This window comes from Sphingobacterium sp. UBA1897, from assembly GCF_002337775.1.
GTDB classification, from domain to species: domain Bacteria; phylum Bacteroidota; class Bacteroidia; order Sphingobacteriales; family Sphingobacteriaceae; genus Sphingobacterium; species Sphingobacterium siyangense.
This window is the reverse complement of sequence record NZ_DDGR01000040.1, coordinates 16,822-247,507: the sequence shown is the minus strand read 5'-3', so window position 1 is coordinate 247,507 and position 230,686 is coordinate 16,822. Positions and strand designations below refer to the sequence as shown.

The 230,686-nt window shown below is 38.7% G+C and carries 205 protein-coding genes and 6 tRNA genes (1 of these 211 cut by a window edge); 119 read left to right on the top strand and 92 right to left on the bottom strand.

Annotated elements, in window-relative coordinates; translation table 11 throughout:
• On the bottom strand, positions 1–97 hold the 5' end (the start) of the coding sequence (locus tag B4N43_RS25310) for a SusC/RagA family TonB-linked outer membrane protein (RefSeq protein ID WP_286736985.1). It extends 3,104 nt beyond the left edge of the window; the window shows 97 of its 3,201 coding nt (coding positions 1–97); it begins with the start codon at positions 95–97; the stop codon falls past the left edge of the window.
• A complete protein-coding gene (locus B4N43_RS25305) occupies positions 90–770 on the bottom strand; it encodes a TlpA family protein disulfide reductase (RefSeq protein WP_286736983.1) in 681 nt (226 codons plus the stop codon). Before B4N43_RS25305 ends, B4N43_RS25310 begins: the two co-directional genes overlap by 8 nt.
• 613 nt (positions 771–1,383) lie before the next feature.
• Between B4N43_RS25305 and B4N43_RS25300 the strand changes: the two genes are divergently transcribed.
• Complete coding sequence (locus B4N43_RS25300) at positions 1,384–1,824, top strand: helix-turn-helix domain-containing protein (protein ID WP_286736982.1); 441 nt, start codon at positions 1,384–1,386, stop codon at positions 1,822–1,824.
• Between the two features lie 133 nt (positions 1,825–1,957).
• Here the strand turns inward: B4N43_RS25300 and B4N43_RS25295 are convergent, their stop codons facing one another.
• On the bottom strand, positions 1,958–2,854 hold the full coding sequence (locus tag B4N43_RS25295) for a helix-turn-helix domain-containing protein (RefSeq protein ID WP_286736981.1): 897 nt from the start codon (positions 2,852–2,854) through the stop codon (positions 1,958–1,960).
• Positions 2,855–3,011: 157 nt separating this feature from the next.
• Here B4N43_RS25295 and B4N43_RS25290 point away from each other — a divergent pair, with 157 nt between their 5' ends.
• The 8 genes from B4N43_RS25290 (at position 3,012) to B4N43_RS25255 (ending at position 9,660) form a co-directional block, all read left to right on the top strand.
• Complete coding sequence (locus B4N43_RS25290) at positions 3,012–3,833, top strand: SDR family NAD(P)-dependent oxidoreductase (RefSeq protein ID WP_286736978.1); 822 nt, start codon at positions 3,012–3,014, stop codon at positions 3,831–3,833.
• 30 nt (positions 3,834–3,863) lie between these two features.
• Complete coding sequence (locus B4N43_RS25285; RefSeq protein WP_286736976.1) at positions 3,864–4,397, top strand: aldo/keto reductase; 534 nt, start codon at positions 3,864–3,866, stop codon at positions 4,395–4,397.
• Positions 4,379–5,056: an aldo/keto reductase gene (locus B4N43_RS25280; protein WP_286736974.1), complete on the top strand. Its 678-nt coding sequence runs from the start codon at positions 4,379–4,381 to the stop codon at positions 5,054–5,056. The genes B4N43_RS25285 and B4N43_RS25280 overlap by 19 nt, the downstream gene beginning before the upstream one ends.
• A 14-nt stretch (positions 5,057–5,070) precedes the next feature.
• Positions 5,071–5,817, top strand: a complete 747-nt coding sequence (locus B4N43_RS25275) for a DUF6282 family protein (RefSeq protein WP_286736972.1) — start codon at positions 5,071–5,073, stop codon at positions 5,815–5,817.
• Between the two features lie 81 nt (positions 5,818–5,898).
• Positions 5,899–6,135, top strand: coding sequence for a hypothetical protein (locus tag B4N43_RS25270; RefSeq protein ID WP_286736970.1), 237 nt, complete (start codon positions 5,899–5,901; stop codon positions 6,133–6,135).
• Between the two features lie 36 nt (positions 6,136–6,171).
• On the top strand, positions 6,172–8,172 hold the full coding sequence (locus B4N43_RS25265; protein ID WP_286736969.1) for a glycosyltransferase family 2 protein: 2,001 nt from the start codon (positions 6,172–6,174) through the stop codon (positions 8,170–8,172).
• On the top strand, positions 8,169–8,501 hold the full coding sequence (locus tag B4N43_RS25260) for a hypothetical protein (protein WP_286736968.1): 333 nt from the start codon (positions 8,169–8,171) through the stop codon (positions 8,499–8,501). Before B4N43_RS25265 ends, B4N43_RS25260 begins: the two co-directional genes overlap by 4 nt.
• Entirely contained in the window at positions 8,494–9,660 is a 1,167-nt protein-coding gene (locus B4N43_RS25255) for an MFS transporter (RefSeq protein WP_286736967.1), read from the top strand. The genes B4N43_RS25260 and B4N43_RS25255 overlap by 8 nt, the downstream gene beginning before the upstream one ends.
• A 58-nt stretch (positions 9,661–9,718) precedes the next feature.
• Here B4N43_RS25255 and B4N43_RS25250 read toward each other — a convergent pair whose 3' ends face one another.
• From B4N43_RS25250 to B4N43_RS25240, 3 genes are all read right to left on the bottom strand, one after another.
• Positions 9,719–10,366 (bottom strand): HD domain-containing protein, encoded by a 648-nt coding sequence (locus B4N43_RS25250; RefSeq protein WP_286736966.1) that lies wholly within the window; start codon positions 10,364–10,366, stop codon positions 9,719–9,721.
• Between the two features lie 243 nt (positions 10,367–10,609).
• Positions 10,610–11,230: a hypothetical protein gene (locus B4N43_RS25245; protein WP_286736965.1), complete on the bottom strand. Its 621-nt coding sequence runs from the start codon at positions 11,228–11,230 to the stop codon at positions 10,610–10,612.
• A 152-nt stretch (positions 11,231–11,382) separates the two neighbouring features.
• Entirely contained in the window at positions 11,383–12,009 is a 627-nt protein-coding gene (locus B4N43_RS25240) for a hypothetical protein (RefSeq protein ID WP_286736963.1), read from the bottom strand.
• A gap of 369 nt (positions 12,010–12,378) precedes the next feature.
• Between B4N43_RS25240 and B4N43_RS25235 the strand changes: the two genes are divergently transcribed.
• Positions 12,379–12,747 (top strand): hypothetical protein, encoded by a 369-nt coding sequence (locus tag B4N43_RS25235; RefSeq protein WP_286736962.1) that lies wholly within the window; start codon positions 12,379–12,381, stop codon positions 12,745–12,747.
• 8 nt (positions 12,748–12,755) lie between these two features.
• Here the strand turns inward: B4N43_RS25235 and ligD are convergent, their stop codons facing one another.
• Positions 12,756–14,750 (bottom strand): DNA ligase D, encoded by a 1,995-nt coding sequence (gene ligD / locus B4N43_RS25230; protein ID WP_286736961.1) that lies wholly within the window; start codon positions 14,748–14,750, stop codon positions 12,756–12,758.
• A gap of 119 nt (positions 14,751–14,869) precedes the next feature.
• Here ligD and B4N43_RS25225 point away from each other — a divergent pair, with 119 nt between their 5' ends.
• Entirely contained in the window at positions 14,870–15,127 is a 258-nt protein-coding gene (locus tag B4N43_RS25225; RefSeq protein ID WP_286736960.1) for a hypothetical protein, read from the top strand.
• Here B4N43_RS25225 and B4N43_RS25220 read toward each other — a convergent pair.
• Together B4N43_RS25220 and B4N43_RS25215 are read right to left on the bottom strand one after the other, a co-directional pair.
• Positions 15,119–15,364, bottom strand: a complete 246-nt coding sequence (locus B4N43_RS25220; RefSeq protein ID WP_286736958.1) for a hypothetical protein — start codon at positions 15,362–15,364, stop codon at positions 15,119–15,121. The genes B4N43_RS25225 and B4N43_RS25220 overlap by 9 nt on opposite strands.
• Positions 15,365–15,442: 78 nt before the next feature.
• A complete protein-coding gene (locus tag B4N43_RS25215; protein WP_286736956.1) occupies positions 15,443–15,691 on the bottom strand; it encodes a hypothetical protein in 249 nt (82 codons plus the stop codon).
• A gap of 204 nt (positions 15,692–15,895) precedes the next feature.
• On the opposite strand from B4N43_RS25215, the gene dinB reads away from it, so the two are divergent.
• From dinB to B4N43_RS25200, 3 genes are all read left to right on the top strand, one after another.
• Positions 15,896–17,077, top strand: a complete 1,182-nt coding sequence (gene dinB, locus B4N43_RS25210; RefSeq protein ID WP_286736954.1) for a DNA polymerase IV — start codon at positions 15,896–15,898, stop codon at positions 17,075–17,077.
• Positions 17,058–19,994, top strand: coding sequence for a DNA polymerase III subunit alpha (locus B4N43_RS25205; RefSeq protein WP_286736951.1), 2,937 nt, complete (start codon positions 17,058–17,060; stop codon positions 19,992–19,994). The genes dinB and B4N43_RS25205 overlap by 20 nt, the downstream gene beginning before the upstream one ends.
• Positions 19,995–20,131: 137 nt before the next feature.
• On the top strand, positions 20,132–20,719 hold the full coding sequence (locus B4N43_RS25200) for a hypothetical protein (RefSeq protein WP_286736950.1): 588 nt from the start codon (positions 20,132–20,134) through the stop codon (positions 20,717–20,719).
• Between the two features lie 86 nt (positions 20,720–20,805).
• On the opposite strand, the gene B4N43_RS25195 is transcribed toward B4N43_RS25200, so the two are convergent.
• Positions 20,806–21,297, bottom strand: coding sequence for a hypothetical protein (locus B4N43_RS25195; RefSeq protein ID WP_286736947.1), 492 nt, complete (start codon positions 21,295–21,297; stop codon positions 20,806–20,808).
• A 7-nt stretch (positions 21,298–21,304) separates the two neighbouring features.
• The gene (locus B4N43_RS25190) at positions 21,305–22,579 is read right to left on the bottom strand and encodes a C10 family peptidase (RefSeq protein WP_286736944.1); all 1,275 of its coding nucleotides are present in this window, start codon (positions 22,577–22,579) and stop codon (positions 21,305–21,307) included.
• A gap of 252 nt (positions 22,580–22,831) precedes the next feature.
• Here B4N43_RS25190 and B4N43_RS25185 point away from each other — a divergent pair, with 252 nt between their 5' ends.
• Both B4N43_RS25185 and B4N43_RS25180 read left to right on the top strand, forming a co-directional pair.
• Complete coding sequence (locus tag B4N43_RS25185) at positions 22,832–23,287, top strand: hypothetical protein (RefSeq protein ID WP_286736942.1); 456 nt, start codon at positions 22,832–22,834, stop codon at positions 23,285–23,287.
• A 105-nt stretch (positions 23,288–23,392) separates the two neighbouring features.
• Positions 23,393–24,193 carry an SOS response-associated peptidase gene (locus B4N43_RS25180; RefSeq protein WP_286736941.1) on the top strand — a complete coding sequence of 267 codons (801 nt, stop codon included), beginning with the start codon at positions 23,393–23,395 and terminating at the stop codon, positions 24,191–24,193.
• A 160-nt stretch (positions 24,194–24,353) separates the two neighbouring features.
• Here B4N43_RS25180 and B4N43_RS25175 read toward each other — a convergent pair whose 3' ends face one another.
• The 5 genes from B4N43_RS25175 to B4N43_RS25155 form a co-directional block, all read right to left on the bottom strand.
• Positions 24,354–25,889, bottom strand: coding sequence for a S41 family peptidase (locus B4N43_RS25175; RefSeq protein WP_286736938.1), 1,536 nt, complete (start codon positions 25,887–25,889; stop codon positions 24,354–24,356).
• Between the two features lie 19 nt (positions 25,890–25,908).
• Positions 25,909–27,627 carry a thiol-activated cytolysin family protein gene (locus B4N43_RS25170; protein WP_286736935.1) on the bottom strand — a complete coding sequence of 573 codons (1,719 nt, stop codon included), beginning with the start codon at positions 27,625–27,627 and terminating at the stop codon, positions 25,909–25,911.
• A gap of 126 nt (positions 27,628–27,753) precedes the next feature.
• Positions 27,754–28,737, bottom strand: a complete 984-nt coding sequence (locus tag B4N43_RS25165) for a hypothetical protein (protein ID WP_286736933.1) — start codon at positions 28,735–28,737, stop codon at positions 27,754–27,756.
• Between the two features lie 9 nt (positions 28,738–28,746).
• Positions 28,747–29,901, bottom strand: a complete 1,155-nt coding sequence (locus tag B4N43_RS25160) for a thiol-activated cytolysin family protein (protein ID WP_286736932.1) — start codon at positions 29,899–29,901, stop codon at positions 28,747–28,749.
• A gap of 21 nt (positions 29,902–29,922) precedes the next feature.
• Entirely contained in the window at positions 29,923–31,110 is a 1,188-nt protein-coding gene (locus B4N43_RS25155; RefSeq protein WP_286736930.1) for a thiol-activated cytolysin family protein, read from the bottom strand.
• Between the two features lie 398 nt (positions 31,111–31,508).
• On the opposite strand from B4N43_RS25155, the gene B4N43_RS25150 reads away from it, so the two are divergent.
• Positions 31,509–31,769 carry a hypothetical protein gene (locus B4N43_RS25150; protein ID WP_286736929.1) on the top strand — a complete coding sequence of 87 codons (261 nt, stop codon included), beginning with the start codon at positions 31,509–31,511 and terminating at the stop codon, positions 31,767–31,769.
• A 15-nt stretch (positions 31,770–31,784) separates the two neighbouring features.
• Here B4N43_RS25150 and B4N43_RS25145 read toward each other — a convergent pair whose 3' ends face one another.
• Positions 31,785–32,000 (bottom strand): DUF4377 domain-containing protein, encoded by a 216-nt coding sequence (locus B4N43_RS25145; protein WP_286737019.1) that lies wholly within the window; start codon positions 31,998–32,000, stop codon positions 31,785–31,787.
• A gap of 345 nt (positions 32,001–32,345) precedes the next feature.
• On the opposite strand from B4N43_RS25145, the gene B4N43_RS25140 reads away from it, so the two are divergent.
• The 4 genes from B4N43_RS25140 (at position 32,346) to B4N43_RS25125 (ending at position 38,076) form a co-directional block, all read left to right on the top strand.
• Complete coding sequence (locus B4N43_RS25140) at positions 32,346–34,082, top strand: hypothetical protein (protein ID WP_286736927.1); 1,737 nt, start codon at positions 32,346–32,348, stop codon at positions 34,080–34,082.
• Between the two features lie 79 nt (positions 34,083–34,161).
• Positions 34,162–35,139 carry a hypothetical protein gene (locus tag B4N43_RS25135; protein ID WP_286736926.1) on the top strand — a complete coding sequence of 326 codons (978 nt, stop codon included), beginning with the start codon at positions 34,162–34,164 and terminating at the stop codon, positions 35,137–35,139.
• Between the two features lie 97 nt (positions 35,140–35,236).
• Positions 35,237–37,081 carry a GNAT family N-acetyltransferase gene (locus tag B4N43_RS25130; protein ID WP_286736925.1) on the top strand — a complete coding sequence of 615 codons (1,845 nt, stop codon included), beginning with the start codon at positions 35,237–35,239 and terminating at the stop codon, positions 37,079–37,081.
• Between the two features lie 2 nt (positions 37,082–37,083).
• Positions 37,084–38,076, top strand: coding sequence for an RNA-binding domain-containing protein (locus tag B4N43_RS25125; RefSeq protein ID WP_286736923.1), 993 nt, complete (start codon positions 37,084–37,086; stop codon positions 38,074–38,076).
• A 545-nt stretch (positions 38,077–38,621) separates the two neighbouring features.
• Here B4N43_RS25125 and B4N43_RS25120 read toward each other — a convergent pair.
• Both B4N43_RS25120 and B4N43_RS25115 read right to left on the bottom strand, forming a co-directional pair.
• A complete protein-coding gene (locus tag B4N43_RS25120) occupies positions 38,622–39,653 on the bottom strand; it encodes a glycoside hydrolase family 18 protein (RefSeq protein ID WP_286736921.1) in 1,032 nt (343 codons plus the stop codon).
• Between the two features lie 86 nt (positions 39,654–39,739).
• Positions 39,740–40,933 (bottom strand): DUF5009 domain-containing protein, encoded by a 1,194-nt coding sequence (locus B4N43_RS25115; RefSeq protein WP_286736918.1) that lies wholly within the window; start codon positions 40,931–40,933, stop codon positions 39,740–39,742.
• Between the two features lie 553 nt (positions 40,934–41,486).
• On the opposite strand from B4N43_RS25115, the gene B4N43_RS25110 reads away from it, so the two are divergent.
• On the top strand, positions 41,487–41,990 hold the full coding sequence (locus B4N43_RS25110) for a GNAT family N-acetyltransferase (protein ID WP_286736916.1): 504 nt from the start codon (positions 41,487–41,489) through the stop codon (positions 41,988–41,990).
• 81 nt (positions 41,991–42,071) lie between these two features.
• Entirely contained in the window at positions 42,072–42,515 is a 444-nt protein-coding gene (locus B4N43_RS25105; protein ID WP_286736914.1) for a hypothetical protein, read from the top strand.
• A gap of 61 nt (positions 42,516–42,576) precedes the next feature.
• On the opposite strand, the gene B4N43_RS25100 is transcribed toward B4N43_RS25105, so the two are convergent.
• Positions 42,577–43,395, bottom strand: a complete 819-nt coding sequence (locus tag B4N43_RS25100; protein WP_145328298.1) for a universal stress protein — start codon at positions 43,393–43,395, stop codon at positions 42,577–42,579.
• A gap of 117 nt (positions 43,396–43,512) precedes the next feature.
• Entirely contained in the window at positions 43,513–44,400 is an 888-nt protein-coding gene (locus B4N43_RS25095; RefSeq protein WP_286736911.1) for a sugar phosphate isomerase/epimerase family protein, read from the bottom strand.
• 264 nt (positions 44,401–44,664) lie between these two features.
• Between B4N43_RS25095 and B4N43_RS25090 the strand changes: the two genes are divergently transcribed.
• Entirely contained in the window at positions 44,665–44,847 is a 183-nt protein-coding gene (locus tag B4N43_RS25090) for a hypothetical protein (protein ID WP_088162842.1), read from the top strand.
• Positions 44,848–45,324: 477 nt separating this feature from the next.
• Positions 45,325–45,798, top strand: coding sequence for a helix-turn-helix domain-containing protein (locus tag B4N43_RS25085; protein ID WP_075994063.1), 474 nt, complete (start codon positions 45,325–45,327; stop codon positions 45,796–45,798).
• 8 nt (positions 45,799–45,806) lie between these two features.
• Here the strand turns inward: B4N43_RS25085 and B4N43_RS25080 are convergent, their stop codons facing one another.
• Positions 45,807–46,862, bottom strand: coding sequence for a fatty acid desaturase (locus tag B4N43_RS25080; RefSeq protein ID WP_286736908.1), 1,056 nt, complete (start codon positions 46,860–46,862; stop codon positions 45,807–45,809).
• Between the two features lie 471 nt (positions 46,863–47,333).
• On the opposite strand from B4N43_RS25080, the gene B4N43_RS25075 reads away from it, so the two are divergent.
• Complete coding sequence (locus B4N43_RS25075; protein ID WP_201667301.1) at positions 47,334–47,996, top strand: DUF6266 family protein; 663 nt, start codon at positions 47,334–47,336, stop codon at positions 47,994–47,996.
• A 343-nt stretch (positions 47,997–48,339) separates the two neighbouring features.
• Here the strand turns inward: B4N43_RS25075 and B4N43_RS25070 are convergent, their stop codons facing one another.
• Positions 48,340–48,750, bottom strand: coding sequence for a hypothetical protein (locus B4N43_RS25070; RefSeq protein WP_145328302.1), 411 nt, complete (start codon positions 48,748–48,750; stop codon positions 48,340–48,342).
• A 231-nt stretch (positions 48,751–48,981) separates the two neighbouring features.
• Complete coding sequence (locus B4N43_RS25065; protein WP_286736902.1) at positions 48,982–50,844, bottom strand: vWA domain-containing protein; 1,863 nt, start codon at positions 50,842–50,844, stop codon at positions 48,982–48,984.
• An 81-nt stretch (positions 50,845–50,925) separates the two neighbouring features.
• Here B4N43_RS25065 and B4N43_RS25060 point away from each other — a divergent pair, with 81 nt between their 5' ends.
• From B4N43_RS25060 to B4N43_RS25040, 5 genes are all read left to right on the top strand, one after another.
• Positions 50,926–51,504 (top strand): RNA polymerase sigma factor, encoded by a 579-nt coding sequence (locus B4N43_RS25060; RefSeq protein WP_075994067.1) that lies wholly within the window; start codon positions 50,926–50,928, stop codon positions 51,502–51,504.
• Complete coding sequence (locus tag B4N43_RS25055; RefSeq protein ID WP_286736899.1) at positions 51,491–52,762, top strand: carboxypeptidase-like regulatory domain-containing protein; 1,272 nt, start codon at positions 51,491–51,493, stop codon at positions 52,760–52,762. Before B4N43_RS25060 ends, B4N43_RS25055 begins: the two co-directional genes overlap by 14 nt.
• 180 nt (positions 52,763–52,942) lie before the next feature.
• The gene (locus tag B4N43_RS25050; protein ID WP_286736897.1) at positions 52,943–54,913 is read left to right on the top strand and encodes a DUF3857 domain-containing protein; all 1,971 of its coding nucleotides are present in this window, start codon (positions 52,943–52,945) and stop codon (positions 54,911–54,913) included.
• A gap of 393 nt (positions 54,914–55,306) precedes the next feature.
• Positions 55,307–55,858 carry a dihydrofolate reductase family protein gene (locus B4N43_RS25045; RefSeq protein WP_286736896.1) on the top strand — a complete coding sequence of 184 codons (552 nt, stop codon included), beginning with the start codon at positions 55,307–55,309 and terminating at the stop codon, positions 55,856–55,858.
• Complete coding sequence (locus B4N43_RS25040) at positions 55,848–56,381, top strand: MepB family protein (RefSeq protein ID WP_286736894.1); 534 nt, start codon at positions 55,848–55,850, stop codon at positions 56,379–56,381. Before B4N43_RS25045 ends, B4N43_RS25040 begins: the two co-directional genes overlap by 11 nt.
• Here the strand turns inward: B4N43_RS25040 and B4N43_RS25035 are convergent.
• Entirely contained in the window at positions 56,378–57,862 is a 1,485-nt protein-coding gene (locus B4N43_RS25035) for a PLP-dependent aminotransferase family protein (RefSeq protein ID WP_286736892.1), read from the bottom strand. The two genes, B4N43_RS25040 and B4N43_RS25035, sit on opposite strands and share 4 nt — an antisense overlap.
• A gap of 143 nt (positions 57,863–58,005) precedes the next feature.
• Here B4N43_RS25035 and bioB point away from each other — a divergent pair, with 143 nt between their 5' ends.
• From bioB to bioD, 6 genes are read left to right on the top strand one after another with little or no spacing between them, the layout of a single operon-like run.
• Entirely contained in the window at positions 58,006–59,085 is a 1,080-nt protein-coding gene (gene bioB / locus B4N43_RS25030) for a biotin synthase BioB (protein WP_286736889.1), read from the top strand.
• Positions 59,086–59,126: 41 nt separating this feature from the next.
• Entirely contained in the window at positions 59,127–60,428 is a 1,302-nt protein-coding gene (bioA, locus tag B4N43_RS25025; protein WP_286736887.1) for an adenosylmethionine--8-amino-7-oxononanoate transaminase, read from the top strand.
• Positions 60,425–61,585, top strand: a complete 1,161-nt coding sequence (locus tag B4N43_RS25020) for an 8-amino-7-oxononanoate synthase (RefSeq protein WP_286736885.1) — start codon at positions 60,425–60,427, stop codon at positions 61,583–61,585. The genes bioA and B4N43_RS25020 overlap by 4 nt, the downstream gene beginning before the upstream one ends.
• Positions 61,582–62,280, top strand: coding sequence for a pimeloyl-ACP methyl esterase BioG family protein (locus B4N43_RS25015; RefSeq protein ID WP_286736883.1), 699 nt, complete (start codon positions 61,582–61,584; stop codon positions 62,278–62,280). The genes B4N43_RS25020 and B4N43_RS25015 overlap by 4 nt, the downstream gene beginning before the upstream one ends.
• 5 nt (positions 62,281–62,285) lie before the next feature.
• The gene (gene bioC / locus B4N43_RS25010; RefSeq protein ID WP_286736881.1) at positions 62,286–63,044 is read left to right on the top strand and encodes a malonyl-ACP O-methyltransferase BioC; all 759 of its coding nucleotides are present in this window, start codon (positions 62,286–62,288) and stop codon (positions 63,042–63,044) included.
• 47 nt (positions 63,045–63,091) lie between these two features.
• A complete protein-coding gene (bioD, locus tag B4N43_RS25005) occupies positions 63,092–63,724 on the top strand; it encodes a dethiobiotin synthase (protein ID WP_153846823.1) in 633 nt (210 codons plus the stop codon).
• Between the two features lie 94 nt (positions 63,725–63,818).
• Here the strand turns inward: bioD and B4N43_RS25000 are convergent, their stop codons facing one another.
• Positions 63,819–66,332: a phosphocholine-specific phospholipase C gene (locus B4N43_RS25000; RefSeq protein ID WP_286736879.1), complete on the bottom strand. Its 2,514-nt coding sequence runs from the start codon at positions 66,330–66,332 to the stop codon at positions 63,819–63,821.
• Positions 66,333–66,492: 160 nt separating this feature from the next.
• Here B4N43_RS25000 and B4N43_RS24995 point away from each other — a divergent pair, with 160 nt between their 5' ends.
• The 7 genes from B4N43_RS24995 to B4N43_RS24965 all read left to right on the top strand — a co-directional run bounded on the left by B4N43_RS24995 (position 66,493) and on the right by B4N43_RS24965 (position 75,822).
• Positions 66,493–67,179 carry a response regulator transcription factor gene (locus B4N43_RS24995; protein WP_201667286.1) on the top strand — a complete coding sequence of 229 codons (687 nt, stop codon included), beginning with the start codon at positions 66,493–66,495 and terminating at the stop codon, positions 67,177–67,179.
• On the top strand, positions 67,176–68,555 hold the full coding sequence (locus tag B4N43_RS24990) for a HAMP domain-containing sensor histidine kinase (RefSeq protein ID WP_286736876.1): 1,380 nt from the start codon (positions 67,176–67,178) through the stop codon (positions 68,553–68,555). The genes B4N43_RS24995 and B4N43_RS24990 overlap by 4 nt, the downstream gene beginning before the upstream one ends.
• Positions 68,556–68,734: 179 nt before the next feature.
• The gene (locus B4N43_RS24985; protein WP_286736873.1) at positions 68,735–70,069 is read left to right on the top strand and encodes a TolC family protein; all 1,335 of its coding nucleotides are present in this window, start codon (positions 68,735–68,737) and stop codon (positions 70,067–70,069) included.
• Positions 70,059–71,150: an efflux RND transporter periplasmic adaptor subunit gene (locus B4N43_RS24980; protein WP_286736870.1), complete on the top strand. Its 1,092-nt coding sequence runs from the start codon at positions 70,059–70,061 to the stop codon at positions 71,148–71,150. The genes B4N43_RS24985 and B4N43_RS24980 overlap by 11 nt, the downstream gene beginning before the upstream one ends.
• Before the next feature lie 21 nt (positions 71,151–71,171).
• A complete protein-coding gene (locus B4N43_RS24975; protein ID WP_286736868.1) occupies positions 71,172–74,279 on the top strand; it encodes an efflux RND transporter permease subunit in 3,108 nt (1,035 codons plus the stop codon).
• 229 nt (positions 74,280–74,508) lie between these two features.
• The gene (locus tag B4N43_RS24970; protein ID WP_075994080.1) at positions 74,509–75,342 is read left to right on the top strand and encodes a sulfite exporter TauE/SafE family protein; all 834 of its coding nucleotides are present in this window, start codon (positions 74,509–74,511) and stop codon (positions 75,340–75,342) included.
• A gap of 78 nt (positions 75,343–75,420) precedes the next feature.
• Entirely contained in the window at positions 75,421–75,822 is a 402-nt protein-coding gene (locus B4N43_RS24965; protein ID WP_088162863.1) for a DUF1634 domain-containing protein, read from the top strand.
• Positions 75,823–75,829: 7 nt separating this feature from the next.
• On the opposite strand, the gene B4N43_RS24960 is transcribed toward B4N43_RS24965, so the two are convergent.
• Positions 75,830–76,369 carry a GNAT family N-acetyltransferase gene (locus B4N43_RS24960; RefSeq protein WP_182984419.1) on the bottom strand — a complete coding sequence of 180 codons (540 nt, stop codon included), beginning with the start codon at positions 76,367–76,369 and terminating at the stop codon, positions 75,830–75,832.
• Between the two features lie 244 nt (positions 76,370–76,613).
• On the opposite strand from B4N43_RS24960, the gene B4N43_RS24955 reads away from it, so the two are divergent.
• Entirely contained in the window at positions 76,614–77,201 is a 588-nt protein-coding gene (locus B4N43_RS24955) for a Crp/Fnr family transcriptional regulator (RefSeq protein ID WP_145328318.1), read from the top strand.
• 102 nt (positions 77,202–77,303) lie between these two features.
• Positions 77,304–77,897 carry a YceI family protein gene (locus B4N43_RS24950; protein WP_088162866.1) on the top strand — a complete coding sequence of 198 codons (594 nt, stop codon included), beginning with the start codon at positions 77,304–77,306 and terminating at the stop codon, positions 77,895–77,897.
• Between the two features lie 62 nt (positions 77,898–77,959).
• On the opposite strand, the gene B4N43_RS24945 is transcribed toward B4N43_RS24950, so the two are convergent.
• The 4 genes from B4N43_RS24945 to B4N43_RS24930 all read right to left on the bottom strand — a co-directional run bounded on the left by B4N43_RS24945 (position 77,960) and on the right by B4N43_RS24930 (position 81,704).
• Positions 77,960–78,745, bottom strand: a complete 786-nt coding sequence (locus B4N43_RS24945; RefSeq protein ID WP_120333284.1) for an SDR family oxidoreductase — start codon at positions 78,743–78,745, stop codon at positions 77,960–77,962.
• A gap of 77 nt (positions 78,746–78,822) precedes the next feature.
• The gene (locus B4N43_RS24940) at positions 78,823–80,475 is read right to left on the bottom strand and encodes an ABC1 kinase family protein (RefSeq protein ID WP_286736860.1); all 1,653 of its coding nucleotides are present in this window, start codon (positions 80,473–80,475) and stop codon (positions 78,823–78,825) included.
• Positions 80,476–80,569: 94 nt separating this feature from the next.
• The gene (locus B4N43_RS24935) at positions 80,570–81,211 is read right to left on the bottom strand and encodes a hypothetical protein (RefSeq protein WP_088162869.1); all 642 of its coding nucleotides are present in this window, start codon (positions 81,209–81,211) and stop codon (positions 80,570–80,572) included.
• Positions 81,201–81,704: an RNA polymerase sigma factor gene (locus B4N43_RS24930; RefSeq protein ID WP_075994087.1), complete on the bottom strand. Its 504-nt coding sequence runs from the start codon at positions 81,702–81,704 to the stop codon at positions 81,201–81,203. Before B4N43_RS24930 ends, B4N43_RS24935 begins: the two co-directional genes overlap by 11 nt.
• A 117-nt stretch (positions 81,705–81,821) precedes the next feature.
• Here B4N43_RS24930 and B4N43_RS24925 point away from each other — a divergent pair, with 117 nt between their 5' ends.
• Complete coding sequence (locus B4N43_RS24925; RefSeq protein WP_145328322.1) at positions 81,822–82,259, top strand: acyl-CoA thioesterase; 438 nt, start codon at positions 81,822–81,824, stop codon at positions 82,257–82,259.
• A gap of 158 nt (positions 82,260–82,417) precedes the next feature.
• Here B4N43_RS24925 and B4N43_RS24920 read toward each other — a convergent pair whose 3' ends face one another.
• The 3 genes from B4N43_RS24920 to B4N43_RS24910 form a co-directional block, all read right to left on the bottom strand.
• A complete protein-coding gene (locus tag B4N43_RS24920) occupies positions 82,418–82,861 on the bottom strand; it encodes an Hsp20/alpha crystallin family protein (RefSeq protein ID WP_088162871.1) in 444 nt (147 codons plus the stop codon).
• Positions 82,862–83,244: 383 nt separating this feature from the next.
• On the bottom strand, positions 83,245–83,955 hold the full coding sequence (locus B4N43_RS24915) for an AAA family ATPase (RefSeq protein WP_088162872.1): 711 nt from the start codon (positions 83,953–83,955) through the stop codon (positions 83,245–83,247).
• Between the two features lie 78 nt (positions 83,956–84,033).
• The gene (locus B4N43_RS24910; RefSeq protein WP_145328323.1) at positions 84,034–84,402 is read right to left on the bottom strand and encodes a dihydroneopterin aldolase; all 369 of its coding nucleotides are present in this window, start codon (positions 84,400–84,402) and stop codon (positions 84,034–84,036) included.
• Between the two features lie 72 nt (positions 84,403–84,474).
• On the opposite strand from B4N43_RS24910, the gene B4N43_RS24905 reads away from it, so the two are divergent.
• The 3 genes from B4N43_RS24905 (at position 84,475) to B4N43_RS24895 (ending at position 88,357) form a co-directional block, all read left to right on the top strand.
• Positions 84,475–85,203: a 3-keto-disaccharide hydrolase gene (locus B4N43_RS24905; RefSeq protein WP_088163757.1), complete on the top strand. Its 729-nt coding sequence runs from the start codon at positions 84,475–84,477 to the stop codon at positions 85,201–85,203.
• Between the two features lie 245 nt (positions 85,204–85,448).
• Positions 85,449–87,632: a S9 family peptidase gene (locus tag B4N43_RS24900; RefSeq protein WP_286736856.1), complete on the top strand. Its 2,184-nt coding sequence runs from the start codon at positions 85,449–85,451 to the stop codon at positions 87,630–87,632.
• Positions 87,633–87,673: 41 nt separating this feature from the next.
• Positions 87,674–88,357 (top strand): CDP-alcohol phosphatidyltransferase family protein, encoded by a 684-nt coding sequence (locus tag B4N43_RS24895; RefSeq protein WP_286736854.1) that lies wholly within the window; start codon positions 87,674–87,676, stop codon positions 88,355–88,357.
• Here B4N43_RS24895 and B4N43_RS24890 read toward each other — a convergent pair.
• The 3 genes from B4N43_RS24890 to asnB all read right to left on the bottom strand — a co-directional run bounded on the left by B4N43_RS24890 (position 88,354) and on the right by asnB (position 92,865).
• Positions 88,354–89,325 (bottom strand): polysaccharide deacetylase family protein, encoded by a 972-nt coding sequence (locus tag B4N43_RS24890; RefSeq protein ID WP_286736853.1) that lies wholly within the window; start codon positions 89,323–89,325, stop codon positions 88,354–88,356. The genes B4N43_RS24895 and B4N43_RS24890 overlap by 4 nt on opposite strands.
• Positions 89,325–90,893: a M20/M25/M40 family metallo-hydrolase gene (locus B4N43_RS24885; protein ID WP_286736850.1), complete on the bottom strand. Its 1,569-nt coding sequence runs from the start codon at positions 90,891–90,893 to the stop codon at positions 89,325–89,327. Before B4N43_RS24885 ends, B4N43_RS24890 begins: the two co-directional genes overlap by 1 nt.
• 283 nt (positions 90,894–91,176) lie before the next feature.
• Positions 91,177–92,865 carry an asparagine synthase B gene (asnB, locus tag B4N43_RS24880; protein ID WP_286736848.1) on the bottom strand — a complete coding sequence of 563 codons (1,689 nt, stop codon included), beginning with the start codon at positions 92,863–92,865 and terminating at the stop codon, positions 91,177–91,179.
• A gap of 235 nt (positions 92,866–93,100) precedes the next feature.
• Between asnB and B4N43_RS24875 the strand changes: the two genes are divergently transcribed.
• Together B4N43_RS24875 and B4N43_RS24870 are read left to right on the top strand one after the other, a co-directional pair.
• Positions 93,101–93,676, top strand: coding sequence for a Crp/Fnr family transcriptional regulator (locus B4N43_RS24875; RefSeq protein ID WP_088162879.1), 576 nt, complete (start codon positions 93,101–93,103; stop codon positions 93,674–93,676).
• A 177-nt stretch (positions 93,677–93,853) separates the two neighbouring features.
• The gene (locus tag B4N43_RS24870) at positions 93,854–94,315 is read left to right on the top strand and encodes a VOC family protein (RefSeq protein WP_145328328.1); all 462 of its coding nucleotides are present in this window, start codon (positions 93,854–93,856) and stop codon (positions 94,313–94,315) included.
• 166 nt (positions 94,316–94,481) lie between these two features.
• Here the strand turns inward: B4N43_RS24870 and B4N43_RS24865 are convergent, their stop codons facing one another.
• From B4N43_RS24865 to B4N43_RS24855, 3 genes are all read right to left on the bottom strand, one after another.
• Entirely contained in the window at positions 94,482–94,817 is a 336-nt protein-coding gene (locus B4N43_RS24865; RefSeq protein ID WP_075994097.1) for a HopJ type III effector protein, read from the bottom strand.
• Positions 94,818–94,895: 78 nt separating this feature from the next.
• Positions 94,896–96,734 carry a UbiD family decarboxylase gene (locus B4N43_RS24860; RefSeq protein ID WP_286736846.1) on the bottom strand — a complete coding sequence of 613 codons (1,839 nt, stop codon included), beginning with the start codon at positions 96,732–96,734 and terminating at the stop codon, positions 94,896–94,898.
• A gap of 196 nt (positions 96,735–96,930) precedes the next feature.
• The gene (locus B4N43_RS24855) at positions 96,931–97,800 is read right to left on the bottom strand and encodes a hypothetical protein (RefSeq protein ID WP_286736845.1); all 870 of its coding nucleotides are present in this window, start codon (positions 97,798–97,800) and stop codon (positions 96,931–96,933) included.
• 481 nt (positions 97,801–98,281) lie between these two features.
• On the opposite strand from B4N43_RS24855, the gene B4N43_RS24850 reads away from it, so the two are divergent.
• From B4N43_RS24850 to B4N43_RS24835, 4 genes are all read left to right on the top strand, one after another.
• Positions 98,282–99,538 (top strand): deoxyribodipyrimidine photo-lyase, encoded by a 1,257-nt coding sequence (locus B4N43_RS24850; RefSeq protein ID WP_286736844.1) that lies wholly within the window; start codon positions 98,282–98,284, stop codon positions 99,536–99,538.
• 181 nt (positions 99,539–99,719) lie between these two features.
• Positions 99,720–102,461 (top strand): 2-oxoglutarate dehydrogenase E1 component, encoded by a 2,742-nt coding sequence (locus B4N43_RS24845; protein WP_286736842.1) that lies wholly within the window; start codon positions 99,720–99,722, stop codon positions 102,459–102,461.
• A gap of 63 nt (positions 102,462–102,524) precedes the next feature.
• Positions 102,525–103,766 (top strand): 2-oxoglutarate dehydrogenase complex dihydrolipoyllysine-residue succinyltransferase, encoded by a 1,242-nt coding sequence (gene odhB, locus B4N43_RS24840; protein ID WP_070562935.1) that lies wholly within the window; start codon positions 102,525–102,527, stop codon positions 103,764–103,766.
• A gap of 345 nt (positions 103,767–104,111) precedes the next feature.
• Positions 104,112–105,182 carry a hypothetical protein gene (locus B4N43_RS24835; RefSeq protein WP_157626213.1) on the top strand — a complete coding sequence of 357 codons (1,071 nt, stop codon included), beginning with the start codon at positions 104,112–104,114 and terminating at the stop codon, positions 105,180–105,182.
• 11 nt (positions 105,183–105,193) lie between these two features.
• Here B4N43_RS24835 and B4N43_RS24830 read toward each other — a convergent pair whose 3' ends face one another.
• On the bottom strand, positions 105,194–107,119 hold the full coding sequence (locus tag B4N43_RS24830) for an LTA synthase family protein (RefSeq protein WP_286736840.1): 1,926 nt from the start codon (positions 107,117–107,119) through the stop codon (positions 105,194–105,196).
• A gap of 4 nt (positions 107,120–107,123) precedes the next feature.
• Positions 107,124–108,788: an LTA synthase family protein gene (locus tag B4N43_RS24825; RefSeq protein WP_286736839.1), complete on the bottom strand. Its 1,665-nt coding sequence runs from the start codon at positions 108,786–108,788 to the stop codon at positions 107,124–107,126.
• Between the two features lie 503 nt (positions 108,789–109,291).
• Here B4N43_RS24825 and B4N43_RS24820 point away from each other — a divergent pair.
• From B4N43_RS24820 to B4N43_RS24790, 7 genes are all read left to right on the top strand, one after another.
• On the top strand, positions 109,292–111,928 hold the full coding sequence (locus tag B4N43_RS24820; RefSeq protein WP_145328334.1) for a valine--tRNA ligase: 2,637 nt from the start codon (positions 109,292–109,294) through the stop codon (positions 111,926–111,928).
• Positions 111,929–112,370: 442 nt separating this feature from the next.
• Positions 112,371–112,712, top strand: a complete 342-nt coding sequence (locus tag B4N43_RS24815; protein ID WP_232475613.1) for a DUF4342 domain-containing protein — start codon at positions 112,371–112,373, stop codon at positions 112,710–112,712.
• 20 nt (positions 112,713–112,732) lie between these two features.
• Positions 112,733–113,107: a DoxX family protein gene (locus B4N43_RS24810; RefSeq protein ID WP_075994106.1), complete on the top strand. Its 375-nt coding sequence runs from the start codon at positions 112,733–112,735 to the stop codon at positions 113,105–113,107.
• 379 nt (positions 113,108–113,486) lie between these two features.
• Positions 113,487–118,772, top strand: a complete 5,286-nt coding sequence (locus B4N43_RS24805; RefSeq protein WP_286736836.1) for a translocation/assembly module TamB domain-containing protein — start codon at positions 113,487–113,489, stop codon at positions 118,770–118,772.
• Positions 118,738–121,068, top strand: coding sequence for a BamA/TamA family outer membrane protein (locus B4N43_RS24800; RefSeq protein WP_088162888.1), 2,331 nt, complete (start codon positions 118,738–118,740; stop codon positions 121,066–121,068). The genes B4N43_RS24805 and B4N43_RS24800 overlap by 35 nt, the downstream gene beginning before the upstream one ends.
• A 360-nt stretch (positions 121,069–121,428) precedes the next feature.
• On the top strand, positions 121,429–122,367 hold the full coding sequence (locus tag B4N43_RS24795; protein WP_088162889.1) for a malate dehydrogenase: 939 nt from the start codon (positions 121,429–121,431) through the stop codon (positions 122,365–122,367).
• 155 nt (positions 122,368–122,522) lie between these two features.
• On the top strand, positions 122,523–122,966 hold the full coding sequence (locus tag B4N43_RS24790) for a retropepsin-like aspartic protease (RefSeq protein WP_088163761.1): 444 nt from the start codon (positions 122,523–122,525) through the stop codon (positions 122,964–122,966).
• Here the strand turns inward: B4N43_RS24790 and B4N43_RS24785 are convergent.
• The gene (locus tag B4N43_RS24785) at positions 122,952–124,172 is read right to left on the bottom strand and encodes an MFS transporter (protein ID WP_088162890.1); all 1,221 of its coding nucleotides are present in this window, start codon (positions 124,170–124,172) and stop codon (positions 122,952–122,954) included. The genes B4N43_RS24790 and B4N43_RS24785 overlap by 15 nt on opposite strands.
• Before the next feature lie 181 nt (positions 124,173–124,353).
• Here B4N43_RS24785 and fsa point away from each other — a divergent pair, with 181 nt between their 5' ends.
• The 3 genes from fsa (at position 124,354) to rnr (ending at position 128,100) form a co-directional block, all read left to right on the top strand.
• The gene (fsa, locus tag B4N43_RS24780; RefSeq protein WP_075994110.1) at positions 124,354–125,013 is read left to right on the top strand and encodes a fructose-6-phosphate aldolase; all 660 of its coding nucleotides are present in this window, start codon (positions 124,354–124,356) and stop codon (positions 125,011–125,013) included.
• A 266-nt stretch (positions 125,014–125,279) separates the two neighbouring features.
• A complete protein-coding gene (locus B4N43_RS24775) occupies positions 125,280–125,708 on the top strand; it encodes a Fur family transcriptional regulator (protein WP_075994111.1) in 429 nt (142 codons plus the stop codon).
• A 259-nt stretch (positions 125,709–125,967) separates the two neighbouring features.
• A complete protein-coding gene (gene rnr, locus B4N43_RS24770; RefSeq protein WP_286736831.1) occupies positions 125,968–128,100 on the top strand; it encodes a ribonuclease R in 2,133 nt (710 codons plus the stop codon).
• A gap of 133 nt (positions 128,101–128,233) precedes the next feature.
• On the opposite strand, the gene B4N43_RS24765 is transcribed toward rnr, so the two are convergent.
• Positions 128,234–128,704 carry a hypothetical protein gene (locus B4N43_RS24765; protein WP_088162892.1) on the bottom strand — a complete coding sequence of 157 codons (471 nt, stop codon included), beginning with the start codon at positions 128,702–128,704 and terminating at the stop codon, positions 128,234–128,236.
• 558 nt (positions 128,705–129,262) lie between these two features.
• On the opposite strand from B4N43_RS24765, the gene rpsL reads away from it, so the two are divergent.
• The 4 genes from rpsL to rpsJ all read left to right on the top strand — a co-directional run bounded on the left by rpsL (position 129,263) and on the right by rpsJ (position 132,802).
• Complete coding sequence (gene rpsL, locus B4N43_RS24760; protein ID WP_002993550.1) at positions 129,263–129,676, top strand: 30S ribosomal protein S12; 414 nt, start codon at positions 129,263–129,265, stop codon at positions 129,674–129,676.
• Between the two features lie 19 nt (positions 129,677–129,695).
• Positions 129,696–130,163 carry a 30S ribosomal protein S7 gene (gene rpsG / locus B4N43_RS24755; protein WP_046671863.1) on the top strand — a complete coding sequence of 156 codons (468 nt, stop codon included), beginning with the start codon at positions 129,696–129,698 and terminating at the stop codon, positions 130,161–130,163.
• Positions 130,164–130,294: 131 nt separating this feature from the next.
• Complete coding sequence (gene fusA / locus B4N43_RS24750; RefSeq protein WP_088162893.1) at positions 130,295–132,418, top strand: elongation factor G; 2,124 nt, start codon at positions 130,295–130,297, stop codon at positions 132,416–132,418.
• A gap of 78 nt (positions 132,419–132,496) precedes the next feature.
• A complete protein-coding gene (gene rpsJ, locus B4N43_RS24745) occupies positions 132,497–132,802 on the top strand; it encodes a 30S ribosomal protein S10 (protein ID WP_028070501.1) in 306 nt (101 codons plus the stop codon).
• A 79-nt stretch (positions 132,803–132,881) separates the two neighbouring features.
• Here rpsJ and B4N43_RS24740 read toward each other — a convergent pair whose 3' ends face one another.
• The 3 genes from B4N43_RS24740 to B4N43_RS24730 form a co-directional block, all read right to left on the bottom strand.
• On the bottom strand, positions 132,882–133,472 hold the full coding sequence (locus B4N43_RS24740) for a porin family protein (RefSeq protein ID WP_286736829.1): 591 nt from the start codon (positions 133,470–133,472) through the stop codon (positions 132,882–132,884).
• 183 nt (positions 133,473–133,655) lie between these two features.
• A complete protein-coding gene (locus B4N43_RS24735) occupies positions 133,656–134,792 on the bottom strand; it encodes an AI-2E family transporter (RefSeq protein ID WP_286736827.1) in 1,137 nt (378 codons plus the stop codon).
• A gap of 117 nt (positions 134,793–134,909) precedes the next feature.
• Positions 134,910–135,527, bottom strand: coding sequence for a porin family protein (locus B4N43_RS24730; protein ID WP_075994116.1), 618 nt, complete (start codon positions 135,525–135,527; stop codon positions 134,910–134,912).
• A gap of 178 nt (positions 135,528–135,705) precedes the next feature.
• Here B4N43_RS24730 and B4N43_RS24725 point away from each other — a divergent pair, with 178 nt between their 5' ends.
• The 3 genes from B4N43_RS24725 (at position 135,706) to B4N43_RS24715 (ending at position 136,260) form a co-directional block, all read left to right on the top strand.
• Positions 135,706–135,894: a hypothetical protein gene (locus B4N43_RS24725; RefSeq protein WP_286736824.1), complete on the top strand. Its 189-nt coding sequence runs from the start codon at positions 135,706–135,708 to the stop codon at positions 135,892–135,894.
• Between the two features lie 82 nt (positions 135,895–135,976).
• Positions 135,977–136,047: transfer RNA gene (locus B4N43_RS24720), tRNA-Cys, on the top strand.
• A gap of 33 nt (positions 136,048–136,080) precedes the next feature.
• The gene (locus B4N43_RS24715; RefSeq protein ID WP_046671880.1) at positions 136,081–136,260 is read left to right on the top strand and encodes a hypothetical protein; all 180 of its coding nucleotides are present in this window, start codon (positions 136,081–136,083) and stop codon (positions 136,258–136,260) included.
• A 33-nt stretch (positions 136,261–136,293) separates the two neighbouring features.
• Here the strand turns inward: B4N43_RS24715 and B4N43_RS24710 are convergent, their stop codons facing one another.
• Both B4N43_RS24710 and B4N43_RS24705 read right to left on the bottom strand, forming a co-directional pair.
• On the bottom strand, positions 136,294–137,040 hold the full coding sequence (locus B4N43_RS24710) for a copper homeostasis protein CutC (protein WP_286736822.1): 747 nt from the start codon (positions 137,038–137,040) through the stop codon (positions 136,294–136,296).
• Positions 137,041–137,200: 160 nt separating this feature from the next.
• Positions 137,201–138,022 carry a hypothetical protein gene (locus B4N43_RS24705; RefSeq protein ID WP_157626215.1) on the bottom strand — a complete coding sequence of 274 codons (822 nt, stop codon included), beginning with the start codon at positions 138,020–138,022 and terminating at the stop codon, positions 137,201–137,203.
• A gap of 447 nt (positions 138,023–138,469) precedes the next feature.
• On the opposite strand from B4N43_RS24705, the gene B4N43_RS24700 reads away from it, so the two are divergent.
• On the top strand, positions 138,470–138,889 hold the full coding sequence (locus B4N43_RS24700) for a hypothetical protein (protein WP_075994119.1): 420 nt from the start codon (positions 138,470–138,472) through the stop codon (positions 138,887–138,889).
• Positions 138,890–138,934: 45 nt separating this feature from the next.
• Positions 138,935–139,228, top strand: a complete 294-nt coding sequence (locus B4N43_RS24695) for a Smr/MutS family protein (protein WP_075994120.1) — start codon at positions 138,935–138,937, stop codon at positions 139,226–139,228.
• Between the two features lie 39 nt (positions 139,229–139,267).
• On the opposite strand, the gene B4N43_RS24690 is transcribed toward B4N43_RS24695, so the two are convergent.
• From B4N43_RS24690 to B4N43_RS24680, 3 genes are all read right to left on the bottom strand, one after another.
• Entirely contained in the window at positions 139,268–140,248 is a 981-nt protein-coding gene (locus B4N43_RS24690) for a 3-keto-disaccharide hydrolase (RefSeq protein ID WP_075994121.1), read from the bottom strand.
• Positions 140,249–140,417: 169 nt separating this feature from the next.
• Positions 140,418–140,491, bottom strand: a tRNA-Pro gene (locus tag B4N43_RS24685).
• Positions 140,492–140,823: 332 nt separating this feature from the next.
• Positions 140,824–140,897, bottom strand: a tRNA-Pro gene (locus B4N43_RS24680).
• Positions 140,898–141,332: 435 nt separating this feature from the next.
• Here B4N43_RS24680 and B4N43_RS24675 point away from each other — a divergent pair.
• A complete protein-coding gene (locus B4N43_RS24675) occupies positions 141,333–143,708 on the top strand; it encodes an ABC transporter permease (protein ID WP_075994122.1) in 2,376 nt (791 codons plus the stop codon).
• A 46-nt stretch (positions 143,709–143,754) separates the two neighbouring features.
• Here B4N43_RS24675 and B4N43_RS24670 read toward each other — a convergent pair.
• A tRNA-Pro gene (locus B4N43_RS24670) sits at positions 143,755–143,828 on the bottom strand.
• 342 nt (positions 143,829–144,170) lie between these two features.
• On the opposite strand from B4N43_RS24670, the gene rplS reads away from it, so the two are divergent.
• The 5 genes from rplS (at position 144,171) to B4N43_RS24645 (ending at position 150,405) form a co-directional block, all read left to right on the top strand.
• The gene (gene rplS / locus B4N43_RS24665; protein WP_075994123.1) at positions 144,171–144,518 is read left to right on the top strand and encodes a 50S ribosomal protein L19; all 348 of its coding nucleotides are present in this window, start codon (positions 144,171–144,173) and stop codon (positions 144,516–144,518) included.
• Between the two features lie 297 nt (positions 144,519–144,815).
• The gene (locus B4N43_RS24660) at positions 144,816–145,901 is read left to right on the top strand and encodes a carbohydrate-binding family 9-like protein (RefSeq protein WP_248932530.1); all 1,086 of its coding nucleotides are present in this window, start codon (positions 144,816–144,818) and stop codon (positions 145,899–145,901) included.
• Positions 145,902–146,024: 123 nt separating this feature from the next.
• Positions 146,025–147,635, top strand: a complete 1,611-nt coding sequence (locus B4N43_RS24655) for a CTP synthase (protein ID WP_088162903.1) — start codon at positions 146,025–146,027, stop codon at positions 147,633–147,635.
• Positions 147,636–147,674: 39 nt separating this feature from the next.
• Entirely contained in the window at positions 147,675–149,501 is a 1,827-nt protein-coding gene (gene yidC / locus B4N43_RS24650; protein ID WP_120333254.1) for a membrane protein insertase YidC, read from the top strand.
• 118 nt (positions 149,502–149,619) lie between these two features.
• On the top strand, positions 149,620–150,405 hold the full coding sequence (locus B4N43_RS24645; protein WP_088162905.1) for an META domain-containing protein: 786 nt from the start codon (positions 149,620–149,622) through the stop codon (positions 150,403–150,405).
• A 115-nt stretch (positions 150,406–150,520) separates the two neighbouring features.
• Here B4N43_RS24645 and B4N43_RS24640 read toward each other — a convergent pair whose 3' ends face one another.
• Positions 150,521–151,870, bottom strand: a complete 1,350-nt coding sequence (locus B4N43_RS24640; RefSeq protein ID WP_198385988.1) for an acyl-CoA dehydrogenase family protein — start codon at positions 151,868–151,870, stop codon at positions 150,521–150,523.
• A 322-nt stretch (positions 151,871–152,192) separates the two neighbouring features.
• Between B4N43_RS24640 and B4N43_RS24635 the strand changes: the two genes are divergently transcribed.
• The 4 genes from B4N43_RS24635 to B4N43_RS24620 all read left to right on the top strand — a co-directional run bounded on the left by B4N43_RS24635 (position 152,193) and on the right by B4N43_RS24620 (position 154,866).
• A complete protein-coding gene (locus B4N43_RS24635; protein WP_075994129.1) occupies positions 152,193–152,414 on the top strand; it encodes a hypothetical protein in 222 nt (73 codons plus the stop codon).
• 145 nt (positions 152,415–152,559) lie between these two features.
• Positions 152,560–152,763 (top strand): hypothetical protein, encoded by a 204-nt coding sequence (locus B4N43_RS24630; RefSeq protein WP_088162907.1) that lies wholly within the window; start codon positions 152,560–152,562, stop codon positions 152,761–152,763.
• 126 nt (positions 152,764–152,889) lie between these two features.
• Positions 152,890–154,239, top strand: a complete 1,350-nt coding sequence (gene purB, locus B4N43_RS24625; protein WP_286736818.1) for an adenylosuccinate lyase — start codon at positions 152,890–152,892, stop codon at positions 154,237–154,239.
• A 72-nt stretch (positions 154,240–154,311) separates the two neighbouring features.
• Positions 154,312–154,866: a NifU family protein gene (locus B4N43_RS24620; RefSeq protein WP_088162909.1), complete on the top strand. Its 555-nt coding sequence runs from the start codon at positions 154,312–154,314 to the stop codon at positions 154,864–154,866.
• 125 nt (positions 154,867–154,991) lie between these two features.
• On the opposite strand, the gene B4N43_RS24615 is transcribed toward B4N43_RS24620, so the two are convergent.
• Positions 154,992–157,409 carry a glycoside hydrolase family 3 N-terminal domain-containing protein gene (locus tag B4N43_RS24615; protein WP_088162910.1) on the bottom strand — a complete coding sequence of 806 codons (2,418 nt, stop codon included), beginning with the start codon at positions 157,407–157,409 and terminating at the stop codon, positions 154,992–154,994.
• Between the two features lie 170 nt (positions 157,410–157,579).
• Here B4N43_RS24615 and B4N43_RS24610 point away from each other — a divergent pair, with 170 nt between their 5' ends.
• The 7 genes from B4N43_RS24610 (at position 157,580) to B4N43_RS24580 (ending at position 163,404) form a co-directional block, all read left to right on the top strand.
• On the top strand, positions 157,580–158,428 hold the full coding sequence (locus tag B4N43_RS24610; protein WP_075994134.1) for a transketolase: 849 nt from the start codon (positions 157,580–157,582) through the stop codon (positions 158,426–158,428).
• A 1-nt stretch (position 158,429) separates the two neighbouring features.
• Complete coding sequence (locus B4N43_RS24605) at positions 158,430–159,383, top strand: transketolase family protein (protein WP_075994135.1); 954 nt, start codon at positions 158,430–158,432, stop codon at positions 159,381–159,383.
• 21 nt (positions 159,384–159,404) lie between these two features.
• Positions 159,405–159,950 (top strand): RNA polymerase sigma factor, encoded by a 546-nt coding sequence (locus B4N43_RS24600; protein WP_075994136.1) that lies wholly within the window; start codon positions 159,405–159,407, stop codon positions 159,948–159,950.
• 33 nt (positions 159,951–159,983) lie between these two features.
• Positions 159,984–160,940 (top strand): hypothetical protein, encoded by a 957-nt coding sequence (locus B4N43_RS24595; protein ID WP_145327963.1) that lies wholly within the window; start codon positions 159,984–159,986, stop codon positions 160,938–160,940.
• Positions 160,940–161,359 (top strand): hypothetical protein, encoded by a 420-nt coding sequence (locus B4N43_RS24590; RefSeq protein WP_232475616.1) that lies wholly within the window; start codon positions 160,940–160,942, stop codon positions 161,357–161,359. The genes B4N43_RS24595 and B4N43_RS24590 overlap by 1 nt, the downstream gene beginning before the upstream one ends.
• 61 nt (positions 161,360–161,420) lie before the next feature.
• Positions 161,421–162,608 (top strand): aspartate aminotransferase family protein, encoded by a 1,188-nt coding sequence (locus tag B4N43_RS24585; protein WP_075994139.1) that lies wholly within the window; start codon positions 161,421–161,423, stop codon positions 162,606–162,608.
• A 34-nt stretch (positions 162,609–162,642) separates the two neighbouring features.
• Positions 162,643–163,404, top strand: coding sequence for an SGNH/GDSL hydrolase family protein (locus B4N43_RS24580; protein ID WP_286736814.1), 762 nt, complete (start codon positions 162,643–162,645; stop codon positions 163,402–163,404).
• Positions 163,405–163,473: 69 nt separating this feature from the next.
• On the opposite strand, the gene B4N43_RS24575 is transcribed toward B4N43_RS24580, so the two are convergent.
• From B4N43_RS24575 to thrA, 5 genes are all read right to left on the bottom strand, one after another.
• A complete protein-coding gene (locus B4N43_RS24575; protein ID WP_088162914.1) occupies positions 163,474–164,670 on the bottom strand; it encodes an MFS transporter in 1,197 nt (398 codons plus the stop codon).
• Positions 164,671–164,735: 65 nt separating this feature from the next.
• Positions 164,736–165,923: a class I SAM-dependent rRNA methyltransferase gene (locus tag B4N43_RS24570; RefSeq protein ID WP_075994142.1), complete on the bottom strand. Its 1,188-nt coding sequence runs from the start codon at positions 165,921–165,923 to the stop codon at positions 164,736–164,738.
• Positions 165,924–166,085: 162 nt separating this feature from the next.
• A complete protein-coding gene (gene thrC / locus B4N43_RS24565) occupies positions 166,086–167,393 on the bottom strand; it encodes a threonine synthase (RefSeq protein ID WP_286736810.1) in 1,308 nt (435 codons plus the stop codon).
• Positions 167,394–167,548: 155 nt separating this feature from the next.
• Positions 167,549–168,487, bottom strand: a complete 939-nt coding sequence (locus tag B4N43_RS24560) for a homoserine kinase (RefSeq protein ID WP_286737018.1) — start codon at positions 168,485–168,487, stop codon at positions 167,549–167,551.
• 87 nt (positions 168,488–168,574) lie between these two features.
• Complete coding sequence (gene thrA, locus B4N43_RS24555) at positions 168,575–171,022, bottom strand: bifunctional aspartate kinase/homoserine dehydrogenase I (RefSeq protein WP_088162915.1); 2,448 nt, start codon at positions 171,020–171,022, stop codon at positions 168,575–168,577.
• Positions 171,023–171,558: 536 nt separating this feature from the next.
• Here thrA and B4N43_RS24550 point away from each other — a divergent pair.
• Together B4N43_RS24550 and B4N43_RS24545 are read left to right on the top strand one after the other, a co-directional pair.
• Complete coding sequence (locus B4N43_RS24550) at positions 171,559–172,140, top strand: C40 family peptidase (RefSeq protein ID WP_046671999.1); 582 nt, start codon at positions 171,559–171,561, stop codon at positions 172,138–172,140.
• A gap of 105 nt (positions 172,141–172,245) precedes the next feature.
• A complete protein-coding gene (locus B4N43_RS24545; protein ID WP_070563077.1) occupies positions 172,246–172,758 on the top strand; it encodes a phosphoribosyltransferase family protein in 513 nt (170 codons plus the stop codon).
• Positions 172,759–172,767: 9 nt separating this feature from the next.
• Here the strand turns inward: B4N43_RS24545 and B4N43_RS24540 are convergent, their stop codons facing one another.
• From B4N43_RS24540 to B4N43_RS24520, 5 genes are all read right to left on the bottom strand, one after another.
• Complete coding sequence (locus B4N43_RS24540) at positions 172,768–174,234, bottom strand: LysM peptidoglycan-binding domain-containing protein (protein WP_286736809.1); 1,467 nt, start codon at positions 174,232–174,234, stop codon at positions 172,768–172,770.
• Between the two features lie 184 nt (positions 174,235–174,418).
• Complete coding sequence (tatA, locus tag B4N43_RS24535; RefSeq protein WP_088162917.1) at positions 174,419–174,616, bottom strand: twin-arginine translocase TatA/TatE family subunit; 198 nt, start codon at positions 174,614–174,616, stop codon at positions 174,419–174,421.
• A gap of 93 nt (positions 174,617–174,709) precedes the next feature.
• Positions 174,710–176,014 carry a murein hydrolase activator EnvC family protein gene (locus B4N43_RS24530; protein ID WP_075994146.1) on the bottom strand — a complete coding sequence of 435 codons (1,305 nt, stop codon included), beginning with the start codon at positions 176,012–176,014 and terminating at the stop codon, positions 174,710–174,712.
• Between the two features lie 108 nt (positions 176,015–176,122).
• The gene (locus B4N43_RS24525; RefSeq protein ID WP_201667240.1) at positions 176,123–176,926 is read right to left on the bottom strand and encodes a DUF4292 domain-containing protein; all 804 of its coding nucleotides are present in this window, start codon (positions 176,924–176,926) and stop codon (positions 176,123–176,125) included.
• Positions 176,916–178,637, bottom strand: a complete 1,722-nt coding sequence (locus B4N43_RS24520; RefSeq protein ID WP_286736805.1) for a tetratricopeptide repeat protein — start codon at positions 178,635–178,637, stop codon at positions 176,916–176,918. Before B4N43_RS24520 ends, B4N43_RS24525 begins: the two co-directional genes overlap by 11 nt.
• Before the next feature lie 235 nt (positions 178,638–178,872).
• On the opposite strand from B4N43_RS24520, the gene rplM reads away from it, so the two are divergent.
• From rplM to B4N43_RS24490, 6 genes are all read left to right on the top strand, one after another.
• Positions 178,873–179,316, top strand: coding sequence for a 50S ribosomal protein L13 (gene rplM / locus B4N43_RS24515; protein WP_046671993.1), 444 nt, complete (start codon positions 178,873–178,875; stop codon positions 179,314–179,316).
• Between the two features lie 11 nt (positions 179,317–179,327).
• Positions 179,328–179,714, top strand: coding sequence for a 30S ribosomal protein S9 (gene rpsI, locus B4N43_RS24510; protein WP_070563091.1), 387 nt, complete (start codon positions 179,328–179,330; stop codon positions 179,712–179,714).
• 18 nt (positions 179,715–179,732) lie between these two features.
• Complete coding sequence (gene rpsB, locus B4N43_RS24505) at positions 179,733–180,530, top strand: 30S ribosomal protein S2 (RefSeq protein WP_075994149.1); 798 nt, start codon at positions 179,733–179,735, stop codon at positions 180,528–180,530.
• Between the two features lie 195 nt (positions 180,531–180,725).
• The gene (gene tsf, locus B4N43_RS24500) at positions 180,726–181,562 is read left to right on the top strand and encodes a translation elongation factor Ts (RefSeq protein WP_075994150.1); all 837 of its coding nucleotides are present in this window, start codon (positions 180,726–180,728) and stop codon (positions 181,560–181,562) included.
• A gap of 180 nt (positions 181,563–181,742) precedes the next feature.
• Positions 181,743–182,606 (top strand): SDR family oxidoreductase, encoded by an 864-nt coding sequence (locus B4N43_RS24495; protein ID WP_286737016.1) that lies wholly within the window; start codon positions 181,743–181,745, stop codon positions 182,604–182,606.
• A gap of 142 nt (positions 182,607–182,748) precedes the next feature.
• Complete coding sequence (locus tag B4N43_RS24490; protein ID WP_286736801.1) at positions 182,749–183,570, top strand: helix-turn-helix domain-containing protein; 822 nt, start codon at positions 182,749–182,751, stop codon at positions 183,568–183,570.
• Here the strand turns inward: B4N43_RS24490 and B4N43_RS24485 are convergent.
• Positions 183,567–183,827, bottom strand: a complete 261-nt coding sequence (locus tag B4N43_RS24485; RefSeq protein ID WP_075994153.1) for a hypothetical protein — start codon at positions 183,825–183,827, stop codon at positions 183,567–183,569. The two genes, B4N43_RS24490 and B4N43_RS24485, sit on opposite strands and share 4 nt — an antisense overlap.
• A gap of 184 nt (positions 183,828–184,011) precedes the next feature.
• Here B4N43_RS24485 and B4N43_RS24480 point away from each other — a divergent pair, with 184 nt between their 5' ends.
• The 3 genes from B4N43_RS24480 (at position 184,012) to B4N43_RS24470 (ending at position 187,021) form a co-directional block, all read left to right on the top strand.
• Positions 184,012–184,407, top strand: a complete 396-nt coding sequence (locus B4N43_RS24480; protein WP_286736799.1) for a hypothetical protein — start codon at positions 184,012–184,014, stop codon at positions 184,405–184,407.
• A gap of 156 nt (positions 184,408–184,563) precedes the next feature.
• Positions 184,564–185,340 (top strand): ABC transporter ATP-binding protein, encoded by a 777-nt coding sequence (locus B4N43_RS24475; protein ID WP_075994154.1) that lies wholly within the window; start codon positions 184,564–184,566, stop codon positions 185,338–185,340.
• 1 nt (position 185,341) lies between these two features.
• Positions 185,342–187,021, top strand: a complete 1,680-nt coding sequence (locus B4N43_RS24470; protein ID WP_286736796.1) for a hypothetical protein — start codon at positions 185,342–185,344, stop codon at positions 187,019–187,021.
• A gap of 95 nt (positions 187,022–187,116) precedes the next feature.
• On the opposite strand, the gene B4N43_RS24465 is transcribed toward B4N43_RS24470, so the two are convergent.
• From B4N43_RS24465 to B4N43_RS24455, 3 genes are all read right to left on the bottom strand, one after another.
• The gene (locus tag B4N43_RS24465; protein ID WP_286736793.1) at positions 187,117–189,033 is read right to left on the bottom strand and encodes a peptide-N-glycosidase F-related protein; all 1,917 of its coding nucleotides are present in this window, start codon (positions 189,031–189,033) and stop codon (positions 187,117–187,119) included.
• Positions 189,034–189,164: 131 nt separating this feature from the next.
• A tRNA-Met gene (locus B4N43_RS24460) sits at positions 189,165–189,241 on the bottom strand.
• 293 nt (positions 189,242–189,534) lie between these two features.
• Positions 189,535–189,608 (bottom strand) — tRNA-Met (locus B4N43_RS24455).
• 65 nt (positions 189,609–189,673) lie between these two features.
• Between B4N43_RS24455 and B4N43_RS24450 the strand changes: the two genes are divergently transcribed.
• From B4N43_RS24450 to B4N43_RS24435, 5 genes are all read left to right on the top strand, one after another.
• Positions 189,674–190,051: an START-like domain-containing protein gene (locus tag B4N43_RS24450; protein ID WP_046671984.1), complete on the top strand. Its 378-nt coding sequence runs from the start codon at positions 189,674–189,676 to the stop codon at positions 190,049–190,051.
• A gap of 102 nt (positions 190,052–190,153) precedes the next feature.
• Positions 190,154–191,638: an LptF/LptG family permease gene (locus B4N43_RS24445; protein WP_145327958.1), complete on the top strand. Its 1,485-nt coding sequence runs from the start codon at positions 190,154–190,156 to the stop codon at positions 191,636–191,638.
• 71 nt (positions 191,639–191,709) lie between these two features.
• Positions 191,710–192,924: a bifunctional 3,4-dihydroxy-2-butanone-4-phosphate synthase/GTP cyclohydrolase II gene (locus tag B4N43_RS24440; protein ID WP_145327957.1), complete on the top strand. Its 1,215-nt coding sequence runs from the start codon at positions 191,710–191,712 to the stop codon at positions 192,922–192,924.
• A gap of 142 nt (positions 192,925–193,066) precedes the next feature.
• Positions 193,067–193,462 carry a thiol-disulfide oxidoreductase DCC family protein gene (locus tag B4N43_RS25630; RefSeq protein WP_075994159.1) on the top strand — a complete coding sequence of 132 codons (396 nt, stop codon included), beginning with the start codon at positions 193,067–193,069 and terminating at the stop codon, positions 193,460–193,462.
• A 77-nt stretch (positions 193,463–193,539) separates the two neighbouring features.
• Positions 193,540–194,973, top strand: a complete 1,434-nt coding sequence (locus B4N43_RS24435) for an NAD-dependent succinate-semialdehyde dehydrogenase (RefSeq protein WP_286736789.1) — start codon at positions 193,540–193,542, stop codon at positions 194,971–194,973.
• 21 nt (positions 194,974–194,994) lie between these two features.
• Here B4N43_RS24435 and B4N43_RS24430 read toward each other — a convergent pair whose 3' ends face one another.
• The 6 genes from B4N43_RS24430 to B4N43_RS24405 all read right to left on the bottom strand — a co-directional run bounded on the left by B4N43_RS24430 (position 194,995) and on the right by B4N43_RS24405 (position 199,801).
• A complete protein-coding gene (locus B4N43_RS24430) occupies positions 194,995–195,876 on the bottom strand; it encodes a DUF4476 domain-containing protein (RefSeq protein WP_286736787.1) in 882 nt (293 codons plus the stop codon).
• Between the two features lie 75 nt (positions 195,877–195,951).
• The gene (locus tag B4N43_RS24425; protein ID WP_075994977.1) at positions 195,952–196,491 is read right to left on the bottom strand and encodes a CopD family protein; all 540 of its coding nucleotides are present in this window, start codon (positions 196,489–196,491) and stop codon (positions 195,952–195,954) included.
• Between the two features lie 171 nt (positions 196,492–196,662).
• The gene (gene hemE / locus B4N43_RS24420; RefSeq protein ID WP_088162929.1) at positions 196,663–197,700 is read right to left on the bottom strand and encodes a uroporphyrinogen decarboxylase; all 1,038 of its coding nucleotides are present in this window, start codon (positions 197,698–197,700) and stop codon (positions 196,663–196,665) included.
• A complete protein-coding gene (locus B4N43_RS24415) occupies positions 197,700–198,218 on the bottom strand; it encodes a hypothetical protein (RefSeq protein ID WP_231585185.1) in 519 nt (172 codons plus the stop codon). Before B4N43_RS24415 ends, hemE begins: the two co-directional genes overlap by 1 nt.
• Positions 198,219–198,228: 10 nt before the next feature.
• A complete protein-coding gene (locus B4N43_RS24410) occupies positions 198,229–198,936 on the bottom strand; it encodes a response regulator transcription factor (protein ID WP_070563139.1) in 708 nt (235 codons plus the stop codon).
• A complete protein-coding gene (locus B4N43_RS24405; protein WP_286736784.1) occupies positions 198,926–199,801 on the bottom strand; it encodes a sensor histidine kinase in 876 nt (291 codons plus the stop codon). Before B4N43_RS24405 ends, B4N43_RS24410 begins: the two co-directional genes overlap by 11 nt.
• 211 nt (positions 199,802–200,012) lie before the next feature.
• Between B4N43_RS24405 and B4N43_RS24400 the strand changes: the two genes are divergently transcribed.
• Positions 200,013–200,717, top strand: a complete 705-nt coding sequence (locus B4N43_RS24400; RefSeq protein ID WP_075994164.1) for a YjjG family noncanonical pyrimidine nucleotidase — start codon at positions 200,013–200,015, stop codon at positions 200,715–200,717.
• A 32-nt stretch (positions 200,718–200,749) separates the two neighbouring features.
• On the opposite strand, the gene B4N43_RS24395 is transcribed toward B4N43_RS24400, so the two are convergent.
• From B4N43_RS24395 to B4N43_RS24385, 3 genes are all read right to left on the bottom strand, one after another.
• Positions 200,750–201,559, bottom strand: a complete 810-nt coding sequence (locus B4N43_RS24395; RefSeq protein WP_083663849.1) for a 3-keto-disaccharide hydrolase — start codon at positions 201,557–201,559, stop codon at positions 200,750–200,752.
• 67 nt (positions 201,560–201,626) lie between these two features.
• Positions 201,627–204,068: a TonB-dependent receptor domain-containing protein gene (locus tag B4N43_RS24390; protein WP_286736781.1), complete on the bottom strand. Its 2,442-nt coding sequence runs from the start codon at positions 204,066–204,068 to the stop codon at positions 201,627–201,629.
• Positions 204,069–204,167: 99 nt separating this feature from the next.
• Positions 204,168–204,449 (bottom strand): ATP-dependent Clp protease adaptor ClpS, encoded by a 282-nt coding sequence (locus B4N43_RS24385; RefSeq protein ID WP_046671971.1) that lies wholly within the window; start codon positions 204,447–204,449, stop codon positions 204,168–204,170.
• Positions 204,450–204,527: 78 nt separating this feature from the next.
• On the opposite strand from B4N43_RS24385, the gene B4N43_RS24380 reads away from it, so the two are divergent.
• Positions 204,528–205,574: a 3-oxoacyl-ACP synthase III family protein gene (locus B4N43_RS24380; protein WP_286736779.1), complete on the top strand. Its 1,047-nt coding sequence runs from the start codon at positions 204,528–204,530 to the stop codon at positions 205,572–205,574.
• A 73-nt stretch (positions 205,575–205,647) separates the two neighbouring features.
• Here the strand turns inward: B4N43_RS24380 and atpG are convergent, their stop codons facing one another.
• From atpG to B4N43_RS24340, 9 genes are all read right to left on the bottom strand, one after another.
• Entirely contained in the window at positions 205,648–206,547 is a 900-nt protein-coding gene (gene atpG / locus B4N43_RS24375; RefSeq protein WP_088162934.1) for an ATP synthase F1 subunit gamma, read from the bottom strand.
• 77 nt (positions 206,548–206,624) lie between these two features.
• Positions 206,625–208,199, bottom strand: a complete 1,575-nt coding sequence (gene atpA / locus B4N43_RS24370) for a F0F1 ATP synthase subunit alpha (RefSeq protein WP_075994168.1) — start codon at positions 208,197–208,199, stop codon at positions 206,625–206,627.
• Positions 208,200–208,253: 54 nt separating this feature from the next.
• Positions 208,254–208,796, bottom strand: a complete 543-nt coding sequence (gene atpH / locus B4N43_RS24365) for an ATP synthase F1 subunit delta (RefSeq protein ID WP_075994169.1) — start codon at positions 208,794–208,796, stop codon at positions 208,254–208,256.
• Between the two features lie 29 nt (positions 208,797–208,825).
• Complete coding sequence (locus B4N43_RS24360) at positions 208,826–209,326, bottom strand: F0F1 ATP synthase subunit B (protein ID WP_046671966.1); 501 nt, start codon at positions 209,324–209,326, stop codon at positions 208,826–208,828.
• Between the two features lie 96 nt (positions 209,327–209,422).
• Positions 209,423–209,611 carry an ATP synthase F0 subunit C gene (gene atpE / locus B4N43_RS24355; RefSeq protein WP_021188666.1) on the bottom strand — a complete coding sequence of 63 codons (189 nt, stop codon included), beginning with the start codon at positions 209,609–209,611 and terminating at the stop codon, positions 209,423–209,425.
• A 34-nt stretch (positions 209,612–209,645) separates the two neighbouring features.
• Positions 209,646–210,842: a F0F1 ATP synthase subunit A gene (gene atpB / locus B4N43_RS24350; RefSeq protein WP_227550270.1), complete on the bottom strand. Its 1,197-nt coding sequence runs from the start codon at positions 210,840–210,842 to the stop codon at positions 209,646–209,648.
• A gap of 105 nt (positions 210,843–210,947) precedes the next feature.
• On the bottom strand, positions 210,948–211,334 hold the full coding sequence (locus B4N43_RS24345; RefSeq protein ID WP_075994171.1) for a hypothetical protein: 387 nt from the start codon (positions 211,332–211,334) through the stop codon (positions 210,948–210,950).
• On the bottom strand, positions 211,331–211,546 hold the full coding sequence (locus B4N43_RS25625; protein ID WP_075994172.1) for an AtpZ/AtpI family protein: 216 nt from the start codon (positions 211,544–211,546) through the stop codon (positions 211,331–211,333). Before B4N43_RS25625 ends, B4N43_RS24345 begins: the two co-directional genes overlap by 4 nt.
• Positions 211,547–211,629: 83 nt before the next feature.
• Positions 211,630–213,855 carry a helix-turn-helix domain-containing protein gene (locus tag B4N43_RS24340; RefSeq protein WP_286736777.1) on the bottom strand — a complete coding sequence of 742 codons (2,226 nt, stop codon included), beginning with the start codon at positions 213,853–213,855 and terminating at the stop codon, positions 211,630–211,632.
• Positions 213,856–214,051: 196 nt separating this feature from the next.
• Between B4N43_RS24340 and B4N43_RS24335 the strand changes: the two genes are divergently transcribed.
• The 4 genes from B4N43_RS24335 to B4N43_RS24320 all read left to right on the top strand — a co-directional run bounded on the left by B4N43_RS24335 (position 214,052) and on the right by B4N43_RS24320 (position 217,683).
• Positions 214,052–214,549 (top strand): cupin domain-containing protein, encoded by a 498-nt coding sequence (locus tag B4N43_RS24335; RefSeq protein ID WP_046671961.1) that lies wholly within the window; start codon positions 214,052–214,054, stop codon positions 214,547–214,549.
• A gap of 237 nt (positions 214,550–214,786) precedes the next feature.
• A complete protein-coding gene (locus tag B4N43_RS24330; protein ID WP_286736775.1) occupies positions 214,787–215,533 on the top strand; it encodes a hypothetical protein in 747 nt (248 codons plus the stop codon).
• A 10-nt stretch (positions 215,534–215,543) separates the two neighbouring features.
• Entirely contained in the window at positions 215,544–216,653 is a 1,110-nt protein-coding gene (locus tag B4N43_RS24325; protein WP_088162938.1) for a hypothetical protein, read from the top strand.
• 34 nt (positions 216,654–216,687) lie between these two features.
• Positions 216,688–217,683: a hypothetical protein gene (locus tag B4N43_RS24320; protein ID WP_286736773.1), complete on the top strand. Its 996-nt coding sequence runs from the start codon at positions 216,688–216,690 to the stop codon at positions 217,681–217,683.
• 73 nt (positions 217,684–217,756) lie between these two features.
• On the opposite strand, the gene B4N43_RS24315 is transcribed toward B4N43_RS24320, so the two are convergent.
• Both B4N43_RS24315 and B4N43_RS24310 read right to left on the bottom strand, forming a co-directional pair.
• Positions 217,757–218,866 carry a zinc finger domain-containing protein gene (locus B4N43_RS24315; protein ID WP_075994177.1) on the bottom strand — a complete coding sequence of 370 codons (1,110 nt, stop codon included), beginning with the start codon at positions 218,864–218,866 and terminating at the stop codon, positions 217,757–217,759.
• Between the two features lie 23 nt (positions 218,867–218,889).
• Positions 218,890–220,038, bottom strand: a complete 1,149-nt coding sequence (locus B4N43_RS24310; RefSeq protein WP_286736771.1) for an SPFH domain-containing protein — start codon at positions 220,036–220,038, stop codon at positions 218,890–218,892.
• Positions 220,039–220,205: 167 nt separating this feature from the next.
• Here B4N43_RS24310 and B4N43_RS24305 point away from each other — a divergent pair, with 167 nt between their 5' ends.
• The 3 genes from B4N43_RS24305 to B4N43_RS24295 all read left to right on the top strand — a co-directional run bounded on the left by B4N43_RS24305 (position 220,206) and on the right by B4N43_RS24295 (position 224,801).
• The gene (locus tag B4N43_RS24305; RefSeq protein WP_286736769.1) at positions 220,206–222,059 is read left to right on the top strand and encodes a DNA topoisomerase IV subunit B; all 1,854 of its coding nucleotides are present in this window, start codon (positions 220,206–220,208) and stop codon (positions 222,057–222,059) included.
• A gap of 37 nt (positions 222,060–222,096) precedes the next feature.
• Positions 222,097–222,939 (top strand): formyltetrahydrofolate deformylase, encoded by an 843-nt coding sequence (gene purU / locus B4N43_RS24300; RefSeq protein ID WP_286736767.1) that lies wholly within the window; start codon positions 222,097–222,099, stop codon positions 222,937–222,939.
• A gap of 83 nt (positions 222,940–223,022) precedes the next feature.
• Positions 223,023–224,801 carry a hypothetical protein gene (locus B4N43_RS24295; protein WP_286736765.1) on the top strand — a complete coding sequence of 593 codons (1,779 nt, stop codon included), beginning with the start codon at positions 223,023–223,025 and terminating at the stop codon, positions 224,799–224,801.
• An 80-nt stretch (positions 224,802–224,881) separates the two neighbouring features.
• Here B4N43_RS24295 and B4N43_RS24290 read toward each other — a convergent pair whose 3' ends face one another.
• The 3 genes from B4N43_RS24290 to B4N43_RS24280 all read right to left on the bottom strand — a co-directional run bounded on the left by B4N43_RS24290 (position 224,882) and on the right by B4N43_RS24280 (position 227,397).
• Positions 224,882–225,787, bottom strand: coding sequence for a class I SAM-dependent methyltransferase (locus tag B4N43_RS24290; protein ID WP_120333215.1), 906 nt, complete (start codon positions 225,785–225,787; stop codon positions 224,882–224,884).
• Between the two features lie 107 nt (positions 225,788–225,894).
• Entirely contained in the window at positions 225,895–226,653 is a 759-nt protein-coding gene (locus tag B4N43_RS24285; RefSeq protein ID WP_286736763.1) for an ABC transporter ATP-binding protein, read from the bottom strand.
• 9 nt (positions 226,654–226,662) lie between these two features.
• On the bottom strand, positions 226,663–227,397 hold the full coding sequence (locus tag B4N43_RS24280; protein WP_286736761.1) for an MlaE family ABC transporter permease: 735 nt from the start codon (positions 227,395–227,397) through the stop codon (positions 226,663–226,665).
• 246 nt (positions 227,398–227,643) lie between these two features.
• Here B4N43_RS24280 and B4N43_RS24275 point away from each other — a divergent pair, with 246 nt between their 5' ends.
• Entirely contained in the window at positions 227,644–228,594 is a 951-nt protein-coding gene (locus B4N43_RS24275) for a LiaI-LiaF-like domain-containing protein (RefSeq protein ID WP_286736759.1), read from the top strand.
• 45 nt (positions 228,595–228,639) lie between these two features.
• Positions 228,640–230,649, top strand: coding sequence for a (E)-4-hydroxy-3-methylbut-2-enyl-diphosphate synthase (ispG, locus tag B4N43_RS24270; RefSeq protein WP_286736757.1), 2,010 nt, complete (start codon positions 228,640–228,642; stop codon positions 230,647–230,649).
• The last annotated feature ends 37 nt before the right edge of the window (positions 230,650–230,686 follow it).

The window sequence follows — 230,686 nt, the reverse complement described above, 5'->3', positions numbered from 1 at the left end:
CAGTTGAATCCAGAACCTGTCCGTTTACCATCACTTGAGAAATAGCTATTTTTGAAACGAACATCAGGGATACAGTTGATAGCCCAATCTTATTCATTTTTATCTCCTTTCCGTAACTCTAAGAATTCTTTTCTATTAAGGATCGTTCCGATTTGTTTTGATGAAACAAAGTCCATTGTTGTTATTGCTCTTACCATCCCTTTAGGATCAACCCATATATATCTTGGAATTGAATTATGGGGAAATAAAGATTTTAAATATTTATCAAAGATTATTGATTCACCATCTTCATTTTGAAAAAATTGATCGTCTGATAAAACGGAACTAATTTTTCTAACATCGTCATGTTTGACATCACTGTTTACAAGGATAATTTTTAAATCTTTACCATATTCTGTTTGGAGCTTTTCGTTAATCGGGAACCAGGCTTTACACGCTCCACACCAAGTCGCCCAAAAATCAAACAGGAGAAGTTTGCCTTTATACGAACTCAAATTTTTTCTAATTGTATCCCCTTTTTGGTAAAACAGATGTTCTTTTTTCCAAAACTCATCGGGTACTTTTTGACCAACTAATAATGGCACAATATCCCTTGCAACAGCCTGCGCTTTTGCAGGCTGAGCTTGGGACAATAAACTAAACATAGAAACAAAATAAACGATCATAGCAAGTGCTTTAAATCGTTTATTTCCAAGGTTATGATGTAGGGAACTTCGTTTTAATTTCGGTCTTAATTGGGCATAGAAATCCCATTTGCTTAAATTTCGCATCACATTGGTATTTAAGAAAAGCTGATATTTGATAGGTAGAATCTAGCTCTTCGAGTTCATAATCGTTATTTAATAAATAATGGCGTTGTTAGCTTACTAATAAATATAAACCATCTGAAATACGAAAAATTACTCCGGGGATTTTTTAATATTTTTTAATAATTGTTTTTTCATCTACTCACTATTTTAAGAGTGAGCCTCCCAACAAGAATATAAGCGTTACAAAAAACAATAGGGCCGGCCCTTACAAAGTCTAATGCAACTGGCTCTGACAAAGCCAACCCTTCCAAAGGAAGGGGTCCCCATTAGAACATAAGCAGGTACCGACCCTATTGAACTATAGGGTCAGGTAGCACTACTCACACTCGCAGGGTAAATTGTCAGATTTGTTGTGCGAGGCTCGTATAAGCACCTATTATTATCAATTAAGTGCTTAAATTTAATTCATTTTTGTTTAATATCCCATTTTCACAATAGGAATATCAATCAAATATAACTAAACCGTTAAAAAATAGTATAGTTAGATCAGGTGTAAAATACACCTCTAGGCAGAATAGTTTTACGATGATATCTTAAAAATTTAGTATATTCGTATAATAATTTTTCCTTTGTTATGTACGATTTTGCTAAAAAACATATTGGTCAAAATATCCGAAAAATTCGTTTACTAAGAGGAATGAAACAGGAAACATTTGCTAAGGAATTAGGCATTGCCCAACAAAATGTATCGAAAATGGAAAATAAAAAAGAAATCAGTGAGGAACAATTAAAAAAAGTTTCAGAAGTCCTGCAAGCTAGTGTAGAAGCAATTAAAGGCTTCGACGAAAATGCTATTATTAATAATAATATCCTTAATGATCAAGTCAATAATTATAACATCCATCCTGTAGAGGAAATTATCAACGTTTTTAAAGGCATTTTAACAGGCAAGGATCAGGAAATAACAGAGCTAAGAGCAGAGTTAGAAAAATTTAAAAACAATTCTGGAGGAAACGGTAAAGAAGCTGATAGCAATCTTGATAATGGAACCGTTAGAAAAATCGGAAAAAGGTAAGAATTACTAAAAACTTATATCTTTGAAAAAACGAAGATTCAGGTAAAAATTGAACCTAAAAAAGCTTACATATAAAGATAGAGAACTTGGTCTCTGTGCGAAAGTGCAGGGGCCTTTTTTATATAAATATCCTTTAATTTAATGACCTATATTCTATAGGTGTTACTCCTGTACTTTTCTTAAAAGCCCTAGTAAAATGTGCCGGATATTTAAACCCCAATTCGTAGGCAATCTCATTAATCGTTTTCTGATTGTCCAATATCTTCTGTTTAGCCAAAGCCATTATTTTCAATTGGATATATTCCAAAGGAGTTTTCCCCGTTTCCTTTTTAATCAGGTCGCCAAAATAGTTGGTCGAAAGATTGAGTTGTTCTGCACAATAGGTAACAGATGGCAAACCTATAGTTTGCGGTTTATCCGATTGGTAATACTCGTTCAAAAGTTTCTCAAATTGGACTAAGGCATCGTTGTTTGCATTGTTACGGGTAATAAACTGGCGGTCATAAAAACGTATACAATAATTCAAGAACAATTCTATATTATCAACAATCAGCATCTTACTGTGTTTATCAACACCTCGCTCCAACTCGTATTTGATTTTGTCGAAACAATCCAATACAATCTTTCGCTCCTTTTCGGAAAGGTGCAAAGCCTCTTTTGCTTCGTAGGAAAAGAATGTATATTCATCAATATGCCTGCCCAAAGACGTGCCCCGTATCAGGTCAGGGTGAAACAATAATGCGTATCCCTGTGGTTTGTAATCTTTATTGATATCCACATTGATAATTTGACCAGGTGCTACAAAAACGAGTGTCTTATCCTGATAATCGTAGGTATTCTTGCCATACTTCATATCGCCGCACATCACTTCTTTTAGGTACACTGCATAAAAGCCAAAATTCATCTTGGATGCGTAGATTTCCGGCATTCTGCCGTCAAAATCCATGATGCTCACCAAAGGATGCAAATTCTCCTTATGATAAAAGGCATCATGCTCGCTTACCGTGTCAATTCTTAATATTTCGCTCATTTTATCTGCATTTAAAAATCAATACAAATTTATTGTTTATTTCTAACCCTCACTGCAAATACGTGCAAATCAGTGAAAATGGTAGCACAATCCGTGGATTGTATAAGACATATATCTTAATAAGATGGGAACTTTGTACTATAAAGTTTAAAACGTGGTGAAAATCACTACAAATATCGAAAGTATTTTTAAAAAAAATATCAACAAAGAATTGATTATGAAACTGATGGCAGATAAAGTTGTTCTTATTACAGGGGCAGCACAAGGTATTGGATTTGCAAGCGCAAAAGCTTTTGCGCAAGCAGGGGCATCGGTTGCCTTAGCCGATTATGATAAAGATTTGGTAAACAAAGCAGCAGAACAGCTAAACGCAGAGGGGTATAAATCGCTCGCTATTGTCTGTGATGTATCGGACGATGAGCAGGTGAAAGCTATGGTCGATAAAACGGTTGCAACATTTGGAAGACTGGATGCAGCATACAACAATGCAGGTATCCAAAATGTACTGGCAGATGCAGCCGACCAGACAAGGGAAGATTTTGATAGTGTTACGGGTGTAAATTTCCGTGGTATATGGAGTTGCATGAAATACGAGTTACAGCAGATGCGCAAACAGGGTAACGGTGCTATTGTAAACTGTTCGTCCATTGGAGGCATTTTAGGCGGTGCGCAAAGGGGAACCTACCATGGAGCCAAACATGGTGTAATCGGACTTACAAAAAGTGCAGCGTTGGAATATGCCTCGCAAGGCATACGTATAAATTCCATCAGTCCCGGACTAATCCATACGCCAATGGCGGATAAGATGATAGCCGGAGGACAGGCGGATGCATTGGATGCGATGTTAAAAGCAGTACCTGTGGGTCGCTTAGGTCGTCCCGAAGAAATAGCCAGTACGGTGGTATTTCTGTGCAGTGATGCAGCAAGTCTTGTCGTAGGTCATAACTTGGTAGTGGATGGTGGTTATAGCATCCAATAAACGCATATTATAAACTAAAAAAATATAGATATGAGTAACAAAAAGCAAATTCTAAACGAGGGAAACAGTAGCCCGTCCAATCGCCGGGACTTCTTAAAAAATGCTGCTCTTTTCGGAGCGGCTGCCTGCGTTCCTACTGTTTTGGTACAAGGCTGTACAGAGCAGAAAACAACATCTTCAAAAAAAAGTCAAAACGAAAATACTATGCCTGTCATTACTGAACGCCGCACTTTGGGAAAAGACAGTGCCGCTATGGAAGTTTCGGCATTGGGGTTCGGTGTCATGGGAATGAATTACCACCGGGGCGCACATCCTGATGAAAAAGCAATGATTAAGCTGGCTCATCAAGTGGTGGAGCGTGGCGTAACCCTTTTTGACACGGCAGAGACCTATGGCCCATTCTTTAATGAAGAATTGGCAGGAAGGGCACTTGCCGAGTTTAAGGGCAAGATTGCCGTGACTACAAAATTTGGCTTTAATTATGCAGGCAACAAAAAAAATGAGATGCCCGCCAACCAAACAGTAAGCCTGAACGCATCCGTGAAATGGTGGAAGCATCGTTGAAACGACTGAATATTGATGTGATAGAATTGCTGTACCAGCACCGTTTAGACCCCAATATACCCATCGAAGATGTGGCGGGAACGGTGAAAGACCTCATTGCCGAGGGAAAAGTAAAACATTTCGGTCTTTGTGAAGTGGGAGCCGATACCATCCGCAAGGCGCACGCCGTACAGCCTGTTACCGCAATACAGAGCGAATACCACCTGATGTGGCGTGAAGTGGAAAAAGAAGTATTGCCCGTATGTAGAGAATTGGATATCGGTTTTGTTCCGTACAGTCCATTGAATCGAGGGTTCCTCACGGGAGCTATAAATGAATATACCAACTTCAATTCAGGCAACGACAACCGTAACATCCTGCCACGGTTTACCCCCGAAGCAATACGTTCAAATCTTAAAATAGTGGAAGAACTGAACAAATTCGGGCGTACAAGAGGTATCACCACCAGCCAGATAGCCTTAGGATGGCTGCTACAAAAAGCACCGTTCATCGTCCCAATCCCGGGAACGACCAAACTTTCACATTTGGAAGAAAACCTAAGAACATTGGATTTTTCTTTTACTGCGCAGGAATGGAGCGAACTTGAAACGGCAGTGGCAGGTATTACCATTGTGGGCGACCGCTATCCTGCTTCCGAGCAAAAACAGGTACAGAGTTAAAGAAGCAAACAGGCATGGAACGCAGACAATTTTTTAAAGCAGCAGCAATAACCGGAGGCTCCCTGATGGCTTCGGGACTTGTTTCGGCAAGTGGCATAACCAGCTTACCCGGTATTACATCGGGAGAACAGAGTGATGACGAAACCCAAATACAGAGGAAGTCACTTCTGAAAGGTGTATGCGATATTCATATCCATGCTTCCCCTGACAGCAAACCACGACTGATAGATGAACTTAGTTTTGCCCGTGATGCACATAAGGCAGGCTACCGCTCGATTATGTATAAAAGCAACGATTTTAGTTGTCATGACCGGGTTTATCTCATCCGTGAGGAAGTTCCCGATTTTGAAGTCTTCGGCAGCTTGGTAATGAACGCTGTACATGGCGATAAGGTCAATGTTAGAGCAGCCGAAAAAGCAGTGGCAACGTCAGGTAATTACTGCCGTTGTATATGGATGCCGACAGGTGATGCCATGTACCAGCTAAAACAGCGTAAGAGTAAAGAAAAAGGTATTCCCATATTAAGCGGTTCACGTAAAGTTCTGCCCGAAGTGGTCAGAGTAATGGAAATCTGTGAAGAAGCTGGAATTATGTTTGCCTCTGGACATTCATCACCTGAAGAAGCAATCATACTGGCTCGCAAAGCACGTGAAGTAGGTTTACAGAAATTCGTTGTTACCCATGCCAATAGCGGTATTTGGACAATGACGCAAGACCAAATAAAACAGAGTATTGATTTAGGTGCAAGAGTATTGATTTAGGTGCAAGAGTATTGATTTAGGTGCAAGAGTATTGATTTAGGTGCATTTATTGAATACTGTTATATCACCAATCTTTGGGGAATGGGAACAGGACTACCGGAATTTACCCGCATGAGCGATGAAGCTTTTTTGTCCTTTGCCCGCATCAATCCACAGCGCAGTTTTATAACAACAGATTTGGGACAGATGGGTATGCCGCATCCTATTGATGGTATGAATACCTGTATCCGAACCTTACAAACGGAAGGTGTTTCAGAAAAAGATATTGATTTGTTGCTTCGCCGCAACCCGGCAATGCTGGTAGGACTTCGGACATAGAAATATTGGATTGATAACCTAAACGATGATTTAAACATGATAAAAAAACAAACAATCAATAATGTAACTTGTAGTTTGCTGACCATAGCAGTATTGCTGGCTATCGGGGGTTGTAAATCACCAGACAACAAGGACAGGACATGGTCTGTTTATAAAGCAGACGGGCATAGTTCGAGTTATTCCCCTTTGGAACAGATTAATGTATCAAACGTAAGCCAGTTAAAGCCCACTTGGACGTTTGACTTCAAGGATATGCCGGACGGTTCCCGCCCTGCATTGAGCCAAAACAACCCGATTATTGTAGACGGTGTGCTATACACGACATCTGCTAAATTGCTGGCTTATGCGATGGATGCCGCAACGGGCAAGCAACTGTGGTCTTACGACCCTTTTGATGGAGGGGACGGAAACGGCCCTTTGCGTGGCGTTACCTATTGGGAAAAAGGAAGCGACAAACGGATTATACTTTCAGCAGACAACCACCTCATTGCATTGGATGCCCGCACGGGTAAACCTGTTCCGTCATTTGGCGATAATGGAAAAGTAAACATGAATATCGGTTTGCGGGATGACCCCGAAAAGATTTCCGTCTCCCTGACCACACCCGGTATTATCTATAAAGACCTTATCATAATCGGTTCACGGCTACCCGATGTTTACGATGCCCCTCCCGGTTACATCCGGGCGTATGACTGTAATACCGGAAAACTTGTTTGGACATTTCATACCATACCCCATCCGGGCGAACCGGGGTATGAAACATGGCCAAAGGATGCTTACAAATATGCCGGAGGTGCAAACAATTGGGCGGGCATGAGCCTCGACAACAAAAGGGGTATCGTGTATATGGCATTGGGTTCACCCTCATACGACTTTTATGCAGCTGACCGTGAGGGGCAAAACCTTTACGGAAACAGTGTATTGGCTTTGGATGCCGCTACCGGAAATTATGTATGGCATTATCAGATAGTACACCATGATATATGGGATTATGACCTGCCATCACCGCCAAACCTTGTAACTATCCAAAGGGGCGGCAAGGACATAGATGCCGTTGTGCAGTTGACGAAACACGGTTTTGTATTTGTTTTTAACCGTGAAACCGGGGAGCCACTTTTCCCGATAGAAGAACGCAAAGTACCGCAATCCAATATGCCCGGCGAAAAATCTTGGGCAACACAACCATTCCCCTTAAAACCAGCACCATTTTCACGGCAGTTGATGACCGAAGCAGACCTCACCCGTTACTCCGAGGCAGACCATAAAGCCCTCGTAGAGCGTTTCCGTTCATTACGCTATGAGGGACTGTTTACTCCCCCTGACCTTAAAGGTACATTGATGATGCCCGGAACACGTGGTGGTGCGGAATGGGGAGGCGCAGCCTATGACCCGGCTACCTCCATGCTGTATTTCAAATCGAACGATGCTCCTGATATACAGACCAGAATTTGGAAAAGGATTGCCCTCGGCCGGCTGACCGTTGAGGTTCAGGCGCAATATCTTTCCAGCAAGGCTGTTCAGGTCTTGACTTATGCACATTCTAAACGGAGAGTTCCATTCATTGGAAACATGGGGATAATTAGACGTTCAATACTTGAAGAAAAAGGACAGTGGAACGGAAAATACCTTTGCGAGGATATGGAATTATCCAGAAGACTGATCTTAGATCGAAATGAGTCCATATTTGTTGATCACCCATATGGAAAAACGTTGCTTCCTTCAAACTTAAAAAATGCCAAACAACAGTTTTATAGATGGGCGTTTGGTAATGCGCAGATATTTAGGGACTTCTTTGTAAAGGATGTAGCAAAAAGAACCAAACTAGCCATGTCTTATTATCCCATACCGAGTATACATGCCAATATATTTTGTCTTCCTTATTATATTATAACAATCCTACTTCTGATCCTTAGTCTTTTCTATAGTAATCAATACCTCAATGCCATATCATTTGTTATACTTGGTATTTACATCATGGAGGCCATCGGTAACTTAATGACGCATCTCCACCTTGCAAAAAAGAAGGATTTTCGATGAAAACAATAGCTGTAAGTATGATGGTGTTAAAATCATTATCAACATCCTTCAGCAGGGGAACATATGCTGTATTTAGGCATAAAACAATGCCATTCAAGATTACCCCTCACACCAATGATAACCAAGTTAACAGTAATTTTTACAATCTGGTCAAATATTTCAGGCTGGAAACATTCTTATCACTCGCTGCTTTAACACTTGTATTAATCAACTACCTCTACAATAGGCCCTTGGAAACATCTCTATTGCTAAATGCTGCTTTTATAACGTTGAGTTCTATCTTTCAATTTTATCTAATGGGCTTGATTAAGGCTGAAAAGCATGGATAACCTAAACATATTTATACCAAAGGAAAGAATTAGAAAAAATGTATCTGCAATATTCCTAATATCAGCACTTTGTTTTTCGAGTTGGACTTCCAGGATTTCATATATTCAGGAAAATCTAAAGCTAGATGATGGCCGTTTTGGTCTATTACTGTTCTGTCTGCCATTTGGTGTTTTACTCTCCTTGCCAATTTCAAGTAACCTCACGAGAAAATTCGGTAGCAAACGTGTATTAATTTCTGGCGTCATTGGATTAATGGTAACATTGGTCGCGCTATCTTTTATCAAAAACATTTACCTTACTGGTTTTTGTCTAATGCTATTTGGCTTCTCGAATAACGCGACCAATCTAACAGCCAACTTACAGGCTGCCCAAACGGAGCGTTTATTTGGAAAATCTATTATGGGGTCGTTTCACGGAATATGGAGTGTATCCGCACTCTTGGGTTCACTATTTGGTTCATTATGCATGTCAAAGCATATACCGGTGTCTACTCAATTCTTTGTTATCGCTATAATTGTAATCATAGTACTATTTATTTCTCATAAGAATCTGATCAATGAAAACAGAAGCAATAAACAGTCTACGATATTTGATTTTAAGATTAAAAATAAAAAAGTTTTAATTCTAGGCCTAATTGCTCTTTGTGCAATGATAGGTGAAGGTTCGATGTATGATTGGTCAGAAATCTATCTTAAACGTACAGTACAATCAGATCATTTTTTGAGCTCTTTGGGATATTCTACATTTATGTTTGCGATGATGTCTGGAAGGTTTGGTTCTGATTTTTCGGTACGCAAGTTTGGCCTTTATTCAACCGTTACACTAGCCGGATTTTTATCTGTTTTTGGCTTTTTGATAAGTTCCGTAAGTGAACATTATACAATTATCTTAGTGGGTTATTTTTTTATTGGCTTAGGCACTAGCTCTGTAGTGCCTGTTGTCTATAGTACACTGGCTAAAATAGGCACAGACAAATTGAATCAGTATATTACGACCATATCCTCAATTAGTTTTTTAGGACTATTATTTGCTCCACCTTTTATTGGAATAATAGCACAAAATTTCTCGATAAGAACAGCTTTTGTTTGTCTGTTATTTATTAGCTCACTAATAATACCCTTTTCTAGAAAATTGAAATCTGATTCATATGAAATATAAAAAAAGAGGTGACTTCCGAGATCTACTCGCATGTCGCCTCTTTTTGTTAAATCTTCTACTAGCTAAAAGTCGAAATTGCACGAATACGAATTTCTTCGACGTTCAAACCGGCTTCTTCCAGTTTCTCCGATGCTTGTTTCTCTATTAGATTCTTTAATAGGATAAATGTCTGATCGAATTGTACATGTTTACCAATCACAAAAGACAAGTCATATTCAATTTCTTCCCAAGTGGATATATCAGCATGGTTATGCTGTAGCTGTACCTCCAATTTATCAATAGCATTGGCTACTTTTGCTTCAAAGGTCTTTTTCTCCTCAAATTCATAGAAAAGATCATATATCTCCTGACCACTGCTGTTTGCAAGCATCTGTCTAATGTTAAGGATAGCCTTTTCTTCATTTAGTTGTTTAATCTTCTTGATTTCTGGATTGCGAATCTGATCCAAAACAGATACATCACCTGCTTCTGCTTCAACAAGATCATGGATAATGATCATTTTTAACAAACGAGCAAGGTCTACCTTCTCATCCAAAAGCGGCTCAATCAAAATAGCCATTAGAGACATTCGCCAAGTATGCTCCGCGACACTTTCTTGTCTCCCATTAGACAACCAACTATGCCTTAATTCGAACTTTAATTTCTCAGCTAATCTCAGTACATCCATTATCGCTGATAATTGTTCCAACTTTATTTGATTATTCATTTTAATTATATATATATATCTATTCGGTTTTATTTTCTATTTTCTAAATAATAAAGCAAATTTAATGTTTTTCACGCATTGGGATGTGATTTTTCGATAAGAACATAATCCAATATGATAAACTGGTTTAATAATTCCAACTGTGATTTAGGGAACTTTTAACAACATGGAATTACCTATTTCACCATAATTAGCGCATCCACCAATACCTCCTAAAAAGATGGAATTACTACCGAAGTTTTCTTACTTTATTTTCCTGTATTTTCTGTTTCCATATGCAGTTATTTCTTGCTCCCCGCTCCGTCTTACTGTAATCGTACTAATTCCCATACTACCGATCAATAAATGCTTTTTGCTATCGTAAGCCAACTTCTTTTTACCTAGAAAGCCACTTACATAGAAATAGGAATCGCCTTCTTTAACGATCTTCAAGGGAACTTCTTGTTCTACGTCACTTTTCCATTCACCAATAAAGAAATCGGGATCATAATAAGCATCATTCTCTTTTTTATATTCTTCTGCTTTTTCTTTGGAGACCCTTAAAAAAGCAGCTCCTTGGTTCCCGATGCTCATTTTCATTTTATCGGTATCTTCTAACAGATTCATCAATAAAGTAACCGAAGCAGAACCGTTGGTTATTTGAGCGCTAACCGTCTTTTCATCTTTATTATATGTGGCAGGCGCATCAATGTCTTTGCTATTGAGGTACAGCTTATCACCTTCCTTCTTTATTTCTAACACTTCGGAGTGTTGTTTCCCATCTTCTATCCAATAACCGATATACTTATCTTCTTTGGATTGGGAACAGGAATAAAAAAAGGATAATGCTACGAAAAGGATTATTAATATTCTATTTGTTTTCATTTTGAATTATAAAGGTTCACTCTCTTCGTAAGTATATATCTTATTAAATAGTTTTCCAAATATTCTCGACGAACCAACAATTCACCCATACGAAATAGGTGATCTACTCGATCAATTACACATTCAGAAAAATAGAGCTTAGAAGTGAATGACTATTGAAAAGTCCAATCGAGAATACTCCAAATAGACCTCTCAATCTGCTCAATACATTCCTTACTATTGAAGTCCATATTATAGAATATACTACTCTCACTTTTGGATTGCAATACATAAAAATGTAGGCCGGACAAAAGAACAGATATAAGAGTCCTCAAACGTAAATTCTCATTATTGATGACTTGCGAAAAGGGGAAAAATAAATTCCATCTTTTTTCTACTCTTATTGAAAGGTCATCCAGATCAGGATTATTTTCTTGTAGGGTAGATATAATAATCCACTGCATTTCATCATCATGCAAAAAGATCTGAAAAAGACTTTTCATGTATGCGTTAAGAAATACATTTGATTTAGTTTGATTAGATTTTAAAAGACTATTAAGTGTTATTAAACCGGAACCGCCCCAATGATCTTTAACTTTAAAATATGTATTTAAAAGAGATGCCGCAGAATCAATATTGATAGAGAATTCACTGATAGAATTTCTATCGCCAGAAGATTCATTCGATAATGAAAAGTTTGTTAAATCAATATCGTTTACAACCTCTTCCATTTTCTCAACCATATTTTGGGTTACTCGTTGTGAGTTCTTCGCTTTTAAATTATATATCCTTCCTTTCATATCTCCTATTTAAATTAAAAATATATGTGGCTACTGACAATGGTTTAAGAACTAAAAGAGTGTATTAGGTTTCTAAATATGCGAAAGAATTAATCTCTTCGAAAACATATAAAATTATTTTAGCTTTTTTATGGTTATAAAATTCATTTACCAACGCAGTTCTCAAATTCGCAAAAAATAAAAACAGTATATAGTATGGCAAATGAGTCTTTTGAATTATATCTATAACCAAAATTTGCGCCGATAGCACATTAACCCTATCTTCAAAAATAGAATATATATATTAAACCTCCAAATTTTGGAAATTATTCTCATCAATTTGGAGGTTTTAAATTCTGTTTGACAGATTCTAGTGTACAGTTTTGTATTATGGAAGAGTCAATCGGAAGATATATCCAAAGAACGCTACGATACAAAGGTATTTCAAATGAAGTTGCTGGTCAGGCAATAGGCATTTCGGAATCTGCTTTTGAGAAAATTCTAACGAAGGATGATATTTTACTGAGCCGTCTTCTTAAACTTTCCAAATGTGCAGGAGTTAACTTTTTGGACTATTTGAATGATAAAGATCCAATTGCTGCATTCAAAAAAGAAGAGCAACAGCGATCATTGGAAGAAATTGAAATGCTCAACGAAAAGTTGAAATTAAAAGATGAAATAATTCAAGAAAAGGAGCGCACTATATTGCTTCAACAACAACTGATCGACGAGTTGAGGAAGCAAATCAGTTCAAAATAAAATCTGGATTAAAGAAGATCTTTCAATATAGAATAATTTCTATTTTTTATTTTTTCGTCAAGTATTGGAAGAAATAGATCCCCCTTCTTCGCTATTCTTTTCTCAATCGTATTAATATTGAAAGAATAACGATCTAATCCAGCCTTAACCTCTTTCCAATCTAAAGGCGTACTGATAGTAGGTTCGTGATAAGGGCGTATAGAATACGCCGACGCCAGTGTATCAGCATAGTTATTCTGATCAGCATCAATATATACCTTCCCTTTTCGATGATTCTTTGTTATTGATCTTGTGCTTATATCCGGCACCAATTCATTAACCTGATCCGCTAAAAACCTACCTAAAAATAGTGCTGCATCAAAATTAAACCCATTAATTGGGATATAAATGTGAAGGCCAGTTTTACCAGATGTCTTTATATATCCTACTAATTTTGACTTGTCCAAAACATCCTTTGCCGCCCTACAAACCTCAATGGCCATTTCAAATCCTTTATCCTCTTCACCTGAATGTTCAACGGTCGGATCTAGATCAAGCCAAATATAATCAGGAGATTCAATGGAATTGACTTGTGAAGCCCAAGGATTGATATCCACACAACCCCAATCTACCATTGTAAGAAGAGTTTCTACATTATTACAAACCAGATAATCAATTTGACTCCTTTTACCCTTTTTATATACTCGCCTATGGTCGGTATAGATATCGGCACAGTCAGGTTGTCGATTTTCCATATCCTTTATGAATGTGGTAGGACCACCTGCATATGTCAGCTTTAAATTTAAAGATTGTGGTCTGCCTTTTAAGTAGGGCAATATATAATCTGAGATTCGGTTGTAATATAATACAAGCTCACCTTTTGGGATACCTTTCCAGAGCTCCCTTCCAATATCATGGAGAACTATATTGCAGTTCGTCATAAGGAAATCATCCGATTCCTTTCCTTCTATTGATTCGTCTACCCTTTTCCAATTACTTCCTTCATTTAAATATAGTTTCGGTTTATCATGGTAAATACCAGGTTCAATTTCACGAGATAGTTCTTCTATTTTCAAAACGTTCTTTGGCACCTCACGGACAACATCCTTTGGTTCTTTATCAGAACGGAATCCAAGAAAGGTAGCAGGCTTTCTGATCCTTCCTGATTTGGTCCAGGTAGCAAACTCAAAGTTAGCGACAAGTTGAGGTTTGACCCAATGGATTGTCGCCCCCTTTGTATCTAAAACCTTGTTCACAAATGGTGATTTATTAGTTTCAAGTGCCTGAAGCTTTTTGAGGATTTCGGGCATTTCCCTGTCCTTGAATCCAGCACCACTTCTGCCGATCCAAATAAATTTCCCATTCTCGTAGGCTCCGAATAATAAACTTTTAAAAGATCTGGCTTTTTCGGATTCAGCCCATCCCCCGATCACAAACTCCTGCCTTTTTCTTGTCGGAGTTTTAAGCCAACTGTAACCACGATCTCCTTCTATGTAGTGGCTTTCTTTTCGTTTGGCAACTATACCTTCCATATTCAGATCCAGCATTTTCTGATAGAGGTCTTCACCATCTTCAAAGGATTCACTATACTTAAATGTGCTATCATTTTGAATAAGTTTTTCTAACAATTCCTTTCGGACTGTTAAAGGTTGATTCCGTAGATCATTACCATCCAACCACAACAAGTCAAAGACACAGTAATAGATTGGGCTTGCAAGGCCATTATACTTTTGCAGAGCATCAAAATCAGCGTTTCCTTCTTCATTAAAAACCACTACTTCACCATCAATTATTACCTCATGACCTAGTTTTTTTAACGCTTTAGCAATATTTGGATATCGGGATGTATAATCTAAACTACTTCTAGAATTCATTTTAACCTGTCCATCCTGGACAAAAGACACGATTCTATAACCATCCCATTTTACCTCATATAAATAATCTTCATTACGTAGTGGTTCCCTCGTAAGCGTACAGAGCATTGGCTTGATTTTTTTTGGCATTCTGGATTTTGGATTTGCCATAACTTATTTTTAAATAACATACTGCATATAGAACAGAACCAATTACCGATCGTTTCAAAGTTTTGCCAACGTTTTCAAAATTTGAGATGTTATATTAAGAACTAATGAATATTCAGTCTATGGCAAGAACTACAATATATAAAGACATACCGGTTGTTTTAACTACGGAAACCGAACAATTATTTGATTTTGAAGTTGGTGAAAGTGGCCAGGTAGGCCAATATGCCAAAATATCTTCTCAAGGGCACGAACTAATTATAGATGAAGATCTTGAGTATCTAGGAGGAAATATGCCCGAAAAGTGGAGACAGCCTGCTGTTCAGAAACTACTCGCTATAGTAAGAGATGACAATAAAACAATTGGCGACTTAAATTAAATTTGTAAGCGTCCAATCGAAACATATTGTCTCTTCATACTCAAAGCCCTGATCGGCTAAAGAAAGCGCGTCAGCAATGGCAAGGATTTCATTGTTGGATGTTGGTAAAGAAGTAGCGAATTGATTGGCTTGTTCATAATTGCCCCTCAAAGGACGAAACGAGTTTGTTCCTTTCATTTTAATGAGATAAGTGAAACCCATTTCCCTCAATTTTAAGAGTTCTTTCTTCTTATCCATCGCCCTTTGCTTTTAGATCTATACTTTGGCTAATAGTACAACATGCATTTAGATATCGTTTTATTTTTTTAAAAATATCTAATCTGAAATTAGCCATCCATTTTCTGTCTTAAATAGAATGCGGCCGTACCTTAAATCTTCCTCATTAAAAAATTCGATAGCATCATCCAAAGTAATCAATTCGTCCTCAGCCAACGGTGTAATTGATACATTCTCAATAATTTCTTCTAATGATTTTTTTGATGGATAATAAGCATAACTATCCTTCTTTTTGAATAAACAAGTATACCCATCTGCTTTTAAATTGATCAACTCCTCTAGTACCATAAATATGATGTTTTTCAATAAACCGTCAAAGCACCCGAATAGTTTTCAACACTTCAAATAAATTTTATAGGACTAATAATCAATAAAATAGGACAAAAACACAATTTACCACTTCATAGTTTACTAAAAATGTTAGTAATTTTGATTAGGCAATTTTCTTGAATTTAATTGAAAGTCAAGATCTTAACCATTGTCGGAAATTATATGGAACGGAATATTGTGCATTGTGATCTCGATACATTCTTCGTATCGGTTGAACGGCTACAGAATAGTAAGCTTTTAAAACAGCCGGTCCTCATTGGTAGCACGGGTGATCGAGGTGTGGTAGCTTCATGCTCTTATGAAGCTCGAAAATATGGCGTACATAGCGCAATGCCCATGAAACTAGCGTTAAGAATATGTCCTGAAGCCATCGTGGTACGAGGCGATTACGATCAATACAGCAAATACTCCAACATAGTCACAGAGATTATATCAGAAGAAACGCCAAGCTTTGAGAAGGCCAGCATTGATGAACATTATTTGGACATCTCCGGTATGGACAGATTTTTCGGTTGCTGGAAATGGACACAAGAGCTAAGAAACCGCATCATGAGAGAAACGGGGCTTCCGATAAGCTTTGGACTGTCTACCACCAAGACAGTATCGAAGATCGCAACTGGTGAAGCAAAGCCCTGTGGAGCGCTACACGTAAATAGCGGAACCGAAAAAGACTTTTTGGCACCCTTATCCATTCGCAAAATACCAATGGTAGGTCAAAAGTCCTACACATTATTGAGGAATATGGGTATCTCCAGAATTATAACCCTACAACGTATGGAAGTTTCTACCATGCAAAAAGTATTGGGTGAAAATGGGATAAGCATTTGGAAAAAAGCCAATGGTGTTGATGAGAGTCCTGTTTTACCCTACCGTGAACAGAAAAGTATGAGCAAAGAAACCACCTTTCAAAATGACACAATTGATATGGATATCTTGAAAAAGACGCTCATTGGCATAGTTGACATGCTTGCATTTGAACTGAGAAAGGATCAAAAACTTACAAGTAATGTAACTCTTAAAATAAGGTATAGTAATTTCGATACGCATACGCAACAGATAAAAATAGCTTATACCAATTCTGATCAAAAGCTAACGGAAGTTGTTTTATCGCTTTTTAAGAAATTATATAGTAGAAGGATGCTTATCCGTCTTATCGGTGTCAAATTCTCAGGATTGATCTATGGTTCCTATCAAACCGATTTATTTAATGATTCTGTTGAAGATGTGAATCTCATGCAGGCCATGGACAAAATAAGGAAACGCTATGGGACGGAATTTTTGATGAAAGCCATCTGCGCACCTATTCCAGAGAAAGGAGGTCGGTATGCTGCTAAATCTTCATAGTTATTATAGCCTAAGGTACGGTACGCTAAGCCCTAAGGAACTTATATCAGGGATGATTGCTAATGGGTATGATACAGCCGTGTTAACAGATATAAACAATAGTTCCGGCTCATTAGAATTTATCAAAGAGGGGTTAGCTGCTGGGCTCAACCTTTTAACCGGGATGGAATTTCGTGAGGGTAGTCAACATAGGTTCATAACCATAGCAAAAAATAAAGAAGGCTTTAAAGAAATCAATGAGTTCCGTACAAAGCTCAATATGGAAAATCGTCAAGTTCAAGAACGGAGTCCTGAATTTGATAATGTCTTTGTCATCTACCCATTATCCTTGGTTGGAAAATTTGAGTTAAGGGAATATGAGTTTATTGGCATAAAACCGTCAGAGCGGACGAAAGTCATGTTAATGGAAAAGCGGACTGTCGAACGCTGCGTTATCTTAGCGCCGGTAAGTTTTAGAAAAGGAGATTATACCCTTCACCGGCAGCTCCGTGCTATTGACAACAATCTGCTTATCTCCCAACTTGATAGTGAGCAGGTCGCTCCAGATGACGAATGTTTTATATCCAAGGCCAAGCTAATGAGATTGTTCGCTGAGCTACCCTTGATCTTGGCCAATACCAACAGGTTATTGGGCCAATGCTCTTTTAATTTCGATTTTACAAGTGTAAAGAACAAAGCTACTTTTACAGGTAATCGCTACAATGACAAACAGCTTCTACTTAAATATTCAATGGACGGTTTTCAACGGAGATATTCAAAGAATGACAAGATAGCCATTGAACGTATAAAACGGGAACTGGACATTATCGAAAATCAACGTTTTTCATCTTACTTTCTGATTACCGATGATATTTGTAGATACGCCCGTTCCAGACAGTTTCATTATGTAGGTCGTGGATCTGGTGCGAATTCCTGTGTAGCATATTGTCTCGGAATAACAGACGTGGACCCTATTGCATTGAATTTGCCTTTTGAACGATTTTTGAATCCTAAACGGAAATCACCGCCAGATTTTGACATAGATTTCAGCTGGGCTGAACGAGACGAAATGTACGATTATATCTTCAATCGTTACCAAACAGGACATACTGCTCTCATGGGAGCTATGAGCACGTTTCGTTCCCGTAGTATCCTTCGGGAACTTGGAAAAGTATATGGTCTACCAAAAGCCGAAATAGACCGTCTAGTTCATGAACCTGAGCACCTCCTCAATAAAAATGAAGTGACAAATACGATATTGAGTGTTTACAACAAAATGGCGGATTTTCCTAACCAACGGACTATCCATGCCAGTGGCGTATTGATTTCGGAAGAACCTTTAACCAGTTATTCGGCGATGGATAACCCGCCGAAGGGACTTGCAACCATGCAGTTTGATATGTACCTAGCTGAGGATATTAATTTTGAGAAATTTGATATCCTGTCCCAACGTGGCATAGGACACATCAAAGACTGTAAATCCATTGTCCGTGAAAACTTAGGGGAGGTAATAGACACTGATAATCCCAAACGATTTTTTTCGGACCCCAGAATTGCGGATCAGCTCCGCTCGGGCGATACGATAGGTTGCTTCTATATAGAGAGTCCTGCAATGAGGCAACTTATCACAAAACTCAAATGCGATGATTATCTAACATTGGTCGCTGCATCAAGCATTATCCGACCAGGTGTTGCGTCCTCAGGTATGATGGCAGAATTTATCAAACGGCATCATAATCCCAGCACGGTTATCTATCCGCATCCTGTATTTAAAGAGCAGCTTGAAGAGACGTACGGAGTAATGGTGTATCAAGAAGATGTAATGAAAATTGCTAACGCCTTCGGTGGACTGGACATGGCGGATGCAGATGTCTTGCGCAGGATGATGTCAGGTAAGTATCGAAGTAAAGACCACCTGATCGAGATCGAAGACAAATACTTTAATAATTGTAGAGCAAAAGGATACGATGAAAAAATCAGTCGGGAGATCTGGCGGCAAATGGAAAGCTTTGCGGGATATTCTTTCAACAAAGCCCATTCGGCTTCTTTCGCTGTTGAATCTTATCAAAGCCTATTCCTAAAAACATATTTTCCGTTGGAATTCATGGTGTCCGTTTTGAACAATTATGGTGGCTTTTACAATCGGAAGGTTTATGTGAATGAAGCCCGTATTTCAGGCGCAAATATCTGCTTGCCTTGTATCAATAAATCCAACTATAACACAGCTATCTTTGGAAAAGATATATATCTGGGATTCGACTGCCTCCAAAACCTAGAAGGCAAGTTAGCCACAAAAATAGTCGAAGAACGGGAGCTTAATGGTGAATATCATAATTTGGAAAATTTTGCTAAAAGAACCGGCGCCGGATTGGAGCAATTGGTGATCTTGATCCGTGTTGGTGCTTTACGATTTACAGGTGATAGTAAAAAGCAACTTCTCTGGCAAGCGCATCTACAAATGAGTAAACATAAACCTGTGCCGGCAGGAAATTTATTATTCGAAACAGAATCCCGAAAACCGATCCTTCCACTATTGGAAGAAAATACATTGGAAGATTATTATGACGAAATCGAATTAATCGGTTTTTGTGTCACCGGCACCTTATTCGATCTTGTTAAAAGTGACTTTCGTGGGGATGTTCCCGCAACTGATCTTTGTCAATATGAAGGAAAAACACTCCGTATGGTTGGGGATTTTGTTTGTGAAAAATTCGTCAAAACTAAACGGGGTGAGCTTATGAAATTTGGAACTTTTTTAGATTCTCATGGAAAGTTCTTTGACACTGTTCACTTTCCCCAAACGTTGAACCAATATCCCTTACGAGGAGCGGGGATTTATCTAATCGAAGGAAAAGTGGTAGTCGAATATGGTTGTCCTTCAATTGAAGTGATCCGGTGCGCCAAAATGCCTTTGAAAGCTGATCCACGGAGTGAATAATTTAAAACAATTTAGGATACATTATGATGCGAAGATAGATATTGCGTTTTTGAGAAAATTAAGTAATCAAACAATTAATAACTGTAGCGTTTTCCTATTGCAGACCGTATTACTAATTAATCAAATACACTATAATTATGAAAAAAGCTTTACTATTCTTAGGGATGATTACATTCCTATTTTTTTCATGTGACAAAGAAGGGGGACCAATACCAAGTGACAATAAACTTGAGATCCAGAAAGATGGCGTGACCTATGTCGATGAAAGATCAATTATTCTTCCACCAGGAGCATATGATGGGCCCAGACTTATATATAATACTCCATCTACGATTAATCCAAATGGAATTAAAGAAAGCATCCGATTTACATCCTCGCCTTACAAAAAAGGAAATCGAAATAATAAAGAATTCACCTTTAATATATACTTTCCTGTCGAGGGCGGTGTTAGCTTAAACAAAAAATATGAAATTAAGCCAATTAATGGAAAAGAGATATTTAACATTGAGAGAGATGGAAGAATTTTAGATCATGAAAAAGATTTGGCATATATTCGATATACCGAAGATAACAAAACTTATCACTATGGTACTGGGTATATTTCATTTACACATTTTGATGATAGCGGTTTGAAAGAAAATATCAAAGGTTCTGGAACAATAGAATTTTCTATTCTAAATAAAGATGGGAGTAAATCAATTTTGAAAGGGACATTCAAGTTATAGAAAATAAAAAAACCACTATTGGATTTCCCCTAATAGTGGTTCATTATAAAACCTAATTATGAAAGATGATTTTTTTTGAGGTTGTTCTATTCAGCCAACTTGGCTAGTTTGACAGGAATAGGATGACCAAGTTGGTTTTTTGAAATCTCCATTCCATTCACAAGTATTTGTGAATAACCTTTAGAAGCACCAGAACTCTCAAATTTTAATTTGATTGATATTTCCGCATATCCTTTGACCACTAATATACTTTCTGCGTAACCATCACTTTGCGGAGTAAGATTTCCAAAAACTTTAAGTACTTTCTCCTTTAGGCTTTCTTCATCTACTATATCCATATGTTTAGGAAGGTCAAGATTCGAATTATTTTGAATTTCTCTTTTACCTTCTTCGTTTACATAATATAAATCCAGATCACCTATTCCCAAGGATGCTCCTTTTGACTCAAAGATATTATTCCCATCTTCGTCTGCCAAAGCTAAACGCACTTCGCTATAAACATTTACACTGTTAATTCCTTCTTCCTTCTTGCACGAAAATAATGTGAGAAGTATTATCAATAATCCTAGTTTTTGCATATCGTAATTATTTTTTAATTGAATATACCATTCCTCTTTTGTATTGGAAATTTAATCCATTTCCAGCATCAGCACTAGCAAATCCAAACCAGCCGTTATTAGATCCTCCCCATCCCCAATTCATATGAAAATAAAGGAAAGATGCGCCACCTGTCCAGGTACCATCAGGGTTTTGCTCACCACAGCTTGTACCTCCTCGGACTCCATCTACGACCCAAACATGTCCACCATCATAAGTATGAAAAATAAAACCACTTTTATCGCTATAACCGCTTAAGATAACAGGACGGTTCGCTTGAATTTCACTTTTTACAGTATTATAATTAAAATCAGCAGCAGTTGCTGTAACTGAATATCCAAAGGTATTCTCCAAAGCGTATGGAATATCATTCAGATTTGAGGCAGCACCAGTTCCATTACAGTCCGGTTTAGAATTCACTGAATTTGCAACATCACGCATCAATTTAGAAATTTCATTAGCACCCGTAGAAACATCCCAATAGCCGGACACAGCATTAGGCATAATACTATAATTATATGAAGATGGATATTGATGATATCTCATCACTTGGGCCATCGCTGTTGCTACACAACCGGTATATGCTTTAGCATTACAATAATAAGGGGTACATGCTAGATCAGGCATTAAATTATTATAACCACCACTCTGATTCCAAGTTGTTTGTAAAAGAGGACCAATTTCAAAACCAGTTGGTTCACATCCTCCTGCAGGAGGGAAAAATCCAGCAACTTTATCAGTAGATGCTCTTTTCACATTAACTGTTGGAACATCTCCTCCTAAAAGCTTGACATAATTTCCCTTTTTTAGAAGGTTTTCTCCATTCACATTTTCTCTTGTACCTGATTTTAGCTCCTCTATCTGAACTTTATTTTCATATAACCACGCTTCCGTTGAGGATGGTATGGTATCGGATGGAAAGTTCGTCTCATCGGAATATGCTAATACCGGGTTAGCCCGACGATCTGCGGCCAAAATGATAAATCCCACCTTCCCATAATTAAAAACACGCATTAAAGGAGTCCCGTCGTCCGATAAAATTTCCTTTTTTAAAGTTGCATTAGTATTTCCAATATTTAATTTAGTTGATGCTTTTTTATTTGCGTCTCCTAAAATAAAATAATGTAGTGAGTCTGCGACCTTAATATTTTCACTTAATGGGATATAATACTCATCCTTGTTTAAAGCATCTGGTTCAATACTTTGATTTTTACATGAAACCAGTAAAAGGCCACTTAAAAATAAAATAAATAGTTTCTTCATTTAGAATAATAAAAGTTAATATGGGCCAAAAGTATTTATATCAAAGAGTATCTAGAAAAAATCTCGACAAACTGTAGTTTGACCTAGATAAATTGTATTATATGCTAGATAACCGAGGGAATTGGACAAAATATTCTCGACATACTGCTTTCGACCAATACAGACTATGAATATTTCAAAGAAGTATAATTATAATAAACATTTAGATATAAATGAAAGTTGATAACTTTATATATGCTTTATAATCCGTTTATGCAATTGACCCAAAATTCCTTCCATGAACTGGTCGAAACAGGTTATAATTATTGTATTCTCCAACGTTTTGAGTGGCCCGATGTGAAAGAAAAATCAGGTTTTCTTTTAACTCCATACGACGATCAGATGCCAGCCAAATTACATGCCCAGCAACTTGATATAAATGAAGGTAAGCTTCTACAGCTTCCTGAGGATGCTGAAAAAATAGAAAAATTATTAAAAACTGGATCGGGTTATCGCATTTTTCTCAATCAAATCAAAGAAGAGAATTGGAATAAAAGGATGCTTAAAATGTATGATAAGAATATTATAAACTACCTCAGGACAAAAACAAAATTTCAGCGAAAAAATCCGATTGATATAACTTTCTCTTTGGAATATGGGAGGGTGATAGCGGTCATAACAGACGGTCAAACTACCAAGAGAGTCACAGCTTTGGAATTATTGAGATAGCAATATAAATCCCTTCAATTTAAATCTTATCGAAACCGACACTTAATCCATTATTGTTTGTTTATATTAGGATAATTTATAGAAGTACACCAAAATATAGAAATTATGTGCTGGGACATTAGCTTACATACAGATATAGAAATTGTTAAATCAGCATTCCCCGGTTTAAGGGATGAACGCATACAACTGGATTATAATTATGATTATATGGAGAATGTACAAGCCATCACATTCCCAGACTATCCAATTATATATAAGGAAAAAGATTCTGAACAGCTTGCTATCAAAGAAATGGAATGGGGTGTTCTGCCTACTTATATAACTGACCCTAAGTTGCAAACGGATAGACGTCGAAATATGATTAACGCGCGTAGCGAAAGGATACTTGAAGATAAGAAATCATATTGGTACAGATTACGTTCGCAGAGATGTCTAATTCCTGTTTCTGGAACATTCGAACATCGTGCAATAAATGGTTGGAAAAAGAAAGTCCCCTATTATATCGGACAGGAAGGTAGAGAAATATTCTATATCCCTGGGCTGTATCAGTTTCATGAATCCTTTGACCAAGAAGGCGTGGTCGAAAAAGTGGGTTCATTCGCCATGTTAACAAGGACTGCAAACGAACTAATGGCAAATATACATAATGATGGACCGAACAAACATAGGATGCCCCTATTTCTTCCACCTGATTTAGAGAAGAAATGGATATCCAATATCAATGAAGATGATATGGCCTCCATTTTTGCCTATGATATACCAAGTCTAGCTTTAGAGTCATATCCCGTTTATACCCTAAGAGGATATCCAAACCGCCCAGATGGCAAGCATCGTTACGAACCATTTGATGGTTGGGAAGGATTACCTCCGCTGGGCAATGATAATGTACAGCAATCTTTATTTTAACAAGCTTTTTGGATTCAAACATTATATTAAGCCAATAAAAAACCACCGATAGACTCATTTAACTGTGGTTTTTATCTGCATCAACTATCCTGTTATAATTAGGAAAATACAACAGAATAAGTTGCCCTAATTAATCTTTCGGGATGAAAATATGCAGGCACTATTTCAACTTGATTTTTAACTCGCTTCTATTTTTTATATTTCCTATTAACCGATCAGTATTAAAATAAAATGAAAATCTTTCCTGTCTTGTTTTACTATTGGCCTTTAGTTCCATTCTTTTCTTTTCCATTCCTAGAATCCAAGCAATCGCCGGGTCATCTTCTATTCCAAAGTCAATATCTGTATCGTCATTCAAAGAGATATCAGCTTTGATACCTTTGAAATAGTTGTTTTCCCTATTGGCATTTTTGAGTTCATACATTCCTAAATACAGGTCAAATTGATCCACTGGAATTCCAAATGATCCAACTGGCTTACCGTAAGTATATACAGCAGAAAGGTTGTCCTCTGATACGCCTATAACCTGAACATCCATATACGGTTTTAGAATATTGATCAGTAGCTCACTTGCAGATGCAGTTCTGTTGCTCACTATAAAGTAAACTTTTTTTAAATCCGTCAACCCTTCATCTTTATGAAAATACGTTGTATTGGCTTCCACGCTATAATCAATATCATAAAGACTTATCTCTTTACCATTAATGATAACAGGCCGATTATATTCGTCATACAATTTGTAATTTTCCAATACTTTTGAAGTCCCATCCTGCATTTGCCTGTTATAATGTTCAGTATACATTATCTTGCCATTTGAAGCATTTGGTGCAACCAGATTCGCAATAAAATCAGCTGTAACCTGATATCCCCCTTGGTTGTACCGAAGATCAATGATGAGCTCATTAATTTTTTCCTGTGCAAAAGAAAGAAAAATTGGAGTGAGATATTTCTGCGCATTTTGAATTGGGGTGAAACTATTTAATGCAAAATAACCTATTTTCCTTTCTCCATTTCTCAATATATTTTGCTTTACCACCGGATTTATCTCATATGAAGCTGCATTTAAACGTACTTCCCGCTTTTTAACACCATCCTCTGTCACTTCAAGCTTAATGAACGACATGGAAAGTGATTTTTTCCATTGTTCTAGAAACGAAACTTCTGTTAATACACGTTCCCCATTTATGGATAAAATTTGTGTCCCACGCTTGAGACCTGCTTTACCTGCAGGTGAATTGGGATCAACATACAATAAACGGAAGATATTATTTTTAACCACCACGGAAAGGCCAAACGTATTACTTATATTATAAGCATTCTGAGGTTCTTTATCTTGGAATTCCCTAAACACAATACCAGAATATTTAGGTCTATTCAGATCTAATGGATTCTGCTCAAAGAGCTTGCCTGTCTCTCCATCTTTCGCAAATTGTGTAATTTCAAATATTTCATTCTCATAACACCTAAACTCACTCAACCCCTCATTATAAAACCGCGATGGATTGAAACGATCAACCGAAGGTAGTTGATCGTTCCATAGGTATACCCCTTTTGCGAGAAGAAAAATAGAGTCCAGATTTTCACTTACTCTTTTTTGCTCAAATGATATTTCAGCAATGTCATCCTTCTTTTTATTACAAGATTGAACCAAAAAGAAGGCAACAATAATTAGAATAATAAAATTTGTATGTTTCATTATACCTTCAAAATTCCGATTAAGGATACATCTCGTCAGATCTATTAGCCATATAATGATCCACTTTTTTAGGTAACACACGATAATTTTCACTTGGAACCATATCAAAATGACAGTAGTCTCTGGATGTTGTCGCATCTGATCCATAACGGACAAAATAGAATACTTTATAATTCTCTATCAACTGGTCGGATCCAGGATACTTCCATATTACATTGTCTGTTACCTTCCTAGTACTCCAATTTCCTACCCAATTATAGGTGCTTTTAGTACCATAATCCCGTTCATATTTATAATCAATAAAGATTGGAGCATCTTTATATTTTATCGTTGCAGCTGGATCTTGATAAAAACTCATGAAGATATCTGAATAAGTAAATTTTGGATTTGAGGATGAATTAGCCTCCCAATTGCTATTTTTATATTCAATTCGGACATAAGGTTTTTCAAAAGGCCCATAATTAATCTGGAAAGGCGCTTCAACCAATCCGTTTCCACTGTTCAAGTAAGCTAGTTGAAAGGCAATAGGTACTCCCGGACTTGCCTTGGAATACGTTGTATTAGCACTTAATACTTGAATAAAACCATTTAATCCCGCAACAGCTACAGCAGGTGAAGTATCTGTGCCGATCCCCGTATATTTAACTTTTATCGTTGCTGAATTTATGATATCTTTCTCTTCATTAGTTAATGCGGTACCGATACCAATCAGGTTTTTCAATATTCCGAGCTGCTTATAAACAGCATTGTACAGTTTAGTCGAACTATAGTTCGATTCTATTACCATAATACCCATACGGCCATAGGTAACACTTTTTACATAAACAGGAGTTTCTCCTCCAGTAATAGCTGGTATATCCAACCCAGTAGGATCAAATAATTCGTTATTATTTTTTGGCACATCCATATCAATAGTAAAATTGTGCTGGAAAAATTTTATTTTAATTGCCGATGCGGAAGCAATCAGATGGTTCTCTCCTTGCTGCGTTGTATTTGTGTTAATTAAAAATGCATCTAAACCTTTATTAAATCCATACATAGTTTTTAATTCCTCATATACCCGAAAAGTATCCATTTCGACTATCAAAGAAGCAGCCCCGACTTCACCGGGATTCGTATTCTCTAAATCTGTCAGCGCGGCATTATATAATGCTGCTTGAGAAATTGGACGAGGTAGACTTGTACGAGCAACCGCTGAACCAGAAACAGGCATCGAAGTAGATATGGTAATTGGGCGGATATTATTGGAAATACCTGTCAGCATCTGTGGTGAAAAAACACCTTTTATACTCTGACCCTTTAATATAGCACCTGGATAAATATTGAGCCCCATAGACTGGTCGGTAATAGTAAACATCTGTGATTTATATTTCTGATAAAAATAGAGCATATCAGGCTCACGAGGTGGAGAGTTGAGTGGAGGGTCGGTTGTTCCCGGTCCATCTTTATAGGCTCCTGCTTTAGGCTTAAATGGATTATCTTCGTCTGGTGGAGTAGTCAAGTCTGCTCTTTTCCCTCCAGATGATCTTTTGCCAGACAAATTATTTTCTGGATTAGACTTTGAGTTGACCGAAAAACCTTCGATCTTCGGTATTCTAAGTCGATCCAAAGCTTGTTTACCGTTTGCACCATTAAACTCGGAATCCAATTTCGAACAACTGACCACTAAGAATAGCATCAATAACAAAGGAAAATCCTTAATAATCCTTTGCAAAAAATAATTCATTCTACTTTTCATACTTTTAAGATTATATAGGCATAGGTCTCCATGGCATACAGGAAACATGATGCTTATTGGTTAAAAAAAGTGTTATTGATTAATTTAGATCTTTATTACAAAGCTTAAATTCTATTTATTTAGAGATTAACTACCGAGAGGCATTCCATTACCTATTGCCCATTTCCGGGTTCTCTTTTCTTTTAACTGCCCTTTTTCATCATAGATACTATAACTGGCACTTACCACATTATTCTGAATATTATAATCGGTAATTTTTACGGAGTAATCTGCCGGAATGTTATTTGTCTCTTTTAGATTGTCCTTCCAAATTAAGGGCTGTTTTCCCTCCCATTTGTCTTCAACGCTAGTGACTATCTGTACTCTTGCCACAACTCCTTCGGGTAGGAACAACATATATTCATAGTTGTTAATCGGGATTTTCCATAAACCCCCAGAAGGATAATAGGCATCGGTAGCATCTATATCCTTGGTATAGCGAACTGAAAAATCCCGCTCGTAACATACCAATTGAGTTCCCCGCTGTCCGAGTCCCATGTTCCCTCCACCTCTGTTAAGGTCTTTTTCGGTACCTTCTCTTACCAATAAGCTATTTTCATACCACTGAACTAATTGATTGTCCAGAACTTTATAAGTCCAGTCTAGGGCTTCTTCAACTTTATACTTTTTGGTATAAAATTTCTTACTATCAAGATCTATATTTGCCAGAAGCTGAATATGTTTTTCTTGTATATCTAGGTTATCGAGCACAATCCTTAATGAAAGTGTAGCTTGATTGACATTTATATATTTACTAGGCGCAACAAGATAGATAAAAAGCTTACTTGAACTTTCAGGAATCTCACTTGCTTCAATAGTCGGGCAAACTTCTGAAAAAATGGTCTTCCCATCTTTATTATCGACTCTGATCTCTAAAGTATTGTCCAACGTATTTACCACATAATATTGGTTCCCCGTACTATCTGTTTTAGCTTCGGTTCTCCATTTTTCATTTTTCTTCTCAGGAACATCTGGAGTATCTTTTTTACATGAAAATAAGAAGCATGCCATTAGTAAACATACACTTAAAATCCCTAAACTCTTTTGTCTAAATGTTGTATTCATCATCATAAAATATATTTAATGGTCAATTCTAAACGTCGTTTTAAATGGCGAGTTATCTTTTAGATATTTCGCGGTATAATAAATCGGCACTCCTGGATCACTCGCAGTAAATGTACCTACGTTCTGTGCGATAAAATCAGATACGCCATCAGGACTTGGATTGATCAGTAGTTGTATCACATTATTTCCGATAGTACTTCCCAATAGATAGATAGTTATACGACAACTGGCAAAAAGATTTGTTTCTTCCTGAGTATAGGATTCAGTGGTCTTTTTAAGGATCTTCTTCACCATCTTCTGAAAAGCACTTCTCATTTCGGAACTATTGTTGTTAGATTCAAGTACCAATAATCCAAACCTACCATAAGTTACGGAATTAATATATACCGGAGAAATACCATCAAAAGCATTGGCGGGAATAGAAGCCATATCAATCAGCTCATTAGCAGTAGGATCGGACATCGTATAGGTAAAATTCTCTACTGTATAACTGGCCATGAATTTAGTGGAATAGTAGGTTCCGCTTGAATATGAATCGAAATTTGTATTGGTCGAAGAAAATAGCTTATGCTGATTTACATTATAGCCAAAAGCATATTTCACTTCCTCATATTTTGAAAATGCGGCAAAATAGTCTGAATAATTGAGTATCGTATTACCTGAAAAATCGGGTGCCAAAAGTGCATTTCGTAAAAATATCCGGCTATTTGATAGACTCGGTACGGAGAGAGTCCCTATTGATAAACTGGAAGGAAATGATAACTGGACACTGATTGGTGCAGTTTGATAACCAGAAAAGGTCTCAAATTGATCCGATGCTATTGACGCCGCCTTTAAAAGTGAGCCGGGATAAATATAACTTAGATTCCCTGGTGTTACGACCATCTCATCAGATTCATAAAATGAGCTTGTTCCTGCCCCATTTGTCCAGACACTATCCCGAAGGTGTATCATTCCGGCAGTTTTCTTACGGTCAAATACTGTTTTGATGTCTTTATTTTTATTCCTAAGATCAACGATATCCAAGGGGGCTATACGAAGATTGCTAAAATATTCCGAGAGAAGTTTCCCATCGCCTTTTTCAGCAGGCGATGGGTTTTGAATTTCTTCCTTTTTACATCCTATAAATGAAAGGAGGAAAAAAATGGCTATGATTATTTTGACTCTCATACCAAATAAAATTTAATTGACCTAATTGGCAATATTAATCTTGAACTGATTCCTAAAGGTGGCAAAATCATCGAGATAATTTAAAGAGTAATATAGAATATCCCCTGGACTATCTTTTGTAAAGCCACCATTTGCCGCCAAAACCTCTGCAAAACCTGTTAGACCGGTTGTTATTGCCTTAACGATACTCTTTCCATCAGCTCCGATAATATACACCTTCATCCGCGAATTATTTATTATAGTTTTCTGCTCATTAGTTAGTCGCAAGTTCAATGCTGCCGAAAATGATGGACCTAGACTGTCAGTCGACGAAACATTTAACATTTCTGCGGATAATGTTAGCGCGACATTAAGTGTTTTTTTGACCGCGTTGTAAGAGGAGTCTGACTCCATGATAAAAATCCCCTTTCTTCCGTAAGTTACCGAACTGACAATTACAGGTCTGATTCCATTGAATATAGAGTAGTCAAAATTGCTCTTGAGAAAAGGCTCATAAATTGGAGGTTCGATAGCGATGGAAAAGTTCTCTTGCGTAAATTCAGCCCTTACAATTGTTGTAGCAGTTGAATTTTCAAGGGTATCCAGATAATTAACAGTTAAAATTTTAGCAAGATTCAAATTTGCGCCAAAAGATTTTTTTAGTTCCTCGGTCTTTCTAAACTGACTTTGTTCGTAAGTAAACGATTGGATCTGGTTTCCTGCTGCCGAACTCAAAGCTGCACGTAGATAACTAAGATCTTGTATTTTCGAAGGTATGACAGTCCTATAGATACTGTCAGTAGGGAAATTGGCGTACATGGTAATCGGGTTTCTATAAGTTACTGGAATGAAAACCGGATTCACATTATCTACATCAATTGCTGTCTCCCCTTTTAGAATAGCACCTAAATATAATTTTCTTCTTGTCTCTTCAAGAACAGCAGGAATATCGGTGGTTTCATAGAATGAAGTTTTTCCTGCATTGTTAGGCCAAATGCTGTCTCTGAGGAATGTAAGGGAATTTTGTTTGCCTTTTTTTGAAAAGCCTTGTATTCCTGCCGTATCAAAACTTGAAAGATTGATCTCTGTAGGTTTAAAAGTGTAAGTTTTCAGACCTTTAAGTCCAGAGTTAGGCTCAATGGTCCCTCCCGGAACGAGATCTTTGGAACAGGAAGTGATTAAAACCACAAATGTTGCTATTAAAGCAATACAATTTAGTTTCTTTTTCATAATCGGTATTATATAAAGTTTAAAATTGGACAATTCATACCCAAACTTTCCCCTTCTTCTTTTATAATATCACCGAATATATTTCCCCTAATGATATCCAGTGGGAATAAAAAGCAGTAATAAAAAATACTGTCATTTCGAATTATAAAAGGTCTTCTTTCCCTAATTATTGATAATTCTAAACCTTATTTAATTAATTACCAAATTAACTCGACGAACGAAGTTTCGACCAATACAAACATGCCAATTGACACGATGAAAAATAAAGGGATATATAGTTTTCATTTCGTACAATGAAAAAAAGAAGATGAAGTAAACGCTTAGAAGTATATATAAGGTATTTTTTAAAATAGGATAATTTGATATTTTTTACTTATTTAGAATTACTAGTTTATTATATGGAAGATACAATTGATTCAAAACTTTTCGACCCCTTCAAAGGACAGATTTTTAGGATTACTTATAAATCATTAGACTACCAAATAAAGTTGTTAAAAAGAGATATAAAAAAAGATGAATCAGAAATTGATATTTTATTGGATGGAATAGTCCAAAAAATAATCAAAAAAAATGGAAGTTGGTGTTTTGAAGATACAGATTTAGATAAAGATTTCGCTTATGAGATTTGGAGAGTGATTTCTTTAAGATATAGGTTATAGATTGGAGAATTTATCTTACTTATCAAAAGACACATTAGTTACCTGTTCTTTAGAAATAACTTCAATAAGTTTGTAGGTTTTGGGATTTCCATCTATTGGCGGAGATGTCAAAATAGTTATCTGAACTTTTAAGTTGTAACGGTTTCCTTCCTCGAAAACAAAACCACTAATCTCGTCTAAACCTAAATGATACTCTTCTTTATTACTGTCCCTCACCTTTAGCGCTGGTATATCCTTAGGTTGGTCTGGTTTCCTTGGAGGATGTGGTGCGACGTACTCAACATCAGGTTGGATCTCAAACTGAGTAATATAGGTTTGGTCAGAATTTTCTTTGCTGCACGAAAACAGGAAAATTAATAAAAGGAAAATGCTATTCTCATGGATCTACTTTAAAATCAAAAATACAATTTCAGACCGAATTAAAATTACTATATTCAGAGTAAACAATTGGAATCTTTCCAGCTTTAACCCTAAGAGTATTTCCAATGCTTTAAGAGTGATAAAAGTCAGGGAAAACTTCAAAACACTTAGAACCATTTTTTGAAAAATAATCGTAATATTTTTTTTAATTAAATCATGTCGCTAGAAACATTTACCATTCCGGGATATAAGGATATTTTTAAAGGTAGCAACGAAAGTTATGAAGAACTTGTTAGAGACCTCAATTCTGAAACGATAATAACTTTATGTTCAATGTTAAACGGAGAATTAACTTGTCCCGAACCAATAGCGGATATCCAAAAACGTTTAATATCCTTAATTTCTAAAAACTTTACATTTGATCAAAAGCAGCAATTAAATGATTCTTTCCTTTATTTCAACGAAACAGCTTCTGGAATATTTCAAGGAGGTATAATTTTTAGAAGGTATCTTTTAGCAATGATATTGAAAGAATTGAACAATTACCGCTCTGTTCAATCGAGAAAGTCTAGTCAAGAAAACGAATACCTCTTTTTTAAAGCATATCTTAAGATTATTGATGAAGTTAATGACTCAGATTTATTAAAAATAGATTTTTCAGAAATAGAAAAAAGTAATCCATTATACATATTTTGGTTGTGCTGGAAACCTATTCTAGGTCAATTCGAATTAATGGAAAAAGGAAATATGGTCTTTGAAATGGTAAAATCGGCATGCCTTTTAGAACATGCTAAAAATAACTTATTAGTATATCTAAAAGAATATCTAAACAAGTTTGGGTTCAAAAGTCCAGGTCATTTGCTTGCAAGCTTCAATAGTATCTATAAAGCAACAGAATCCTATAGGCCTAAGGAACATATTCGAAAATATACACTATTGAATGTAAGAAAAAATAATAGTGTAAAGCATATAAAAAGTCAGTGTATTAAGCCTGAAATTAAGGGTACTTTAGAACTTAGAGACCTCAAAAAGTCTCCATTATTTTTTCACCAAAAAAGACATAGCTATATTATATTAGATTATTATTTCGCTCGTAAAAAAACATTTAGAAGTACTTATTTCGAATTATTTCACCACACTAGTTTAAAACCTGATGACAAACTATTACAACAAAAAGCTTTCAATAAATACAGCCAAGAAATAGGAGATTTATTAGAAGCTAAATGTCTTAACCCTATTATTACCTTATTAGCAGGCAATGATTTTGATAAAATTCATTTTGATGATAAATCAGAAGGCATACCTGACGGTTATGTTCGAAAAGATAGAAAGATCTTTTTGTTCGAATACAAGGCATACTTTTTTCCAGAAAGCCTTGTCAATGAGTTAGATTTCAATAAAATACTTCAATATTTCGATGACAGATTTATCGATAAAAAAGGTATTGGACAGATTAAAGAACAAATTACCAAAATCTATAATTTAAAATTTGACTTTGATAAGGAGTTAAAAAATTTAGTAGAAACTGGTAACATTACAATCTATCCAATAATCACATTTAATGAATATCACTTCGGTTTAACAGGACTCACTCAATATTTAGACGGCGAATTTAAAAAGATAATTCCGCAAAAATACCGTGAGAAGTTTTCGATTATGCCGTTTGCCCTAATTAATCTAGAAACAATCTTGGACATGGTGTTAACTAATCAAGACATAAATGACTTAAAAACACACTTAAATTCTTATCAAACATTTACATCTAACACTCAGTATCGTTTCTTCAAGAATCTAGACAATGCTACTTTAAATTCTGCCTTTATTGGATTTGATAATTATTATTATTCGGCAATTGCCCCCCAACCTGTTTCAATCGAAAAGACACAAAATATTTTGACTAGTTTATTAAACCTTACTGGTATCTCATTAGACGAATTAAATCGAAAAATATAATTTAATCATGATTTATCATTGTTAACAAGATTCCCTGAAAAAAGAATTTTTAGCGAATAATTTAATGATTCAATACACTATGAAAGCACATAATACAGGCTTATTAAAAGCTAATATAAAACTCAAAAAGGAGACAGAAAGTAATTTAGAAACAATGAAAGAAAAGTTTAATGAGCTAAAACTCCTTTCTACGCAAGTTGGCAATAATGAAAACTTCCATAAAGCCTATAGTTGTTTTTTGTATTTATTTTCCTATATCCCGGTAATGGGGACAAAATTAGATGTTGGTATTTCCCTTTTCCGGTCTAGACAACATATTAAAAAGAACGAGACATTTACTAAGATTTCTGAAATTTCATTCAATCAAAATTTTCATCTTATTAAACAAGGGCGATTTAATCGAGAGGGAGAGTCAATGTTCTATGCTACTCTTCCTGTTAATGATAACTTGATCGAATCTACTCTTGTCGCTTGCTTAGAAACCTGTAAAAGATTAACTGAGCTGCCTGCTATTTCAATTAAGGATTTTACAATCGGTAAATGGGAAATTAAACAGCCATTTTATGTTGTTAATTTTTGCATGGACGGAGAGCATTTAAAAACAAATTTTGGTATCAAAATCCAGATAGATGATTATGTAGACCTAATCAAAACAAATTATAATCATTTTACAAGTGATTTTATTTTGGAGTTTTATCAGTACTTTTCAGAATTAAGCAGTAAGCGAGCAGAAAATAATAACAATTACTTCATACTCATAGCTCTATTTTTATCCCTGAGAGAGTATTATAAAAATAACCCAAATTATAAGGTTATGGGGCTCATATATCCAAGTGCTATGAGTGAAAGAAAAGGATTGAATATTGTACTCATACCAGAGGTCGCAAAGAATTTAATCTATTGTGAGAAAGTTGGAATGTATCGTTTTAAAGGTTCAGAAAAATCATATAGAGCGGCCCCATGTTGTGATGTCAGTATTCCTACGGAAGAAGGATATTTTCAAATTCAAGGACATAATACTATTAGAGACGAAGAACACTATGAACCTGAATGTTAATTAATATACAGGGTGAATACAAAAATTAGTAAGCCAAAATTTTTATTACTTTTAGCCTTATAAAGCAAGCATATTATCGTTCTTAATCTATTATAACATGGAAAATTCTTTACAGAATGTTTTAAATGAAATTCCCATTCAATTGGACACCTATATTAACATGGAACAGCCAAATGAAACATTACCAATTTACCACGGAGAATTCGTAATTACCAATGGTATTGAAGAAAGTTTGGTAAATGGGAGTATAGAATTCACTTGGTTTCCAAACCCTTGTGTCAAATTCAATGGAACATTTTCCGGTGGGGAATTAATGTTTTTTGAAATGAAAAACTTAATACTCAAAATTAACAATGAGAATATAGGAGTTGTAAATCTTTCAGAAGTTTCACTAGGTGAAAGGGGACAATGTCGTGGTTATGTTAACCGTTTTATTGAAGGGGACTCTTCTATCGCAGTACAAGAAATTATATTTTGTATTCCTAATTTGAGAGGTTACATTGGTGATCGTGTTAGGCATTCTGAAAATAGACAGAAGATTTCTAGTAATAGGATCGAGTTAATTGATAGATACTTTCGAATTATTTTGGATAAATTCTCAGATTTTACTGACAGAAAGAAAAAACTACAAAACAATGGTGGATATCTGCTCACTTATGTTGGAAAAGTTTCTAAAATTAATGGACAACCAATTCGGCTAAAAGAAATTCACGAGTGGCATCAACAACTACAAAATTTCTTATATTTCATTAATGGATTAAGGGCTTCTCCATTATTTTATAGAGGAATTCACGATGGTAGGGAAATTTTTACGGATTATTCATTTTACAATTCAGATCCGTACAAATTTGTGCATAGTTGGTCGAATATTTCAGAAAATATTGATTTTAATAAACTATGGAAAGAATATAGTAGGCTTTGGAAAAATGAAAACAATAGAGATTTTTTATTAACTGCTGTTCATTGGTATGTAGAAGCCAATTCAAATGCAGGAAAGGTCGAAGGTTCGATAATATTAATTCAAACTGCGCTTGAATTAATATACAATTGGTTAATAGTTGAAAACGAAAAGATCATTATAGGGAATGAGGCCGAAGGAGTATCTGCTGCTAATAAAATACGGTTACTAATTTTTCAACTGAAAATTAGTAAGAGCATTCCAGACAGTTTCGAAGATCTTATTAGTGTTGCAAAAGAAAGCGATGGTCCAGAAATATTTGTTAAAATTAGAAATGCGTTGGTCCACGGTCAGGAAACAAAACGTAATGAATTACAAAAAATTTCGGGCAAAGCCAAATTCCAAGCACTTCAATTAGGAATATGGTATGTTGAATTAGCGCTATTATATATTTTAAAATATAAAGGAAGATATAAAAACAGAACAGATGGGAAGATTTGGGAAGGAGAAGGTGAAATCGTACCGTGGGCAAATCCTAGAAAATTTAAAATTGGTCCACCCAGCAAATTTAAAGAAACCGAAATCGAATCATTCTTAGATCTTTTATTGACCCAAAATAAGGTCAAAAACCCTTCATTGGATCGAATCAGAAATTGTAAATTGATAGCAATAGGATATGATTGGAACACTCCAATTTCTATTGGTGCAATCAAACCTAAAACAAAATCAGATTTCACAGAAAAAAAAGCTAATTTATTAGAGGAGGCTGATAAGTATGAATGGGAAATAGGTTATTTTTTTACAGATCCTGAATTTCAGGGTAAGGGCTACAGCTCTCAAATATTAGAAGAATTATTAAACAAATATGGAAAAGGAAATTTAATGGCTTCCACTGAAATGCGTGAAAATAATGCGATGATTCATCTCTTAGAAAAACATGGTTTCGTAAGAAAAGGTAAACCATGGAAGAGTGGTATCAGCGGTAACGATCTAAATTTGTATTTAAGAAATTTCGAAAATAAAACTTTTAAAATTCAAGATTAGACATGTTATTGAATAAAATTATAGATCTTATAAATTCAAAAAGTGAAGGTGAATATTGGGACTTTAAAGAGAAGCCTTATGAAAATAACGCTGCACTTTTGCATGATATATTATGCCTTTCAAATTGTCTCTATGAGGGAGAAAGATATTTGATTATTGGAATAACAGATCCTTCAAGCGGGTGTCAATTAATTGGGTTGGAAAAAAATCAAGCTAACCGTAAAAATCAAGTTTCTTATATAGACTTTCTAAGATCTATAAAATTTGCGGGAGATAATAGACCGGTATTGGAATTAAAAACTTTAAATCTAAATGGTTCAGAAATTGACGTTTTAGTAATACAAAATTTACCTTTAAAGCCCTATTATATTACTACCTCATACCGAGATAAAGACAAGGAAGTCAGAGCGAATCATATTTATTCGAGAACCCAGGATACAAATACGCCGATAGATAAATCTGCCGACATAAATCAAATTGAAAAAATGTGGTATCAAAGATTTGGTTTAGATCTTACTCCTGTTTTAAAGATGCAGCGATATTTGTTAGATCCAAATCAGTGGACAAAAAACATTGGTAATAGCAGATTAATCTTTCATAATACTTTTCCTGAATACACTATTGATTTGAGTGAGGTGGAAATATTTTGGGAAGTATATAGTTACTTCTTTCCTAATGAAAAATCATATTTAGGGACAGCAAAGTTTAAATTCCAACAGACTGAATTGTTTGAATTAGAATACATGTTTTGCGATGAGATGAGAATTATTTTGCCAGTACCTCAAACTGCTTATTTACGGATTAATGACGAAGATTTTTGGTATTTTTATTATGATAAAAGCTCCATAAATGGAAAATTTTTATATTTCCTTACAGAAGGAAATTATACGTTTCATTCACGTGGATCTGGAGCACCATTTCTTTTATTTAAAGATGAAGCTAATAAAAGAGAGTTTGATCAATACATCTTAAAGCACTCCTCCATTATAAAATAAATAAAACCTTCTTTTTTGGCATCTCAAGCTTTAAAAAGTATGAAACAAACTGGAAACCAATCAGTAATTGACCCAGTATTTATTGACCAAATAAACCAATTATATCAAACTTGGATAAAAAATACAGAATACGAGTTAAATTACAAATAACATTGCATAGTGAGCCCATTGGTGTAAATGAAACTTCTTCGATATTTATATTCCAATTATAAATGAATAAACAAATCTAATTTCTTGAATTTGTAGATTTCCACAGGTATATCAACCATATTCCAAACGCAATAGTGAATCCAACCCAAGGAGTCTTCATACTTAGGGCGGCAAAGAATCCGATGACCAAAATTATATTGATAACAAAAAACAAAATTACACTTCTCATAACATTAAAATTTTTATAAAAAAAACAGGCAAATAGAATTACATAGTGTAATCCTATTTGCCTGTTTTAATCTTCTTAATAAACTGTAATAAAGGCACTAAAGGTTCTATTGAACTCTCGTGACCTCCACAAACAAAAAAGCCTAACTCACGTTAGGCTTTTTTGTTTATTCTAGAATACCTTTGTAGACGGCATCCCGTAAGACACCTCCTGCTGTATCTCCCGCGTATTCCCAGTACATCGCACCGAGTAGTCCTGTCGTGTGTACATAATCGCATTTAAGTGCTATCGATTCTGGTGTTTCATAAGTCAGTACAAAATCCCCTTTATCGTTGACAAGATAATGCGCTTTAGCCTCATCGTCCCATTTCTGCTCAAAGCCCTGAAGTGAAAGCAGATCTTTATAATCGATAAAACCCTTGACTTCAGTTTTATTGCCCCGACCATAGAATGGAATTCCCAGCACCAATTTTTCAACAGGCATACCGCCCTCGATGTGGGCCTTAACGGCCTCCACACAAGTTGTATGTCCAGATAAAGGTGAACGGTGCAAACTCGCGTGATGATAAGGCGGATGGCCCGAATCATAAGTCATGATATTCACAAAATCCACATCATTCTTAATCTTGTCAAAAGCAATATACTTACCGTTCGCAACAGAAGCCAAAGTCAACAGTTTCTTCTTACCAATAGCCTTGCGGATATCGTGCATGAGCAAGGTGAAATTCTCCGTATCCGCTAAAGAAGACGAGATCCCTGCAGAAGAATTCGTTGGATATTCCCAGTCGATATCAATACCATCAAGATTAAACTCCTTCATCACACGCCAGCAGTCTTTGGCAAACTTTTGCCGATTAGATTCATTAGCAGCCATTTCGCTAAACCGACCGCTTCCCCAGCCGCCAACGGACAGCAATACCTTGAGATGTGGATGTGTTTTCTTAAGATCCGTAATAGCCTTCAATCTGGATTCATTATCTATACGTAGGCCGTCAAAGCTGTCGCTGACATGTGCAAAAGCATAATTGATATGCGTCAGATAAGTCGGATCAGGCATCACTTTAGACCAGGAAGTGACATAGGCGATAACAACTTTTTTGTTTTTCGCTCGTGCACAACTTACACTAGGATACAACAATAAAGTCAATAACAGAACAGTGAAGGTCTGACTAAATATTGATTTCAATTTACATTCCATAATAGCTTTTTATTTTGTTTCTAGATGATATTGATCGTCCTAAAATATAATCCGTAAAGCATTCACATTTGATGCTTACTCGCTAACTAAAGTTTCAGATAAATATGTAGCTTCTTTAGCAAGATTGCATACCACAACATGGCTAAAGCCCAAAACAATGAACCGGCAATAGCTAAGCTCATATAATCAGATTGCTTATAAAAGAACAGTGGAAGATGAAAACCCCAACAGACAAAGTAAATCAGATCAGGAGCAAGATAGGTCGTTAATGAGTTCTTTCCGGCCTCCTCAAACAATCTTATCCCGCCATAGTAGCCTTTCACATCAATGAAATAATAAAGTGGTATCAAAAGCAATACACTAATCCCGCAACAAACCAATGCCCAACTTGGCGTACCATGGATTTTGGATAAAATAAACCCAAAACGCAATACAAAACCTGCAACTAGCCAAATCAAACCAATAACCAGCAAAAAACGCAACAATACCCTTGGATTTGCCGCATAACGTTTCATAAGCATCCCTATGATTGTTCCAGACAGCACAATACAGGGTATATTGCCAGCTAGAAGAACATGTAAATATCTTCCGGCATCAGGGAATTCAACTTTAAATCCCATTTGGCTCAGCATATTGAGTACCAAAAACAGCAACCAACCACATACAACCACAATTATACTTCCCCTGCTCATTAAGAAAATAGAAGCCGCGGCAAAATATCCCCATCCAATCAGCCCTAAAATCCCCCACCACCCTACTTCCAGGTCTTTTCCATCCGACGCTTTGAAAATATACAGGAGATAAATAATCCCCATAATACCAACTGCACGCAGCCCCTTATAAATGGACTGATATTGCATGTCTTTCGGATAATGATTCCAAATCAGAAAAACGAATACATACAGCAGTCCCAACCACAACAAATGTGACATCCCCGTCAGCTGTGCATCAACTCGCGAACCATTCAGTATTAATACACCAATAAGCAATAAACTTAATGTTCTGATCAGCATATGAACAAAAATGACCGCTGTCGATGAACCTATCTTTTCCCTGGCCGCAACAGCATAAGGCACTGCCATTCCAACCATAAAAAGAAATCCCGGAAATACCCAATCCGCCAAACCCATTCCGTCCTCTTCTGCTTCCGAATGAACCAGCCATTTAGGTACACCTGGAATAAACAAGTCATTGACAAATAGCATCAAGAACAGCGTGAAACCACGCATAACATCCATTGAACGGATTCGGATTTTAGGTACAGCTTGCAATGCGTTCATAATTGATTCGTTGTATTCAAAAAAGTAGCTAACAGCATAGCTGCTAGCCAATCTCTTCCCTAGATCCTTCTTAGCTAATTTTTTAGTGATTTTATGGCGACCGGAACTCGGTGAAAAATTCCTGCTTAGAAAAGTTCCTGTATAACTAAACGAAAAGACAAGCTATTTCGCTAAGATCTATCATCAATAACGCTGATGTCTCTTCGTTGAATGATCTAAGATGAGAAAAAAATAACACTATATAGTGAAATATTTGTTCAAATTAGTGTAAATTTTACTCATAAAACACAGAAATCGTGTAATTTACCCCTGTGATCGATATAAACCAGCCAGAAGCACAACAAGAAATGTCTCACATGTATGAATTGTTACCTTTATGAAGGGTAATTGTATTGCATATAAAAAGCAATTTATCTAAGTTTGACAAAAACAGATTTAATACATAGCCGATCGCCATGAAATTCATTCTTTTTATCTGCTTGCTATTCGCAACACAAGCTATCTTCGGACAGCATATCAGAGTCGTCCAAACAACAATTAAACAGTACAAACCATGAATCAATTAAAATTTCGCGACGCAGCACAACATGATTTACCACGCATAGTAGAAATATACAACTCTACAATAGCCTCCCGCATGGTTACTGCAGACACTGCCCCGGTATCCGTTACCAGTAGACAAAAATGGTTTGACGAACATAACGCGTCGAAAAGACCTCTGTGGCTGATAGAAGATGAAAATAACCAGATACTTGGTTGGGTAAGTTTTCAATCTTTCTATGGTCGTCCAGCTTATGATGCAACAGTAGAAATCAGTATCTATTTGGACGAACAGCAGCGAGGTCGAGGCCTGGGTAAACAGATTCTTCAGTACTGCATTGATAAAGCTCCAGATTTAGGCGTACATACCTTATTGGGATTTATCTTTGCACACAATCTTCCAAGCATTGCATTATTTGAAAAAATGGGTTTCAAGGAATGGGCTAACTTACCCAATATAGCAACCTTAGATCAGGAAGAACGTAGTCTAAAAATATTAGGTATACGAATTAAATAATAGCATGACTACCTAAGCTGTCGCCAAAAATAAAATTGTTAAATTAAAGTATTAACTTGATAAGATCTATAATTCGGTAATATGAAACATTTAATCCAATTCTCCTTGATGTTGATTGCTTATGTATTTATTTTTTCCAGCCCCCTGTTGGCACAAAATCCAGACCGTACTAAAACTATCCCGATCGCAAGTGATTCGGCATACAGCAAGATAATACAAGTGCTTCAGGATGGTGGTTATTTTATTGTACAGCTCGATCGGCCTTCGGGATTTATTCAAACCAGTACATATCTTGAAAACAATAATCTCCTAAGCAATAAAGAAGGAGAAAAATTAATTTTCAACTTCCTGATCAGCCCTTTACAAGCTAAAAGATCAAAAATAGTTCTAAATATATTTTCAATAGAAAGGCGTAAAGGCGGGAGTTTTGACGCACCTAATTATTATGATGAAGATAAGGGAATCGTCCGGAACAATAAAGCCTACCAGCAAATTTGGGATAAGATACTCCCTCTATTTCAATAAGTACAATCAAGATAAAGCCCAGTTGATCTCAGCTCACCTGGGCTTTTATAGTTAAAAAGAATTAGATCGAGATTGTCAGCAAAGGAACATCCAGCCCCGAGGCCATCATACGCGTCTTACTTCGATGGGTCAATGAACTCCAAAAACCGTACCTATAGGGGATCATAACCAACAGATCCGTACTGCTTTCTTTTACCTCGTCCCGGATAGCTTTTACGACCTCATTGGACGTTACATTTTTGTAGTAATAACTTACGATTCCCATCACATTGTTAATGGTTTCTCGTGTTTCTTTTCCTTTTTCCTCATTTAGCTGCTCCACTGTCTTACGAATGTTGAGAACCTCTAATACCGCATCAAATTCAGCTGCAAAATCCTTTACTTTTTCAAGAATTTCCTTTTGCACACCACGAACAATATCACAGGCAAAAAGAATATGCTCCAGCCCCGTAAATTTTGCGCCGAGCGGAACTGAAAGGATTGGTATTTTTAACTTACTAATGGCTGCCGTGGTCGTATTGCCAAGCATATCTTGATCAAAGGAACGTTTGGCCATTCCCATCACCAACAAATCGGCATTCGTCTCATGGATGCACTTGGTAATCTGGTCATAAAACAAGCCTGCTGCCAGATATGGAATAGTCAAAACACCACTTTCGGCAGTAATAGCCTCGGCTTTACGTCGTAAAACCTTACTTTGATGTTCAAAAATCTTGAACATAGAATCGGGAGAAAGTCGAGCGTTCATCGCATGGATGGAAGGATTTTGAAGAGAAAATAAAACGAGCTCGTATTCTTTTCCTGCGAAAACTTCCATAATAAACTTTAAGGCATGTTCGGCCTCTTCAGCGTAGTCTGTGGCAACAATAATCCGTTTCATATGGTCTAATTTAATTCAATAAAAAATCCCTTTTTATTACATTCAAGTTAACGAAAAATAATAAATCTATCAAACGGAGAATTGTCTCAACTGGGTCAATTTTCTCCCGATTTCGGGCTATTTTAAGTAGCTAGCCTTCACAAAAGAAGCTTTTTTTAGATAATCAATACTTTGTTGTAAACCGGTGTAAATATCGTTACGTGTTTCTTCCAGCTCAACAAAAATATATTGCAGGCCAGCAACTTTTGAATTGTTAAAAATTGCATCAAAACCGACCATACCACTTTGACCAATTTCACGATGATCCTTAATATGTAAAGCCTTGAATCTGCCGGCATATTTATTGAAATAATCAACAGGACTAACTTGTCCCATTACGGCCCAATACACATCCATCTCGAAAAATACATTCTCAGGATTTGTATGCTCTATCATATAATCGTACATCACCTTATCTTCCACTTTTCTAAACTCATGCGAGTGGTTGTGATATCCGTATACGATTCCTTGCTGACGGCATTTCGCACCCACAGCATCAAGGTAGCGACATTGCGTTTCCAGATCCTTAAGTGTTTTAGGCACATCCATCCAAGGCGTAACAATGTATTTCATTCCCGCTGCCTTATGAGTAGCAATACATTCGTCCCACCATTTTAGCGATTCCGTAAAATCTCCAGAAGCAAGCTCCCTGTCTGATAAAGTCTTCGTTGCGTGTGATGAAATTACTTTCATTCCAGCTTTTTCTACTTTTGCCTTAAACTCTTGTGGACTCAAGTTATATAATTTACCATCCTTGTATCCAGCGGCTTCCACTCCTGTATAACCCAATGCTGAGATCTTTTGTAGAATTTGGTCGAAATTCGGGTTTTTCCCGATTTCTTCACGTACAGAATATAACTGTAGACCAATTTCCTTTTTTGCAGCTTTCTGTTGTGCAAATGTTGGACTAACAGCCAACATCATACATCCAGCTACCAATGTTCCGATAAGAGTTCTTCTTTTCATTTAGTGCTCAATTATTTATTATAGACTTCGTTCAACGCAAAATTATTTGTAAACGCAGCGTTTACAGGTTGTTTAGGTTTATCGCGTTAAATATAGCCGCAATGTATGCAAATACTCGAAAAAACACAATGCTTTACCGTTTTATTTATTCACATCGCGCACTCAGTTCCACAAAACAGGCCTTTTATATGAATTAAAAATTGGCCTAACTCAACGATTTACAGTCCACCGCTGTTCTACTTATGATAACAAACAAATTGAATCATGGAAAATAAATATGACATCCCCGAGCATAACGACCAAAAACAGGAGGAGAAATTACCTGAGGTTGCCATTGAGGAAAAAGATGATGAACCCGCTGGACGAAATTTAAAACGTACACTTATCATCGCAGTCTGTGTATTGATCGTATTTTATCTGATTTATTATTTTATGAGTGGACGATAATGTGCAACTCACCACAGCTCCGGCGGAACTTGACGGATTCTTGGAAACCGAAGCTGGGCAAGCCGACTTGTTTCGCCATACACGATCTGGTAGAAACTGACCATAGAACTGGCCATCGTGCTGACGTGCTATGCCATTTACCTTAGCTCCGGTGGAACTTGACGGATTCTTGGAAACCGAAGCCAGGCCAAATGACACTATGCTCTTAAATTATTTTGTTTTTCATTTGCCCATGTTTATATGATGAATGATCATTTTGGTTATTTTACACAGGACGGTGACGTAGAGTCTATTTACTAATCGAGAGAAAGATTTATTCCTATCCGATATTTAAACCAATATAGACTTTCACGAAACATACCTTATTCCAGATTAAAAATATCTGTTAAAACAAATATAAAACAAAAAACAACAAACACAAATTTTTAAATAAAATAATAAACTATATTTTGCGCAAATTGTCATTCAATTCGTTGTATGACGGATGAAGACAAAGCATTACTGGAAACAATTGGTTTACGCTTTCGCGCGAAACGAAATGATCTATATTATTCATTGCGGGATCTATCCCATCTAACGGGCATTTCAACAGGAACACTCAATGGTATAGAAAAGGGAAAAGACTTAACGCTCACAAATTTTTTAACCCTATGTCGTAGCCTGGAAATTCAACCAACGATATTTTTTCAGCATGATATTGTCTTTAATTCTCCCTACTCCCTACCTCCTGATGCGCAGGAAAGAATCACGCTAAGCAAAAAACTGGATGACCTCGTCTATCATTCGGATTTTTTCTACTCAGCACGACGTGTTTCGGAGGTATTGGTCCAATTGGGTATTGACAAGAGCCAAAGCAATAAATTCTCTGTTTACCTATCAAACTATTGTGAAGAAGGAACTCTTGTCTATCAGCAGCACGGTAACTATAAAACCTATCGTAAAAAAAGGTAAAAAAATTATTATTTTTTTTTGTTGGAAAGTTCACGAAAACGGTTTGCCCTTCTAAATGTTCCCAAATCATTAAAACGAACCCCATACTTCCGTAAGATTTCTTGTGCCTTCTTACGACCCATATGACGTACGTAAAATGTTTCATTGACAACAAAATGATGGATGCTATGTGTCCAGCCAAAAAAGAAACAAAACAATTGCATCGGAAAAGTCCACCAAACTGTCAATACCTGCGTTTGCTCAATAACATTTCCAGCTTCGACATCGCCAAAATAATGCATGTTTGACGTAATAAAATGTAAACAAAATTGGCGTAATAAGTTTGGTAATAGAATAACATAAATGATCCAACGCAAACTTATCAACATGTTATCAACATAGTGTGGAAAACTCAAATTCACTCCAAAAACCACTCTTAACCAATCAAATAATAGGTCTGCAAAGAAGAAATATAAGATCACATGTGCAAAAATAGTCACTGGAACAATGCTTAAAAACATAATCCGTTTTAGTTTTGAAGAAGTCTCCAATTTTAGATTCCCATTTTTCACCTCTTTGTCCATATCATTAAACATACGATGCAGCCGAAAGAGCCCGCCCAATACAACATCGGCCGTTGTTACCAAACGTTTGATCGACCACTGCTCGCCATTCGTCACACTGCGTTCCTCAACATCATGTAATGTACCCGAAAATTTATGATGATGATGATGCAAGGTCCTGCGTATCCAGGGATTGACAGTCAACGGGCGTAATATCCATACACTAAAAAGCATAAAATGATGAACCACTTTTTGTCTTTTAAAATAAAGCCAGTGAATCAGATCATGTTCTATTTCATGTAAAACACCCATAAAAAAGGCATTACTGACAATCATAAGCCAAGTCGGAACAAGAGCGCGAGACCAAGCTATCGATACAACAACAATGGCCAGGATCGCTAGTACAAATATGGCCATTCCGATACTGTTCTGACTTTTTAAGATGGGGTACATTCCTTTAAGCTGTTGATAGGAAAGATTTATTTCCCTCCTAATCTGGCTCGACTTTTCCTGATGTGTCAATTCGATGTGATTTTATCGGTAAAAATAAGGATTTTTTCGCAGACATCTAACATGTTAGGTAGAATGCCCCTACCTACCAATAACCATAATAAGCTCTAAAAATATTTCCAAAAGCTGTAACAAAACGAACGGGTCCCAAAATATGTGATCCCACTATTTACCGTACTACTAGGTTAACGCAGCAGCCAACTTCTAATATATATCAGTCAAAGCAGATCACTCCTCGGATCTGCTTTTTTTGTGCAAACCATTACGTCAGCAACAAGCGATCTCATCCAAAAAAAATAATTCCCTAAAAGGGATTTGATAGGGACTTTATAGGGACCTTATAGGGACCTCATTCGGATAAAGCCGTCTTAACTGCCTATTAGCTCCCTATTATGTAACATGCTATTTACAATTATTCAATGTATTAAACTAAACTTATCTATTCGTTGTGTGTTAGTAGCCCTACACATTTAATCTGATATTATGGCAAATGTAACACAGGGTGTAAACGGTCCTCCCTCAGGCAAAGTGGGACCTGTAGTTTTTTGTAAGTGGAAAGAGATCAATTATGTTAGGTCTCTTCCGAGAGTGAATAAAAAAAGAGCACTTTCTGAAAAGGAAGTAAACAACCGAAACAAATTTGGACTTATGCAACAATTCTTAAGCCCTTACACGAAAGTCATACGGCTCGGCTTTTCAACCTACGCCAAGAATATGACAGCTTATAATGCTGCAATGTCCTACAACCTTCACCATGCTATGCAAAAAGACGATGAAGGTTTTCATATCGATTATGAAAAGATTGCCCTAAGTCGAGGTTTGGACGAAGAGATTACAGGGGCAACATTTCAATTGTTGAACGAAACTATCCATATCACTTGGGAACTTAAAAGCTCCGAAAAACTCTTGCATGAAGATCTGACAGATTTCCGAACCTTGGTACTTCTCATTCCTGAGAATCCAATAAACGCTTCACAAGGTGTTTTACTTAATAATTACATTATGGATTTACAAGAATCTATTCAAATACCGAAACTAACCCAAAGTGATACATATCATCTATATCTAGGTTTTATTGCAGCTGACGGGACTAATCGAAGCATGAATAGCAGCTATCTCGGAAATATAAGCTTGGAAAGAGGATAAAGGTGCTCCAGGGAAATAAATTCATCAACAGGAGAAATAAGACCATTCGGAAACAAGCACACAACACACTTAATTACAATAAGATAACAACATTTTAACCCTGAATTTATGTAAACACCTTAAATTAGTATAAACGATGTGATTTACAATCGATGGTTTCAACAGCCACATCAATTTCGGCCATGAAGCCAATCGTCTTTATATCTAGTAGGCATTTGGTTACCCCCTCAGCAATCCTCAACACATATCCATGTGCAAGCCCTACTACTTTCTCTATTCAGTTCGGCAAGCTCATACCTTGCCGAACATTCTATTACCGATCGGATCAGCTCGGCTATATGACTTAACTACCAAAAGGATCGGTCTTTTTTTCGGTTTTTACGATTTTAATCAGATGCTCCAACGCATTTTTCAGACGTTTGGCATCTTCTTCCGTTTGGATTGCCCATAAAATTTCATCCGTACTTGGCGAGGACTTAAATCGAATTTGATAACCTGATTTTACTCTTGCGATGACAAGTACATCTGATTTGGCAATATCACTTCGAAAATGCTGGCCACTGGAAAGAAAGACTGTTAACACTTTCCCGTCTACCGTCACCGTATCAATTTTTGTATCCTTATAATGGTAGGCAACCTTATACAGCTTATTAATATAAGACATGGTCTGTTGTTTATTCAAGCTCGCATTTTGGGCTACCGATGGTACTGTAATACCAATAGCCAAAAGAAAGCACAAGAAAAAATTCTTCATTTATCTAGCATTTTTTATTTCCATACACCGCAACAACCTATCGCTCGGATTGTACTTACTTACCAAATATCACATAACGACAATCAGCAGAAGCAAAATACGTTCCTTTTATTGATGACCTAAAAATATAGATTTTATTTACTTTTTTGGCTATTGTTCCACAAACTAAACTATTTCCAGCAGCAGCATTTCGATTGCTGCTACTGAAAATCCTTATTTAGTCATTTTTATTTATTCTTTCGATCTCGATAAATCTCGGGCATTTTCTGCAATACGGATAAATTCAGCACGATAACCTTCCTCATCTTTGCCTTTAGAAGCTTTTGCTCGCGCTATGAGCTGATCAAAATTGGCCTTTTGCTTAAAATCAGAATCACGAAGTAATAGACCTAGTTCCGCTACCGCAGTTACGAATCGTAAATCTTCACTCACACTGTTCAATTCCGTAACAGAAGTTCCGACCACCTTTTGCTGCAACTTGCTTTTCTCCCCTTCAGGCTCCTTATACCGAAATTTAACTGTTGCCAGTTCAGCATTTCTCCGTCCGGCTGCCTGATCCGCTTGCTGTTGATATTTTAAGGGATCTACCGTCCCGATCAGCCCCGACGCTACACCGACGGGTACAATTTCATATAAGGCTGTCACCACATGTCCTACGCCCATGTCACCACCCATCTTTTGATCATTATTAAAATCCTCAGCCTCCAGCAAGCGGTTTTCGTATCCCACTAAACGGTATGCCTGCACATAACTGGGATTAAATTCGACCTGAATCTTGACATCTTTAGCAACGGTAAACAAAGTTCCCCCAAATTCGGTTACCATCGCTTTTCGTGCTTCAGAAATATTGTCTATATAGGCATAATTCCCATGCCCTTTGTCGGCAAGGATTTCCATCTTACTGTCCTTCAGATTTCCCATGCCATACCCCAATACTGTGAGGAAAACCCCCGATTTACTTTCTTTGGAAATTAATTCTTCCATCGATTCGTCACTACTCTCCCCAACATTGAAATCGCCGTCACTAGCCAAAATGATCCGGTTGTTTCCTCCTTTGATAAATTGTTGCTTCGCAATTTCATAAGCCTTCTTAATTCCTGCAGCACCGGCGGTACTTCCACCGGCTTCCAGCTCCTCAATAGCCGATTTTATTTTCATCTTTTCATCACCAGGCGTACTCTCCAGTTTTACCCCTGCCGATCCAGCATAGGTCACAATGGCTACATGGTCCACAGCACGAAGCTGATCGACCAACATCTTCAGCGAAGCTTTCACCAAAGGTAGACGCCCCGGTCCCATCATTGATCCCGACACATCGATCAAAAACACCAAATTGGAAGCTTTAAGATTCGCTGTAGGAATATCTTTCGCCTTTAACGTGACGCGCATGAGCTGATGCGTCGTGTTCCAGGGTGCCTTCGTCAATTCGGTGACGATATTCACAGGTTCACCATTTTTAGGCCCGGCCACTTGATACTGAAAGTAATTGATCATCTCTTCAACCCGTACCGCGTCTTTTTCAGGCAGTGTTCCCGAATTGATAAATCGACGCACATTACTATAGGAAGCAGCATCAACGTCGGCTGCAAAAGTTGATAAAGGCTCCTTAAGTGGATTGATAAAGCTATTTTCCTTCAACTTTTGATAAGATTCTTGGTTCTGATTAGGCACATACGCCGTTCCTCTAATATACAAACCCGATACTTGCCCATACATAGCCGCATTAACATTCATCACCGATGCCGTCTGACGCTTTGCCTTGTGCTCATATCCGGTCACAACAACCTCATCCAGCGCATTATTTTGCTGCGCCAATGCCACATCAACCTTTGACCGATGGTTGACCGCTATCCGCTGCTCAAGATATCCGATATGACTAAAAATCAACATGTTTTTGCCATCAAGGACTTGAATACGATAGTTTCCCTTGTCATCGGTCTGCACATGTGCTTTGGTTGCAGCATTGTTCACCTGTACCCCCACAATTGCCATTCCTGTATTCGCATCGACAACCTTCCCCCTAACCTCATATCCTTGCTTGGCATATCCGCCTAAGGATAGCAACAAGCCTATTACAAAAAGTATTGCTCTCATATCTTTTACATTTTTGCCAAGGGATGCCTCAAATATTAAATTTCCATAAACCAGAAAAAAAAAATATTTTTAACCAATAAAATGTTCGCATTCAAGTCGTCAAAAATAGATACAGCACAAGACCACGAGCTCTTGCTGCACTACCAGGAGTCTAAGGAGCTCCAGGTATTGGGTGATCTATACCAACGACATACGGAAATGGTATACTATGTTTGCTTACGGTATCTCCAAGATTCCGAATTGAGTAAAGATGCTGTCATGAATATCTTTGAAGAATTAATACACAAAGTCAACAAACAAGAAATCAAGGACTTCCCAAGGTGGCTTTATGTATTAAGCAAGAACCATTGTCTGATGTATTTGAGGTCTCAAAAGAACAAAACTCAAATTTCTTTGGATGAATTTGTGAAATTTCCGGGAGACATGCATCAGTATGAACAATATGATGAAAAAGAAGAACAGCTAACAGCCATGGAAGGCTGTCTGGGAAAATTACCAGACAAACAGCAACAGTCGGTTAGACTCTTCTTTTTGGAGGAAAAATGTTACAAAGAGATTAGTGAATCTACCGGTTATAGCTTGAACGAAGTAAAAAGCTATATTCAGAATGGAAAACGGAATTTAAAAAATTGCATGGAGGCTTGGAATGAGCAACAGTAATTACGACATAGCATACTTAAAGAAATACGTCAACGGCGAACTATCTCCTACGGAGATGTATGCGCTTGAACGGGAGGCGCAACGTGACCCCATGTTGGCGGATATTCTTATAGGTATTGAAATGGATCAGAATAAAACCGTAATTACAACAATCAACAACCAAATTGCGCAACGTATTGAAAAAGACAATTCCGCTAAAATAAAGGTCTTTGATTGGAAGAGACTTAGCATCGCCGCAGCAGCAGTGATCGTGTTGGGGGTTGGCCTCCTTCTTTACCGCCAACAGGACAAAAAATCATCCGAAGCGAGACGTACCGCTGAAGTGAGTATTACGCAGGAAAAACCCAAAACAAAGGTTATAACAGCAGATTCTATCATTCCTTCAGATGATATCGCTTCAAAAATAGGATCTCAAGATCATTCGCCACAATTAGCAGATAATAACAGACCGCGGCTTCATGAACAGCACCCACTGGAAGAGGTGACCGTTTTATCCCGGGAACCCTCCCTACGTGTAAAATCACTGGAAGAAATGAAGGAAGGTCTCAATAATGATCGCCCTGTATTTGGATTAAGACCTACAGACAGTACAATTGTTATCGGTTATGCGCCAATGGCAAAGAAAAAAGATGCTTCCCAAACGATTATGATTCGGGGAACCTCAAGTTTAAACAATGCACTTGCAGGCAGGGCTCCAGGTATTTCGATCCCACAACAACAAGGTACACCGCTACAACTTACGATTCGGGACAAAGAGACGGGCTTACCTATTTCGGGAGTGACAATCATTCAACCCAATAGCAAGTTTGCTACGAATACCGACGCACAGGGACAAGCGACCATCCAACCCAGTACAATGGATTCACTCGTCGACATCATGGCACTGGGCTACAACTCGGTTGCATTGAATATGCGTCGCAGCAAAAATACGACGATCAAACTGCAACCTTCCGGCGCCACACTTGATGAAGTCGTCGTCACAACGATGTCTTCACGCAAATCAAAAAGTGCCGAACCGATCTGGGGCTGGAGATCGTTCAACAATTACATCAAGAAAAAAACAGCTAAAAGCCGTTATGAGGGCACTGTCCGTTTAAGCTTCTATATCGATAAAGATGGATTCCCAACAAATATCAGCGTTCTCCAAAGTGCAAATGATTACCTCGATGCCAAAGCCAAAGAAATCCTACTTTCGGGACCAAAATGGAGAGGCGAAGACTACCGCTATGTCACGTTAAGCTTCGAATTCACCTTGTAAATACGCTATCTTTACGCATCTCATCAGACTACAACACAAGTTTATCTCGCTATCTGGACAAATAAGCAGTCGAAATTTATCGATCCATTTATCTTTTCAATCAATTTTATTTATAAGGGTTTGGATTTAAAATTATTTCATACTTTAGTGTTATAATTCTTAACCATACAGTCATTTTTTATGAAAAGTTTTTTCACTGGCCTCCTCTTGCTTAGTGGTATATCCCTACAAGCACAAGATTTTTCGTTCGGTAAAATAAAAAAGGAAGATTTTGCCATTACTGTTGACAAAATAGATACAGCAGCAAATGCCTTTGTCTTACGTGAATATGGATCAGCCGAAGTTAGTTATGATAAAAACAAAGGTCCGGTTGTTCAATTTTTCAGACACGTCCGCATTAAAATATTAAATAAGGAAGCTTATGATTACGCTAATTTCAGCATCCCTTTATATAAAAGTGGGAACGAACGCGAAGTCCTTATGGACATCAAGGGAGCATCCTATCACCTCGTCGGTGATAAGGTCGTGGAAACAGAGATGACGAAAGCGAATATTTTTAACGAAAACGCCTCAGAAAACTATGCGGTAACAAAAGCGGCCATTCCGCAGGTCCAAGAAGGTACAATTATTGAATACCGTTACCGTACAGAATCTCCATTTATCTTTAACCTAAATGCTTGGGAATTTCAGGAAGATCTCCCGAAACTTTATAGCCAATACGTCACGCGTATTCCCGAAGTTTTTCATTATAAAGCCAATTTAAAGGGGGGATTAGCCGTCAGTGACCGAAAGGTTGAAAATTACAACACGGGGCTAAACTCTCAAGTTGGAGAAGTCTTAGGCAATAAAACCATTTATACCATGGAAAATATCCCGGCTTTCCACACCGAAGATTACATGACCTCTTCTAAAAATTTTAGGTCAATCATTTTCTTCGAACTCGGTCGGTATAGCATTCCAATGGGACCGACAAAAGACTTCTCGCTCACGTGGGAAAATGTCAGGGATAAACTCGTACAGGACGAAAGTTTTGGTGGACAAGTAAAGCGAAAAACGGCACTGAAGGAATTCATAGAACCCGTCTTGCAGGATTCAAAAGATGATCTGGAAAAAGCGGTACGGCTGTATACCTATTTTCAGAAACAAATAAAATGGAATAACCGCCATTCAATCTACGCAAAAAATATCAAAGAAGCCATCGAAAAAAGAACAGGCAATAGCGCCGATATTAACCTTGGACTGGTCAATGCCCTACGTTATGCGAAGCTAGATGCCATCCCTGTTATTTTATCGACACGTGAGAATGGCTATGCAGGACTCTATGCACCAGCGATATCAGAGTTCAATCACGTTATTGCCCGGGTAAAAATAGGTGAAAACTACTACCTGCTGGATGCAACCTCTCCCTATGAGATGTTTGGAAATATCCCGATGAAATGTGTCAATTTTCAGGGAAGATCAATTCCCCTCGAAGGCGAATCTGACTGGGTAAAACTCGAGGCAAATCTTTCATCTAGTTATAGTAATTTCTTCTATGGTGAACTGTCGGAAGATGGTGCATTAAAAGGAAAATGGATTACCTCACGTAACGGTTATGGCGCTTCCAAAATGCGTGAGCGCCTTCAAGGAAGTAATTCTGAAGAAGAATTCTATGAAAAAATAGATGAAGAAAACAATCGCATCAAAATCAACAGTTTTAAAGTATCGAATCGGGAATCTCTTGACAAACCACTAACGGAGGAGTTTGAAATTGAGATTAAGAATTTTGCAACCCTACAAAATGACCAACTTCTATTCAATCCTTATATTGACACCAAAATGTCCAAGAACCCCTTCAACCTAACGGAGCGGAATTACCCAATCGACTTTGGTTCTTTAGTCCAAGAAGAGTGCTACATTGAAATCAAACTACCAAAAGGCTATACATATCCAACGGAAGGAAAATTAAAAAATATCAGTATGGCTCTTCCTGAACGTGCGGCCCGGTATATTTTCAAAATCAATAATACAACACCGGACGTTCTGATAATAGAATCTGCAACACAATTAAACAAACCCCTGTTTATGCCGGAAGAGTATTTTGATTTAAAAGAGTTTTTCAGCCGAATCATCCAGGCAGAAAAATTAGATGTTGTACTCAAAAAAATATAACAATATCGCTTAACACAAACTTCATTTTATATTGACGATTAGCTTAAATAAGGGTGATAACTTTGAATATCAAAAAAATAGTAAAATGATTAAAGATTCAGATTTATTCGAACTAGAGAATACCTTCCTTGGTGAAGGTTTCGAATTAGATGGTGATGATATTATCACCGATGAAGACTAGGTCTTCACTTTTTTAGCAAGTATTATTCCCCTTATATAATCTCAAAGCCCAGACATTCTTTGCTGGGCTTTTTCTTTGCTCCGTTCTTCACCAATTTGGCCAAAACTTATTATTTCCCTATCTTTATGTTATCCTGACAATCCGATATTGAGTTAACCCAGCTCCTATTTTACGGGAACACAAGCAACAGGTTTAAAACAAATAAAACACACATGAGAAAGATAATATTGGATCTGGCCATGACCCTAGATGGCTTTATTGAGGGTTCACAGGGAGAGGTTGACTGGTGTATTATGGATGATGACATGGATTTCGATGGCTTTTTGGCTTCGATCGATACCATCTTTTATGGCCGCGTGAGCTATGATGCCTGGGGTAATTTCCAGCCGCACGCTACGGCCGATGAAACAGAAATAAATCTTTGGAAAAATGTCCATGCGAAGAAAAAATATGTTTTTTCTAGTCAGGCAAGGCAAGATGAAAACGCTACTTTCATCCAGACTGACATCGCAAAACAAGTTCAGGAAATAAAAGCACAGCCCGGAAAGGATATTTGGCTATATGGTGGAGCGCATCTAATTAAAACATTCATTCAAGCTAACCTTGTTGACGTCTATCGCATTTCCGTTCACCCTATTGCCCTGGGAAGTGGCAAGCCTTTATTCGAAAACTTACCTGAACGACTATCCCTAAAACTTGTTCAAAGCGTCACATTCAAATCGGGAGTTGTTCAGTTAATCTATACCCCCCAACATGAATCTTAACGATCAGGCAACCCCACAGATCGCCGATCATATGATCAGGAAAGTGATAGATCAACTCGAAAGCATACTTATGCTCCATTGCTCTAACCTATCACAAGATCAAACAGGTAGGGCCTATTATGGTGTTAATTTTCAACTGGGCAACAAACACTTCAAATTTAGAAAGGCCAAGATAACACCAAAAAAAGTAGGATTATTCGTTGCACTCTGGAAACGCAACACCGATGGCCAGACCATACCTTTTACTGCAGATGATCATTTCGATTATTATCTTATTTCGGTTGAACAGGAACAGCATTGCGGCCTATTTGTCTTTCCAAAACAGGCGTTAGTTGAACATACAATCCTCACAGCGGGTTCTCAAATGGGCAAACGCGGATTCCGTATTTATCCAGATTGGAGCATCCCAACAAACAAACAGGCTACCAAAAGTAAACAATGGCAGCACAGATACTTTGTGGATTTCTGTGGTCCCCACCAAGAAGCCAAAAACAAATTGACCCATATACTGCAAAGCAGCTAGTCGATATTTTCGACCAAATCGGCATAAGCTGCACGCAACAAAGAAATTGCCGCCACCATACTTTGTTCGTCAAGATGAGCAAACCCCAACCGCAATGCAGTGACCGTTTTATTTTGATAAAGGCAATTACTCGGCAACAACAGTCCCTGCGACCGCACTTTCTCCTGCAAGGCTGTCAGCGAAACAACTGTATTAAACTGTATCCAAAAAGCCAGTCCCGAAGCCGGGACGTCAAATCTGATTTTATCTTCAAAATGCCGTAACAGCAATTGTGCAAACAATTCTTTTCGCTCTGCAATTGTTTTCTGAAATTTACGCTGATACCGAAAGATATCACCCTGGTGGATAATCTCGCCCAATGTCTTCTCGATCATAAAATTCGGCTTTCCGAAGATGTTCAAATACTTTTTTCCCTCTTCCAACAGATCCTGAGGTGCGATCAAAAAATTCATTTGGAAACCAGGGTCAAAGAAACTACCGAAAGCACCTGTATAAATCACACGGTTGCCGCCATTTTTCCGGAAAAGTGATTCGCCTTTCTCCTTAAAAAAGGAAGACTCAAAATCCACATCATCCTCAATAATGATAAAGTTATACTGCTCGGCCAACTGTAACAGTTGAATTTTCCTTCGCTCGGAAAGGTTAACCGTCGTTGGATACTGACACCTGGTATTGAGGTAAATACACCTGATTTCTCCGGGTCTAAATTGGTCTCCGATCTTATCTACAATCATCCCCTCCGCATCTACCGGAATGGTTTTTAGCTTGGCCCCAGCTTGACTAAAGATCATGTTAGGTAAAAAATAACTTAAATTTTCTACCAATACAATATCGTCGGGCCGGATCAATAATCGGGATAAAATTGAAAAAATTTGTTCGCGGCTAGCAATCGGCAACAAGAAATTCCGGGAAAGATGAAACCCTCTTGTTAAATTCAGATAATAGCTTAACTGGTCCCTAAAAAACAAATTTCCTTCAGTCGTCGTCGGAAAATCATCACTTTTCTTTTTCCGTTTCACCATGGATGCATAAAAACGCACCAGTTCCTCCGCTCCAATGACATTATAATCAGGTGTTCCATCCGTAAAATAGTACCTTTCGGGAACCTCTGAAATAGGCATATCCAATATGAGTTCCTTTCTAAAAAAGTAAGGTGCAAAATCAGGTGGCTGTCTAAATGCTTCAATCGCCGACCCGGAAGTACCGATAAGCTCAGGATTTTTCACAAAAGTCCCGCGATTAGCCAAAATTTTTACCCAGCCCTGTTCCTGCAATTCCGCTAAAGCGGCTACAATGGTTTTTCGGTGCACGTTCAGTTCTTCAGCAATCTTCCGGCTTCCGGGCAACAGATCTCCATCTTCCAATAGATTTCGCTTGACAGCATTGATAAATTGATAAACGATCTGTAGATAGATGGCATCTTCCTTACGGCGATCTATCTTAATAATCGAATGAAAACCTATACTAACCGGACTACTCATTATGTTTATTTCGGACTACCAAAGTTATCATTTAAACTATAATCTTTGCAATCATCATGAAAAAATAATCGCATTGAATTACGAAATCCGAATGGTCATTAAGTAAAATAGATTTGATTTTAGCATAAAAACTTAGCATTAATATGGAAACAAAACCAAAATGGACGCAGGAAGAAGTTGTCGCTTTATACAACAAACCAATAATGGACCTGCTTTATGATGCGGCATCAATACATCGGAAATATCATGACCCCAACAAAGTACAAGTGTCCACATTGATATCAATAAAAACAGGTGGGTGCCCCGAAGACTGCGCCTATTGTCCCCAGGCCGCACGTTACCATACGAATGTAAAAGCGGAAGGCTTAATGAGTGTAGAGCAGGTAAAAGAGCAGGCACTGGCGGCCAAAGCTGGAGGTAGCTCAAGGATCTGTATGGGGGCCGCCTGGCGCAATGTTAAAGATGGCCCTGAGTTTGACCATGTACTTGATATGGTCCGAACACTGAATAAACTTGACATGGAAGTCTGCTGCACGCTAGGAATGCTGACCGAAAACCAAGCACAACGCCTTTCAGAAGCTGGACTATACGCCTACAACCACAACCTCGATTCCTCTGCCGATTACTATAAGGAAATTATCTCGACCAGAAGCTATGATGATCGCCTTCAAACAATCGAAAATGTACGTAAAACAAATATAACCGTATGTAGTGGTGGTATTATTGGGATGGGAGAAAGTATAGACGACCGTGCCGCGATGTTGATCACACTTGCTTCACTCATCCCACAACCCGAATCGGTACCGATCAATGCTCTCGTTCCTGTAAGCGGTACTCCAATGGAAGTCATGGAAACAGTTTCGATATGGGAAATGGTACGCATGGTGGCTACAGCCCGAATTTTATTGCCCACCACACAAGTTCGCCTTTCTGCAGGACGTACCAACATGAGTAAAGAAGGGCAAGCTTTATGCTTTTTCGCGGGAGCCAATTCGATTTTCTCAGGCGACAAACTCCTCACCACGCCCAATCCCGATGTCAATGAAGACATGGACATGTTTAAAACATTAGGTTTGGTACCACAACAGCCATTCGAGAAAAAAAATCAACCCGAAACCATCGCAACTGAGATGGCGCATTACCATGATCTTGGTGAAAGACCAAAATGGTCAAGACCCGAACATAAAATCCAGCGCAATATCGCTAAGCAGCAAAACAAATAACAGCAGCAAAACAAATAACAAAACTAATTCGGCAGACCATCATGGAAAGAGAAGAAATCAACCAACACGACCTTATCGATGATTTTGATAAAAAGCATCTATGGCATCCGTATACAACCATGACAAATCCCTTACCGGCCTACAAAGTTAAACGGGCAGATGGTTGTATAATCGAGTTGGAAAATGGACAGCAGCTTATAGATGGTATGTCCTCTTGGTGGTGCGCCATCCATGGCTACAATCACCCCGTCCTTAACGCCGCGGTCACAGCACAGCTCAGCAGCATGTCACACATGATGTTTGGTGGACTTACGCACGAACCAGCAATTGCTCTCGGTAAAATACTGCTTGACATCATCCCTACTCCACTCAACAAAATATTTTATGCCGACTCGGGTTCTGTTGCGGTAGAAGTTGCGCTTAAAATGGCTATTCAATACTGGGTCTCACAGAAAAAGACCAATAAAACAAACTTTGTCACGGTTCGTTCTGGGTACCATGGTGATACCTGGAACGCGATGTCGGTCTGTGATCCCATTACTGGCATGCACCGCATCTTTGACAGTTCTTTACCCAAACGCTATTTTGCCCCTGCCCCAAAAATAGGGTTTGAGCAAGAATGGGATGCCAATGACATCCAACCCTTGGCAGACCTGATCTGCTCACACAAGGATGAATTGGCCGCTCTCATCCTTGAACCTATCGTCCAGGGAGCCGGTGGAATGCGTTTTTACCATCCGGAGTACTTGCGTCAGGCAGCACACCTCTGCAAAGAAAATCAACTTCTTTTAATCTTTGATGAAATTGCTACCGGGTTTGGGCGCACGGGTAAGCTCTTTGCCTGGGAGCATGCCGGAATAGTGCCCGATATCATGTGTATCGGCAAAGCCTTGACTGGTGGCTATATGACGCTATCCGCCGTGATCACTTCAGATCATGTTGCGAATACAATCTCCAACGGTACACCAGGTACGTTTATGCACGGGCCAACTTTTATGGCCAACCCTTTGGCTTGCGCTGTAGCCCACGCTTCCATCAAACTACTATTGGCAACGGACTGGAAAGCGAAAGTAACGTTAATCGAAGAACAATTGAGACGGGAACTTAGCGCTGCAACAGCGCTGCCCCAAGTCGAGGAGCTCAGAATTCTAGGTGCAATTGCAGTCATCGAGATGAAAAACTCCGTCGATCTATCCAGCATACAACAGCGGTTTATCGAAGAGGGAATTTGGGTAAGGCCATTCGGAAAACTTATTTATATCATGCCCCCTTTTATCATAAATGAAGGTGAGCTTCACAAGTTAACACAGGCATTGCTAGCCGTAATCAGCACAGTCCAATGATTGAAAACAGCCTAATCCAGCGCATTGAAGATGAATTATTTACCCTTGAAAAACAAGGGAATAAACGAAAACTTCCCCTTATCACACAACAGGATAACACAGCACAGGAGCATGTTAAAGAGCGTTACAACCTCTCGTCGAACGATTATCTTGGACTTGCGACAGATCAGATACTTCGTCAAGAATTCCTAAACTCGGTCACAAAAGATAATGCTGTATTCAGCGCTTCCTCTTCGCGTCTACTCACAGGAAACCATGCACGCTATACGCAATTGGAAACAATGTTGTGCCAAATGTTTGGTACGGAGAGTGCATTGGTCTTTAACAGCGGCTATCATATGAATGTAGGCATACTTCCTGCAGTTTGTGATACGCAGACATTAATTCTCGCCGATAAGGGTGTCCACGCAAGCCTAATTGACGGCATCCGACTATCCAATGCAACCTGCTACAGGTACCGGCATTCCGATTATACGCACTTAACGCATTTATTGACAAAATATGCCCATCGCTTCACATGCATCATCATCGTCACAGAAAGTATTTTTAGCATGGATGGTGATTGCACGGACCTCAACTATCTGGTCAGTCTAAAACAACGTTTCCCCAATACCTTACTTTATGTCGATGAAGCTCACGCCGTAGGGGTACGCGGAATACAGGGACTTGGCTGCGCAGAAGAACAGCAATGTATTGCCGATATTGATTTCCTGACAGGCACTTTCGGAAAAGCTTTAGCATCGGTTGGTGGCTACCTGCTATGTAAGGAACCAATCCGAAATTATTTGATCAATAAGGCACGTACACTACTTTTTACAACAGCGTTGCCTCCAATCAATCTATTATGGACTGTGTTTATTTTGGAACGCTTAAGTGACTTTACAGACCGGCGCCAACAGCTGCACAAAAATAGCCTATTGCTCAAACAGCACATAATTGCCAAAGGCTTTAATTGTCCGTCAGAGAGTCATATTCTACCGGTCATTATCGGTAATAACAAGGAAACGGTACTGAAAGCAGAAGACCTGCAGCGAAAGGGATTTTACGTGCTTCCCATACGCCCGCCCACAGTACCAGAAGGAACGTCAAGAATCCGAATTTCATTGACAGCAACAATGACATCGTCCATGATCAAACAACTCGCAGCAAGCTTATGATACTTAAAAGAATCACTCCTAAAAGGGTCACTCCCGTCGATAATTTGCCAAGGCAGCATCTTCAGGCAAAATCCAACGAAAAACTACTGTTATTCTTTGCAGGCTGGGGCATGGATGAACATCCTTTTTTGCACTATTCCCCAGTCAGCAAAGATCTCATTGTTGCCCATAGTTATACGGATTTACTGTTGGACACAAGTCTACTGGCAGGTTACCAGGAAATTGAGGTTTTCGCCTGGTCTATGGGGGTATGGGCGGCATCAATGGTACTGCCCGAACTTCAAAACAGCAATTACCCCATCAGCACATGTACTGCAATCAATGGAACACCATTTCCAATAGATGACGAAAAAGGAATTCCTAGCCAGTTATTTAAAGGAACATTGGATACACTGAGCAATAAAACGTTGGAAAAATTCAGATTACGCATGTGTGGTTCCAAGACCCTTTTTAACTACTTTCTTGAAAGAGCCCCCCAACGCGACATCGAAGACCTCCGTTCAGAGCTCATCGCGATTGAAAAAACAGCTGGTGCAAAATCAGCAGCGGCATTCCAATGGCATCAGATATATATAGGCAAAGAAGATCGAATCTTCAACTTAGAGAATCAAAAACGCGCCTGGCCCGGTACTGCATATACGATAATCGATGCTACTCATTATCCCGAACAATTATTTAAGCACCTTTTAAGATGATCATCATGATGGACAAACAAAGGATTAGATCCCGTTTCGCTAAAGCGGCATCTAACTATCAGTCGGCAGCGATCGCCCAATATGAAATAGCAAAAAAAATGATCAGGTTGATGCAGGAGAACATACAGATAAGACCACAAAAAGTATTGGAAATTGGCTGCGGAACAGGGCTTTTTTCGCGGTTAATCTTACAGCATATCAAACCAAAAAAAATGGTTTTAAATGATATCTGTCCAGAAATGATGCCCGAAGTATTGGATATTTTGACATCGTCGCACACGTTCATCTGTGCTGACGCAGAAACTTATGCTTTTCCCAAAGACATCAATCTAATCGCGTCCTGTTCTACGATTCAGTGGTTCAACAATCCTCACGCTTTCTTTGAAAGCTGTTATGGATCCCTTCCGGATTCCGGTATCCTTGCCTTCAGCACTTTTGGACATGACAATATGCACGAGATCAATGCAACAGCACATGTGGGACTAACATATCGATCTAAATCGGAACTTATCGCAGAACTTTTAGCGTTGAATTATAAGATCCTCGTTGCACAAGAAGAACATTTAAAACTACACTTTGAAAGCCCACTACAAGTTCTTGTTCACCTGAAACAAACCGGGGTAACGGGAATAAAAAATCACCGGTGGACAAAAGGCACACTTCGGGCTTTCTGTGATAAGTATACATCGCACTATGGGACAGAAGAGGGCGTTTCCCTAACCTACCATCCCATCTATATTATTGCAATAAAAAGCAACAGCTGAGCACTTCAATTACAAACAGTCGAACAACCTACAAAAGAAATACAGCAATGAATGAAAATATCTATTTTGTTTCCGGCATAGATACCGGGATAGGAAAAAGTTATGCAACTGGCCTCCTCGCGAAACAATGGAATACAAGCGGTATACGCACCATTACCCAAAAGCTTGTACAAACTGGAAATACAACTATTTCTGAAGACATCGTCCTCCATCGCCAACTCATGGAAATCCCATTAACAGCAGAAGATCATCAGAAAATTACGATGCCGGAGATTTTCACCTACCCCGCCTCCCCTCATCTAGCAGCACGCCTGGATAATCGTGAAATTGACTTTAAAAAGATCAGACAGGCTAGCTTAACATTAAGCCAACGCTACGACGCTGTTCTTATTGAGGGTGCAGGTGGGTTGATGGTTCCATTAAGAGAAGATTATCTGATTATCGATTACATCCAAGAAATGCAGTATCCGCTTATTTTTGTCACCTCTGGAAAATTAGGGAGTATCAACCATACCTTACTAAGTCTGGAAGCGATCACCAAGCGCAAGATCAATCTACATACCTTGGTTTACAATACATTCCCCGTTCATAAAGACCGCACGATAAGTACTGATACGGAGTTGTATCTTCGTCGTTATATAGAAACAAACTATCCGGAGACCTTATTTGTTCGCGTGTAAATAAGGTCAAGCTGTTACTATTGATAGATATATAGCAACAGCAGGGAACCCATTCAATAAGAATTGACCGCCATCCCTGCTGAAACAGTACAGATTATGCTAATAATGGATCAGTTGTACACTCAACACCCGTTTCCAATCGCCCTGCGAGCTGAATGACGAAACTGCTGTCTCCCTTGATTCGTACAGCAATATCATACCAATTTCCTTGACTTTCAACATCCAGGATCAATGGAACTTCTTCGGCGGGAGCTATTTCTTTCGTTGTGGCATATTTTCCATAGCTAAGGCTCTCGACAACTACGGTTACCCGCTGGTCACCCTTGTTCCTAAGTCTCAACTGCAGTTTCCCTGTCGCCGCCTGAGTTAGCGCTTTCAGTTCCGGAGAAACGGTAGCCTCTAGTGCTGCATCTCCTTTTTGTCCAGAAAATTTTCGATAAAAACCATTTGGACCATGTAATTCAAAAGCATAGCGATCTCCTTCAAATCGTGCCAGGTCCCACTGATATGCCAAACGATCACCGGCCTTCACCGCAAAATTCCAATTACGGTAGGTTTCACTTTGCCCCTGTTCATCACGATATTCCAACGGACTATAAACGTTGAAGGCTGTACCTGCGGTCCTTTTTCCGAAAAACTTGCTGTCTACAGTCATCGTTAGATGAAACACTCCGTCTTTCACAAAGCCCACCGCATCATGCGCATAAGGCAATGGCAAAGATTTACGAATCCCCCGCTCCTGTATTCGGTCAAATCCCGGAATCCATCCGTTTTTAGTCGCGAGATCAGGATCTTTGACCTCAACAAAGCCTCGCGGATCATCTTTGAACTGCGCATTGTATATCGTTTCGATATACTGATTCCTATCAAGAAAAGGGAGTTGTTCCTTTTGCTGAGTAAAAGGTGTAAAAGCGGTTGTCAAATCACCACAGATTGTTCTACGCCATGCACTGATGTTTTCCAAATGCATATTCTTGTTCAGCTTTTTGTTAAAGAAAGATTCCAAAAATTGCAAAGTAGACGTATGATCAAATACCTGAGAGCAAACCTTACCACCTCGTGACCAAGGCGACGCAATATACATGGGAACACGAAAACCTAGGCCCACAGCCCCTTCGCGTGCTTGCTTTTTAGGAATCCCCTGTTTTAGCTCATTTTCTAAACGAACCATCTCCACCTCCGTATCGATCCCAGGAGAACATGCCCCTGTATCTTTCTTCTTTAAATCAGGTACAAGGAAAGGTTTAACATGATCATAGTAACCATCGTTTTCATCATAGGTAATGATAAAAATAGTTTTTTTCCAAACCTCAGGGTTCTTTGTTAAGATATCTAAAACTTCAGATACATACCAAGCTCCATACCAGGGCGCACTCGGGTGGTCCGAGAAATTCTGTGGGCCGGCCAACCAGGATACCGCAGGCAATTTACCAGTATCAACGTCTTTGCGAAATTGATAAAGAATATCGCCTTTTGGGACTTCCAGCGCAGCTTTTTTCCCCTGTGCCTTAAAATTTAACGTATCAAGCGACCTGTAATTGTTGTCCCCTTTGTTTACCGTAAACGCCCGCTCATTTAATGATTTCGTAAAATCACTTAGCTTTTTATAATTGTTTGGATTGAATTCCTTTAGTTCGGTCTCCGCTCGCTCAAGTGCCTCACTTTTTTTGCGAATATCAGCGCGTATCTTTTCGGCTTGTTCTTCGGAAGAAGGAGACTTCTCTTCCAACTTGGAAATCTGCATGGGCAAATCCCGAACCTGTGTTTCTAGGCTTTTGATATAGTTCTCCTTAAATTTAACTTGATAAGCCTGAAAAAACTCCAGCAGATTACACCCAAAATTGGATAGCCATGCCCTTTCCTGTCCAGAAAACCCGCCGCCACAGCTTGTCTCATTTTGATAAAAACGCCAGTTAATGCCATTCTTTTCAAGCAATTCCGGAAAAGTTTCCCAGGTCATTTTACCATAGCCAAAGTCATCATTCCGAATATTCGCTTTTTGCAGACCATCTTTCATCTCTGTAATCTTACCCGTCCAGAAAAAGGAACGGTTAGGCGTAGTGCTGGTCATGCCCGAGCAAAAATTCTGATCACATACTGTAAAAGCATCCGCTAAGGCATAATGAAAGGGCAAATCTTCACGTGTAAAATACCCCAATGTTAAGGGCATAGCCGCATATTGTTTATTCCCTGATTGCTTCGATAACAGCCAATGATCGTAACGACCTTGGTTAAAGGCATCCACCTGGCTTGCACGACTATGTGGAAGAGAACCCATCCAGGTCACTTTACTTTCCTTCAGGTTTAATCGGAAAGGAGCATACGTTTTTCCCTCTTTATCCGTTTGATACCATACGGGTAAACCGTTCGGTAAACGTATCGAACGTGGATCATTGAAACCCCGAACTCCCGAAAGACTACCTAGCGTATGATCAAAGGATCGGTTCTCCTGCATCAGGATGACGATATGTTCGGCATCTAAAAAACTACTTCCTGGGTCAGGGTCTATGGCAAAGGCTTTCTGGATCGATGCGGGCATGAAGCTGGCAATACCTGCTGCTCCTGAAAATAGTAGGGTCTTTCGTAGGAATTCTCTTCTGGTTTCCATAACACTTATTTATAATTTCGATTTGAATCTACTTAGATTTCTTTTTGTTTCATATTTCTTCGTGTAAATCTTATGTTACCAAATTAAGTACGAAGAAAACATCTCTTTGATTGGATGACAAAAATTTGTTTATTTTTACGAAAAGACAACAGATATAAATATGGTGGACATTTTGCTGCTCGAAGACGACAAGGTACTCTCTAAAGAGATCCGATCTTTTCTATTAAGCCAGGGCTTTACCTGTGATCAAGCCTTTGATGGAATTGATTTTTTGGCCAAAACACACCAGAAGAAATATGGTTTTTATCTATTGGACATCAATGTCCCCAAAATCAATGGATTGGAAATCTGTAAAAAGATAAGAAGCCATGACGCCTTTACACCAATTATTATTCTCTCGGCATACGATGATATAGATGATAAAAAGGAGGCATTTCTACGGGCTGCTGATGACTATTTGGTTAAACCTTTCGTCTTAGATGAATTGCTGATGCGCATCTATTCCCTATTGCGTCGGCAACAGCATAGCGAAAGCAATGAAACAAAAACACTGGTAGTCGATGATCTGATCATTTATCCTGATGAGGCCCGTGTATTACGTGCAAATGAAGAAATTAATCTTACTCAAAAGGAATTTCAGCTGCTGCTTATCTTAGCACAGGCAAAGGGCCGCACCCTGTCCAAGCAACATATATCGGAGGAAGTATGGCAAAATCAATTTCAGACAACACAGAATACAATTGAAGTTTATATCAACTTTTTGCGTAAGAAGATTGATAAAAACTTTGAGAATAAACTGATCCATACAAGACCTGGCTTTGGTTATTACCTATCGGCAGAAAAATGAATTTAAAGAAGAAAATAGCGATTAGCTTTAGCATTGCATTCTCCGTCCTTTTCGGTATGGCGATGTTGATTATCTACTATGCTAGTTTCGATTTTCGGAAAGATCAATTTCGCCAGCGACTGATTGATAAATTGGACAATATTTCCCATTATATCGCCAGTAACCCCTATTTCAACCGCCAGTCTTACAAAAACTATTTTCACGATGACGAAGATGGCCTTTTCTATGAAGATGTTATCATCCTTGACAAAAACAAACAGCTCGTCTTCAGTACCGTAAAGGATCAGACCATTACCTGGAATGCTTCGATTGTCAATCGGCTAAATCAGGAAAAACAGATCTTCTACTATCAGGACCAATATGAAACGCTGGCCAAATATTATCGCATCAACGGTTTACCTTATTATATTATCGTAAAAGCACAGGATTACTCTGGAAATGAAAAAATGGACCATCTTGCGCTCGTCCTAACAATATTATTTGTCCTGAGCGCTGTTCTGGTCTGGATATTTAGTTATAACCTCATCCAGCGCCTATTGATCCCACTCGATAAATTAAAAGACAATATTACGCAGATTAATGCCAGTAAACTTACCAAACCTGTCGAGTATACCGGTCATACCGATGAGATTGCTGTACTAACCCGAGCATTTAATACCATGCTGCTGCGGCTTTCGGCTGCTTTCGAATCGCAGAAAGAGTTTAATTCCAGCGCCTCCCACGAGCTGCGAACACCGCTTGCCCGAATGTCCTTTCAGCTGGAGAACCTCTATCATCAAAATCAGCTGAGTGAAGACGTGAAGCAGGTCTTACGTAACATATCCAAGGAAACCTTACATCTTTCGGAGGTAACCGATTCGCTGATGTTACTTTCAAAGTTCGACTCTGAGCGTTTGAAAATGACCTATAAGGAAGAGCGGATCGATGAAATTATCTTTATGGCCTATGAAAAAGTAGCCAAGGTATTCCCCGACCTGCAACTGGATTTTTCAATCGGTGGGATCGAAGATCCAAAACTTAGTATTTTCTGTTCCGCACAATTGATTGAAATTGCTTTTGTGAATTTATTTAAAAATGCTGCGCTCTACTCCGATACCAGAGAGGTAAAGGTGATGATTGTAGAATCAACCTTCGAACTCAAGGTACTTGTCAGCAATACTGGTCCGGCCTTGAGCACAATCGACCAAAAGCGGATTTTCGATGCGTTCAGCCGCGGAGAGAACGCAAGTGAAACAACAGGATCAGGCTTAGGGCTACGTATCGTTCAGCGTATCATGCAATCGCATCAAGCAACGATAGCATATCAGGCAGATCTAAAACAATCTACGCATACTTTTGTATTACTATTTAAATTGTTTCTCAACCAGAGAGGTTAGTTGCAAAAATCGCTCCAAATTAACCAGAAGCCATTAAGCAACAAGTAGATACATTTATTAACCGTGCATTAGGCTTCTTACCTACCTGAAAAACATGCTAATTTTAAGCTTTTTTTAAGCATTTATTAAGGGGCTTTTAATATTCGACCAGTTATTTTGTTACACAAGTTTTGATAAACATGACAAAGAAACCTTTAATATTTTTATTGCTTTTCAATAGCATGGCTTTTGCTCAACAAAAACCGCCACAAGCAGATTACACGAGCATTCATGAAAGTACACGTGGGAATAAGCAAAGTGATGTCTCGGGAAAACAGATGACACTGCAGGAATGCGAAGAAGCATTCGTCAGCAAGAACCTTTCCCTCCTGGCGCAACAATATGACATCAGCCAAGCAGAGGCTGACGTCATACAAGCCAAAATATGGGATCTACCACAATTGCAGTTATCTGCCAATGCCTACGATCCACAGAACAAAAAAACATTTCATATTGGTCAATCCAAGGAAGCGAGCGTATCCCAATTGATTTATCTCGGTGGAAAAAAGAAGAATGAGGTGGAATTTGCTAAATCAAATGTTGAACTTGCTAAATTACAGTTCAGTCAATTGCTAGCAAGCCTCCGTGCGCAGCTACGTACAACCTTCTACTCGCTCTACTTTGAGCAACATAAATTGGCGGATATTAAAATCCAGTTGGATTACCTAAATAATCTACTTGCAGCTTATAAAGAGCAAGGAAAAAAAGGAAATGTTTCTTTAAAAGATCAAGTTCGTCTTCAAACAATGGCCATCGATCTCAACAACGAAAAAACAACAGCGATCAATAATAGCATCAATCTACAGCAGCAATTACGTGTGCTTATTTCCAGTCAGGAAGATGTATTACCGAAGTTAACAGATCAAGAAGCAGATCAGGAACTTGCCGTAAAGCCAACTATGGCTTTGGACAAAATCTATCAATTGGCCTTGGAAAACAATGCCGATTATCAATTTGCCTTAAAGACCGCTGAAAGCTCACAGTTATTTACAAAATGGCAACAGTCTTTAAATACACCTGATATTAACCTTGGCCTTTCCTACAGCCAGAACGGGGGGGTATTCCACAATGAAGTCAATGTTACAGCCGCCATTCCGATCCCGTTGTGGAAACAAAATAAAGGAAATGTTATCAAAGCTAAATACGCCGAAGAAGAGGCAAAGAAAAATATTGAAGTCCAACGGCAGCTATTGGAGTCACAGATCCGTTCCAACTATCAGTCATGGGAAAATCAATATAATCAATATTTTACCATTACTTCAGACGACCTTCACAACATCGCTGTGGTCTATGATGGCATATTCAATAATTTTAAAAAAGGGAATATTTCTTTAGTTGAGTTCACTGATTTTATGGACAGCTATCGCATATCTATTCTTAAGTTATACGATATGAAAAAGGAAATTATTCTCAACGCCGAACAATTAAACTACCTGGCTCAAACTTCTATATTCAATTCAACTCATGTCAACTAAAAAATTTCTTATAGCCACTGTAGCAATAGTGCTACTTTACTCTTGCCAAAATCATAAAGAAACAGATAATGCAACCATTGTCAAAGGTTTCGAAATTAGTGAGACGATGCTTAAATCGACAAGTTTTGCTACGGTAAAAAAAGAAAATGTGACCGAAGAACTCAACTTTTTTGGAAAGATATCGGCCGATCAAAACAATTACATCGATATTTTCCCACTCGTTGGAGGGAATGTTGTCTCCGTGAATGTTTCTTTGGGTGATTATGTCCATAAAGGTCAGGTATTGGCAACAATCAGAAGTACGGAAGTCGCTGGTATACAAAAGGATCTTTCGGATGCCAAAACCGATGTATTACTCGCCGAGAAAAACTACCGTGTAGCTGAAGATATGTATAACGGAAAATTGAGCACAGATAAAGACATGCTGGAGGCAAAAGGACAATTAACCAAAGCCAAAGAGCAGCTACGCCGTTCAGAGGCTGTCAGTCAGATTTACAATGTCCGTACAGGCAATATTTATTCGGTCGTATCTCCAATCGATGGTTACATCGTCCAAAAGAACATCAATAAGGACATGCAGTTGCGTAGTGACCGCAGCGACAACATCTTTGATGTGGCCAATACAAAAGATGTATGGGCAATTCTTAATGTCAACGAAACGGATATCGACAAGATTAGTATGGGCATGCCCGCTATTGTGTCTACCCTGAGCTACCCGGACAAAAAATTCCAGGGCAGTATCGATAAAATCTTTAAGATCATCGATCCGCAGACGAATTCAATGCAGGCACGGGTGGTACTAGACAATAAGGATGGTCTACTTATTCCGGATAGTAAAGCGACCATTAAAGTATTGCATCGCTCCAATACGGAAGCGCTCGCAGTTCCTTCTGATGCGGTCATTTTCGATCAAAACAAATATTTCGTATTAATCTATAAATCCCAAAATGATATTAAGATTCGCGAAATACTGCCGATCAAACAAAACGAAGGAACAACCTATATGGCTACGGGACTACAGGAAGGTGAAAAAGTTGTTGTCAACAATAAACTTTTGATCTATAGAGCACTGAATAATTAATCCGTCTTAGCATTTACACGAATGAACAAATTCATTAAAAATATCATTGCCTTTTCCATTAAAAATAAAGCATTTACCTTTATTTGGGTCGGTATTTTGGCTATTGCTGGTTTCATTAGCTTTAAAAGCATGCCTATTGAGGCATTTCCTGATGTAACCAATACACAAATAACCATCATTACCCAATGGAATGGAAGAAGTGCGGAGGAAGTCGAACGTTTTGTAACGACACCAATCGAACTGGGCATGAGTCCAGTTCAAAAGAGAACAAGTATACGGAGCACCACCATGTTTGGCCTCTCCATTGTTAAAATCATCTTTGATGATGGTATTGACGACACTTTTGCACGCAACCAGGTCAACAACCTCATGCGGTCTGTGAGCCTGCCCGACAATGTCGACCCTGAAGTACAACCCCCTTATGGCCCCACAGGAGAGATATTCCGTTATACATTACATAGCGATCAACGTAATTCACGCGACCTCCTTACTTTGCAGACCTGGGTCATTGACCGCGCTTTACGCGGTGTTCCAGGTGTAGCAGATATCAACGTTTTTGGCGGACAGGATTTGGTTTACGAAATCAGTACTGACCCTATCAAACTAGACAAATTTAATCTGACCCCTTTGCAGGTATTTGATGCTGTCAGCAAAAGTAACCTGAATGTCGGTGGAGATGTCATCGAAAAAAGTGGCCAGTCCTACGTCGTACGCGGTATTGGTTTGGTCAACTCAATCAATGATATCGAAAACATCACTGTAATCAACCAAAAAGGAAATCCTGTCTTTGTTAAAAATGTAGCCGAAGTAAGAGAAAGCGCGATGCCCCGCGTGGGCCAAGCCGGTTTTGGTAAAAATGATGATGTGGTAGCAGGAACCATCGTAATGCGGAAAGGCGAAAATCCAAGAGAGGTTTTAACTGCTGTAAAAGCGAAAATAGACGAGCTCAACAACAAAATCCTTCCCAAGGATGTCAAAATGCAAACCTTCTATGACCGTGACAATCTCATGGATTTCACGACCCATACCGTTATGCATAACTTGATCGAGGGTATTGTACTCGTCACCTTAATGGTATTGCTTTTTATGGCAGATTGGCGCACTACGGTCATCGTTTCCATTATCATACCGCTCGCATTACTTTTTGCCTTTCTATGCCTTAAACTAGCAGGCATGAGTGCCAACTTGCTTTCTCTGGGCGCTGTAGACTTTGGTATTATCATCGACGGTGCAGTCGTCATGGTTGAAGGGATATTTGTCATGTTGGACCACCAAGCCCATAAGCTGGGCATGGAGAAATTCAACAAAATGGCCAAAGCAGGTTGGATCAAACAGACAGGAACAGGCTTGGGGAAAGCAATCTTTTTCTCCAAGCTGATTATCATCACCTCATTGATGCCCATATTCTCCTTCCAAAAAGTAGAAGGAAAAATGTTCTCTCCACTGGCCTTTACCCTGGGTTTTGCTTTACTGGGTGCATTACTGTTTACCTTGACACTCGTTCCCGCTTTATCGCATATTCTGCTCAATAAAAATGTGAAAGAAAGACACAATCCATTTGTTGAATTCTGGAATAGAATTGTCGCCAAGGGTTTTGGATTTACATTCCGAAACAAGCGTCTGAGTATGATCGTTGCGATTACTTTACTAGCTGCAGTCTTATTTTCTGCAAAATTTTTAGGAACAGAATTTTTACCGACATTAAATGAAGGGTCTCTTTGGGTTACTGCCGAGATGCCTATGAGCACTTCTTTACGTGAATCGGTTAAAACAACCAAACTGTTAAAGAGTACTTTGGAAACCTTTCCTGAAGTCACCGGCGTACTGTCGCAAACAGGACGGAGCAACGATGGTACCGACCCCAATGGCTTTGGCTTTGTTCAGTTTGCTGTGGCCCTAAAACCTAAAGAGGAATGGACCCGTAAAATCACCATGGATCAGCTGATCGAAGAGATGGACCATAAACTCAAACAATTTCAGGGTATTACCTATAACTATTCACAGCCTATTTCGGATAATGTCGCCGAAGCCGTTGCTGGTTTCAAGGCCGAAAACGGCATCAAGATCTTTGGCGATAACCTCGCGACCTTAGACCGCCTGGCGAAAGAAGTTTATGCACAGGTCAAAGGTATTCAAGGCATTAAAGAACCCGGTATTATTCTCAATATTGGTCAGCCCGAAGTGAGTGTGGTATTGGATCGGACCCGTATGGCAGCTTTCAACGTTCTACCGGCAGATGCACAGGCGGTACTGGAAATGGCCTTCGGCGGAAAGACCGCTTCCATTTTGTACGATGGTGAACGCAAATTCAACATTCGCCTACGCTACGCACCCGAATATCGGAAAACAGAAAAAGATATTGCACAGCTGATGGTTCCATGTGGTGATGGCACATTAATTCCTTTGAAAAGTATCGCGACCATTGAAAAAGATAATGGTGCTGCTTTTATCTATCGCGACAACATCAAACGCTATATCGGCATCAAATTTTCCATCCGCGACCGTGACTTAGGAAGCACCATTGCTGAAGCACAACAAAAAGTAAGTAAAATTAAGCTTCCGGAAGGATATTCCATTGGCTGGACTGGACAATTTGAAAATCAGCAACGTGCTACACATCGTTTAGCACAGGTGGTACCAATCAGTTTGATCGTCATTTTCTTCCTATTGTTTATTCTATTCGGGAATATCAAGGATTCGCTGCTCGTATTGGCCAACGTTCCGTTTGCTTTGATCGGAGGAATTATTGCCTTGCACGTTACAGGTATGAATTTTGGAATTTCGGCTGGAGTAGGTATGATTGCATTATTCGGGATATGTATCCAGAATGGAGTTATCCTGATCTCGGAATTCCATCAGAACAAGAAGGAAGGTCTACCCAATGACCAATCGATTTACAAAGGTGTAAAATCGCGAACACGACCTGTTGTCATGACAGCTCTGATGGCTTCCATCGGACTATTGCCGGCTGCATTATCGACCGGTATAGGTTCGGAATCACAAAAACCTTTGGCGATCGTCATCATTGGAGGACTAATCTCAGCGACGATATTGACGTTGTTGGTATTTCCAATCATCTACGATATCTTCAACAGAAAAGAAAAGGTACAACAAACAATCGCTGAATAATGTTGTCCATATTTTATATTATATACTTAGACCATTAAAAGGTCATCGATACTGCCCCACGCTGTGAAACGACAGGGCAGTATCATTTTTTTATGATACTTTTGATGTAACATTTGTATCTATTCCGGCTTAAAAATTTCAAAAACAATAAAAAGCCCTTAAGTTTACAACAAATTACCTTCCAAAAAGCAGCTGCTGCTTTTTGGATCACACAAACAAACAAATATTTATGACTATTCTCACCTTTACAATCATCCTTCTCCTGGGTGCTTTTGTAGCAGGACTCTTAGGATCCCTGACAGGCTTAGGCGGAGGGGTCGTTGTCATCCCTTTATTAACTCTTCTATTTCATGTCGACATCCGTTATGCCATTGGAGCAGCCTTGCTTGCCTCCATCGCCACATCATCCGGTGCCGCGACAGCTTATGTCAAGGAAGGCATCACCAACATCCGACTTGGGATGTTTCTTGAAATTGCAACTACCATTGGAGCAGTGATCGGCGCTGTTATTGCCATTTACATGCCTACGAATACCATTGCAATCATCTTTGGTGTTGTACTTATCTTCTCTGCGGCTATGACGGTACGTAAGAAAAACGAACACGCACTTTCCGGCGGTTCGGTCCTGGCAGAAAAATTGAAGCTGAACAGTACCTATCCTGCTGATGGCAAATTAATTCCATACAAACTTACCAACATAGCCGGAGGCTTCTCTTTGATGGGGATTGCAGGAATACTTTCTGGATTATTGGGCATTGGTTCCGGCTCCCTTAAAGTACTAGCAATGGACAGCATGATGAAAATTCCATTTAAAGTCAGTACCACAACGAGCAACTTTATGATCGGTGTCACCGCAGCGGCTTCTGCAGTGGTCTATCTACAAAGAGGCTATATGGATCCAGGTATTGCTTTTCCAGTTATCCTAGGCGTATTATGCGGCGCCATTACAGGATCCAAGCTCTTAAAACGGATGAATCCGAAGACTTTACGCATTATTTTCGCCGTCGCCATTACATTGGTGGCCTTGGAAATGATCTTCAACGGATTCCAGCATAAATTCTAAAAACGGTAGTTTACACGATTTAGAATTTTAGGTTTGTAACGTCCTTCCGCTAGACGATGAAGGACATAACTACTCAAAATGAAACAAGTATTTTCGAAACACTATTGGGGAGACAAGGACATCTCACTTTTGGTAGGGCAAATTTTACGTATTGGCGTTATACTCGCCTCCTCTATTCTTATCCTTGGCGGTATCTTCTACCTCATTGTTCATGGACAGGATACCGTACCGAATTACAGAGATTTTGTCGGTGAGGGGAATTCCAACACAACAATTACCGGAATTATTACCGGGGCCTTTAGCCGAAATATTCCACAGGTTATACAGTTAGGTGTACTTCTATTGATTTGCACCCCTATTGTACGCGTGATCGGCTCGTTATTTGGGTTTGTCATCGAGAAGGACAGGCTTTACATTATTATCACATTGATTGTATTAACAGTCATTATAGGCAGTATACTCAGCGGAATCAAGGGATAATAAGGCTTTATCTCTTGATTCGCCGCCAGGCCGATTTTTCCAGTGCGTATTCAAAATTTTTACGTTCAGGTTCGTTCACATAGCTGACCATCTTTTCAGCCACTTTAATTGCGCCCAAGCGCTCAACTGCTGTCTGAGAACGATAATTTTCAGCCCCTACATGCAGGTAAATTCGATCCACAAAATTGAAGGCAAAATCAAACATCATCTCTTTGACCAATGGATTGATGCCTGCACCCCAATATGCACGGGCATAAAACGTATACCCAACAAAAATCGATTTTTCCGCTTCATCAAGCCCATAATACCGCGTACTGCCAATGCAGGCACCACTTTCCTTATCGAAGATTAAATAAGCAGACTTACTTGCCAAGGCACCTTCAAAAAATAGGCGAAAAACATCTTCCTTCCAGCGGTCCTTATTGGGATGCTGTTCCCAGATCAAGGGATCTCTGGCAACTTGATATAGCGTATCAAAATCCGCTGGTTCTATGATTCGTAATACGACCTTATCGTTTTCAAGGGTATTGGGTGCAACAAACTTCATGAGACATATTTTAGTTTTAGCAATCAAAATATTTTAAATCCTACAGAAGATACCAATTATTGATGAAACTATTTGAATTACGGCAATATCCAGTCAAATATTACACCAAAATGTTGATTTCATCACTGTTTTGATCAAATTGAATAAAAGCAATAGCCAGCAACTGAATTATTTTAACTTAGAATTGATAGGAATCAAACAGCTTGTTAAATTAGCATTGCAAAATTTTGTATTTTACAGCCAAATGGAACAATTCAAGGAATTTGTAAAACAACGCATTGATGTCACTGAGGAAGAACTGAATGACATCGTTTCACGTTATCAGGTAAGGAAAATAAAGAAAAAAGAATACTTTCTCCGGGCCGGCGAGGTGTGCCACCATGAAGCATACGTGATCAGCGGTTTATTTAAATCATTCTATGTCACCGCGGATGGGATCGAACACATTCTACAGTTTGCAATTGAAGATTGGTGGATCGGCGATATTGCCAGCTTTAATTATCAGGAGCCAGCGCTTCAAAATATCCAGGCTTTGGAAAACGCTGTGGTACTTACACTGTCAAAAAAAAATAAAGACAAACTATACGAAGATCATCCAATCTTTGAGAAACTCTCCAGGATAATGGCCCAACGTGCACAAATAGCATCGCAGCACCGTATTATCTCGAGCATAGGTTTTACAGCACAAGAGCGGTATCTGGATTTCATCAAAAGGTACCCTAAAATCTATCCGCGGATCTCCAATATGCAATTAGCATCCTATCTTGGCGTCACACAAGAGTTTCTAAGCCGTCTAAAAAGACAAATATTAAAGCCGAATCGAAATTCTTGACCTACATCAATTTTTTCGTTGTTAGTTTATCCCACCTTTGCAGAAGCTTGTTCAAACAAACATTTTGAACTTTTGAAGGTTAGATAAATAAAAAGAAAACACATGAATAAATTTTTCCAAATTTTGGCTGTAGCAGTATTAATGGTTAATGTTGCTGTAGCACAAGTAAAATGGTCTGCAGACCCTGCGCATACAAATGCAAGATTCGATGTAAAACACCTTGGAATCAGCTTTGTTGATGGTGAATTCACAAAGGTAGAAGGTACAGTTGAAACTGCAACAGGAACAGGCTTTAACAATGCTAAAGTTAATTTTTCTATCGACGTCAACAGCATCGATACACGTATAGCTGCCCGTGACAATCATTTGAAGACCGATGATTTCTTTGCTGCGGAAAAATTCCCTAAAATGACATTAAAGTCTATCAGTTTTAAAAATGCGAAAGTAAAAGGAAAATATATTATGATAGCAGATTTGACTATTCGTGATGTAACGAAAAAAGTAACTTTCGATGTGACTCAAAATGGCGGAATCATTACCGACCCTTGGGGAAAAACACGTGCTGGCTTTACTGCTAAAACAAAAATTAACCGTCAGGATTTCGGCATGAAATATAATGATAAATTACCTTCTGGTGTAGAAGCGGTTGCTTCTGATGTTGACATCATTGTCAATACCGAATTGGTATTGAACTAATTGAAAATAATAAATCACACAAACTTAGTGGCTATCCTATTTGATATAGGATAGCCACTTTTTTATAAGCCTTTTAACATACCGCCATCCAGTGGAATATTGGTCCCAGTCAGATAACCTGCATATTCGGAGCAAAGGAAAGCGACGAGATAACCGTATTCTTCAGGCTTACCCAGGCGCTGTGCAGGAACCTGTTTTAACCGCACTTGCAACGCTTCCTCATAGGAAATTCCCAGACGTTGTGCATCTAGCTTGGTTAGCGACTGGATACGATCCGTATCAAACAGACCTGTTAAGATGCTGTTGACAGTCACACCGTCTTTAGCGACATCCACGGCCAACGATTTACTCCAGCTAATCAATGCTGTACGGATCGTATTGGACAACACTAAATTAGACACCGGTTCTTTCACTGTTGAAGAAGACACATTAATAATACGTCCGTATCGGTTTGCCAACATATACGGCAGCGCACATGAGGTTGTGTAACAGTGATTTTGAAATAAGAGTTCAAAAGCATGTTGGTAATCCGCCAGATTTTTTTGGTCTATGGTTCCTGCTTGTGGGCCATTCGAATTATTGATCAAAATATCAACCTTATTCGACTCAAAATAATGTGTTATTTGCTTTTTGTACGCTTCGTGATCATTGTAATCCACCAGGATATACTGATGCACCTGCCCTTTGGAAGTATCAAGACTTTCACAGGTACGCTGTAGCTTTTCCTCATGTCGGGAAGCTAAAGTTACAGATACGCCACAAGAGGCAAGCACCTGGGCAATACCTGCACCTATACCAGCAGAACTCGCTCCGATCAACGCCTTTTTCCCATTTAGATTGATTTCCATATCTTTTTGTTTTCTATTTTATAGTGTGTATGTATGCATAGCCAGTCATCTTCGCTGAAAATACGTTCTAGATCCGACTAATCGTTGTCCTTTGCCCGGATCATGGCGACAAATAAATATATGGCAAATACCCATGCGGAGCCAAGGCATATCCAGGCAAAAATGGGAATTCCCCACCACTGCGGTTCTACCCTTGCAACGATAATCATTCCGCCCAGTAAATTGAGTGACATAAACATAATTCCGATGACAATACGATTGACCCCCTTGCGTAAAATGGCATTAAAAGATCGCGCACTGATCAGACGATGGTTGAGTGTAAAATTTCCCGTCCGAAACAAACGTACAAGAGCACGCATATCTTCAGGGAGTTTTTCGACATCGCGGGCAAAAGATTCAACTTTATGTTTTCCTTTTTTGAATATCGCCTCTGGAGAGAGTCGCTCCATCATAATCCTTCGTGCAAAAGGCTTGATACTCTCCATAATATTAAGATCGGGATATAACTGGCGTCCAATACCTTCCATCAACGAAATGCCCCGCATCAACTGATAGATATATTCCGGAAAATACAAGCGGTTGTCGCCAATGATGTTCCACAATTTATTGAACAATAAATCTAAGCTAAGATCCCCGAGAGACACATTGTCAATCATATCGAAAATCTCATATAGGGATCTTTCAAACCGGTTACGGTCCGGAATATGGCTCACCACCGCAACGTCTTCAATCACATCGGCTAAACGGACAGCATCTTCGGAAATAGCCGATTGAATAAACTCCTCAAGCTGCCTACGGTCTATCCCCAATAATTTACCCATATTTCCAAAATCCAAAAAAGCAATCCGTCCATCCGGCATCACCATCATATTGCCGGGATGGGGGTCGCCATGAAAGAAACCATGAATAATCACTTGCTCAAGGTATAAATTGATCCCATTTTTGACCAGCGTTTGGACATCCATTCCCCGACGTTTAATTTCAACGGCATCAGTTACCTTGAAACCATCAAGATATTCCATGCAAAGAACACGGTCCGAGGAGAGTTCAGGATAAACACGAGGCACCTTGATCAGTTTATTTCCTTTAAAGTTCTTCGTGAAGCGTTCGATGTTATGTCGCTCAATCACCAGGGACATCTCTTCCTGCATGGTCGTAGCGAAAGATTCAACAATTAGCAGAAGATTAAGGTTTTCCAGTACATCATTGTACATGGTCAGGATTTTGGCAATATCACGCATGAGTGCTAGATCACAGCGCATAACCTCATCGATACCGGGACGTCGGACTTTTAAAACCACATGGGTTCCATCTTTTAAGGTTGCGCGATATACCTGTGCAATAGAAGCCGCAGCAAAAGGTTCCGCAGCAATCTCCTGGAAATGCTCCTCAATATCCAGCTCCAGTTCTTCCTTCAGATAAGATTTAATATCCACTTCAAAGGGCGGAACATTGTCCTCTAGACGCTTCAGTTCCTCTACAAGCTCTTTGGGCAACAATCCTTCCCGGGTCGAAGCAGATTGTCCAAGCTTGATAAAAGCCGGACCGAGCTCCTCAAGCGCCATGCGAATACGGGCATAAACACTGATCTCATCGACATCAATAGGATGTTCTACGGCTGATCTGGGTCCTTTCCACGGCAATCGAGCGATTGCATCTTTAAAACCATATTTGGCCAATATACTTAAGATCTGGGAACTGCGCTGTAACTTCTTTGTCGGATTATACATAATGGACAATGATTTTCGATAACAATATACGAAATATCCTCGCGCTATAAACACGAACACCTGTAAAACAAAGTAGATATTTCATATGGTCGCTCTATTCCGTTTCCATTTGATCCAATTTCTCCTTGATCTCCGTGATATACCTACTGTAGTAGCAACGAATCATAATTTCTGTCAGGCCAACAACAAGGACGATAGACACAATTGCCGAAAGAATCATCCATACAATAAAGTTCGGTTCCTCTTGGAAAGTTTCCTTGAAATGGTACAACCGATCAAACCACACCGTTGTCTTATTCTGTGCTATCATAATAAGATATAGAAACAAAGCTTGTGGAATCATCACATAGGCCGCAATACGATAAGTCTCTACGGCATACTTCAAATCGTAATACAACTTGAGCAAGTGTTCTTTAGAAGCCAACAACTCGATCTTTTTCGTGCTCTTTACCAAATAAAAGAACCTCCGGTAATATAAAAGACTTGATAATGATATCTGTACGATAAAAAAGTAATAGGCAAATGCCGCATAACCTTCAATCTTATACATTGGCAAGATAGGCACCAAAAACAAAAAGCCCATACAAACGACCCAGGAGATAAACTCGCGTTTGATATTCTTGCGCAACTTGCCCATGATATTGCCAACTTCCTTATAGTATTTGAGATTTGGATTCTGTAAATCCTCATCTGTAGGCTGTTCCTGCCAAGATTTCTTTAACTCATCAAAATTCATACTTGTATTTTTTAATGATTTGTTGAATTCGCTCCTTCGTGCGGTTTAATTTTACGCGGGCGTTGACTTCCGATATACCCAGATTCTCTGCAATCTCGCGATGACTTTGACCTTCCAAAAACAAAAATATCAGGGCTTTTTCAATTGCATTGAGCTCTTGAACGGCCTGGTAAAAGACTTTCAGTTGCTCATCTTTATCGGTATCGTAAGCTTCTTCTGCAAAATCATGTCGCTCCTCTAACGCATCATAAATCTGATGCTTCTTTTCTTTTTTTAAGAATACCATTGCGGTATTGAGGGCAACACGGTACATCCACGTTGAAAATTTACTCTGTTGCTTAAATGTCGCATAGGATTTCCACAGCTGATACACGATTTCCTGATACAGATCTTGCCGCCCCTCATGATCATCCATATACATACGGCTCACCTTAACGAGAATACCTTTATTCTCGTCAATCAGTCGAAGAAATTCTATTTCCGATGGGTTCACCTAGCGATTTTTCTTTAAATATATTTAGGTAATAAGTATAGCAAACAAACAAAGTGTTACAGCTTTATTTAAAATTATGTAAATTGTTATTAAAATAGAGACTAATCGCTGAAGATTATGGAGAATATATTTTATCAAGGTCAAATTATATGGGCGCAGATCGACGCAAATAGACATATGCGGCATTCTGCTTACGCAGACATATGCGCTCAGGCCCGTAGTAATATGTTGAACAAAATGGGTTTTTCACTGGATAAATTTGCCGAATTTCATATCGGTCCGATTTTATTCAGGGAAGAACTTATCTATTTTAAAGAAGTACATTTGGATGAATATGTACAGGTAAAAGTAGAACTGACGAAATACAACAAAACAAATAGTCGTTTTTCATTTATACATCAGGTTTTTCGTAATGACGGAGTTCTGTGCTGTACCGTTAACGTCGATGGAGCCTGGCTGGACCTTCAAAAGCGGAAATTAACCAAATTACCAGAAGAGATGGAGCCTTATCTCGCCAAAATTCCCCGATCTGAAAACTATACGGAAACGGAATAGTCTTTTCATCATGTCAAGATCATCCTTATAAAAGAAAAATCCCTCGGAACACAAACGGAACTCCGAGGGATTAAAACATAAACTAAACCTAAAAACTATTGTCTTTTATTCATCTTTCGGTCATTCCCAAAATGAACTATTTCCTGTGTATTGCTGAATTATTTAACTTCAATCAAACGTTTTGCAATGATTGCATCTTCTTTCTTGCCAACAGTCAAAATTAATATCCCACCTTCATAGGCAGCATCGATATTGCTGTAATCTACGGTCTCTGGCAATGTAAATGATCTTGAGAACGAAGAGTAATTGAATTCTTTTTTGCTGTATAATTTTTCTTCACTAACACTTTCCTCTTTTTTCTCAGCTGAAATCGTAATTAGATTTTTATCTACATTGATCTTAAAATCAGATTTATCCAATCCGGGCGCTGCCATTTCAACTTTAAATGATTTTTCGGATTCCGATATATTGACTGCCGGCACACGGGATACCAAACGATCTGAGATGAAGTTATCATTGAATAAATTGTCAAATACAGTGTTTACAAATGGATTTACTGCATCAGTGTTTAAACTTTTTGTAGGGAATTTAATTAATGCCATTTTTTGTCCTCCTAATTTTTTGTTTTATTGTTAAGCTTTTTTGTTCTAACTATTTGAAGAAAATTATTCAATTTGCGTACCAGCAGCTTTTAAAAGACAAAATGTCATTTTAAAATGAAAATAAATGCCATTTTGACTCATTCACAAATTATTGTTAGCGACTTAGCGATCAATCTGTCATCGACACCCCGTCCTATCCTAAATTATCCCCATATACAAACTAACGTATAGGAGACAAAACAGTTTATCAGAAGGTGTTATTTTTTTATTAAGCATCTGAAGCGGAGCGTTCAACTAACAGACTCACGTAGAAGAGAAAAACAGTTTATCAGAGGGCGTTACTTTTTTATTAAGTATCTCAAGCGGAGCGTTCAAAAAAATCATTAAGGTTGATTTTGTTCCAATGTAGCAATCAATAAGAATTTGACGGCATCGTAAATATAGTCCTTAGCCTCTGCATAGGAGATCCCATAGCGTCGAGGTACGACATCAGCATAATGCGAAAATGGTGTAAATAATTTATCATAATAAGCATCCAACTGCACCATTGTCGGCAACTCAAAAGCCAAACGAAGCTGAAACCGACGGATAATGGCTGTATCCAATATTTCGGGATGGTTGGTTGCTGCAATCAATACCGCTTCAGCAGGAAAATAATCGATCAGCTGTATAATGGTATTCACGAGACGACGCATTTCCCCCACATCCTTTTCTTCACTAATTCGTGCCTTTCCTATCTGATCGAATTCATCTAAAAACAGAACTGCTTTTTCACGCCCAGCTTTATCAAAGACCTGTTTAATGTGCTGCGAGGTTTCACCAATACGAGAAGAAATGAGGTTGCTCAGATTCAACACATAAATTGGTTTTTCGAGCGCTGTGGCCAAGGCTTTCGCCGTTGTTGTTTTTCCGCAACCAGAATAACCGTGCAGTAAAATCTTATTGCTAACCGGCAGACCATATTGTGAAAGCTCTTTAATATAACGATGCTCTTTAATCAGCTGATGGAGCTTCTGACGGCTCTCCTCTTCCAAGAAGACATCTTCTAAAGCTATCCTTTCCTTATCGGCAATTACAAGATCGTAAATATTCATAATGTTAATTTAAGACTATCAGATAACAGTTGGCAAAACTAAATCTTTCAGCCAGCATATCGCTGATCCAGTTTCAATTTAATCCTTGAAATATTTAAGGCCAACTTGGGAGCAAGAAAGATCTCCACCAAAGGGAGGGTTCGATTTACGTATCACCACTTCGATCGTCACAGCATCGGCCACCCGCAGCCTAATCTGATCTAGTATTTCTGAAGCTGCAGATTCGAGCAATTTTCGTTTAGGCTGCATAACGCTAGCGGTAATCTGATAGAGTTCTTCGTAATTGAGCGTATTTTTTAAGTTCTCTGTCTCCGTATTCAAAAAGGGAAAACATACATCAATAGAAACAAAAAACTCATTGCCAAGCACCTGTTCTTCTTCATAGTAACCTATTGGTGCATAGAATCGGGCTTCTTTCAGCGATACTGTTTGTAAAATGGTTGCCATGTACAAACCTAAGGAAATTGTTCCATACAGATGGAATTATTTGTATATTTAGCCATACCAAAAACCCAACAGATGAACTTTTTTTTATCATCAGCACTAGCAACAACGCTCTTATTTGGTGCCACAGCACTGCAGGCCCAAACCAATATGAAAGCCAGTGACACGGAATATTATAGTCCTGTCCCTCCTACATTAACGATCGATCATGGTATTCCAAGCGATGCAATTGTCCTTTTTGACGGGAAGGATCTCAGTAAGTGGAAAAGTGAAAAAGGAAAAGCCAATTGGACTGTAGCCAACAACGTGCTCGAAGTAAAACCGGGAGCTGGAGCCATTGAGACTAACGAACATTTTACCGATTTTCAACTGCATGTTGAATGGAAAAGCCCCGAAGTAATCAAAGGTGAAGGCCAAGGACGCGGCAATAGTGGAATTTTCCTACAGGGCCATTATGAAATTCAGGTATTGGACAACAATAACAACCCAACCTATGTCAATGGTGGAGCGGGTAGTCTGTATAAACAACGTCCACCATTGGCGCAAGTAATTGCACCGGACAAATGGCATGTATATGATATTATTTATAAGGCTCCTCAATTCAGTAAAGATGGAATATTGACCGCTAAAGGAACAGTAACAGTCTTACATAATGGAGTCGTTGTACAAAACAATACCCAAATCGACGGTACCACAGAATATATAGGACTACCTAAGCAGATAAGCCATGGCCCAGGCCCGATTATACTGCAGGATCACGGTGATTTGGTCCAGTTCAGAAACATCTGGTTACGTAAGCTATAGGTTTGCAGCAAACAATTTTAGTTAGAAAAGCAACAATTCTGTACTAGGTTTTATAGGGCTATTTCCCTAATTTAGCCCTATAAAATTTAAAAACAAACGGAATGTAATGAGCTCCTTGCGCCATTAATTTCTTACCGCAATAGACTTAGAAGCCTTATGTGAGTGGATTAATGACACGCAAATAACCACTGGAATGGGCTCACTTATGCCGTTGAGTATAAACATTCACACAATATTACAGTTTAATGAAAAGAATTGCGCTATTCTTCTTGTTGGCAAGCTCCATCAGCAGCTATGCACAACGTAACCTCAATTTAGAAGAAACAGTATTTGGCCCCCGAACTTATGCCCCAACATCGATAGCCGGAGCATCGTGGATCCCAAAATCAAACAACCTCTCCTATCTCGATAAATCGTACCAGAACCTATTATCCAAAAGCGCTTCCAACAACTGGAGCGAAACAAATCTCGTATCTAAAACAGATCTCGAAAAAGCACTAAAAACGGCTATCCCGAACGAAACATTTAGTTTACGCGTATTTCCTTACGACTACAAATGGCGCAACGGAAATGCACTATTACTGCAAGTTGAAGGAAAAGATAAAACCTATACGGTAGCTTACAACATTAAATCAAAAAATATTGAAAGTTTTATCGGTAATGACAACAAGGGAGTTAATCGCGAAGTCACTTCGGATTTTTCAAAAATCGCCTATTTAGTAGACAACAACATCGCAATTGTTGACAAAAACGGTAAAATTACCGCTGTAACCAACGATACAGACAAAGGGATTGTCAATGGAAGCGATTATACCCACCGTCAAGAATTTGGCATCAAGAAAGGAATGTGGTGGAACAATCAAAATGACAAACTGCTGTACTACCACAAAGACGAAACGATGGTTGCCAATTATCCATTACCGCAATGGAGTCCCAAAATTGCGGATATCAAATGGATCAAATACCCCATGACAGGCCAAAAATCAGAAGAAGTTTCTTTGATCGTTTACAATACCACCACAGAGCAAAAGGTAACCCTTCAAACCGGCGAGCATTCAGAGCAATATTTAACCATGGTTACATGGGATCCTTCTGGTAAATACATCTACGTCGGAGTACTTAACCGTGGGCAAAATGATCTTAAAGTCAACAAATACAATGCAGAAAACGGCTCCTTGGTCAAAACCCTGTTCGAAGAAACTGCGACAACCTGGGTTGAGCCAGAAAACCCATTGACATTTTTACCAAACAAACCGGATCAATTCCTTTATCAATCCGATAAAGATGGCTATAATCAACTTTACCTCTATAACACGGAAGGTAATTTGATCAAAAAATTAGGCTATAAAGATATTGTCATGGAAGCATTCCTTGACTTTTCGGCTGATGGCAACAAAGTAAGTTACACGGGAGTCACCAACAACGGTTTAGATCGCCAATTATTTGAAGTCGACCTAAAATCAGGGAAAACGGTTCAACTAACGAATGAATCGGGCATGCACCATGCTGCGCTAAGCAGCGATGGCAAGTACATCTACGATCAGTATAGTAATTTAAAAACACCAAATAAAATTCAGATCAAAGACGTTAAATCTGCTAAAGAAACAACCTTAGTCAATGCAGAGAACCCTTTTGCCGGAAAAATAAATGATCCTAAAATCGAATTTGTACAGTTGACATCCGCAGATGGAAAATACCCATTGACAGGACGTATCATTTATCCCAACGATTTTGATCCTGCAAAAAAATACCCCGTCATGTACTATTTATACGGCGGATCACATTCGCAGCTTGTTTCTAACAAATGGCTAGGAGGGGCCGGTTATTTTGATATGTATATGGCCCAACAAGGATATATCGTGTTCACCATGGACAATCGCGGCACAAATTACAGAGGCCGGGATTTCTATACGGCCACGCACCGCAACCTCGGTCAAAACGAAATGGCCGACCAGATGAAAGGAATTGAGTTCCTTAAATCAAAATCTTTTGTTGACCAACAACGCATGGGTATTTTCGGGTGGAGCTTCGGTGGTTTTATGACGACTTCCTTCATGCTACATCATAACGATATTTTCAAGGCTGCTGTAGCCGGAGGCCCTGTAATCGACTGGAAATTTTATGAGGTTATGTATGGCGAACGCTACATGGACACTCCACAAGAAAATCCCGAAGGTTATAAATTGACATCTCTGCTCACTAAAGCCGATCAACTGAAAGGAAGACTATTGATTATTCATGGCGCACAAGACCCTGTCGTTGTACAGCAAAACAGCATGGAGTTTTTAGAAGCCTGTATTAAAGCCGGAAAGCAAGTAGATTATTTTCTATACCCGACTCATGAACACAATGTGATGGGGAAAGACCGTATTCATATGTACGAAAAAATTGCAGACTACTTTAATCAACACCTCAAAAATCCATCGTAAAACTCAGGCAAGCTAGAAAAACAAAAAAGGCACCTTTCAATATGAAAGATGCCTTTTTTGTTTTATCATGTACAATACGTATCTTTAATGACAACGCTTTAACCGATTATCCGCAGGCTTTGAAAAAGAACATTCCTTTTACACTCATTATACTGCGCCTTGTCTTAGGCCTGCTGCTGTTGCTCTTTTACTGGCTCAAAGTGGATCATTTTAAATGGTATGCAATTTCATTTCTTGTAATCGGATTATTAAGCGACATATTTGACGGCATTATTGCCCGTAAGCTAGCTGTTTCTACCACGCTGTTACGCAGATGGGACTCCAGTGTCGATCTCCTGTTTTTTGCCTGTATTTCACTGGTAACTTACCTGAGTTGTCCACAATTTTTTAAGGATAATGCTACATTGATTTTGATCTTGGTAGGATCAGAGATATTAACCTACATCATTAGCTTTGCAAAATTTAAAAAGGAAATTGCAACACACTCCATTGGAGCGAAGATCTGGACGCTGTTTTTATTCGCCCTTTTAGTCGAATTACTGCTACATTGCCAATCAACAATCTTATTTCAGTTAACGGTCTGGTTAGGCCTTCTTACACGTTTGGAAATTATTGCTATTATCCTCACGCTCAAAAACTGGTCTAACGACATCCCAAGTATCTATCACGCTATCCAGCTACGCAAAGGAAAGGCGATCCTTAAAAACAAGTTGTTCAATAGTTAATGCGGCTCCTCATCCAAACCTTCAGATAAACTATATAATGTCCAATGTTTTGTTTTTATTGACTGAGATTCTGTCCGAAGCAATTGGATAAAATCCTGCACACCGAATTCTTCATTCCCATTACCATGAATCAAAACAATACTTCCATTCTTGGCTTGCTGCCCTTTAGCCAACCATGCATCCGAGCCAACTGCAATAAGACCATAAGACAACAGCCGTTCAATAATATTTCGATCTGAAACTAGGCCCGGACAACGAAAAAAAACGGAAGGCATAAGCCCATTTTTTAGCATCAATTTTTCATTCTCCAATACCTCATAATTTAGATTCGTATTTTTAGACAGCAGAAAATTGGACGTTAAAGGGTTATTATTAAAAACATGGTCGTACGTATGATTGATCCAGGTAATCTTTACACCTTTTGTATCCAATGACTTTAGCCATTCCAGATCTGCAGCATGATTTAGCATCCATTTGCCCGAAACAGAAACGGCCAGTGGCAGGGTGCTATCAATTCCCTTAAACGCAACGAGAAGATCCTCAAAAATAGCTTTGTCCAAAGGTTTGTGTGAAGGACATAGATCGATCGTCAAATTAATACCCGCCTCTTTGGGAAGTCTAAAATTCAGTCCCGCATCCTGTAAGTTATTTTCAGTTTTTCTGACCAAGGAAAAACAACTTTCATATACCGAACCACTTAGACTTTTCGTAACCTGAGCCGCATCTTTGTACAGAACGCTTACTGATCGATCTCCTACTACACGCGTTTGCAATGTAGTAGGATCTACCGTTAAATAATATTTTACAGCATTTTTCGTGAAACTACGGATCCCCACCAAGGAATTATTATTTTCACGAAGGATTAACCACTCTGTTCTGTAGTTTTCCAAATTAGCATATGAAGCCTGTCCATAAGAGAATAGGACGCATACCAAAAATAGACAAACAAAAATGAGCTGTTTCATCATCAATTACCACTTGTTCTTTTTGACTGTAGATTTGTTGGCCATACCGTCTGCTTGCCATCTTTATCGATTGGCAATATGATCTTTTCCCGGGAGACCAAAGTTGGTTCTTCACAGGCTAGGTAAGTTAAAATCGCAACGATAATGGCGTTTTGTTTCACCTCATCAAACACAATCTTATCGTAGGTATCGCGATTGGTATGCCAGGTCACTTTACCATAATCCCAGGAAGTGGAAGAGAGCCCAAAGGCTGGAATTCCTTTTTGGACGAAAGAAGAGTGATCACTCCCTCCCGTCCCCGGCATGCCCGGAAAACTGGTTTGGATTTCATTACGGAACTCTTCAGGCAAATATTGCACCCAGCGGCTAATGTATTCGTAGGACTTTTCAAAACCACTCCCCCCGATACGGACAATTCGCCCCGTCCCGTTATCCTGATTCCATACCACCTGTATATTTTTAGCGATCTCGGGATGGTCCTCGACAAATGCGGAAGAACCGTTCAGCCCCTGTTCCTCACTTCCCCAGTTACCGACCAAAATCGTTCTTTTATTTTCCGGATAAACCTTTCTTAAAATACGGACTGCCTCCATCATTGTAATCACCCCGGTAGCATTGTCTGTCGCACCCGAAGCGCCGTCCCAAGAATCCAGATGTGCAGAAAGCACAACATATTCGTCCGGTTTTTCTTTTCCTTTGATCTCCGCAATACTATTATAGGTTTTTGATATCCCAAGCTCCTTTGAATTTCCCTGTAGTGATACCCGAGGTTTGACCCCATGTTCTGCCATGCGGTATAACAGACCATAATCTTCCAATCCGACATTAAATACCGGAATCTGTTTAGACTTCGCATCAAAAATCCGTGTGATGCCTGGCAGCTCCGTCCAGTAGGAATCAATAACACCAACGGCTCCCGCATTCTCCAGGGCCAATGGCAATGTCCGACGGGTGCTTCCCGTGTAGGACATGCTGCCTTCCCATTTTTTCAACTGATCATTCTTTAAGGTTTGATATTTTTCATAACCTTTCGGGGAAGCAGACTCCTTCCAGTTGGCATCAGATCTCCCCGACAGTGGATTCATCCCAATCAATACAATCTTGCCTTTAACTGTTTTAAGCCAGGACTGAAAATCAGATTGGGAGCTAAACAAAGGCATAGCGACCACTTCTGCCTCGATCCCTTTCTCCTTCGTCATAGGACTAAAAGCCAACTGTGTACCTTCTAAAGACTTTATTCTCGGATAAGTCATCGTCACTTGAGAAGTTCCCCGTTCCCAGGAACGCCATTCACCATAAGGCTCATTACGAGCCTGTGCTCCAAGCGCATTATAATTTTTGACAACCCAATCGTGCGCCTGTTGCATTTGTGGACTCCCGACAAGACGGGGGCCAATCATATCGACAAGCTCAAACGCATACTTCTCCAATTGTGAATTTGCATTTGCCTCCTGCACAATTGACGAAACCATCGCGTCTTTATTTTGCGCAAAAACAGTTGGAGCGCTCAATAATAGAAGTGCCAGCCCCAAAGATTTCATTCCATGGTATTTCATTGAATCTATCTTCATCTTTATATCATTATTTATAATTAATTGTTAACCAGCGAACACGATCATCTGGAATATATTGAATTGTACATTCACGTTCCTATTTTGTTCACCTATAGCTAATTCAGAAACTCAACGTTTCCTGTGATTGGTTTTTCCGAAAATTACTAAAGAATATTTAAAAAAACACATTCATTTTTAATCAATTAAATAATATGCCCTTATTTAATTAAAAAGAGAACATAAAAAAGCCTGAAAAGAATCTTTCCAGGCTTTACTAAATATAGATATGAGGGTTGATTAGTTACACTGCTTCCACTTTGGATTTCTCGTAGCTCTCTTGGTGGACTGAGGCTACAGCTCTTCCAGATGGATCATTCAGATGCTGGAAAGAAGCATCCCAAGCCAAGGCCTCTGGTGTACTGCATGCGACAGATTTTACCGAAGGAACAGTTTGTGCCGCCGCTGTTGAAGGAAAATGGGACTCGAAAATTGTCCGATATAAAAACTCTTCCTTATTTTTCGGTGTGTTTATCGGGAAGCGCGTTGAAGCCTCTGCAAATTCCTGATCAGAAACTTTATTTTCAGCCTGCTCTTTCAAGGTATCGATCCAGCTATAGCCTACACCATCAGAAAATTGCTCTTTCTGGCGCCATGCGATGCTCTCCGGCAAGTAGTCTTCAAATGCCTTACGTACAACCCATTTCTCCATTCTTCCTTCGCGAATCATTTTATCGGAAGGATTGATGCGCATAGCAATATCCATAAATTCTTTATCCAAGAAAGGTACACGTCCTTCTACTCCCCAGGCCGCAAGTGATTTATTTGCCCGCAGACAATCGTACAGATAGAGCTTTTTCAGCTTGCGTACAGTTTCTTCATGAAATTCCTGTGCATTAGGTGCTTTATGAAAATAAAGATACCCACCAAAAAGCTCGTCTGAACCTTCACCCGACAATACCATTTTGATGCCCATTGATTTGATTACACGAGCTAATAAATACATTGGTGTAGAAGCACGTACCGTTGTGACGTCATAAGTTTCCAGGTGATAGATCACATCACGAATAGCATCTAATCCTTCTTGGATTGTAAAGTTGATCTCGTGGTGTATCGTTCCGATATGATCTGCAGCTTTTTGCGCTGCAATTAGATCCGGTGCACCCTTCAGTCCCACCGCAAATGAATGCAATTGAGGATACCAAGCATCTTCTTTATCGTCACTCTCGATGCGTTTAGATGCAAATTTCTTCGTTACCGCGGCAATAACGGATGAATCCAGTCCACCGGACAGCAGTACACCGTAAGGTACATCTGACATCAATTGACGATGTACCGCATCTTCCAAAGCTTTGCGTAAAACGGCGATATCGGTCTCGTTGTCTTTTACGACATCGTAACTTTCCCAATCACGTTGGTACCAGCGCTGCGGAGTTTTCCCAGCTTTGCTATACAAGTAATGTCCCGGAGGAAATTGTTCAATCGTCGTACAGAAACCTTCCAGTGATTTTAATTCAGATGCAACAAACAACTGTCCCTGTTCATCTTCACCGTAATATAAAGGGATAATACCCATATGATCACGTGCAACAAAAAAGGAATCATCACGCGAATCATATAGAGCAAATCCAAAAATACCATTTAATTCATCCACAAATGAGGGACCTTTTGCTAAATATAAAGCCAAAACAACTTCAGAGTCACTTTGTGTAGAAAACTCATAATCAGGAAGGCTATTTCTTAATTCATGGTGGTTATAGATCTCGCCATTAACTGCTAGTACAACTTTACCATCCGGACTGTACAAAGGTTGACTTCCCGATTTGGGATCAACGATAGCTAATCTCTCGTGTGCCAACAAAGCTTTCTCACCAGTGAATATACCCGACCAATCGGGACCACGGTGACGAATACGTTTTGACATTTCTAATACTTGAGATCTCAATGAGCTTGCAGGTTGCTTTAATTCAAAAGCGCCAATAATTCCACACATATTATGAAAATTTTAAATATTTCGTTTTTACATTATGTTATTGACACAAAGTAAAACAATTAAAAACTAAATTCATAATGTTTTTTAATTTTTATTGTGTTTTTATTAAAAATAGTTTCATAAACAAACAAAATTATCAACGAAACACTTATTTGTTTACAATAATCACACAATAGATTAACAATTGATCTGCGGATTTATCGTTAAATTGACGTCATAATCAAATAACCAGGACATGGATCTAATTAGAACCTTCTATCGTGAGCTTGCGCTCACACCACAGGAATTAACGGCCATCACGGAGAAACACGAAGCCATAACCGTCAAAAAGGGCGATTTTATATTGACCAAAGGGCAGGTTTCAAATGCTTACTACTTGATTGAGTACGGACTTACACGCTCCTTTTTACATGATTATGAAGGCAATGAAGTTACCATCGGCTTCTGTAGTGACAATGATGTTGTCATTGAAGTGGCTTCTTTTTTTCAACGCAATCCAACAGTGGAAAATATTCAGGCACTCATGGAAACCCGTCTCTGGAAAATAAAATTTGAAGATTTTCAGGAACTCTTTCATCAGATTCCTGAATTTAGGGAATGGGGCCGTTCCTGGATGGCTAAAGAACTTGTTCACAGCAAAAATAGAGCTATTGCCATGATTACAGAACCTGCTACTGCCCGCTATCTACGCCTGATTAAGGAAAAACCAATATTGATACAGCAAGCCCCCTTAAAGCATATCGCATCTTATCTAGGTATCACCGACACTTCCCTAAGCCGTATTCGAAAGGAAATTGTCCATGGAAATTAGTCCTTTTTAATGAATAAAGAACTACTTTTTTAAATCTTGCCTTAAGGCAAGATTTTTAAGAAAACTTCAGTTTAATTTTACGAATGTACTCCCAAGCTATTTATTGTAGTCCCCTGGGAAGAATAATTGAGAAAAAGAACGAAAAGAAGTAATCATTATATTCAAAAATTAGAAATCATGGCAAAATTACACGCTTATCTAAATTTCAACGGAAACTGTGAAGAAGCATTCGATTTTTATGAAAAAGTCTTCAACACAAAGAACCCAGGCTACATGCGTTACGGAGATATCCCCGCTGATCCACAAATGCCACCTGTTCCAGACGAAGCAAAAAACAAAATCTGTCATACAGCAATTTCGATCAATGGAGACAGCATGCTGATGGGTGCTGATGTCATTCCTGCTTTTGGTCAACAATACATTCAAGGAAACAACAGCTATGTCATGCTGATGTGTGAAAGCACCACAGAGGCAAAAACATTGTATGATGCATTAAGCACCAATGCAAAGGTGGTTGAAATGCCGCTCGGCGAAACATTCTTTGCCGAACTATACAGCGCTTTTCAAGATCAATTTGGCATTTGCTGGATGGTTTATTTTGGCGGAAATAAAGAACAAGATTGCGAAAGTAAGCCTTAAGCCAGCGAAACAGTCCATAATATATTTGGCAAAAAAGGCGGTAACAACAGTTTACCGCCCTTTCTATTTTCGATGACTTCTGCCTATTTACGCGATCTCAATTGAACCTGTCGCTACAGCAAGTGCATCCCTATTCCACCGTAAGCTCCCCTTAAAGCTGAACGTATTATTTCTTTACCAATACCTCTTGCTCAAACAGGATCCCATCCCAGCCATTTGTCCTAAATTGACGAATGTTCTGATGTCCCTCTCCCTCAGGATTATCGAGTACATTCTGATAATGCTCGGCAAAAAGGCGCAAGGTATCCTCCTGCGAAAGACCATTCAACTGTGCAAAATAGAAAACTTTTGCGCTGCCTTGATTTTCTTCTTTCGAATTTTTCAACGTCCCATTCTGAAATGCACTGGGACTATAGCTGTAATGATCGGCAATATGAGCCAATACTTCCTGAAACTGTAATTCGCTTCCTTTTGATTTAATCAATAATTCTGCTGTATTCATCTTGATGTTATACCTTTTAAAATCTATTCTAATTTAATCTCTCAACCATAAACCTGTATGAACAGGCATTAAGCGCTCTTAAATAACTCCATGCAGCGAGCCTCCCTTTGCAGCAAGCTGATCCACACGTCTTTCTACCGCCTCATCTTTAATCAAAGCAGGAGCATGATGGGGTTTTGTTCGCGCATCAATAATCAGGGGACCTTCACAACCCCAATGTTTAAATGCTGTAAAACTATTTATTCCATAAATATCATACGCAGGGTTACTCCGGGTAAACGTTGTCCAAACAAAGTTATTGACAGTAGCAGCGGTAAAGTTAGCATCATCACATAAAACAATCAACGGAAAACCTTCCCAGGAACTTGCTGCGGCAGCGCGACACCATTCCGCCATAATTTTCGATTCATGCTCGTATGTGGAGAATGCCTGTCCATCTATCGCAATCACACCTGGTATGACAAATTTTGCCTGATTAAAAGGTCGTGGCAGCTCAAAATTGGCTGGCAATTCACGGCCCAATGTTCTTTTCTTTGTACCGGCGGCAGCAAAAACCACCTTTGAACCAGCATTTAATCCATCTCCAGAATAATCTAGGGTATCAATAGTCGTATTGGTCTGAAAATGAACATCTCGAGAAAGGTCTATGCGTTCAAGGATATGCCCCAAAAAAGCCGGAATATCATAAATATCCAATTGCGGATTATCTTCATGTGCTGAAATAAACAAATATTTAGCAAGGCTGAGCTGGTTTTTACCCAGTATCTGATTGGCTATTGTTAAAATTTCCTGCGGTCGATCGACACGCTGATAAGGCGTATAGCGTTCAGACCCTATTGCAAAAAGCAAGGGATGTACACCAGCTGCATCAACAGCATTAACTGCATGGAGACCTGAAATCTCCTTTGGAATAGCCGCACCCGTAATTTCGTGGATTAAAGCACCAAAACTAGTATCTTCCTGCGGTGGTCGGCCCACAACTGTAAAAGACCAAATTGGATTTTTCTTGTGGTACACATTATGTACCTTCATCAGCGGAAACGGATGAGTTAAGCTATAATAGCCGATATGGTCACCAAAAGGACCTTCTGGTTTATTTTCGTTGGGATAAACGGTACCTGTAATAACAAAGTCTGCATCCGCAGAGATGCAAAAGCCTTCATCATCATAAAAATAGCGAAATCTTCTATTTCCCAATGCCCCGGCAAAGATCATCTCGGAGAGTCCTTCTGGTAGCGGCATTACTGCAGACAAGGGATGGGCTGGAGGTCCGCCGACAAAAATACTCACCTTTAAAGGTTTACCGAGCGCATTTGCCTTAGTTTGATGAATCCCAATACCACGATGCAATTGATAATGTAAACCAATCTCCTGATCGGGCAGATAATCATTCCCGGAAAGCTGAATGCGATACATCCCCAAATTAGCCTGCATAATACCAGGTTTGGCAATATCTTCGGTATATACCTGCGGCATCGTCACAAAAGCGCCACCGTCCATTGGCCAGTTGACAATCTGCGGAAGTTTACTAATTGATGTTTTTCCGTGAAGTATGGGAGCCCCCGACTTTTTTTTCCAGGGTAAAGCTCCAAGAGCCGTCATCGATGAACCAATATATTGAAAAGGATTTTTTAGCACTGCGGCAGGATTCATCTTAACATCCACCAATTTCTTCAGGTGATCCAACGAATCCCGAAACATAAACTTCGAACGATCCAGCGTTCCAAATAAATTAGATACAGCTGGAAACTCCGAACCTTTGATATTTTCAAAATACAATGCCGGTCCTTCAACATCAAATACCCGCATATGAATTGCAGCCATTTCCAGATACGGATCGACCTCCTCTTTGATCCGAATTAAATGGCCATGTTTTTCAAGATCCGCAACACATGCTTCTAAACTATTGTATCCCATATATTAAATCTGCTTCAACACGTTAATCCACAAATTTAACAGAATAATTTATTAAACAGGATATAAAGAAAAAACCTTTAGCGATCTTCGATCTTGCTCCCCTACCATCGGATACAACCGACATAAGATGGCCAAAACACCCTAAAAGCAACGTTCAAACAAAACAAGCACATCGCGCAAGGGCTTCAGTAGCCCACTAGGTATCCATGCAGACATAGGATTTCAAAGGAGTAAATTCAAATGCCTGCACCCGCTGCCAAGTTGAATTATCTACATTTTTCTCATAATAAAGTACTCTTCTAAATTCGTCGATATCTTCTTTATTGATATCATTCAACCTTGTCAGCAAGAGTTTAGCAAAAAATTTATTGACGCCTATTTCTCTCTTTTGACTCTCGGAAGTGCACTTGAGGAAATGGTAAAATAAGCCTCTAAATGTCATTTCTTCATTGCCGCCGAGGTAAATAATCTCTGATATAAAATTATTTTCCCAAGGCATTTCCCGCAGCCAGCGATATACATCGAGCAAAGGCAGCGGTCGAAACTTCAGCGAAGCGACCCAGTTCCAATAAAATATGGTCTGCCGTTTGGCAAGTTTCGCAAATATCCGATTTAAAACACTCTCTTTCCCGATTACGCTACTTTTAATCACAATGGTATATTGGACACGTAAGTTCTCCAGTAGATTACGTACTGGCTCCAAAAAATGTTCATCCATTAACCGAGCAACATAGATGACACGATTATTGCCGGCACGTTTACAAATTTCTACAAAATTGCGCAGGCCGAGCAGTTCAAGCTGAAGCTGTATATCGTTGTCGAGTGAAGGAACCTGCGTAAAATAAATCCCAAAATTGAGATCAGTAATTTGAAAACGCTCGAAAGCTTCCCCTTTCCGCAGCAGGTCCAATTCAAAAAGCTTTGCCGTTACCTTTTCTTTCACTATTTTATTAAAAAGGGATAAGTTGCGCACTAATCCCGTCACATCAAAATCGCTGGATTGCAAATAACAGGATGCCCGTCGTCCCAAATAGGTGTTTAGCCCGCTGATTAAAACCTTTTTCATTCGTATTCTCTATTTTTATGGCTATGAAACCATCGCGATTTAATGATTCGTTCTCACGATCGTGAGCCATTAAATAAGATCGTTTCTTCCTAGTCGCTGTATTTATGTATTACCCTTTCAATCGCTTAAACGAACAAAATCCCTAGGATGGTTTCATTGGTGATGCAGCTATCTTTTCCATGTTTTTCTTACGCTTTTAATCTGTTACTCTGATCGTCTCAAGAGCAACTGCAATAACCTACAAATATCATAATTCCCTGATTTTAGAACAGAGAAACATCAAATAAGTTTAACACTATTTTTATTTTTTCCTAACCAAAATATAGTAAACCATCCAAACAAGTACCGTCATTGTCCTTTTTTTGTCAATTCGCGCATAAATACTTTCAGGAACACAATATCCTTATATATTTGTAAATCTTCTGAAAATAGGCTGCACTAAAAAGTATTTATCTTCACCTCTATGGACAAAAGGGCTACAATGATCTGGTTTAGAAATGATTTAAGACTTCATGACAATGAAGTATTTTATCAAGCTTCTGAAAAAAGTTCATTTATCATCCCGGTATACTGTTTTGATCCCCGATATTTCGACCGCAATCAATTTGGCACCTTAAATACCGGTGTTTTACGGGCGGCCTTTGTCATCGAAGCCGTGACCGCTTTAAAAGAAAAATTAAAGAGCCATGGTAGCGACTTATTAACTTATATTGGCAAGCCTGAAGATATTATCCCAAGAATAGCACAAAAATACCAAGTCAACGAAGTTTATCACCACCGCGAAGTGGCACTTCGGGAGACTTCTATATCGGAAAAAGTAGAAAGTGAGCTTTGGAGCAGTAAAATAAATTTGCGTCATTTCATTGGCCATACCCTGTACCACAAAGAAGACCTCCCTTTCCCTATTAAAGATATACCCAATGGTTTTTCTATTTTCAAGAAAAAAGTTGAGCGGGAAAGTCTAGTTCGGCAACCAATCCCATTTCCGACCAATTTCCTTACCCCTCCCCATCTCGAGGACACCAAAATCCCTTCATTAAAAGATTTAGGCTATTCAGAGGAGGAGATCAAATCTGTTGATGACATCTATATTCTCGGTGGCGAAGACACAGCGCTTAGTATTATGCATGCGGTATTGTCAACCTATCCGGAAACGGACCAGGACCCCTTGATTCTAGGGCCTTTTATAGCTTCAGGTGCCTTGTCACCTATTTTACTCTATAACAATATCAAAAAACTTGGTGAAGGTAAAAAGGACAAACGATTTGAAAAAATTGTCGACATTCTTCTCTGGCGCGATTATTTTAGGTTTATGCTTAAAAAATATCCGAATATATTTTTTAAGCCACAGGGCACTAAAAACAGCTCCCATCAGGATCATCCGACCTTAGAAGGAAATGAGGAATTATTTGAAAAATGGAAATCGGGCCATACAGAACATGATTTTATAAACAGTGTGATGGTCCAATTACAGAGGACCGGCTATATCCCTTATCAGGCACGCTTAATCGCAGCCAGCTATTTAGTTCATGAGTATCAGGTAAACTGGCTTCGTGGCGCCTCCTGGTATGAGGAACATCTATTAGACTATTCTCCGGCAACTGTTTATGGACAGTGGTCTCATATTGCCGGGGTTGGGACAAGTGAAAAAGACAATAAAGCACTAGATTGGCAAAAATTGATCAAAACTCATTTCCCAAATGGACTTCCAAAACTGGAGGAAATACTGGTTAAATAAATCTTCGGCAGAAATAAATAATTCCAATAGAAAATAAATTTGTAGTACGCTAGAAGCCCTTTTTAAATCATGCTAAAAATGTTAAGAATTGGATAGATTTATTGATTAAATTATTCAATTTCAGTATTAGAAACTCTTTTTTTATTCATAACTTTGACAAATTTCATAGTTTTAATTGTAAATGGACAATCTGACATATTTGAGTAATGCTGATTCGGCTTATGTCGATGGCTTATATCAATCGTACAAGCAAGATCCCCAATCGGTAGATTTCGGATGGCAAAAATTCTTTGAAGGTTTTGATTTCGGTCAAAATGCTGGTGGAACAACAAGTTCAGTAGGTGAAGCTACTCCTGAGCACGTATTGAAAGAAATCAATGTGCTGAACATGATCAATGGCTACCGTGACCGTGGCCACCTATTCACACACACTAACCCTGTTCGTGAGAGACGTAAATACTATCCTGGCAAGGAATTAGAAACGTTTGGTCTTGCTGAAGCAGACATGAACACCGTTTTTAATGCAGGTGTTGAAGTCGGTTTAGGTCCAGCAACATTAAAAGACATCCGTCAATTGGTGGAGGATACTTACTGCCGTTCTATTGGTGCAGAATTCAAATATATCCGTAACCCAGAAAAAATTAAATGGTTACAGGACCGTATGGAAGCGGACCGTAACATGCCAAAATTCTCTTTGGACACAAAAAAGAGAATTTTAAACAAATTAAACCACGCCGTTGTATTCGAAAACTTTTTAGGCACTAAGTTTTTAGGTCAAAAACGTTTCTCATTGGAAGGCGCAGAAAGTTTAATCCCAGCATTAGATTCAGTCATTGAAAAAGGTGCAGAAATCGGTATCCAGGAATTTGTTATCGGTATGGCTCACCGTGGCCGTCTGAATGTATTGACTAATATCATGGGTAAATCTTACAAATCAGTATTCTCTGAATTTGAAGGTAAGACTTACGCTGATGATCCTGAAGTAAACTTTGGTGGTGACGTAAAATACCATTTGGGCTTTTCATCTGAGGTCAAAACAAACGATGGCAAATCTGTCCACTTAAGTTTGGCTCCGAACCCTTCGCATTTGGAAACTGTAGATCCAATCGTTGAAGGTATGGTCCGTTCTAAGATTGATTTCAAATACGAAGGCGACTCTTCTAAAATTGCACCGATCATCATTCATGGTGACGCAGCAATTGCTGGACAAGGTGTAGTTTACGAAGTAACCCAAATGTCCAAACTCGATGGTTACAAAACTGGCGGTACGGTACATATTGTCATCAACAACCAGATTGGATTTACAACGAACTACAAGGATGCGCGTTCTGGAACATACTGTACAGACGTTGCAAAAATCACTTCTTCACCCGTGTTCCATGTGAACGGTGATGATGCTGAAGCGGTAGTTTATGCGATTAATTTAGCGGTTGAATACCGTCAAAAATATAAAACAGACGTATTTATCGATCTGTTATGTTATAGAAGATTTGGACACAATGAGGCTGATGAACCAAAATTCACGCAACCATTGTTGTATAAAATCATCGAAAAACATCCGAACCCGAAAGAAGTTTACGCTAAAAAATTAATTACTGAAGGAAGTATTGACGAGGCGTATTCTAAAAATATCGAGAAAGAATTTAAAGCTGAATTGCAAACTAAATTTGAGGAATCTAAAACAGTTGAGGTATTGACTGAAGAGATCCCGATGTTTAAAGGTGCATGGGAAGGATTGCGTCCTGCTAAAAAAGGTGAAGTATTAACAACCTCGGATAAAACGAAAGTTGCAAAAGATCTATTCTTAAAATTAGCGAAAGAAATCACAACCTTACCTTCGGACAAAAAATTCTTCCGTAAGATTACACGTTTGTTTGAAGATCGTGCCAAAATGATCACTGCTGATTCATACGATTGGGCAATGGGCGAATTGATGGCCTACGCGACATTATTGGATCAAGGTAACCGTGTACGTATCTCGGGTCAGGATGTACAACGTGGAACATTTTCACACCGTCATGCGGTATTGACGCTTGAAGATTCGGAAGAGAAATATGTTCCTTTAGCCAATATTAAAGGTGGCGATAAATTCTCTATCTACAATTCGTTACTTTCAGAATATGCTGTTTTGGGATTTGAATATGGTTATGCATCTTCTAATCCAAATTCGCTGACAATCTGGGAAGCTCAATTCGGAGATTTCTATAACGGTGCTCAAATCATCGTCGATCAATATTTATCGAGTGCAGAGACAAAATGGAAACGTTCTAACGGTTTAGTTATGATGCTTCCTCATGGTATGGAAGGTCAAGGTCCTGAGCACTCTTCAGCACGTATCGAAAGATTCTTAGAGTTATGTGCGGATGAGAATATGGTCTTAGCAAACTGTACTACTCCAGCTAACTATTTCCACTTGTTGCGTCGTCAACTTGTACGTGAGTTCCGTAAACCATTGGTTGTATTTACGCCAAAATCATTGTTGCGCCACCCTAAAGTGGTATCACCGTTGAAAGATTTTACAGAAGCTGCTTTCCAAGAGGTAATTGATGATGCAAATGTTGCTGCAAAAGACGTTAAACGCGTGTTATTCTGTTCGGGTAAAGTTTACTACGACTTATTAGAAAAACAAGAAACGGACAAACGCAAAGATATCGCTATCGTGAGATTGGAACAATTATTCCCAATTCCTACAGAGCAATTGAAAGCAATCCGTAAAAAATACAACAAGGCAAAAGAATTTGTTTGGGTTCAGGAAGAAAATGAGAACATGGGAGCATGGTCTTACTACTGCCGTAAACTAATGGGTACTGAGATTGCATTTACAGGTTTTGTTGCCCGTAAAGAAAGTGGAAGTACAGCTACGGGTTACATGAAACAACACGTTGCGCAACAAGCAGAAATCTTAAATAAATCATTCGAATAAAAACAATTTAAAATCAATTGCGTCTTATCTATAGGACGCAATTGTCAATAAAGAACATTATATATGAGCTTAGAAATTAAAGTACCAACCGTAGGTGAATCAATCACGGAGGTAACCTTATCACAATGGTTGAAACAAGATGGCGATTATGTGGAGATGGATGAAAACATCGCCGAACTGGAATCAGACAAAGCAACGTTTGAATTACCAGCTGAAAAAGCGGGTATCTTAAGAATCATTGCACAAGAAGGTGATACTTTAGAAATCGGTGCTGTTGTTTGTACAATTGAAGAAGGCGCTGCTCCTGCCGGTGGTTCAGCTCCAGCTGCTGCCCCTGCTGCAGAAGCGTCAAATGCAGCTCCAGTTGCGGCTGCCGCTGCAAAAGATGAAGATCCAGATAGCTATGCTGCTGGTACAGCTTCTCCTGCTGCTGCAAAAATCTTAAGAGAAAAAGGAATTGATCCTTCTACAATAAAAGGAACAGGTAAAGAAGGACGCATCACAAAAGAAGATGCCGAAAAAGCTCAACCTGTTGCTAAAGCAGCTGCACCAGCAGCAAAACCTGCCGCTGCTCCTGCTGCGACAGTTGCTCCGGTAGCGGGCTCTAGAAACGAACGTCGTGAGAAATTATCTTCATTACGTAAAACAATCGCAAAACGCTTAGTTGCCGTTAAAAACGAAACGGCGATGTTGACAACATTCAATGAAGTCAATATGCAGCCGATCATGGATCTTCGTGCTAAATATAAAGATACCTTTAAAGAGAAATTTGGAATCGGTCTTGGCTTCATGTCATTCTTTACAAAAGCAGTAACAACTGCATTAGCTGAATGGCCTGCCGTGAATGCACGTATCGAAGATAACGAGATTGTATATTCTGATTTCGCAGATATTTCAATCGCGGTTTCTGCCCCTAAAGGTTTAGTTGTTCCGATTATCCGTAACGCTGATGCAATGTCATTGGAACAAATCGAAAAAGCAATCGCTGCACTTGCCGTTAAAGCGCGTGACAACAAATTAACGATTGACGAGATGACTGGTGGTACATTTACAATTACCAACGGTGGTGTATTCGGATCAATGATGTCTACACCAATCATCAATGCTCCACAATCCGCAATCTTGGGTATGCACAACATCATCCAACGTCCTATTGCTGAAAATGGCCAAGTGGTGATCCGTCCAATGATGTATATTGCACTTTCTTATGATCACCGCATCATCGATGGTCGTGAATCAGTAAGCTTCTTGGTTCGTGTAAAACAATTATTGGAAGATCCAGCTCGTTTATTGTTGGGTGTTTAAACCGCAATAAAATTGGAAATATAAAAAGACCTATGCTTTGCGGCATAGGTCTTTTTTTTATGAAAGAGTGTCCTATTATTGGCCAGAAAGAACCTTCAGTTCGCTTCCATTACTGTTGGTGCCTGCGAAATCATGAAGGTTTTTATTGACATCGGAATAGAAACAATATACTTGACAAATATGAATCGGAGGTAGACGAATATGAATCGCCTTTTTAATTTCTCCCTTTTAATTTTTACTTTCATCTTGTTAAATATCAAGCATATCCTAATATACAGCCGCCCCTGTCATTTAAAGGCCGCATACGAATATGAAACTTGATATTAAGCAGACAATATCAAGCAAATGAAGTATAAAATTCTACTAACAACCGTATATCTATTACTCGCTGTAATGACATTGTTTGCCAACATGGCAAATCCAATGAGCCCCCATAGTATAACAGGACAGCTTGTTCCTGCCGCAAAGCTGAAAGTCACCAATGAGCGTATTGACATTCATCTTTTGGCAGACACTGCTGATTATAATTCGGACTATCGCAGTCACTTCAGCATTGTCTATAACATCCATGCAGAAGAGGCTATCGAATTGCCACTGGTATTTCTCGCTTTAAATATGGACGGATTAGATCGCATCCTTGTCAATCAGAACGAAATTGAAGGAAAAAAAATGGATCAGCCCGGTTCAAAATTTCCCTTTTTACGTTTAAAGGATGGCTATTATGAAATCAGCTACGACAGCGATGAATGGAAACGTATTTCGCTGAATGATGCATTTCATTTTACGGCTAAGCTACGCAAAGGTGATAACAGTATTCAGGTTCAATACAGCGCTTATATGGGCTATGACCGACGGGATATTCGGACCAGATACCAAATTGACTACCTCCTATTCCCTTCCAGGTACTGGTCGTCTTTTGGCCCGATTGAACTGTATCTGCACCTCGATGGAAAGATGGATGTACTTACACAGGATCTGGGAACCGCCAAATTACAGACAGACTCCATTGTTCACTGGAGGATTGATCAGGTAGAAAAGAAAGAAAGTTTTCATATTGAAGTTGGCTTAAAAATCTCTTTGTTAGCAAAAGCAATTCTTTGGTTACATCCCGAGCTGCTCGCCCTGATCGGCTCAATATGCCTGCTCTGCCTGCATATCCGCTGTATTTATCTAAAATACAAAACTGGCCGATACCGCTATGCACTCCTACTTGGAAATCTAATCATTCCAAGCTCTTTCTACTTTTTTATCTGGTTTTGGTCCAGTCTGGCCAACTATCTTGTCAATGGAGTCTTTGACGAAAAGTCCCGCGGTTTTATCCTGTTGGTCATCTTTACCTTACCCTTGATCTACCTCGTCTATGATTTGGTTTTGTTTATTATCGATAGAAGCATTCGCGCTAAATTGAACAGGTAGAAAACCGGCTGCTATTTTTTATAGGTCAGCTTGTTTTCAATCATACGGTTGTTATATTGCTGGATAAAAGCTTTCATCTTGGTCTCCATCGTATCCAATACCGCTGGATGTTGTTTTAACAGATCCTGTTTCATCAAGCGGTCCTTCTTAAGATCATAAAATGAAGTCACTTTCAGTCCATCATAAGACATCATATAATCTTTATAGTAGAGATTATAGCTTCCTGAGTTATTATTAAGCACAAAATTATCCTTACCCGGTTTGAAGGCATCTGAACCAAATGCGAAATAAGGCTCATCATAGTGCAGATAATTCAACACTGTCGGCATAATATCTATTTGCTGTACCAATTTATCCGCTTTGCCAACTAGATTATCACCAGGTGCATAAAATATAATAGGGATTTGGAAGCCCCCTGCTGCCGTTTGATATTCGGGCAGGTAGCTTACAGTAGCATGGTCCGCACAGATAACAAATACGGTATTCTTGTACCAGGGCATTTTCGATGCTGTTGCAAAAAATTCACGCAGTGCATTATCGGTATATCCAATGGGTTCCTGTACGGGCAAAGGTCCTTTAGGAAATTTCCCCTGATACTTTTCAGGCACCTTAAATGGGTGATGCGAAGATAAAGAGAAGAAACTAGCGAAAAATGGCTGATGAAACGTGTTGATCTTATTCGCTACAAATTGCAAAAACGGTTCGTCCCAGATTCCCCATATACCATCAAAGTCAGCGTCATTGTTATATTCGTTTTTACCAAAATAATGCTGGATACCCGCCAGTTTCATATAAGCGGAGAAGCCCATGCTGCCATTGGGTGCTCCGTGAAAAAAAGCAGTCTCATATCCCTTTTTCCCTAAAAGCTTCGCTAAGCTTGTGGTTTCATTTCCAGAATATATCGAAAGCACAAAAGGCTCACCTATGGAAGGAATGCCGGTAATGACCGATGGTAAAGCATCAATTGATTTACGGCCATTGGCATAAGTATCTGTAAATGTGTAAGCATTGCGGATTAATGAATCCAAAAAAGGCGTGTAACCTTTGTATTTTCCACCTTGGATATCTTTATTCAACTCACCAAAATGTTCTTTTGCAAAACTCTCTAAAATCAGAACGACGACATTTTTCTTCGCAAAGGGCTGGTCTGATTGCGGTACATGAATAGGGTTGTATAATTGCTCAAGCTCTTGTTCGGAATAATAATGGATAGGTTTAAGATTGACAGCCTTTAACGTTTTCAATATACTGAATGGCGTATTCAGCACAATATTCATTTCTTCCGGTGTCTCCACATAATCACCCGCATTGCTCAATGTAATGGGACGGGTACTATGGGCCCAACCGCCACGCACACCACCTATGAAAAGAAAAGCAGTCAGTAAAAATAAAGGCAATTGGATCAAAAATGACTTCCAGCTATATTTCGTAGTCCTTTCAATCTGAATAAGCTTATACGATTTAATCAAACCATACACAACCAGTACCAACACTATAATGAGATACCAATAATCCAAACAGAAATCAAAAGCCAGCTTCAACAGGTTGGATTCATTGGAAAATTGGTCAATTACCGTTCCTGTCGTCCTTTTTAGGGTAAATGGATAGTAGGCAAAATCAATCAGATTTAACGCTATACCAATTGAATTGGTCACGACAAAGATCCATTTTGCAACTTTTTGATAGATTTTATTCGATTTAAACGGACCTGGAACAGTCAGCATCACAATATAAAGAATATTAAAATACAGCAGGGCTACAATGTCGAATCGTACACCACCCGCAAACATCACCAAGAGCTTACCTGCATCGACATGGGGAAATAAGGAAGCATTGACGCCATAAAACCCCAATCGCAATAACGCATAGATGACCAAAAGAAAGATAAAACGAATTGCGACAGCAAAATAAGGTGCAAATACTCCTCTTAATTTCATAGCTCTAATATTTTAAAAATTCACGATATACGTCTTGATAATACGCTTTACCGATATTCAATAAGCTGTCTGTTTTGCCAGCGGGATATTCCTTATTGGACCTATAATTAATAATCCGTCCTACATTATCAAAAGAAACAGCCTGTTGAGGTGTGATCACTCCAAAGGCATCTTTGGAATTATAGAACGCTATTTGAGGTGTCGTCGGATTAAAAAGATCCCTGCTCCAATGATAACGATCTGTAGGGAGTTTCAGTTGTGTCAATAAGGTAGTCGCCAAATCCGTTTGATTGCCGATTCTATTGAATATTTTCCCACGATATTCAGGTTTGATCACATCACCGAAAAAGATCAGCGGAATATGAAAGCGATTGGGGTGAAATAGCTCCCATTTTTCTGAAGGAAGGCGATGTCCATGATCAGCCACAATTACGAAAAGGGTATTTTTATACCAAGCTTCCTTTTTAGCTTTATTGATAAAATCAAAAACAGCTGAATCCGTATAGTTTGCCGTACTTCGGAATTTATCCGCATTGGTAGCATTGCCAAATTTATAGCCGTGTTTTAACTCAAATGGTTCGTGATTAATTAAGGTAAAGATCGTCGAAAAGAAAGGTTGTTTTTCTTTTTTAAAATCCTTGATCATCTGATTAAAGACCACATGGTCATATACACCCCATGAGGCACGTTCTGCATCCAATCCAAAATTGGCGTTATCCACCACCCTAGACATCCCATGCGTCAGCATATACGATTTAAAATTGTAAAACTCGCTCTGACCACCATGATAAAATGATGTTTCATAGCCGGCATGATCGAACTCCTGTCCAATGGCAGGCATATTTTCATGTTTGTCGATATACTTGATAATACTCTCGGGTCCTTGTGCCGGAAAACCGCTCAAAACCGCTACCATGCCCTTATCGGATCGATCAGCAGCAGAATAAATATGGTCAAACAAAATACCGCCTTTAATCAATTCTTCCATGTGTGGCGTAATTCCCTTTTCCCCGCCAAGAGACTGAATGAGATCGCCGACAAAACTTTCCAACATAATAATAACGACATTCGGACGAGTCGTTGACAATACCTCAACGGCAGAATCAGGTTGGCTTTGAAAGGCAGGTCGTAGCTTGTCCTGAATATCCTTCTGATCCGCGTAATAATTATAGGGGTTTTTTAGCTTGGTACTTTCGGCAAAGAAATCCCGTAAAAAAGACCATTGGGTATTAACCGCTGCATGATTATAAAACGTTTCCTCGGAATAATAGGCTTTACTAGGGTTTAGTGTCGCTCTCCCATAACCACCGCGAATAAACGTGAAAAGTACAAAGACTCCGATTGCCAGTTTGAAAAAATTACCTACAGGAGATTTGATATTGAAAAAAGAGACTTTTTTAAACATCCAGCGGTACAGAAAATAACCACAGAATATACCGATCAACATCCCAACGATGGGGAGAAACACCGGCGTGGACTCAGCCGAAGCTACGGCTCCCGAAGGTGAGGCAAAAAATGCATCGATGGCACGTTTAGAAATTTTGTCACCCCATTCCCGGTAGATGTTAACATTGATAAAGCTTGTCACAAAGAACAATACCAGGACAATAATGGTATAGATATCCAGGATCAGCCGTTTGGGTTTCAGTTTTGGGAAAAAACTTAACATGCAATACACAAGAAACGGCAGCGCACATATATAGGAAACAGCAGAAAAATCCAGGTTCAAACCGTGGTAATAAATTCTGAAAATCTCCGTAAAATTCGAAAAACCTATTTTCTCAAAAAAAGCAGTAACAAAAATCAATCTATCTATAAAACAGATAATTAACCAGAACAGAAAATACTGTGTTAAAGCTCTAAGCTCATTAGCAAATCGTTGCATCCCTTCGTGTAAAAATAAAACAGGCAAATTTACATTAATTTACATGAAATACGGGCTAATTACTTAGTAATATGAAGAAAAGATTAAAAAAGTATAAATCCTGCGTTATGCTTTACACCACTTCAATAACCACCTCTTCTGCTTAGGAGGATCTTCAATAAACTTATTGCTTAGCCTTTATTCATAACTTCTTTTTGTTTGAGAACAAGATCAATGGATTACTAAGGAAAATAACATAGAATTCCTTACTTTTGTGTTCCTTAAAAGTTTGAATACAAAAATTTAAAATGAGCATAGCGAAAACTTACAATCCAAAAGAAGCTGAAGAAAAATGGTACAGCTATTGGAAAGCGAATGGATTTTTCCGTTCCACCCCGGACGAACGTGAACCTTACACGATTGTGATGCCTCCTCCGAATGTCACGGGAGTATTGCACATGGGGCATATGCTGAATAATACCATTCAAGACGTTTTGATTCGCCGCGCACGTATGCAGGGAAAAAACGCTTGTTGGGTACCGGGGACCGATCACGCCTCCATTGCCACTGAAGCTAAGGTCGTCGCTATGTTGAAAGAACAGGGAATTGACAAACGATCTTTATCGCGTGAAGATTTCTTAAAACATGCTTGGGAATGGAAGGAAAAATACGGTGGTATTATTCTAAAACAACTCGAAAAACTTGGCGCTTCCTGTGACTGGGATCGTACACGTTTTACCATGGATCCGGAGTTATATCAATCTGTTATCCGTGTATTCGTCGATCTTTATCATAAAGGATTGATTTATCGTGGTTACCGCATGGTCAACTGGGATCCTGAAGCAAAAACAAATATCTCAGACGAAGAGGTTATTTATAAAGAGAAAAACGGCAAATTATACCACCTGAAATATCAGGTTGAGGGAACAGATCAATATATTGTTGTGGCGACTACCCGTCCTGAAACCATCTTTGGTGACACAGCCGTGTGTATCAATCCCAATGATGAGCGCTACACCTGGTTAAAAGGAAAGCAAGTCATCGTTCCGATCGTTGGTAGAAAAGTGAACATCATTGAAGATGAATATGTCGATTTGGAGTTTGGTACAGGATGCCTTAAAGTTACTCCAGCGCACGATGTGAATGACTACGCACTAGGTAAAAAGCACAACCTGGAATTTGTCGACATCTTTACCGATGAAGCAAAACTGAACGACAATGGCCTGCATTACGCCGGCATGGATCGTTTTAAAGTCCGTAAGGAAATCGAGAAAGAGCTGGAGGAAAAAGGATTATTGGAGCAAGTTGAAAACTATACCAATAATGTTGGAACTTCAGAGCGAACAGGTGCTGTTATTGAGCCTAAAATCTCTAATCAGTGGTTCCTTAAAATGGAAGACTTGGCAAAACCTGCATTGGATAACGTCATGGACGATACCATTAAATTTCATCCGACGAAATTCAAAAATATTTACCGCAATTGGATGGAGAATGTTACCGACTGGAATATCTCAAGACAATTGTGGTGGGGGCACCAAATACCGGCTTATTTCTATGGCGATGGAAACGAAGACTTTGTGGTTGCACAAACGGTTGAAGAAGCCCTTGTTTTAGCGCAGGAAAAATCAGGTAATACAACGCTTCAATTGACCGATCTACGTCAAGATGAGGATGTGCTTGATACCTGGTTTTCAGCTTGGCTATGGCCAATTTCGGTTTTCAATGGCATCAACGAACCGGAAAATGCAGAAATCAACTACTATTACCCTACGCAAGATTTAGTCACTGCCCCAGACATCATTTTCTTTTGGGTAGCACGTATGATCGTTTCAGGATATGAATTCCGCGGACAATTGCCTTTTGAAAATGTTTATTTCACGGGTATTGTACGCGACAAACTGGGCCGTAAAATGTCTAAATCACTGGGCAACTCTCCTGATCCGATTGATTTAATGAATGAATATGGTGCAGATGCTACGCGGATGGGAATGTTATTGACTGCTCCAGCAGGTAATGACCTTCCTTTTGATGTAGAACTTTGTGTACAGGGCCGTAATTTTGCCAATAAGATCTGGAATGCATTCCGCTTGGTTAAAGGCTGGGAAATTACAGCTACTCCAGCTTCGGATTCAGATAAGATTTCGGCATCTTGGTTTGAAGCAAGGTTAAATCAAGCCTTGGTCGATATCGAAGAAAACTTCAAACACTATCGTTTATCAGATGCATTGATGACAACCTACAAATTGGTATGGGATGACTTCTGTGCCTGGTACCTTGAATTAGTGAAACCGGCTTATGGCTCCCCTATTTCTAGCGAAACCTTAGCAACAGTAAAATCTTTTTTCCAACGTATACTCACTTTAGTACATCCTTTCATGCCTTTCCTAACAGAAGAATTGTGGCATGACGAACTGTTCGGTGTGAAAGACGAGAAAGATTGCATTATCGTAGCCCCTTATCCTACAGCGAATGATTTTGATGAGCAGCTTATAAAAGATTTCGCTATCGCTCAACAGATTATTTCGGAAGTTCGGAATATTCGCAATTCTAAAGGTATCTCCCCTAAAGTTGCTTTACCATTAGCGATCAATCAACAATCGGACGTCAACCTGGAGCAATATATTGATATCATCACCAAGATTGCAAACTTGGAAGGCGTAACTTTTGTTTCTGAGAAAGTAGCTGGTGCCGCAAGTTTCCTTGCTGGCAAAGACGAATGTTATGTTACGTTGGAAAATAATATTGATGCGGATGCTGAACGTGAGCGTATCGAGAAAGAATTGGAATACCTAAAAGGCTTCCTTGTATCTGTAGACAAAAAGCTTTCCAATGAACGGTTTGTGCAAAATGCTAAACCTGAAATTGTTGAAAACGAAAAAAGTAAAAAGGCTGATGCCGAAGCGAAGATTAAAATTCTTCAAGAAAGCTTAACAGCATTAGGTTAACAGCTACGCTATAAATCTCGAAAAGTCCCGTGCAATGCACGGGACTTTTTTTATGTTTAACGAGCGGTCAAATTCGGAGATCATTCGGTGCTTGTTCGGTACTTCTTCGGAGCTCGTTCGGTGCTTCTTCGGTGCTTCTTCGGTTGCCAGCGAATAAGCTCCGTTAAATATCCGAAGTATATCCGATAAAAAAACGTATTAAGAGCGAATTTGATTGACAATTGTACCCCACGAAGAGCACGAGCTTTCACGAAAGAGCCCAACAGACGACTCAAGTAAATTTTGATCCGTCATGCACAGGCAATATATAGGACAAGGATATACGATAAAAACTTTTGAAACAAGAAGCAAAGCGCTTTGCCCTATTCCAAAATAACCCTACAGTTTATAATTAACCAAAGATCAACCATGCTGATAACTTTATATAAATTCCTGTAAAAAAATGAATAACTTTATAGGAGCGAACTTAAATTATATCATTATGGGATTCAAAGAGACATTTCAGATTAACGGTGAAAACCTTTTACAAAAGATCAAAGAAATCATTGCTGAGGGCAATGTGAGCAAAATCAGCATTTCGGACAAACATGGCAAAGAAATCATGAGCTTTCCAGTAACTGTTGGTGCCATAGGCTTGATCTTAGCACCTGTTTTTGCTGCAATCGGTGCTGTAGCCGCATTGCTTACAGAATGTACGATCACCGTAGAACGAAATACAAACAAGGAAGAAAAAGACAAAGAAGATAACAGCACTGATCCCCCTACAACGATAACCGTAAAATAATCAATTTAAAATTGACCGTTATGAAGATCTTTAAAAATATACTTTGTATTTTATTTGCCTTGCTATTCATCAATGCAGGGCTGGATAAACTTTTTCATTATATGCCTACGCCACCAATGGATATGGACATGAAAAAAGTATTTGAGGCTTTTGCCACGATCAAATGGCTAATGCCACTGGTTGGAATCATCGAACTCTTGGGCGGTTTATTGTTTATTTTCCCAAAAACGAGAACACTGGGTGCACTGGTCATCTTCCCCATACTCATTGGTATTTTTACCCACAACATGATTTTTTACAGCCAAATGGGACTAATTATTTGGGCTGTACTTTTCATTATTTGGCTATGGGTGGTATTCGAAAACTGGGGCAAGTATAAAAAACTGATGGAATAATTGCTTATATTCTTCTCCAAACGAATATCGAGCAGGATAATGCATCTATTAAATACCTATTACTTTGACAAATTGATAGGTATTTAATGTTTTTATTAACATAAAATTAAAAAACAAAAAACTTTGTACGACTAGAATGGTTTGGTCAATTATTTGATGTGTTTTTAGAACATTCCCACGATAAAATGATTTTATACAAGGGAAATGAAGAGCTGTCTAATATTTGCTAGCAAGTATAGTACATAAATTAAACTTGCATTTACACGCAAATTTACCTTAGTTTGCTGAAATCGTGGCGATATACGTTATATATCTGAAAACTTAGCAAACTTTTTTCCGTTTTAATTTTTATTAATAGATACTTAAATCAAATTATACGTTGAACAGATTTACCCGAATTGCTTTCAAAACAATATTGTGGATTATTGGAGTAATAATTGCGCTGGCTATTTTAATCGTATTTTTAATCAGAATACCCTCCGTTCAGAATTATATTGCTGGAAAAGTAACACACTATGTGGAAGGTAAGATCGGTACCCCCGTTAAAATTGGCTACATTAATATTGATTTCCCTAAAAAACTGGTTTTAGAGGACATCTATTTAGCTGACCAAAGCAAGGATACCTTAGTAGCAGGAAAAAGCATAGCTGTCGATATCAACATGCTAAAACTTCTGAAAAATACCGTTGAAATTCAAAGCATTGAAGCAGAAGGAATCACCGCAAAAATCCGCCGTACATTGCCGGACAGTTCATTCAACTTTGATTATATTGTTAAAGCTTTCGCTTCTCAAAAGGAAAGCAAACCGACTGCAGACAGCAGTTCAGCCCTTCTATTTAACCTTGATAAGGTCAAATTTGATAAATTTCATATTGTCTATGCCGATGATGTTATTGGAACGAGTGCTGATGTTTACCTGAACAGCCTAAATACCAACGTCAAGAAGTTCGACCTCACAAAAAACATGGCTTTCAATCTGCCCAAAGTGAAGATAGATGGTCTGAGTGCCACAGTGAAACAATGGCGACCAGTTGTTGATGGCACGGCACCCACGGTCAAAGATTTTGGCATTACAGATAAAACGGCACAAGTAACCACCTTGCTTCCCGATGTCGGTATACAGATTGCTGACCTGACCAATATCTTAGTGCGCTATGAGGATCAATCCAGTCTGCTGAATACAAAATTTTATATCAAAAATCTTCATGCAGACATTAACAAGATCGACCTTAACAAAGAACTTGTCGATATTCAAACGATCAATCTTGACGGTTCAGACAATAATGTGCTCTTTGGAAAGATCCAGAAAAAAGTAAACACAGAAGCGAAAAACACCGCGGATACCACCAAAATAAACTGGGTTGTCTCAGCCAAAGAAATCCAAATCAACAATACAAGCTTAGCGTATAGAGACAACAATCAGGCCCGTATGAAAGGCTTTGATTACTTCAATATTAAGATCCCTGGAATGAAAACCAGTTTAAATGATCTTTACTATAGCGCCGATTCGATCAGCGGATCATTAAAAGAGCTTGTAGCCTCTGATCATTCCGGGTTTGTGATCAAGCAATTGAAAGGGGATTTTAAGTATACAAATACCGGCGCGGAGATCAAAAACCTGTACGCAGAAACACCACGTACCCTACTGCGTGATTACTTAAAAGTAACCTATCCATCTTTGGATATTATTGCCAAAAAGCCAGAGCTGATCTATGTCAATGCAACGATCAAAAAGAGCCACGTAGATATGCGCGACATCTACTATTTTGCTCCTTTTTTGGATACCATGCAGGTGATGAAACCATTGATGGACAAAAAGTTTAATATTGATGGTCGCGTTGTGGGTAAGGTAAATGATTTAAATATTCCGGCAATTGATTTCCAAACCCTGTCCAATACACGTGTCATTGCAAGTCTGCATTTAAAGGGTCTACCCAACGTCGATAAAATGTCAATGGATCTTAATTTAAAGAAATTGACCACAGGACGTTCGGATATCGAAAAGCTGGTTTCAAAAAAAATGCTTCCTAGCGGAATAGAGTTGCCCAATACGATCGGCCTTACCGGAACTTTTAATGGTGGGATGAATGCCTTTAACACCAATCTTTCGCTGGTAACAGAGAAAGGAACAGCCAAGTTCAATGGTAAAGTAGGCATGATAGGTCGCGATACAACCTATGATGCATTTGTGAGTATTCGTGATTTTGACATTGGTAAGATCATGAAAATGGACAGTACATTAGGCATACTTTCATTTGAGGGAAAAATCAAAGGTCATGGAACAGATCCGAAGAAACTTGTCGCCAATTTTGATGGCAAAGTAAATCGAATGGATGCGATGGGTTATCGTTATCAGAATATCGATATGAATCTCACTGCCGATAAAGGTGATATCAAAGCCTCTGTGGTTAGTCCCGACCCTAATATTCAATTGAAGTTAAATGCAACGGCCAACATGAAGTCCAAATATCCGCAGGTGGATTTTGAGCTTATGGTAGATACCATTAATCTTAAAAACTTAAAATTAATGGACGACGATCTCAAATACCACGGTAAACTTGTGGGCAATTTCAGTTCAGCCGATCCGAATTTTTTAAATGGGGAGGCACATATCACCAATTCATCCATTCTTTACAACGACGCATATTATACTTTAGACAGCATTTCACTTGTTGCAAAAGCCGATACCAGCCGCAATTTGCTGCTACTCAAATCAGACTTTTTGAATGCCCATTTGGTCGGAAAATACAAAATTTTAGAGTTGCAGAATGCCATTCAAGACATTTTACAGGTATACTACCAGCCGGGAAAAGGTGTTAAAGTTCCCAAATATGAGCCTCAGAATATTGAGTTTTCCGCCCAATTGACCAGGACTAAATTTGTAAAGGATTTTCTTCCAGAACTAACGGAAATGTCTGATATTACGTTGGATGGTATGTTCAATAGTCAGTCAAAAACTATTCTTGCGAAATTGGATGCCCCTAAAATCACCTATAGTGGCACCGAAATCAATAACGTCACCTTGGATATTAATACCTTGGACAGTACACTTTACTACTCGGCCTTGATCAATAAAATCAAGGTGAGCAATATCGAACTGGTGAATACAGTCTTCAGTGGTAAAGTCATTCAAAACAATTTGGATTTTGGCCTTTGGATTAAAGACAAGAAAGAGAAAGAGCAGTATCATTTGGGCGCCAATATGCGCGTTGATAATGGAGCGTTTGTTTTTAGCCTACTTCAGGATGGCCTTATGCTGAACTACGACAAGTGGACGATAAATCCAAACAACGTGCTCAAATTTGGAAGCACGGGTATTCAGGCCAATGACTTTATCTTAAGTAATAAAGGACAAGAGCTGAGTATATCATCGCAGGATAGTGTGCTCAATTCGCCACTCAACATTGCCTTTAAAAATTTCCGCATTGAGACATTAAGTAAAATGCTTGAAAGTGAAACAGTCGATCTTGGCGGCGGGATTAATGGTCAGGCAACCATATCACGTTTGGAAAGTAGCCCTGTATTTGTATCCGATCTTACGATCGACAAATTCTATATTGGACAAGATACTGTCGGTAATGTCAACATAAAAGTTAACAATGAAAAGGAAAACACCTATAATGCGAATATCAGTATCAGTGAAAATGGCAATAATGTCGTATTAAGTGGTGATTTCATCAATCCTCCAAAGGGAGAAGCAACCCTGGATTTCACCTTGGATATTGCGCCACTCTCCATGCAGACAGTTCAGGCATTCAGTTTGGGTTATCTAAAAGACTCGAAAGGAAATCTTGAAGGCCAGTTAAAAATAACGGGATCGCCATCCAAACCACTCATTAACGGCGATGTGAAGTTTAAAGATGCACAATTCAATATTGCTATGTTGAATGCACTTTTCAAAGCTAAAGATGAAACCATTCATTTGGATGAAAGGGGTATTACTTTCCCTAAATTTGCATTAGAAGACAAGAAAGGAAATATTGCCAAGGTAACAGGATCCATAGAAACCAAAACGTATACTGATTTTGATTTTAATCTCAATATCAATACGGACAATTTTGAGGTGCTCAATTCAACACAAAGCGACAACGATATGTTCTATGGTAAAATGTATCTTACCTCGAACCTTCGCATTCGGGGAAATCTTGATAAGCCTATCGTTGATGGTACAATCAAGGTATTAGATGATACCGATTTCACCTTTGTTATGCCAAACGAAGATCCCGGGATGGCGGATCGTAAAGGGGTTGTCGAATTTGTTGATAAGAGTGATACCACAAGAGCCAACGTATTTGCTAAATTAGATTCGATGACCGTAACCCGTCTGACGGGAATCGACGTAGATCTGAATCTTCAAACGGATAAAGATGCCAAATTTAAGATCCTCTTGGATGCCGGTTCACAGGATGCACTGAATATCCAAGGAGAAGCGGAACTGAACGCAGGCATTGATGCGAGCAGCAAAATTACCTTGTCAGGTACATTTACCGTAGACAAAGGGAGCTATTCATTCAGTTTTGGTCCCGTAAAAAAAGATTTTACATTCCGAAAAGGAAGTACGATCACCTGGAACGGAGATCCCTTGGATGCGCAGCTTAATATCACAGCGGCATACACAACCAAAGCTCCAACGCTGGAGCTTGTAGCGACGCAACTGGGATCAGAAAATGCTAATTTATACAAGCAACGTATTCCTTTCAATGTCTTGTTGAAGATTACAGACAAATTGTTCCAACCGCAACTGAATTTTGATATCGACTTGGACGAAAACAACTCCGTTGTTTCCCAAGATGTGATCAGCAAAGTAAATAACGCATTGACCACCTTGCGTGAAAATCCATCTGAACTGAACAAACAGGTCTTTTCACTCATCGTTTTAGGACGCTTTATGTCGACCAATCCATTTGAAAGTTTATCCGGTGGGGGCGGCACAGAAGCCATTGTCAGAAATAGCATCAGTTCATTCCTGAGCGGTCAATTGAACCGCCTTGCCTCCGAGCTTATCACCGGAGTAGAACTGGATTTCAACTTAACTTCGGAGGAAGATTATGCTACTGGAGCGGGCCAAACCCGAACAGATCTGAATATCGGTGTATCTAAAATGCTTTTAAATGATCGTCTAAAAATTACCGTTGGTTCTAATTTTGAGGTTGAAGGAAATACACGTCCGGGAGAAACCGCCAACAATATTGCTGGGGATATCCAATTGGATTATCAACTTTCGCAAGATGGCCGTTATTTTGCACGGGTATATCGTAAAAATCAATATCAGGTTACGCTCCAAGGCCAATATGTAGAAACAGGTATCGGATTTATCATCAATATGGATTACAACAGGTTCCGGGAAATCTGGATGAGTTCGAAAAAACTCAAAGCGTACTATGACACGAATAGCAAAGGTTTCAGAAAACGTTTTGATGTGGAACGTATGGAAACCGATTCAGTGTATCGTGATAGCGTACGCACAGTCATCAGAGATAGTTTGATGACCCATAGCCCTGAGTACAGAAAACGTATGGAGGAAAGAGAACAAGAGAAACGTAAACAACAGTTGGACTCCAGTAAAAACACGCCGAAAAGCGATAGTCCAAAATCAACTATAGATACCATCAGAACGACAGCTATAAAAAATGAAGATGAGGAAAGGAGTTATCATGCAAGCTAAACTAAAGTATATTGTTGGAATAGTTTCATGCGCTGCATTTCTAGCATCCTGTTCTTCAACCAAGAATCTGAAAGAAGGAGAAAGCTTATATGTTAAAGGCAACGTGATAGTCGATTCGGACACCATCTCCAAGGAAAACAAGGAAAAGATTGCGACGCATTTAGAAGCGGCATTGATGCCCAAACCCAATAAACGTCTAGCTGGCGTACCATTCAAGTTGTACTTCAACAATATGGCCGGCGATTCTGTAGGGAATAATATCATTAAAAAATTTTTCAAGAAAATTGGTGAGAAACCGGTATTGTTGAGCGATGTCAATCGCGAGTACAATGAAAATCTACTGCGTAATCGTCTGGAGAATTTTGGTTTCTTTAATGCTGAAGTAAAATCCGACACTTTAGTTGAAAACAAAAAAGCAACGGTTAATTATACGGCCAAGCCAAATTTTATCTACCGAATAAGATCTGTTCAATTTGATATTGACAGCACCACACAGCTGGGTAAAGATATTCGTTCGAGCTCCGATCAAAGTCTCTTACAGGTGGGCAAAAATTATAGCCTTGATGTTATCCTAAATGAGCGTGACCGCATCGACAATGACCTCAAAAATAAAGGGTATTATTATTTCAGCCCTGATTACATCCTGGTTCAGGTAGACAGTTCACACCGGAACAACAAGGTCGACATGTATGTTACTGTAAAGAAGGAAACACCGGCACAGGCGAGGGTACCGTCAAAGATCAATAAAATCTACGTTTACCCGAACTACACGGAAACAAGCACCGGTTATCAGCGATCCACCCGTAACGCGGAACTATATGATAGCAGCTACTATTTTATAGACCGCCAGCATCTTTATAGAAAGCCTGTTATCGCGAATCATATCTTCTTCCACCCCGGCGACGTCTACAACCGTAATGCCCACAACCAAACCATCAGCCATCTGGTGAATCTCAATAGCTGGAAATTTGTCAAAAATAACTTTGTTGACAGCAAAGAAGTTCCCAATGCACTAGACGTCTACTACTACTTAACCCCATTGCCAAAAAAATCACTCCGTGTGGAACTTTTGGGAAAAATGGCTTCGGTATACAATGGTACAGAAGTTAATGTCAACTGGACTTTACGCAACGCATTTAAAGGCGCAGAACAGTTAAGTTTTAATGTATTCGGTGGTTATGAAACCCAGACCGGTGGATCAGCTGACCTCAATTCGAGTTATTACCGTTACGGGATGGAGGCTACACTGACTTTCCCGCGGATATTGTCCCCTTTTGGAAGGATTTCTCCTACGCGACGTTTTATTCCGAAGACTTATGTCAAAGGCCGCTATGAATTTTTAAATCGCCGCAAAGCATATACCTTAAATTCCATCGCATTGGATTACGGTTATATCTGGCAGGAGTCTGAAGAGAAGCAGCACGATCTTGCGTTAATGGAGATTACCTATGTTCAGCCTAAAGGTATTTCTGAAAACTACCAAAAACAAATGGATACTATTCCGGCGTTAAGGCACGCAATAGATCCACAATTTACGATTGGCCCAAATTATAACTTCACGTTTCAAAATACGATGAAGCAGCATTTGAAAAATACATTTTATTTCAAAGGCAACCTGGACCTCTCGGGGAATATACTCGGTTTGATAAAAGGAGCTGATTTCAATAAAGGGAAAACGTTCAAATTGTTCGATGCTTATTTCTCCCAATATATCAAGATCAGTGGCGATGGCAGACACTATCTCAAATTGTCGGAGAATTCGCAGCTTGCTTCTCGGGTCAGTTTAGGATTAAGCTATTCCTATGGTAACTCTCGGTCACTTCCCTATTTAAAACAATATTATGTGGGTGGACCTAACAGTATCCGTGCATTTGGTGCTCGTGCAATTGGACCAGGAACAGTTGCCCCTGAAAAATTAAGCAACGGCCTCTTCTATGCCGACCAGACCGGTGATATCAAATTGGAACTTAACACAGAATACAGAGCTAAATTAGCAGGCTTTGTTCATTGGGCAGCATTCATTGATGCCGGGAACGTGTGGTTGCAACGGGATGATGTCAACAAGCCGGGTGGTAAGTTCAGCAAGAACTTTTTAAATGAATTAGCCGTCGGCGGTGGAGCTGGATTACGCTTCGACTTTACGTTTTTGATCATTCGTACAGATATGTCCATACCTTTCCGCATTCCCTATCTTCCAAAAGGAGAACGTTGGGTATTTAAGGATATCGACTTTGGAAGTTCAAAATGGAGAAAGGATAATTTGATGTTCAACCTAGCCATCGGCTATCCGTTCTAGGATTTCAAATTTGATTTTACACGATAGAAATAACAGGCTTGAACGAATTTCAGGCCTGTTATTTTTTTTGCTATTTTATAAAAGTCATCGATTTTGGAGGGGTCTATTTCTTATGTCAAAAAACAAGTTATTCCCGCTAAATACATTGATTTACTGACAATAATTGATTAAATTCAAGAATTATTTAATAATCCACATAAATGCTCATGAAATATCCATATAAAAAAAGTACAAGCATTCGTGAAGATGGACCGGGTATGCGATGTGGCATAAAAACCGCCGAAGGCAGCTATATAATTAAAAGGCAGATGTATATACTTAAGCGGACAATTAGCTCATGAATAAACAAATAATTTACATATGAAAGTAACTATTGTTGGTGCTGGAGCTGTAGGCGCAACTACAGCGGACAATTTAATCCGTCGAAATGTCGCAGAGGAGATTGTATTATTGGATATTAAAGAAGGTTTTGCAGAAGGCAAAGCGCAAGATATGGCACAAACTGCCGCATTATTGGGTTTTGAATCAAAAATCAAGGGGGTAACCAATGATTATCTGTCAACTGCAGGTTCAACTGTTGCCGTTATTACGTCGGGGATTCCACGTAAACCTGGAATGACACGCGAAGAATTGATTGGGACAAATGCCAATATTGTCAAGTCGGTTGTCGAAAACTTAGTAAAACATTCTCCGGATATTATCATTGTTATCGTATCTAATCCCATGGATACCATGACCTATCTAGCACTTAAATCAAGTGGATTGCCTAAGAATAGAATTATTGGAATGGGCGGTACATTGGATTCAGCACGATTCAAATATCAACTGAGTGAAAAACTGAATGCTTCTGCGGCCGATCTCAATGCCATTGTCATTGGCGGTCATGGAGATACAACAATGATACCACTCATCAAGCACTCCACGTGGAACAGTATTCCAGTCACTGATTTCCTTACCCCGGAAGAGCAAGGCGAAATTGTACACAAAACTATGGTTGGTGGAGCAACATTAACCAGCCTAATCGGCACCTCAGCCTGGTATGCTCCGGGAGCCGCAACAGCTGCAGTCGTCGAAAGTATCGTACGTGATCAAGGAAAATTATTTACAGCATCCGTTTATTTGGAAGGTGAATTTGGTCAAGAAGATATCAATCTGGGCGTACCGGTTATCATCAATAAAAAAGGATGGGATCGCATCGTCCCCATTCAACTCGATGACGAGGACAAAGAAAAATTCAATAAAAGTGCAGAAGCAGTACGTACAATGAATAATGTACTGAAAGAAATAAAAGCGCTGTAGCTCATAAACAATAAAAAGATAAGCTGTAGCTTATAAACTATCAAGAGATAAAAAGCTGTTATTCTATCAATAACAGCTTTTTTTATGAACGTTCAACACGCACTGCGGGTTTTAAAATTTCTTTTTTAAGGGAATTTTTGGGTATGTTTGGCTATATGACAACAGTACCATTTCAATTATTGGATTTACAAGGCCAGGGCACACACATTTTAGTCGATGTAGAAATATATAATCGTTCGTTCAAGATGGTAGTTGATACTGGCGCATCTAAAACTGTATTTGATAAAACGCAATTGGGGCATCTTTTGGATGACCAATTGCAGCTTGAACCTTCAGAAACATTATCAACAGGACTTGGCACCAATTCAATGGAGAGTTTCAATATAAAAATTCCGAGTCTGACATTAGGTGAATGGCAGATAAAAAACTTAAATACTGCGGTATTGGATTTAAGCTCGATCAATTATGCCTATCAGCAGATGGATCTCGAACCAGTGATCGGCGTATTGGGTGGAGATATTTTTGCAGACTATGGCGCTGTCATTGATTATGCAAAGCGCACCTTAAAATTAAGAACCCGGAAATTAAAACTTAAATAGACGTTTGTGGATATGGAGCCGGAGATAGCTATAGTACACAATTGCAATCAATATCCCCAGTCCCCCCATGACGTATAATGTCGTTCGAAGCCCACAGTAACTGGCTAAGGAACCTATCATCAATGTACCAATGGGAAATATCCCCTGAAAAGCCATGACGTAATACGAGATTGCCCGAGCACGATAGATCGGTATGGCATGCGTCTGAATATATGTATTGATACTTGAGTTTTGCATCATCATGGCAAAGGATACCAACATCACATAGACGAGTGCCATCTGCAGCATACTCGAATGCGCCAAAAACAATAATGCAACTCCCATAAGCGCAGCAGCCCCCATCACCTGATAGCGCAAATTGGTACCCGATTTTAAACGGGCCATATTAAAAGCACCAATCATGGCACCCAGGCCGGCCGCACTTTCAAACCAGGAGAACGTACGTTCATCACCATGAAACATTTCTTTTGCTATGGCTGGCAGCAACGAGGTATACGGAATAACGATCAAGCTGGAGAATGTCATGATAATAATCAGCGAGGAGATGTGCGGTGAACGTTTGAGGTAACGAAAGCCTTCGACCAAGCCTTCCCAATTGCTTCCCTTGCTCAGTTGAACATGTGTTTCATCGACCTTCATCATCAATAATGTAATAATAACCGGAACAAAACTGATAAAATTCAGGGCAAAACAGACGAGTTCACCGTATGTACTCAGTAAAATACCGCCTATAGCAGGGCCCAACATTCGTGCGCCATTGAAAATTGTTGAATTCAGCGCTATGGCATTCGGCAGATCTTTACGGTCCCCAACCAAATACATCATGAGCGACTGACGCCCCAAAACATCGAAGGAATTAATAACTCCTTGTATAAGACCTAAGATGGAAAGCCATAAGACACTCTCCCATTTCAGATAAACGACCAAGGTCAAGATCCCAGCCTGTATCATCAAACCAATTTGGGTTATCAGAACCAATTTATACTTTTTATGCTTATCGACAAAACTGCCGATAAATGGAGACAGGACCAAAGAAGGCAATAGGGAGATAAACTGCACAAAACCAAGCCAAAACACAGATCCGGTCAATTCATAGACTAACCAACTGATGGCTATCCGCTGCATCCAAGTTCCCATAAGGGAAATTGCTTGACCTATAACATGTAACCGGAAATTTCTATAATGGAGCGAACGAAAAACCTGCATATGTAAAGATAATACTATATTAAAAGTATAACAAAAAATTAGGAGAAGAGATTCCTTTTTGCTAAAATAAAGATACAATAGGTGAAAATCAATGCTTCAATACTGGAATATAATCAATAACTTTGCATCATTATTTCGAACTTTAGAATAATCAAATAATTATCATTCAATAACATATACAATGAAATTTTTTATTGACACAGCGAACCTAGAGCAAATCAAAGAAGCCCAAGACTTAGGCGTATTAGACGGGGTAACAACCAATCCAAGTTTAATGGCTAAAGAAGGTATTAGCGGTGATGAAAACGTAATCAACCATTATAAAGCGATCTGTGCAATCGTTGATGGCGATGTCAGTGCTGAAGTTATTTCTACAAATTATGAAGAAATGATCAAAGAAGGAGAAGCGTTAGCAGCTCTTGACAGCAAGATAGTTGTTAAAGTCCCTATGATCAAAGATGGCGTAAAAGCAATTAAATATTTCAGCAAAAAAGGTATTAAAACAAATTGTACATTGGTATTTACAGCTGGTCAGGCACTATTGGCTGCTAAAGCTGGGGCAACCTATGTATCTCCTTTTATCGGTCGTTTGGATGATATCTCTACAGATGGATTAGCGTTGATCGAAGATATTCGTTTAATCTATGATAACTACAACTATCCTACACAAATTTTAGCTGCTTCTGTACGTCACAGTGCACACATTTTAGGATGTGCTAAAATCGGTGCTGATGTTATGACAGGTCCTTTATCAGCGATCCTAGCGTTATTGAAACACCCATTGACAGACAGCGGTCTAGCGACATTCTTAGCTGATCACGCTAAAGCTGCAGGCAAATAAGATTCCTATATTTCGATATAGTAACGAAAACCGATAAGTAAGATGACACGAATCTTAAACTTATCGGTTTTCTTATTTTTAATAGATTCCGTATTTTTGTACTGTCAAAAGCATCTTTGAGAAAGGAAATGGCCCATTTCTGTTCGTTAATGGTCTATGCAAAGGAAAAAATACGATGAATAAATTCGTCGGATAGTTTTTAAACTTGCAAATAAAAGTAAATTTCTCTTAGTTTGTATTTGATCTAAGGCTTAACGAAGAAATCCATGGAAGATTCCAACACTGTATATCCAGAAATTCTCAAACGAAATAGTTTAAAAGTTACCCAACCCCGGTTGAAGGTACTTGAAATTATTTCGAGGAAAGAGTCTGCAATTTCGCAGCCGGAACTGGAAAAATTACTGGGCAAGGATATTGACCGTGTCACATTATACCGGGTATTGGCCAGCTTTGAAGAGAAAGGGATTATCCATAAAATCTTTGATCTACACGGTACAGCTACTTACGCCATGTGTTCGACAAACTGTTCAGAACATGATCATCATGACCAACACGTACATTTTATTTGCCGGGTATGCAATTCTGTGTACTGTCTGGAAGATATGATCTTACCAAAAGTATCGATCCCAGAAGGCTTCAGTCTCGAAGCGATAGCCGTAAATGCACTTGGTGTGTGCAATCATTGCAAAAAGTAAATCAGGCTGTACGAATCCAAAACTATTTTTCGGCTGAACTGTCTATACATTGGCTATCGGAAGATGCTCCGTTTAGCTCGTTATTGTCGTTTCAAATGCTGTTTTTTTCGTACATTGTAGTGGCATCGATCTTGATGTACGGCTCGCTCATGATCTATTGTATCGGCTGAATTTACAAATTCGCTATCACAGCCATTTCGCTGCAATAGGAAGACTGCCGCAAATCGATGCAAATGAATAATTAACAAATAATAATTGGATGAAAACAAGAAAAGAAAATCCATATAAAGAGGTCTTAACACAACTGATTATCGATATCTTCGAAAAATCGGGTAATAAGCCGCTCAACTATAAACAAGTTTCGTCAAAATTGAATCTTACCGATAATGACTCAAAAGTTGCTATAGCCGATATTTTACATGATAATGTAAGAAATGGGCTTTTTATTGAGGTCGAGCGCGGCAAATTTAATCTGAAACAACTTAAAGTTTATGTCACAGGAAAAGTAGATATGACTGCAGACGGTTCTGCCTATGTAATTCCTGATGACGAATTTGAAAATGACATCTATATCGCTCCACGGAAACTTAGACAGGCACTCCATGGCGATATTGTGAAGGTCCATACCTTCGAAAAAAGAAAAGGTGGCCGTAAGAAAGAGGGTGAAGTCGTTGAAATCCTGCAAAGGGCCAAGACTGATTTCACGGGAACGATCAGCATCTCCAACAATTTTGCTTTTTTTATTGCGGATGACCGCAAGATGTTACACGACATTTTTATCCCTTTGGACAATCTGAATGGAGCCAAGGATAAGGAAAAAGTGGTCGTTTCGATTATCGACTGGCCAAGCGGGAGCAAAAATCCTGTCGGAACGGTAAAACATGTTTTGGGTACCAAGGGGGAAAATAACACCGAGATGAACGCTATTTTGGCCGACTATGGTTTCCCATTGGAGTTCCCTAAAAAAGTTGAAGCTGAAGCCAATCAGATTTCGGAAAAAATAAGCGCGGAACAAATTGCAAAGCGGCGTGATTTTAGAAACGTTACGACCTTTACCATTGACCCAGCGGATGCAAAAGATTTCGATGACGCCATCTCCTTTCAAAAATTAGAGAATGGCAATTATGAAATCGGTGTTCATATTGCGGATGTTTCGCATTTTGTCATACCCGACACAGAATTGGACAAAGAAGCATTCAACCGCGGCACATCCGTCTATCTGGTTGACCGCGTTATTCCGATGCTTCCGGAGCGTCTTTCCAATGGTGTCTGTTCGCTACGTCCGCATGAAGATAAACTTTGTTTTTCGGCTGTTTTTGAATTGGACGAAAAAGCCAATGTGCATGATCAATGGTTCGGCCGTACGATTATCCATTCGGACCGACGTTTCAGTTATGAAGAAGCACAGGAGGTGATCGAAACGAAATCGGGTGATTTCAGTGAAGAGATCCTGAAATTAAATGAACTGGCTTATATTCTGCGGGAGCGTAAGTTCAAAAATGGTGCAATAGCCTTTGAAAGTGAAGAGGTAAAATTCACCTTGGATGAAAATGGCAAACCTACAGGGGTATATACCAAAGTCCGTAAAGATGCGCACAAGCTGATTGAAGATTTTATGTTATTGGCGAACCGAAAGGTTGCCGAGTTTATTGGCAAACAAGGCCGTGGAAAAAACAAGCTTACTTTTGTATACCGGTTCCACGATGTACCTAATCCGGAGACGCTGACAACTTTCTCTCAATTTGCAGCGCGGTTTGGTCATAAATTGACCATCAAAACGGATAAGGAAACAGCGAAATCTTTAAATGCGCTGATGACGAAGATAGAAGGTAGCAAAGAGCAAAATATGCTGACTTCACTTGCGGTACGTTCGATGGCCAAAGCGATCTATACGACAAAGAAGACAAGTCACTATGGACTCGCATTTGATTATTACACCCATTTCACCTCTCCTATCCGTCGTTATCCCGATGTGATGGTACACCGTCTTTTACAATTCTATCTGGAGGGCGGTACCAAGATCAATGCGGAGCATTACGAGAAAATGGCCGAACATTCTTCACAAATGGAGAAAAAAGCGGCTGAAGCCGAACGTGCATCGATTAAGTACAAACAGGCAGAATACTTGCAGGATCAAATTGGTACGGAATATACGGGTATTGTCTCGGGTGTTACCGAATGGGGGATGTATGTGGAGATTGAGGAAAACAAATGTGAGGGTATGGTCAGGCTGCGGGATATCACCGATGACTTTTACGTACTTGACGAGAAGAACTATGCGATTATTGGCCAACGGAAGAAAAAGAAATTCCAGCTGGGTGATGAGGTTCAAATCCGCGTAAAGAAAGTGGATCTTGATAAACGGCAGATTGATTTTACGTTGTTGAGTTAAGAATAAAAAAAGAGCGTTATTATTCAAAATTAACGCTCTTTTTCTTAAAAAATTGATTGTAAAAAACCTGAGTTTGTATTAAAAAAATAAAACAACTTAGTTTCTACAGACACATCTCGAAAATACTAACATACTAATATGTTAATGAGACTGATATAGGAGTTACTCCAGATTTAATTTCCTGAGATTTCTCAACAATTACTTTCCCTCCCTGCTCAACCTTGTATGTAAGTGTAAATGGTTGCTTAATTGTAAATGCAGAAATATTTACACTAGCAGTCAAATAATTAGCCGGTGATTCCAAAACAGCAGTTTTACCTCCTTGAAAATACTCTTTTTCAACTGAATATAACACTTGACCTGTTGTCCCTGCAGCTCCATTAACAGTCCACGTTTGTGGCTTAGCATCGCCTCCCGCAGACCCACAAGATACAGACACATCTCCACCGTCAACAGTGAAAGATGAAGAAGTTGTAACTGTAACCTTAAGAGCCCCTTTGTTCTCTGATGGTACAGTATTATCGTCGTCCTTTGAGCATCCAACAAAAGCGAAGGTTACCAAGGCCAGTACCACTGCATACATTAATTTCATTTTGATTTTCATAACTTGAATACATTAATTTGTTTCTACTAAATATTTACACGTGTTTATCAAACACTTTGCCAAACAGAACGCAAAAACATGCAGGAGGTGCAATATACCTGAAAACCAGTAGAAGAATATTTTCGAAAGAATACCATTATTTAAAGGGTACTGCACAGCGAAAGAACAACTTACAGTGCTTATAAGAAGAAACCTATATTACATAGCTTTTTGCAGTCTTGCTTCCCTATAATCGTCCATATTCGTGTACAACAAACCTTCAGCAATTAAATTTTCAATTTCGACAAGATATTACAGGCGGTGGCGGTTGGGAGGATGATTACATCCTAATCTATGCAAATTAGTTTGATGGCGGAGGCGTAGCGATTGACGAAAGATGCTGGACTGTACATTTAGCATGCTACAGCTATGATGATAGTGTCATAAAGAAAAGAGCAGTTCATTTTCAAAAAATAATCTAAATTTTATACACTAACTATTTCATATTCAAAAGGGAATCAGTATCTTTGCGAACTTAAAATATTTAAGGTAAAAAAATTTATAAACAAAAACAGGTAAATGCCTACTATTCAACAATTAGTTAGAAAAGGTAGAGTAGCTCTGGTTGATAAGAGTAAGTCACCAGCGTTGGACTCATGTCCACAGCGAAGAGGTGTATGTACACGTGTATATACTACTACCCCTAAAAAACCAAACTCAGCAATGCGTAAAGTAGCTCGTGTACGTTTAACAAACGGTAAAGAGGTCAACGCTTACATCCCTGGAGAAGGTCACAACTTACAAGAGCACTCGATCGTATTGATCCGTGGTGGTCGTGTTAAGGATTTACCAGGTGTACGTTACCACATCATCCGCGGTGCATTAGATACTTCAGGTGTAGCAGGTCGTAACCAACGTCGTTCTAAATATGGAACTAAGCGTCCTAAACCAGGACAAGCAGCTGCAGCTCCAGCAAAAGGTAAAAAGAAATAATTAAACGGAGGAAAGAAAAATGAGAAAATCAAAACCGAAAAAGAGAATCATTTTACCTGATCCAAAGTTTAATGACGTTCAGGTAACACGTTTCGTAAACAATATGATGGTAGATGGTAAAAAATCTATCGCTTATTCTATTTTTTACGACGCAGTAGAATTAGTAGAACAAAAAACACAAGAAAGCGGTTTAGAAGCTTGGAAAAAAGCTTTGAACAACGTTATGCCTGCTGTTGAAGTTAAATCACGCCGTGTTGGTGGTGCTAACTTCCAAGTTCCTATGGAAGTTCGTCCAGATCGTAAAATCGCTTTGGGTATGAAATGGTTAATTTCATACGCTCGTAAACGTGGTGAAAAAACAATGTTCGAAAAATTAGCAGGAGAAATCATTTCAGCTTCTAAAGGTGAAGGTGCTGCTGTTAAGAAGAAAGAAGATACGCACAAAATGGCGGAAGCTAACAAAGCGTTCTCACACTTCAGATTCTAATTTTGAAGACATTCAAAAAAATATGATTACACCGACCTCCGATAAAAACAATCTTTTATCAAGGTCGGTGTACTTATTTAACATTACATTTAAACACATAAGACCATTAAGGTCCGCTGCTTAAAAATATTATGGCAAGAGATTTAAAATTCACTAGAAATATCGGTATCGCTGCCCACATCGATGCTGGTAAAACTACAACAACTGAGCGTATCCTTTACTACTCAGGTGTAAACCACAAAATTGGTGAAGTTCACGAAGGTGCTTCTACAATGGACTGGATGGAGCAAGAAGCTGAACGTGGTATCACAATTACTTCTGCTGCTACAACCGTTTTCTGGAACTACCGTAACAACAAATACCAAGTAAACGTAATCGATACTCCTGGACACGTGGATTTCACGGTTGAGGTAAACCGTTCGTTACGTGTACTAGACGGATTAGTTTTCTTATTCTCTGCGGTTGATGGTGTTGAGCCTCAATCTGAGACTAACTGGAGACTAGCTGATGGATATAAAGTACCTCGTATTGGTTTCGTTAATAAAATGGACCGTTCAGGTGCTGACTTCTTAAAAGTTGTTGGCCAAGTAAAATCAATGCTAGGTTCCGATGCAGTAGCTTTACAATTGCCTATCGGTGCTGAAGATACATTCAAAGGTGTAGTTGACTTGATCAACAACCGTGGTATCGTATGGAATGAGCATGATAAAGGAATGACCTTTACAGAAGTTCCAATTCCAGAAGATATGTTGGATGAAGTTGCTGAATACCGTGAGAAATTATTGGAAGCTGTAGCTGGTTATGATGAGACTTTGATGGAGAAATTCTTCGAAGATCCAAATTCATTGACTGAGCGTGAAATCTTAGATGCTTTACGTAAAGCGGTATTAGATAATGCAATTGTTCCTATGGTATGTGGTTCATCTTTCAAAAACAAAGGTGTTCAAACCATGTTGGATCTAGTAATGGAATTATTGCCTTCACCTCTTGATATCGATGCTGTAAAAGGTACTAACCCTGATACAGGTGAAGAAATTTTACGTAAACCATCTGTAAACGAGCCTTTCGCAGCTTTAGGTTTTAAAATTGCGACTGACCCATTTGTAGGTCGTCTATGTTTTATCCGTGCTTACTCGGGTAAGTTAGATGCTGGTTCTTATGTATTGAACACTCGTTCAGGAAACAAAGAGCGTATCTCTCGTATCTTCCAAATGCACGCGAACAAACAAAACCCTATCCCTTTCATCGAGGCTGGTGATATCGGTGCTGTTGTAGGTTTCAAAGACATCAAAACTGGTGATACACTTTGTGACGAAAAAGCACCTATCATTCTTGAGTCTATGACTTTCCCTGAGCCAGTAATTGGTTTGGCGATTGAGCCTAAAACTCAAGCTGACGTTGATAGATTAGGTATTGGTCTTGGTAAATTGGCTGAAGAGGATCCTACATTCGTTGTAAAAACTGACGAAGAAACTGGTCAAACAGTTATCTCTGGTATGGGTGAGCTTCACTTAGAGATCTTGATCGACCGTTTGAAACGTGAATTTAAAGTAGAGGTTAACCAAGGTGCTCCTCAAGTATCATACAAAGAGTCTATCAACGGTACTACTGAGCACCGTGAGGTATTCAAAAAACAATCAGGTGGTCGTGGTAAATTCGCGGATATCAAAGTTGTTATTTCTCCAGCGGATGAAGATTTCGATTTATCAAAATCACCACTTCAATTCGTTAATGAAATTGTTGGTGGTAAAATTCCTAAAGAGTTTATCCCTTCAGTTCAAAAAGGATTTGAAACTTCAATGAAAAATGGTGTATTAGCAGGATTCCCATTATCAGGAATGAAAGTTCGTTTGATTGATGGTTCATTCCACGCTGTCGATTCAGATTCATTGTCTTTCGAATTAGCTGCTCGTCAAGCATACCGTGAAGGATTGCCTAAATGTTCTCCAGTGTTAATGGAACCAATTATGAAAATAGAGGTTTTAACACCAGAAGAAAACATGGGTGATGTAATGGGTGACTTAAACCGTCGTCGTGGTCAAATGCAAGGTTTGGATTCACGTAACGGTGTACAGGTAATCAAAGCATTGGTTCCACTTTCTGAAATGTTCGGTTACGTAACGCAATTACGTACAATCACTTCAGGTCGTGCAACATCGACAATGGAATTTGATCACTTTGAAGAAGCTCCTCGTAACGTTGCTGAAGAGGTGATTGCAAAATCAAAAGGTAAAATCAAAGGTTCTGTAGAATAATATAGAACTCAAAAATAAACCGACCGCTGGTTGTTAATAGCTCTAATCAGCGGTCATTTTTAAATAATATCATATACTATGAGCCAAAGAATCAGAATTAAATTGAAATCTTACGATTACAATTTGGTTGACAAATCAGCTGAAAAAATCGTAAAAACAGTAAAACCTACAGGTGCAGTTGTTAGTGGTCCTATTCCATTGCCTACTGAGAAAAAAATCTATACGGTATTACGTTCACCACACGTTAACAAAAAAGCACGTGAGCAATTCCAATTGTGTGCTTACAAAAGATTGTTGGATATCTATTCATCAAACGCTAAAACTGTTGACGCATTGATGAAACTTGAATTGCCTTCAGGTGTTGAAGTAGAAATCAAAGTGTGATAGATTTCAGTCACTGAAAAAAGAAGGGGCCTTTCGCAAGAAAAGCCCCTTTTTTTATTTGTTGTACTATACTTTCAGATTAGAATTGGTAACCAATACCTACTGAGAATAAGCGGTTTTTAATTGAAGATTCTCCAGAATCTTTAGCGATATTTGTTAATCCAAGACCATATCCGCCATTGATTAAAAATCCATTTGACAGTTTAAATCCTGCTAAAATATTTAAACCTGCGTCAAAAGTTTTAACACCGAAATCGCCGAAACTCCCACTTTCACTGACGTTACCACTTTTAGCCTTAGCGTGAATACCAAATCCTGCATAAGGGCCAGCCCCTAAAATAACATTTCCCACATCACCAGTAGGTATGCTATACACAAAATTTACAGGTACTTCAATATACATTAAATTTAACTTTGTATCCTCAACGTCTTTGCCTCCTTTACCTTGTAAGGACACTCCAGGTTGAATACTAAAATTATTTGCTAAAGGCATATCGGCATAACCAGTAACATAAAAATTAGTAGATGCATTAGATGTTTCACTTATATTGCCTTCTGAAGCCTTTAATTTTGAAAAATTTAGGCCAGCTTTTATACCATAAGAAGTCTGTGCCTTTGCTCCAACAATAAAACATAATGCCGCAGCGATTGAGAGTAATTTTCTTTTCATTAAAAATAAATTAAATATGAAACGAAAATAACATATTATTTAATGAAATACAAAAAGAAAATAACTGGCAATGTTTGAAATGATGAATTATGCATTTGCCTAATTGGCCAATATAATTGGTATGTTCCTATTGCTTCTATGAGGTGTTGTACCCAATGAACCAAATACATAAACTGTTTGTATCTACAATTCCTTCTCCTCATTTTCAATAATCTTCTTTTCAAGAGGATTTAACGTCCCAAATAAATCCTTATATACCTCATCTTTACTATCTTCTTCCCCTAAAAGAAATCCCCAAGGTTTAAGTTCTTTGATCCGGTCCATCACAATCTTAACGATAGCCAAAATTGGTATGGCCAGAAACATCCCCGAAATTCCCCAGATCATTTCACCAATAATAATGGAAAGCATCGCAAACAGCGAATTAACTTTCACCTTAGAACCCACAATCTTAGGGACAATAAAGTTGCTGTCGATCATATGTATAATAATGAGGGCGATGATGACCAGGACGACATGGGTAAAAGAAGATGTTGCAAACGTCAGAATGGCAATGATGAGCATGGAAGAGAAAATACCAACATAAGGCAGCACATTGAATACCCCGGTGATTAATGCCAAAAGCAGACTATATTTTACCCCAATCAACGAAAGGACAATAAAGACCAAAAGGGAAACCAAGCTCATTTGGATCAGTAGTCCGATCAGATATTTTTTGACGACATACTGAACTTGTTGAACAACGTCCAAAACAATCGGTCGGTCTTCTACACGATTGACAAATAAAAGAAACTTGACAATATGTCCCCTATATATCAGTAAGAAGAATGTGTAAAGAAAGGTAAAGACAAACAGAATAAACATCGACGACAGGGAAACCAATGCAGTACCTAAAAATAAAGTTCCCGAATCAACCGATTTTGATGCTGTTTTATTAATAAAATCAATCTGATCTTTATGCTGTATTCCAAACTGCTGGCTCACCCAGGTCTGTAGATTACCCACGCCATCCATGATCTGTTGCTTAAAAGCCGGGAAATCCTCTTTAAGGAGTGTAAGCTGAGAAGCTAATAGAAAAAGTCCGTAACCTAACACACCGAAAAATAAAATAACGCTCAATATGCCAGCCAATGTCCTTGGGAACCGCAGCTTCCGCTCCAAAAAATTACTTAACGGAATCAGCAGCAGCGAAAACAACAAGCCCAAAATCATGGGAATAAGTATGGTATCTCCGATCTTTGCCAAATATCCCAATAAAAGTATACTGATCAATACACAGGCAAGTTTGACATAAAAGGGTAAAGGAAGAAATCTTTTCATGCAGCAATCTTTTGAATAAAAATAACAATTTCGGTTGACTAAAGTTTAATCCAATAAAAAAGTCCCCACAAAATGCAGGGACTCTTTCCTCATAATAAGTTTAAGTACTTATATTTCTTATAGTCCGAAACCGATACCCACAGACCAAATACGATTTTTAGCCATATCACCTGACCCTGGAGCTAAGTTGGTTAAACCCAAACCATAACCAGCATTGATTTGAAAACCATTAGTCAATTGGTAACCAGCTAAGAAATTGATACCAAAGTCGGTACGTTTAAGATCATCATTTTCATTGCTACCAAAATTTAGATCACGTTCAATTTTCACATTTCCCTCGCCTAACTCTCCTTTACGTTTACCACTTAATCCGAATCCAACATAAGGTCCTGCACCAATAAAAAAGTTACCAGAATCTCCTGTAGGTAATTTAGCCACTAGGTTTACTGGAATATCAAGTGACATTACACTCTCTTTAATTTCAGAAGCTGAACCTGGTGTCCACTTTCCACCTTTATTTTGCAAAGACAGTCCCGGCTGAATAGAAAAATAAGGCGAAACGGGAGCGTCCAAATAACCCGTTACAAAAAATCCTGTATTTGATTGTGTGCTTTCATTACTTAAAGAATATTTAGGAATATTTACCCCCGCACGTAGTCCATATCCCAATCCACCTTGTGCAAAGGCTCCTAATGAACCAAATAAAATTGCTGCAGATAATAATAGTTTTTTCATGTTTCCTAATTTAATTTACTTTCTTCTTTTATCATTTCATCTCATAATTTCCTGTACGAGATTTATTACATTCCCATTTGCAATATCTATTCCAAAATCCATAAGCTATTAATTTACAAAGTAAAACATCACAAAAAAGTATCTTTTCACGATTTTGCATTGTCCTTTAAAAGATACAGTGATTGGTGTATTATTTCAATCTGATGGCGAGCTGCAATGGGATCGGTATTTGATTTTACAGAGGAAAGTGCTTTATCAAAAACGTCTTGGTTATCTCAAGCTGAAAACCCTCCGGTATGTTGCTGCTGACTATCGCTCAAAGGATCACACAGCAAAATACCAGCTTGGTTTTCAGACGGATGCTTAAAAACATAAAAGTTTTATCATAAAGATTTTTTAATTCCAATTATAAGTTTTATTTTTGCAGACCTTCAAAAGGAAAAAAATAGGGTCGGATGGCCGAGTGGCTAGGCTGAGGTCTGCAAAACCTCCTACAGCGGTTCGAATCCGCTTCCGACCTCGTTTTATTTTAAACAATAAAAATATTATCAAAATGGGAGTTACACGTTTAAAAAGAAAAGATAGAAGAAATAAAACTGTTTCACGTGTTGAAGTTCAGTTTTTGAAATTAGGAACTAACGTAGAGTTAGGTTCTAGATCAAAAATGAAAGCTAGCAACCAAATCGTTAAAAACGATGCTATCTTAAATCAATTAGCTTCAGAAGCTAAGTAGTAAGAAGAATTTAATAGCCTTTAAAGTACTACTTTAAAGGCTTTTTAATAGGTCCACCATTTGGTGGACTTTTTCTTTTGAGCTCATCCACTGTGCCTCATCCATTCCATTGACCTGACTCTGGTTAAACCTCATCTTCGACACATGCAATTCTTTCGCTGAGCTATGTATTGCAACTGCACCAGTTTGCGCTAAAATATGAACTATATTAGCTGCATCGACACCTGCACCAGGCATAATTACAACACGGCCATTTGCTTGTTGAACCAACTGTTTGAGTAATGGAGCTCCAGCTAAAGCAGAATTTTGAAGACCAGATGTCAAAATACGATCTATCCCCAGTTCAATGACATCTTCCAATGCCTGAAAAGGATCTTCCACGCGATCAAAAGCACGATGAAAGGTAACATGCATCGGACGTGCAGCTTCCACCAATCGCAAAGTATTCACTTTATCTACCGTACCATCTGCATTCAGCATACCTATTACAACACCATCTATCCCCAATTCCTTGCACAGCTGAATATCTGCTATCATTTCCAAGATCTCGGTTTCTGTATAAAGAAAATCACCTCCACGCGGCCTGATAAGCACATGAACACCAATATTCACCAATTCCCGCACTAACTGCAACTGACCAAATGAAGGAGTAGTGCCTCCGTTTTCCAAATTTTGACAAAACTCTACCCGAGTCGCTCCTCCTTGTTCGGCTTCAATTGCTGATGCTACGGAATTTGAACAGATTTCTAGTTGGTAATTTCCAATTGCCTTTTCCTTCATTATATTATATCTTAAGCTATTTTTCGTTTACGCGAATAACGTAAAAAAAAAGGAAATAACCTACTCCCCTACTTATGGTCAAACTAGTATAAGCTTTAGAAAAGACTACAGTTAAAAAGATACTTTACCTTCATGGTAAATTTTGCTTCTAGACAAAGATCTACAACTTTAGCTTATAATGATGTACCTCTACTTTTTTCCACTTCCAATCTGGTCCTTTTGAGGTACTCATGCCACCTGACAGCTCCCTTGAAGAAGGAGGGTCTAAGAAACGCTCCCGTTTAATATAAGTTGGCAATTGGAAGCCAGGCGATGTATTTAGCGTTTCAAAACATTCCCGCGCGAGTTTCATAATGTCATTCCGATTTTCTGCATTGCTTTCAATTCGACTTCCTATATAAGATGTCGGACCATACAATTGCTCATAAATTGCTGAATCTTCAAAAGGTTTGAATTTCAGACGCATCATTATTTGTACCAATAGAGCATACAAATCATTGTCCGTTGGTGTCAGAACCAACTTATCCAACACCTTTGGTATCAACTCCCACATCATCAATTCAACCACTAAATCTTTGGTGTTCTCGCCAATAAAATCGAGTGTAGGCCACATCTGGTCCACATATCGTACAACGGAATCTCTATTTCCATGCAAAGCAACCAACTGTCTATTGCTCCAATATTCCAGCGGTATGTCCCCTCGATAAAAGACTCCAAATATATGTTGACCTTTCAACCGCCCCAAGGAACCACAATTTTGCATCTCAAACTCAGGTGCAAGCATACAGTAACTAAACATATCACGCGTATTTAGCGTTTTAAATGTTTGTACCGAAAGAGAATTCCATAAAGCAGGATAACGTTCCCTATCCAAACTATCTTCTCCTGATACCAATCTATACACGTAATAGTCTTTCAGTAATATTCGCAAGATTGCTTCACGACCACCAAGGGGATAATTTCTAGACTTAATCTTCCCCATTCTTCCGAGATATCTGGGCAACTGATCGTTTATAAATTTTGTAGAATCTTTCAGCTTATATTGGCCATGACACATGGGCAAGCTGCATACCAACAGTAGTGCTAAAAAAAGGACATAGTACCTCCTCTTCTTTAAGAAATCAACAAAACTAGATGCTAACATAGTTAATACATTTTCAGTGCATTGGCTGCAATACAGCATATTAAATATACTTAAAATTAAATAGTATTAAATAAATTAGGTTTCAAAAAAAATCTACGATTTGAAAACGGGACCAAAAACCAAAAAAACTCAGTTCCGTTTTAAGCTCAGTCTCTTCTTTTATATACAAAAATCATAACCGAATTTTAGACATGTAAAACATTCGGCTGAACTATTTGTATATACCTTACATGCTTTTATTTAAATAACTAAAAACCAAGCGCATACATTTTTAAGTAAAATATCATGGCAATTATATCAAAAAACATGGAGACCCAAGAAAAGATCATCAGTACTTTTGAAGAGCTCCAAAAAGCTATATATGACCTGAAACATCAAATTGTTGAATTTGAATTGCTTTTTAATCAGGCTTGCAACAGACATATTGACTCCAATTTCCAAAAGGAATGGTTGCTGGACCGAATATCTTCACGTCATGATATGATTACACTTCGACATGATGCCATGCTGCTTATTCGGGACACTGTCTCTGCGTTCCGGGATTTCGACGGTTATTTTCTAGATCTCAAACAGCTACTCCAATCGATCGAGTTACTTATGCTGAACCATGCCGATGAGGAAGAGTATGAAATTGCAGCTATTATCAAAAAATGGTATGAAAAATTTGCCCAAGCGATTGATTTCGTTGGTGACTTAACCTATTAAGTCGCTGTTTTATTATACTTTTGCAGCATTGTAAAATATTGAGAAATGCGCAAACCACCAGCTATCGTAGACTTACACACCGATACTTTCCTTGAAGATTGGGAAGATTATTCGCCAGAGGAGCTCTTACAAGAATCCATTGATTTTATGCGATCTAATCTAGATGCAGCTATTTATTGGGAAATGAACGAAATAAAGTTTATTCATGGCAAGGGAAAAGGAATGTTAAAAAAAATGGTTTTTGAAGAGTTGCAAGAGTACAAAGCTCACGGCTCCATTGAACGCTATTACACCTCCTACCAGAATGAAGATATTGTAGTAGTTGTCATAGGGATTTAAAAAGGCTACCTTTTCAGATAGCCTTTGTATCATGTTATGCTATTTAATAGCTGGAGTAATAATCACTTTTCGGAATTCCACGGGACCATGATCCCCTTGGAAATAAATTGGTCCCGGCTCTGCCTCTTTACTATCCAAAGCACCGCCCGTTATACCAGGGATTTCTTGGTTACTGATAACAGTCTTTCCGTTTGCCACAACCGTCACTAGACGTCCTACCAATGTAATATCATAGGTTTGCCATTCTCCGGCTCCTTTATTGACCATTTCATTTGCAGCTAAGAAGCCGTATACCCCTGCGAAAAGCACAGCATTAGGATGTGCATCTTTGGGGCTATCTTCTATCTGAACCTCATAACGGCCCCTTAAGTAGACACCACTATTACTTCCTGCTGGAATTTTAAATTCAACATGTAATTTAAAATCTTCAAATTTTTGCTCAGAGACCAAATTAGAACCAGATTGCGGGCTAGTCAAAATTCCGTTTTTCACCACCCACTGATTCGTTTTACCGGTAGCTTTCCATCCTGACAGATCCTTGCCGTTGAACAGCTGAATGGGCTTACCCCATTTTACTGCAGCTGTTCGCTTCAGCTCCGGAGCACGAACACCTTTAAAGCGATATGTTTTCCCATCAGGCTCTGTTATTGTCCCTTGCAATACACCGTTTACAACCTCTCCTTCAACACTTAGATTCATCTTTCCGCCTTCCCATTGGGGTGGGATAGCAAATCTAAACTTTCCTTTCTCATAAAACACCTGCGAAACTGGCCGAGCACTTCCGGAAGTACTCACATAATGACCGACTAAAGTTCTATAGCCCGACAATTTTACCTCCAACCAGGATGGTGCAGGGGTACCATTAATATCAACTTCGATGTCCCATCGACCAATCAGCTCTTTGCCTTCTACGTCTTGTTGATAATGACTGGATTCTCCGATTGAATGTTTAGCAAAGGTTACTTGCGGTAATGCACAAGAGGCCAAAATTCCTAAAAGAAATGCCGCTTTTCTGTTCATATTATTTATGTTTATATTCTAGTTGACAATAAATTTCAAGCAATTTAACTGTTTAACAGCGGGTTTACAAGGATATAATGTTAAAAAATGCGAAGAATGCACCTGGTCGTAAGTTCGCCTTAATACCCTGAAACAAAAAAAGCCCTAACTTTCGTTAGAGCTTTTCTCGTCGGGGTGGCAGGATTCGAACCTACGACCTCCACATCCCAAATGTGGCGCGATACCGGGCTACGCTACACCCCGAAAAGGTATCACCTTTGTTTTGTGTGGCACAAAAGTAAACTAAAAATATGTTTTTTTCAAAAATATTCTTCACATAACACCTAACAAGCTGACTTATTGTAAAATAATTTACAAAACATTTAAAACACATATCGATTTCGATCCAAAATAATTTTAAAAACCAGCATGACTGCCCTGAATAGCGAAGTTAACGCTTAGCTAGCTGAAATAGTGGGATTGGCAGGCCCTGACTGAGTCTCCTCCGGATCAAACTCAATAATATCCTAAGGCTGTAGGTTCGCCTTCTTGCCCCAAAACGAAAAAAGCCCTAACTTTCGTTAGAGCTTTTCTAGTCGGGGTGGCAGGATTCGAACCTACGACCTCCACATCCCAAATGTGGCGCGATACCGGGCTACGCTACACCCCGAAAAGGTATCACCTTTGTTTTGTGTGGCACAAATATACGCTTCTTACAAATTATTTGCAAATGAAATACATAAAATAAAACTAACAAGTTGTTATATTGCGACATACTCTTTGCCCTGACGATACATAGCTCTCCTTTATACATCAAATCTAATGCTATTTCGAATATTTGTCACTTCGATCAAGCGCTCACCTGTCAATTAAAATCTTTTTGACCTCCCAACTGTAGCCTGTTCGAATATGAACATGAAGTGTTCGAATCCAAACACTTTAACCACAAAAAGAAAGAATACAATCTATTGACTAAAAACACTTTAGCCCTTTGGCCGCTTTTTTGAAATTGACTCATTGCACATTTTTTCAAAAATAGAAATCAACCTATCCTTCAACGGGATTGATTACCATAAGTTCAGAATGAACACTTATAACAAAAAGTATGATAAAGACCTATTTCCAAATCGCCTGGAGAAACCTTATTAAGAACAAGGTTTTTTCCTTTATCAATATCCTTGGCTTAACAATAGGCATCACCGTCTGCGCAATGATATTCCTGTTTATCGCCAATCAGTTTAGCTTTGACAAGTTTCACAGCCAAGGTGACCGGATCTATCGGGTCATGCGTGGCTTTGACAACACCAAAGACCGCGCTCCTTATTTATCTGCACCCTATGCCACCGCCTTAATAACCGATTATCCGGATGATATCAAAAAAGCTGTACGGGTAATGCCTGCCAATGGGTTATTCTCTTTTGGCAATATCGCATTCAATGAAAAGAAACTCTTTATTGCAGATGACGATTTCTTTGAACTATTTAGTTTTCCGCTCATCAAGGGAAATCCAATGACTGTTTTAAAAAATCCAACAAGTGTTGTATTAACGGAAAAAACTGCGAAAAAATATTTTGGAGATGAGAATCCCATCGGTAAAATACTACAGCTTGATAAAACGAAACAATTAACCGTTACCGGGATTGCAAAAGATCTTCCGGTCAATTCGCATCTGGAATTTGATCTTATCATTCCATTATCCAATTATATCAATACCGAACCGTTCAAAGCTTGGCAAAACAACAATTTATTCACTTACATCCTACTTGACGAACATAAAGATGTTAGGCAACTGGAAAAGCAATTTCCCGATTTCATGAATAGGCATATGAAAGCAGTTTCTACCAATATGGGTATCCATTTTGATCTTGCCCTTACACCGCTAAAAGATGTCTATCTTGAATCCCACAGCGCATTTGACAGCGCAAAACATGGTGACAAGAAAGTTATTTACATTTTTCTCTCCATCGCCATCCTTATATTGATTATCGCCTGCATCAATTTCATGAATCTCTCGACAATACGTGCAGTTGACCGATCAAAAGAAGTTGGTTTAAGAAAGGTACTTGGAGCACAACGTCTTCAATTAATGGGGCAGTTTATCGGAGAATCCATTTTATTAACCACCATATCCTGCATACTCGCCATGTGCCTACTGCAACTACTCATGCCTGTATATAATCAACTATTGGGATACACCCTAACGGTCCCATGGAATTCATGGCCAATCTATATTTTTTTGATTGCAATTATTGTCATAGTAGGGCTATTAGCCGGAAGTTACCCTGCCTTATACCTTTCAACCTTCTCCCCTATACAGGCATTAAAAGGTAAATTGCGCTTGGGCAAGGGTGGCACACTGTTCCGACATACGCTGGTTGTGTTCCAATTCAGCATATCCATTTTACTTATCATCGGTACACTGATTATCTCCAAGCAGATGAAATATGTGAAAGAACTAGGGCTCGGCTACGACAACCAACAGACTGTGGTTATTCCAATAGACAATGAAGAACTGTACAACAACCTTCGTACCTTCAAAAACGAATTATCTGTGAGCAGTGATATTGCATCGGTCTCCTTTATGTCCGGTGAACCAGGAGGCTTCTTCGATAGCCATACGTTTGAAGTGGAGAGTAAAAATGGGGAGAAGTGGAGATCAAGGACGGAATTCACCGATTTCGACTATGTAAGCACGCTAAACCTCAAAATAATTGCAGGCCGAAACTTTTCAGCGCAATACCCCACCGACTCCACTAGCGCTGTATTAGTTAACCGTACTGCAACATCGATGCTCGGATTTACCCCCGAACAGGCCATTGGAAAATGGATAAAAAATACGATCCGCGATCAATCCCCCAGAAAAATCATTGGTGTAATAGATGATTTTAACTTCCTATCTCTAAAAGAAAACATGGATGCATTAGTTATTGCCCCTTCTGATGATCTAAGGGTAGCCCTCATTCGCTTAAACACAAAAGATTTCCCTGTAGCGCTAAAAACTATTAAAACTGCATTTGGGAAAGTAGCTCCTTTATACCCTTTTGAATACAGCTTTTTGGACCAGAAATTCGACACGCTATACAAAACCGATCTTAGGCAACAACGTATACTCAGTCTTTTTTCCGGATTAGCTATATTTATCGCTTGCCTGGGCCTATATGGTTTAGCCTCTTTTACGGCCGCCAAACGAAACAAAGAGATTGGAATCCGAAAAGTGCTGGGCGCTTCGGTATCGGGCGTTACTACTTTATTGTCCAGAGATTTTATAAAACCCGTATTAGTTGCCTTGATAATTGCCTCGCCGATTGCCTGGCTAGTGATGAACAAATGGTTGGAAGACTTTGCCTACCGCATCCAAATCCAATGGTGGATGTTTGTGCTCGCAGGACTGGTAACAATAGGTATCGCATTGATTACGGTAAGCTGGCAGGCCATTCGAGCAGCCGTAGCTAATCCTGTAAACAGCTTGCGGGACGAATAAAAGGAAGGAAACAAAAAAAGCTCTAACGTCCGTTAGAGCTTTTAAGTCGGGGTGGCAGGATTCGAACCTACGACCTCCACATCCCAAATGTGGCGCGATACCGGGCTACGCTACACCCCGAAAAGGTATCACCTTTGTTTTGTGTGGCACAAATATCGAATCATTTTTTGACTTTGTCAACACCCTGCAGAAAATTAATCACTAAATAGCTGATTGATTGCACAATATTTTTACACAAAGCACATATTCTATTGAATTTAGTAATTAAAAACCCTCTCCATATAGCCTACAAAGGAATATTCAAAATATCTTTAGATTATCCATTTCATTTTCATATCTTTGCATCCGATTTGAATATCAGTCAATAGTTTTTTAAAAAAGTATTTTTATATTCAGAAAATAAGTCGTAATATTGCATTCCGATTTTTACAGGATATAAATCGTTAATAATTACTCGAAATCATGGATTTAGTAAAATTTGTAGAAGAACAAGCGGTAGTAAAGAATGAAATTCCCGCTTTCAAAGCTGGAGATACCGTCAGCGTTCATTATAAAATTCGCGAAGGAAATAAAGAGCGTGTACAGGTGTACCAAGGTGTAGTAATTCAATTAAACAGCGAAGGTGCTAACGCTACTTTTACCGTTCGTAAAATCTCAAACGGTGTAGGTGTTGAACGTATTTTCCCTGTAAACTCACCAAACATTGAAAAAATTGAAGTAAACAGCTACGGTAAAGTTCGTCGCGCGAAATTATTCTATTTACGCGGCCTTACTGGTAAAGCTGCTCGTATTAAATCGAAAAGAATCTAATTACGACTATTACAGCATAAAAAAAGGCTCTGAATATATTCAAAGCCTTTTTTTATTGACTATATTGCCCTGGCTTCTCAAACGCAGACAGCACAACCAACTTCCTTCTGTAATAAATTTAGGACAATTAGATAATGTCCTTCAAAATTCCAACCCTCTTTTTGCCGCGCTAAAACATTTTACTTACTTTTAGCACCGTATCTGAAAGGTAGAATCGTAGATGATTACAATAGCGGAAAACAAACTGGTATTGTTTCATCCCAACTTGGCTACCGCTAAAAATCAAACTGTATCTTGATGAGAACTATAGCTTTTATCCTTACTTTTATCATCTATCCGACCTTTATTTTTGCACAACGAAATCTGAATGAATTTCTTCAGCTACAGTCGCGCCCTCAAACGTATTATGTACTTCCAGTAACAGATGCGATCACGATTGACGGAAAGGACAGTGAAGCTTCCTGGTCAAAAGCGATATGGACAGATTCTTTTAAGGATATTGAGGGATCAAATAAACCTGCCCCTACTTTTAAGACACAAGTCAAGATGCTTTGGGACAAAGAAAATCTTTACATTTTTGCTAAGCTTCAAGAACCCCATATCAAAGGATATTTAAGACAAAAAGATACAATCATCTATCATGACAATGATTTTGAGATCTTTCTCAAGCCAAATCTATTATCGCCAGAATATATAGAGATTGAAATAAACGCATTAAATACCGTAATGGATCTTTTGATGACTAAACCTTATCGCTTTGGCGGCAGGGCTAATCTAAATTGGGACACAAAAGATATGGAAAGTGCAGTCTATCATGCTGGGTCCATCAACAATCCTCAAGACAAGGATGAATTTTGGACTGTGGAAATGAAAATACCTGTAAAAAGTCTAAAATACTTTGGCGAAGGAAATCAGATTAAAGCAAATGAAACCTGGAAGATAAACTTCTCACGTGTTCAGTGGCATTATGACAACACCGAAACAACCTACAGCAAGAGAAAAGACAACACGGGTAAGACGCTCGCTGAAGAGAACTGGGTATGGTCTCCAATCGGCCTCGTTAATATGCATTACCCTGAGCGATGGGGACATATAAAATTTGTTAACGACACAGACCATCAACCTATCGATGAGCAATTCCTCGCACTCGAAAAAGTTACCTGGAATATCTTTTACCTGCAACAGATCTATAGAAAGGATAAAAAACGCTATGCAACGTCAATTCAGGAGCTAAGCAAATTATATCCTGAAATTATAAATGAGCACAAAAATTATGAGATTGTATTTTCAAACAGTAATAATTTCTATCGCATTGAAATCAAGTCAAAAGCACAGCCTACATTAAAGACAACAATAGATAGCCAAGGTAATATCTATTTTTAATTTAATTAATCGAGCCATCTTCAATTCTGATTTTGAATAAAAATTGCTATCTTTGTATCCCGTACATAGAGCAACTATTATTGGTCATTTTGACCACATAAAATTGAAAATCCTTTAATTGTTATGACTAAATATATTTTTGTTACGGGCGGCGTTACTTCGTCGTTGGGGAAAGGTATTATTGCTGCCTCCCTTGCTAAACTTCTCCAAGCGCGTGGCTATAAAGTTACCATTCAAAAATTCGACCCTTACATTAACATCGATCCAGGAACATTAAATCCATATGAACATGGAGAATGTTATGTTACAGAAGATGGCGCTGAAACAGACCTTGACTTAGGTCATTACGAGCGCTTCCTGAATGTCCCTACCTCACAAGCAAATAACGTCACGACAGGCCGCATCTATCAACACGTTATCCAACAAGAACGTGAAGGTGCATATTTAGGAAAAACCGTTCAAGTGATTCCCCATATCACCGATGAGATAAAACGCAGAATGCAACTGTTGGGTGAGTCCGGCAAATATGACATTATCATCACTGAATTGGGCGGAACTGTAGGCGATATTGAGTCCTTACCGTTTGTGGAGGCCGTAAGACAGCTTCGCTGGGAATTAGGAGCCAATAATTCACTGGTTATCCATTTGACTTTAGTCCCTTATTTGGCTGCTGCTGGTGAGCTTAAAACAAAACCTACCCAGCATTCCGTAAAAACATTATTGGAATATGGTGTACAACCTGATATTCTAGTATGTCGTACTGAACATAAATTATCGCAAGAAATCCGTAAAAAATTAGCGCAATTCTGTAATGTCAACATCAACGCCGTCGTAGAATCTATCGATGCGTCGACGATTTATGATGTCCCATTATTGATGTTGAAGGAGAATCTTGATAAAACAGCATTAACAAAGCTAAAACTTTCCAACAAAAATGAGCCTGATCTAGAAAACTGGAAAAACTTTTTAGGTAAGCTCAAAAACCCGACAAGTGAAGTTAATATTGCTTTGGTCGGAAAATATGTTGAGCTTCCAGATGCTTACAAGTCTATTATCGAAGGATTTATCCATGCGGGCGCAACAAACGAATGTAAAGTAAAAGTGAGCTATATTGCTGCTGAAAGTGTTACAAAAGAAAATGTTGCTGAAAAGCTGAAAGGTATGGATGGAGTTTTGGTTGCTCCGGGTTTCGGTGAACGCGGCTTGGATGGTAAGCTAAATGCTATTCAGTATGTTCGTGAAAATAATATTCCGTTCTTTGGTATCTGCTTAGGTATGCAATGTTCGGTTATCGAATTCGGAAGAAACGTATTGGGATTAAAAGATGCCAACAGTTTTGAAATGGATGCCAACACCAGCAATCCGGTCATCAATTTGATGGAAGAGCAAAAAAATATCACCAATATGGGCGGTACAATGCGTTTAGGTGCTTACGACTGTGAAATTAAAAAAGGAACTAAGGCCTTTGCCATCTATGGTAAAACAAAAATTTCTGAAAGACACCGTCACCGTTATGAGTTTAACAATGACTATTTAAAACAATATGAAGCAGCTGGAATGATTGCTTCAGGATTCAATCCGGAGACTGGATTAGTTGAAATTGTCGAATTGAAAAACCATCCATTTTTCGTTGCCGGACAATTTCATCCAGAATTAAAGTCAACTGTTGCAAATCCTCACCCACTTTTTGTTAGCTTTGTAGCCGCTGCTTTGGCCAACAAAAAATCAAAGTAGTAATAGAAGGATACAATTAATTAAGTTTAATTATTAAAAATGGATAGAAATACCCTAATTGGTTTGGTCCTGATGTTTGCTATCATCACTGGTTCATTTTACCTGATGAAGCCTTCAGAATCGGAAATCAAACAAGAACAAGCGAGACAAGAGGCTAAAGCGCGCACAGAAAAAGGACTGCCTGCCGAAAGTGACTCTACCGCTAAAGCCAAAGCAGCACAAACAGCAGTGATTGCTGATTCGGCGGAATTGAAAAAGCCTTTTGGTGCGACAAAATTTGGAACGGAGAAAGTCATTACGATTGAAAACGAGAAAATCATTGCCAAAATCAGTACAAAAGGTGGTAAGGTTAAATCCGTAGAACTAAAAGGCGAAAAGAATTTCAATGGAAAACCTTTGATGCTTTTTGATGGTGAGGACAATAAGTTTGGTTTTCAATTTAACGCAGCTGGTCAAAACGTATCAACAAATGATTTATACTTCAATACAGAATCTTCGGATATCCAAGTTTCTGGTGAAGGTAAACAATCTGTAAAATTCCGACTAAATTACAGTGCCGAACAGTATATTGAATATGTGTACTCGATTGCTGGTAAAGGCTATAATGTTGGACTGGATATTAACACAAAAGGGATACAGAATTTAATTCCGCAGAGTCAAAAAACGTTGACCCTTAACTGGAACACCGCGTTGAGACAAAAAGAGCAAAACATAGAATCTGAAAGACAGAAATCTACACTTTATTATAAAGAAGATAATAAAGTAGATCATCTTTCAGAATCAAAAGATGCGGATGAAGCATTGGAGAAAAAAGTACAATGGATTGCATTCAAGCAGCATTACTTTTCTAATATCCTCAGCACTAAAGATGGTTTTGTCAATGCAAAAGTGGATGTAAAACATGCTTCAGAAACCGACATCGTCAAATTCTATAATACAAACGCAGAATTGGCATTTGATAATCATAAGGACAATAACTATTCCTTAAACTTCTTCTTTGGACCAAATCAATACAATGTATTGAAGGCCGAGGGTAATGACTACCAATCGATCATCAATATGGGTTGGGGCCCTATGCGTTGGATCAACCAATGGATTACAGTACCTGTATTTAACTTCCTGGATGGTTTCCATATGAGCTACGGTATCGTTATCCTTTTATTGACATTGATGTTGAAGCTGATTCTTTCACCAATGACCTACAAGTCTTATGTCTCTATGGCAAAAATGCGTGTATTAAAACCGCAGCTGGATGAGATCAAAGCAAAAGTGGGTGAAGATAATCAAATGTTGATGCAGCAGGAGCAAATGAAATTGTACAAACAGGTTGGTGTAAATCCACTTGGTGGATGTCTTCCGCTTGTCCTACAAATGCCATTTACAATTGCGTTCTTCTACTTCTTTCCAAATTTATTTGAATTGAGAGGACAAAGCTTCTTGTTTATGAAGGATATGTCAACCTATGATACACTGTTTACATTTGCACCTATTTTTGGATCATTCAACCACATCTCTTTGATGTGTATCTTGATGACATTGACAACATTGTTGACGACTTGGTATAACAACGCTACATCTGGTGCTACAGGACAAATGAAATACATGGGCTATATCATGCCTTTGATTTTCTTCTTTGTTTTGAATAGCTTCCCAGCAGGTTTGAACTACTACTATTTCTTAAGTGCATTATTTACGTTCTTGACTCAGTTGGTTATTCGCACCATGGTGAATGATGAGAAAATCTTAGCTAAATTGGAGGAAAATAAAAAGAATCCAAAAGCAGATAAAAAATCGAGCTTCCAAACGAAAATGGAAGAGATGATGCGTGCACAACAACAAGCACAACAAAATAAAAACAAATCGTAAGATTTATCATACTGATAAAGAAGGCTTCCAAATTGGAAGCCTTCTTTGTTTGTGAACTTTTGTAGCATTTCGTCAAACCAAACGTTAAAAAGGGTGTTAATAGGTTAAAATTTAGAATATGAACTTTAAAAACATCGCCATATTGGCCATCTTAATCGTTAGTCTTGGAAGTTGCTCTGTGATCAAGAAGAACGCGAATGAGCAGAACACAGACAGTAGCATGTCGTCAGTAATTGGAAAAAAATGGCAATTGATTGAAATCAATGGACAGCCTGTAGCGGATCAGATCAACGGCAAAATGCCTTACCTCCAGCTGGACGAAAAAAGTTACAGTGCAAGTGGCGGATGTAATGGCATCGGTGGAGAATTGACATTATCAAAAAATGGAAAGATTAAATTTGCTCAGGGCATGTCTACGATGATGGCCTGTCCGGATATGTCTATTGAACAAGCTTTATCCAAAAACCTGACTGCTGCAGATAATTATACGGTTAAGGATGGCATTCTTAGCCTGAACAAAGCTAAGATGGCTCCCCTGGCAAAATTTAAGTTAATTCAGAACAATAAACAAGAACTTAGTGGAACTTGGGAACTTGATTATATATCCGGCCCACGGATCGCTTTCGATGGTCTATATCCCAATCGTAAACCAACAATGACATTTGATGCTGCCAGTGGTAAAGTAAACGGAAATAGTAGCTGCAATAACTACAATACGACTTTTAAAACCAATGGAAATACCATTAATTTTGGCCCGATTATGTCAACTAAAATGGCCTGCGAAGGTAATGGTGAAGCAACTTTCTTTTCGACATTGGAAAAGGTAAACACCTATAGTGTAAGCGAGAATACCTTGACATTTATCATGGGAGATATTGCTATTATGCGATTTAAACGGAAATAGAAAATTGCTTTTTTGCTCCAACTGAAGTAAAAAGGGCATTGTTTAAAAAACAACGCCCTTTTTATGTATTAAGCGATATTTGGCAACAGGAAGTCAAAAACCAGCCGGATCTCGCCTAAACAAAGGCACTAAATCCAGTTATACTTCTACCAACTATGAGTGAATTGATTTCTTTTGTCCCCTCATAGGAATAAATTGCTTCGGCATCGGCCAAAAACCGTGCGACATTATACTCCAACAGAATACCGTTTCCACCCATGACCTCTCGAGCCTTGGAAACAATATCTCTCGTACGTAAAGAACAGAAGACTTTAGCCAGCGAGGCATGTTCATCTTTTAGTTCACCTTTATCCTGTAATTCAGATAATCTGAAGACAAGCGTTTGCATAGCTGTTAAATTGGACAACATTTCAACCAGGTGATTTTGAATAAGTTGAAAAGAAGCGATTGGTTTACCAAATTGCTTCCTTTTACGCGTATAATCCAAGGCATTTTCATAAGCACCCCGCGCACATCCTACGGCCATCCAAGCGACACCTGCTCGCGTCATCTGAAGAACCTTTCCTGTATCTTTAAAGGAATTCGCATTTTGCAGGCGATCACTTTCTGGAACGATACAATTCGCTAAAGTAATAAGGCCATTCTGCACAATGCGCAAAGCCATCTTATCTTTAATTTTTTCAACTGAAAAACCTGGATTATCCTTTCGTACAATAAACCCCTTAACTTCGCCATCATCAAGATCCCTTGCCCATACGATTGTGATATCGGAAAAGGTGGAATTCCCGATCCATTTTTTTTGACCATTTAAGACCCAACCTTCAGCTGTCTTCCTACAGGTCGTTGTCAATCCGCCTGCTGCTCCCGACCCTACTTCGGGCTCTGTTAAACCAAAAGCACCAATCACTTGCATCTGCTGCATTTTGGGCAGCCACTCTTGTTTTTGCTCTTCGGATCCGCAAATATAAATTGATCCCATGGCTAAACCACTCTGTACGCCAAAGAAAGTCGCTACAGAAGCATCTACCCGTGCTATCTCCGCCGCTATGATCCCTTCCATTAATGAACTTCCCCCCATACAACCATACCCATCGTAGGTATAGCCACAAATATTTAAAGCTGCTAGTTTCGGTACTATTTCAAAAGGGAACTCATCTCTTAACCAATATTTATTGACGATTGGCTTAACTTCGGTCTCCATAAACTCCCTTACCTTCAATTGCAATGCACGATCTGAATCGTTTAATTTGCTATCCATAGCATAGAAATCACCATTAATAGGCGGTAATTCCTTTTTTTCTTTTCCTGCACTTAGCATTTTCATTAAACCATGAAGCTGCTTATCATCCATTTTTGATACGGCATCCATGACTGCTCCCAAATCCACTTTCTTCGATATTTCTTCCAATTTGCCAAAGTCTATTGATTTTGCCAAATCCATTATATTCTTTACTTTATCAAACATAACTGCAATTTCTTTTTAAGTGTTTACTTCTTAAAATAAGAAAAATAATCCAAAATTGTTTGGAAATGACATGATACGACATGATGGAATTATCCGGTAAACAAACGAATGGACAATATCTTACCTTATATCGCCCAATCCCCTATCAATAAAATAGTGGAATCAGGAATGTTTTGAATAAAACATAGAATTATAAATAAATGAAAAACAATGTGTTAAAAATATTTTTAAAAAAACATCATTTTTTGGGTTACCTTTTTTGGTTACGTGTATTAAGAGATGAAAAAGAAAATTATTTCAATTTAAATTAGAAAATTAGAAAATGAAAAACGCATTAAAATTCGGTTTCTTAGGTTTAGCTTTAACTGTAGCTTTCGCATCTTGTAACAATTCAGAGAAAAAAGCTGAAGGTGCTGCAGATTCAGCTTCTGCTTTAGTTGATTCAGCTGCTAACACATTAGATTCAGCTGCTACTAAAGTTGATTCAGCTGCTGCTAAAGTTGATTCAGCTGCTGCTAAAGTTGATTCAGCTGCTACTAAATAATTCAGGACTGAATAAAGCTTTTGGAAGGCCTTTTTTACGAAAGGCCTTTCTTTTTTTAAAAAAAATAAATACAGGGGTTACCTTTTTGGTTTAATGGTATTAACTCCTAAATAACAAGATTTAAAAATATTTTAATTTTAATAAAATGAAAAACGCATTCAAATTCGGTTTCTTAGGTTTAGCTTTAACATTGGCTTTCGCATCATGTGGTGAAACAGCTAAAAAAACTGACGCTGCTACTGATTCAGCTAACGTTGCTTTAGATTCAGCTAACACGCAATTGGATTCAGCAAAAACTGCTGTAGATTCAGCTGCTGCTAAAGTTGATTCAACTAAAGCTGCTCACTAATTCTCTGAAAAAGAATTTACACCGTATAAAAAGCTTCCTTCAACAAGGAGGCTTTTTTTATATCTACACCAATTAAATTGCTAAGCTCCAAGCATTTTTTTACCTTTGCCAAAAATCATTCAATCTATGGCTTTATCATCTTTAACAGCAGTTACGCCTATTGACGGACGCTATTACAATAATACTAATGAACTTTCAGCATTTTTTTCCGAATTTGCTTTAATAAAATATCGTGTACGCGTAGAGGTCGAATATTTTATTGCATTAAGTGAATCCGGTATTGCTCAATTACAACAGTTTGACAAAACACTCAATGAAAAATTGCGGGATATCTACAGGAATTTTTCTGAAGAAGATGCCATTTGGATCAAAAACACAGAAAAAGTTACGAACCATGATGTTAAAGCAGTTGAATATTTTCTAAAAGATCAATTTGAAAAATTAGGATTACAGGACTACCTTGAATTCATCCATTTTGGTTTGACTTCACAAGATATCAATAACACAGCGATTCCACTTTCCTGGAAAGAAGCCATTAAAGAAAGTTATACACCGGCAATAGAAGAGTTGCTTCATGAGTTAAAATCATTAGCAACGTCATGGTCAGACATCCCGATGTTGGCACGTACCCATGGACAACCGGCATCTCCAACTCGTTTGGGTAAAGAGTTTTATGTTTTTATCGAACGCATAGAACATCAATTGCAACTATTACATCAAGTACCGTATTCCGCTAAATTTGGTGGCGCAACTGGTAATTTTAATGCGCATCACGTTGCATATCCAGCGACAAATTGGATCAATTTTGGGAATAATTTTGTAAACAATATCTTGGGGTTAGACCGTTCACAAACGACCACACAGATTGAGCATTACGATAACTTTGCGGCGAGCTGTGATGCCTTAAAACGGATAAACAATATTGTCATCGATTTATGCCGTGACATTTGGACATATATTTCGATGGAATATTTTAAACAAAAAATCACTGCTGGTCAAATCGGTTCTTCGGCTATGCCACATAAAGTCAACCCGATTGACTTTGAAAATGCAGAAGGAAATTTAGGTATTGCAAATGCCATTTTTGAGCACCTTGCGGCTAAGTTACCAGTTTCCCGCCTTCAACGAGATTTAACAGATTCTACGGTATTACGTAATATTGGTGTTCCGTTTGCACATACCCTAATTGCTATTAAATCGACTTTGAGAGGGTTACGCAAATTGATTTTAAACGAACAGGCGTTGGCCAATGATCTTGAAAATAATTGGGCTGTTGTTGCGGAGGCACTACAAACTATATTGAGAAGGGAAGGCTATCCAAAGCCGTATGAAGCTTTAAAAGACCTAACACGTACCAACACACATGTTACAAAAGAAACGATAGCAACATTTGTTGATAATCTAAATGTATCAGCGGAAGTTAAAGAGGAACTGAAAGCGATCAGTCCTTCTAACTACACAGGTGTCACTTTATAAGCTTTTACTTATAGATGACCTTAACAAAGCTTCATTTGACCTATATTTGCTTGGAATAAAAATAGATACTACATGGCTACGATTAACGTATATACAGAGTCTACACCCAACCCTTCTACAATGAAGTTCTTGGTCAATAAATTGTTGATCAACGGTAGTGTGGATTTTCCAAATAAAGAAGCAGCACAAGATTCACCGTTTGCACTTGAATTATTCAAATTTAACTTTGTAAATGGGGTATTTTTTGCAAGTAACTTCGTGACCATTACCAAAACTGAAGATGCGGAATGGGAAGACATTGAAGCCTTGCTAAAAGACTTTGTAAAAGGTGCTGTAGAGTCTGAACTTGCTGTAAAAACGGTACACCACGATACAGAGGTTAATTTTGAAGGTACTGAAACTGAAGTGAAGATACAACAAGTATTACATGATTATGTAAGACCTGCTGTTGAACAAGATGGTGGAGCAATCCATTATAAATCCTTCAACGAAGGTATTGTGACAGTTGAACTAAAAGGTTCTTGCAGTGGTTGTCCATCTTCGACAATCACATTAAAAGCAGGAATTGAGGGATTGTTGAAACGCATGGTTCCAGAAGTGACTGAAGTTGTCGCTGAGGCCATGTAATCACAGCTATTCGATACAATAAAAAAAGGATTCAGTAATTAATTTTGCTGAATCCTTTTTTTATTCACTAGTCTTAAGAAGAAATAATCGCTATCCACCATCTGCTTGGTATAGCATTTTTTAACCTAATTGACTACTTCAAATGAATCTTTAAGCGGAAGATTAACAGAAGAATTACCGATAAATAGTTCAAATTTGCCGGGTTCAACTGTCCAGTTATTGTGCTGATCCAAAAGTTCCAGGTGGGCAGGTAAGATCGTAAACTGTAAGGTCTTCTTTTCCCCTGGATTAAGTTCAACTTTTTCGAATCCACGCAAATCCATCTCATATGTCGTTACCGAAGACAGCACGTCTTTGATATAAAGCTGAACAACTTCGGCGCCTTTCCTCTTCCCTATGTTTTCAATATCAACCGTAACTGTAAGGGAATCCGTTGGTCTGATCTGTTTCTTAGCGAGTTGTAAATTTGAAAAACTAAAATCTGTGTAGCTTAATCCATATCCAAAAGGGTATAAGAATCCAACAACCCGACTATTGCCCCACCCATTGGGTCCGACCCCAGGTTGCCCCGCCTGTGCAGCGGGCTTGGTCGGAAAATTCATTTCAACCTGTCCGACGGACTTCGGAAATGAAATGGGCAATTTTCCACTAGGGCTATACCCTCCAAACAGCATTTCGGCAAGAACATTTCCCGACTGATTGCTAAGAAACCAACTCTCCACAATTGCAGGTAGATATTTGTTTTCCCAATTGACAGTAAGTGGACGACCATTGACAAGTACCAGCACAATAGGTTTACCTGTTTCCTTCAATTTCATTAAATAGTCGCGTTGCTTGCCTGGCAAATTTAGATCTGATCGCGATCGACTTTCACCGACTTCCCGTTCCGACTCGCCCATTACCGCTATGATTAGGTCAGATTCTTTACCGAGACGAACACCTTCGGCCATCTTTTCCAGCTCCTCGCCGGACAAGTCTGTTGGAATAATCTCACTCTCAGGCCAGTTTTTATCCACGACATCTACCCCTTTTGCATAATCAACCCGAAGTGCCTTTGTTTTTCCATAGTTTATAATCCCATCTTTGATGGTGGTGATCGGATTATTGGAAGGTCCATAGCGACTTGTCGTATAATTTGTTGCTTCTGCCATTGGTCCCGTAACCAAAATTCGTTTGTATTTATTCACGTCTATTGGGAGAAGATTCTGTTCATTTTTCAACAGAACAATAGACTCCTTATTCATTTGAAGTGATACTTCTTCATCTGCGGGGGTATGCACCTTTTTATCGGCTATCGCTATATCTTCTCTCAATGGATGATCAAATAAACCCAGTTTAAATTTCACGGTCAGGACTTCGCGAACCCGCTGATCCAATATTTTGATATCCAGCCCTCCTTCTTCTATTAGTTCCATTAGTGGCGTTAGATATGTACTCGGTGGATCAAAATTTGTCCGCACATTCAAACCCGCCTCTAATGCCTGTTTAATAGCATCTTTATAGTTTGCAGCAACATGGTGTTTGTTGTAAATAAACTCTAGAGCCTCACTGTCGGACACCACATACCCTTCAAAACCATACTCTTTTCGGAGTAAGTCCTGTAAAAAATAGCTGCTGGCAGATACAGGCACGCCATCATAATCATTATAACTACTCATGACTCCCAAGGGTTTGGCTTCCTTTATGACCCTTTTAAATGGATAGAGGTGAAGCGAATGCATCTCACGAAAGCCAACATGAGGATCCGTACGTGCATTGCCATCTCTTCCCCCTTTGGGCACAGAATAGACCGCATAATGTTTCAATGTGGATGCGACTCCATTTTGTTGAATCCCTAAAACAACTTGTTTCCCCATTTCAGCAATATGAAACGGATCTTCGCCATAGGTTTCAACCACTCTTCCCCAGCGCGGATCTCTAGAAACATCAAGAATAGGCGTATAGACATTGGTATAGCCCAGATATTTGGCTTCCCTACCAATTATATCGCCAGCTTTACGTACCAGTGAAGTATTCCATGTACTTCCAATATTGATTGGTGCCGGCAGGGAAGTAGCGCGATCATGGTTGAGTCCATGAATCCCCTCATTGGTAAAATCAACGGGAATACCAAGTCGTGTGTTTTCCACAAACCATTTTTGAACATTATTTAAGGCTTGAGCATGGCGGCTGAAGGGATACGAAAATGAACTTTTTGCCGACTTATTATAAGCCAAGCTATTCAACATTTCGTCGATATTGGCCAAGCCGTGTTTCCAAATCTCTTTGTCCCAAGCGGCAGTGGGCTGCTCATCTTTCAAAACCCGCCCATAACCGTAGAGTGTAACCGTCTGATTGGCCTTTTCTTGAACAGTCATTTGACGCAACAGATCCTCCACGCGACTGGCTATTTTCTGTTTGGGGTCTTCATAAATATCCTTTTTCCCATTTTTGTTAAAATCGATCCAATCCTTATGGTAAATGTTGATGTGCTGGGCAGAAGAATGCAAATAAAGGGCTGAGAGCGCTGAAATAATAAGGCTGCTTTTGAGTTGATTAGGCATTATGCTGAAAATTGTTGGTTTTATAAAGTGAAGCAAGGTACAAAAAAAATAAAAATCCGCAGATCAAACACATCGTCGATCTGGGATAAGTCAATATAAATTCATTTTTTAACAAGCATCTAGCTTAAAAATAGTTAACTTTACGACCAATTGTGAAACCAACAAAAAAAATGAGTGCAGATATTAACAAACTAGAACAAATTGCATCACAGGTAAGACGTGATATCGTACGTATGGTACACGCTTGTCAATCAGGACACCCAGGTGGTTCGTTAGGTTGTACAGATTACTTTGTGGCGCTTTATTTCAATGCAATGAAACGCAATCCTTCCTTTGACATGGATGGAAAAGGAGAAGATTTATTCTTCCTGTCAAATGGACACATCTCTCCTGTATTTTACAGTACATTGGCGCATGCGGGATATTTTGAAGTGAGCGAATTAGCAACGTTCAGAAAAATCAATTCCAGACTTCAAGGTCACCCAACAACACACGAAGGCCTTCCGGGTATTCGTATTGCTTCGGGATCATTGGGCCAAGGATTATCTGTTGCAATTGGAGCCGCACAGGCAAAAAAATTGAATAAAGACAATAATCTAGTTTATGTTTTAATGGGTGATGGCGAATTGCAGGAGGGCCAAGTTTGGGAAGCTGCAATGTACGCACCACACAACAAAATCGACAATTTAATTGCTACTGTTGACTATAACAAAGCACAAATTGACGGATCTACAGATCAAGTATTATCTCTTGGTGATCTTCGTGCAAAATGGGAAGCATTTGGCTGGGATGTGATGGAAATTGCTAAAGGCAATGACATGAATGCTGTTGTTGCAGGTTTAGCAGAAGCTAAATCACGCACAGGAAAAGGTAAACCGGTTATTATTCTGATGCATACTGAAATGGGTAGCGGTGTTGATTTTATGATGGGTTCTCATAAATGGCATGGTGTTGCTCCAAATGACGAACAATTGGCGTCGGCGTTGAATCAGCTTACAGAAACTTTAGGAGATTACTAGCATGAAAAAATATACTTATACAGAGTCAAAAGATACACGCTCAGGATTTGGTGCGGGCTTACTAGAAGCAGGAAAGCAAGATGAGAATGTAGTTGCATTATGTGCTGATTTAATCGGTTCGTTAAAAATGAACGATTTTATCAAAGAATTTCCTGAGCGCTTTTTCCAAATCGGTATTGCGGAAGCAAACATGATGGGTATTGCTGCCGGACTTACGATCGGTGGTAAAATACCATTCACAGGTACATTCGCAAATTTCTCAACAGGCCGTGTTTATGATCAGATTCGCCAATCGATCGCATACTCGGACAAAAATGTAAAAATTGCGGCGTCACATGCTGGTCTAACCTTAGGTGAAGATGGTGCAACTCACCAAATCTTAGAAGATATCGGTTTGATGAAAATGTTGCCTGGAATGACAGTGATCAATCCTTGTGATTTCAATCAAACAAAAGCCGCTACGATTGCTGCAGCCAAATATGATGGACCGGTTTATTTGCGTTTTGGCCGTCCTGTAGTTCCTAACTTCACTCCTGCTGATCAGGAATTTGTGATTGGTAAGGCGGTATTATTAAATGAAGGAACGGATGTTACGATCATTGCTACAGGTCATCTGGTATGGGAAGCTATCCAAGCTGGTGAGCAATTAGCTGAGTTGGGCATCAACGCTGAGATTATCAATATCCATACAATCAAACCTTTGGATGAAGAAGCTATTTTAAAATCTGTTGCTAAAACCAAATGTGTCGTAACGGCGGAAGAGCATAATCGTCTTGGCGGTTTAGGTGATAGCGTTGCTCAGGTATTAACAAGAGAGTTGCCTACTCCACAAGAATACGTTGCTGTAAATGATAGTTTTGGAGAATCAGGTACTCCTGCTCAATTGATGGAAAAATACGGTCTGAATGCAGCGGCTATTGTTGCAGCGGCTCAAAAAGTAATCAAAAGAAAATAACAAAACTACGCAAGTCAATATATGGATGACGCTTTAATTATAGCAAAATTCGCCGAAGAGAGTACGCGAGAAGAAGCTTTCCGTTTATTGTTGAAGAAATATCAACAGAAGATTTATTGGCATGTGCGAAGAATGGTCATCGATCATGACGATGCGGACGATGTTGTACAAGATATTTTTGTGAAAGTATGGAAGAACCTTGGGAACTTCCGGGAAGACTCACAGTTATACACGTGGCTTTATCGTATTGCAACAAATGAATGTATTACCTTCTTAAATAAGAAAAAGCAAAAGCAGAACGTGTCGTTGGATGACGACACGACTGCTTATCTGGCAGAAACGCTTGCTGATGGCAATTATTTCAATGGTGATAGAGCTCAAATGAAATTACAACAGGCTTTGTTGACCTTGCCAGAGAAGCAAAAATTGGTCTTCAATATGAAATATTTTGAAGACATGAAATATGAAGAGATTTCAGAAGTTCTCGGAACAAGTGTTGGAGCGCTTAAAGCCTCTTATCATTTGGCCGTCAAAAAAATAGAGGCATTTTTTAACAACAACGATTAAACCTTTTAGCGAAATTAGGTTCTAACAAATACTATGAAGGAAAATGGCACATATCATGATGGGCTGGAGCCTACAAATCTTCCAGCATCGTTGCGTGAAAATCCATTTGGCTTACCTGAAAATTATTTCAGTGATTTAGAATCAAAAATAATTACGCAAGTCAAATTGATTGAATGCAAGGAAGAATCCATCTTTGAGGTTCCAGAAGGATATTTTGATAGCCTATCTGAGGCCATTATGTGTAAAGTAGCAGAAGACAATTTAAAAAATCAAGTTGCTACTGACGGCTTTGAAATTCCTGAAAATTATGCTTCCGAACTATCTTCAACTATCCTCAACCGAATTTTAGAAGACAAATTAAAAGAAACGATTGTATCTGATGGCTTTACAATGCCTTCTGCTTATAATCAAACGCTTGAAGATTCCATCTTCGCCCGTTTAGCTGAGCAGGAATTGAAGAAAACAGTTCCTACAGATGGTTTCTCTGTTCCGGCTGGCTATGAAGAAACAGTTGAATCGACTATTTTTGCTCGTATCGCTGAAGAAAAACTCAAAGAAACGGTTGTGACTGCAGGCTTTGATGTACCACAACATTATTTTGAGACTCTTTCCGACAGTATTATTAATGCTGTGCAGGAGCCTGAAAAAGATCATACACCTATCCATCAAATAGGAAGACCGAAAAAATGGTATGCACGCTATGCTGTTGCAGCATCTTTTGCCGCCATGTTGAGCATAGGAGGATATTGGGGGTATCAGTATCAACAACAAAATGCAGCTCCCGTAGAAACAGTTGCAGAAGAGCAGTTGAGCCAACATTTGTCAGAAATTCCTAAGCAGGAAATTATTAATTACCTTGCGGCTTCAGCTTCTGGTGATGATATGATCTATATGTCCCAGTATACCGATGAAGCGAATCTCCCTACCAAGGGATTTGGGAGTAATATATCTAAACAAGAAATAGAAGATTATCTAAACTATACCTTATAATGATGTTCGATAAAAAATACATATGGATAACATTGTTCTTTAGTATATTTTCTATTGCCTTGGGCTTTGCACAAGACAAAAATCGATTTCAAGCTATAGAAAATGAAAAAATAGCTTACATTACTAAAGAACTAGATTTAACGCCAAGAGAGGCTCAGCAATTCTTTCCGCTCTATAATGAGTATAGCCAAACACTTTGGGATATCAGAAAAGAAAAATTGAATGGTGCTCCCAAAAATAGTTTTAGAGGTGGTTCCAGAGATGTCTTACAGTATGATGTTAAAGAAGTGGAGATCAAAAAAGAATACCGGGTCAAATTTGCCAAAGTTATTGGCAATGCGCGGGCATCGCAATTTTTTGAAGTAGAACAGGAATTCAGAGAACATCTATACAAATCCCTGCAGAATAGAAGAAAATAATCTCGAAAATAAAAAAGAAGTCTTGAAGACTTCTTTTTTATTTTCGGACATTTGTAAGATCATGTTAAGCAACAGAGAATTATTTTTAATGAATACTGCTCAAACATCTAGCTCACCTAGATTGGTTGAAGTAGTTAAGGCTGAAGGTGTCTACCTTTATGGCCCCAATGGAGAAGAATATATGGATTTGGTCTCCGGCTTCAATGTCAGCAATATAGGCCATCGTCATCCGAAGGTTTTAGAGGCTATAAAATCACAATTGGAGCAGTACTTACATGTCACCGTTTATGGTGAATTTGTGCAGGCGCCACAGGTGCAATTTGCTACAGAATTACTAGCAGAACTTCCCGCTAATTTTCAATCAGTCTACCTCACCAACAGTGGAACGGAAGCCGTAGAGGGATCTATGAAAATAGCAAAGAAATATACTGGTCGCAGGCAGATTATCGCTGCAAAAAAAGCGTACCACGGCAGCACACAAGGCGCGCTCAGTCTGATCGGAAACGATGAGTATCGCAAAGCGTATGCCCCCCTCCTTCCCGAAATAGATTTTATCGGGTTTAATGACATGGAAGATCTCACAAAGATTACGGAACAAACTGCTGCTGTCATCCTCGAAGCTATTCAGGGAGAAGCTGGTGTCCGAGTCCCGGATATCGCTTACATGCAAGCTGTTAGAAAACGCTGTAATGAAACAGGTACTTTACTGATCTTTGATGAAATTCAAACAGGTTTCGGTCGAACAGGCCGTCTTTTCGCCTTCGAACATTTTGCTATTGTTCCAGATATCCTGATGCTTGCCAAAGGCATCGGAGGCGGTATGCCCTTGGGTGCATTTGTTGCAGCCAAAGAAGTGATGGACGTTATTAAGGATAATCCCATGCTTGGGCACATCACGACTTTCGGGGGGCACCCTGTGAGTTGTGCCGCAGCGCGGGCTTCACTAGCTGTTATCAAGGAAGAAAAATTAGTCGAACAGGTTGAGCGAAAATCGCTTTTATTTAAAGAAAAACTCAGGCATCCTGCAATTAAAGAAATTCGAGGACTAGGCCTTATGATGTGTCTGCAACTGGCTTCTTTTGATCAAGTTTACAATGTGAGTAAGTATTGTGCTGAAAATGGGGTTATGATCGATTGGTATCTGCATTGTGAAACGGCACTACGTGTCGCCCCACCATTGACTATTACAGATCTAGAAATTGAAAAAGCTTGTAACATCATTATAAAAGGTTTGGAAAAGTATGCCTAAAGTATGTAACTTTAAACATAACAAAAACCTAATAATGAACACAAACCGCAGATCATTTATCAAAAAAAGCATTATTGGCACCGGTCTATTGACTGGCGCCGATTTACTGAGAAACGATGTATTCGCACACGAATCAACAGTCGGTTCCTCAAAAATCACTTTAAATAACGACGACATCATTTTATTTCAGGGCGATTCCATTACGGATGTGGGCCGAGATAGAAATAACAAAAATGCCAATGACACCGCAGCGCTGGGGCATGGTTATGCTTTATTGGCTGCCAGCCAACTCTTAAATAAATATCCAGCAAAGAGACTAAAGGTATATAATACAGGTATTAGCGGAAATCGTGTACCCGATCTTCAAAAGCGCTGGCAGGAGGATACTCTAGCAATTAAACCCACTGTATTGAGTATTTTGATTGGTGTGAACGATTTCTGGCGGACAATCGATCGAGGAGCACAGACTACGGTTGAAGAGTATAAATCCCAGTACAAACAGCTATTGCAGGAGACATTACAAAAGCTTCCAAATGTCAAATTGATCATTGGAGAGCCTTTTGCAGTAAAGGGTGTAGGTCACATTACTGAAGCTTGGTATCCAAAATTTTTGGCTTATCAAGAATCCGCTCGTGAGATCGCCAAAGAATTTGGAGCAATTCTTATCCCCTATCAAAAAATATTCGACAATGCTCAAAAGAACGCCCCTGGTGCCTATTGGGCTGCGGACGGCGTACATCCCACGCTTGCTGGGGCACAAATGATGGCCTCAGCCTGGATGGACTGCATCAAGTAATAAAATAAAAGAGCGGATACTTTATTGAAATCCGCTCTTTCTTTTTTAACATATGCTTATATGTTAAATCTAAATTTCTTTGTAAGGTGTTTTTTGTAGATTGGGAAGAAAATAAGCCACAATACCGATCAATGGCAGATAGGAACATAAGTGATAAATAAACTCGATGGAAGTATGATCTGCCTGCCAGCCAAGTACAGCGGATCCAATCCCCCCCATTCCAAATGCAAAGCCGTAAAATAAACCTGAAACCATACCCAACTTTTTAGGCAATAGTTCTTGCGCATAAACAATAATTGCTGGAAAAGCTGATGATAAAATCAACCCAATAATCACGATTAATATCCCCGTCATCGTAAGTCCAACATAGGGTAATGCCAATGCAAATGGCGCAACGCCCAAGACGGAGAACCAGATGACATATTTGCGACCAAATCGATCGCCGAATGCTCCTCCAAGTAGGGTTCCCACCGCAACGGCTATCAGAAAATAAAATAGATAGACTTGTGCTTCCACTTCATTGATTCCGAATTTCTTGATTGTATAAAACTGGAAGTAGTTTGTGATACTTGCTATATAGAAGTATTTTGAAACAATCAGTAATAGGAGTATAATAACCGTCACGACGATTCTGCTATTGGGTAGATCAGGTACGCGTATTGTTCTCTTCGTTGATTTAGCGGAGCTTTGAAGCCTCTTTTTATACCAACTACCGATATAATAGGATATAAATTGGCCGAGAATGGTAAATAAGCACATCCAAGCGATCGCCTGTTGCCCTCTCGGTAAAACCAAAAAAGCGACAATGATCGGAGCCATTGCCGTCCCTGCATTGCCTCCAATCTGAAAAATAGATTGTGCCATACTTCTTCTTCCTCCCGACGCCATATAAGCTACACGAGAAGATTCAGGGTGAAAGATTGAAGATCCAATCCCGACCAGAAAAACAGAAAATAAGATCCATTCATAACTATGTGCTTTCGAAAACAAAAACATACCGAGAAGTGAAAAAGACATCCCTATAATCTGGGAGTACGGTACAGGATGTTTATCCGTAAATGAGCCTACAACAGGCTGGAATATTGAAGCTGCTATCTGATAAACCATTGTAATCATCCCAACCTGAGAAAAGCTTAGATGATGCTCTTCTTTGAGCAAGGGATAGGTTGCCGGTATCACTCCCTGAATCATATCGTTCAGAAGATGCACCATACTCACGGCAAACAAAATAGAAAAAATAGGTCTACCCGCCTTCTCTTGTATCATGACGTCTTTCAAAAATTAAAAAGGTTGATTTTAACAAACCAACCTAAACTACCTTCATATAATAATTACAATACGCGTACCAACAATCCTTTCAGATATTCACCTTCGGGGAACGAGGCCCGGACAGGATGGTCTTCAGGTTGATGAAATTGTCTGATAAACTGAATTTCCTTACCGGCATCCAGTGCAGCCCAAGCGAGCACTTGTTTGAACGTATCCATATCCATCGCACCTGAACAAGAAAATGTCGCTAATAAACCACCGCTATTTAACAACATCAATCCGCGGCGATTCAGGTCTTTATACGCCCTTGATGCTCTTTCCAATGCAGATCGAGAGGGTGCATATTTCGGTGGATCTAGGACAATCAGATCAAATTTTTCCCCTTCATCAATGAATTTACGCAATTGCTTGTTTACATCAGACAATATTGCTTTATGTCGACTAGGTTCAAAACCATTTTCAACAATATTCTTTTCCAGGGTTTCAATAGCCAGTGCAGAACTATCTACAGATATGACTTCTGCAGCGCCACTTTTCAAACTATTTAACGTAAAACCACCGGAATAGCAGAAACAATCTAGGACTCGTTTATTCAAAACGTAGTTGGCCGTTAGCTGGCGATTTTCACGTTGGTCGCAATAAAATCCCGATTTTTGCCCATCAATAATGTTAACCTTATAATGAATGCCATTTTCGATAACGTCGACAAATTCAGATGGAAGTTCTCCAAACAAAAGTCCATTGGTATCGGGTAATCCTTCATGTTCGCGGGATTTCAGATCACTGCGCTCATAAATTCCTTTGGGTTGCAGCAAAGCATTCAATTCATCTATAATAATGGATTTGACTTTTTCCACCCCAACTGAATGAATCTGAATGGATATAAAATCTGCGTATTTATCTGCAATAAGTCCAGGAAGAAAATCTGCTTCAGCAAAGATTAAACGAACTGTATTGGTAACGCCTTCTTGCAACAGATGCTGTCTTGCTGCAACAGCCTTCTGAACTCGGGCACGCCACCAATCTGCATCAATCTGTGCCTGAGGGTTCCACTCCAATAAACGAATGGCTACACGCGAGCTATTGTGAAATAGACCATAGGCAATAAATTCACGTTCAGCATTGTAAACGCCAACAACTTCGCCATCTTCAATTTTATCGGACAATGATTTAATTGCTCCAGAAAATACCCAAGGATGCAATTGCCAGGCAGCTTTATCCTTACCCTTATTCAAATAAACTGATTTCATTGTTGCAAAATTAACTTATTAATTCGACATCCTGATGAAACTTTCCGGATAAAACAATCTAACATCCTCAATACATTATATATTTCCCAAAAATCCTTTTAATCCAAAAACCTCAACTATTTCTGAATAAAAATAAAAGGGCTCCTAAGGAGCCCTCAACGTTTAGTTATGGTTGATTAAATATTTTTTGAAGGCTTCAAAATCAACTTTCAAAGATTCTGCTAATTTCTCTTTTCCTTGCAATGTTTCTGCGCCGACAGGCAAAACTATTTTTTCGAATACATCTGCTGCTATTGCATCAGGGAATTTGCAGGGATGTGCTGTCGATAAGAAAACTGAAGCATACGGACCGGGATGCTCATTTGCATAAGCACGAGCGCCAAGCCAGGCAATTGCTGTATGCGGACAGGCGATATAATCCGATTCTTCAAGTAATTTCTGCATTCCTTCTTTTGTTTCTTCATCTGTAAATGTATAAGAAGAAAGCATATTTTTTAATTCAGCCACATTTCCGCCAAAGAGATCCTGTATACGTACCCAGTTGCTTGGATTTCCCACATCCATGGCATTGCTTAGGGTTTGAACAGAAGACAGTGGCTCATATTTACCTGAAGAAAGGAATCTAGGAACGGTATCATTGACGTTTGTTGCTGCTACAAAATGTTTCACTGGAAGTCCCATTTTATAAGCCAATAAACCAGCTCCAATATTACCAAAATTACCACTCGGCACTGTAAATACGACCTCATTGACTCCTTGTGACTTCAATTGTGCATACGCATAAAAATAATAAAATGTCTGTGGGATCAACCGTGCTATATTGATTGAATTAGCGGAAGTCAAACGCAATATAGCATTGAGTTCGGCATCACTAAAGGCTTGTTTTACCAATGCCTGACAATCGTCAAAAGTTCCTTCTACTTCAATAGCACGAATATTTTGTCCATTAGTGGTCAATTGTAATTCCTGAACCTCCGAGACTTTACCTTTAGGATATAGTATCGTCACACGTGTTCCTTCTACTCCCAAAAAGCCCAAGGCAACAGCTCCACCGGTATCGCCTGATGTCGCAACAAGTACGTCCAGTAATTTATCGTCAGTCTTTGAAAAATAGCCCATGACCCTACTCATAAAGCGAGCCCCAAAATCCTTAAAGGCATAAGATGGCCCATGAAATAGTTCGAGCACAGCGGTGCTGTCGGTCAAGAATTTTACAGGAGCATCAAAATTGATGGCATCGTTCACAATCTGTTTTAAATCGTCTTTGGGAATATCATTTCCCAATAGTGTAGAAGCTACTTCAAAAGCAATCTCCTGCAAGGAATACTGTTGAATATTCTTAATAAACAGCGGATCCAATTGTGGTATCTCTTCAGGCATATACAATCCTTTGTCTGCAGGGAGAGAATTGAAGACCGCATCTTTGAAGGAGACTTCTAATGTTTTATTATTTGTACTATAAAATTTCATATGTAAATAATCTTTTTGTAAAGGCCGATAAAACATCCTGTTATTTTCATTCGTGTTGACTTTAGAATGTGGATATTTCATTTTATTATCTTTTCTGAGGCAATGATCAATTAACCTAAGATTTTATAAACCTCGTTTCTGTCCTTAAATAATTTTTAATCTAATATCCTGGGTCCTTCCACATTGACACGGGAAACATAGCCAAAACTATCAATTTCATTTTCTTTGAGATGAGTTTGTATTTTGTCGGCAATCTCCTTTGCTATTTTTTCATCCCGTGTTATTGCAACGACGGAAGGTCCTGAGCCAGAAATACCAAAACTCAAGGCACCATTTTTCAAGGCAATTTCTTTCATTTCATAAAACTGAGGAATTAAAATTGCACGGGTTGGTTCAATAAGAATATCTTTCATGCTTCGCGCAATAAGATCATAATCTTCCTTGAACAACGCGGCAACCAATCCCGCGATATTACCCCATTGTGTCACGGCGTCTTTTAACAGCACTTTATCTTTTATAAGTTGTCTTGCGTCACGTGTGGGAACATCGACCTGTGGAAAAACGACCGCTGCTACAAGCTCTTTTGGTGAAGGGATGGAAATAACATCCAAAGGTTCATTTCCCCGAATTAATGTTATGCCTCCATAAAGCGCCGGGGCAACATTATCGGCATGGCCCGTACCGCAAGCCAAACGCTCACCTTCAACACAAAATGGCAGTAATTCTTCTTTTGACAAAGGGTTTCCAAGCATGGTATTGATGGCAAAAAGCCCAGCCACGGTACTTGCTGCACTGGAGCCAAGTCCCGATCCAATTGGCATATGTTTATGCAATTCAATTTCGACGCCTACCTTTGAAGAGATATTCAAGGCTTGTAATAGATATTGAACACAGGCGGATACGGTATTCTTACCGGGATCGAGCGGTAGTCTTCCATCGTCGCCAGTTATTTCCCGAATCGTTACTCCAGGTTGTTGCGTGCGCCGCATAACCACCTCATCACCGGGTTCCTCGACAGCAAAACCCAATATATCAAAACCACAGATCATATTTGCGACAGTTGCAGGCGCAAAAACACGAACTTCCGACAGCATGCTGTCTAAATTTATCACCTTATCCTTGAGATATTCCACATTTAAATTATTGGCCATCACGTAATTTTTATTTTCCTTGAATAGTTTTTATGCTCCAACATTTACCAAATCTGCAAATACACCGGCAGCTGTCACCTCAGCCCCCGCACCAGGACCTTTTACTACGAGGGGACGTTCTTTATAGCGCTCTGTTGTAAACGATATAATGTTATCGCTGCCTGATAAAGCATAAAAAGGATGGTTTTCATCAACAAACTGAATCGCAATGGATACTTTTCCATTTTCCAATTTCCCAATATAACGGATTACTTTATTTTCATTAGCAGCTTTCTTCTTCATTGCTTCGAAATATTCATTTTCTTGCTGCAATTCTGTATAAAAAGAATCTACAGTATCTGCTTTCAAACATGCTGGAGGTAATATTGCGCCGAGGTCTACGTCTTCGGCCTCAACAGCATACCCGGCATCTCTAGCCAAGATGAGCATTTTACGCATAAAATCTATACCGCCTAAATCATCTCTTGGATCTGGCTCGGTATATCCAAGCTCCTGAGCCTGTTTGACGACATCATAAAAAGAAGCATCTGCTTTAAAATTGTTAAAAATATACGAGATTGTCCCTGAAAGAATAGCCTCTATCTTCACGATACGGTCACCACTCAACATCAAGTCTTTAAGCACCCTAACGATAGGCAATCCAGCACCTACATTTGTTTCATAAAAGAAATCTACACCGTGTCGATGAGCAGTATCACGGAGTGTTTTATATTGCTCGTATTTACCTGAATTCGCAATTTTATTGCAAGTGACGATCGAAATATTGGATTTAAAGATATCTTCGTAGTAGGTCGCCGGTAATTTGCTTGCAGTATTATCGATAAATACACAGTTCGGTAAATTCAGTGCCTTCATTCGATCAATAAACAATGCAAGGTCTGATTCCGTTCCATTTTTAGCAAGTTCATCGGACCAATTATTTAAATCAACACCTTCGGTATTAAAAAGCATTTTACGGCTATTGGAAATTCCAACAACCTTAATTTCAATATCATTTTTATCCAAAAGGAATTCATGCTGATTTTCCAATTGTTTAAATAAAGTTGCACCAATGTTACCGGTACCGATATTAAATACATGCAAAGTTTTCTTCAGCTCTGCGAAAAACGCGTCATGTACCGCATTAAGTGCCTTTGCTAAATCTTCCTTACCAATAATTACAGATATATTGTATTCAGATGAGCCCTGCGCGATAGCCCGGACGTTAATACCGTTGCGTCCTAGCGCTGCAAATAACCGACCGGACATACCGGGAGTTTTTTTCATATTTTCACCAACGATGGCTAATACAGACAGGTTTTCTTCAATCGCAGGAACGACCAGTTTATTCGCCTGGATTTCAAGTTCAAACTCCACTTCGATCAATTGTATAGCGCGTTTGGCATCTGAAGGATTGACAGCAAATGTGATGCTATGTTCGGAAGAAGACTGAGTGATTAGCACAACATTGATCTGCTCTCTAGCCAATAGCGTAAAAAGCCGTCCGCTAAAGCCCGACTTACCGATCATCCCTGATCCACTCAGATTGATGACAGAAATATCGGAGATCGAAGAAATTCCCTTGATTGGCAGAGCGGTTTTTCCACTATCAAACTGAATCACAGTCCCTGAGAAATCAGGTTCAAAAGTATTTCGAATAACAATCGGTATTTTCTTTAAAAAAGCCGGAATCATCGTAGGAGGATAAATCACCTTAGCACCGAAGTAAGATAATTCCATTGCCTCTGTATATGATAATACAGGCAGAGAAAAAGCTTTCTTCACAATACGTGGGTCGGCGGTTAACATCCCATTCACATCTGTCCAAATTTCAATGGCTGTTGCGTCCAGTATTGACCCGAAGATCGCTGCAGTATAATCTGATCCACCTCTTCCCAAGGTGGTAATACGCCCATTTTCATTACTTCCGATAAAACCTGTAACAAACAGCAGCTTATCACGATGCGTTATGTACAAGGATTTGACCAATTGCTCGGTTAGCATTTCATTTAAATGAGCATTACCGAAATTTGAATCTGTTTTCACATAATGGGATGCATCTACAAATAGAGATTCAGGAATATATTGTTCCATCACCTTAGATACCATATAATTTGAGCAACGCTCACCGTAACTAAGGATCAAATCTTTACTTTGATTGCTCAGCTCCTTTAGCGCAAAAATTCCTTGGAGGAGATCTTCTATCTCATTAAAAAACAACTTTAGCTTTGTAAATACAGGATTTTGATATTTCACAGCCAGAAGCTCTTTAACAACCGTAAAATGCTTATCTTCCAGGGACTTTAGGCCATCTGAAAAGGACTTTCCTTCTGCAGCGTCCTCAGCCAACTGGGTAAGCAAGTTCGTTACACCAGACATAGCTGATAACACAACCAATGGCTTTTCCTTTGCATCATAAGATTTTTTTACAATACTTAAGACCGCCTTTAGACTTTCTACCGTACCGACCGATGTGCCTCCAAATTTTAAAACTTTCATACTGTTTTATACTGTTTGTTTAGATTGATGATTTTTGTGCTAAAAAAAGAAGCGCTTTCCTTTGTCGAGGAAAGCGCTTCTAAATATTGTGTCTACAATTATATACAACGAAACTACTTCCTCCTGAGTTTTATCCCGGTGGTAATAATAATCGATGTAATAATTGTATTTGTGTTCATTGCTATTGCTTATGTTTTGTAAATATAGAACAAATATTATCACTTTACCAAAGAAAATTAATATTTTTTTTAAGATTCACAATGGGAACCCAAATAGAGTGGTATTCTATCAGATAGACATTTTTTTTAAGTGTAGCAAACAATCTACTTTATGTAGCCGACGATTGACAGAACCATTAATTTTCAATAAGTCCAGGTGGGTCCGATAAAGATGTTAAAATTGTTAAAATTTCGTTAAATACCTTAAAATAAATTTGACCTTAAACTGATATTGTATTATATTCGCAACAGTGCTGTCCAAAATAGATGACAGTGTTGAATTTTTAAAAGTTAAATGTTGTACAAAAAAGCGATTTAATGAAAACAAAGAAATTTATAGCGTCAATGCTATTTATCGGCTTATGTCTAGTGTCGCAGGCACAAACCAACAGAAACTCCAAACCAGAATCAGATCCTGATAACCTAGCGAAAGAATACTTTTCACAAATTATGGGAGTTGCAGTCTCAGCAACAACAAATACCAAACTTTATCAATTTGTTTACGAATGGTTGGGTACTCCATACCGTCTAGGAGGAGATTCAAAAAGAGGCATTGATTGTTCTAAATTTTCTTATGAATTATACGACAAAGTATTTAATACTTCGTTAGGATATAATAGCAGAAATCAATATTCTCAAGTCAAAACTGTCGAAAAAAATGAGCTAAAAGCAGGTGATTTGGTATTCTTCAAAATTAGAAGTAAAAGTATCACCCATGTCGGTGTTTATATTGGCGACAATAAATTTGCACATGCCTCATCTAGCAAAGGAGTTATGATCAGCAATTTAGATGAACCATACTGGAGACGTTATTATTACAATGGCGGTCGCTTACCAGAAGATAATAGATCGCTTACGGCAGAAATATTAAAAGCAGAAAAAGATAATAAATTGAATTAATAAGATCGGTTCGATCTAGGAAAGTCCAAAGCGTTTAACTCGTTTTGGACTTTTTTTATACAATATAATATCCTATTTTTACCCTATAATCATTGGAATACTATTATGTCTTCAAAGAAAACGCTCATCTTAAATAAAGAACAAATCAAACAAAAATCTATTCGGATTGCCTATCAAATTTTGGAAGACAATTTTGAAGATGAAACACTTGTATTAGTAGGAATTGCCGACAGGGGGTATGTATTTGCGCAACGCCTTCAAGCAATTTTACAGGAGATTTCAACGAAGGAAATCCTACTGATTAAAGTTACCATGAAGAAAACAAGTAGATCGCTGAGTGCAAGCACAGACATACCTGTTGATATTGCAAAAGATAAGACCATCATCTTGGTTGATGATGTGTTGAATAGTGGCAGAGCCTTAGCTTATGGACTGGGTGTATTTTTGAACGTTCCACTGAAGAAAATGAGAACGGCTGTATTAATTGATAGAAGCCACCATAAGTTCCCTATATTTAGTGACTACTATGGCACGAAGCTTTCAACGATATTAAGAGAACATGTTACCGTTACTCTTGAAGAATTTGATAAAGAAGAAGATGCAGCATGGTTAATTTAAACCATGCTGTTATTTCTTTGAGACTTTCAATTTCATCCCCGGTTTTATCCGGCTTCCATTTAAATCATTTTCACTTTTAAGTCGACCGACTGATGTCCCATTTTTATCTGCGATCTCAGATAAAGTATCGCCCTTCTTCACGACATAGTAAGCTGTACGTGTAGTACTAGCGGCATGCTGTTGACTCTTCTTTGAAGATCTTTCTGTGTTACGAGCTAACTTCGCGTTAACGAAATCATCCTCCTTTTTTATCAGCAAGTTTTGTCCAGGGACAATTTGATTTCCGCGCAGGTTATTCCAAGATTTTATATCCTGTACTGTTACTTCAAACTTGTCAGCAATGGAAGCGAATGTCTCACCAACTTTCACTTTATATTTGCCATTTTGTAGAGGTTCACTCAAATTTTCCGTCTGACTAAGAGTTGCGGAAGATATTGGTGTGTTGAGAGCTGCATACAATTCTTCTGAGGCAATCTTTTTATCCAAGACAGGTAACACCAATCGCAATGGAGACTCTTCAGTACCATTTAATACATTTCTTTTAAAACTAGGATTCAATGCACGTAATGTCTCTTTTGACACATGTAAAGCATCCGCTATTTGGTTCAATGAAATCCGTTTATTGATATCTAATGCTTGAGTTCTTAGTGAAAGTTCAGTATCCGCAGCATTGATATCATTTTCGTCCGCGTATTTCATCGCATATGTCATTGCGATGAACTTAGGGATATAGTTTTGGGTCTGTTGTGTTAGATATGGTGCGATATCCCAAAAAGTAGCATGCTCTTTTCCGGAACGTTGGATCGCACGGCTAACTGCTCCTTTACCGCCATTATAGGATGCTATCGCTAATAGCCAATCGCCATATTCATCGTAAGCTTCTTTTAAGATTTTTGCGATAGCATAACTAGAAGCAATCGGATCCATACGTTGGTCGGTATAACTGTCCACTGTAAGATGATAAGTTTTGGCTTCATAATACATCAATTGCCATAAGCCTGTTGCTCCAGCACTGGAGATATCGCGTGGATTTAATGATGATTCGACTACACTTAGATATTTGAGTTCCCGTGGCACTCCAACTTCATCCATGATTTTATCAAACAATGGGAAATAGTATTGCCCTAGTCCCATCATCCTACACATATAAGGGTTATAATTATCCGACGTATATTTAGCAACCAGATCTTTCACTCGCGGTGAGTAGTCCAATGGAACCTCACGTTCTATTGCTTTCAGTTTCCGCACGAGCTGTATATCTTCATCTGTAATTTCAGCATCATGCTTCCCGTTATTTCCGGAAGATTTTATACTGTCAAGGTATTGGTAAATCTCTTGTTTTTCTTTTTCGATACTTTTTTGAAAGAAGGTATGGGCGGCTTCTTTCATGCCTTCTACAGCGCTTTCTTGGGCCATGAGTGGTAGTACATAGCATACCCCTCCTAGTATTGAAATTAACGTCTGTTTTCCGATCATAAATTTACTGTTAAATCCGAGTTTGATTCATCTGCTGAAAAATCAACAATAATCTAAACGTTTAGAAATGGATTTTAGTATAAAAATGGTTTTCGCCCTATTTAGCTGTAGGTCGAGTATAAAACAAAATACGATTTTGTTCCTCACAAAATCGTATCCATGCTATATGGGATCAAAACCTCCCTTATTTGTTATCTTCTATTTCAGATTTTTTTTCAGGTGAAGACTCATCCTTTTGGCCTTCTTTAAATTCTTTAACCCCTTTACCCAATCCGCGCATCAATTCAGGAATCTTCTTGCCACCAAATAATAGTAACAATATTACTACAATGACAATTAACTCTTGCCCCCCGATTCCCATGATTAATAATGATGTTGACATAACTATAATTTCTTGTTTTTCAATTCTTTTAAACTAAAACTTTTCTCTCTCTCTACAAATGTAATGATAATTATTAAATATAGTAATTATTTCTTATCTCGCCAACCATGACATCGGATTCAGCGGTGTTGACCCTTGATAAACAGAGAAGTCAACCATTGGCACACCTGTATCGGAGTCCACATCAGCCGTTCCTATAGTTTGGCCCGTACTTACTTTTTGCCCCTTAGAAACATTTACACTTCCCATATTATTGTAAACAGTATAATACTCACCATGTTTAATCATTATGATACGTTGACCATACATTGTTAAAATACTACTCACCTCTCCTGCGAAAACAGCTTTCACAGCCGCACCACTAGAAGTTTGTATCTTCACGGATATATGTTCCACATTGACATTTCTTCCGACACTTTCCCCTCCAAAATCTTGCATAATCTTCGCATTAGAAACAGGCCAAGGCAAACTACCGCGATTAGATCTGAAGTCATTTGAAAGCTTAACTGCCTCTGGTGTACTACGAAGCACCTCTGATTCCGACATTTTCGAAGTATTCGTTTTTGTATTGTTCTTACCTTTTGTAGTTGAAGTAGACTCATTCGCTTTGCGGTTACGCTCAGCAGCCGCTTCTGCCGCACGACGTGCCGCCTCAGCCCGTCGACGTTCAGCCTCAATTTCTCTTCTAATAATCTCCTTAATGGCCGCATTAATACGACGCTCCTCTTTTTGCTTTTGGGTAATATCTTTCTTCACACCGCGTTCTGTAACAATCAACTCACTCAATTGTCCAGAATAAACAGATCGCTGTTGAGATATTGTTCTTTTCTCATTTTCCTGCTCTTTCATCAAGGCAACCTGTTTGTTTCGGTCCGCCTGCAATTGAGCGATTTTTTGTTCAATCTGTTTCTTGGTATTTTCGATATCAGCAGCTTTCAGCTTTCTAGAATCATTAAACTGTTGTAAGTACTTAACCCGTCGAAACCCCTGATTAAAATCCTTTGATGCAAAAATAAACATCAATTTATTATAGGCATTTCGGTTTCTGAACGCAAACATCACCATCTTTTCATAGTCACGTTTCATCTTCTCCAATTCAGCCTTCAACTTATTTACGGCAGCAGTATTGGCATTGATATGTTTGTTAATTACAGCTACTTCCGAAGTAATGGTATTTATCTTCTGCTCGCGCAAATTAATCTGCTTACTCAATGCTGTCACTTGTTGTTGGGTCAGTGATTTTTCCTTTGCAATCTCTTTGACCGTATTTTGTAATTCAGCAATTTCGCGGTTGAGTTTCTCACGCTGTTTTTCAAGTTCAGCCCTAGTCTGCGCCGATGAAATCCCAATCATGAATAGGAAAGCAGCTATACCAAGTATTGTCTTTTTAAAGTTCATTTACAGTACTATTTTTTTGTGTTTGCCATCTTTCTATCCTATCAATTCACGTCATACTTTAGCAAACTAATTGCGAAAGTAATAAATCTAAAGGAAATAGACAGCTTCTCATCGGATTACTTTATAACGTGACGATACTGAAAAAGGCATTTCGACCGGTTCATTAAAAGTCACTTTGTTAAAATTTATCTCTGTTTTGATCTCTTGACGACCATCAGAAATGATCATTTTTAAAAGCATCGGAAATTCCTGCCCAGAAGCCATGGCATATTCGCCGTAATTGGCTTCCAACAACTGTTTCTTTGAAAGTTGTGCTAATCTAAATTGATAAGGCCTATTATTATTATTTAATTTATATAAAAAATCTAGTTCATTCAGTTTGCCATCTAACTGGACAGACATCGAATCCTGCTTAAAATTAACCTGATCAATATCGGACAATAGATTCACCGAAAGATTTGCAAGCAACAAATCTTGTAGGTTCCCGAAAGTTAAATCCGGGCTGGCAAAACGATATAGATAGTCAAATGGCTTAACCATATATTCGCTCTGAAATTTATTTAAGATTTGTACACTGTCTGGAGTTATCAATACCCGGGCAACCTCTATACCCAGTGTGGCAGAAATAGAAATCCAGATCCTTTTATCTTTCTCTATTCTAATAGTGGAAGTGACATCATAATTATCCTTCCCAAGATCGAGACGCATTTTCGCTTTTCCAGAAAAAGTAGAATAATTCAAATTAGTCAAAAAAAGATTACGTAAGCTATTTTTCTTTGCTTCCCTTGTATTATCTTTTATGGTCAACTCATTTTCAGTTTTCAGATCAGCACCTTTTAGTAGCTTCTTCTTAGAACTACAAGAAGAAAGCAGCAGCACAACAACACTAACCCAAACAATTTTATTCCACATAGCTTTTAGTCTCAATCTTCTTTTTCAATTTCAGCTTACTCTCCTCTGTATCCGCTCCCTTTTCTAAAGCCAGGTTCCATTGCTTAACGGCATCTGTTGTTTTCCCTAACTTAATAAGAATGTCGCCGTAATGTTCCAGCAATACTGACGTTTGCGGATTTGTGTTTTTTAACGCTTTTTGAATCCACACCAGCGCATCATCATATTTTCCATTTGCGAAAAGTACCCAAGCATAGGTATCTTCAAAAGTTCCATTATTGGGCTGCAATTTCGTCGCCATTGCTGCATACTTTGTAGCATCATCAAGTCGTTCTTTTCTTAACGACAAATAGTATGCTAAATTGTTCATGGCCGTCACATTTGTACTATCCAATCGAATAGCTTCGATATAAGCCGCATCAGAGGCTTTATACATCTTAAGTGAATTATAAATATCACCTAATCCGCCATAAATATTTGCCTGTAGAAAAGGTGATTCATCCTGTGCATTATTAAGTGCGGCTTCCATAAACTTCCGGCTATTTTCCATGTCTTTTTTCATCAAATAGGCCATGCTTGTAAAATAGAGTATGGTTGCATTATTGGCCACATAGTGTAGCGCCTCCCCACCATGTGCAATGGCTTGATCAAATTCGCCTTTGTCCATATCCAAACTCATCAGCATCCGCCAAGCATCAATTTGATAGGGGTTCATACTAACTGCAACTGCTAGCGAACTTTGAGCAGCTGACTTATCATCTCTCAACCATAACACTTGTCCCTTTGCCATATGGCTTTCGGCAATACGTGGATGAACTTCAACCAAGATATTGACCAGTTCCAAAAGTTGGTCTTTTGAATAGGGGCCTTTCGGATTTAACAAGGTCATTATAATCCGATTCTTATCTGCAAAGTCAACTTTCTTAGATTGAAATCCTTGTTTAAGTGCATCGAAAGATAATTTCACCTTTTTATCAAATCGATAGAGATCAGCCAAATCGAAATAAAGAAAATCCTCTTTTGTTGTCTGAATTCCTTTATTAATATAGTCCAATGCAAGCTTCGAGTTTTTGGAAAGATTATAAGCTTGCGCTAATTGACCATATACTTGAGCCAGCGAAGTTCCTTTGTCTGCCCAGGGTTTCAAAAGATCAATGACCGCTTTATAATTACCAGCATCATTTAACAAGACACTACCAACCATGTCCAAGGTATCAGAAGCGACTTCGATCTCTTTGGTTTTATAGAAATACTCCAGAGCCACATCCTTGTATCCGCCATTGAAAAGGAGCATGATACGCTCCCGTTTTAGTGAGGCTGTATTATTGTCATCTTGATCTATCAACTTATCGAGATAGATTAACGCACTATCCGCGTCGTTTTTACTTTTAAACGCATCTACAGCAAAACTTAGATATTCAGGCTTAGGCTGAATATTCAACGCTTCTTTTATAGCTTCGATTGCTCCACCTTGATTTCTCATCTGTGCAAGAAGGATTGCCTTTGTAAAATAGATATCATCAGCTTGCGGGTAATCCGCGAGTATGGCGTCCAAAGAATCCATGCCCGGACCAATTTTGCCTTGCTTCAATATTTCCTGTACGTTTTTGAATCGTGCATCGTAAGGTTTAGGCTTTTTATCCGAAGATTGTGCCTTTAATGAGCCCAGTGCTACTAGGAATAAACCAATAAAACTTAAAAAAAATCGTTTATCTAAAAAATTCAATCTCATCTACTTCCGCTATAATAATTTAAAAATTCTTCCTGCAATATACTAACTAATGTAACAATATTCATTCGAGGAAGTTGTAAAAATATTGAGATTAGTGTGGCTCGTTTGAAATTCAACTCGTTTTCAACAAAATAAGCAAAATAGATTTTAAAATATAGAATAATAGATGTACCTTTGCAGACCCTTGAGATAAGGGAAGGAAAAATATTTTAATAAATTATTTAAACAAAAGCAAGTGAATACGTTAAGTTACAAAACTGTCTCTGCCAACAAGAACACCGTTAACAAAGAGTGGATCGTTGTTGACGCTGAAGGAGAGATTTTGGGGCGCTTGGCGAGCAACATCGCGAAAGTAATTCGTGGTAAGCACAAGCCTACATTCACCCCTCACGTAGACTGCGGAGATAACGTGATCGTTATCAATGCGGACAAAATCAAATTGACAGGAAACAAATTAGGCGACAAAGTTTACGTTCGCTACACTGGATATCCAGGTGGTCAACGCTTTGTTTCTCCAAAAGAGTTAATGGCTAAATTCCCTGAACGCATCATTGAAAAAGCTGTTCGTGGTATGCTTCCTAAAAACCGTTTAGGTCGTCAATTATTTAAAAACCTTTACGTTTATGCTGGTACTGAGCACAAGCATGAAGCACAAAATCCAAAACCAGTTAAATTTTAAGGAGGATCGACATGTCAACAACTAACACTTCAGGAAGAAGAAAAACTGCTGTTGCCCGCATTTACTTAACTGCTGGTAGCGGAAACATTATCATAAACGGTAAAGACTACAAAGAGTATTTCCCAACATTACCTTTGCAGTACATCGCTACACAATCATTGAACGTAGCTGGTGAATTAGCAAACTTTGATGTAAAAGTAAACGTTAACGGAGGTGGTGTTAAAGGTCAAGCAGAAGCTGTTCGCTTAGCGATCGCAAAAGCTTTGGTTGAACTTAACCCAGAAGTTAAACCTGCATTACGCGCTAAAGGTTTAGTAACACGTGATGACCGTATGGTTGAACGTAAGAAACCAGGACGTCGTAAAGCTCGTAGAAGATTCCAATTCAGTAAACGTTAATCAAAGGAGGATCAAAAAATGGCAAGAACTACTTATCAAGATTTATTGGATGCAGGTGTGCACTTTGGTCACCTTACACGTAAATGGGATCCGAAAATGGCTAAGTACATTTTCATGGAACGTAACGGTATCCACATCATTGACTTGAACAAAACTCTTACGAAATTAGAAGAAGCTGCTTCAGCTATCAAACAAATCGTAAAATCAGGTCGCAAAGTTTTATTCGTCGCAACGAAAAAACAAGCAAAAGAAATCATCGCACAACAAGCAAAAGAGGTTAATATGCCTTTTGTAACTGAGCGTTGGTTAGGTGGTATGCTTACAAACTTCGCTACAGTTCGTAAGTCTATCAAAAAAATGTCTAACATTGACAAAATGCAAAAAGATGGTACATACGATGTATTGTCTAAAAAAGAGAAGTTGATGATTCAACGTGAGCGTATCAAATTAGAAAACCTTTTAGGAGGTATCGCTGATTTGAACCGTTTGCCAGCTGCTTTATTCATCATCGATGTGAAAAAAGAACACATCGCTGTTTCTGAAGCAATGAAATTGAACATCCCTACTTTTGCAATGGTAGATACGAACTCTGATCCTTCAAATATTGATTTCCCAATCCCAGCAAATGATGACGCTAGCAAATCTATTAGCTTAATCGCAGGTATCATTGGTCAAGCAATCCAAGAAGGTTTGGACGAGCGCAAACGCGACAAAGAAGAAGAAGCTGAAAAAGATGCTGCTGCTGCTAAAGCAAAAGCTGATAATGGTGAAGCTTCAGAAGCTAAACGTCCTCGCAAAGCGAAAGACGGAGAATAATATTTTTATTCCAAACCGGATAGCGTAGCGTTAGTTTCTGGAAAAGTTTACTTTTCTTGAACTAGCCTCTCTGTCCGGTTTTTTGGTTTAACAACACTCGTTTATCAAGGAATGTTAAACTTCATATTAGCTTAACATGTTTTAAGTTAATATTGTACAAATTTCAGTCGTAAATAATAATAAAAAGAAATAAACATGTCAGTACAAATTTCTGCATCAGATGTAAACAAATTGCGTCAACAAACTGGCGCTGGTATGATGGATTGTAAAAAAGCTTTAGTTGAGTCTAATGGTGACTTTGAAGCTGCTGTAGATTACTTGCGTAAAAAAGGCGCTAAAGTAGCTGCTAGCCGTCAAGATCGCGACTCTAACGAAGGTGTTATCATCGCTAAAGCGACTGCTGATGGTAAATCAGGTATCGTAGTTGAAGTTAACTGTGAAACTGACTTCGTAGCTAAAAACGCAGACTTCGTAGCTTTCGCTGAAAAAATTGCAGATCTTGCATTAAACAATAAACCTGCTTCTTTGGAAGAATTAAAAGGTTTGGAACTTGATGGCAAAAACATCGCTGATTCTTTAATCGAGCAAACTGGTGTAATTGGTGAGAAAATTGACGTTTCTAAATACGAAACTATCACTGCTGAAAAAGTTATTGCTTATATCCACGGGAACTACCGTCTAGGTGTATTAGTAGGTCTTTCTGCTGATGCAGCTGGCGCTGAAGAAGCTGGTAAAGATGTAGCAATGCAAATTGCTGCAATGAACCCAATTGCAATTGACAAAGATGGTGTTGATCAAAACACAATCGAGCGTGAAATTGCCATTGCTAAAGAACAAATCATCGCTGAAGGAAAACCAGCTGAAATGGCTGAGAAAATTGCTCAAGGTAAATTGAACAAATTCTTCAAAGATACAACTTTGTTAAATCAAGAATTCGTAAAAGATTCTTCTAAAAACATCGCTCAATTCTTAGATTCTGTTTCTAAAGGATTGACTGTAACTGCTTTCAAACGCGTACAATTAGGCGCATAAGCATACCTCCATTCAGAATGGAAATTTTAAAGAAGGAGCTATTCGATGAATAGCTCCTTCTTTTGTTTATATCTCTACCTCCATTTATTCCTGAACTATTTTTATCCGCTCCCCCCTGGCTTTTATTTTATCCCAAATTTGTGTAACTTAAGGATACATAAAACTGGACAGCATATGGGTATGTTAAAGGAAAACGCGTTAAAAGGAAAACGAATTTTGATTACGGGTGGTGGTACGGGTCTAGGGAAAGCCATGACAGATTACTTTCTCGAGCTTGGCGCCTCTTGCCTGATCACAAGCCGCAAAGATGATGTTATACAAAATACAGCAAACGAATTGTCGGAAAAACATCAGGCAAAATGTCTTGCAGTAGCTGGAGACGTGCGAAATTATGAAGATGTCGAACGCGTCGTTTCCTATGGATATGAACATTTTGGGGGGATAGATATCCTCATAAACAATGCTGCTGGAAATTTTATCTCGCCTACCGAACGTTTAAGCCACCGAGCCTTCGAATCTGTTATTGGTATCGTGCTCCAAGGGAGTATAAACTATACCCTAGCGCTGGGCAAACGATGGATTGAGGCAAATGAACAGAATAAAGCTATACTCAGTATCGTCACAACCTATGCTTGGACTGGGTCGGGATATGTTGTTCCTTCTGCAACTGCTAAAGCCGGAGTTCTTGCGCTAACCAGATCTCTAGCTGTAGAATGGGGAAAAAAAGGAATAAGGCTCAACGCTATAGCTCCTGGTCCATTCCAAACTTCGGGCGCCATGGAACGGTTACTCCCAGGCGAATTAGGAGAACTTCTCTCACCTACCAAACGTATCCCCTTGGGCCGCTTGGGTAAACTGGAGGAATTAGCTAACCTCGCGGCCTATCTGGTATCCGATTATGCGAGTTATATCAACGGAGATGTTATCACGATAGATGGCGGCGAATGGCTTAAGGGGGCTGGAGAGTTCAATGGATTAGATATTATTCCTGAAGATCAATGGGATACTATTGAAAAGATGACTAGAAATGCAAAAAGCACTTGATAACCGTTTAAAACAACGAATGATTTATATTTTATTGTGAATACATAACTGTAATCCATGTAGATTTAAGAGAGGAAAAAGTAAAGTCTTTAATCCATTTTTCTTAGGTTTGTAGCGATTATTTTCCAAAGGGTCTATACATATGATGAATTTATCTTTCGAATCTCAAAAAATCAAACACAAACACAAATTAGAACTAAACAAAACAGGTTTTGATTTTGCGTTAGTTTATATATCCGAAGGCACACTCGTATCGAAAGGAAATAACTTAAAATTTTCAAAAGAGAATTTACTTTTTTTGAATAAAGATTTCGAAACACTTGAGACAAAAAAGGATACAATCGCATTTGTACTCTATTTCTCAAATTCCTATTTTAAAGACCTGCACTTTATACAACAAAATTTCAGACTTTCTCACAATCCGGTTGATATCTTCAACTCGAAGACTTTATTAAATAAGAGCCTATCGCTTAAAAAGGAAAATAAAAAACTAATCGAGCGGGTAATATCTCTGATTCAACAATATGAGCGTGAAGATACAGCAGAATCAATTTTTATATTCCACCAGACAATGTCCCTCTTCGCTTTAGTCGAAAATATTTTGAAGGATCTGGAGCTACCTATTAACGAGTCATATGAAATGTCTCAAGAGATCGAGCAATACATACAGCAAAATATTTATTTCCCAGATAAATTACAAATCAGATCAATCGCAGATCAGTTCCAAATTTCAGCAAATTACTTTGGGGCATTTTTTAAAAAAAGATATTCAAAAAGCTACAAAGTATATATAGATGATATTCGTATTAAACTAGTTGAAGAGAGATTAGCATCCAACAGATACACTATGAAACAAATTGTAGAAGAATTAGGATTTAATGATGAAAGTCACCTGACCAATTTCTATAAGAAGAAAAGAAACATTACACCGAGTTCTTATAAAAGAGCTAAAAATAGTGCTTAATTGTCAAGCTGGATTATACCATTAAGATCATGATTTAAGGAGCGTTGAATGGCCTCATCCAAAATAAGAATCTTTTTTCCTTGAAAGGTAGCTGCATCATCACTTTCAAAATTTGAGGTACTGGAATTAAAAGAATCCAATTTCATCGGGAAATAAATTGGGTTCTCGTCTTCAGCTCGACCAATGGTCAATAAAATATTGTAGCCTTGTAGGCGTAAACTCTGTAAAGTCTGATAATTTAAACGCTTGAAGATCATAATTCCTATTTTAAGATAGAACAAACATATAATTACATTGTTTTAATGCTTTAACCATTTTTTGTGTTTTTATATTTCAGAAGGATATTCTGAACCCATAATCTCTTAATACTTTTGGAATAATCGTTTTGCCGAATAAATTCAAAACTTTTTTTTTTGAGAACTGTTTTACAAATGCAATAACATGAGTAAGATTATGTCAAAAAAAGAGCATAAAAATGGGAAAGTCGAAGAAGACTATTCCGATATGGATCAGGACCTTGCTTTCAATGAAGAGCTTGACAGTTATGAAATGGATGTCGATGACAATGACCCAGATTATGACCACCCCGCCGACTATGATACTGTAGCTGAGGGCTCAATTGATGATGATTCAACATACGATAATTCTAATCCATTTGTCGGAGATGAATATGCAACAAAAGATGAGCTCGAAGAAGAAGATCTAGATGAAGCTAACATGCGAATTGAGACTTTTAAACATGAGCGGCTATCCCCTTTGGACAAGAAATTAGCCGAGAACGAAGAAGATCTGAGAGATGATCTTGATGAAGAGGGATATCCCAAAAACGACAGGTAGTTTTTCCGAAAATAACATAGTTTTGAAGGGACCAAAAGGTCCCTTTTCTATTGATTAAAATAGAAACATTCTTCTCAAGAGTATTAAATATATACTTTCAATTGGAAACTATAACTCCAATTTTTTATGTAAGTTTACTTTGAAGATTATAATCATATGGAAAGTATATTACCTCTCATCCGTATTGTTGACCTAAAAAAATCATACGGAGTAAAAGAAATATTGAAAGGAATCAACCTTGACATATTCCCAGGTCAAGTTATCGGTTATATTGGCCCGAATGGTGCCGGCAAATCCACTACCGTTAAAATATTAACAGGACTAATCGAAGATTTCACAGGCACTGTAGAAGTTAATGGCATCAATATTCAAGAAGATCCACTTGCAGTAAAAGCACTATTGGGATATGTTCCCGAAAACGCAGAATTATATGACGTCCTGACTCCCATGGAATACTTGGATTTTGTAGGTAAACTCTATGGAATGGAAGATAATGTCATTCAAGAACGTTCCTTAAAACTGCTAGCAGCTTTTGGCCTTGAATCTAATGTAAATAATAGGATGGATACCTTCTCCAAAGGAATGCGTCAAAAAGTACTTTTAATTTCAGGAATTATTCATAACCCACAAATCATTGTACTGGATGAACCATTATCTGGACTCGATGCCAATGCTGTTATCTTTGTCAAAGAACTTATCTCATTACTTGCAAAGGAAGGGAAAACAATTTTCTATTGTTCACATATGATGGACGTTGTTGAAAAAGTGTCTGATCGGATTTTACTGATAAACCAGGGCAGCATCATTGCGGATGGCACGATTGAGGAATTAAAAACAGATCCTAACGAATCATTGGAGCATATATTTGCTAAATTAACCAATACTGGCAACAGTGCATTAGACGCTTCCAATATCATTACAGCAATTCAATAACATGGAAAAATTTATATTAAAATTTATCCTTCTTTTTCGTGGGGTTTGGAAAGGCTTGGGCATCAATTATGAACAGTTTAAGATCATCTTAGAAACCAAAGTAATCTTAGAGAACAGAAAGCCGATTAGCTTTAGGAAACGTAGCTCAGGGAAATCCTCTTCTTCGTCATCGATTTTACAATTCTTATTGTATCTCATCTTTGGCCTAATATTCATGGTAATTATTTTTTCGATTCCAGATAGGTACTTAGCCGTTTCGATTATGCTACTCAGTTTCATTAGCATGTTAAGCATTACGTTAGTATCCGATTTTTCACCCATATTATTAGATACCCGGGATCAGTATATCATTATGCCTAAACCAGTTAATGACAAGACTTTAGCTATTTCCCGAATAACTTTTATTGCAATCAAGCTTTTTAATCAAGTAATTGCGTTGACCTTACCTGTGCTTATTTATGTATTATTCAATTGGGATATCGTCTCCGTCTTTCTTTTATGCCTGCAGCTTATACTAAGCACTTTAATCGCGCTGATATTTGTCAATGGATTTTATCTGATTAGCATCAAATATCTCCCCATCCAAAAGTTTAAAGATGTAATTACTTATATACAGATCGGTCTCTCACTGGTTCTTTTTCTATCCTATTATGTTGGCCCAAATTTGATCCAATCTATTGTGGAATCTCATTTAACGATGGAACAGCTCAGATTTCTTTGGATATTCCCAAGTACCTGGATTGCATCATTCCAACCATTACTCTTTGGTAACCACAATGTACATTTAGTCATCTTATCAACACTGGGAATACTAACTCCCTTTGCTGGTATCTACGCTTGTACTAAGCTGTTTTCACGTGGATTTAATGCAAAAATAGCGGCACTAGCAAGTGCCGACAACCTCCCTAGTGAAACTTCACAATTAACCCGAGATAATCCCTCCAAATTACCGCTATATAAAAGGATCTCTTCGAGCGTTTGCTCATCCCCTGTTGAAGAGGCTGGATTTGGCATTGTATGGCTGATAAGTTCTAAAACGAGAGAATTTAAGCAACAGCTATACCCTTCGTTGGCTTATCTACCTATTTATTTTGTCTTTTTATTTCTACGTACAGGAGATGATCTCCCAATAGCTGGCAAAATCGCGAAACTTCGGGATTCAGGCTTGTATATCATTATGTTTTATCTTTCGTTATTGACCATATTAACCGTTTTCCAGCTTATCACGCAAAGTAATAAATATAAAGCGGCCTGGGTCTACCATGTGACGCCGATACAAAAACCGGGACAACTGATGACTGGAGTTCTCAAAGCATGTCTTATTAAATATGTTTTACCGTTCAACATACTGTTTCTTTCTATCTGTGTACCGCTATTTGGTCTCAGTTCTATTAATGATCTGCTATTATCTTCCGCAGTCGGCGGTATCGAAAGTATTCTGATTATGCTTTTTATTGTCAAAAACTATCCGTTTTCTAAGGCTAGTCAATCCAATTCAAAAGCTATAACTAATCTACTGATATTAGGTCTATTGGGAATTTTGGGATACTTACATAAAACAATTTTCCACTATGAAACTCTAATTTGGATCTTAGCCGGACTTGCATGGGTCGTATTCTTTTTTATGCTGAAGTACCTACAGAGAGAAGACTGGAAAGGCTTAGCTTACGACGACAATTGATTAAACAGATAAAAAAAGCTTCATTAAAGGAGCTTTTTTTATCTAATTCGTCAAAATCTAAGCACAAAATATCTTTGTGCTTTTCTTTTATTCGGTTATCTTTTATTTATCCGTCCTTTAAATCGGCTCATACCATCCATCAGAACTTCAACGATTATTCTTCCTGGAGGTAGATGGCTCAGATCATAGCTCAGGACAGCTTGTTGAATGGATTTGTATTCATGTTTTTGCCACAAAACGCCATCAACCATAAAAAGCACTGTCATCTCACTCTGTTTATTGGACAATACGCTCAGTTGCGTCTTATCCACAACCGACCTTGGATAAAGTGAGAAGGCATATTGCGTTGAAATTGTGTTCATCTCAAATCCACGTTTGGCATTGAAACTAAACATTTCGCCATTTCCACAATCGCTTTCAAAAGCATGAATAAGGTTTCCTTTCAGATCGAAAATCCGTAAATGACCATCACCATTTTCAGGTTGTGCCCAAAACTGCAGTCCGTTACCTGCTGTATCAACCAAAGAGAGTGAGTGATTTCCCTCATTAAGATGTAAAGTATCTCTATACATCGTTGCCGCAGCCAGTTGAGAGCCTGTCTTACAAAAGACCGTATCCTGCCTTGCATTCATTAGAAATATACGATTATCCGCTGGTTTATTATTGGTCGTAAACTCCAAAATAAAATCAGTTGGAAATTTCTGCAGAGCTGTAAAGACGCTTTCCGCCTCATTGTCTGTGGGCCATGCATCCGGCTTTCCATTAGGCTTAAGAAGTGACACCGTGAATACATTCTCCCGATCTTTTTCCTGTATTTCTCCGGGTAGTATAACTTCTGCAACTTGATTAAAAGAAAGATTACCTTTCCAATGGAAAGTTTTGACAGGAAATCCTTTCGTGCCATAAACAATTTCTAGGGATCGAATCGGGTCAGCACCTAAATTTCTGAAAGAGATCCTTGGGCCAGCACTCGCCGGATTTAATCTAGAGAAACGCTGTTCATCACTTGGAACCATTATTGACTCGACTGCAACATCTACCTTTTGTTTAGGGACTGAATATTGAAACAAGTAAGCCGATATATTTTCGACAGCCTGTACATTCTCTGTCGCTGTATAGGGTTCCATCTGTAAGGCAACTTGATGAGTGCCAACTTTGGTAAATACATCAATAAAATCAGGCTGCTGTAAATCTCCAGGACACCAATATGCGCGGTCATGTACCCAGGTACCGCCTTGTGGATAAAGTGGATTACCTCCACATTTCTTCCACATATCACGTCTGTCTACAGTCTTTCCATCGAAGGTGAGTTCGCGCCATCGGCTACAGAATTCACTACAGCCACGCGGTTTATCCATACCATGCCCTGTATGCTGAATACGTATTCGGCTCAATGCAGATCCCGGACTCGAGGTATATGTTATTGGTCGTAGATTTTCTGCTATCTTTTCGTTGACATCCCCATATTTATATGCTTTATTCCACAGCACTGTTATTCCCAATGGGGTAACGACTGGTGGACCTGATAAAATTTCAAAATCTACAGTAAGTGCCCACCCTACAGTCTTGTCCTCAAAACCAGAATGAGTATAGACAATTTCCACGCTATCCCTTAAGAAAGGAGCAAAATCAGTTACATCGACCTGCCATTTCCAACTCCATCCTTTATTGTAGATACTACCATATGGCGTAAGCATTCTTCCTAATTCATAATTTAGCACAGCTCCATTTTTTCCTCCTTTACGACGCAATACGATGTGATCCAAATAATCCCAATGCGCTGTGCGCAAACTATCTGGGCTCCCAAGGGTAACAAACATAGTAACCTTTCTTACAGGATAGTTTTCTTTCGGAAATACCCCCCAAGCTGGATAGGAATTCTCCCCTTTCTGTGCATCACATAGAATGGTTTTCCGTTGATGTGTAACGACATGGCTTATTGTGCCTTCTTGTGCAACAACATGATAGCAGATAAAAAAGTAGAATAGGGTTAGTATAGGTCTTATATTCATTATTTAAATATTATCCATAAAACAATACAAAGATAGATGTACTCTTGTCGGCGGTAAAAAAAAGGTAATGCGATAAAAAGGAAATACATACAATCATAAAAAAAGCATCAATCTTAACAGACTGATGCTTTTGGTAGCGGGGAGCAGAATCGAACTGCCGACCTTTGGGTTATGAATCCAACGCTCTAACCATCTGAGCTACCCCGCCGTTTCGGTATGCAAATATACCACTTCGTATGTCAATTCAAAAGATTTTTTTATTTTTTTACCAATTCTGACCTATTTAAAACTCGCATTAAACGCAACAAACTCATTTTTAACTCAATAAATTTATCATTAAAAAATAGAAACAGTAGTTGAAAAAATTGATAGTCCTAAAAACAACATGTTTATCAAAAAACAGGGGCAACTTTTTACAAAAAAACTTGCAATAACAAAATAAATATGTATTATTACAAATAATAAGTTGATGCAGTAAAAAGCAATTTTGGAAGAGATTTGTAGCGGGGAGCAGAATCGAACTGCCGACCTTTGGGTTATGAATCCAACGCTCTAACCATCTGAGCTACCCCGCCATTTTGGGAATGCAAATATAGCTTATTTTTGATTTAAACAAACTAAAATTTAAAAAAACATTTTTATGGCAGATAAAATAAAATTCCAACTAGAATATATCATCAACTCTTCACCTAGAATTTTATTTCCGTATTTGCAAGAACCAAACGAATTGGCACAATGGTTTGCAGATGATGTAAACTATAAAGACACCGTTTATACTTTCATTTGGGATGATGAACCTCACCGAGCAAAAATTGTAGCATCGAGAGAAAATAAATCTGTACGCTTTAAATGGCTCGATGATGATCCCTATTATTTCGATCTGGAGATCGATCAAGACGAGCTAACAAATGATGTTGCTCTTAAAATAACAGATTACGCTAAAGAAGAAGACCTTGAAAATAGAAAGTTAATTTGGAAAAATTCAATAGTCTATCTTCAAAGTGTTATAGGTGCATAAAAAAGCCTATCTTTGCAATATATTTCCACTAAGAGCTCCAGCTGGAGCTCCTTAGTTGGAAGATGCCTTAATGTAAAGGCATCAATTTGCTTTGCGTCACGGATGAAAAAGGTTCATTTACTTATTCTTCAAGCTTTCATAAAACCATTTATTGTCACATTCTTTATTGTGATGTTTGTCTTATTGATGCTTTTCCTATTCAAGTACATTGATGATTTGATTGGAAAAGGATTTGAATGGTATACGATCATGGAGCTAATTGGATATCAATGCGTTGTTCAAATCCAAATGGCAATGCCTTTATCCATGCTCCTTTCCTCCATTATGACTTTCGGAAATCTGGGTGAAAGCTATGAATTAGTTGCGATCAAAGCTGCAGGCGTATCTTTACGTAAAGCGATGACCCCACTATTTATACTCGTTGCAATTTTCGCAACAAGTTCTTTTCTGTTCTCCGACTATATTCTCCCCGTAGTGAATCTAAAAATGGGTACGCTACTTACTGATGTACGTAATAAAAAGGCAGATTTCCTCATCAAACCCGGAATCTTTAACAACACCATCCCAGGTTACTCGATCCGCGCTAAAGGAAAAAATAAAGCGGGAACAATTCTCTATGACTTGATGATTTATGATCATCGTGGCGGTAACACAGCCAATAATGTACTTATGGCGAAAGAAGGGTATATCTATAACTCTCCTGACAACAATTATATGATCCTAAAACTTAAGGATGGTATCCGCTATGAGGAAGCACGGACTAAAAACTCCAAAACCTACGATCCACGTCAGCAATTTACGCGATTTAAGTTCAAGGAAACAGAGCAAAAGTTTGATATGGGAAGTTTTCAACAAGGTAAAACGGATGAAAATCTCTTCAAGAGCCACCACGCCATGTTAAACCTGAAACAGTTAGACATGTACATCGATTCCAACCATATTAAGATAGACAGTATGGGAAAAGCGATCGTCCGTACATTAGACACCCGATATAATATCTATTCGAAATATTTTAGTGCGAATCAACCTGGACAGCCAAAGGTCAAAGAAACTAAGATCAAACCTTTTAAAAATTTGCTTACCGATCTGGTTCCCCAAGAACAACGGGCACAGATCACCATGAATGCATTAAACCAATTGAATTATTTAAAGGAAGATCTGAATGGACGTACACTTGAGTTTAAAGATTACAAATCGAAAGATATACGCTATCGGATTGAATGGCATCGCAAGTTTACCCTAGCTGTCTCCTGTCTTTTACTATTTGCAATCGGAGCTCCACTAGGAGCCATTATCAGAAAAGGTGGACTTGGTCTTCCGGTCGTGATGGCCATCATTTTCTTTCTGATCTATCACATTATCTCCACAGTAGCAGAAAAAACAGCGAAAGATGGTGCCATATCATCAGCCGTAGGCATGTGGATGGCCATTATTGTCTTAACACCATTAGCCGCTTTTCTAACGTACAAGTCGACAACTGATTCTGCCTTATTTGATATTGATCAATATAAATTAAAAGTAGAAGCCGCTTGGAAGTGGATTAAGGAAAAGCTTGCAAAAAAGAATAAATTAAAAGAATCACATTAGATTGTGACAACGCTATTATAAATAAATTTAGATTCTACACTAACTTTGTACCAATTACAATATATCAATAAATGGATTTCAAATTAAACACGATCGAAGAAGCGATCGCTGATATACAGGCAGGAAAAGTAGTAATCGTCGTGGATGACGAAGATCGCGAAAATGAAGGAGACTTTGTCACTGCTGCCCGCAATGCAACTCCCGAAATCATCAACTTTATGGCGACTCACGGTCGTGGACTAGTATGTGCCCCAATTACTAAAGAAAGAGCAGATGCATTACACCTTGACTTAATGGTGGGACAGAATACAGCGGTATATGAAACGAACTTTACAGTTTCCATTGACTTACAGGGATATGGTTGTACAACCGGTATTTCTGCATCGGACCGTTCGAAAACAATTAAAGCAATGATCGATCCTAATATCCATTATGAAGAATTAGGTAGACCAGGACATATTTTCCCGCTCATAGCGAAAGATGGTGGTGTATTACGTCGTACAGGACACACTGAAGCTACAGTTGACCTCGCTCGATTAGCAGGATTTGAACCAGCAGGTGTATTGGTTGAGATTTTAAAAGAAGATGGTGAAATGGCCAGACTTCCGGAACTAATGGAAGTTGCTAAAAAATTTGATTTAAAGATCATTAGTATTGAAGATCTAATTGAATACCGTCTTAAGCACGACTCTTTAATCAATGAAGAAGTCACTGTTAATATGCCAACGCAATATGGTGATTTTAAAATGAAAGCCTTTACACAAAAAGACACTGGCGAACAACATTTAGCGCTTTACAAAGGCGAGTGGAATGAAGATGAACCTATTTTAGTACGGGTGCACAGCTCTTGTGTTACGGGTGATATTTTTGGTTCTTGCCGTTGTGACTGTGGCCCTCAATTGCACAAAGCAATGGAAATGATCCAGCAAGAGGGTAAAGGTGTTATTGTCTATATGAATCAAGAAGGTCGCGGTATTGGACTGATCAATAAGCTACATGCTTACAAATTACAAGAAAATGGTTTGGATACGGTAGACGCCAATGTACAGTTAGGGTTCAAGGCAGATTTAAGAGACTACGGTGTAGGAGCCCAGATTCTTAGAAACCTTGGTGTCACAAAAATGCGTCTTATGTCAAATAATCCGACAAAACGTGCTGGCCTAGTAGGTTATGGTCTTGAAATCATAGAAAATGTACCTATTGAAATAACGGCAAATCCCTTTAATGAAGAGTACTTAAAAACTAAAAGAGATCGTATGGGACATACAATCATGAAAAATCTATAAAAAGGAAGTAAAAAAGGCGGTATTTCTATTGGAAACACCGCCTTTTTTAACATAGAGAATTAAACCCCAATGATGATAAAATCGCTTCCATTTATGATCTTGTTATGGCAGTACTTTCAATAAATAGAAGTAACTTTATAATATGGAACAACAAGGGAGATATATCATCTTTTTCGATGGTGATTGCTTGATCTGTAATCACTTTGTTCAACTATTATTAAGGATCGATCGCAGAAAGAAATTCTTATTTAGTTCCTTGCAGTCTGAATTTGCCCGGACCGCGCTAACAAATATTCCCAAAAATACTGATTCCATCGTTTTCCTATCTCCAGCTGGTACCTATCTCAAAAGTGAAGCTATTTTAAAGATTTGTAAGCAATTGGGCTTCCCTTACATTACATGTTATTTACTAAAGATTTTACCACTTTCGTGGAGAGATGCGCTTTATGATTATTTTGCTAAAAACCGCTATCGATGGTTTGGAAAAAATGAATTTTGTACGATACCTTCAAAATCTGAGCGAGAAAGATTCATTTGAACAAACAGTAATCTTATTGAAGTGAAGTTTAGTTCAGAAATCTTCTAATTATACTTGTGACAATTAAATTTACATCGATGAAAAATACACTTTTAATTGACAGTGCCTATATCAATGGGAAATTTATCAAGTCAAAACACACATTTGATGTGGTAAATCCTGCAACAGGAAAAGTTATTGCTTCGTTGCCAGATTTAAAAGTAGTTGACTGTACTAAAGCCATAATGGATGCTGACAAGGCATGGAAAAGCTGGAAAAACACAACGGTACTGGAACGTTGCAACATCGTCCGCAAATGGTACGATCTTATTCAACACTATAAAGACGATCTTGCGGAAATCATGACCCTAGAAAGCGGCAAACCGCTAAGCGAATCGAGGGTAGAGGTTGACTACGGTAGTTCTTTCGTAGAATGGTTTTCAGAAGAAGGAAAAAGAGCCTATGGTGAAACCATACCTACCCATAAAAAAGGAAGTAGAATGATAACGATTAGGCAAGGTGTAGGTGTCGTAGCCGCAATTACACCCTGGAATTTTCCTTTAGCGATGATCACCCGAAAGGTTGCTCCAGCTTTGGTGGCTGGTTGTACCGTTGTGCTAAAACCGGCCTCCCAAACCCCATTTTCTGCTATAGCATTGGCTAAACTGGCTGAAGATGCAGGGATTCCGAAGGGTGTTTTTAACGTAATTACAGGAAAAGATAGTGTTGGTATCGGCAAAGAACTAGCTACAAACGACCTGATAAGAAAACTATCTTTCACAGGCTCTACCGAAGTCGGAAAAACACTCATAGAACAATCAGCCTCTAACATTAAAAAAGTATCTATGGAGCTCGGTGGTAATGCTCCCTTTTTGGTTTTTAACGATGCGGATATTGCTGCTGCTGTCGAAGGAGCCATTGCCGGAAAATTTAGAAACTCAGGGCAAACTTGCGTTTCCATCAATAGGTTTCTAATCCAAGAAGATGTCTATGATGAATTTTCGATGGAACTTAGCCATGCTGTCAGTAAATTGAAAGTAGGTAATGGACTTGACAAAGGCGTCCAGGTAGGCCCCTTAATCAATGCAAAAGGGCTTGAGAAAGTACAGCATCATGTACAAGATGCATTAAATCATGGTGCCGAATTGGCTACTGGAGGAAAGGTTATCAAAGATCTATTTTTCCAGCCAACTGTGCTGACCAACGTTCCGAAAGAAGCGCTTATATTCCGAGAGGAGACTTTTGGTCCGATTTGCGCCCTTTTCAGTTTCAAAACAGAAGAAGAGGGAATTGCAATGGCCAATACGACTGAATTTGGACTAGCCTCCTATTTTTATAGTACAAATATAAATCGCTGTTTTCGTGTTGCTGAACAGCTAGAGGCTGGCATGGTAGGTGTCAATACAGGCCTTATTTCAAATGCAGCAGCTCCTTTTGGTGGAGTAAAACAATCTGGTGTAGGTCGTGAAGGATCTAAATACGGTTTGGATGAATATATGGAATTAAAATATATCTGCTTTGGCGGTGAATAAAAAAGGAGCAAAATGCTCCTTTTATTTTTTCAAAAAATCCACTAGCTTTTCCCTTGTTGAACTGAACGATAAGGCGTCCCCTACTTTCTCATAATTCTGTTTATCCACACAGGTTGGATAAGCATATTTGGCAAAGGCCAGTTTATTATCATCTCGTATAAAAAGTTCCATTAAATCAACAATTTCACCAACACTTAGGCGCATACTTTTTAATTCCTGAGCAGCTACAGCAAGTCTATCCTGATCGTTTTCCTTCTGATTTAATAGATCGTTCAATCGATTGGAATTCGTCTTATTCATTACTCCGGCATCAGACAGATCATTATCTTCATTTTCAGCATATCCTCCTTGATTCGCTACACCGTTACGATAAACCTTAGCGTCTTCTGACTGCCTATATTGATCATTATTATATCCCCCACGATTATTGTTTGGCAAATCATCACGATCTTCCGATTGTCTGTATCGCTCATTACCTTGTTCATTACTATATCCATCCCGATTATTATACGGTAAATCCTCACGATAATTACCGTTGTTATACCGATCAACAGGATTCATGGATTCCAGGATAATCCCCCTATTTCCGCCTCTGCTACTGACAGAAAATACCACATTCATATACTGTCCATTTCTATTGACAAGTTGCACACCACTGCCATTCAATGTGCGTTGCTGTCTGTCAGCAAATACAATACGCAAATCATAACGACGACTCGTCAAATTGGATACCCTAATATCCGTGGAAGCCCTATTATTATACAAAACGTTGTTGATATAAAGAAAAAATGGGACATCTGTAGAATAGATGTTTAATGCCCCTCCAAAAGGTCTGTATCGCTGCGCAAACCCAGCCGTTGCGACAATAAGCAACGAGACCATAACCAAAATTTTCCTGTACATAATCCGATTCAATTTATAATCCTTCGACTACACAGAATAAAAAAGGATTAAGAAACCAAAGAATTTAACATTTTGTTATGCTTTCTTGTTCCGGTACTTCTTATAAAGTTTTACGGCCATCATTAAAGCAATGGATAAAATTAAGAGTCCCAAAACGCCAAATATCCAGTTCAGTGCCGATTTTAAGACAACAGTAAAAACAATAGCGAATAATAAAACTGTTGCGACTTCATTAAACAAACGGAGATTTGTTGAAGTTAATTTGGATTCTTGACGACTCAATTTGAACATAATCTTCTGGCAGGTAAAATGATAGATAATCATACCCAGAACGAATGTCAGTTTTACATGCATCCACCCCATGGATAATAAACCAGGGGAATAGCATAACATAACTAGTGCAGAAAAGACTGTGATGTACATCGCAGGAGTAGTAATAACCCACCACAGTAATTTTTCCATCTTACTGAATTCTTTATGCAAAACATCAAACGCTTCTTGACTCTTGTCCTTAGCTTCTGTATGATATATAAAGAGTCGAGGCATATAAAACAGACCTGACATCCAACAAATCACAAAGATAATATGAACTGCTTTTGCATATAAATAGACCATAGTTACAAAAGTAAGAAAAGTTAATAGCATTCAATACGTCCAAACATCAATTGCGCAAATCTTACATCCAATATACAAAAGTGCTATATCAACCGAAATAGATTAAATATAAGACAAACAAAAACGACCTGCGAAAGGCAAGTCGTTTTTGTTTTTGAAGTAGATAGCAAACTAATAGCTAAATTCTTTTACAACCTCAATGGCATATTTTACATTATCAAAAGGAATATCTGGCATGATACCATGTCCCAAGTTAAAGATAAAACCATTTTCACCTCTCATGCGCTCAAATAATTCGATAATCTTTTTCTTGATAACAGGTTTATCTGCATACAAAACAAATGGATCCAAATTTCCTTGAACAGCAATACCCTGTGGCAGAGATTGTTTAATATTTTTTAAATCTGCATTCCAATCGATAGAAACAACATCAGGTTGCGCTTCGACCATCATTGGTGCAAAAACAGAAGATCCTTTACAAAAGGAAATGACAGGAATATCCTTACGGTTCAACTTAGCGATAATCTGCTTATTATAATAATGCGAAAAATCACGGTAATCATTCCAGGATAAAGCCAGGGCCCAGCTATCAAATAATTGAATTGCATTTACTCCAGCTGCGATCTGCATGTTAAGATATTCAACCGTTACATCTGCGATCTTTTGAAGGATCATATGTGCCAACTCAGGCTGATTATTCAACATCAACTTCGTTAACTTAAAATCTTTTGAAGATCCACCTTCAACCAAATAACTTAAAATTGTAAATGGTGCTCCCGCGAAACCAATCAAAGGGATACGGCTGTCAAGACGTTGTTGAATGACCTTGATTGCATCAGCAACATACTGTAATTTATCCAAACAGTTGGTAGACAAATCTTCAGCATCCTTTACAGAACGAACAGGATTAGAAAAACGAGGCCCTACACCTTGTTCAAAGGACAAATCCCCTCCCATGGCTTCAGCTGTAACTAAAATATCAGAAAATAAAATAGCTGCATCAATGCCTAACAAATCTACCGGAAGCATAGTGACATCCGCAGCAATTTCTGGCGTTTTGCACATCTCCAAAAAGGAATATTTATTCTTGATATCCCAATATTCCTTCATAAAGCGTCCAGCTTGACGCATCATCCACACAGGAGGTCTTTCCGTTTGCTGCGAAAATGCAGCTTTAATCAATAAGTCGTTTTGTAAAGTAGTACTCACTATAAATGTTTTGAAATTTCGTTTTCTATTTTTGTAATAATGCTGTTCTGTCTAGCCGTCAGATGTAACTTATTGGCAACATCTGTATAAGCTCTCGCTCTTTCATAATCCAACTTTCGCAGCGCTATATTTGCCAGATTAATCATCACCATACCCTTTTCATTATCTTTTTTCCAAGGCAGACGTGAAGCTAGCTGAAAATGATATTCGGCCTCATCGACACGTTCCTCTTTAAGCGCAATATTTCCCATCATAAATTCATAGAAATTACGTCTGCCTTTACGAAGTGCGTCCGGATTCTTTATCTCAGCTAGCAAATTTTTTGTCTTTTCATAATCTTGCCTATGAAAAGCCTGCGTTGCCAAAAAAACGGACCCTTCTCTAAAATGACTCCAAATCAAGTAGCCTATTCCGCCTGCTATCAGTACAGCAGTTTGATAATGCCCTTGGTATAAGCCATAGCCCAAAAATAATGCAGCAATAAAAATAACGGCTATTCTTGCCCTGATTGTCATCATCTCTTTCTACCTATGCGTTATTGTCGGTAAACTTATAACCAACACCTCTGATAGAATGGAAATAAATCGGATGCTTTTGATCTGGTTCGAAATATTTCCGGAAGGTTAAGATAAAATTGTCGATGGTACGTGTAGATGGGTAAACATCGTAATTCCATACGGTCTCCAATATTTGTTCCCGGGATACGGCCTCATTGCGTCGTTCAATCAACAGTTTCAACAGCATGGTTTCCTTCTTTGTCAACGAAGTGATCGTGCCATCTGCATGATGTAGCTCATACGAATTAAAATAGATCGTTTTATCACCAATTTGATAAGAATTTAGTTCTTTCAAATCGTCTGGTTTCATGCCACGACGCACCAAATTTCCAACACGAAGAATCAATTCTTCTAAGTTGAAAGGTTTTACCAGATAATCATCCGCCCCTTTCTTAAGACCCGTAATTCGATCCTCACTGCTATTTTTCGCAGTTAAAAACATGATAGGAACCTCAGTGTTTTGCAGTCGAATAGTTTCAGCCACTTGGAATCCATCAATTTCGGGAATCATCACATCCAAAACCACCAAGTTGAAACGTTCCTCCTTGAAGACTTTTAGTGCTTTTTTTCCATCGGTAGCCGTAGTAACACGGTAGCCTTCCATTTCGAGATTCAACTTGATAGCTTCTAACAAGTGTTCTTCATCTTCGACAAGTAATATTCTTTGTTTACTTTGCATTTTTTTCAAATGTTACTTCAAAAATACTCCCTTTAGGAGTGTTATCTTTAACTTTTATGGTCGCGTCGTGCTTCTGCAATACGGTTTTCACGATATATAACCCCAAACCTGTGCCTTTGGTTTTTCGTGTTGCCTCACTTCCCACGCGATAAAACTTATTAAAGATAAGTTTTTTCTCTTCATCACTGATACCGATACCATGGTCAGCAACAGAAAAAATTATTTTATTATTCTCCGTATATAATTTCACATCCACCATAGCACATGCCGGCGAATACTTAATTGCATTTTCTATCAGATTAGTAACCACATTACTAATAGCAAACTTATCTGCATGAATAATGATATCCGCTTCCAAATAAGGTTTCAAAACTTGTGAACTACAGGAATTCTTCTGAAGCCTATCTACAACCTGTTCTACCAAAGCAGTAAAATTAAAATCCTCCTTCGGCATACTGTAATTTCGGCTGTCCAACTTGGTTGTCATCAATACATTTTCCACCAGATCATCCAAACGCTCGATATCCTTCAGCGAGTTTCTCAAGAACGTTTGTTGTTGCTCTTTGTCAAGATCACGCCTCAAAATAGTTTGAATATACAATTTGACGGAAGCCAATGGCGATTTAAGTTCATGCGTAATAGCCAAAAGAAAGTTCTGTTGTTGTTGAAGCAGTTTCTGCTCCCTCTCAACCAGCCGCTTCAACCGCCATGCACCCCACAAGAAAATAATCAAGAAGAATATTCCCTCTCCTATGATCATGTTCTTTTTACTCGGATCAAAACGGATAAACATCACCCCCCACCATATCAGTTGCATAACCGCATAGAACAATAGAAAATAAAAGAGTAACAGCGCTTTCTTCATGTGACAAAAATAGGTATTCACCCATGTATTCGGAAATATCGGAAGGATTATGACACAAAGAAGAAAATTAACCGATTCGCAATAAGACTAAAATCAACAAACAGTCATATAAACCATCGGAAACCCGATATCGATAAAAGTGACCTTTAATTTCATCACTAGATAACCTAACTGACTTGGAATTTCAGGTTAATTTGTTTTAATTTTGCATATGTTTAATCACGAGAAAAAAGACATTTTCTTCGACCTAGATCATACCATATGGGATTTTGATAAAAATGCCGAAGAAAGTCTGCACGAGCTATATTTTAAATACAAGTTTGATCACTTGTTTAATCAAGAGTCATCCACTCGTTTTATAGAAACTTATACAGTTAACAATCATCGACTTTGGGGACTCTATCATCACGGAAAGATTTCAAAACCAGAACTCAGGAAAGCTCGCTTTGCAGATACCTTTACCGAGCTCGGTGTGGATCCAGAGTTGTTTCCTGAAGAATTCGAACTGGAGTATCTCGCTATCTGTCCAAAAAAAACAAACCTGTTTCCCCATGCACATGAAACCTTGGCTTATTTGGGTGACAGATACAATCTTCACCTGATATCTAATGGTTTTAAAGAGGCCTGTGAGACCAAACTGGAAAAGAGCAACCTAAACAAATACTTCAAACATATTTTTATTTCAGAAGTCATCGGTGTGAATAAACCGGATCCCCGAATATTTGAGTTTGCTATGACGACTGCTCAAGCGCAAGCCCAGCAATCACTGATGATCGGAGATAACCTTGACGCCGACATCCGTGGAGCCGTAAATGTAGGCATGGACGCCATTTTCTTTAACCCAAATGTTATTGAAAAACCAGACGATGTATCACATATGATTATCGACTTGAAAGAATTACAATCGATACTATAGAAAATAGAAAAAGCAGCTTAAAGCTGCTTTTTCTATTTTAGAACCTTAACGGTAATATTCTTAAACCATACATCATTTCCATGATCCTGAAGACCGATAAGCCCCGATTTGCTATCGCCACCAACATGGCTCAACAATTCAAAAGCCAAAGGCCATTTTTCCTCACTGAATTTACTTTTTTGCAATAAATCAATCCAGGACTTATCCCATAATGTATATTCAACAACCTTTACACCATTTTGAAAATGCTCTACCTTGCCATTGTTTACTCTGATCTTAACTTTATTCCACTCGCCATACGGTTTACCATTCTGAGGCTTAGCAGGGATCATATCGTACAATGATGTCGATTTACGGTTTCCATCTACACCCATTTTAGCATCAGGATGGTTCTCATTGTCCAAAACCTGACATTCTGGAGACGAGATATAAATCGGTTGTCCTTCCACTTCCTTCGCTAAAAAGAAGATACCTGAATTTGCTCCTTTAGCAACTTTCCATTCCATCTCTAATTCGAAATTCTTGAAATCATGAGCAAAGACCAAGTCACCACCTTCTTCTTTACCAACATTGGCTTGACTATCAAATTTGATCGCTCCCTCATTAATTACCCATCTTTTTGGCACTACTGTCTTATCATATCCTCTCCAGCCTTCCATGGAAGTACCATCAAAAATAACATAGGCCCCAGCTTTATTCTTTTTAAATTTCTTGATATCTACACGGGGTAAATCTAAGATTTTGTAAGCAGGAACCTCTTTTTTTGCTTGCGCTACGGCAGTATTAAGATGTGCTGAAAAAGCAATCACCGATACCGCAAGAACTGTTTTTAATAACTTCATTCTTTTTAGTTTTAGGTTTGTTTTAAAATTAAATTTAAGCATTTGAGTGTATAAAGAGGAATATTTTTTAATATTCCTCTCCGCCACCCATTTCATTTGTATTCGACACTTTTTTCTTTGATTTGTTTAAATCTTGGCTACCAAACCGATAGGAAAGTGATAAGGTTACCATCCTCTTCATCCAACGGTGCTCAAAATCTGATATAAGTTGAGCAGTCTCCGTCACACCATTCATTTTTCGCGAATTAAATACATCTCTCACATTCAACATAATTGAAGCTTTCTTCTTGAACACATCTTTTTTTAAGGCTAGATCCATACCTTTCATGGCATTCATCTGCCCCTGAGCCATTACACGCGAAGAATTATACTCGCTTCTCATTTGAGCAGAAAACGTTGGTGTAAAACGATAATTAGCGGTCAGATTAGCATTATAAGCGAAATCCTTTCGTTCTTTAATATCGTAGTCCGGGTTTGCATTATACTGAATGTGGATCAAATTGAGATTAAATGTAAAGTCAAAATCCTTCGTTGCGTTGACTTTTGAAATAAACTCAAAACCCGAAAGATTACGACTGGTCATATTCTCCCATCTACTGTATGTTCTTCCATCCTCTATCTTGTAAACAAATGGCTGAATAACCTCACTTGCGTGATTGAAATAGGCAGAAGATATGAGGTTTACTTTACCAAAGGTTTTGGCAAAGCTCATTTCCAAACTGTGTACATCTTCCGGTTTCAGATTCGGATTTCCCTGACGATAATTCAAATCATCGGATACGTTTAAAAATGGGTTAACTTGCCAACCACGAGCCCGTTGAACACGGCGCGAGTAGCTAAATTGAACTTTATCCCCATTTTCACCAACATCGTAGGTTAAAAACAGTGTTGGATATAACCTGAAAAATTTCTGTTTAGCATTGGATTCCGTTTCCACTGCAGCTGGATCCTTGGAGAAATAGGTGGACTTGAGTTCAAATTGCTCTCCCCGGAGTCCAATTTGATAGCCAATTTTATCTGTTAATTTATTTTGATAATTCGCATAAATCGCATGGACAGTACTCGTAAAATCAAAATCGTTGCTGATTCTATAATCCGGCACATAATTACCTAAAGAATCGAGTGATCTGGAAAATTGTGTATCAAATGACTTTCTGATTTGAGACCTGTAGCCTGCCTCGAATTTGCTTACCTCGGAGAAAGGTAAAACATAATCCAATTGAAGATTGATATTCTTACCATCCTCAGACGTAACATTCTTCCGTGAGGTGGCCTTCCGCCCATCGGTGTAATTTTGAGAAAAATCATTTGTACCATCTTCCTTATCTCTCCCATAACTTGCATTCCCCGTCAACTCCTCTCCTTCTCGCTTAAATTGATGTCTAAAATCGGCGTTTAATTCATAACCAAGATCATCTTCAAATTGTGTTGAATTTCGAACACTCGTTCCTGTCATCTGCGATTGCTTAAAGAACTCGTAATTCAAGTCTTCTATTCGCTTGTTATCACGTATACTTAAATTACCCGAAAAACTCAATGAAGTACGGTCTGACATATTATAATCAAACCCAGCTTTTACCGTATGGCTATTGCCCTTTCTTGACGATTCGGATTCGCTATAATTACGCGTGCTATCCCCAAAAAACCTGTTGTCCGTTTTCCCACTTCCCAACATGTTTCGTTTATTGAAGTTATAGGATCCGAAGTAATTGAATTTCCGATCACGATAATTCAATGTTATACCAGCCATATAATTATCATAAGAACCAGCGGATGTATTTATCGATCCGTTCAGCCCTGTTCGAATATTTTTCTTTAAAACGATATTGATAATCCCAGTTTGGCCCTCTGCATCATATTTAGAGGATGGATTTGTGATGACTTCAACTTTTTCAATTGAATTGGCAGGTAGACTCTGAAGCAAAGAAGTTACATCATTTCCTGCTAAGGCAGACTCCCGTCCGTCGATTAAAATCTTCACACTACTTGATCCACGCAAACTGACCGATCCATCCTGATCAACTTGCAAAGTGGGGACATTCGCAAGCACATCGGTCGCTGTTCCACCCGCGCTGACCAAACTCTCGCCAACATTGAAGGTTTTACGGTCTATACCAATTTGCATGGCAGGAGCTCTTCCTTCAATAACAACTTCGTTCAACATATTACCTGTAGATTTCAAAGCAATTCGACCTAAGTCCTTGCTTTTACTTCCTAAGACCTCTATACTATCAATGGTTTGTGTCTCGTAGCCAACATAAGTAATACGGACATTATATTTACCAGGTTTAATATCAGACAACAAAAGGAATCCTTGGGATACAGACTGTCCCCCCTTAACAAAGACGTTACTATAGGCGTCCAAGAGCGCGACACTAGCCGATGAAATAGGTTTAGAAGTTTCGCTATCGACTAAAATAGCTTTGATTTGACCTGTTTGAGCAAAAAGAACAACAGGTAAAAAGAATACAAATAAGAAAGATTTAAACGATTTAGCGTAAAAAAACATGCTTCAGCTTAGTTTATAAGTTATAGTGCAAAGAAAACTAAAACTTACAGACAAAATTGAAGCGTAACCATATTATTACGGTAACAAAAGAATAGCAAATTACTCCACAGAAACAGTCAATCCCTCGGCTTTCAGAATTTTACGATAGATCTCCATCTCCGTATAAGTACCCTCCAGTACAGCACATTTTCCCTCAGTATGTACTTTCCAGGCAATCTTCTCAGCTTGCTTCTCGGTATATTGTAAATGATAGATGAGACAATGAATCACATGTTCAAACGTATTGGTTTCATCATTCCACAAAATGAGGCGATTAGACTCTTTCACAGAGGCTAATATCTCTTCTAACGTAAAGGTTTCTTCAGCAGTTTGGGTACCCATGCTGCAAAAATAGAATATTTTTTTCTAAATTAACGATAATATAAAAGGGAAGAATACAATCAATTAGAGGAATTTATTATGTTACAGTCAAAAATTGCAGGAATTGGCTATTACGTCCCAAAAAACGTATATACCAATAATGACCTAACACGCTTTATGGATACCAGTGACGAATGGATTCAAGAACGAACTGGCATTAAAGAACGTAGATATGCAGACCGAATAGGCGAAACCACCACCACTATGGGGGTCGAAGCAGCTAAAATTGCCATCGAACGAGCCCATATTACACCTGAAGATGTCGACTTCATCATCTTTGCCACCTTATCGCCAGATTATTATTTCCCGGGCTGCGCCGTTCTACTGCAACGGGAAATGAAGATGAAGGAGATCGGGGCACTGGATATTAGAAACCAATGTTCTGGTTTTATATATGCGCTTTCTATTGCCGATCAATTTGTCAAAACAGGGATGTACAAAAATGTGCTAGTGGTTGGTTCGGAGAAACACTCTTTTGCGCTTGACTTTTCTACGAGAGGACGAGCCGTTTCCGTGATTTTCGGAGATGGTGCCGGAGCAGTAGTTGTGCAGCCTACAACCGAAAATGGCAAAGGAATCCTGAGCACGCACTTACATTCAGATGGAGCCGAAGCCGAAAAGCTAGCGATGTATTACCCCGGAGCTTCCAGTGGAATTTGGTTAGATAAAATGCCCAATTGGCCGGATCAGGAATTGGGCGGATTATTAATGACCAAAGAGATGCTCGAAGATGGAACTGCGTTTCCAAATATGGATGGCCAGGCCGTCTTCAAAAAAGCTGTTGTCAAATTTCCGGAGGTCATTCATGAAGCGCTGGCAAAAAATAATTTAAAAACCAGTGATATCGATTTAATGATTCCACACCAGGCCAATCTTCGCATTTCGCAATTTGTACAGAAAACTCTTGGATTAAGGGAAGATCAGGTATTCAACAATATTCAGAAATATGGGAATACCACTGCGGCTTCTGTACCGATAGCACTATGCGAGGCTTGGGAAGAAGGAAAGATTAAAGACGGTGATCTCGTATGTTTGGCAGCTTTTGGAGCAGGATTTACCTGGGGTTCAGCCTTAATTCGATGGTAGATAATAGCGTATATAGAAAAAGGGCTGATCATGTGTGATTAGCCCTTTTTCTATATATTTCGGAATAAAAAAATTATCCGTTTGATAATGCTGCTGCACCAGATACGATCTCCGTCAATTCTGTTGTAATTGCAGCTTGACGTGCCTGGTTGTAAGATAGCTTAAGTGATTTGATTAAGTCACCAGCATTCTCTGTAGCTTTATCCATTGCCGTCATACGTGCTCCATGTTCAGAGGCATTCGAATCTAAAACAGCTTTGTATAATTGAATCTTGATTGCTTTAGGAATCAACTCCTCGATAATCTTCTCTTTGGAAGGCTCGATGATATAATCCACCTCAGCTTCTATTTTTGCTTTATGCGTATGTTGTTTGTTTTCCTCCGCAGGTAATAATGGTAAAATCTGCTCTGCAGTCAACTCTTGAACTGCTGCATTTTTGAACTGATTATAGATCACTTCAACACGATCAAAATTACCTTCTTTGAATTGTTCCATGATAAATTCAGTCACCACAGATACAGAACCAAAATTTAAATCAGAAAACAAATCAGAGTGATTAGCTACCATATTGAAGTTACGTTTCGAGTAGAAGTCATAACCCTTTTTACCAATACCAATGATACTCAAATTACCCTTTGCATGTTGCTCAGCATATTTGTTAAAGATCAAGTTATTAGTCGCTTTGATAACATTTGCGTTGAATGCTCCAGCCAAACCTCTGTTAGAAGAAACAACAACGATCAACACCTTATTTGGCTCGCGGTCTACTGTAAAAGGAGAGTTACTTCCCTCAACACTCGCAGAAACATCCGCCAAAATATCTCTTAGTTTATTCGCATATGGGCGCAATTGTAAGATAGCGTTAGTAGCGCGCTTCAATTTAGCAGCCGAAACCATTTTCATAGCTTTCGTGATCTGCTGTGTTGATGATACCGAGGTAATCCGGTTTCTTACTTCTTTTAAATTTGCCATATTTGTTTTAAGTATTAAGTACCTAGTATTGAGTATCGAGCCTTGTCGATAGACTCAATACCAAATACTCATTACTATTAATATTTTGATGCTAAATCCTTAGCTACTGTTTCTAATACTGCAGTTAATTCATCGGAGAACTTATTCGCTTTAAAAGCTGACAATACTTCTGGATGACGTTGTTCCAATTGAGTCAAGAATTCTTCTTCAAATTCTCTCACTTTATTTACAGGAACATTACGCAATAAACCTTTAGTTCCAATATAAATGATCGCCACTTGCTTCTCAACAGAAACCGGAGAGTATTGACCTTGTTTCAAGATCTCAACGTTACGAACACCTTTATCCAAGACAGATTTAGTAGCAGCATCTAGATCAGAACCGAATTTCGCAAAAGCTTCCAATTCACGGTACTGAGCTTGATCCAACTTTAATGTACCGGATACCTTTTTCATCGGTTTGATCTGCGCATTACCACCTACACGAGATACAGAGATACCTACGTTGATCGCTGGACGGATACCTGCGTTAAACAAGTTAGACTCCAAGAAGATCTGACCATCTGTAATTGAAATTACGTTGGTTGGGATATACGCTGAAACGTCACCAGCTTGGGTTTCAATGATCGGAAGCGCAGTTAATGAACCACCACCTTTCACCAAGTGTTTGATCGATTCAGGTAGATCATTCATGTTGCGTGCGATATCATCTGAAGAGTTGATTTTCGCTGCACGCTCCAACAAACGGCTGTGTAGATAAAATACGTCACCTGGGTATGCTTCGCGGCCCGGTGGACGACGTAACAATAATGAAACCTCACGGTAAGCTACCGCTTGTTTAGACAAATCATCATAAACGATCAATGCTGGACGGCCTGTATCACGGAAAAACTCTCCGATAGCAGCACCTGCCATTGGCGCATAGAACTGAAGTGGAGCAGGATCAGCAGCAGATGCAGCAACAACTACTGTATAAGCCATAGCACCTCTTTCCTCCAATGTACGCACGATATTCGCAACTGTAGAATTCTTTTGACCTACGGCAACGTAGATACAAAATACAGGTTCTCCTGCATCATAGAATTCTTTTTGGTTCAAGATTGTATCGATACAAACAGCTGTTTTACCTGTTTGACGGTCACCAATAACCAACTCACGTTGACCACGACCAACTGGAATCATCGCATCGATCGCTTTGATACCTGTTTGTAATGGCTCAGTTACCGGTTGACGGTAGATAACACCTGGAGCTTTACGCTCGATAGGCATTTCATACAAATCACCTTGAATAGGTCCTTTACCATCGATTGGTTGACCTAAAGTATTTACAACACGTCCCAACAAGCCTTCACCAACTTTGATGGATGCAATACGGTTGGTACGTTTAATAGTATCTCCTTCTTTGATCTCATCAGAAGGACCTAAAAGTACAACACCAACGTTGTCTTCTTCTAAGTTTAATACAATACCTTGTAATCCGTTATCAAATTCAACCAACTCACCGGACTGAACTTTAGTTAAGCCGTAAATACGAGCAATACCGTCACCCACAGCAAGTACGGTACCCACTTCCTCTAGTTCGGCTTCTGATTTAAAGCCCGACAATTGCTCTCTTAGAATTGCCGAAACTTCATCTGGTCTTACCTCTATCATTTTAATTATTATAAGGGGTTTTTTGATTTATTTTACTTCAAGTATCAGAACAAATTAATTATTCTGATTCAAATATCTTTCCAATTTATTCAACTTACCAGCAATACTTGCATCAATTTGGCGATCGCCGATATTGACTACAAATCCACCGATCAAACTATGATCAACTTTATTGATCAATATCACTTGAGCGTTGGTTTCTTTCGCAAGTACATCTTTCATCGCTGCCAAATTAGCTTCAGAAAGCGGCGCTGCAGATGTAACTGTAGCTTTCACAATTCCTTTTACCTCGTTGTACTCACGAATAAATTCTTGAGCAGTGGCATAAACAATCTCGCCACGACCTTTATTGATCATGATCTTAAAGAATGCCAAGATATTTGGATTGATCTTATCTTTAAATAGCGCATCCAATATGTTTTTCTTCTTGTCCAAAGGAACAATAGGATTGGCAAAAACAGCTTGCAATTCTGTACTGGATTTCAAAACAGCAATGAATGAATCCATATCCGCCTTGATTGTTTCCAGTGAGCCTTGCTCGCTAGCCAAGTCGATTAATGACTTAGCGTATCTTGATGCTACTTTAAATACTGACATAATTCTATTTCGTAATTTGAGTGACCGGATTAGTTCAATTTAACGTCATTAAGCAAATCTGCTACTAAAGCTTCTTGCTTTCCTTGGTCCTCAAATTCTTTGTTTAACACTTTACGAGCAATATCCAAAGACAAAGAAGAGACCTGAGACTTAACCTCAGCCAAAGCTTTATTCTTTTGTTCGTTGATCTCGATTTTTGCTTGTGCAATCAATTTTGCACCTTCAGCCTGTGCCTGAGTTTTTGCCTCGGCTACAATCTTATCTTTAAGTTCTTTTGCTTCCTTAAGGATAACATCGCGTTCTGCGCGAGCTTCTTTTAGTAATTGTTCGTTCTCATTTGTTAAACGAGCCATTTCTAATTTAGCTTTTTCAGCAGCCTCCAAAGCACTTGCAATACCTTTTTCACGTTCGTCTAGGGCATCAACAATTGGTTTCCATGCGAATTTACCTAATAAAAAGATAATAACCACAAGGACGATGACCATCCAAAAAAACAAACCGTACGAAAACGAATGTATTAATTTATCCATTGTTATACTATATAATGATAATTCTTATTTTTTAAGATTCAGGAATAATATAACCTGCAACCAACCGTTGCAGGTTATACCATAAAACCGTTGTGACTATTTACCTAATAATAAAGCACCGAATGCTAAACCTTCAAGTAAGGCACCAATGATAATCATTGCAGTTTGGATTTTAGATGCTGCTTCTGGTTGACGAGCGATAGCTTCCATTGCAGAACCACCAATTTTACCTAAACCTAAACCTGCACCGATAACGATTAAACCGGCTCCAATTAAATTGTACATAATGTATGATTTGAATAATTAAAAAATTTACTAATTAATGATCGTGATGTTCTTCAACAGCCATACCGATAAATAAGGATGACAACATCGTAAAAATAAATGCTTGTAAGAATGCTACCAATAATTCGATAACCATCAAGAAGATTGTCAAGAACATGGAAACACCGATACTACCCACTACTGTCAATTGGTGTTGCAATAAATAAACAATTGCAATCAGTCCCATTACGACCGTGTGACCAGCTGTAATATTTGCAAACAAACGTACCATCAAAGAGAATGGTTTTGTAAACAATCCCAATACCTCAATTGGCGCTAAAACAAATTTAAATGGAACCGGAACTCCTGGCATCCAAAAAATATGCTTCCAGTAGTTTGCGTTTGCTTTGATATTCACAATTAAGAATGTAAAAAGAGCCAAACATAAAGTTACTGTAATGTTTCCTGTAACGTTAAACCCTAGTGGTGTCAAACCAACCAAGTTTAAAATCCAGATCAAAAAGAATACAGACAATAAATAAGGCATGAATTCCTTGTAACGATGACCAATGTTTGGAATAGCCATCTCATCACGTACATAGATAACCAAAGGCTCCAATACACGTCCAACACCTTTAGGTAAATTGTTAGCACCTTTTTTATATGTTTTAGCCAAACTAATAAATGCCCAAAACATTAAAAATGCAGCCAAAAACAAACCAACAACACTTTTAGTGATCGAAAAATCTAAAGGCATCGCTACAGATGGATGAAAATCGACAGCATCATGAATTTCATGAGAACCAATCACATAGGAAGTTTCAAATTCCTTTTTCTCTTCTTTTCCATCTTCATTTATAGTCATAACATAGCTACCATCAGCATTTTTACGATACTCATGACCAGTCAAATTACCAGTAGCATCAGTCTTATAAATTTTCCCGTGATACAATGCATAATATTGACCGTCAACCTCAGCAACTTTATTACCGTGATCGAATGCCGAAGCCATAAAAACTTTCAAGCCATTATCGATCAAAATTACCGGCAATGAAAAACCATAATGTTTACCTGTCTCTTCATCCGAAAAGAAGCTAAAATAATAATCATCTTGTAAGTGATGCTCAATATGGCTATTGATTTCCTCAGCCTGCGATTTTTCTCCGTGTGCATCCTCATTCGCCTTTGTTAAAAATGGCGCAACTGCAAACAGAATAACTGCTAAAAATTGAAGTGTTCTTTTAAGACTCACGATACTACTATTATGTTATTTAAAATTTTTTGCGAAAATACTATATATAAAGCACAAAAGCTACTTTAATATTACATTTTTTTGAAAAAACTATCGTTTTCTCCCTTAGGATTTGTTTAAAGCCTTGTAAGCAAATATAACATCGTAAAAAAGGAATAAAACGACAACGATCAAATAGTTATATTTTAAAATATCAGCCTGCGGTTTTGCCAACCCATTATGGATATATACATAATTTAGGACAAACTTTAAAGTCAATAATCCCAAGAAAACAAAACCAACATATTGCGGAAATTTCTGCGAACAGTAACTTATCCCCACCATGATGATCACGGATAATATCAGTTGAAAAATATAAATTTCATACAATGGAAAATGTAGATCTTCCAGGGAATGTATACCATCAAAAGACTTTAACAAAAAGAAATGAACGGCAAAAATTAATACCGCAACAAAAAATAAAATAAGGGCCTGCTTTATATATACTATCATCTATCGTTTAATCGATTCACTTGTCTAATGACTTGATATAGAGAAATTCCAATCCCTCCAAGGGTACAGATCTTCATCCATAGTTGGTTCTCAGCATGAAACTTACCGTCCAGCCAATCCCCTAATAAATAAAATGCGTAAATGGTAAAAACCATCTGGGTTGAAATAGTCGTCAGCACAAGCCACTTGTTAGGATCTTTCTTGTTTTCCATAAGCAATCTTAAGGTTATCAATGGGCTTTCAACAAACTATATCACACAATTTGTTACAAATATACGCTATAAATTTTTATTGCCTACAATCCCAAAACTTTTTGTCCAATTTTAATATCCGGATAATCAATATCTGCCCCCAAAAGCATTTTAAGTTCTGAAGAGGATTTATCCGGATTTGCACGTATCACACCAAGAATACGATCCAACTTCTCCTGCTCGATCAACTCTGTTGCTTCCACTTCCGTACCAACAAAGTTAATTAAATGCCCATATATCGTACCAGCGACCATCCCGCGCTTAACCGCTATATCAGCAATGCTCATCCCATCCTTAAACATTTCTAAGGAAATCTCCTTTGTATCCAACTTCTTAGGCCCCTCTTCATCTGCATTTTGTGCAGCCAATTCGTCTTTTTCTTTGGTCTTCACACTGGCAGCAACATCGAGCATCGCTGTTTGAAAATCTTCCCGTTTGGAAAGCGTATCAGCAATAAGCAGACAATGTTGCAACTGCTCACGTTTTCGCTTGTAATCAAGCAACAATGCTTTTAACTCGTCAATATATTTCTTCGTACGTTTTCGTATCTGGTACTCTTCGATATGTTTGGTTAAAGCCTCAATCAGATCTACATCCATTTTCGGTAAAAACCAATTGACCGCAGCGGTAGAACGTTCACAGATTACATCATAATCGATCGCGCTTTTATCTCGCAACAAATCATACAGTACAACAATAAACTTATGTGCAACTTTCTCTTGGGTCTGAAGGTGCTTGACCAATTGTTGAAAAAATAGTACTGCTTGTTCCTTTCCATCAATATTACGCTCCTCAAGTGATTTCAGTAACTCAGAAGTTTCGGCCAATAGACCGTCCCAACGGAAACCATGCATTAAAATCTGGCCAAGATAATTCCGCTGGCATTGCTCCAAAATCTCATTTACATCAGCCTGTCCCTGAGCACGCTGCGCAAATTCGACAACTTGGTAATCTGTACGGATAGCATAAGAAGGGATGATCGATTTTAATACAAGCCCATCTAAACTCGTTAAACGGCTCAATGCAACGTACACCTGTCCCGCGGCAAAAGAGGTCCCTGCGTCGATGATTGCTTTTTGAAAAGTTAAGCCCTGGCTTTTATGAATGGTGATAGCCCAGGCCAGTCGAAGTGGAAATTGCGAAAATGTACCCAATATCTCCTCCTTAATCTGATCTTGCCCCTTATCGTAATTATACCGAATATTCTCCCAGGTCTCCCTTTTTACCGTTACAGATTCCGATCCATCAGGAAATGTAACCGTTACTGTGCCCTGCACCGTATCGATGTCCTTTACCGTACCAATCTTTCCATTGTAATATTTACGTTCATCTCCCGAATCGTTTCGAATAAACATCACCTGTGCCCCTATCTTTAAGGATAACGTTTCCTCAGCAGGGTAGGAACCCTGCGCAAAATCATCTTTGACAACAGCCTTAAGATTTAACATTTTACCTGATAATGAGGCCAACTTGGCTCCGTTTATTTCATCAGCATTTCGATTATGGGAGGTCAATGTAATATACTGTTCCGCCTCATTTGGAACAAAGTCCTGCTGATAGTAACCATTTAAGGTCGTGAGCATATCACTGGTACACTGATTGTTTCGTATGGCATTCAATATGGAAATAAAACCCTCATCTTGCTGACGATAGATTTTATTAAGCTCTAACATCACCAACGGATTATCCCTTAAAATTTTAGCGTTAAAGAAGAAAACAGAAGAATAATGATCCCGTAAAACATTCCATTCGGCATCTTTCACTACTGGTGGCAACTGATATAAATCTCCAATAAACAATACTTGTAAACCACCAAAAGGTCGCATATCGCGACGAACAGATTGCAGAATCACATTAATCGCATCCAATGTATCTGCACGGACCATTGAAACCTCATCAATCACCAAAAGCTCAAGTTCCTGCAAGATAGCCCTGCGCTGCTTGGTCAGTTTAATCGTGCTGAATAAACGTGATTTATTGTAAATATGACTATCCTGCTCGTCCCAACGTAACTCATAATCTTCAATAAAGGTCCCAAAAGGAAGCCAAAATAAAGAATGTAAAGTGGTTCCGCCCGCATTCATCGCAGCGACGCCCGTGGGTGCCGTAATAGCCATCTTCTTGTAGCTATGCTCACGGATATACTTCAAGAACGTCGTTTTTCCTGTACCAGCCTTTCCTGTTATAAATATGTTTTGGTTCGTTTGGTTAACAAAAGCAACAGCCTGCATAAATGCAGTATTTTCCCGATCGACTTGAAAGTTTGACATATCCTGAAATTAGATTGATCACAAAATTAGCAATTTCATTTTTAACTTCACGCGACATATTATAGCTAGGGATATCCAAAACAGCTCCATTATAACGTATTTAGATAAAGCTAAAACGGTTAACTTAAAATATTAATGGATTTTTTTTATATTTAGCAACTGAATTAACGAATAACAAATTTTTAGAATTTTTAATATGGCTATAGATAAAATCGCATTGTTTGAAAAAGTACAGGAAATGCTGACATCCAAAGGTTTTCGTATTGATAAATCAGATGCTGCACGCCCTTGGGGAGGATTTTTCGTTATCGACGAATCCCAAGCACAAGAATTTGCCGATGAATACTTCGGCGGAATGGATGTACAAGAATTAAGAATCTCAGGGAAATTAAGTCCAAAAATTTTAATTGTTGCACCAGAGAAAAGACTTTCATGGCAATATCACCACCGTCGTGCCGAAATCTGGCGTGTTATCCAAGGTAACGTAGGCGTTATGGTTTCTGACACAGATGAAGAATCGGTTGTTTCAACATTGAAAGAAGGCGAAACGATTAGATTGCGTCAAGGGCAACGTCACCGTTTAATTGGATTGGATGGCTTCGGTATTTTAGCCGAGATATGGCAGCACACAGATGCCAACAATCCTTCTGATGAAGACGATATTGTTCGCGTACAAGATGATTTTGGCAGATAATAGTCCCACAAGACCGTTACCGCCCAAACAAAGATTCCCAATCAACAATTGGGAATCTTTGTTTTTACCCCAAACATAAAGTGCCATAGCAACCGATTCACTCTCCCTACTTTGCATTTCATCGCTTTTATCCAAGCTCCTATCACCCCCATGTCCATTTCGGGTATTCCATAGCGCAATTCATTAGAAGAGAATATTAATTTTTATTATTTTAGTAGAGATATAATCAACTATGACATGATGAGCAACGACGATACTAAAAGAGGATCCAGTATATTAAACAGTCTAAAGAAATTAATTTTTGAGGACGATCAGCCGCAGCAAACTCCACCGGCACAAGCCCCCCCGACTCCGAGCACTAATGCTGCTCCTGAAAGACCCCATGTACCAACGGCATATTCATCGCCCACGGCTCAGGCTCCAACTGGAAAAACACCGCCGCCAATCCCTATAACAGCCAATGATGGAACAACCGATCTCAAAGAAATGAAATTAAAGGTCTATGCCATTCTTGAAAAACTCAACGAACAGGGTGTAGATTTTTTCGAAGTATGGAACGCTGCTGCTGCAATGGGAAAAGTAGAGGAAAACACATTAAAAGCCGCCTATACTTCACTGAAATTTGTAGACAGTTCGTTAACCAAAGATAAACTGGTTGTAACTGGCACAAATTATGCTAATAAATTGAAAGAAACCATTGCCAAAGAATCGGAACAAAAACAGGCTGAAAAGAAAAAGACTGAACAGGACCGAACCATGGAGATTGCAAATCTGAACACCGAAATCAAAACAATAACGGAGAATATCGCCAAATTGCAAGATGATCTACAGAAAAAACAGCTCGCTTTGGGACAAATTAATGAAAAGTACGAACCAAGAATTAAAGATATCGAACAAAAAATAAACATCGGTAATGCGGCCGTTGATGAAGTGGTCACCGAAATCAACACTGCATTGCGGATGATTAATCAATCAATAACATAAAAATAAATCAATGGAAAGAAAAGATCAGTATGTTAATATTCCCGCTGAGATAAAAACGCAACTTCCAATATTTCAAGTACTGGGCGATCATCTGCCTGCACAATTAAAATCACCAGAAGCGAAGAAGACAGCTTCGTCGATCTTCTTTTGGGCACTTTTACTTGGTGGAGCCTTTGCTTTTTTCAAGTACTTACCGATTATGTTGGAATACGCCGGCAAAAGTATACTTTTTGTGATATTCAGTATAATCCTGATTACCTTATTATTGCTAGCCCCAAAGATTATTGCGCTATTGCACCGATTGGGAACCGTCCTACTTTTTAAAGGTGAAAAATCCATCATTAGAAATAACCCTATCGAAACCTTACAACTGTTATCAAGAGATGCAAAAGACACCCTGAAACGTGTGAAGGAAAAAATCAGCAATGTAGACGGTGTCCGCATCGACATGATTCAAAGCGGTGAAACTGCTCAAAAAACAGCAGAAGAAAAATACACTTATGCGAAACGTTTCACCGCTGAAGCGGCCAATCTCGACGAGAAATCAAAGGAAGAAACGAGCAAAAATAATGCAGAGAAGGCCAATGCTTATGCAAGAGATGCCAAAGAAACCCGTACCAAAGCATTTCTATTGGGAAAAGAAGGTGAATCTGAAGAGCAAAATGCGCGCAGTTATGTCCAATATGCCAATCAATTTGCAAAAGTATTGGAAGTCCTAAAAGATAATGAAAGCGCAGCACGTATCTATGTAAGCACTTTAGATAGCAGCATTTCCATTATTTCCAAGAAGCTAGAAGCCACTCAAAAGATGAAAAATGCCACCGATGGCCTAGCCGATGTGTTCAATATCAAAGATGGTTGGGCATTTCAAGAGGCCATGAATGCAGCAACAGGTGCCATCAGTCAAAATATTGCCTCTATCCGATCGAATCTTGATTTCTTGGATCAAAACAACAACATCACCGTGGGTGGCACGCCTACTCAAGGTGAACTGGAAGAGTTTATCCGCAAAGTTGACGAACGTAATCTAAATGTATTAAACGTAACGCAAATGGCCGATGCCAGCTATGAACTCAAACCCGAAGAAAAAGTAGATAAAGGATTTACATTACTCGATTAATATTAACTAAAATCAAACTTATTATACGAACATTATGGAAGAAAAATCAACATGGGCAAGATTAAGATGGCCAATCAAAGCAATTATCATCGCCTTACCTATTCTCGCAATCGGTTATTGGGCCATTCAATCGGGCAAATTTGATGCTAATTCGACAGTCCAAACAACAGATTCAACAAGCAATAATGGTCATGCGGCCGCACCTTCATCAGGCTCAGAAACAACTCGTTCATTCAACTATCAACCCGAAAAACCAGTCGACGGCGAATACAAGGGTGTCGTTGAAGTGGGCGCTTCGGGTTTCAATTCCTTTGTCGTCAATATGGACAAAGAAAATCGCTGGGAGATCATTTCCAAAGACTTTGGAAAGTCATTTGCCTACGAAGGATTGGCAAATACGGAAGACATCCGTAAAGGATTAAAAGATTATATAGGCATGATGCTCGACAAAGGCGTCAAATCCAAAAACATACATTTCGTCATTAGCTCTGGAGCTCAAAAAGAACCTAAAACTTCAGTTATCAGTGCTGAACTAAGAAAAATGGGCTTTGTGGTCAACTTGGTTACAGCGGAGCAAGAAGGAAAATTAGCGTTAAAATCGGTTCTTCCGAAAGCTTACGAAGACAATTCATTTGTTGTTGATATTGGCTCAGGTAACACCAAAATCTCCTGGATCGACGGTGACACAAAATCGGTAGAAGCACCTGGTGCGAAATATTATGAAAAAGACCTTAAAGATGATGCGGTCTATACAGAAGTAAAAAAATTAGGCGAAAAAATTCCAGCAAATAAAAGAGAAGTTTGTTTTATTATAGGCGGGGTTCCTTTTGAATTAGCATCGCAGACACGCCAAGGTGAAGAGCGTTTTACGGTTTTGAACGATCCAGCATCTTACAAAACAGATAAAGTAAAAACAAAGAGCGGTGTCAACATCTATAAAGCAATTAAAGATGCAACCAATTGCGACACCTTCGTATTTGATTGGGATGCCAATTTCACGATCGGATTCCTACTTTCACTAAACAAATAGTCAAGACGATTAGCATAAAAAAAGCGCTGTTCTCTTTTATTGAGAACAGCGCTTTTTTTTGCAACCTTTTTTGTTATCCCATAAAACTCAAGAGATATAAAACAATAATGATCGCCAATACCAAAAAAGCGATCTTCCAAAAGCTATAAGGTCGTTGTCCATAAACTTTACCGTTAAATGCATTGACCATGATCTGATAACTCTTTCCTTTGTACTGATAAGCTGATAACCACACCGGTAAAAGAATATACTTCAATTTAATGGATTTAAAATCGCTATCAATAGAATCAATATCCTGTGTATCACCACCGATGTCATTCTCAACCTGACGTTCGATTTCCCGATCCATTATAGTCCGGGCAGTCTCCGCCGCTTTTACATGATCCACACTAAAAGTTTCAGCGATAAAGCCACTTAAATATTGCTCATTGAAAGGTTTTAGATAGCCCAAATTCCAAGGTCCGATTTTATCAGAGAACTTTTCGGGAAGAGATGTTGATCCCGAAATGACAATATCCTTAAATTGACTATAGATACTACCTGAAGCTGGATACCAATTTGTTCGTCTTTCTTCGTATTCTTCCGTCTCACCATCCGAATTGCGTCTTGTACGCGTCACATAATAATACTCTCCACGTGACCCGACGTAATCAGAATGTACATCTGCATCATAGGACCAAAATGGTATATACACTCCTTTTAAACGATCATTTCTTGAATTAAAAATTCGCTTAAAGTCATTCGGAGCGAACCATATCTTACCGGCCCATTGTGTCAATAGCCCAAAAGCATTTTTGTAATCAACGGAAAAGGGAACAAGACCATGTGGCTTCACAATACGCTTTTGCTGATGGTCAATTACCAAAGGTGAAGCACAAAAAGCACATAAATCTGCCGTAACATGAGGATTCAAACGCGAGTTTGCGCCACAGTTACTACAATGCACAACTTCAGCCAAATAGCTATAGCGCTCATCAGCGACTCCTTCCATTGCTTGTCCAAAAACTTTATAATCTGTAGATTCAATATGCCCATCTTCCGGTAGCTGATCCGCTATTTCATTCCTAGTTCCACAATAGGAACACTCTAAATAGGAAGTACCAGGCTGATAAGTCAAAATAGCACCACAGCCCTGGCATTTTAACCCCTGCTCTATTTCGGAGGTTTTTTCTTCAAAACTCATAAAACTCGGTCGTCCGTTTTATCCTAAACTCCTGGTATCGGTGGCGGGTTCTGCGAAAACAGATCCTTTAATTCGCCTACCTTTTCAGCCTCAATCCAGTTTTCAAGTCCCTCTTTCCAAACCAAGGTGGCAAGTGTCATCGTCCCATCTTTTATCAGACCGCGCAGCTGTTCCGGATCAAATGGCCCTTCCTGTTTACCTTTAATGGCCAGGTAATAAGCTACCGTTTTGGGCAATGGAGGCGGTCCTACAGGCCCTGAAGATGCAGCAGCAGATCCCGTACCAGTAGGATTATTCCCATCAAAGCTGTTTTGCTGAAATACATTGCCCATTTGACCAACCATTCCTGCTCCCAGCCCAGCACCAAATCCAGCACCTACGATCCCCCCACTATTCGGATTCTCAGCAGCTTTCTCCATGGAATTAGCGGCTTGAAACTGGGCATATGCCCCTAGATTACCAACGACTCCCATACTGCTTCGCTTATCAAGGGCTTTTTCCACCTCTTCTGGGAATGAAATATTTTCGATTAAGAATTTCGTTAAGCTCAAACCCAACTCATCAAAATCAACCCCAATTTTTTGTTGTATCAAAGCCGAAACTTCATCATAATTGGATGCGAGGTCTAAGGCTGGTATCTTCGACTCAGCAATAGCATCCATCCCACGCGATACCGCAATATTTCGAAGCTGTTCTGTGATATCTTCAACAGTAAAAACAGGCGTCGTCGCAACCAGCTGTTTCATAAAAACAGTAACGTCCTTCACCTGAAAAGAGAAATTACCGAAAGCCCGAAGTCGAATTGGTCCAAATTCAGGATCCCGCAGCATAATCGGATTTTTGGTTCCCCATTTCTGATTGACAAATTGTCGAAGGTTGACAAAATAGACATCGGCTTTGAAGGGGCTATTGAACCCATATTTCCAGCCTCTGATGGTTGTCATGATCGGCATATTCTGTGTTGTCAATTCATAGCGACCAGGCTGAAAGACATCCGCAACCACGCCTTCATTCAAAAATACCGCAGCCTGTCCTTCCCGCACAGTCAACTGCGCACCCATTTTTATTTCATTCTGATACCGTGGAAACTTCCACACAATCGTATCTGTGCTATTATCGACCCATTCGATAATATCGACAAACTCATTCCTGATTTTATCAAATAATCCCATAAATTATTCTCGTTACAATTACTTACACTAAATGTAAACATTTCCCATCAAACCAGCAATTTTCTCCGGCGGCACGCAAACTATCGATATCTAAAAAATTTAGCCTTTTAAACTACTTATCGTAGTTTATTTTTTTTACTTTTGTTAGCTAAGTTCTACATTAATTTATGAGTACATATAACGAAGACAGCATTAGGTCCCTGGATTGGAAAGAGCATATTCGCCTTCGTCCGGGAATGTACATTGGAAAATTGGGGGACGGTTCGGCCTATGATGATGGTATCTATGTTTTATTGAAAGAGGTCGTTGACAACTCTATTGATGAGTTTGTTATGGGCGCTGGTAAAATTATTGATATCACGGTAAACGAAAATAAAGTTTCCGTACGCGATTATGGACGTGGTATTCCAATTGGTTCTGTGGTTGATGTTGTTTCTAAAATCAATACAGGTGGTAAATATGATAGTAAGGCTTTCCAAAAGTCAGTTGGTTTAAATGGTGTCGGTACAAAAGCCGTAAATGCTTTGTCCAGTCAGTTTACCGTACAGTCTTATCGTCAAAATATAACACGCATCGCCCAATTCTCCAAAGGGGAATTAGTCAACGATGAACAAAAGGATACCACGCAACGAAATGGTACAGCCGTAACATTTTACCCCGACGATTCTATTTTCCGGAATTATAAATATAGGCCTGAATTTGTTGAAAACATGATCTGGAACTATGTTTTTCTAAACTCAGGTCTTACGATCAACTTTAATGGGCAAAAGTTTATTTCTGAGCACGGACTAAAAGATCTATTGGAACGGAATATTGATGCTGAATCCATGCGCTATCCGATTATTCACTTACGGGGGGATGATATTGAAATCGCGATGACTCACGGCCAGCAGTACGGAGAAGAATATTATTCTTTTGTCAACGGTCAGCATACCACGCAAGGTGGAACACACCAGGCTGCATTCCGTGAAGCGCTTGTCAAAACAATCCGCGAGTTCTACAAAAAAGAATTTGACGCATCGGATATTCGTTCATCAATCATCGGCGCCATCGCGATCAAAGTGCAGGAACCTGTTTTCGAATCACAGACGAAAACAAAGCTAGGATCTCAAAGTGTAGGCCCGGAAGGTCCTACTGTAAGAGGATTTATCAATGACTTTGTCAAAAAAGCATTGGATGATTACCTACATAAAAATCCAACAACAGCTGATGCCCTTCAAAAACGTATTCTCCAATCAGAACGTGAACGTAAGGATATCGCCGGTATCAAAAAACTCGCCAACGAAAGAGCGAAGAAAGCCTCTTTGCACAATCGTAAACTACGTGACTGTAAAGTGCACTTCAGCGATAAAAATGAACGTAACCAAGAAACAACTTTGTTTATCACCGAAGGGGATTCTGCATCTGGCTCCATTACCAAATCGCGGGATGTGCAGACTCAAGCAGTTTTCAGTTTAAAAGGAAAACCGTTAAACTCCTACGGCATGTCCAAAAAGATCGTTTATGAAAACGAAGAATTTAACCTCTTACAACACGCGCTTAATATTGAAGACGGTCTCGATGGATTACGCTACAACAATATCGTTATCGCTACCGATGCCGACGTCGATGGAATGCACATCCGTCTGTTGTTATTGACATTTTTCTTGCAGTTTTTTCCAGACCTTGTCAAAGCTGGTCACGTTTCCATCTTACAGACACCACTTTTCCGTGTCCGCAACAAAAAGGAAACGATCTATTGTTATTCCGATGAAGAACGACAAAAAGCAATCGCAAAATTAGGCGCTAAGCCTGAAATTACCCGATTCAAAGGTTTAGGTGAGATATCACCTTCCGAATTCGGATTATTTATCGGAAAAGATATCCGCCTTGATCCGGTTATCTTGTCCAAAGACAATAAAATTCAACAGTTATTAGAATATTACATGGGCAAAAACACACCAGACCGGCAAAAACATATTGTCGAAAATCTACGTGTTGAAGTTGACCTTGAAGAAGAACTAACAAAAAAAGCGGGTTAAAATAACCCGCTTTTTTAGCAACCTACAACCACCTTTCATGCACAACCAAACCTTAATTCTGATCCAATGTCAAGATGCCGTTGGATTGGTCGCCAACATTTCAAATACGCTAGCAAAATATCAGCTCAATATTGTCACCATGCGTGAATATGTGGATGAAGAAGCCAACAAATTTTTCGTGCGTGTCGTATGTAACGGTATCGTACCTGAGCAGAAACAGCTTTCCGATTCCCTTGCCGAAGTACTTCCCCCATCTGCTCAGATACAGATAAACCCCAATAACCGCAAAAAAATCGTCGTCCTCGTGACCAAGGAGCATCACTGCCTTGCCGATATCTTAGTAAGACAACACTTCGAAACATGGGGAGCGGAGGTGCAGGCAGTAATTGGTAACTATGAATCACTACGCTCCTTTACGGAAAAGTTCGATATTCCATTTCATTGTATCTCACATGAAAACCTTACAAAGGAAACATTCGAAAAACAACTGATTGAACAAATCCAAAACTATCATTTCGATTATATTATTTTAGCGAAGTTCATGCGGATCTTGTCCCCTCAGTTTGTCAGTATCTTTGAAAATAAACTGGTTAACATACACCATTCATTTCTCCCCGCTTTTATTGGTGCCAACCCGTACAAGCAGGCTCATGCAAGAGGAGTTAAGATCATCGGCGCCACAGCGCATTTCGTTACCGATCAACTCGATGAGGGCCCCATCATCGTACAGGATATACGACATGTCAACCACACCTATACTGTAAAAGATATGGTAACTGCCGGAAAAGAAATAGAAAAGGCTGTTTTGAGCAGAGCAATTCGTCTCCTTAGCGAAGATCGTGTGATGCGCAACGATTACAAGACAATTGTATTTGAATAGTGATTACAATCATTTCCCCATAAAACAATCATTACTTTTTTTCAGCGTTATTCTCCATTATTTCGTAAAAGAAATATTTAAGAATGACGCATACTTTTCATATCCCCGTATTAGGCTTAGCTTTCTCCATCGACTCCGCACTTAAGGTCGCACAATACGGTATCTCATCCGTAATGTCTATTGTTGACGATGAACTAATCGAGCGCATGCGCCGCTATTACTGCGGACAATATCAAATCTCCTATCATCCGATCGCTAAAACAGAAGACGATTACCGAGCAAAAAGAATTACGGCCTATCTCAATCTTGTACAGTTTGTGGTCAATAGGCAAATCGAGGCCTTAAAGCGTCAACCTTTTACCGAAAATTCCGAACTTACCAAATATTTTCAGCTTCTACCCGATTCACACCCTTCAAAACCAATTTATCATGCGATGGAAATTGAAAGCAATCGCGCGATTAAAACCGAGCTGCAAGATCTATTGATCAATTACCTCAAAGCGGGAGACATCGATGTTAATATTATGTCCAAAGTAGATAAAATGAATTACCAGGATGGTAATCTATTGGATCAACGTTATTCGGATGCTTCAGCAGCCTTACGAGGTTTTGCCAATTCCACCCTGCATTCTTCTCTTATCCTTTCCGCAGGGATGAATCCACACCTATACGCTTACCTCGCTGAATTACCGGCTTTCTTCCCCAATAGTGAGGGTTTATTTGACAAAAAGATCGTTTTGAAAGTAAGTGACTTTCGATCGGCACTCATCCAGGCAAAATATCTCGCTAAGCGTGGTGTATGGGTATCTGAATTCAGAATAGAATCCGGTTTGAACTGCGGTGGTCATGCCTTCGCAACCGATGGTTTTCTTCTGGGGCCAATCCTTCAGGAGTTTAAAGAGAAAAAAGAAAGTCTGAAAACCGAACTTTTCGAGATATACCACGAATATTGGACTTCCCAAGGGCGCTCATTAACAACTCCCCCTATCATCAAGTATACAGTTCAAGGAGGTGTGGGAACTGCTTCAGAACATCAGTTCTTGTTAAATTATTATGAATTCGATGCCGTAGGATGGGGATCCCCATTTCTGATGGTTCCCGAAGCAACCACGGTAGATCAAGAAACCTTAAAAGCATTGGAAACTGCCAAGCAAGAAGACTTTTACTGTAGTGGGGCATCTCCCTTGGGAATTCCCTTTAACAATTTCAGAAAAAGTGGCGCGGAGTACCTACGATTGGAACGTATAAAAAAAGGGCGCCCCGGTAGCCCTTGTAAAAAAGAATACCTTATTTCGAACACAGAGTTTAGTGATAAACCGATCTGCACCGCATCACGCGTCTATCAACATCAAAAGATCCAGGAACTCCAAAAACAAAACCTGCCCGCTGCGGAATACGATAAAGCCTTTGACGCCATTACGGAAAAAACCTGTCTTTGTGAAGGGCTCGCAGCACCCGCCTATCTTAAGTACAATATCCAAAAGAACAAAGAACAGACCGCTGTATCCATCTGCCCAGGCCCAAATCTTGTCTGGTTCAAAAAACAATATTCTTTGCGGGAAATGATCGACCACATCTATGGCCGTATTTCGGTTTTTGAAAATGACAACAGACCTTTTATTTTAATTAACGAACTCAACCTTTATATCGATCATATTCAAAAATATGTCACAGACAATAAAAATATCATGAACGATAAAAAGATAAAATATGTAGCCAAATTCAAAGCACAATTGCAAGCTGGAATAACCTATTACAACGAGCTTACCCAACACCTATCGCTTATTCCACAAAACATCAGCACAGCGATACCCAGACAGCTTGAACTTGCATCACTACGTTTAAAAGACATCCATATTTAACTCCCTGATATAGCTTAAAACAAACACGGGGCGCTTTAATAAGCACCCCGTGTTGTTATCAAAGAATTTTTTGAAAGGTCTTACTTCGCTATTTTGCGAAATTTACCAAATACGCCAAGTGGAAGTTTTGGTCCTGCAGTTGCTTGTAAAAACAACTCCCCTATTTCTAAGTTTTCCACTTTTGGAAAAGCCGTCTTAATTAAATTTTCAACAATAACAGAAGAAAAGCCCAATGAATACGTATTTAAAATCAAGAAATGTTCTTTAGGATCCAATAGTTGAACGACCTCAGTCATCATTTCCATAATGTGATCTTCCAATTTCCATTTCTCTCCCTTCGGCCCATGTCCGTATGCCGGTGGATCCAAAATAATCCCATTATACGTATTACCCCTTTTCAGCTCACGTTTTACAAACTTCAAAGCATCTTCAACCACCCAACGAATGTTATCCAAATTGGAAATTTCCATATTTTCATTAGCCCAGGTAACAACCTGTTTAATCGAATCTACGTGCGTTGTATCCGCGCCGGCAGCCTTTGCTATTAAAGAAGCTCCACCAGTGTATGCAAAAAGATTTAGAACCTTCGGTTTCTCCGTCTTAAATGAACGAACAGATTCCGAAATATAATCCCAATTTACAGCCTGCTCCGGAAATATCCCGACGTGTTTAAAAGATGTCAAGCCCAATCTAAATTTGATTGCCACGTCGTTATTTTTATATTCGATGTGCCAACGGTCCTGAACCTTCGGATTTTTCTTCAACCATTCTCCAGAAGTAGCCGAACGACCTTTGAATTTGATATGGTAACGCTTGTTCCACTCCGCATCACTTAATGCCTTAGGCCATACAGCCTGAGGTTCTGGTCTGATTAAAATTAAATCACCGAAACGTTCCAGTTTTTCAAAATCACCACAGTCAATGAGTTCATAGTCCTTCCAATGCTGTGGGGTCAATAGTTGTATATTTGTTGCTGCCAAAATCAAAATTTTCCGACAAAACTAAGCTAAATTTCAATATAAAAGAAATCTGCACGATGCTAACGCAGATCAAACACCTAAAATTAAGCGCAATAAAACCCTCTTCTCACATGTTATTGCCCCATTGAAGCTTTAGCACTTTTCATTAATGGACTTGCAAAAACAAAGTTGTTCAATTCTTCCACATCCGATCGCATCATATCCTTATTGGAACCTTCCCAGAATTTTTGTCCCTTATAGAGAAACAAAATATACTCACCGATTCCCATCACAGAATTCATATCATGTGTAACAACGACTGTCGTACATTTCAATTCTTGCGTAATTTTTAGCACCAATTCGTCAATAACAATCGAAGTCTCCGGATCTAATCCCGAATTGGGTTCATCACAAAAAAGGTATTTGGGGTTCATACTAATTGCGCGTGCAATTCCAACCCGCTTTTTCATCCCCCCCGATAGTTCCGCAGGAAACAATTTATTTCTTCCCTCCAGATTAACCTGTTCCAGACAATGATTTGCCCGATCTAATTTCTCCGCTTTAGACATATCCGTAAACATGTCCAGCGAAAACATGATATTTTGTTCTACCGTCATCGAATCAAACAGCGCTGAATTTTGAAAAAGCATGCCTATTTCTTTTCGAATAGGAATGCGCTCTTCAAAATTCATCCGAGTAAAATCCTTGCCATCAAAAATCACCTTTCCTTTTTCCGGTTGATGCAGGCCCACAATACATTTCAATAAAGTACTCTTTCCGGAACCCGACCCCCCGATAATCAAACTCACTCTTCCAGGTTCGAAATTTGCACTGATACCCTTCAGAACGTGATTGTCTCCAAATGACTTGTTAATATCTTCGATTTGAATCATAAAATCTTTTTAAAGCATTAATGCGGTTATCACATAATCTGCAGCAAGAATAGTTATACAGCCAACTACAACTGCTTCTGTGCTAGCTTGTCCAACTTCCAAAGCTCCTCCCTTTACATTATACCCTTTATAAGCAGATATCGAGGTAATAATAAAACCAAATACAACAGCTTTAACAAGGGCAACTGTCACCGTGAAACCGTTGAAGCCATCCTGAATTCCTAAAATATAATCCTCCTGTGTCACAGCACCCGAAAGTGACCCGCCCAACAGACCGCCCACTAATGCGCATACGATGGAAATAATAACCAACATCGGAATCATGGTAATACCCGCCAATATTTTGGGTAATATCAAATAACCAGGGGCATTGATCCCCATAATTTCCAAAGCATCAATTTGCTCTGTAACGCGCATGGATCCGATCTGTGAAGATATAGACGACCCAATTTTTCCCATTAGGACTAACCCTGAGATCGTTGGTCCCAATTCCAAAATATTTGAATCCCGGTTGATCGAACCTATAATAGAATTTGGGATCAAATCGGAAACCATTTGAAAGGCAATTTGCATGGTCATAACAGCTCCAATGAAGGTAGAAATAATGACGATAAGCCCCAAAGATCCTATACCGATATCGGTCATTGCCAATACGGTTTCCTTCCAATAAATTCGACCTTTCTCCGGTCTTTTAAAAACTGATTTCAGGAGTATGAGATATGCACCAATGTGATGAAAGATCATATTATCTATTTAATTTCAATGTATTACGCCAATTTTACGGCTATACTAAACCAAGCAATCCATTAAAGGTAATTAATTCCAGCAAATATATAAACAAGCAAAAACCCAAAAAGGATACGAAAAACGAAATTACTTACCGATCAATTAGTCACATTTACCGATTTTTTATGTATAATAGCCTAAACATTCATACGGTATCTCTCAAAGCGACTTACTTTTGAGACATATTAACAAACGGAATTAGTTATGAATACACGAAGAATAACAACTGGTATCACCATTCTCTTTATAGGAGTTGTCTTATTATTATCACAGCTCAACACGATTTCTTTCAACTGGGTAGGTATTTTTAGATACTGGCCGCTGTTTATTGTCCTTGCTGGAATTCGTATGCTGGTACCCAAAGACCAACAGATTGGACAGTTTGTCGCCATTGGTTCTACCGTAGTGATTTTAGGTTTTCTTACGTACATAGGATTGTCGACACCAAAGGAATCGCTCGTTAATCAACTCTTAAAAAGTAAGACCCTTGGCGTTAGAGATAAAGATGATCCCAATGACAAAACAAACTATTCAACAGAAAAACTAACTGTACCGTTGGACGATAAAATCCATAGCGCTACCTTAAACCTCGATTTGGGGGCCACCTCATTAAGAAATGATAGTAGCACTACGACAGAAATCTTCTCGGCATTTAACACATCAAAAGAATATTTACTGGGCGTAACTGTACATGGAGAGTCCCCCGACAAATTAGATATCAACCTAAAGGGAAAATTCAAAAACAAGGATTTTAACAGCAAAAACAACAATACGTTTATCGCTTTAAACCCTAACATCCTATGGAATCTGAATTTTGATGTAGGTGCAATTGATGCCAAGCTGGATCTTTCACCCTACAAGATAGAAACATTGGATATCGATGCTGGAGCTACTAGCTTGAAGTTAAAATTAGGACAACCCCTAGCAACAACTAAAATTTCGATGGATGCTGGAGCCTCCTCTATTGAGATCGCCATCCCAAAAAATGCTGCCTGCCGCATTACAAGCGACAATGCATTATCCTCAACAGATTATGAAGGCGATTTCCTAAAAAGTGAAGGCGAGGTAAAATCGACAAATTACGATTCGGCCGCTCAAAAATTCGATTTCGACATCAACGGTGGCATCGCGTCAATAAAAATTAGAAGATATTAATTGACAGCCAATTTTTAGTCAAGAAAAGCTAACTTTGTGTTAGATATGGACACAAGTAATATGTTGACATTACCTGGAATCTATTGCAATTCCAAGGTAGATTATTCGAGATGGAAAACGAGGGAAATTCAGATCGGTGATATTCCCATGGGTGGCGATAATCCCATTCGTATTCAAAGTATGACTACAGTAGATACAATGGATACGATGGGTTCGGTTGAGCAGACCATCCGAATGGTTGAGGCGGGCTGCGAATACGTTCGTATTACCGCTCCTAGTATTAAAGAAGCACAAAATTTAGCTAACATAAAAAATGAACTTCGCAGAAGAGGCTATAAGGTCCCTTTAGTTGCTGATATTCATTTTACACCAAATGCTGCCGAGGTTGCCGCTCGTATCGTCGAGAAAGTAAGAGTCAATCCTGGTAACTATGCAGACAAGAAAAAGTTTGATCAGCTATCTTATACCGATGCTGAATACAAGCGTGAGTTAGAGCGCATCTATCAAAAATTCACTCCGCTCGTAAATATCTGCAAAGAAAATGGTACCGCCATGCGTATTGGTACCAACCACGGCTCACTGTCGGACAGGATCATGAGTCATTACGGCGACACCCCCGAAGGGATGGTCGAATCTGCCATGGAGTTTATCCGGATGTGTGAAGATCTGAGTTTCTACAATCTCTGTATCTCAATGAAATCATCCAACCCACAGGTCATGGTCAAAGCCTACCGATTGCTGGTCGAAAAAATGGTTTCCGAAAACATGAACTACCCCCTACATCTCGGTGTAACCGAAGCTGGAGACGGTGAAGATGGTCGTGTAAAATCTGCCGTTGGCATCGGAACACTTTTGGAAGATGGACTGGGTGATACTGTACGTGTATCGTTAACCGAAGAGCCTGAACGGGAAGCTCCAGTCGCCATAGCACTTGTCAATAGATACAGTAAAAGAAAGGCAAACCTCGAGAGTCAGCCCAAACAAGAGATTGTTCAGCTCTCTCCAGAGACACCAAATGTTCCTTATGCCAGCCAGGAAGTAAATACCTTTATCGGAGGCTCTTTGGTACCAAGGATTGTGGTCGACATTTCTAAAGAAAATCTGAAAGACGCTCAGATCCTTTCTAAAGTTGGCTATCGCTATGATATCTTATTAGATAAATACCACATGGGTGAGCAGTCTGTAGATTTTGTCTATCTCGCAGACAATTTGCCATCCTTTACGATGCCGGCAAATCTGAAGCAAGTATATAACTATAACACCTGGTCAAAACTTACCGATCAAACTAATATTCATCCCCTCTTTACCTTAGACGAATTCGTAAAGTCGGACAACAAGGATAAAGTCCTGAATATGGTCAAAATCTGTAATTCAGATTTGTTAACCCCACTGTTTGAATCTTTACAGCTTGACAAAACTGTCGTATTTATAGTAGAAACCGATTATTTGCACGGTATGGCAGATCAAAGACAGTTCTTTCGAAACCTACAGGAAATCGGTATCGATAATCCTGTCATTATCAAACATTCTTATTTGGAAGAAGATTTCTCAGGACCCATTGGTGATTTTATGAATCCCGAAGAACCTATTTCAAAAATACAGCTGTACGCCTCTACTGATCTAGGAGCGTTATTAATCGATGGTTTGGGTGCAGGAATTTGGATTGACTCTCCGGCAACAGCATTGGAAAACATCGCTTCGCTTTCTTTCGGAATTCTACAAGCAACACGATCCAGAATATCCAAGACAGAATATATTTCCTGCCCAAGTTGTGGCAGAACTTTATTTGATCTCCAAGAAACCACGCAGATGATCCGAAGCCGTACCAATCACTTAAAAGGCTTAAAAATTGGTATCATGGGCTGTATCGTTAATGGCCCTGGAGAGATGGCCGATGCTGACTATGGTTATGTTGGGGCGGGGCCTGATAAAGTGACGCTATATAGAGGTCAGCAGATCGTTAAGAAAAATGTGAGTTCTGCACATGCCTTAGACGAATTGATCAAGATCATTCAAGATGATGGACTGTGGATCGAAGAAATACAACAAGACTAAAATTAACAAATCAAGTTTAACATAAAACAGCAAAGGG

What these genes read in the sequence shown, in the direction of transcription:
- B4N43_RS25305 (WP_286736983.1), bottom strand. Translation starts at nt 770, where the DNA reads ATGCGAAATTTAAGCAAATGGGATTTCTATGCCCAATTAAGACCGAAA.
- B4N43_RS25300 (WP_286736982.1), top strand. Translation starts at nt 1,384, where the DNA reads ATGTACGATTTTGCTAAAAAACATATTGGTCAAAATATCCGAAAAATT.
- B4N43_RS25295 (WP_286736981.1), bottom strand. Translation starts at nt 2,854, where the DNA reads ATGAGCGAAATATTAAGAATTGACACGGTAAGCGAGCATGATGCCTTT.
- B4N43_RS25285 (WP_286736976.1), top strand. Translation starts at nt 3,864, where the DNA reads ATGAGTAACAAAAAGCAAATTCTAAACGAGGGAAACAGTAGCCCGTCC.
- B4N43_RS25280 (WP_286736974.1), top strand. Translation starts at nt 4,379, where the DNA reads ATGGTGGAAGCATCGTTGAAACGACTGAATATTGATGTGATAGAATTG.
- B4N43_RS25275 (WP_286736972.1), top strand. Translation starts at nt 5,071, where the DNA reads ATGGAACGCAGACAATTTTTTAAAGCAGCAGCAATAACCGGAGGCTCC.
- B4N43_RS25270 (WP_286736970.1), top strand. Translation starts at nt 5,899, where the DNA reads ATGGGAACAGGACTACCGGAATTTACCCGCATGAGCGATGAAGCTTTT.
- B4N43_RS25265 (WP_286736969.1), top strand. Translation starts at nt 6,172, where the DNA reads ATGATAAAAAAACAAACAATCAATAATGTAACTTGTAGTTTGCTGACC.
- B4N43_RS25260 (WP_286736968.1), top strand. Translation starts at nt 8,169, where the DNA reads ATGAAAACAATAGCTGTAAGTATGATGGTGTTAAAATCATTATCAACA.
- B4N43_RS25255 (WP_286736967.1), top strand. Translation starts at nt 8,494, where the DNA reads ATGGATAACCTAAACATATTTATACCAAAGGAAAGAATTAGAAAAAAT.
- B4N43_RS25250 (WP_286736966.1), bottom strand. Translation starts at nt 10,366, where the DNA reads ATGAATAATCAAATAAAGTTGGAACAATTATCAGCGATAATGGATGTA.
- B4N43_RS25245 (WP_286736965.1), bottom strand. Translation starts at nt 11,230, where the DNA reads ATGAAAACAAATAGAATATTAATAATCCTTTTCGTAGCATTATCCTTT.
- B4N43_RS25240 (WP_286736963.1), bottom strand. Translation starts at nt 12,009, where the DNA reads ATGAAAGGAAGGATATATAATTTAAAAGCGAAGAACTCACAACGAGTA.
- B4N43_RS25235 (WP_286736962.1), top strand. Translation starts at nt 12,379, where the DNA reads ATGGAAGAGTCAATCGGAAGATATATCCAAAGAACGCTACGATACAAA.
- ligD (WP_286736961.1), bottom strand. Translation starts at nt 14,750, where the DNA reads ATGGCAAATCCAAAATCCAGAATGCCAAAAAAAATCAAGCCAATGCTC.
- B4N43_RS25225 (WP_286736960.1), top strand. Translation starts at nt 14,870, where the DNA reads ATGGCAAGAACTACAATATATAAAGACATACCGGTTGTTTTAACTACG.
- B4N43_RS25220 (WP_286736958.1), bottom strand. Translation starts at nt 15,364, where the DNA reads ATGGATAAGAAGAAAGAACTCTTAAAATTGAGGGAAATGGGTTTCACT.
- B4N43_RS25215 (WP_286736956.1), bottom strand. Translation starts at nt 15,691, where the DNA reads ATGGTACTAGAGGAGTTGATCAATTTAAAAGCAGATGGGTATACTTGT.
- dinB (WP_286736954.1), top strand. Translation starts at nt 15,896, where the DNA reads ATGGAACGGAATATTGTGCATTGTGATCTCGATACATTCTTCGTATCG.
- B4N43_RS25205 (WP_286736951.1), top strand. Translation starts at nt 17,058, where the DNA reads ATGCTGCTAAATCTTCATAGTTATTATAGCCTAAGGTACGGTACGCTA.
- B4N43_RS25200 (WP_286736950.1), top strand. Translation starts at nt 20,132, where the DNA reads ATGAAAAAAGCTTTACTATTCTTAGGGATGATTACATTCCTATTTTTT.
- B4N43_RS25195 (WP_286736947.1), bottom strand. Translation starts at nt 21,297, where the DNA reads ATGCAAAAACTAGGATTATTGATAATACTTCTCACATTATTTTCGTGC.
- B4N43_RS25190 (WP_286736944.1), bottom strand. Translation starts at nt 22,579, where the DNA reads ATGAAGAAACTATTTATTTTATTTTTAAGTGGCCTTTTACTGGTTTCA.
- B4N43_RS25185 (WP_286736942.1), top strand. Translation starts at nt 22,832, where the DNA reads ATGCAATTGACCCAAAATTCCTTCCATGAACTGGTCGAAACAGGTTAT.
- B4N43_RS25180 (WP_286736941.1), top strand. Translation starts at nt 23,393, where the DNA reads ATGTGCTGGGACATTAGCTTACATACAGATATAGAAATTGTTAAATCA.
- B4N43_RS25175 (WP_286736938.1), bottom strand. Translation starts at nt 25,889, where the DNA reads ATGAAACATACAAATTTTATTATTCTAATTATTGTTGCCTTCTTTTTG.
- B4N43_RS25170 (WP_286736935.1), bottom strand. Translation starts at nt 27,627, where the DNA reads ATGAAAAGTAGAATGAATTATTTTTTGCAAAGGATTATTAAGGATTTT.
- B4N43_RS25165 (WP_286736933.1), bottom strand. Translation starts at nt 28,737, where the DNA reads ATGATGATGAATACAACATTTAGACAAAAGAGTTTAGGGATTTTAAGT.
- B4N43_RS25160 (WP_286736932.1), bottom strand. Translation starts at nt 29,901, where the DNA reads ATGAGAGTCAAAATAATCATAGCCATTTTTTTCCTCCTTTCATTTATA.
- B4N43_RS25155 (WP_286736930.1), bottom strand. Translation starts at nt 31,110, where the DNA reads ATGAAAAAGAAACTAAATTGTATTGCTTTAATAGCAACATTTGTGGTT.
- B4N43_RS25150 (WP_286736929.1), top strand. Translation starts at nt 31,509, where the DNA reads ATGGAAGATACAATTGATTCAAAACTTTTCGACCCCTTCAAAGGACAG.
- B4N43_RS25140 (WP_286736927.1), top strand. Translation starts at nt 32,346, where the DNA reads ATGTCGCTAGAAACATTTACCATTCCGGGATATAAGGATATTTTTAAA.
- B4N43_RS25135 (WP_286736926.1), top strand. Translation starts at nt 34,162, where the DNA reads ATGAAAGCACATAATACAGGCTTATTAAAAGCTAATATAAAACTCAAA.
- B4N43_RS25130 (WP_286736925.1), top strand. Translation starts at nt 35,237, where the DNA reads ATGGAAAATTCTTTACAGAATGTTTTAAATGAAATTCCCATTCAATTG.
- B4N43_RS25125 (WP_286736923.1), top strand. Translation starts at nt 37,084, where the DNA reads ATGTTATTGAATAAAATTATAGATCTTATAAATTCAAAAAGTGAAGGT.
- B4N43_RS25120 (WP_286736921.1), bottom strand. Translation starts at nt 39,653, where the DNA reads ATGGAATGTAAATTGAAATCAATATTTAGTCAGACCTTCACTGTTCTG.
- B4N43_RS25115 (WP_286736918.1), bottom strand. Translation starts at nt 40,933, where the DNA reads ATGAACGCATTGCAAGCTGTACCTAAAATCCGAATCCGTTCAATGGAT.
- B4N43_RS25110 (WP_286736916.1), top strand. Translation starts at nt 41,487, where the DNA reads ATGAATCAATTAAAATTTCGCGACGCAGCACAACATGATTTACCACGC.
- B4N43_RS25105 (WP_286736914.1), top strand. Translation starts at nt 42,072, where the DNA reads ATGAAACATTTAATCCAATTCTCCTTGATGTTGATTGCTTATGTATTT.
- B4N43_RS25100 (WP_145328298.1), bottom strand. Translation starts at nt 43,395, where the DNA reads ATGAAACGGATTATTGTTGCCACAGACTACGCTGAAGAGGCCGAACAT.
- B4N43_RS25095 (WP_286736911.1), bottom strand. Translation starts at nt 44,400, where the DNA reads ATGAAAAGAAGAACTCTTATCGGAACATTGGTAGCTGGATGTATGATG.
- B4N43_RS25090 (WP_088162842.1), top strand. Translation starts at nt 44,665, where the DNA reads ATGGAAAATAAATATGACATCCCCGAGCATAACGACCAAAAACAGGAG.
- B4N43_RS25085 (WP_075994063.1), top strand. Translation starts at nt 45,325, where the DNA reads ATGACGGATGAAGACAAAGCATTACTGGAAACAATTGGTTTACGCTTT.
- B4N43_RS25075 (WP_201667301.1), top strand. Translation starts at nt 47,334, where the DNA reads ATGGCAAATGTAACACAGGGTGTAAACGGTCCTCCCTCAGGCAAAGTG.
- B4N43_RS25070 (WP_145328302.1), bottom strand. Translation starts at nt 48,750, where the DNA reads ATGAAGAATTTTTTCTTGTGCTTTCTTTTGGCTATTGGTATTACAGTA.
- B4N43_RS25065 (WP_286736902.1), bottom strand. Translation starts at nt 50,844, where the DNA reads ATGAGAGCAATACTTTTTGTAATAGGCTTGTTGCTATCCTTAGGCGGA.
- B4N43_RS25060 (WP_075994067.1), top strand. Translation starts at nt 50,926, where the DNA reads ATGTTCGCATTCAAGTCGTCAAAAATAGATACAGCACAAGACCACGAG.
- B4N43_RS25055 (WP_286736899.1), top strand. Translation starts at nt 51,491, where the DNA reads ATGAGCAACAGTAATTACGACATAGCATACTTAAAGAAATACGTCAAC.
- B4N43_RS25050 (WP_286736897.1), top strand. Translation starts at nt 52,943, where the DNA reads ATGAAAAGTTTTTTCACTGGCCTCCTCTTGCTTAGTGGTATATCCCTA.
- B4N43_RS25045 (WP_286736896.1), top strand. Translation starts at nt 55,307, where the DNA reads ATGAGAAAGATAATATTGGATCTGGCCATGACCCTAGATGGCTTTATT.
- B4N43_RS25040 (WP_286736894.1), top strand. Translation starts at nt 55,848, where the DNA reads ATGAATCTTAACGATCAGGCAACCCCACAGATCGCCGATCATATGATC.
- B4N43_RS25035 (WP_286736892.1), bottom strand. Translation starts at nt 57,862, where the DNA reads ATGAGTAGTCCGGTTAGTATAGGTTTTCATTCGATTATTAAGATAGAT.
- bioB (WP_286736889.1), top strand. Translation starts at nt 58,006, where the DNA reads ATGGAAACAAAACCAAAATGGACGCAGGAAGAAGTTGTCGCTTTATAC.
- bioA (WP_286736887.1), top strand. Translation starts at nt 59,127, where the DNA reads ATGGAAAGAGAAGAAATCAACCAACACGACCTTATCGATGATTTTGAT.
- B4N43_RS25020 (WP_286736885.1), top strand. Translation starts at nt 60,425, where the DNA reads ATGATTGAAAACAGCCTAATCCAGCGCATTGAAGATGAATTATTTACC.
- B4N43_RS25015 (WP_286736883.1), top strand. Translation starts at nt 61,582, where the DNA reads ATGATACTTAAAAGAATCACTCCTAAAAGGGTCACTCCCGTCGATAAT.
- bioC (WP_286736881.1), top strand. Translation starts at nt 62,286, where the DNA reads ATGATGGACAAACAAAGGATTAGATCCCGTTTCGCTAAAGCGGCATCT.
- bioD (WP_153846823.1), top strand. Translation starts at nt 63,092, where the DNA reads ATGAATGAAAATATCTATTTTGTTTCCGGCATAGATACCGGGATAGGA.
- B4N43_RS25000 (WP_286736879.1), bottom strand. Translation starts at nt 66,332, where the DNA reads ATGGAAACCAGAAGAGAATTCCTACGAAAGACCCTACTATTTTCAGGA.
- B4N43_RS24995 (WP_201667286.1), top strand. Translation starts at nt 66,493, where the DNA reads ATGGTGGACATTTTGCTGCTCGAAGACGACAAGGTACTCTCTAAAGAG.
- B4N43_RS24990 (WP_286736876.1), top strand. Translation starts at nt 67,176, where the DNA reads ATGAATTTAAAGAAGAAAATAGCGATTAGCTTTAGCATTGCATTCTCC.
- B4N43_RS24985 (WP_286736873.1), top strand. Translation starts at nt 68,735, where the DNA reads ATGACAAAGAAACCTTTAATATTTTTATTGCTTTTCAATAGCATGGCT.
- B4N43_RS24980 (WP_286736870.1), top strand. Translation starts at nt 70,059, where the DNA reads ATGTCAACTAAAAAATTTCTTATAGCCACTGTAGCAATAGTGCTACTT.
- B4N43_RS24975 (WP_286736868.1), top strand. Translation starts at nt 71,172, where the DNA reads ATGAACAAATTCATTAAAAATATCATTGCCTTTTCCATTAAAAATAAA.
- B4N43_RS24970 (WP_075994080.1), top strand. Translation starts at nt 74,509, where the DNA reads ATGACTATTCTCACCTTTACAATCATCCTTCTCCTGGGTGCTTTTGTA.
- B4N43_RS24965 (WP_088162863.1), top strand. Translation starts at nt 75,421, where the DNA reads ATGAAACAAGTATTTTCGAAACACTATTGGGGAGACAAGGACATCTCA.
- B4N43_RS24960 (WP_182984419.1), bottom strand. Translation starts at nt 76,369, where the DNA reads ATGAAGTTTGTTGCACCCAATACCCTTGAAAACGATAAGGTCGTATTA.
- B4N43_RS24955 (WP_145328318.1), top strand. Translation starts at nt 76,614, where the DNA reads ATGGAACAATTCAAGGAATTTGTAAAACAACGCATTGATGTCACTGAG.
- B4N43_RS24950 (WP_088162866.1), top strand. Translation starts at nt 77,304, where the DNA reads ATGAATAAATTTTTCCAAATTTTGGCTGTAGCAGTATTAATGGTTAAT.
- B4N43_RS24945 (WP_120333284.1), bottom strand. Translation starts at nt 78,745, where the DNA reads ATGGAAATCAATCTAAATGGGAAAAAGGCGTTGATCGGAGCGAGTTCT.
- B4N43_RS24940 (WP_286736860.1), bottom strand. Translation starts at nt 80,475, where the DNA reads ATGTATAATCCGACAAAGAAGTTACAGCGCAGTTCCCAGATCTTAAGT.
- B4N43_RS24935 (WP_088162869.1), bottom strand. Translation starts at nt 81,211, where the DNA reads ATGAATTTTGATGAGTTAAAGAAATCTTGGCAGGAACAGCCTACAGAT.
- B4N43_RS24925 (WP_145328322.1), top strand. Translation starts at nt 81,822, where the DNA reads ATGGAGAATATATTTTATCAAGGTCAAATTATATGGGCGCAGATCGAC.
- B4N43_RS24920 (WP_088162871.1), bottom strand. Translation starts at nt 82,861, where the DNA reads ATGGCATTAATTAAATTCCCTACAAAAAGTTTAAACACTGATGCAGTA.
- B4N43_RS24915 (WP_088162872.1), bottom strand. Translation starts at nt 83,955, where the DNA reads ATGAATATTTACGATCTTGTAATTGCCGATAAGGAAAGGATAGCTTTA.
- B4N43_RS24910 (WP_145328323.1), bottom strand. Translation starts at nt 84,402, where the DNA reads ATGGCAACCATTTTACAAACAGTATCGCTGAAAGAAGCCCGATTCTAT.
- B4N43_RS24905 (WP_088163757.1), top strand. Translation starts at nt 84,475, where the DNA reads ATGAACTTTTTTTTATCATCAGCACTAGCAACAACGCTCTTATTTGGT.
- B4N43_RS24900 (WP_286736856.1), top strand. Translation starts at nt 85,449, where the DNA reads ATGAAAAGAATTGCGCTATTCTTCTTGTTGGCAAGCTCCATCAGCAGC.
- B4N43_RS24895 (WP_286736854.1), top strand. Translation starts at nt 87,674, where the DNA reads ATGAAAGATGCCTTTTTTGTTTTATCATGTACAATACGTATCTTTAAT.
- B4N43_RS24890 (WP_286736853.1), bottom strand. Translation starts at nt 89,325, where the DNA reads ATGATGAAACAGCTCATTTTTGTTTGTCTATTTTTGGTATGCGTCCTA.
- B4N43_RS24885 (WP_286736850.1), bottom strand. Translation starts at nt 90,893, where the DNA reads ATGAAGATAGATTCAATGAAATACCATGGAATGAAATCTTTGGGGCTG.
- asnB (WP_286736848.1), bottom strand. Translation starts at nt 92,865, where the DNA reads ATGTGTGGAATTATTGGCGCTTTTGAATTAAAGCAACCTGCAAGCTCA.
- B4N43_RS24875 (WP_088162879.1), top strand. Translation starts at nt 93,101, where the DNA reads ATGGATCTAATTAGAACCTTCTATCGTGAGCTTGCGCTCACACCACAG.
- B4N43_RS24870 (WP_145328328.1), top strand. Translation starts at nt 93,854, where the DNA reads ATGGCAAAATTACACGCTTATCTAAATTTCAACGGAAACTGTGAAGAA.
- B4N43_RS24865 (WP_075994097.1), bottom strand. Translation starts at nt 94,817, where the DNA reads ATGAATACAGCAGAATTATTGATTAAATCAAAAGGAAGCGAATTACAG.
- B4N43_RS24860 (WP_286736846.1), bottom strand. Translation starts at nt 96,734, where the DNA reads ATGGGATACAATAGTTTAGAAGCATGTGTTGCGGATCTTGAAAAACAT.
- B4N43_RS24855 (WP_286736845.1), bottom strand. Translation starts at nt 97,800, where the DNA reads ATGAAAAAGGTTTTAATCAGCGGGCTAAACACCTATTTGGGACGACGG.
- B4N43_RS24850 (WP_286736844.1), top strand. Translation starts at nt 98,282, where the DNA reads ATGATCTGGTTTAGAAATGATTTAAGACTTCATGACAATGAAGTATTT.
- B4N43_RS24845 (WP_286736842.1), top strand. Translation starts at nt 99,720, where the DNA reads ATGGACAATCTGACATATTTGAGTAATGCTGATTCGGCTTATGTCGAT.
- odhB (WP_070562935.1), top strand. Translation starts at nt 102,525, where the DNA reads ATGAGCTTAGAAATTAAAGTACCAACCGTAGGTGAATCAATCACGGAG.
- B4N43_RS24835 (WP_157626213.1), top strand. Translation starts at nt 104,112, where the DNA reads ATGAAGTATAAAATTCTACTAACAACCGTATATCTATTACTCGCTGTA.
- B4N43_RS24830 (WP_286736840.1), bottom strand. Translation starts at nt 107,119, where the DNA reads ATGAAATTAAGAGGAGTATTTGCACCTTATTTTGCTGTCGCAATTCGT.
- B4N43_RS24825 (WP_286736839.1), bottom strand. Translation starts at nt 108,788, where the DNA reads ATGTTAAGTTTTTTCCCAAAACTGAAACCCAAACGGCTGATCCTGGAT.
- B4N43_RS24820 (WP_145328334.1), top strand. Translation starts at nt 109,292, where the DNA reads ATGAGCATAGCGAAAACTTACAATCCAAAAGAAGCTGAAGAAAAATGG.
- B4N43_RS24815 (WP_232475613.1), top strand. Translation starts at nt 112,371, where the DNA reads ATGAATAACTTTATAGGAGCGAACTTAAATTATATCATTATGGGATTC.
- B4N43_RS24810 (WP_075994106.1), top strand. Translation starts at nt 112,733, where the DNA reads ATGAAGATCTTTAAAAATATACTTTGTATTTTATTTGCCTTGCTATTC.
- B4N43_RS24800 (WP_088162888.1), top strand. Translation starts at nt 118,738, where the DNA reads ATGAAGATGAGGAAAGGAGTTATCATGCAAGCTAAACTAAAGTATATT.
- B4N43_RS24795 (WP_088162889.1), top strand. Translation starts at nt 121,429, where the DNA reads ATGAAAGTAACTATTGTTGGTGCTGGAGCTGTAGGCGCAACTACAGCG.
- B4N43_RS24790 (WP_088163761.1), top strand. Translation starts at nt 122,523, where the DNA reads ATGACAACAGTACCATTTCAATTATTGGATTTACAAGGCCAGGGCACA.
- B4N43_RS24785 (WP_088162890.1), bottom strand. Translation starts at nt 124,172, where the DNA reads ATGCAGGTTTTTCGTTCGCTCCATTATAGAAATTTCCGGTTACATGTT.
- fsa (WP_075994110.1), top strand. Translation starts at nt 124,354, where the DNA reads ATGAAATTTTTTATTGACACAGCGAACCTAGAGCAAATCAAAGAAGCC.
- B4N43_RS24775 (WP_075994111.1), top strand. Translation starts at nt 125,280, where the DNA reads ATGGAAGATTCCAACACTGTATATCCAGAAATTCTCAAACGAAATAGT.
- rnr (WP_286736831.1), top strand. Translation starts at nt 125,968, where the DNA reads ATGAAAACAAGAAAAGAAAATCCATATAAAGAGGTCTTAACACAACTG.
- B4N43_RS24765 (WP_088162892.1), bottom strand. Translation starts at nt 128,704, where the DNA reads ATGAAAATCAAAATGAAATTAATGTATGCAGTGGTACTGGCCTTGGTA.
- rpsL (WP_002993550.1), top strand. Translation starts at nt 129,263, where the DNA reads ATGCCTACTATTCAACAATTAGTTAGAAAAGGTAGAGTAGCTCTGGTT.
- rpsG (WP_046671863.1), top strand. Translation starts at nt 129,696, where the DNA reads ATGAGAAAATCAAAACCGAAAAAGAGAATCATTTTACCTGATCCAAAG.
- fusA (WP_088162893.1), top strand. Translation starts at nt 130,295, where the DNA reads ATGGCAAGAGATTTAAAATTCACTAGAAATATCGGTATCGCTGCCCAC.
- rpsJ (WP_028070501.1), top strand. Translation starts at nt 132,497, where the DNA reads ATGAGCCAAAGAATCAGAATTAAATTGAAATCTTACGATTACAATTTG.
- B4N43_RS24740 (WP_286736829.1), bottom strand. Translation starts at nt 133,472, where the DNA reads ATGAAAAGAAAATTACTCTCAATCGCTGCGGCATTATGTTTTATTGTT.
- B4N43_RS24735 (WP_286736827.1), bottom strand. Translation starts at nt 134,792, where the DNA reads ATGAAAAGATTTCTTCCTTTACCCTTTTATGTCAAACTTGCCTGTGTA.
- B4N43_RS24730 (WP_075994116.1), bottom strand. Translation starts at nt 135,527, where the DNA reads ATGAAAAAACTATTATTATCTGCAGCAATTTTATTTGGTTCATTAGGA.
- B4N43_RS24715 (WP_046671880.1), top strand. Translation starts at nt 136,081, where the DNA reads ATGGGAGTTACACGTTTAAAAAGAAAAGATAGAAGAAATAAAACTGTT.
- B4N43_RS24710 (WP_286736822.1), bottom strand. Translation starts at nt 137,040, where the DNA reads ATGAAGGAAAAGGCAATTGGAAATTACCAACTAGAAATCTGTTCAAAT.
- B4N43_RS24705 (WP_157626215.1), bottom strand. Translation starts at nt 138,022, where the DNA reads ATGGGGAAGATTAAGTCTAGAAATTATCCCCTTGGTGGTCGTGAAGCA.
- B4N43_RS24700 (WP_075994119.1), top strand. Translation starts at nt 138,470, where the DNA reads ATGGCAATTATATCAAAAAACATGGAGACCCAAGAAAAGATCATCAGT.
- B4N43_RS24695 (WP_075994120.1), top strand. Translation starts at nt 138,935, where the DNA reads ATGCGCAAACCACCAGCTATCGTAGACTTACACACCGATACTTTCCTT.
- B4N43_RS24690 (WP_075994121.1), bottom strand. Translation starts at nt 140,248, where the DNA reads ATGAACAGAAAAGCGGCATTTCTTTTAGGAATTTTGGCCTCTTGTGCA.
- B4N43_RS24675 (WP_075994122.1), top strand. Translation starts at nt 141,333, where the DNA reads ATGATAAAGACCTATTTCCAAATCGCCTGGAGAAACCTTATTAAGAAC.
- rplS (WP_075994123.1), top strand. Translation starts at nt 144,171, where the DNA reads ATGGATTTAGTAAAATTTGTAGAAGAACAAGCGGTAGTAAAGAATGAA.
- B4N43_RS24660 (WP_248932530.1), top strand. Translation starts at nt 144,816, where the DNA reads ATGAGAACTATAGCTTTTATCCTTACTTTTATCATCTATCCGACCTTT.
- B4N43_RS24655 (WP_088162903.1), top strand. Translation starts at nt 146,025, where the DNA reads ATGACTAAATATATTTTTGTTACGGGCGGCGTTACTTCGTCGTTGGGG.
- yidC (WP_120333254.1), top strand. Translation starts at nt 147,675, where the DNA reads ATGGATAGAAATACCCTAATTGGTTTGGTCCTGATGTTTGCTATCATC.
- B4N43_RS24645 (WP_088162905.1), top strand. Translation starts at nt 149,620, where the DNA reads ATGAACTTTAAAAACATCGCCATATTGGCCATCTTAATCGTTAGTCTT.
- B4N43_RS24640 (WP_198385988.1), bottom strand. Translation starts at nt 151,870, where the DNA reads ATGTTTGATAAAGTAAAGAATATAATGGATTTGGCAAAATCAATAGAC.
- B4N43_RS24635 (WP_075994129.1), top strand. Translation starts at nt 152,193, where the DNA reads ATGAAAAACGCATTAAAATTCGGTTTCTTAGGTTTAGCTTTAACTGTA.
- B4N43_RS24630 (WP_088162907.1), top strand. Translation starts at nt 152,560, where the DNA reads ATGAAAAACGCATTCAAATTCGGTTTCTTAGGTTTAGCTTTAACATTG.
- purB (WP_286736818.1), top strand. Translation starts at nt 152,890, where the DNA reads ATGGCTTTATCATCTTTAACAGCAGTTACGCCTATTGACGGACGCTAT.
- B4N43_RS24620 (WP_088162909.1), top strand. Translation starts at nt 154,312, where the DNA reads ATGGCTACGATTAACGTATATACAGAGTCTACACCCAACCCTTCTACA.
- B4N43_RS24615 (WP_088162910.1), bottom strand. Translation starts at nt 157,409, where the DNA reads ATGCCTAATCAACTCAAAAGCAGCCTTATTATTTCAGCGCTCTCAGCC.
- B4N43_RS24610 (WP_075994134.1), top strand. Translation starts at nt 157,580, where the DNA reads ATGAGTGCAGATATTAACAAACTAGAACAAATTGCATCACAGGTAAGA.
- B4N43_RS24605 (WP_075994135.1), top strand. Translation starts at nt 158,430, where the DNA reads ATGAAAAAATATACTTATACAGAGTCAAAAGATACACGCTCAGGATTT.
- B4N43_RS24600 (WP_075994136.1), top strand. Translation starts at nt 159,405, where the DNA reads ATGGATGACGCTTTAATTATAGCAAAATTCGCCGAAGAGAGTACGCGA.
- B4N43_RS24595 (WP_145327963.1), top strand. Translation starts at nt 159,984, where the DNA reads ATGAAGGAAAATGGCACATATCATGATGGGCTGGAGCCTACAAATCTT.
- B4N43_RS24590 (WP_232475616.1), top strand. Translation starts at nt 160,940, where the DNA reads ATGATGTTCGATAAAAAATACATATGGATAACATTGTTCTTTAGTATA.
- B4N43_RS24585 (WP_075994139.1), top strand. Translation starts at nt 161,421, where the DNA reads ATGTTAAGCAACAGAGAATTATTTTTAATGAATACTGCTCAAACATCT.
- B4N43_RS24580 (WP_286736814.1), top strand. Translation starts at nt 162,643, where the DNA reads ATGAACACAAACCGCAGATCATTTATCAAAAAAAGCATTATTGGCACC.
- B4N43_RS24575 (WP_088162914.1), bottom strand. Translation starts at nt 164,670, where the DNA reads ATGATACAAGAGAAGGCGGGTAGACCTATTTTTTCTATTTTGTTTGCC.
- B4N43_RS24570 (WP_075994142.1), bottom strand. Translation starts at nt 165,923, where the DNA reads ATGAAATCAGTTTATTTGAATAAGGGTAAGGATAAAGCTGCCTGGCAA.
- thrC (WP_286736810.1), bottom strand. Translation starts at nt 167,393, where the DNA reads ATGAAATTTTATAGTACAAATAATAAAACATTAGAAGTCTCCTTCAAA.
- B4N43_RS24560 (WP_286737018.1), bottom strand. Translation starts at nt 168,487, where the DNA reads ATGCTGTCGGAAGTTCGTGTTTTTGCGCCTGCAACTGTCGCAAATATG.
- thrA (WP_088162915.1), bottom strand. Translation starts at nt 171,022, where the DNA reads ATGAAAGTTTTAAAATTTGGAGGCACATCGGTCGGTACGGTAGAAAGT.
- B4N43_RS24550 (WP_046671999.1), top strand. Translation starts at nt 171,559, where the DNA reads ATGAAAACAAAGAAATTTATAGCGTCAATGCTATTTATCGGCTTATGT.
- B4N43_RS24545 (WP_070563077.1), top strand. Translation starts at nt 172,246, where the DNA reads ATGTCTTCAAAGAAAACGCTCATCTTAAATAAAGAACAAATCAAACAA.
- B4N43_RS24540 (WP_286736809.1), bottom strand. Translation starts at nt 174,234, where the DNA reads ATGATCGGAAAACAGACGTTAATTTCAATACTAGGAGGGGTATGCTAT.
- tatA (WP_088162917.1), bottom strand. Translation starts at nt 174,616, where the DNA reads ATGTCAACATCATTATTAATCATGGGAATCGGGGGGCAAGAGTTAATT.
- B4N43_RS24530 (WP_075994146.1), bottom strand. Translation starts at nt 176,014, where the DNA reads ATGAACTTTAAAAAGACAATACTTGGTATAGCTGCTTTCCTATTCATG.
- B4N43_RS24525 (WP_201667240.1), bottom strand. Translation starts at nt 176,926, where the DNA reads ATGTGGAATAAAATTGTTTGGGTTAGTGTTGTTGTGCTGCTGCTTTCT.
- B4N43_RS24520 (WP_286736805.1), bottom strand. Translation starts at nt 178,637, where the DNA reads ATGAGATTGAATTTTTTAGATAAACGATTTTTTTTAAGTTTTATTGGT.
- rpsI (WP_070563091.1), top strand. Translation starts at nt 179,328, where the DNA reads ATGTCAACAACTAACACTTCAGGAAGAAGAAAAACTGCTGTTGCCCGC.
- rpsB (WP_075994149.1), top strand. Translation starts at nt 179,733, where the DNA reads ATGGCAAGAACTACTTATCAAGATTTATTGGATGCAGGTGTGCACTTT.
- tsf (WP_075994150.1), top strand. Translation starts at nt 180,726, where the DNA reads ATGTCAGTACAAATTTCTGCATCAGATGTAAACAAATTGCGTCAACAA.
- B4N43_RS24495 (WP_286737016.1), top strand. Translation starts at nt 181,743, where the DNA reads ATGTTAAAGGAAAACGCGTTAAAAGGAAAACGAATTTTGATTACGGGT.
- B4N43_RS24490 (WP_286736801.1), top strand. Translation starts at nt 182,749, where the DNA reads ATGATGAATTTATCTTTCGAATCTCAAAAAATCAAACACAAACACAAA.
- B4N43_RS24485 (WP_075994153.1), bottom strand. Translation starts at nt 183,827, where the DNA reads ATGATCTTCAAGCGTTTAAATTATCAGACTTTACAGAGTTTACGCCTA.
- B4N43_RS24480 (WP_286736799.1), top strand. Translation starts at nt 184,012, where the DNA reads ATGAGTAAGATTATGTCAAAAAAAGAGCATAAAAATGGGAAAGTCGAA.
- B4N43_RS24475 (WP_075994154.1), top strand. Translation starts at nt 184,564, where the DNA reads ATGGAAAGTATATTACCTCTCATCCGTATTGTTGACCTAAAAAAATCA.
- B4N43_RS24470 (WP_286736796.1), top strand. Translation starts at nt 185,342, where the DNA reads ATGGAAAAATTTATATTAAAATTTATCCTTCTTTTTCGTGGGGTTTGG.
- B4N43_RS24465 (WP_286736793.1), bottom strand. Translation starts at nt 189,033, where the DNA reads ATGAATATAAGACCTATACTAACCCTATTCTACTTTTTTATCTGCTAT.
- B4N43_RS24450 (WP_046671984.1), top strand. Translation starts at nt 189,674, where the DNA reads ATGGCAGATAAAATAAAATTCCAACTAGAATATATCATCAACTCTTCA.
- B4N43_RS24445 (WP_145327958.1), top strand. Translation starts at nt 190,154, where the DNA reads ATGAAAAAGGTTCATTTACTTATTCTTCAAGCTTTCATAAAACCATTT.
- B4N43_RS24440 (WP_145327957.1), top strand. Translation starts at nt 191,710, where the DNA reads ATGGATTTCAAATTAAACACGATCGAAGAAGCGATCGCTGATATACAG.
- B4N43_RS25630 (WP_075994159.1), top strand. Translation starts at nt 193,067, where the DNA reads ATGGAACAACAAGGGAGATATATCATCTTTTTCGATGGTGATTGCTTG.
- B4N43_RS24435 (WP_286736789.1), top strand. Translation starts at nt 193,540, where the DNA reads ATGAAAAATACACTTTTAATTGACAGTGCCTATATCAATGGGAAATTT.
- B4N43_RS24430 (WP_286736787.1), bottom strand. Translation starts at nt 195,876, where the DNA reads ATGTACAGGAAAATTTTGGTTATGGTCTCGTTGCTTATTGTCGCAACG.
- B4N43_RS24425 (WP_075994977.1), bottom strand. Translation starts at nt 196,491, where the DNA reads ATGGTCTATTTATATGCAAAAGCAGTTCATATTATCTTTGTGATTTGT.
- B4N43_RS24415 (WP_231585185.1), bottom strand. Translation starts at nt 198,218, where the DNA reads ATGATGACAATCAGGGCAAGAATAGCCGTTATTTTTATTGCTGCATTA.
- B4N43_RS24410 (WP_070563139.1), bottom strand. Translation starts at nt 198,936, where the DNA reads ATGCAAAGTAAACAAAGAATATTACTTGTCGAAGATGAAGAACACTTG.
- B4N43_RS24405 (WP_286736784.1), bottom strand. Translation starts at nt 199,801, where the DNA reads ATGAAGAAAGCGCTGTTACTCTTTTATTTTCTATTGTTCTATGCGGTT.
- B4N43_RS24400 (WP_075994164.1), top strand. Translation starts at nt 200,013, where the DNA reads ATGTTTAATCACGAGAAAAAAGACATTTTCTTCGACCTAGATCATACC.
- B4N43_RS24395 (WP_083663849.1), bottom strand. Translation starts at nt 201,559, where the DNA reads ATGAAGTTATTAAAAACAGTTCTTGCGGTATCGGTGATTGCTTTTTCA.
- B4N43_RS24390 (WP_286736781.1), bottom strand. Translation starts at nt 204,068, where the DNA reads ATGTTTTTTTACGCTAAATCGTTTAAATCTTTCTTATTTGTATTCTTT.
- B4N43_RS24385 (WP_046671971.1), bottom strand. Translation starts at nt 204,449, where the DNA reads ATGGGTACCCAAACTGCTGAAGAAACCTTTACGTTAGAAGAGATATTA.
- B4N43_RS24380 (WP_286736779.1), top strand. Translation starts at nt 204,528, where the DNA reads ATGTTACAGTCAAAAATTGCAGGAATTGGCTATTACGTCCCAAAAAAC.
- atpG (WP_088162934.1), bottom strand. Translation starts at nt 206,547, where the DNA reads ATGGCAAATTTAAAAGAAGTAAGAAACCGGATTACCTCGGTATCATCA.
- atpA (WP_075994168.1), bottom strand. Translation starts at nt 208,199, where the DNA reads ATGATAGAGGTAAGACCAGATGAAGTTTCGGCAATTCTAAGAGAGCAA.
- atpH (WP_075994169.1), bottom strand. Translation starts at nt 208,796, where the DNA reads ATGTCAGTATTTAAAGTAGCATCAAGATACGCTAAGTCATTAATCGAC.
- B4N43_RS24360 (WP_046671966.1), bottom strand. Translation starts at nt 209,326, where the DNA reads ATGGATAAATTAATACATTCGTTTTCGTACGGTTTGTTTTTTTGGATG.
- atpE (WP_021188666.1), bottom strand. Translation starts at nt 209,611, where the DNA reads ATGTACAATTTAATTGGAGCCGGTTTAATCGTTATCGGTGCAGGTTTA.
- B4N43_RS24345 (WP_075994171.1), bottom strand. Translation starts at nt 211,334, where the DNA reads ATGATAGTATATATAAAGCAGGCCCTTATTTTATTTTTTGTTGCGGTA.
- B4N43_RS25625 (WP_075994172.1), bottom strand. Translation starts at nt 211,546, where the DNA reads ATGGAAAACAAGAAAGATCCTAACAAGTGGCTTGTGCTGACGACTATT.
- B4N43_RS24340 (WP_286736777.1), bottom strand. Translation starts at nt 213,855, where the DNA reads ATGTCAAACTTTCAAGTCGATCGGGAAAATACTGCATTTATGCAGGCT.
- B4N43_RS24335 (WP_046671961.1), top strand. Translation starts at nt 214,052, where the DNA reads ATGGCTATAGATAAAATCGCATTGTTTGAAAAAGTACAGGAAATGCTG.
- B4N43_RS24330 (WP_286736775.1), top strand. Translation starts at nt 214,787, where the DNA reads ATGATGAGCAACGACGATACTAAAAGAGGATCCAGTATATTAAACAGT.
- B4N43_RS24325 (WP_088162938.1), top strand. Translation starts at nt 215,544, where the DNA reads ATGGAAAGAAAAGATCAGTATGTTAATATTCCCGCTGAGATAAAAACG.
- B4N43_RS24320 (WP_286736773.1), top strand. Translation starts at nt 216,688, where the DNA reads ATGGAAGAAAAATCAACATGGGCAAGATTAAGATGGCCAATCAAAGCA.
- B4N43_RS24315 (WP_075994177.1), bottom strand. Translation starts at nt 218,866, where the DNA reads ATGAGTTTTGAAGAAAAAACCTCCGAAATAGAGCAGGGGTTAAAATGC.
- B4N43_RS24310 (WP_286736771.1), bottom strand. Translation starts at nt 220,038, where the DNA reads ATGGGATTATTTGATAAAATCAGGAATGAGTTTGTCGATATTATCGAA.
- B4N43_RS24305 (WP_286736769.1), top strand. Translation starts at nt 220,206, where the DNA reads ATGAGTACATATAACGAAGACAGCATTAGGTCCCTGGATTGGAAAGAG.
- purU (WP_286736767.1), top strand. Translation starts at nt 222,097, where the DNA reads ATGCACAACCAAACCTTAATTCTGATCCAATGTCAAGATGCCGTTGGA.
- B4N43_RS24295 (WP_286736765.1), top strand. Translation starts at nt 223,023, where the DNA reads ATGACGCATACTTTTCATATCCCCGTATTAGGCTTAGCTTTCTCCATC.
- B4N43_RS24285 (WP_286736763.1), bottom strand. Translation starts at nt 226,653, where the DNA reads ATGATTCAAATCGAAGATATTAACAAGTCATTTGGAGACAATCACGTT.
- B4N43_RS24280 (WP_286736761.1), bottom strand. Translation starts at nt 227,397, where the DNA reads ATGATCTTTCATCACATTGGTGCATATCTCATACTCCTGAAATCAGTT.
- B4N43_RS24275 (WP_286736759.1), top strand. Translation starts at nt 227,644, where the DNA reads ATGAATACACGAAGAATAACAACTGGTATCACCATTCTCTTTATAGGA.
- ispG (WP_286736757.1), top strand. Translation starts at nt 228,640, where the DNA reads ATGGACACAAGTAATATGTTGACATTACCTGGAATCTATTGCAATTCC.